A 224,409-nucleotide genomic window follows, 5' to 3' on the forward strand; every position below is an offset into this window, starting at 1 on the left:
AGGCTTTAGGTGGTGTTCAGATGGTAGTAACAACATGGAGTGAATCATAGTTCACTTGTTTTTTACTTATCTTTTAATTCTACAACCGAGGTTTAAAAATGGAAATGCAACAACGATCAATCCTGGCTATTGCAAGTAATGCTGGGGATGCAATGGAAGAAGCGCTCAAAAATCCTTTCTTAGTCCCACTGAAAAACAATAAGTCAGTAGTTGTAATTGGGAAAGACAAGTTCGATGAATTACAAAATCTTGCTAAATCAAAGAATGATGAAGAATAGTGACTGAAGGTTGATATGGGAAAATGTGTCTTATAATCAAGAGCTTATATTGAATTGAGTTTGCAGTTATTTCTCACCGAAATAAAAAAATTCTATCTTTGATTCTTTGGGGGGGGGTATGAAAAAAAATAGAAATGCAAGCTTTTTTAAACCTCGCCCCCAGTCACTTAAATTTTTTTTTTGGTTTATGGGGTGATCTACCGTTCACTATAGCCGGTAGATCATTTACTAATCAATCCTCTCAAGAGGCTGTCACACAGAGGAGGGTGATATGACACAAAAAACAGTTTTCCTTCCCGCTGTAGAGCTTGTCACGATGACAAGTCTTGAGCTGGTGGATTTCATCAATGATGTTCGCGCCAGTAAAGCTCAGCTTGAAGGATTGCCTTTCCCCTGCAAGAAATTTTCGAAACTCAGTCACCGTAATTTCACGGCTAAAGTCCCGAAGGTACTGGGAGGAACATGTGCTAAATTTTTAGCAGATGTTCCTTTCACAACAGGCCAGGGAGCTGTAAATACACGTAAAATCTACAAATTCCCGCGTCGAGAAGCCTGTTTAATGGCGATGTCATACGATTATGACGCCCAAGCTAAGGTTTTCGACCGAATGGACGAGCTTGAGGGGCGTGTTAATGTCAATTTAATGGACTTTTCAAAGTTCAAAGACATGACCGTTTCTCAGATGCAAGACAGAGTCACTCAGGCTGAACGTTTTTCATTTGAGGAACATGGCCAGAGGGGAAGCGGATTGATGACGCAAAGAAAGAAAGAAAAAAGGATGATCGCCAGTGCGATTGATGTTGTCGGAAAAATCTCACAACTTGAACTCCCAGGTTTCGATCTTGAGGTTGTATAAAGTTCATGACAAAAATTGAGTTTATTGAAAAGAACATCATCACTGAATTAACTCGCCTCGGATATGACCAAACAGCAGTAAATATCGGTGCAAGAGAAGCAGTTTCATATTTTCGTCGCGCATCAACAACAAGTAAGAACGGTAAAATCTTTGAAGATTGCTTGTTCCATGCAAAATTATTCGCAAAAAAGCACGCTTCAAATAAAAAATAAGAGAGAAAAAGCATGTTAACCACAAAAAAAAGGAATTTTGCCGAAATCTGGATGAGTGGTGAGAACAAAACTCAGTCAGCTATTAAGGCTGGTTACAGTGCGGCAAGTGCAAAATATAAAGGCCATGAACTTTCTAAGAATAAAGATGTTCTTGCTTATATTGAACGTCTTAAAAAAACTCAGGTTAACCCTGATACTGTTCAATCTCCTGAAGAGGAAGGTGTAGTTGAACAAGCTCAGGAAAAACAGATGCCAGAGCTAGTGAGAACTGAGAAAATTGAAGACCCCCTCGTCATCATGCGTCGAATCATGAACGATCATTTGTTCACTGATCCTAAACTCTCGCTAGATGCAGCAGCGAAGCTTGCTCCCTATGTTTCAGCGAAAGTAGGTGAGGCGGGTAAAAAAGAAGCAAAAAATAAAGCAGCTAAAAAGGCGGCAAATTCTTTTACCGCAATGACCCCGCCTAAATTGATTGTCAATAATTCAATTTAGTTTTTCAAAACGGTCTCAGTGGCGTCTTTTTCCTGTTTGAATTTACGAAGATATTCAGCCATTTCTTTAAAATCTCCTCCAAGCTCTTCAAGAACACCGATATATTTCATTTGATAGGGGAGACTGAGTGAGGAAAATATAAGCCCAAGCATGAATTTATTTAGCTCAATGTTTTTTGTGATTTCCTCAGTAGTCTCATAATCTTTCACTAATTTAAAATCATCAAGTAACCGATATGATCGCATTGAATAAACCTCAAGTTAAATAAAGATAGTATTTAACTTAAAGACTAAAAGATTCTCATTCTGAGCTTTATTTTACTAAGGTTAAAAATGGTTACATGGAAGACCGATTGTCCAGATTGGGAATCTCGGTTAATCAACAGGCAATCGATCATACCCCCACCAATTTTCCCCGAGATTGCGAACGTCGGGTTGAGTATATTCAAGCGATTAACAGTCTCAGATCTGCCAGGGAAACCCACATTCGGCGAATGTAGTGATCAATTTGTCTTTGATTTTGTTCTGGCGATTTTCGGTGGTTACGACATCGAGACTGGCAATCAGATGATCCGTGAATATGGATTACTGATTAGCAAAAAAAACACAAAATCGACAATAGCAGCCGGAATCATGCTGACAGCGCTTATCCTGTGTTGGCGCGAGGATGAAGAACATCTGATTCTTGCACCCACGAAAGAGGTTGCTGATAACAGTTTCAAACCTGCTGCATCAATGATCAGGGCTGATGAAGAGTTATCCGATATTTTTCATGTTCAGGATCACACCCGAACCATCACGCATCGTGTCAACCGGAATTCGCTAAAGGTCGTCGCGGCTGATACAGATACAGTTTCAGGTAAAAAATCTGGACGAATTCTTGTCGATGAATTATGGATTTTCGGTAAACGCGCCAAAGCTGAATCTATGTTCATGGAAGCGTTAGGCGGTCAGGTTTCGCGAAATGAAGGCTGGGTCATTTTTCTGACCACTCAAAGTGATGAACCTCCAGCGGGGATTTTCAAACAGAAGCTTGATTACTGGCGAGACGTCAGGGATGGGAATATTGAGGATAAAAAAACCCTCGGTATTTTATATGAATTCCCTCAGAAAATGATCGAAAGTAAAGCTTATGAGGATCCCGATAATTTCTACATTACTAACCCGAATATCGGTCGGTCTGTTAGTCGGGAGTGGTTAGAAGGCGAATTCAAAAAATACAAAAATAAAACCGATGGAACGTATCAGCAATTTCTCGCGAAACATCTGAATATTGAAATCGGGTTGAATCTCAGAAACGACAGATGGCCAGGCGCTGATTATTGGGAACAGCAAGCCGATCCGTCAATCACATTCAATTCAATCCTCTCTCGTTCCGAGGTCATCTGTGTTGGTATTGATGGAGGCGGTCTTGATGATTTACTGGGGCTTTCCATTGTTGGACGTGATAAACACACAAGACAATGGTTGTCATGGTCTCATGGTTGGGCAACACGCAAGGCAATAGAACGCCGTAAGAGTGAGGAAAGCCGTCTTAACGATTTTGTCGTGAATGGTGATTTCACCATTATCGAAGAGGTCGGTGACGATTTCATAGAAATCAGTCAGCTCGTTCTTGAGATTTTTACAGCAGGTCTTCTTGATAAGGTCGGTATGGACCCGGCCGGAGTTGGAATGCTGCTTGATGCGATGGTTGAAGCCGGAATTCCTCAGGATTCAATCATCGGTATCAGTCAGGGTTGGCGGTTAGGTGGCGCAATCAAAACTACTGAACGTAAGCTTGCTGAGGGAGCGTTGATCCATGCGAATCAGCCGTTAATGAATTGGTGTGTGGGTAATGCAAAAATTGTCACCTCAAGCAATGCAACGCTGATAACCAAACAGGCGAGTGGTGTTGGAAAAATCGATCCGCTCATGGCGCTATTTGATGCCGTTTCACTGATGGCGCTCAATCCCGGACCGACGAAGAAAGATTACTCTGTCTTTTATTTATGAATTCTTATTCAAACCACCACGGATAAAAGTCTGAGGGGTTGTCGAAACCGTTAACAATCCTGCTTGCAAGTTCAGGATTGTTTTCTGCTTCTTTAAAGATTTTTTCCCGATTAGGAGTTACAGGTGACAAGACTGAATTAGTCCAGTTGACGACATGTGAGGCATAATTCCAGAATAAACTAAACGTTTTTTCCATCCAATCAGGATTGAAATCGCCTTCATGTTTTAGTATTTCATGCAAATAAATATCAGCACATTTAGCAGCAGAATTAGCACCTTGCCCAGTTATTGAATCATTTAATACCACTGTATCGCCCATCCCTAAAACTGAGTTTCCTGAGGGTAAAGTTAGAATCGGATGACGTACAATCGGTGTAATCTGACCTGAAAAATATCCATTCGCATCAGTTAATGTTGCCTCTCGAAAGTAATGATATTCATCAGGAAACCAACGTTTTAAGGCTGTTAAACTAGTTTTAAGATGTTTTTCAGGTGTAACATTATTTTCAAAGCAATCCAATGGTCCGCCAGGAATAGCTTCAAATGTCATAATTTCACAATTACCTGTCAGTGTAAGTGCTGGGAAGGTAATGAATTCGCCAACATCAGGAATCAAAGTAAATCGAATTGAATTTGATTCGATTTCAGGGTTGTTAACATAAGTTAAGGCAAGTTTACGTTGAGGTTTTGAGAAGCAAGATTCTTTATTATTTATTTGGAAGGCTGAAGATAAATTGCCTCGTCCAGTCGCAACGATGACAAGATCATGCTCGTGAGTCAGAGAATCAAGATCGAAAAGATTAATTGGTTTTTTGATAAAACTCCCGCCCATTTTAATGAACATTTTCATTAGGGAAGCAATTTTTAGTCGCTGATCTACTGAACATGCAGGCTGTTTGAGTTCTGCATCGAAAGAAATGGCGTTATATGGATTATCGTGTTGAATGATGTGGAATTCACTAGAGATTAACGGCGGAGCTTTCCCTTCCCATTGATTAAGACCTAACTCACGTTCGATAGTGAGAGCAGTATTGAACATGCATTGACTAGACATGACTTTACCGCAAAGTAAATCTTTACTGTCTTTATCACTGAAAAGTGTAATTTCAAACCCATGATGCAATAATCCTATAGAGAGCTGTAGCCCCGATTGACCAGCCCCAATGATAGCTATCTTTCTCATTCAATATCCTCCAGGTAATCATTTCGAAACGATGAGGAACGATAGTGGCCTGATTTTTTGGCATATAACAGCCTCCCTGAGGCTAATTAGCTTCAATGGATCCGTTTTTTTAGATTCAGAATGACAAGATCATAAATTTCGATGAAACAAAATTCTCACAAGGTATATACATTGTATATTATCTTGATGGTAAGTTAAATCGCCAGGTTTTTTGTTTAAGGAATTTTAATGGCAATTTTATTTCTGATCGTATTGTATTTTTTACCAACATTCATAGGGATTATTCGTTATCGGTTAAACATTTGGGCGATTATCCTGACGAACCTTGTGTTTGGCTGGACCTTAATCGGCTGGATAGTCGCATTGATTATGGCTATCAAGTCAGATGAAAATGACAGGTTAAACCACGTTATCAAATTGTTGGAAAAAAGGAAGGATTGAGTTAAAGGGCCGCAATAGCGGCCTTTTTTCATATAAAATCGCATAGATTATGATTTTTTTATCGTTCCTATTTGTGAAAATTAATTTTTTGAAACATGTAGGGCATAAAAATGAAAAAATCTGATTTAATCATTGATCTAATTTCCATGCGAAAGAGTGGCGAGTTTTATTCTGACGAACTTTTGAATAATATCGGCGTAAAACATGGGCGGAGTATTTACATGCCCATGATAAATTGTTCTATCTATCTTGATTGTGAATATACATTAAGTGACTTACCATCCTTTATTAAACCCTATCGTTATGATTCTCACGGGTTTTGGAAGTAAATAATAAGGAGCCTTGCGGCTCCTTTATTTATTCCTTCATCGGATTAAGATCATTTTTCTCGCAATAACATAAATAGTTTCTGAGCGCTTCATTACCTGCGCTGTGAATATCCTGTTCATAATAGGCATAAAAGGAAGTCATTGCGCGCATTTCGACAAAATCTCCAACATAAAACCCGAGATGTTCATCATAAACAACTTTTGCTTTATGACTTCCGATAATGTAATAACGAATGCCGTCAACTTCTTTATACTTACTGCCATTTAGAATAAAAGTCTTAATCTTTTCAACTAATTTTTTAATCATTATCTTTCTCTAAAGTTCTTTGAAAAGAGTGGGAGGGCGATCAGATCGCCCAAAATTTTTAAATCAAATTCTTGATGACTTGGGGAATACTTGGGCGACCTTTGATCATGCAAGTACAAACAAAATTTCCCTCAGCCGCAATGACCCCATCGACGAACATTTTCTGAACCACATTGACACGAGTCGGTTTTTCATGTTTTTCAACATGACAAGTGATGACGACCGTTTCATTTCGATGAACACTTTTCTTGAATTTCATCCTGTATTCTAAAACGACATACATATGACCTAGTTCAAAAAGTTGATCAAGATTGATTCCGAACTCTTCGCTGAAGTAGGCATGACGCGCCCATTCAAAATAAAAGGGATAAAACAGGCCATCCATTACCCCTTGAAAGTCAATGTGCTGAGGATCGACAGCATATGATTTAGAAAACATCATTACTCCTTAGGTTTTTAAGAGACAAAGGGTCGCGAATGTAACGAGAAGAACGACAATCGCGAGTAAAATTTGTTTAAATTCATTCCACCTCTGAAACGAATCCTCTGAATAGCTTACCTTCTGTTTTTTTTGTGTTTTATCCAATTTCTTACTCGTTAGTTAATGGTGTTCTTAATAAATAAGCTCGCACCTTAACAAATCCATTTCTCAAAAAATGAACAAAGTAAGCCCGTCTTCGGGCTTTTTTTGTGTCTGGAGTCTGGCGATGGAACATCAACGCGCCGTCAGTTTGTTGCAACTTAAAGCAGTCAATGAGAACACCAGGCAAATAACAGGCGTGGCAACAACGCCTACCCCGGATCGTTATGGTGATGTCGTCATGCCTGACGGCGCTCAGTTCAAATTACCGATCCCTTTGCTCTGGCAACACGACCATCTATCCCCGATTGGGGAGGTGACATCCGCTCGTGTCACGGACGATGGAATTGAAATAAAAGCCCAGCTCGCTCGCGCTGATGCTCCCAGTCAGCTCGCGGCGCGTCTGGATGAAGCCTGGCAATCCATCCGGCTCGGATTGGTGAAAGGGCTTTCTATCGGTTTCAGACCTATCGAATACGCCTTTATTGATGATGGCGGTATCCGATTTTCATCATGGGAGTGGTACGAACTTTCAGTTGTGACCGTACCGGCAAACGCTGAGGGAACGATCTCAACCGTTAAAAGTATCGACCAGGAGTTACGCGCCGCGTCTGGCAACCCAGTTTCTCCTCCCAACAACAATCCCCGAGTTGTTCACCTCAAGAAAAAAGCTGGCGTTTCAGCACCTGTAACTAAGTCAATCAGAAAGAATGAAGGAAATAAGATGAATATTGGCGAACAAATTAAATCTTTCGAAATGAAACGTGCATCACTGGACGCTGAACGCGCTGAGGTAATGGAAAAGGCTTTTAAAGATGGCCGTACTCTGGATGAAGAGGAAACTGAAAAGTACGACGAAATCACTTCTGAGGTGAAAAGTGTCGATGCTCACCTTTCACGCCTTCGCGAGCTGGAATCTCAGAAAGCCTCAACAGCAAAACCCGTTCAACCGGCCGCAGGAGGCGACACGGTGACAACGGTGAAATCGGTCCAGGCACCTTCAATCATTCATGTTGAAAAAAAACTTGAACCGGGTATTGGTTTTGCCCGAATGACCAAACTTCTCGCCGCCGCGAAAGGCATGAAATCAGAAGCAGCATTCCTGGCAAAACATCAATATCCCGACGACATCAAGCTTCAGAGTGTTATGAAGGATCTGATCAGTGCAGGGTCAACGACTGATCCGAACTGGGCCGGAAATCTGGTAACAGTTCAGGATTACACGGCTGATTTCATCGAGTTCCTTCGTCCTCAAACAATCATCGGTCGTTTCGGTGCGAATGGTATTCCCGGCTTTACCCGTATTCCGTTCAACGTTCGTATCAAAGGCCAGACTTCAGGCGGCGCGGCGAACTGGGTAGGTGAGGGTAAAGCTAAGCCACTGACCAGCTTCGACTTCAGTCAAGTCACGCTGGGATTCACCAAAGTCGCAGCCATTGCGGTTCTGACTGACGAAGTCATTCGTCTTTCAACTCCATCAGCCGATTCCCTTGTTCGTCAGTCTCTGGCCGATGCCGTGGTTGAACGTCTGGACACCGACTTCATTGATCCGACGAAAACCGCTGTTGATGGTGTTTCTCCGGCCTCAGTGACTAATGGCGCGGCGTCATCTGCATCAACCGGTGTTCCTGATCAGGATGCGAACATTGCGCTGTCAGTGTTCATTGAAGCGAACCTGGCACCGACTGGCGCTGTCTGGCTGATGTCCAGCACAACCGCACTGACGCTTTCACAGCGTAAAAACGCACTCGGTCAGCGTGAATATCCTGACATGACCATGTTCGGCGGTACGTTCAACGGTCTTCCTGTTCTGGTGAGTCAATATATCGACGACTCTCTGATCCTGGTGGATGCGCCAAACATCTATCTGGCTGATGATGGTGGTGTTGCTATCGACATTTCAACTGAAGCGTCTCTGGAAATGCAAAGCACACCAACTCACGATTCCCTCACCCCGGCACCGATTGAACTGGTAAGCATGTTCCAGACAAACAGCGTTGCTGTTCGTGCTGAACGCTGGATCAACTGGCAACGTCGCCGCGATGCGGCTGTTTCAATCATCACTGGCGTTGACTACAGCGTAACAGCGGGCAGCTAAGGAGATAGACGGGGTTCGCCCCGTCTTTTTTATCATGGTCCCAGTAAGATATTTAAAAAATACGCATGATAGTTATGCAGGACAAAAGAAATTTATACGTAGCGATCATGCAATGGTCCTTGAATTAGCTGGCCTTGTCGAAATTCTGCTTAATGTAGAAAAGAAAACCCGAGGCAGACCAAAGAAAGTTATGTGATCTGAAGGGGTTCCATCGATGTTTAATTTTCTTCGCAGAAAAGCAAAGGAAGAAAAGAAAGCCCTACATTCAATTAATTCGGGTGCATGGAGTCGGATTCTTGAACCCTATGCTGGAGCCTGGCAACAAAATATTGAAATTCACCTTGATAGTGTTTTGGCTTACCCGGCTATTTTTAGTTGTATTTCATTAATTTCAGCTGATATAGCAAAAATGCCAATGACGGTAAAACGCCGTCAATCTAACGGCATTTGGGTTAGGGGGAATAATCCTCAATTATCTCCTTTGCTTCTTAAACCGAATTTCTATCAAACATCGATGCAGTTCTTTGAACTCTGGATGATTTCAAAACTTGCGCATGGCAACGCTTATATTTTGAAACTGCGTGATGCCGGTGATCGTGTTCAGCAGCTCAGGGTTCTGGATCCTCGTCGTGTCATCCCATATATCTCTGATGACGGAGAAATTTTCTATTCGATTTTGACTGATGAACTCAACGGTCTTCCTGGGAGCTTATATGTCCCAGCCCGAGAGCTTATCCATGATCGATTCAACACCTTTTTTCATCCTCTTTGCGGCCTTTCACCTGTTTATGCCTCCGGTCTTGCGGCGATTGGTGGAGAGGCAATGCTGAGAAATTCAGCCCATACTTTCAAAAATGGTGGCAAGCCTGGAGGGATCATTACCGTTCCCGGCTCTGTTGACCAGGACAAAGCCAAAGAAATCAAAGATAACTGGAACTCAGGTTATACAGGTGAGAATGCCGGGAAAACTGCGTTACTCGCTGATGGAGCAACGTTCAATGTTATCTCTCAGACTGCGACTGATTCGCAGCTGGTGGAACAACTCAATCTCTCAAACCAGCTCGTGGCCTCAACCTTCCGAGTTCCACTTTATAAAATCGATACAGGTCAGACCCCCTCATATAACAACATCGAAGCACTTGAACAGGCGTATTACTCGCAGTGTCTACAGGTCCACATGACAGCGATTGAAGGGTTGATTGCTGACACGTTCGACCTTGATGAACAAACCTGTGTTGAGTTCGATCATTCGCGTCTCCTCAGGATGGACACAGCAGCACGATATAAATCCTATGGTGACGGAATCGGCTCAGGTTTTCTTGCACCGAATGAGGCGCGTATTAAGGAGAATATGCAACCTGTTGAAGGGGGTGACACACCTTATCTTCAACAACAAAACTATTCTCTCGCAGCACTCGCAAAACGTGATGCTCAGGATAACCCATTTTCTACCGGCGAGACCTCAACTGACACCACTACACAGACTGATGACGATCCGAATCCAACACCAGGGAATGATCCTAATCAGCCTCCCTCTTCAGATGATGCCCGAGCCTTTACCGAACTGATAACAACGCAACCAAATTTATTCACGGAAGCTCCTATGATTACAGAACGAGAACGAGGGTTTGCGGAAATCATCCGGCAATCGATAGATAATCGTTTGAAAGAGGCAACCGAGGAATTAAAAGGGGAATTCGATAATCTACTATCAGAAAAAGAAAATATTATTGACATTCAGGAAGAAGTGATTAATAAGCAAATGGAAGAGGGTAAAAAATTTTCTGATTCACTCGATAAAATTGAGAAATTACTTGTCCCATTGTTAGAACGCGTCACTGAACTTGAAAAAAGCGAAATTGACGAATCAGCAATTGCCGCTAATGTCTACGCTCAAATTGAACAACCTGAAATTCCTGATGTTAATTTGATGGTTAAAGAGGCAGTGAGTAAAATTGTCTTACCTCAACCTGAACCATTACCTGATATTAAAAGCATAGTTTTTGAACAGGTGAGCGAATCTGTTAAAGTTTTACCCACTGCTGATGATTTGTCTGAAATGGTCAGGAAAGCCGTAGGTGACATTGATTTACCTGAACCTGAACCTGTCATTCCTCCAGACATCAATGAAATCATTGATGAGGTCGTGGCCAGGCTGATTCTTCCCACACCTGAACCGCTTCCTGATATTGATGGCATGGTGAAAAAAGCGTTTTCAGAAATCTCAATCCCCGAACCTGAACCACTTCCCGACATTAAACAAATGATCGCTGATGCCGTCAGTCAGATTGTGATCCCTGAACCTGAGCCATTGCCTGATATAACGGAATTAGTGAAAAAAGCTGTTTCTGAAATCACTTTACCTGAACCGGAACCCTTACCGGATATTAAGAAAATGATTTTTGAGGCTGTGAATGGAATCGATATTCCTCAGCCTGAGCCATTACCTGATATTGAAGCAATGGTGAAGGATATGGTCAGTAAGATTGAGATCCCGAAACCTCAGCCTATGCCTGATTTCAGGGAAATCATTAAATCGGCAATTGCTAACATCAAATTTCCCAAACCCGAGCCGTTGCCTGACATTGGCCAGTTAATTCGCGAGGCGATTGGGCGCATAGAGATTCCGATCCCTGACGTGAAGCAGCTGGTGGAGGAGGCGATTAAAAATCTTGAGCTTCCTGAGCCTCAACCATTGCCTGACATCCAGGCACTAGTTCGTTCTGAAGTTGCTCAGATTGAGTTACCTAAACCTGAACCAGTTGCAATTCCTGATTTTCACAAAATGATTCAGGATGCGGTCTCTGAAATTCAGTTGCCTGAGCCAAAAGATCCAGAACCTCTTCCTGATATTCAGCAAATGGTGAAAGAGGCGGTTGAGTCGATTGAGATCCCACAACCGAAAGAACCTGAACCGTTGCCGGACATCGCCATGTTACTTGAAAGGGCGGTTTCGGAATATCCGATGCCTGAACCTGAGCCTTTGCCCGATATCGGTGAAATGGTTCGAAAGGCGATTGATGCAATTAAGATCCCGCAGCCGAAAGAACCCGAACCTTTGCCGGACATCAAAGCGTTAATCTCAGAGGCAGTTTCACAAATTCGCTTGCCAGAACCTGAAAAGATACCTCTTCCAGATTTTGACGAATTGGTTTCTCAGGCGGTAGAAAAGGCGATGACAGGGATTCATATTCCTGAACCCTCAAATGGCCAGGACGGGAAAGACGGACTTCAAATTGAGGTCATCCCTCAAATTGATGTGAATAAAAGCTATCCTCGCGGAACCTATGCCATACATAACGGAGGCTTGTGGCGAGCATATCAGAACACAGCGGGATTAAGCGGTTTTGAATGTGTTTTGAATGGTCTCAAAGACATTGACGTAACGGTTTCTGATGATCGTCATTTCAAAGTTACCCTATCGAAATCGAACGGTGAAACTGAAGAACGCGGTTTTGATATTCCGGTGATGATTTATCGGGATGTTTATCATTCTGGCACCAAATATTATCCTGGCGACTGTGTAACGTTCGGTGGTTCCATCTGGCATTGTTTTGAAGAAACCAGCGACCGGCCAAACGACATCGGTTCTTCTGGCTGGCGTCTTGCAGTGAAAAGAGGCCGTGACGGGAGATCTCGTGAATGATTGCTTTCGTGACACTCGATGAGGCTAAGGCTCATCTTCGCATTGATACAACGGCGGGTGATGATGAACTTCAGCAAAAAATCTATTCAGCCAGTGCCAGCATTCTTGATTACATCCAGAGTTCTCGCGATGTCCTGGTTGATGATGATGGAGAGGTGATAGAGGGAACTAATGAACTTGACCGGGTTAAAATGGCAACATTATTACTCGTGGGAATTTTAGATCGGGTCCGAAATGGGGAAGAGGAAACGACATATCATCAGGGTTATCTTCCCTTTACTGTCACCAGCCTGATTTATTCACTTCGAAAACCCACCATCATATGAGGAACGGTAATGGCCTGTTCAGGTTGTGCTGCGCGTCGAGCGTGGATCAAGAAAATGGCCCGTTTAGCCTATGAGAGAGCATTTGGAAGAAAAACTGATCGAGGCGATAAAAGCGCAGACAGAAGCAATCACACGACTCGCTGAATCGAACGAAAGTCTTGTTGCGGTTATTTATGATTCGTTAATCGCTGAAGAAGTTGAACATGCCACTCAGACTTATCTGAACGGCAAGCCGCGAGGATGAGTGATGCGGGCCGGAATTTTGAAACACAAGATTGATCTCCAGTCGCATGAGGATGTTCAGGATCCGGTGACAGGTGAAATCACTGAAATTTGGGAAACTCAGGCTTCAGTCTGGGCAGAGGTAGCTCCACTTTCAGGACGAGAATTCATCGCTGCCAATGCGATTCAATCTGAGATTCGGGTTCGCATTACTATTCGTTATCGTGATGATGTTAACAGCGATTGGCGAATTCTGTTCCGTGGTCAGATTTATAACATTGCAGCAATTTTGCCCGATCTTTGGTCTGGTCTCGATTATTTGACACTTCCATGCACAGAAGGTGTTAATAATGGCTGATGGTCTGGATTTTTCAATAATCGGCGTGGATTCTCTGTTAGGTAAGCTTTTTGAGGTGAGCGATGATGTTCGTCGTCGAGGCGGTCGCGCCGCGTTGCGTAAAGCTGGGATGATCATTGTTAATCGTGCTAAGCAGAACGCCGCCAGATTTGATGACCCTCATACAGGTCGATCTATCGAAGATAACATTGCTCTCAGATGGAACGGACGTGAGTTCCGGCAAAATGGGAACATCGCTTTCAGGATCGGCGTTTTACACGGAGCAGTGCTTCAGAATCATCCTGATTTGAGTGAGAACGCGCCTACTCCTCATTGGCGTCTGCTTGAGTTTGGGACAGAGAAAATGCAGGCAAGGCCGATTATGCGTCCTGCTATGGAGGCGAGTCTCAATGATGTTCTACATACGTTTTCGACAGAATATGAGAAATCCTTAGACAGAGCAATCAAACGCGCTCAAAAGAGGAGTAACCCGTCATGATGGGTGCGCCCATATTTGAGGTTGTATTCAACGATCCGAAAGTTTTGAGTTTATTGGGACCAAAGATTTTGAGATTTTATGATTTTGCCAATAAACCTGAAAAACCAACCTATCCCTACGCAACGTTTCAAAATTATGCCGGGTCTCCACAAATGTTTTTAGGAACATTGCCTGATGTCGATACATTCTCACTCCAAATCGATATTTTCTCACTCTCCTCAAGTGAATCACGCAATATTGCCTTAGCGATCCGGGATGCAATAGAACCTCACAGTTATATTACGCGCTGGGGAGACCAGGTCTTAGATGATGAAACCAAAAGTTTTCGCTATTCATTCGATGTTGACTGGATGGTTCTCCGTCAATCCTCTTAAACCAACCGCCTGAGGCGGTTTTTTTTCGTCTGGAGAAATTATGTCGGTGTTAACGCAAGGTACACAGTTATATGTTTACAACAATGTCAGCGTGGGCGAAATCGAATGTATTACGGCGTTTAACCCAGGATCCTCTCCGGCTGATCAGATTGAGGACACTTGTCTGAGTGAGAAAAGCACGCGAACTTATAAAAAAGGTCTTCGAACGCCTGCCCAGGCTTCATTAACGTTAAACGCTGATCCTAACAACGCTTCTCACCTGATGCTGAGTAATCTGGCAGAAACAGCAGATCAATCCGATTTGGTGTTTGCTATCGGCTGGAGTGATGGTGACACTGAACCCACTGTTGATGATTCGAATTCCGATGATGCTGTTGACGGTTTAATTTTACCAACAGATCGTACATGGTACGTTTTTAAGGGGTATGTCTCGGATTTCCCTTTTGATTTCCAGGCGAACACGGTTGTTCAGTCAACGGGAACCATTCAGCGATCAGGAGCAGGAATTTGGGTTCCTAAAGTTGCTGATTCAGGGTCATGAGCACAGATTGATAACTTTCCCATGTATCTACAAAGTATCATTCCCTTCATTGAAGTGAAGGAATGTGAACGTGAAAAATTTAAAAATTGGTGGTTGTGCGGTTGTTGTGGCGTTGGTGGTGGGTTATCAGTGGTATGTTCAAGCGAATCCTATTCCTCAGGATGAACCTGTTATGTCTCAGAGAGAAGAGGTTATTGACAAGCTCTCTCATCTTTCGACAACGCTTCCTGTCAAACAGGTAAGAAAAATCGAAACCAATGAGAAGAACTGGCATTACCATTTTGAACATGATGATCTTCGCCAGACCACTACTGAATTCGGCAATAACAGTTCTTTGAACAAGCATGTATTCAGCTTTCCTTATAACAAAGGCGCCTGGTTGAACATAGCAACCACCAGCAAGCCGATTAAAGATGTGAAAGCCTATAAACCTCGCTCTTCAATCAACAGGGTATTCTTAACAACAACTGACGGTCAGTTTCTGTGTGAATATGACGGTTGTTATGCTTCTGTCAGTTTTGATGGTGGAAAGGTTGAACGTTTTCGTGTTTCTACACTTGTCGGTTCTGCAAATAACATCATGGAGGTCATTGACGGTCAGCGGTTTATGAGAGAGGTCAAACGCCATAAATCAGCGATAATTGAAGTCGATTATTTTCAGAATGGTTCTCAACAGTTCAGATTCAATCTGAATGATGGTGTGAAAATCATGTATTCATCATGATAAAAGATAAAAACTAACCCGCTTCGGCGGGTTTTTTATAGGTAAAAAATGAAGCTGACCATAGAAAACCTGAAAACCTTAGGCGCGTTTACCGGAAGACCTGTTGAACGCGAAATTGAGTGGCAGCAGGGGGAGAACACGTTTAAGGCAACGGTGTTTATTCGTCCTATGGGTTATCAAACTGCTACATCTGACATCATGGCGATTGGTGGGAAAATTGATGGTATTGCCGGACGAATCGCCGCATCTATCTGCGATGAAGAAGGTAAGCCGGTTTTTACTGTTCAGGACATAACCGGAGAAGCTGATCCTGATCGTGGTCCTCTCGATGGTGCATTGACGATTTCGCTCTTGCTTGCGATTCAGGAAGTGAATGATTTGGGGAAGGCTACAAGCTCACCGAAGAAGACGAATTCTGGTGTGAGCTAGTGTTGAACGGTATTGGCGGCAAAACCATTGCTGAGGCAAAAGAACGGCTGTCAATTATTGAATATAAAAAATGGACGCTTTACCGAAACAAATACGGCTCTCTAAATCCAGGGTTGCGAACTGAATGGGCGAGTGGAGTCATTTCCAGTGTGATCGCAAACACCAATCGTGATCCGAAACATCCCGCCTTCACGCCTACTGATTTCACCCAACATTTTGATGAGCCGGAACCGGAACAAGAATCTGATCAGCCGATTTCTCTCAAAGAGGCCATGAATACATGGCACTAATTCACATCCTCATTCTAATCGAACACTGAGTTGTTTTTACGGGGTCAATATGGCAGCGAGATCGCTCGGTACGTTAACGATTGACCTGATAGCGAAAGTGGGTGGCTTTGTTTCTGGCATGACCCAGGCTGAAAGGTCGGCTGACAAATGGCGCAAAAACGTGAAAGCCGCCGCTTTAGATGTCGGGGCAGCGCTCGCAGGCGTTGCAGTTGCCGCAGGCAGCGCCGCAGCGGGGATCGGTTCAGCTACACTTTCGCTCGTCAAGAATACTGCTGACCAGGTGGCAGAAACTGATCGATGGGCCAAATCGCTCGGGGTCTCTACTCAAAACCTCCTTCAGTGGCAGTATGCAGCAAAACAAGCCGGTATCGCCGGCGATCAGATTTCGGATATTTTCAAAGACATCAACGATAAAATCGGTGATGCCGTACTGAATAAATCTGGTGATGCAGCCCAGGCGCTCGACACTCTCGGGTTATCGGCTACCAAACTTCAAAAATTGTCACCTGACAAGATCCTGACTGAAATCGGCAATGCGTTGAATCAGTCGAACCTCTCTACCGCTGGTAAAACTAACATTCTTGAAAGTCTGGTGAATGACGGTTCCAGGCTACTTCCTTTGCTTGAGAACAATAACAAGCAATTGAATACCTTCAAGCAGGCGGCTAAAGATTATGGAATCGCACCGAGCGAGGATCAGATTCAGGGGCTGGTTAAGGTTTCAAACTTTTTTCGTGATCTGGAAGGCCAGGTAGAAGGACTTAAGACACAAATCGCCGCAGGACTCGCCCAGGTCGATTTGTCTCCTTTACAACGTGGGCTAGACCAGCTTAGAACAGTTTTCACCGATCCTACCGTCCTGCAAGGGCTGACTACTCTCGTTGGTGGCGTAGCGTCATTGGTTGCTGATTTTGGTACGATTGCCGCCAGAGCAGCGCAATTTACAACGTTACTTTCGCAAGTAGGCGATAGATTTAAAGCGGGGGGGTATGCCGCCTATAATGCTCAGCAAAATTCAGGGGTTAACAGTCTCAAGCTAGGTAACATCGCGCTTCCTACTCAGCCTGCTACCGTTCAGCAAAATTTAAAACTTGATAAAGGGGATTCTAACCAGGCTGGCCAGGCCGCTAAACAGTTGGCCAGTGCATATAGTAACGCAACACTTCAATATCAGCGCATGATCGCGACCATTAACACCAGTGCGCAGCGATCAGCCCAGGTCACTCAACTTCAGACCCTGAATTTTAATTTACAAAATGGCAACCTTAAAAATCTCAACGAATCTCAGAAAAATCGTCTTCGGGATTTGGCTACTGAGGTTGATCGGCTTAATGCGGTTAAGAAAGCCAATCAGGATAATCTAACTGTTCAGCAGTTTATTACTAATCTTCAGAACCAAAATCAAAACGCTCGCGCCTCAAACAATATTAATACGAGTGGATTTGGATTAGGGGATCAGGAAAAGCAACGTTTACAGGACATCATCAATATTCGTCAAGATTATCTACAACAACAACAGGATTTAGATAATCAACGAACGCGCGGCGATATTAATGATGATGTTTATAATCGTGAGACCTCAGCGCTTCAGCAGGCTTTACAAACAAGAATCACTGATCAGCAGGATTATTATAAGAAAATCGATGCCCTTCAGTCAGATTGGCTGAATGGTGCGCAAACTGGTTTTCAAAACTGGGTCGATTCCACTGGCGATATTTCATCAGCAGTTGAAAGTGATATTAGTTCAGCCATGAGTTCAGCGCTGGACAATGTCAATTCGGCGTTAGAGGGAAACACTGTCAGCTGGAAGCAATGGTCTGTTTCAGTTTTACAGATGATTGAGAAAGTCGCAGTTCAGGCCGCCGCCTCAAATCTCTTCAGTGGTGCGAGTGGGTTACTGGGTTCTATCGGCTCAGGATTATCCAGCCTCTTTAGTGGAACCGCGACAGCTAACGCCAAAGGAGGCGTCTATGGAGCGGGCCTCAGTGCATTTAGTAATTCTATTGTCAGCACGCCAACATTGTTCAGGTTTGCGAGCGGTGCGGGATTAATGGGAGAGGATGGACCCGAGGCAATCATTCCCTTACAACGCGCCTCAGATGGATCGCTGGGTGTAAAAGCCAGTGGACTCAGCTCGAACTCACAAAGTGCAAGCGGAGGTGTTCAGGTCAACATTTCCATATCAGATTCAGGCTCCCAATCCACCACTAATAGCGCTGACTGGCGTCAATTCGGTAATGAAATCGGTCGCTTTGTCGATGAACGCTACAAAAGAAATCTCGCCCGAGACCTCAGGGATGATGGTGATATAGGGCGCGTGGTCAAAGGTAAACGCTAAAAGGTAGAGCATGGCCATCGAAACTTTTACCTGGTGCGCCCGAATCAACGCCTCGGGCGATATGACCTTTAATGTTCGTTCTATTCAGTTTGGAGATGGTTACACACAAGTTGCAGGAAATGGAATCAACAATCGTTCTCAAAACTGGAACCTGACATTCACTGGAACTGAAGAATTCATTGATGAAATAAAAACCTTTCTTGATGCCCGTCAGGGCTATCAGTCTTTTGCCTGGGAACCACCAGGTGAATCACTCGGGTTATATCGATGCTCCTCATATAACCCGACCGCTCTCGGAGCAGGACTCTTCGAAATGACCGCAACATTCACACAGGCTTTCGCCCCATGAGTTTGACCAGCGATTATCAAAAACTTGAACCCGGAAGTGAAATCCGGCTCTATGAGGTTGACGGGTCGGCGTTTGGCGTTGATGAGGTGTTACGGTTCCATTCTCACAACATCCCCCATACTGAAGCTGAAATCCTCGCCGCTAACGGTGATGAAACCCAGTTACCCGCAAAATCGATTTTTTGGCAGGGTGAGGAGTATTCCGCGTGGCCTTGTAAGATCGAAGGCCTGGAAACATCAACAACCGGCAGCGCACCCAATCCCCGCTTAACCGTGGCAAACCTGAACGGATCGATAACAGCTTTGTGTTTGCAGTTTCAGGACATGCTTCAGGCGAAAGTATCGATTCATGACACGCTGGCGCAATACCTTGACGCCGCAAATTTTGAAGATGGAAACCTGAATGCCGATCCGACACAGGAAAAGCTTCGGGTGTTTTACATCGATGAAAAATCAAGTGAAACCAAAGTTCAGGTTGAGTTTGCTTTATCGAGTCCGATGGATCTCCAGGGGCTGCAAATTCCTACGAGACAGCTTCATGCGGTTTGCACCTGGTGTATGCGCGGTAAATATCGTTCAGGCGATGGTTGTGACTACGCAGGGACCAACTATTTCGATAAGTTTAATAATCCTGTCGATGATCCAAGTCTTGATGTTTGTTCAGGCTCAATAACTGGATGCAAATTAAGGTTCGGGCAGGATAACCCGCTTTCTTTCGGAGGATTCCCAGGAACCTCGCTGTTAAGAACATGATCGCTCACTTTGATCAGTTTATTCATGTTCCTTTCTTATTATCTTCTTTCTTACTGAACAGAGGTCATCATGTTTGCGGAACTCAGCGACGAGACATTATTGTTCTTTGATGTTGTCGGGACCGATCTTGAGGGACAGGCGGCTCCACTCAGCTCAAAACCCATCGTGATTGCGTTGGCTGGCGGTTATGGCTTTGACCATGCTTATCTTCGTCCAGGTCTCGATGATCTCAGTGAGGATTGTCAGATTATTTATGTTGATATGCGTGGACAGGGCCGCTCGTCAGACGTGAAACTTTCTTCAATTCAGTTTGAACGCATGGCTGACGACGTTTATGAGTTCATGAAACTTGTCGGCATTCAATCAGCGTTTATTTTTGGCCATGATTCTGGCAGTTTCATTGCTCAGAAAATCGCGATGCGTCACCCCGAAACAGTGAAAGGCTTAATTCTGGTCTCAAGCTCTATGGGGATGACGGTTTTACCTGGGAAAGAAGAGGAGGGCTATCCAACGCCTTTCCTCAAAGACCGTACCGAAGGCGAGTTGCTTGATATAGCGCATAATTTCTATTACAGCCCGCTTCCTCTGACTGAGTCACAGTTTAAAGAATATTTCAACAAGGTAGGACCGTTCTTTATGGCTCCTCAGAATGGCGAAATGTTTGCATCAATCTTTAATTATGTAACGGCAAAAATCGATGTCGTGAATCACTATCGTCGTCTGGTTCCATTCTTTAATTCACATGGGAAAATCAGTCTTGTAAAAACACCTTCATTAGTCATGAGCGGTGTTTATGACTGGGCCACTCCATCGGTCGGATCATTTATGCTGTCAAAAAAATTATATGATTCAACCTTCGTTGAGTTTAAAGAATCCGGGCATTATTTATTTAATGAGGAACCTGAAAAGTTCAAATCAATTGTGAAGGCATTTATTGCAAGTCACAACTAAAGAATGTGCATGTTGGGAGTCTTTTTATCTATAAGGAAGTGATTATACCTCTGCTTTTATTAACTTCATGAGGTTCATATGTTTGCAAATGTTAACGGTAAAAGCATTTTCTTTGATGTTATCGGAGAAGGTTTGAACGCCTCTACGCCTGAAATGACAAAGAAACCTGTTTTTGTGGCGATTCATTGCGCATCAGGTTTTGATCATGGTTATCTGAGACGCGGATTGGATATTCTGACTTTTTTCGGCCAGGTCATTTACATCGATCTTCCTGCATCAGGACGTTCATTAGGTGTAGATGCCTCAACTGTCACCTTTGAAAACCTGGCTGATGATGTCGCAGCAATCATCGATCATTTGGGTCTCGACAAAGTTTATCTCGTTGGCCATTGCGCTGGTGGGTTTGTCGCTCAACACTTCGCGCTTCGTCATCAGGAAAAACTTAAGGCGCTGATTTTGGTTAACACCTCGCCTTCGTTTGATAAAGTGATTGATAACATCCCATCTCCAACGCTCGTTGAACGTGCGCCGCCTGATGTCGTTGAGGCGTGCTTGACGGTTTACGGAAAGGGCATTATCACAGAAGAGACGGTGAAAGCTTGCTTTGATAAAGCGGGGCCACATTTCCTGGCAAAAGATAAAATGGATATGTTCCAGCCCCTGGTTCGCAACTTCACCGGGATTTCGATTCCGATGCTAAATCGGTTTGTGAACCATATTTATAAAACTTATGACGTTCGTCGTGAACTCCATAAAATCACTGTCCCTACACTGGTTATCGCCGGTTCTCAGGACTGGTTAACGCCACCAGCAGGATCACGTTTCATCGCGAAAGAAATCCCGAACTCAAGTTATGTTGAATTTAAGGATTCTTGTCATATTTCGTTCATTGAGCTTCCTGATGACTTTTATCCGGTTGTTCACGATTTCATTCGCGTTGTCGAATAACACAGTTAAACCCGCTGAGGCGGGTTTTTGAGGTGCGTGATGCTTCTGATTTCCCATGATGGTCAGTTTAATTTTGATGGTGTTCTTGACTTAATTTCAGATCGTTCTTTGCTAAGTCTGATGGAGCGGGACAGAGACACATTTTCAAAAAAGTTTGATTATGCTTTCTTTTACCTTAATAACGTTTATAAGTTTTACCATTATATGACTTATCACGGAAATTATTCTTTAATGGCGAATGGTTTTGGCATGGCTCATAATCATCGATTAGATTTGCCTGTGAAGGAAAAATGCAAGGAGCTTTATCTCCGTGCGCTTGAAAAGTTTAGGTGTGAACTCAAGCTTTTTATTGATTCTTATGAGCTTTATTTATTCAAGACGCTGGAGCACCAGATGGGGATTTTCATTCTTAAAGAAGATAAATTTCTTGCACAGTATTACAATGAATCGCTCAGGTTAAATTTGATGAGTAAGCTTTTCTAGCCTGACAACCCGCGAAAGCGGGTTTTTTTATGGGTGTCTAATGGACCAGGGGATCATAAACGCAATCTTCGACCATGCCAAACGGGATTATCCCGCTGAATGTTGTGGTGTAGTCGTTCAGAACAATGACGCTGAATGTTACTTTCCTTGCCGAAACCTCTCTGAAAATCCGCGTGAACAATTCATTCTCAATCCTAAGGATTTCGCCGAAGCCGAAGACCTGGGGGTTATCACGGCTATCGTTCACAGTCATCCTGACGCCACGACTCAACCCAGTCATCTTGACAGGGCGATGTGTGATGACAGCGCGGTTCCGTGGGTGATTGTGAGCTGGCCGGAGGGTGATTTAAAGACGATCTATCCCAGGGGCGAGCTTCCCCTGATAGAAAGGCCGTTTGTGCTGGGGCATTCTGATTGCTGGGGGCTGGTCATGAGCTACTTCAAACAGGTCCACGGCATAGAGCTAAACGATTACCGCGTTGATTATCCGTGGTGGGAGGACGATCACCCTGAAAATCTCTATCGAGATAACTGGTATGAATGCGGATTCCGCGAGTTTACCGGCAAGCCGAAGGCAGGGGATCTAATCATGATGCAGATTCAATCGAAAAAATGGAATCATGCTGGCGTGATGCTTGATGGAAACATGATGCTTCACCATCTTTATGGCCGTCCTAGCAACAGAACGCCTTACGGCGGTTACTGGCGTGAAAGGACGATGAAAATCGTCAGATATAAGGATCTTCTTTAACGAAGATTCGAGAGACAAAACCCAGTGTTCATAAAATGTTTTTCGCACACTTTGATAACTAAAGTATTCAATATGAAGGGTTTTTTAATTATCGGAATGTTAGAATAATGGCGCTGTGCTTTCGGATGTTTGCCGGGAGCATGAGTGAACGGCAGGCAAAAGAAAGCCCCAGCGAATCTTTCAATTCAACCGGGGCGATCCTAGTGCGTGAGAACTCTAGATTAGCCCCTTACACGCCGAAAGGCAACGTTAGGAGGCTCAGAATGCTAAACAAACCCACGGTTCTAACCGTGATCATCTGTCTTACTGTTCTTGCGTTTGTGTTGCTTGAACGTGACAGACTTTGTGATTTTCGGATCAAAACGAAAATCTTAGAGGTCGATGCAGGTCTGAGCTACGAACTTAACCGGTAAGGGCATCTGTGCGGCGGTTCGCCGCCGCATATCTCTCTTGCATTCCGAACAGCACAGCAAACCCGCGAAAGCGGGTTTTTTTATGGGTGAAATATGGCTGAAGTGATGACCCGAATTGAGCTGGGTGGTGTGCTCGGTCGCACCTTCGGCAAGGTTCACTATCGTTCCATAACCCGGACTCAGGAGGCGTGTCGAGCACTTGCGGCAACTGTGAAAGGCTTTGAGTCGTTCATGATCACCAGTAAAAAGCGCGGCCTCACGTTCTCAGTTTTTCGCGGTAAAACCAATGTCGGATTTGAAGAGCTGAGTTATCCGGTTACAGGCGAGACGATCAAAATCGTCCCTGTGATGATTGGCAGTAAACGCAGCGGATTGTTTCAAACCATCATCGGCGCTGTTCTGGTCGTTGTCGGTGTGGCCATCAGTTATTTCACAGGAGGTACAGCCTCAGCAGTCGGAGCCGGGATCGCGAAATTCGGTGCGGCGATGGTTATCGGCGGCGTTATCCAGATGCTTTCCCCTCAGCCGCCAGGCCTCGCACACAAAGACGATGCGGACAACGCGCCTTCCTATGCTTTTGGTCCCGCCGTGAATACCGCCGCTCAGGGCTATCCCGTTCCGCTTTTGTATGGCCAGCGCCGAATAGGTGGCGCTGTGATTTCAGGTGGCGTCTATGTCGAAGATCAGCAGTGAGGAACAAGAATGGCTGAGGTGATGACGCGGATCGAACTGGGCGGGATATTGGGTAAGACATTCGGCAAGGTCCATCACCGAATGATTTCGAAAACTCAGGAGGCAGCTCCAGCGCTTGCAGCAACGATTAAAGGGTTTGAAAAATTCATGATTTCGAGCCGAAAGCGAGGACTGACGTTTTCTGTTTTTACCGGGAAACGCAACATCGGCTTCGATGATCTCAAAAAGTCAGTGTCAGGTGATGTGATCCGAATTATGCCGGTCATCATCGGCAGCAAACGCGCCGGACTATTACAAACGATTGTAGGCGTTGCACTCATTGCGATTGCGGTTTTCGCGCCCTGGGGATCAGCAATTGCCGGAAGTAATTTCGTCTTTCAGGCTGGGGTTGCAGTAACGCTAGGCGGTGTCGTGCAAATGCTGTCGCCTCAGGCTCAGGGATTGTCATACAAAGACGATTCAGATAACCAGCCTTCTTATGCTTTCGGCTCTCCAACTAACACCGCCTCACAGGGCTATCCTGTTCCTTTGCTTTACGGTCAGCGCCGAATCGGTGGGGCGATAGTCTCAGCCGGAATTTACGTCGAAGACCAGCAATAAATTTTGTCATCCGAACAGACCGCTCCGGCGGTCTTTTTTTATGGGCGCGATATGGCAAAGAAAATCATTTCAGGGAAAAAGGGTGGTTCAACATCATCGCGAACACCTGTTGAACAGCCTGACGATCTTCAATCGGTTGCAAAAGAGAAAATCCTCCTCGCCCTCGGTGAAGGTGAATTTGCGGGAGAGCTGACAGGGCAGAACATCTTTCTGGATGGAACACCGCTTCTGAATGCCGATGGCTCAAGCAACTTCAGCGGGGTGAACTGGGATTTTCGTTCCGGTACTCAGGACCAGACTTATATTCAGGGATTACCGGGTACTGAAAACGAAATTTCAGTTGGAACAACCATCACTGAAACATCAGGGTTTACCCGAACTTTTACTGATTCAACACTTTCAGCCATTCGTTTAAGGATCCAGTGGCCATCGCTTTTTGAACAGGAAGATAACGGCGACCTGAACGGCTATTCCATTGCTTATAACATCGCTGTATCTACGGACGGCGGCGCATTTCAGACCGTAATTGATACCGCTGTAACTGGGAAAACGACGACAGGTTATGAACGAAGTCATCGGGTCGATCTTCCTCAGGATGGTTCGACCTGGACTGTTCGCCTGACGCGGACCACAGCTGTTCAGAATTCAGCGCGTTTCGGAGACACAATGACCCTTGAGAGTTACACGGAGGTCATTGATGCGAAGTTGCGTTATCCGAATACCGCACTTCTTTACATGGAATTTGATTCAAGCCAGTTCTCAGGGAACGTTCCTCAGATTACCTGTGAACCGAAAGGGCGGATGATTCGTGTCCCTGATAATTATGATCCTGACAGCCGGACCTATACAGGGGAATGGGACGGAACATTTAAAATTGCCTGGACCGATAATCCCGCCTGGGTCTTTTATGATTTGGTGGTGACAGACCGATTCGGCTTAGGTGACAGGCTGACCGCAGACAACATCGATAAGTGGACGCTTTACACGGTCGCTCAATACTGTGATGAGCTGGTTCCAGATGGTCTCGGAGGTTCAGGTACTGAGCCGCGCTTTAAATGTGATGTCTATGTTCAGAACCGATCTGATGCTTATACGGTCTTTCGGGATTTCGCCGCCATATTTCGCGGGATGACGTATTGGTCCGGCGATCAGATTGTTGCCCTGGCTGATATGCCGCGTGACGTCGATTACAACTACACAAACGCAAACGTCATCGATGGCCAGTTTGCTTACTCAAGCTCAAACACTAAAACTCGTTACACCTCCGCGCTGGTTTCCTATTCGGATCCTGATAACGGTTATGCGAATGCGGTTCAACCTGTCTTTGAACCGGATTTAGTCACGCGGTACAAAACCTTCAACCAGCTCGAATTAACCGCGATAGCCTGTACCCGACAAAGCGAGGCTGACAGGCGAGGCCGCTGGGGGATCCTGACTAATTCTCAGGACAGGATCGTAACATTCCAGGTCGGCTTAGACGGTGATATTCCGTTGCCGGGTTATATCATCGCGGTTGCAGATGAATATCTGTCCGGGCGCGTAGCAGGAGGGCGGATCAGCAGCGTAAACGGTCGAGTGATTACGCTCGACAGAACGCCTGATGCACTTGAAGGAGACAGATTACAGCTTAACTTGCCCTCAGGAACGTCTGAGGCGAGAACGATAGAATCCATCGCAGAAAATATCGTGACGGTCTCTGTTGCCTATTCTGAAACACCTGAAGCTGAATCAGTATGGGTCGTTGAGTCTACTGAGGTATTAGCTCAGCTCTATCGTGTCTCGATGATCTCAATCGATGATGACGGGAATTTCAGTATTACTGGCAGCGCTTACGATCCATCGAAATATGATGCGATTGATAATGGTGCTCAGCTCGACTCAAGACCAATAAGCGTCATACCGGCAGGAACACAGAACGCTCCTCAGAACATTGTGATTGATGAATACAGTGTTGTGAATCAGGGTATCAGTCTTCAGACAATGCGCGTCCAGTGGGATCCAACACCTAACGCCCTGGCATATGAAGCGCAGTGGCGACGAAATTCAAGCAACTGGATTAACGTTCCTCGCACCTCAACGATTTCTTTTGAGGTTCCGGCGATTTATACCGGAACGTATCAGGTCAGGGTGAGGGCGATTAACGCCGCAGAAATTTCTTCAGGTTGGTCAACTTCAGCGCTCACTGAGTTAACTGGCAAAGTCGGGAACCCGCCATTGCCCGTTGGGTTCAGTGCAACAACTAATGTTGTCTGGGGAATCACACTTTCATGGGGTTTCCCCGATAACACTGAGGATACGCTTAAGACAACGATTCAGTACGCGACAAACGCTGAAGGGACAGATGCGACATTGCTTTCAGATGTCGCTTATCCGAGTCATGTTTATGTGATGCAAGGTCTGTTAGCCGGTCAGGGATTTTGGTTCAGGGCGCAGCTGGTGGACAAGACAGGGAATCAGTCTGGCTTCACTGACTGGATCCACGGGGAAGCGTCTGAAAACATCCCCGACATCATCGGCGACATCAGTAAGCAAATTGAGGATTCCCCCGCTTTTCAGGGGATCAACCGCGATTTATCCAGCAATGCGGCTGCAATACTCGAAAATGCTTTAGCGAATAACGCGACCGTTAATCGTCAATATGCGCAATATGGCGAGGTGAAAGCTGAAATCCTCACGGTAAGTACGACGATTGCTGACACAAACCAGGCACTGGCAGACCTTGAAACGCAATTAACCGCTGAGATCGGTGAAACTCAGGCGTTGATTGATGAAAAGCTGACGGCGAATGTCACTGATGACGGAACAGCTTCAGCAACGTTTGCTCTTGAAGTCGGTGTAACGCGAAGCGGAACATTCTATTCAGGTGGGATGGCAATTGGTATCGCACCGAATGCATCAGGAAGCTATGTCTCAACAGTGGTGTTTGATGCTGACCAGTTCGGGATTTATTCAGGGGGAACTCCAGGAAATTATCAACTCGCATTCAGTGTTTTCAATGGTCAGACATTCATCAATCAGGCATTTATTCAGGATGCCTCGATAACGAATGCGAAAATTGGGGATTTCATTCAGTCGAACAATTATGTCTCAGGTTCGACAGGATGGAGTATTAACAAGAATGGAGGCGCTGAATTCTCGAATGTTACGATTCGGGGAACAGTCATTGCGACGACAGGACAACTTTCGAATGTCGTTGTCGATTCAACCTGTACTGTTCAAAGTCTGAGAGCTGAGAATATTCAGGGTGATTTATTAATAGCTTCGGAATTCGCAAATAACAAAGTTATTGGAGCACGAAATAACCCTAATGCAATTGTTCAAAATCAGCTTTACCCAATCGTAAGTTTTAGCGGTGCTCCATTTGTCCGAAGGCTGACATTTACAAATCTTGTGAATTTTATTCAATCTCAACGAAATGTAATTCAATTAGTCACAACTACTGGTGTTGTAGTTGACAGTTTCGACACAGGGAACCCTCCAAGTGGAGGAAACACTATACCTAGAAGTATATCAGTCTCTATACCAGCAACATCTTACGATGTAACGGAAGTTTTATATGTCAGGTGGACATCTCGCGGGGGGGCATTCGAAGCGGACTTTAACGGAAATGTCTTTGTTTTTAAATCATCAAGTGCTATCACATGGGATATATAGAGGATATATGACATATTTTATCGGATCAGCGAATGTTGGTAATAAAGTTATTGGTGCTGCAAATAACCCAAACTCAATTGTTCAGAATCAGCTTTATCCAATCTGCCAGTTTCCTTCAGCAAATATTGCCAGGAAATTGACATTTTCTGATCCTGTCCAATTTATTCAATCACAACGAAATGTGATTGAATTCGTAAATGAAAGTGGTGATGTTGTTTTTTCATTTGATACAGGAAATCCTCCGTCAGGTGGTAATACGATTAATGAAATTGTAACTGTAGAAATTCCTGCATCAGAAGCAGAGGTTCAAACCCTAAGCGTTCGTTGGACATCACGCGGAGGCGCTTTTGAAGCGGTATTTACAGGGAATATTTTCGTCTTTGAGGCTGATGAAGCAGTGACCTGGCTTTAAATGAAACAGGAGCCTGCTATGCAGGCTTCTTTTTTTAATATTTTGGGGTTCTTCTATGTCAGTCGGCTCTTTATCATTAACGAATGGCTCAGCGTCAGTCGTCGGAACGGGAACGACTTTTACAACTGATCTCAGTTCTGGTGATTTCATTATCTTTGTGATTGGAGGAACAACTTACACTTATCCTGTTCTCAGTATTCAGTCTGACACGGCTCTAACGCTCGTTGATGATTTCGACGGACCCACAACATCAACTGTCAGTTACAGTGCCGTCCCGAGTGGAGAAATGGTTTCCGTTCCGATGGAACTCATTTATCAGAGCACTCGGGCAATTCGCGGGCTGAATCTTGATAAAGAAAACTGGCAACAGGTTTACTCATCAGCCGATCAGATCACAGTGAATCTTCCAGACGGTTCAACTTTCACAGGGCCGAGCTGGTTAGAGGTTTCACGCGGAATCGATGCGACGAATCTTGATGCCGCGAATGCGATTGCTGATCGAATGGATGCAAGCGCCGCCACATCACAACAGGCCGCAGATTCAGCGGCTGCTTCTGAGACCGCAGCCGCGCAAAGCGCAACAGATGCAGCAACGAGCGAACAAAACGCGGCTGTTAGTGCAAATCAGGCCGCAAGTTCAGCTTCAAATATCGCTGATAGTGTGAGTCAGGCGGCTCAATCTGCGAGCGATGCAGCCGCAAGCGCAACAGCAGCGGCAACCAGCGAGACTAACGCCGCTACCAGTGAAACTAACGCGGCGAATTCAGCAACGGCAGCGGCAGGAAGCGAACAAAGCGTTGCTGATAATGCAGCAGCAGCGGCCACCAGCGAAACCAACGCCGCCAACTCAGCAACAGCAGCGGCAGGTTCAGCAGCTAATGCTTCAACCAGCGAAACCAACGCCGCAACCAGTGAATCGAACGCCGCTGATAGCGCCACCAGCGCCGCAAATGATGCCCAAACCGCGACGGATTCTATTCAGCAGACTCTAACAAACGCTCAGGACGCTCAAACCCAGGCTGACAGGGCAACAACTGAGGCAGACAGGGCGACAACGGAGGCTGATAAGCTCGGTAATACAAATGATTTCGCCGCGATCCTCGATACCATCGATATTGATAATGCTGATGTGACATTCAAAGGGAATGTTGCCGGTGCGGATGCGGTTGATAATAACGATTTCGTTACGCTCTCTCAGTTAACGCTCGCGACTGAACAACAGCCATTAAACGCTGATACGTTTGCTGACCTAGCAACGTTGGTTCCCGCTGAGGAAGGGCATTTAGCCTTACTGAGAGAATACAATTCAGGAACGGGTCAGGGCGGGGGAACGTTTATCGCTGTAGCTGGTGCAGGAACCAGTGATCTCGGAATGACTCAATCTGTAAATGATGATTTCCATTGGGTGCGATACATCGATCCGGCGAAAGCTGATGTAACGATGTTTGGCGCGGTTGCAGATGGTACAACAGATTGCGCTGACGCTGTCACAGCGATGTTCAACTGGTATACAGGAAGCGGTAATATTTTCCAGCGAATCGGCATTCAGTTTCCCGCTGGGGAGTTTGCTATTTCATCAATGCCCGCCTCAACGACACAAATTCCGATGTTCCGCTGTGTGGGTTTGGGCCATGACCAATTAGGCTACAACAACGCTACGCGCCTTTGGTTGATTGGTGACGCTGACTCTATCTGTTTTGATGTCGTTGCACGCTGGACAGAGATCGGAAATTTCCAGATTCAGGGAGATGGTCTTGCCGGTGACACGGTCGTTCGTCATTTTTTCCGAAATTCCGTAACACAAGGTCAGCATGTCCGCGTTTTCAATATGTACATCCAGGATGTTTACGGTCGGATGTTCCAGCTGATTGATAGCCTGGATTCTAAATTCAGCCAGGTTTACGCTCAACGTGGCCATGACAACCTGATTCGTGTTCTCGCCTCAGGTGAGCTGTCCTGGGACCATTCAACAGCAATCGAAATTTCTAACTCAACAATTCAGAGTTTCGTCGGCACAAGCGATCAGGATGGCGTTTTCTTCATTCCTCACTGTACTCAGGCGATGATGTGGAATGTCTGGATTGAGTTTTGTGATTACCCTGGAAACCTGACTAACGGTGAATGGGCGCTTCATTCGCTTGCGATGGAATCGAACACCAATCCGCTCTATATGGGGCAGACCCGTTTAGCTCAATACAGTTGCAGTAACGCAAACGGGGCAGGGATCGACATCACGACTGACAAGAGCGTGAATAACATCACTGGGGAGCCTGAAACAAACACATTATCCTCTTATGAAGCTGGACAGGTATCGATCTATTCTCACGGCATTTATGCCAATGCATCGTTACAGGAATCCCTTCATTACACAGGGAAAATGTATTCAAATTCAGGTAGCGGATCGGCTGTCTGGATTAATGTTGGCTATTTCGTTGGGGCAGCGACAGCCGAAACTTACCGAATTCATTTTGTTACGCGCAATGGTTTTGCCACTCCATCTTCATCAAACGGGGGATTAGAAGGCGATTGTGTGGTTACGATTCAGAACCGGGGCGCAACAACGAATACTGTTACATGGCATGGCCAGCGAGGAACCTCAGGGATCCTGGCGGTTCGATATGAAAAACCCTTTACCTCAGATACGCGGCTTTATGTCCAGCTTGCCGGATTCAGTCGAATGGGTGTCCGAGTCACCTCGACAGGAACAACCCGACTAGACGCAGGTGTTCATAGCTATGTTAACTGGACCATGACAGAGATCAGCAGTGATGATCTGAGTGCGATTACAGACCTTCAGACACCGATAAGCGTGAATACCTGGGGAACAACTACAGCAGGAATTATCGCGGATGGTGATAATACACTGTTAGATTTTTACACAACTCAGGTGACAGAAAACAGCACCACAAAAATCGCTGTTAAGGTCAACGGAACAGAAGGGAGAATACCTTTCACGACTGGGAATTTCCTGAATATCGGACATTGGCGCGTTGCTGATTTGCTCGCAGCTTCTGCAACGTTGGGAGATATTACCAGCGTTAACACCTTTACTGATCAAACGGGAACATCCCTTGTTGAGCAGGTTGTGTATTATGACGGCACAAGATGGATTTCTTTAGATGGACAACATGTTGTGATCAGTGATGGTACAACTTCACCTGTTTCTTCGTGAATCCTTTATCAGCCCGCAATCAAAAGCGGGCTTTTTGACAAAGACCGACATTCAAAAATGAAAGATTCAGACAACAGAAATTCACCAAAATTCGCATAGATTGGGAGTTGAGTTTTGATAAGGTTCTTAGAATGTTGTGAATATTCCAATAAAAGCAGGGTTATTCACAATGCAATATTCGCAAATCACTGTTCAACTTAACGAAGAAAGTCACAACATTCACACCACAAAGACATTTATGAGTTATGCGGGAGAGGAGTGTTCTCTTCCTGGTTTCTTTATCCCTGAGCCATTCAGACTTGTAAAATCTGTTTACTGTAATGAGTATCGAGTTCTTTCAAAAGAACCAGATCCTAAAACTCTTTTCTATATTCGTCTTTTTGACGCCCCTCAATCAATCTCCCCTCTGTTCAATAAACATCCTTCGCTCTCAAAAAAATTAACACAATGTCTTGTCTGGAGTTCGATGATCCCAAATCATCGAGATGCATTCCATTTCTTAGCAAACAAGTTTTTTGATTACTTTCTCAACGAATATAACATTGCGATCACGATTGGCCCAATGACGCTTTGCAGTGCTCATTTTTGGGAAGGACGGCTTTTAGCCTCGTTTACGCGTCCTGATGTGAGCATTTATCGTTCTGATGGAAACTCAGTCATTAAGATCCCCAACTGGTTAGAATTTCAGATGGAATGGAGTGAGTTCATTTTTAAATCTTCTGAGGATATTAATGATCCTTCGGTCATCCTGATCGCAAAAGATAAACCCTAATGGCTGAAATCGCATACTGATTACAGTGAACACAGGAAAAAGTGCAGGGAAGCAGTTTTCAATTTTTTCTATACCAATAATATGAAAATTATTCTTGCTTTATTCATTACGATTATTCTCTATCACTTTCCACTTTGGCTTGCATGGGTCAACGTCAACAGGTTTTCGCGAAAGTTAGATCAAGTAACGGTTGGCGCTATCTGGCTTTATTGCGGCTGGTTAGGATGGGTTGGTTACAGATTTATAACTGGATAAAAAAACGGCTTCATCGATGATGGTGAAGCCGTAAGAGTCAAGGAAGGTGAGGGAACTCAAAATAAACAGAGGTGGATTCCGCCGCTGCAAACGACAGGCGCATATTTTTATCTTTAATGCGTTTTCATGCGTATCAAAATGAGCTTACTTCCTCTCGTTTCCCTTTTCTAAGCCTGCCTAATCATCCCTTCGAAATCTTGTCATCAAAAATGTTTACAAGCAATAAATCCTTCTATAACATGGCCTTAGGTAACAAAAATGTTTACAGGGCTAAAGAATGATCAAGTCAGAATTTTTCCAGCTTCTTGAGGAAAACCAATCAGAAATCGTCATGACGAATACTGAGGTCAAGACGATTCAGCGTGGTTCTCATGTTGAAATCGTCTTATCGGTTCGCGGTTATGGTTTGTTTACGTTGTCTCGTCATGTAACAGGAAGCCAAAAGCTTTCAATCAACGAAGCTAAGTTTGTTCGCTGGTTCGATGAATGGAGTGAATTGCCGTCTCAGAGTGTTGAGGGGATTGAACTTGTTAAATCAGACATTGTGATCTCGGAACCTGAGTGTGTCGTGTCTTTATTCGATGAAATTGAATTCGTTTCTATGCATGTTCTGCGTGAACGTGACACAAAAAAAAGGCCGGAATTTCCCCCGGCCAAATACACACAGCAAAAGAAGTTACAGGTTTTTCCTCAGACGTCTTCACAACAGTTTAACGCGATGTGTTGTGACTTCCTGCGTTCGAATTATTACTTATCGATACTTTTACGAAGGATCAATCTGAGCGGAATTTTTACCTATGTATCATTTCGACGACGAAGAGATTTCATTCGTCGAGAGCTGTTTCATCGATTTTCCTTAGTTGTGCTTTTAGGAGTGGTTCGAACTTGTCTCTGACCTCCGAGGGCAAAAGTTCAATAATCGAGCTGATTTCGAGGCTTTTCAGATTGATTATGTCATTAACATTTCTGTGTGGACACTCTGACTGATAAGACAATGCCAGCTCCATTAGAGCGGAGTCATCAAGCTCAAACGATCCTGCTGTTGTTTCTTTCACAAGATTTGAAACAACGATTTCAGTCATCGTATGTGTTCGTTTTATAACAGATTCTATCACTTTTTTTTCTTTGAAATTGCCAGCAAAAAGGACAAGTCCAAACAAAATAACGAAACATTCAGCAACAACCGTTATTAAATTATTAATATCTTCGTGAATCGTACTGAGATCTGCATCAGTTGCGAAAGATTGTTTCGTCAAAAGAAAATGTTCTGCCAGAAATACGACTCCGGCGATAGAAAGCAGCAGTCCAAATAACCTTATCATTTATGGGTATTCCTTAAGTGTATGAGAATGTTGGTTATTTGTTTTACCACGGCTGAACGATTGCAAAATCACAAGCAATGCGAATTTCTTTTTTTCGTATATTCATTGCTGTCGAGAATAATTAAAAGTTGTATTTGATTTCAATGTTCAGGGACCAAACCAAATAAACGAGGTGACAAAGTGGACAGTCTTAATTATAACGTGCGTGTACTAACTGTAATCGAAATGACTCGTTGGATTAATGACAACATCAAAACTGAAATTCAGGCTTCAGATGTGACAAAGTTCAGCGGTTACACGCATTGGCATTTTCAACGGTTATTCCGTCAGATAACGGGTTACACGCTTTCCGAATACATTCGTATGTCACGCGTCCTGAACGTGGCAACTTCTCTAGCGAATTCGCGCAATCGGATCACGCACATCTGCTATGACAACGGCTTCTCAAGCCAACAATCGTTAGCGCGGTTGTTTCGCCGTTACTGTGGCTGTACGCCGTCCGAATTTCGTTCTCGGGTAAAACGCGATCCGAGCTATCTCAGCCAGAAGATGAAAGAAATCCTGTTGTTGAATGGCAAGACTTCATGTCCTCACTGTGAGCTATTCACAAAAGAGCCTCGCAAGTTCAACCGAAATCGTCCGCATACGCCTGACCTTTCTCGTCTTAGCGCGTAATGTCTCTAAAGCGCTCTCAGAGCGCTTTTCTTCCTCCCTTTAAAGACACCATTCATCTGACCCAAATCCTCATGAAAACTCGTTCTGACGCTCAGAAATTCGCTTATGTCACCATCGCTCTCCTTTCCTTAATCTCGGCTATCGGAAAGACACCAACAACAAAAGATCTGAGAATCGCAATCAGCCTGATTCTTTCAACTGAAGATCTCATAAGGAACTATGATTTTGTGCTCCAGGCAAAAAATCATCTTGAGAGCGCGTTTCAGTCCGATTATGAAAGCGCCTCAGAAGAGGTCTATTCGATGTTCCGCACGATTAAGCTTCGCCGCGATTTGGCAGCGCTTGCCGTGGATATTGGGTTTAAGTATCTGAGACGCGCTGAGAGCGATTCTCCAGAGAAAAGGGCGGTTCTCGAACATTCAGCCCAGCTTTTGAAAGTCATCCTCTAAGAGAGTGACAGAGAACGATAAAGGCGCTCATTGAGCGCCTTTTTTGTCATGCTAGTTCGGTGAAAATAATTCCTTGAGCTTATCACCAGGTTCATCAGCTCGCATGAACGCTTCACCAACTAAGAAATTCTGAATGTTTGCCTCTCGCAAAGTAGCAATATCATCGCGAGAATGAATCCCCGACTCTGTAACTATCACATATTCCTCAGGGATAAGCTTACAGAGATTGAGAGTCGTGTTAATTGTGGTATAGAAAGTCGTAAGGTCGCGATTATTAATACCAATTAAGCGAGACTCTAATTTTAACGCACGTTCAATTTCCTCCTGATTGTGAGTCTCAATCAAGACAGACATATTGAGACTTAATGCCACCGATTCCATTTCTTTCATATGAGAGTCAGTTAAGGCGGCAACGATCAATAAAATGCAATCAGCGCCCATCGCACGCGCTTCATAAACCTGGTAAGGATCGATCATAAAGTCTTTGCGCAAGATTGGAATAGAACACCAATCTCGCGCCTCAGTCATATGGAAATTACTTCCTTGAAAATATTGTTCGTCGGTTAAAACGGAGAGGCAAGTCGCTCCGCCTTTTTGATAGGACTCAGCAATAAGGCGAGGTGAGAAGTCTGAACGAATGATTCCTTTTGATGGACTGGCTCTTTTAATCTCTGCGATAACACCAGGTTTGCCAAATTGATTTTTTGCGCGAAGAGCACCTTCGAAATCGCGGAAATTATGGAGCTTGCTCATTTCCTCTAAAACTCGAAGAGGGATATTCTGTTTAGCTTTCGTCACCTCATAGATCTTACTGGCGATGATCTGGTTAAGAATGTTTGACATATGACCTCCAAACTAGTTTTTCTTTTGATCCGAACAGCCTCAGAAGTCTAAGACCGAGTAGAAATCTAAAAGAAAGGGAGACCAAAACTTATCCAACTAAGCGGATTAGTTGATGTTAAGAACATTCTTAATAAATGATTGAAAAACAACCAATCCTCACACCCCTATCCAAAAAAATCGTTCGAAATAGGGGTGTAAGTCATTGATTTATATGTAGCGAGTTGTCGTGATTTGTTGTTAAAAGTAGTGCGTTTTATAAGCTGCTATTTTACCTAACTATATGATTTAATAACGAAAACTTGCAGATTGAGCCACTATCGATCCAGAATCAATCCAGTATTGCGCATTGGCATTGCCGGTCGCCGACAGGGTATTCAGCTTCAGACTTAACTGCTCCAGCGGCACGCGAGTGCCATCGTCCAGGCGCGCATCGCTCAGCACCAGACTTTCCGGGCCGGCGGCGTCGGGACCGGCTTTGACGGCCAGACGGATGCGCAGCACGCTTTCACCGGCTACTTTGCGCGCCAGCGTGGCGTCGTTCAGCGTCAGGCTGTAGAGCGGCGAGGCGGGCCAGCGTTCGTTATCCAGCTGACGGAAACCGAGACAGACGTTGCCGCGAATACGGAAACTGCTTTTTTTATCCAGCGCATAGCCGGGATCGTCGAGGTCAATTTCGCTGTAGCAGAGGTTCTCGTCCGTCAGCGCCTGGTTTTCATCGAGCATGCCAAGGTAGCGAATGGTCGAATAGGGTTCAAAATCCCCGGCACGGAACCAGAAGCTGCTGAGCCGCAGGTCCAGCGCCAGCAGGCAGAGCATCGCGCCGACCGCTGCAGTGGATTTCGGGTTATCGATGCGGCCATGTTTGTTAAACGGATACCAGTCGCTGGTGTGGTAGCCCTCCAGCGACAGAATACGGCTGCCCGGCAGCGGCTGCAGATGGCGCACCAGCGCCTGAATCCCCGGAAAGCGCGACGGACGACCGGTCAGCAACAGCACATCGCACTGATAGAGCGACACCACTTCACACATGGAGCGCAGCGCCGGAATAATCGCCATGCGATGCTGCATAAATTCGCCGTGCAGCTGCGACAGGCTCACCACCAGCGGCACCTGCAGCAGGTCAAAGCGGCTGTTACCGCCCAGTTCGCGCTGAATTTCGCCGTTAACAAACGCCAGCACCGCCTCGCCCGGTGGCTGATCGACCAGCTCGCCAAACAGCGCGTTGATCTCCGCATGGCTCTCCAGCGGATCCCAGTTTTCGTAACGCTCCAGCACCGCCTGCGCCAGCGGAATAAACAGCTGTAAGGTGACCTGCTGACGCAGCGTCGCCTGACCGTCCATACGACTGTCGTGACCGAACAGCTTGTTCATCAGCGGTTCCGCCAGGGTCAGGCCTGCTCTCTGCAGATGCTGCTGCAGCGCCGGTAAGATCCACAGCTGAATCACATCCAGCAGAATGTCGTCGCCCGCCACTTTAAAGCCTTCACGGAACAGCAGGCGCGGGGTGATTTTGACGTTGTTACCCTGACCATCATCCAGACGATACTGCGTGATGGCGAGGTCGGTGGTGCCGCCGCCGATATCAATCGAGGCGATCCGCAGGCTTTTGCCTGGCAGTTCGTCGGCCTCGCGCGGACGATCGGGACGGGCCATGCTGCTGAAAAAGTCTTCGGCGCGACCGGCAAAGTTGACCTGGGTTTCATTGAACAGCCAGACCATCTGGCCACAGGTCGCTTCATCCCACTCCATCTGCACATCCGGCAGCGGTTTCGGGTTCTGACGCGGCAGCGAAGGCGACAGATCATCGTCGTCTGCCAGCCAGCCCTCGGCTTTCCAGACCAGCGCCAGCGCTTCCTGCATCCGGCGGCGGAAAATTTCGCGCTCCGGCTTCGGCATCGCTGACGGTAGCGTCAGGATCACATGGCGCAGCTGACGCGGCGCGTGGCTCTGCGGCATACGCTGACGCTGTGCTGCACTGTTCATCTGCATCAGCGCCTGCGCCAGCAGCTCACACAGCATAAAGGTCATCAGCGAACTGCGGCTGTAATGCGGTGAAAAGACCGGCAGACGATCGTCGGGTGCCAGCGAAGAGAGCGGCTGGCCTTCGTCGTTCAGCAGGGTCGTAAAGGGGGCGGCATAGGCCAGGGGTTCAGCCTGATCGCCTGGCGTGTTAAAACGCCAGCCTGGCTGATAACGGGCTTCATCCCACAGATAACGGCGCGGGCTGGAGAGGCCGGTGCTGCCTTCCAGACCCACACGCTGCAGGGCCAGACGGCTCGCTTCGCGTCCGACGCGCGTCAGGGAAGGCCACATAAAGGCCTGCTCACGCCCGCTCTCCAGCGAGAAGTTCGCTTTGCCGAAACGCGTCTCAGCAAACTCCAGACGGCTGTCAAACAGCTCGTTGTAAACCTGATGCGGCTGTGAGAGATCGCGCAACTGCAGCTCATAGGTCTGCTTCAGGCCGTTGCTCTCTTCCGGATGATCTTCCACCAGAATGCCGCAGGTATGGGAGTTGCCGACATCCAGAATGATATCGACGTTGACTGCCGGAGTCTGCAGCGTGGCGGCCTGGATGTGGATCTCGCTGAGGTCGAGCTGCTCGCCCAGCAGCTCAAGCAGATTGAGGTAGTGCGCCTGATATTCAAATTCGCGCAGAGCCTGATTAATCGCCTGTTCGCGGCGATCGGAAACGCGGTCGGTAAAGGATTCACGCAGCCAGCCGTCAACCCAGGTCAGGTCAAGAAAATCACCCAGCTCGTAGTTGTGCCAGGCCAGCGCAAAGGTCACGCCGTTCTGCGCATCGGCAGCGCTAAGGCCGAGTTGTTCGCCGCCATCCTGTTCCGCGACACAGCGGGTATCAAAGGCCAGGGTGACGCGATGGGTATTGCCTGCCGCATCAGGCGCGGGCAGGGCAACCAGACGCATCCGCGCCCAGTTTTCCGGCCCGCCGATAAAACGACGGCCGCTGGCGCAGCGCAGCATCGGCAGCGGCAGCCAGCAGGCAGCCAGCAGAGTGAGCGAGTCCGCCAGGGCGATATCGGACTCCGGGCGCACCACTTCAGCTGCACCCCCATCTTCCGGGTAGAGCATGAATTTACCGCTGTTGCCATCGACGTTCAGGCGCAGCAGCGGGCCGTTAGCGGTCTGGCGCACAAACTGACGGCGCGCCTGGGTAGCTGAGAGTTGCAGGCCAAAATCCAGAAACTGCACACCGCTGTTTTCGATCAGCGAAATTTTTTGTTTGTCATCGATCAGGGGAGCCAGCATCGTTATTTACTCTCACGCTTAATCGTCATCGGGAAGACCCGGTCTTCAGCATACTGTGCTTCACACACGGCGGCGCCCATACTCGCATGGCAGACCAGCAGTGGCATACGGTAGCGCGAATTGTTCTGGCACTTCGCCGTGTAGCGGCTCTCAATCACCAGGTTACCGGCGCTGGTCATAGCGGCGCTGACATCCGCTTTACAGCTGGTATTACCCTGCGCGACCTGCACGCTGCCTTTACCATTTTTAAACTGGAAGCGCATCACCGGCGGCTTACCGGTTGGCGTCGGCATCTGGTCGATAGTCACACGCCAGCGGCCATCAATCACCTGCACCTGACCTTCGCGCACGGCGTCCGGCGTGACAATCAAATCATCAGGTTTAGCCGGAACCGGCGGGGTCACCACACTGGCAAGGGTAGCAGATGAAGCGGCAGGTGCGGCTTCGGTCGTGCCAGCGCTGGCTGGTTTTTGCGGCTGCGAATCCGGTTGTTTCTCGGCTATGGCTGTCTCCGCCGGTGTCGTCGCTGACGGTGAAACAACAGGTGTGGCCGCCGCCGGGGCCTGACTCGCCGCCGGTGTTGGGGTGGAAACCGCGGCGGGAGCGGAAACAGTCGCAGGGGCGGCTGCTGGCTTCGTTGATGCCACTGGCGTGGCGACAGGCTCAGGACGATGCAGCAGCACGGCTACCGTTACGGCGGCAGCAATCGCCACCGGCGGTAACAGATACCAGACGCGGAAACGGCGGCGAGCCCCCACGGGTGCAACCGGCTCAGGTTCAGCGGCTGCCGCGACCGGCAGCGGCTCCTTTTCAGGTTCAGGTGCAGGTTCAGGCTCAGCGACGATGACCGGCTCGGCGGCAACAGGTGCGGCAGGCAGCTCTGGCAGTGGTTCAGCCAGCGCCACCGGCAGATTCTCCTCCAGCGTGTCACGCAGGCAGGCCAGCGCATCGTCGCGGCTGCGTGCCTGGGCATCGACAAAACCCCAGAAGGTAATGACCGGTTTGCCATCAACCAGATAAACATACTGCTGGTCGGGAAATTGCAGGGTTTTGCTCAGCAGCGCACCAAACAGCCGCATCGACGGGTTCTCTGCCGCGCGCGCGCGCGTACTGAGATCCTGCATATCCTGCTGGCAGGCGGTGAGCTGCTGCAGCGCCGCCCGACGTTCATGATCGCTGGCGCCCAGCCAGGATTTTACCCGGCCGCTGAAAGGGGCATACCAGTCGAGGCGATCGCCCCGTTCATTGGCCTGAGGAATGGCCAGGCAATCTGCCAGTGCGCCCTGACGGCGCAGGCGCAGGGTTTCACGAATTTGCAGTGCTGAGGCGTAGACCGGCTGGCCATTTTCACCTAACGCCAGAACTGCATCTAAATTACCGCTGCGCAGAAAAGTTTTTGCCACCTGTTGGGCCCTTATCGGTCGTTGTCTGAGGCAGAAAATCGCGTGTTATCGACGATTAGGTTGATTTTACGCGGGGCAATGACAAATCAAACGGCAGAAAAGGAGCTAAATCCAGTGTTTTTTTCACCGGCGGGCGGAAAAATAACCGATATTTCAGCAGCTATCACGCAATCAGGCGGTTTTACGCACCAGCAACAGGTGAGCGATAACGCCACCTATCAGTCCCCAGAAGGCAGGGCCAATGCCAAGTAAAGAGACGCCTGATGCGGTGATCAGAAACGTGATCAGTGCGCTGTCGCGTTCGGCAGGCACATCGAGTGCGCGATGCAGGCTGCCGCCCAGCGTGGCCAGCAGAGCCAGACCCGCCAGCGCCTCAATCAGCACGGCGGGCAGGGCACTGAACAGCACGGCGATCAGCGCACCGGACGCGCCCGCCAGCAGATAAAAGACCCCGGCGAGCGCTGCGGCACGCCAGCGTTGCTGAGGATCTGCATCGACCTCATCGCTCATGCAGATCGCCGCCGTAATCGCCGCCACGCAGACCGAAAAGCCGCCAAACGGCGACAACAGCAGTGCCGTAACACCGGTCCAGCTCATCAGAGAAGAGACCGGCGGACGGTAGCCGTGTGCCTGTAACGTCGCGATGCCGGGGGCATTCTGCGACGCCATGGTCACCAGGAAATAGGGCACGCCGATTCCCAGCAGCGTGGTCAGGGTAAAGTGCGGCATTACCGGCTCCGGCAGCGCCAGCATCATCGACTGCGGCGGAAAGTGGATGGCATGCTGGGCCATTGCCACGGCAATCCCCACCATTAGCGTCACCAGAATGGCATAGCGTGCCAGCCAGCGACGGGCCAGCAGCCAGGCGAGGCACATGCTGCCACACAGCACAACGTTGCTCTGTAAATCGGCAAAGGTCTGTAGCCCGAAGCGCAGCAGAATTCCCGCCAGCATCGCCGCCGCCAGCGAGGCGGGAATGTGGTTCATCAGCCGTGCAAACAGGCCGGTGACGCCGCACACCACAATCAGCAGGTTGGCGAAAACAAACACGCCCACCGCTTCATTCAGCGAAACGCCGTGAAAGCTGGTTGCCAGCAGCGCGGCACCCGGCGTGGACCAGGCGGCCAGCACTGGCATGCGGTAGCGCAGTGAAAGGCCCAGCGAGACCATCCCCTGCGCCAGACCCAGCACTGACAGCCAGCCGCCAATCTGCGCCTGTGAGGCGCCTGCCGCCTGAAACATCTGATAAATAATCGCGCCGCTGCTGCTGTAGCCCACCAGCACAGCAACAAAGCCGGAGACCAGCATCGGCAGGGTAAAACGGGACGGTTCGGCTCTCGTCATGGTCAGACTCTTAATGAGGTTGTGCGTTATAGCGCACATGTTCGCATAGTGCGCTATAACGCACAAGTGTTACACTGTCGGCATAACGTCACCTGCCAGGGTGACGAGAACTCAGGAGAAAAAATGGCAGATTTTCAGCAACACCTGAGCGGTGCGCTCAGACAGTTGCGCCAGGCCAACGGCTGGAGCCTGACGCTGACGGCGGAGCGCACCGGCGTCAGTAAAGCGATGCTGGGGCAGATTGAGCGGGGTGAATCCAGTCCCACGGTGGCGACGCTGTGGAAGATTGCTACCGGGTTCAACGTTCCCTTTTCCTTTTTTATCGACGGGAGCGCGTTACCTTCCGGCACCCTACCCGGTTTCAGTCAGCCCAACGCTGACATGTCGGTGCGCTCCGTGCTGCCTTACGATCCGCAACTGCGGTTTGATCTGCTGGCGGTGGAGCTGGCCGCGGGCGCGCAGAGCCATTCCTCGCCCCATGAAGCGGGCTGCGTGGAGCAGGTAGTGGTTATCGAGGGTGAACTGCTGCTGGGGGTCAACGATCGCTGGCGGCGTCTGCTAAAAGGCGAGGCGTTTCAGTTCAGTGCCGACGTGCCACACAGCTACCGCAATCCGCTCAGCACGCCGCTGCGCTTTCACAGCCTGATTCACTATCTGCAGCGCCCGGAGGTTACAAATTGATACCGCAGCAAACTACACAGTTTACCTTCGTATCTTTATATTTTCGCTTATCGATGGAGACGGGAAATGCGCGATCTGACTGAATCTGCTGCCACGCTGCGCATGCTGGTGGGCAAGCTGGGCCGCCGGCTGCGCGAGTCGGCACCGCCTGGCGAACTCACCTGGTCGCAGGTGGCGGTGCTGGGGCATCTGGTGCGCGACGGGGCGATGACGGTGACGCAACTGGCCGCCGCCGAGGGCGTACGCACCCAGTCGATGGGGACAACCGTCGCCGGATTAGTGGCGGCAGAATTGATAACGGGCGAGCCCGATCCCCATGATGGTCGTAAAACCCGCTATCTGCCCACCGCGTCGAGTCTGGCGGTGATTACGTCGAGTCGCGCAATGCGCGATGACTGGCTGGTCCGGACGCTCGACGCGCGGCTCAGCCCGGCAGAGCAGCAGCAACTGACCGACGTTCTCCCTCTGCTGCAACGACTCACTGATTATTAAACCCGAGGATCCAACATGGCTGTAACCACACTTGATGCAAAAACTGCGCTGATTGTTATCGACCTGCAACACGGCATCGTAGCGCTGCCGCTGGTCCATGAACCGCAGCCGGTGATCGAACGCTGTGCCAGGCTGGCCGAGGCATTTCGCGCGCACGACCTGCCGGTGGTGCTGGTTAACGTGGCCGGAGGGGCACCTGGCCGTAACGAGCAGGCGCGTCACAGCGGCGACCTGCCTGCCGACTGGGCCACGCTGGTGCCGGCGATGACGCCGCAGCAGAATGATCTCACTGTCACCAAGAAAACCTGGGGCGCGTTTCATAACACGTCACTGCATGAGGAACTGCAAAATCGCGGCATCACTCAGGTGGTGATTTGCGGTATCGCGACCAGCATCGGCGTGGAGTCAACGGCACGTCAGGCGTATGAATTAGGTTACAACGTCACGCTGGCGACCGATGCGATGACTGATCTCAACATGGATACGCACAACAATAGTGTGAAGTTGATCTTCCCGCGCCTGGGTGAAACCGGCAGCTGTGAGGATATTGTGACACAGCTGAAATCCCGCGCCTGATATGAGATATCCGGGCCACCGCAAGGGTGGCCCGGATTGTTTTAGCGGAAGGCGTAACCCAGCGTCACACCGACGCTGTAGTTGCGGCCTGGCGCAGATTCGAAGTAGCGACCATTACTCTCATTCACAATCACTGAACCCACATAGTGCCGGTCAAAAAGGTTATCGACCCGGCCAAACAGATCCAGCGTCCAGTTATCCACCAGCCACTTATAGCCACTATTCACCGCCGCCACGGTATAGGACGGGGTATTCACGTTGTTCTGATCTTCAGCGGCGATCTGGCTCAGATAACGCACTTCACTGCCTGCGTAAAAGCCCTGTTCCGGCAGATAGCCGAGTCCGGCGTACACCATGTTCCGCGCGATGCCCGGAATGCGGTTGCCGTCGCAGCTGTCGCTGCCACAGGCGTTGCTGCGATAGCGCGCATCCAGCAGCGTATAGGCCATTTTCAGCCGCCAGTCCCAGGCAAACTGCTGGTCCAGGCTTAACTCCAGACCGCGGCGACGGGTCTGACCGGCATTTTTATAGGTGGTGCGTCCGCCACTGCTGGCATCCGCCACAATCTCATCGCGGGTATCGGTCTGGAACAGCGCCGCGCTGATCAGGCCGTTGCCGATGCGTTTTTTGCTGCCGATCTCCAGCGTGTCGCTGGTGGCCGGTTTCAGCCCCAGATTCAGGCCGGTTGCGCCATCTGAACGGTATGAAAGCTCATTAATAGTTGGAGTTTCAAAGCCGCGTCCGGCCGAGATCCACGCGTTCCAGCTGGGATCAAAGGCGTACTTCAGCGCCGCCGCGGGCAGCCACTTGTGATAGCGCGCCTCACCGCTGTCGTCGCCGTTACCAGGCCGGATATAGAAGTCATTAGAGTCAAAGTTGACGGTGCTGAAGCGCACGCCTGCATCAAGCGACAGTTTATTGGTGAGCTGCCAGTTGGTCTGCACATAAGGATCGAGCGTCCACATCAGGTTGCGCTCGTTGCGGCGCAGATTACCCTGTTCGCCCAGCTGCGTGACGCCGTTGCTGACGGTGTAGTTTTCATAGCCCTTGCGGCGCTCGGTCATGGTTTCGTAGTCGAGGCCACCGGTCACCGCCACCGGCATCGACAGCAGCGTGTCGCGATGGGTCCAGCGGGTATCGACGCCCTGATAGTTGCGGGTCAGGTCGATCACGCCTCCTGGATGGGACGGATTACGCTGAACGGCGGCGGGAATCGACTGAAATTGGGTGGTTTCGCGCATCCCCGCGTAGAGCATCACGCTGAGGTCGTCGTTTTCACTCATCTGGCGCTGATAACGCAGGCCGCCCTGGGTCTGATCCACCGTTTTACGGGTGTTGTAGAGCGTAACGTTGCTGACCACCTGGCGCGGATTGTCACGCCACTGCGCCTCGGTTAAGCCGCCGGGATCCTCGGCGTCGATGTGCACGCTGTTAAACAGCAGCGTCAGCGTGCTGACATCATCGATGCGAACGCCAAGCCGGGCGTTGCCGAGGTTCTTCTGCGCAGAACTGTGATCGCGATAGCCATGGGTGGTAAAGCGGGAGGCGGAGACGGTGTAATTCACATCCCCGGCGTGCGTGCCATCACCGGTCGCGCCACTGGCTTTGACGCTGTTGCGCCAGCTGCCGTAACTGCCGTACCAGCTTCCTGCTTCCAGCGTGGTCGGCTGCTGACCCTGCTGAGTGGTCACATTGATGACGCCGCCTGAAGCGTTGCCGTAGAGGGCAGAAAAGGGGCCGCGCAGCACCTCGACATGATCAATCGAGCCGATATCAATGTTGGAGGTCTGCGCCTGACCGTCCGGCATGGTGGCCGGAATCCCGTCCACATAGATGCGCAGACCGCGCACGCCATAGGTGGAGCGTGAGCCGAAACCTCGCATCGACAGCTGCAGGTCCTGTGCGTAGTTCTGGCGGTCTCGAATCTAATGTTCATCTGAAAACAGTAGCGATCATTAATCACCAATTATGTTCATATGTGACTGATTATAAATATAATATTTTACCATTTAATTGCACTTGCCATCACTTCTGTACACCTATAAACATCTGTGTACAATGCCCTTTAAGTACAAATTGAGTCATGATATTTGATGGTGAGTACATAATGGCTATTAGCGATACGAAACTGCGCGGGTTACATGGCAAACCTTACAGCGGTCCAGCGGAAATAACCGATGCTGACGGGTTAGGGATAAGGATAACCCCTAAAGGGATAGTCAGCTTTCAATACCGGTACAGAATAAATGGCAGCCAACACAGACTTGGGATAGGCCGTTACCCCGCAGTATCTCTACGTGATGCTCGTATAAAAGTCGGTGAGTATAAATCTCTCATTGCTGAAGGGATCGATCCTAAGCATCAACTTACTGTTAAAAAGAATAAGCCAACCGTACATGAGTGTATCAAGTATTGGTATGACAATTACGTATTGCAGTCACTGAGAAAAAGCACCGCTGAAGTGTATGAGCGCATAGTGCTAAACGAGATGGAAAAGTATTTTGCGGATATACCAATTGAGCACATCCCGGTCAGTGCCTGGGTAGACTTTTTCACGGAGCAAGAACAGGCGAACCCATTAAAAGCCCGTAAACTATTGGTGCATTTGCGCGGGGCAATAGCCTGGTGCTCAAGAAGACAGTTTATTGAGGACTCATCGCTCCTGAGATTGAACCCCAAAGAGTTTGGCAGGAACCCTAAAACCGGCGACACAGTTCTGACCTATCGGCAGTTAGCAAAGATATGGCTTGAGAACGAGAAATCAACCGCTACGTTTTCGAGCAAAATGCTCATCAAGTCCCTCATTTTGTATGGCTCTCGGAATAGCGAGCTGAGAGAGTCTCGAAAGGAGGAGTTCGATTTTGAAGAGGGCATATGGACATTACCTTCAGACCGGAGCAAAACAAATAAAATCATCAGGAGGCCGATCTTCAAACAAATCGAGCCACTCCTCAAACAGTCCATCGATAATGGGAATGGCCTTCTGTTTCACGGTGCATTCGAAAGCAACATTCCGCTGAGCATCGGTTCTTCAACCAGGTATGTCCGATTGCTTCGTGATCAGCTTAACTTTGGTGACTTTACAGCCCATGACTTTCGCAGAACGATGGCAACTCGCTTGGCAGAGGAAGGGATTGCGCCACATGTCATTGAGAAAATGCTGGGGCATGATCTTGGAGGCGTGCTTGCAGTCTATAACAAGCACGATTGGCTAGCGGAGCAGAAGGTTGCTTACGAACTCTACGCTGACAAGATTTTCGAGCAAATCAAGCTGATCTCTGATTAACGCCGCCGTTTAAAATCCACTGCTCCACCTCAGCCAGTAAGTATTTTTTAGGTCGATTTCTTACTGGCTTGGGGAACGAATGATGCAGGACATAGGTCCTCATTGTTGTACGCGAGGTAACCCCAATTTTTTGCATCGCTTCGCTTTCGAAGATCATCTCAATATTAGCCATTTTATTTTCTCCACACATTCCTGCTGCATCAGGTTTGTTAGCCGTGACAGGTCACGGCGTATTGATATTCAATTTCAGTTCGTGCCAGCCTAGCCTAACCCAGCAGGCTGATTCTTCTTTTAGCGGGCAATCCTGCACCGGCAGATTGTCACCACACTTACCGCATTGCTGCTGTGCTAGCGCTTCAATCTGCTGTGCCAACTCAGCGGCATCCTTCCGGATTAACAGCGCTATGTACTCGTTCATCTCATACGGTTCACGACCGGGGCGGCGTGCGGCGCAGTTCTGCGCCAGCATCTCCAGTTCCTGACTATCCAGCGCCAGCTCCAGCTTTTTACCACCGGCAGCGGCCTGTCTGGCACGCTGCGCGGCTTTGCGTTCGGCGGGGGACTTAGGCATCAGCTATCACCTTTGTCACTGAGAATGCTGAATGCTCCTGCTGCCACTCGCGGAACCTGTCCATTTCCAAGGGCTTTAAGTCTGTCCACCCCGCAGGCCACTTCATCAGCCACTCTGCATAATTTGGGTTCACATTCAGACCAGGCGTTTCCTTCCCGCCATTTTGAATGTGCTGGTGGGCTAACCAGTCCTCCAGGTTGTGCCTGTGATCGCCAGTTCTTGCCCTGCACCATGCCACCCCGTGAGACCCCATGCTGGCCCGAGGGGTAGGCGACAAGCCAGATACGGTCACGCTGATGGGACGCTCCGAGGTCTGATGCTGATAAACAACACCATTCTGCATCAAACCCCATTTTGGCAAGGTCACCGAGTACCACTGCAAGTCCTCTTCCCACAAGCAGAGGTGAGTTTTCCAGGAACACGAATTTAGGTCGAACCTCACGGATGATTCTTGCCATCTCTCGCCAGAGCCCTGAGCGCTCACCTTCAATTCCTGCTCCTTTGCCGGCTCCTGAAATGTCCTGACATGGAAACCCGCCAGAAACGACATCAACAATTCCTTGCCATGCTGTTCCGTCAAAACTGCACACGTCAGACCAAATCGGGAAAGGTCGGAGTGCTCTATCGTTTTGTCGTTGCGCCAGAACCTGTGCGGCGTAGGCATCACGCTCAACGCCGCAAACTGTATGCCAGCCAAGGAGGTACCCTCCGAGTATCCCTCCGCCAGCGCCTGCGAAAAGAGCCAGCTCATTCATGCTCCTGCCTTAGCACGAAGCCAGATGCAAACAGCACCATCTTCAGTGTCATGGATGGAGCCAACAAACCAGCCTTCACCTTCAGGGCTTTCAGGTTGCCAGGCAGAGATATCGCAACCATCTACAGTAGGGTCGATCATGTCTTCATCACGGTACTCAACCTTCCACTGCAAATCATGCTCGGACATCCACTGATTAAACTCAGCGGTAGGGATAAATTCACGACCATCACAGAACGCCAGATAATCTGGATGAGACCAATAGCCATATGGGTCGCGTTTAACTTCTAAGGGCTTAATGCTCATTGAATCTTCTCCTTAACCATGCATTCCATATACAGCCCGCTGGCAATCAGACGAGCACGGCGAGCAGCTGTTTCACGATGGCGCTCAATAGCCTCTTTAGAACGGTCGTTGCTATAGTTGATAACCATTGGCTTACATGGCGGGGGAGCAACTCGGCGCGGATTTCTGACCAGGGTGTAAGTGCGGTCAATTGATCCGCCACCGAGACAGACCTGATTGGATGCCTCAACCTTAAGTGTTTCACCACCGCGGCGCATGATGTGAAGAACCAAACGGTTGAACTCACTGAGGGTCATACCGAGTTGCTGCGCCAGCTCCCGACCCGTTGCCGGGCCTTTGGATAACTGCCAGGCGAGCTTTTCACTGAAACCAGCATTTGGGCCATTACTGCGGCGAAATTGGGCGACCTTTTTCATGACACCACCTTTAGCGTTACCGTACGTGAGCGCAGCAAATCCATTTCCATTTGGGAAATGATGTTGATCGCTTGTAAAGTTCCGGGCATCTGTTGATTACCCATAGTTGCTACAGCCCGGCGCGCCTCACTGAGTGCTTCACCGCGCAGTGTTAGAATCCACTGGTCGCAGGCTGGCGTAGCAAGTGCTGCATTCAGGTCGTCAATCAGCGTCAGGTCTGCGCCTGCAGCCTGTAGGGCTGAAATGTTGTCAGGAAGCACGCTGTTGATGCGCAGAACCTCTGAAGCCATCAGATTGGCGCGAACGGTGGCAACGTCGAGACGCGACGACAGCTTAGTCACCATCTTTGCCATTTCGATCAGAGGAGTATCCATCCCGATGTTCTTAGCGAACTGGTGGCCAGCAGCGACGACTTCTTTATTCGATTTGAAATGATGCATGTCATCGCCCTCAGTGAATGGTGATGGTGCTGTTAAGGCGCTCAGCTTCGTTCTGCGCCTTAATTGGATTGGTGACTACTGAGCCGTCAGGCAAAATCCAGCCGTTCAGGATATGGCTATAGGGCAGGGTGATAATGCCTACGGTAATATGGTCGTTCGGCTTTTCCATGAAATTCTCCACACACGATTTTTGGTTGCATGAATCCCTTGCCAGTGACGGCAATAAAAAACTTTTGGGATTCGTTTAAGTCGGCTGGTGGGTTACTGCAATAACCCACAGCCCGATTACTCCACACACTTGAAAGGTTGCTGCGGTGCCGGGTGCCTCCCGGTGCTCTGGTCAGACTGACAGACACCAGAGCGGAGACTCTTAGACTGTATGCAGTTTTGCCAGTCTTCCGCGTGCGCTGGCCGCATTCACCACAACAGAAATATCACTGCTAGGAAGGCGGCAGATTGGGTTATGAGTCCCGTTACCGCCCAGTGATATTGCTGTTGTGAGCCGTCTCTCCGGCTGTCACCCTTAACGCTTCATCCAGTTGCAGGCCTGAGCCACTTACCAGACGGACGTCACTCGAACTTCGTGTTGCGGGTTACACCTGTACTACGCGCCGAGTCCGCGCCATGCAGTTAGCCCCCCATGCATGGAAAGCTGCGTTAATGGCAGTAGGATGCCAGCCGGGCAGCTAAGTCGAATAAGTGCCGGGCTTCCACCGGCTCCCATCTGTTTTTATAAACTCACTCAGATATCGTCTGGAGTCACCGTTCTCTCACGGTTGTCGCGTGTGCCACGCCAGCCCTAACGAGTTTTAACGACCTTTACCGTTTGCATAATCTTGTCGCCGCTAATATCGGTAGCAGGACCGCTACTTGGTGGACATTTATTGAGACCGTCTTGAAGTAGTAAGCCATCCAGTCTCGGTCAAAGAACTTTCAAAAATTCTTTCAGCGAGGCTTGCTCAAGCAATCTAAAAAGGGCGGTTAAACAAAACTTTATGAGTAACCGCCAACACAGCAATACCGCACTCTTAAAACGCTAAACCGTAAGCCAGGCTTTCATTGCCACAATGCATAGTTACCACCTCAGTATCTCCATCACAGATAAGGTCTGCGTCTGGGAATAGGTATAGGAAAGTAATTAGCTCCCAAAATTTACTGTTAGCCATTTGTTTGGAAAAACTCATCTGCTATCCCACTAAGTTACCGCTGTTGAGATAAACAATAAAACCGATATGCATATAACGCAAGTATTAAAATGCGTTAATTGCAAAATTTGAATGCTGCAGGCGCAAAAAAACCCGGTCAGGCCGGGTTTTATTGGATTCAGTTGAGGGCTAGCCGTGTCGCTTAAACGATTGCGACTGACTGATCATGACTTTGCCAAAGATGTAAAAGCGGTGCTCATTAGTTTCATCAATGAACCAGTCCCGATAACGAGTATTATCAGAAATGACGACGATTTTGTCAGGAACTATCTGCAGGCGCTTGATGTGTATCTTACCATCAAAGCCAAAGACATAAATCCCATCACCATCGAACTGAGTCACTGAAACATCTACAAAAATCAGATCTCCAGGCTCAATGGTTCCTGACATGCTGTCGCCGCGTACGTTGACCATCTTAACAGTGGATTGAGGCTTACCACCGAAGAAGTTCTTGGCATGCTCTGTGTTGTACTCAATAGAGCGTATGACATCAATAATGTCACTTCCTACATACGCCCCTGGGCCAGCACTCACATTTACATCAAGCAATTCCACACGATACACATCCCCCCCTTGTATGCCTTTAACGATATCCTTACTGTCATTATATACAGTATTTTCTGGGCCGGAGGGAATAAATAGTTCGCCGAGACTCACATTTAAAGCATTTGCGATTTTATTAAGCGATTGCTCAGTAAAGGATTTTTGTTTTCCTGTCTCAAGGCGTGAAATATTTGCCTGATCGACGCCAACGGCATCAGCCAGATCATTGATTCTCATTCCTCGCGCAAGGCGAAGTTCTCTGATTCGATTTCCTATGTTCATGTGCCTATTTAATGGCTGGTTTGCATGAAACGCAAATTAACTTGCGCAATCTGATTGCGTGAAATAATATGCATGTTACGCAATTAAGGGGGCAAAAATGCATTCACCATTAAGAATATTGCGCAAGTCGCAAGGGAAAACCCTAAGTGAAGTTGCTGTAGCTATTCACTTGGATGTCGGAAACCTAAGCCGCATTGAGCGCGGTCTTCAGGTTGCATCACTGGATGTTGCTGAGCGATTAGCCGTGTTTTTTCACGGCGAAATCACTGAACTGGAGATTCTTTATCCCCAGCGCTTCCAGACCGATTCCAAAACTTTATCAGCTACTCCAGCAGTAGCGAAACCACAGTAGAGAGGGTTTAGCCGTGGATCAAAAGCACTGGCAAGTAGAAAAGCAACCAGCCTGGCTGGTGGTAGCGATCAAGAAGACGATTTCAAGTCTTCCGGGTGGGTATGCAGAAGCTGCCGAATGGCTGGGCGTTACAGAGGATGCTCTATTTAACCGCCTGCGCACTAATGGCGATCAGATTTTCCCAATGGGTTGGGCGATGGTCTTGCAACAGGCAAGCGGCACCAAGCACATCGCTAATGCGGTTTCCCGTCAGTCAAACAGCGTCAACGTTCCGCTGGTGGATATTGAGGATGTTGATAACGCAGATATCAATCAGCGACTGATGGAGTCAGTTGAGTGGATTGGCAAGCACTCTGCCTATATTCGCAAAGCAACAGCTGACGGCCTAATTGATGCGGCGGAGCGTGAGCAGATTGAAGAGAACAGCTATCAGGTTATGGCTAAGTGGCAGGAGCATCTGACGCTGCTGTACCGCGTGTTTTGCCCCCCAGAAAAGGTGAACGCCGCAGGATTGCAGCCCGCGGCGTTCGATGCGACTAAATCAACGTGTGTGGAGAACTAATCGCGTGATCAATTTAACCAGATTACCAGGGTTACCGCAATTCCGTTGCCTCCCTTCAGCTGGTGGCCGCTTCAGCAGTGAGCCGCTGCGGTATGTACTTAATGTACCAGGCGGCGCAGAGGAAGTTAACCACAGCTTTGTTGACTGGGCTGTGGGCGATGCTAACCAGCGAATGAAGGCGACCAAATGCGAGAACTTGACCGCATCTTCCGAGATAAGCGCGGCATCCCTGTGCGGGTCATTCGCTGGGAGCCAGAGAACGACCGGGTTATCTACCTGCGTGACAACTATGAACATGGCGAGTGCTTCAGTTCTCTCGAAAGGTTTAAGCAGTACTTCAGAGAGGTCAGTGTAACTTATGAGCCTACTTCTAAAAGTTAAGCCGTTGGTCATTAGTCCAATGCTCGCTCTGCGCATTGGTATTAACGAGGCGATTGTGCTGCAGCAGATTTGTTATTGGCTGGAGGACACTACTGCTGGCGTCGAATATGACGGTAAACGCTGGGTTTATAACAGCATTAATGCCTGGAATGAGCAGTTCCCATGGTGGACCGCGAAGACGATACAAAGAACGGTTTCTTCATTGAAAAAGATGGGTCTGATTTATGTTGAGCAGCTTAAAAAAAGGCAGCACGACCAGACTAATTATTACGCAATTAACTATGCGAGCCCTTTGCTGGCCGATAGGGACAATTTGTCCCTATCGAAAGAGACAAATTGTCCTAATCGAAAAGGTCAATCTGTCCCTATGGATAAGGTCAAGTTGTCCCAATCCATCGGGTCAACTTGTCCCACTCTTACAGAGATTACAACAGAGAATACTACAGAGATTACAACAACCCCTTCTTGTCAGGTTGCGGGGCAACCCGACCATTCCTCTGATGCAAATCAGGCTGCTTTTAGCGTGCTGGAGCATCTGAATCGCGCAGCAGGCATGCGCTTTCAGAAATCAAAATCCTCACTGGCACCAATTCGCGGTCGCCTGGCTGAGGATTTTTCTGCTGATGAGCTGATCCTCACTGTGGATTACTCAATCGCAAAATGGGGTGAAGACCCGAAAATGCGTGAGTACCTCCGACCTGAAACCATCTTCCGTCCAGGCAAGTTCCCTGGCTATCTGAGCTCAGCTCAGAAATGGGATAACGCAGGCCGACCGCGGTGCGTTAACGGCAAGTGGCAGCGTGATGTGATGGCTGTTTCTCAGGTGGACTCATCAACGCCTGAAGGCTTTCGTGGGGCATAAGGGGAAATAACCATGATCAACCACGAATCAAAAATTCTTGAACTGATAACCCGTAATGGTCCGCTGAAGGTCCGCGAACTCTGCAAGCTAACAGGCCTGCATGAGACCTCAGTGAAGCGCTTTATCAAACCGCTGTTCACTAAGGGCCTGCTGAAGCGGGCCAGCGACTGGAGCTACTCGATCAACACCGACCCCTTGCCGGTTGAAAGCGAGAAATTCGCCCGCCTGGCGAAGCAGGCCAGCGAACTGGAGGCAAAAGGCTTCTGGCTGCGTGCTGCACAAGTATGGCGTGAAGCGATGATGGTGGCGAAGTTCGATGCTTCACGCAACGAAGCCAAAGAGAACTGCGACCGCTGCGCCGTGAAGGGCTCACTCAACTGTGGCAGCTACGGCGGACTCGACACAGGTCGCATCATTTCAGCCAGTGTGAACAGGGATTTGTTATGAAAGAGCACCTCAAGAGCCATTACCAACGCAATGAGATTTTTTACCGGGCCATCCCCACAGCAGTAGTGATGATTGCCGCCCTGATTTTTGTCCTGACATGGGAGCTGACCACAGCATGAGTACTTTAGCGCGCATTTACGACGATAAGAAAAACAGCGACACCGATATCACCACCCGCAAAACCTACCTGCTGGGCGTTGATGAGCTCTATGTTGAAACCAATTACAACATCCGTGATATCGATCAGACCCATGTCGAGGAGTTCCGCGACGCCTTTATCGCTGGTGAGCACGTGCCTCCGCTGGCTGTTAAGGTCACTGAGAAGGGCATTAAGATCATCGACGGCCATCATCGCTACTATGGTGCGAAGCTGGCACAGGAAGCAGGCTATACGCTGCGCCTTGAGTGCAAAGACTTCGTGGGTAGTGAAGCTGACAGCGTGGCATTCATGGTCACCAGCAGTCAGGGCCGCGCTCTGTTACCGCTGGAACGTGCAGCAGCCTATCAGCGCCTGATTAATCAGGGCTTAGAGCCAGCGGAGATTGCCGCCAAGGTGAAGCGTTCGATCACCGATGTTGAACAGCACCTGCAGCTTCTGACTGTTGGCGAACCGCTGATTGAGATGGTTAAGTCTGGCGAAGTGGCCGCGACCACAGCAGTAGCCCTGCAGCGTGAGCATGGCGTGAAAGCATCATCAGTAGCTCAGGAGCAGATGCAGAAGGCTAAAGCGGCAGGGAAGAAGAAGCTGACCAAGACCGATGCTATGCCGCAGTTCAGCGCAGCCCAGGCACGCAAGCTGGCAGAACTGATTGCCCGACACTGTGAGGCAGAGTTGCATGAGGACGCACAGGTAAGCCTGGATTTTGCTACGGACCTGCAGGCGGCTGAGCTGATGGATATTATCCTGATGGCCAAAGAACACTACGGCATCATGCAATCAGTCAGTGAAAAACCGGCACCGGCTGAACCAGCGAACGAAGCTGGTGATGACCTGCCGCTGCTGAAGCACGAAATCCTTGAGAAGAGCGGTGTTGAAGTGTGGGCCTGCGTTCAGGCCGCTTTCAAAATGAAGGCTGAGTACACCTACAGCGAATCTAAGTGGGCGCATACATGGGCGGCAGACTCAGTTGAGAATCCTGCCTGTGTGACAGTTCCGGCAGAGACAATTGCCAGTGCAGTGCGCCTCATCAGACAACACCAAGACGAACAGGCGATCAAAAAGTGGCTATCAGAGCAGCATGATGACCCGGAACTGGTGACAGAGCAGCTGAACCGCTTCACAGGGACGCTCACTGACTTGCGACAGGATCATCCGTGTACTGTTCAGGATTTCATAAAGCTGGTGGAGCAGGTAAACCGGGATTGCTGGTCTAATTACCGCATGCTGCGTCAGGCCGTTCGGGAAGTGGCCGGGCAGATGACAATTCCCGGTATTGGGGAGGATGCATGAAGTTAACGCTCCCGTTTCCGCCAAGTGTTAACACGTACTGGCGTAACACAAGAAAGGGAGTATTGATCAGCGCCTCCGGGCGCTGTTTCCGCTCCAACGCATTTGCTGCAGTTCTTGAACAGCTAAAGCGCCGACCACAGCCGATTACAGTGAACGTACAGGTAACCGTATTGCTGTTCCCGCCAGACAAGCGACAGCGTGATCTTGATAACTATCTCAAAGCCCTGTTCGATAGCATTACGTATGCTGGTGTATGGTGCGATGATAAACAGATTAAGCGATTTACTGTAGAATGGGGAGAGCAAGTAAAGCTGGGAAAAGCGGAAGTCACTATAAGGCCCTATGCAGTTGCATGCCAGTGTAGATAACTAGTTCTTTAGTGTTAAGAGAGTTATTCTCCTTAAATATTATGCCAGCGCCCCGCTTAAAATAAATAGTATAAATTTCAGGTGAGACTAAGCCGTTGTTTATACTAAAGTAATATAAGTTAATTTTTTCAGGTTTTTAGGTCAGACTTTTGATGGAGATCGACATGACGGAACTGCAAAAGCAAGATGGAATGAATGAATCTGAAAGGTATTTAGCAGATCTTTGCAATAAATCATTTCTTAATCTATGGAGCTATCCCAATGTATATACCGACGAAGGGAAGAAAAACGCTAATGGTGATGGCAAGGAATTATGTGACTTGTTAGTTGTTTTTGATAAACATGTGATAATATTTTCAGATAAAGATATAGGTTTTAAAGATACAGGTAATATTAGTGTTGATTGGGGTCGTTGGGTTAAAAAAGCCGTCATTAAATCAGCGAGCCAATTATATGGAGCAGAAAGCTGGATCAAAGAAAGACCTGGTCGGTTGTTTTTAGATAAAAAGTGCACTATACCATTCCCTCTTAAAATACCTACAATAGATGAAATTAAAGTTCATCGTATTGCTGTCGCTAAAAATGCTTCCAAAAGATTTTCAAATTTAGTCGGTGGCTCAGGCAGTTTGATTGTAGATCCATCTATTTCTGGCAATGAACATTTCGAACATCCTTTCACAATCGGTCATCCAATTGCAAATAAAGATTTTGTACATGTTTTCGATGATGTAGCCTTGGATATAATCCTTAATGAGTTAGATACAATCTCAGACTTCGTCGATTATATCGAAAAAAAAGAAAAATTCATAAATTCTGGTCTACTTGGAAGTGCAGCCGGAGAAGAAGAAATTCTTGCTCATTATCTTATGAGTTCGCAGCCTGGAAGAGATCCGGGTTTTTATATTGAGAATAATCAAAGAGCCTTTATTCTGGAAGGGCATTATGATTCTTTAACAAGCCTTCCTCAATATAAGAGAGGCAAGGAGCAAGATAAAGTATCTTATTTTTGGGACGGTTTTATAGATCATTTCGGTAAGCATGCATTAGCTGGCACACTCATCTACGATAAAGAAACACTTCTGTCAGACGCCATATTGGGATTGAAATCGATGGCATCAGAGAGAAGGGTAGCGCGTAGGGTGTTATCTAAATCTATCCTTGAAAAAGTTACATCATCAGACCCTAGCTTTCGGGCTGTCCGCGTGATGGTATCCCCAACTACGCCTAATATTGGTTATGTTTGGCTTTTGGAGCCAATACCTCCGCAAGCCGAAAATTATGAAGATTACCGAAAATATAGGCAGGAAGTACTTCGCATTTATTGCACATCAACAAAATTGCTTTATCCGTCATTGGATTTTGTTGTAGGAATTGTAACTGAGCCTAGGAACGGAGGTGGTGGAGAAGACATGGTTTACTTAGATACTACTTCATGGGCAGAAGAGGACTACGAAAATGCTAAAAATGACAGGCATGAATTCAATATCCTTCGACCTGACAGGGTGAAAGAATTTTCAGGAAAAGAATATCAATATCCAGTAATGTCAGGGGATTTTCCAATGGAAAAAAAAGAACGCGTCAATTCAAAGCAACCAAAAAAAAGTGCGAGAAAGCAACAGAAGAAGGCAAGAAAACTTAATAGAAAAAATAAGTAGAATCTGAGGCGATACGCATACAGATAATTTAAGTAGAAATGAAAATATTGATTTAAGTTTTGTGGTGAAAAAATCTTCTACCAATTATAATATTTAGAATGTTGGGCATTTGCAGATGCCCTTTTCTAAAGGCTGGTCCCGTTCATTTGCAGATGATGGGGCTGGGCCGGTTGAAACAGTGTGTGGAGAAGAAAGCATGAATCAGCTTTTAGTGATTGATGGGGTTTCCGTTCGTCAGGACAACTTTGACCGTTATTGCCTTAATGAACTTCATCGTGCAGCAGGCGGCAAACGCTGTTATAAGCCATCCTTTTTGCGTAACCTTCAACAGACCAATGAACTCGTTCAACTTCTGGGCGATACAGAAATCCCTGTATCGGCTATTAAAAGCCAGCCTTATTTCTTGGGACCAAACTTTCTGAGCTCCTGCGTGTACTCGACACCGTGCATTGAGGTGGCCGCATGAGAGCATTACTCACACCCGAGGTGGCACCGCTCACAGGTATCGTACTGCTGAAGCCTGGTCCTGAGCTGTTAAGGCTCTTTCAGGGCAGGGTGGTAATCAGCACGCCGACACTGGATATGGCAGACATGCCATCAGGCCGCCTGAATGACGGCACACAGCCTTTACTCGATGAGCCCTCACTGATTCCCTTCTTCAGTCATGAACGTGTAGTTAAGGCCGCTGGTGGGCTAAATGCGCTGGCATCCTTCGTCCAATCTTTTAGCTGCTGCCAGTGGGAGCAGCCTGGTACGTGGCATCATCATGAATTTACTGTGTCAGAAACTGAAAACGGCCTGGTGTCTCTCTGCTACAGCCACGATAATGAGTTTAGGGAAAATGGTGTGCCCGGTAAGGTTGAGAGCATCGCAAAGGGCAATACCGCTCTCTGGATAATCCGTGCCGCGTGCCACCAGCTGGCATTACCAGTGGATCACCTTCTGACCCTTCCAGAGTTGTGCTGGTGGGCGACCCTGAATGATGTAATTGATCTGATACCGGAGGCACCGGCCCGGCGCGTTCTGCGTATGCCGAAAGAGCCTGTCCAGGCTGGCGAGCTGAAAGAGGCTTGCATTGTTCCAGCGCGACCTGCCCGCGAGGTGATTCAGGACGCAGCTCTGGTCGTCAAAAAGATAATCAGCCTTCGTGCCGACCCGGAATCACCAGAATCTTTCATGAAGCGCCCTAAGCGTAAGCGCTGGGAGAATGAGAAGTACACGCGATGGGTTAAGTTACAGAGTTGCGCATGTTGCGGCAGGCAGGCTGACGATCCTCATCACATCATTGGACACGGACAGGGGGGAATGGGAACCAAGGCGCATGATTTATTCGTGATACCGCTATGCAGAGCGCATCACGATGAACTGCACCGGGATATGAAAGCGTTTGAAGCAAAGTACGGCAGTCAGATTGAGCTGCTGTTCAGGTTCCTCGATCACGCGATTGCAATCGGAGTGATTGGGACAGACAAAAAATAAAGTGTGTGGAGAGGAATAACTATGCGTGACATGTCACAGGTATTAGAGCGCTGGGCGGGATGGGCTAAATCAGACAGCAGCGGTGTCGATTACTCTGCAATCGCAGCTGGATTTAAAGGGCTGCTTCCGCAGGAATCAAAGTTGACACTTACATGTAGCGATGGAGACGGGCTGATTATTGAAGGTTGCCTGTCACGGCTCAAAGCTAAGCGCCCGGATGAGCATGCGATCATTGTGCTTCATTACTTTTTCAATATCTCAAAGCGCACCCTAGCTAAGCAGGCAAAGCGTGATGAAAAGATAGTCAGAATTGAAATTCAGATGGCCGAAGGCTTTATTGAGGGATGCTTGGCAATGCTCGATGTGCGGCTTGATATGGACGACGAACTGACGCCGAAAAAAAATATTAAAAAACCTCTAACGCGGTCCGCATTTTCCTTAGTAATCTGATAAGGTCGATTACCAAGCAGTGCAGCTTATCTGCTAAAAGTCAGTTCCAAATGTGGATGTCAAAGCGCCTCGGGCCTCACCAGTCTGGAGGCGTTTTTTATTTTAAAATATACCCTATAAGGGATAGAAATATTCTTATCCCTTATAGGGTATAGGCAGATTAACCCTGTTGCCGACGGGCAAGGCAGTTACCGCTTTCGCGTCAGGGCCCTATTCCATAAAAAACATTTATTTCGCTCCTGAGTAAACAATAATGTTGACGTGGTAAGCATAAATGATTACTATAGTTCCATGTTCAACAGACAGGAGGAGTAGTGAAGCAGAGCGAGTTCAGGCGGTGGCTTGAATCTCAGGGAGTCGAAGTTTCAAACGGTACTAACCATCTGAAGCTGAGATACAACGGGAAGCGAAGTGTAATGCCGAGGCATCCCGGCGCTGAGTTAAAAGAACCACTGCGAAAGGCCATAATGAAGCAGTTAGGCCTTAAATAATTAACCAGCCCTCCGGGGCTGGTTCTCGCGAAGTTTCACTAAGACGATATGCGATACCCGATTAATCTTGAGCCGTGTGACGGCGGATATGTGGTTTCGTTCCCGGATATACCGGAGGCGCATACTCAGGGCGATACGCGTGAGGAAGCGCTAGCAATGGGGCTAGATGCGCTGGTTACTTCGTTTGATTTCTACTTTGAAGATAACCAGCCAGTCCCGGCACCGGGTCCGATTACCGGCGATTTTGTAGAAGTTCCGGCGAGTGTGTCGGCGAAGGTGCTGTTGCTTAATGCTTTTCTTGCTTCCGGCTTAACTCAGGTTGAGCTGGCTTCACGCATGGGAGTTAAAAAGCAGGAAGTGACGCGCATATTCGATCTGCACCACTCGACCAAAATAGATACGGTTCAAAAAGCGCTGAATGCGCTGGGTAAGCGGCTTGAATTAGTCGCTGCCTGACAGCTTAAATATCCTATTCAAAGGCTCACTTCGGTGGGCCTTTTTCGTTTTTGCCCACGCCAATCAGTCTCCACACACATTTTTGACGCCGTGGCGTTGCGCAATTTTCTTCTGACTACCGACAGCACCTGCCAATTAACGGAGGTGAGGATGAAACGCATGCCGGACAAAGACGTTGGGTTCTGGGCAAGCCTGATTGCCTGGCTTTACGCCCACAAAAACGAAACCGGCTATGCGGGTCTGGCCGGAGTCATGGCGATTCTCAGAGCCACTTACGTTGGCAAAGACGCATGGTCACGCCGCCTGCTTGATGCAGCGATGTGCAGCGTCTTCGCCTTCTTCCTGCAGCCAAGCCTGCAGGTAATTGGTTCGGTTTTTAACTGGCACTTCAGTGAAGACATTACGCGGGTTGCTGCGGTCTTCCTTGGGTTCCTCGGTGTTGACTACGTGTCAACGAAGATACGCCGCCAGATAGATAAGCGACTGGGAGACAGTAATGCTGACAGCCAGTAGTTTTCAGCTCACGACAGGCGTCAGCAATGCGCTGCGTGATGCCTGGTTTCCACATATCGCGGCAAGCCTTTCAGCGTTCCAGATAAGCACGCCATTACGCCAGGCTCACTTTCTGGCGCAGACGGGGCATGAATCAGCCGGGTTCCTGAAGGTTGAAGAGGGACTGAACTACAGCGAGAACGCGCTGACTGCGATGTTTGGCAAGCGCATCACCGCTGAGCAGGCCCGCGCCTATGGTCGTAATGCGATGCATGCAGCTAACCAGAAGATGATCGCCAGCATCATTTACGCAAACCGTAATGGCAATGGTGATATTGCTTCGGGGGATGGATACCGCTATCGCGGTCGTGGCCTGATTCAGATTACCGGCAAAGCCAACTACGCAGCACTGCTGAAACAGCTTGGCGCTGATGTGGTGGATAATCCTGATTTATTGCTGGGCTATCGCTTTGCTGCGATGTCTGCGGCGGCATGGTGGAAGAATAACGGCCTGAACGAGCTGGCTGATTCTGATGATGTTATCCGCATCACCAGAATCATTAACGGTGGCACCAATGGTCTGGACGACCGGAAATCCCGCTTATCAAAATCTAAGGGGATTCTATGTTCAACGTAATCGGCTTTATCCGAAACAATTCAGGCCTGATCATTATCGGTCTTATCTGCGTGGCGCTGTGGGGTCTGAACGCCAGCAACTCACAGCTGAAAGCAACAAACGACAGGCTTGAGAAGCTGGCAAACAGCAAAGACGAGCAGATTAACGACCTGCGTTCCAAAAATGATGGCCTGGCATCAAGCGTGACTGAGCTTGTAACAGCGGTTAAGCAGCAAAACGATGTGATGAGTCAGGTTGCAGAGCAGCGTGCCGTAACAGCCCAGCAGAACCGGAAACTACAGAATGAAATTAAGCGTTACCTTGCGGCGGACAAGTGTGCTGTTGCTCCTGTTCCCCTTGATGCTGCTGACAGGCTGCGGGACGCAGCAAAAGCCGCTGGTGGAGTATCGGACAGTAAAACAGCCACAGTTAAACCTGCCGGCTGAACTTACCAGTCAGATTGAAGTGCCAGTTGTCCCGGAATCTATGACGTTCGGTGACAGCGTGGCGTTGAATGCAGAACTTTATGGCGTGCTTTGGCGGTGCAATATTGACCGATCAGCAATTCGAAAACTCGACCTAAAATTGCAATGATCTTAGATTACGATTAAGAGCAATTGTTGTATTAATATACCCTTTCAATCTTTTTGGAAGGTATAGAATGGACACTGATATTATTGCTCTTGAAACTATGATAGCCGCTCAAGAAACAGCGAAATGGACTCTCTGGATGATGTTTGCAACCTGGACTGCTGGAGCAGCCACCTTTTTAGCAGTAGTTACCTCACTATATATAGCTAACCGAAAACCTACACCTCGGATTAAAGCTACCTGTGGTACTACCATAGTAGCTCCTTCACCGGGTGTTAGTATGATGGGGTTGAGTATCAATGTGGCGAATATCGGTGTCTATCCTGTAGTTATCAGTTCGATAACATGGGTGTGCGGAGGAAGGCAAAAGCTAGTTATGTTATTCAATTCATCCGCTTCCCAAAAACTTCCAAAAAAGTTAGAGCATGGCGAATCGGCCATGTTCTTTGTAGAATTCAAAGATTTTGGGAGGTGGAAAAGTGAAATTCTTGGATTTATAGAAAACGCAGGAGGTACCATCTCTAAGTTTCGATATGTAGTCACGACCGGAACGGGAGAAGAAGTTACTTTCAAACTTAGCAAAGATATCATCAAGACATTGAAATCAAACTGATAATTCTCAAAAAAGTAAGCTGATCTGCATCCCTGCAGGACATCCTGAATCTTTAATGCTGATTCTATCACAAGGCGCATTTGCGAATGCGCCTGATGGTGATACGTTGTATTCGTCAGAATAGGAGGTCACATGTCAGGCGAATCAATCAGTATCAGCATAGTTTATGAAATCGCAAAAGAGTACTTTCCTGAAGGCCACTTGAGAGTGGAGATATGGGATGTTGGCTTACGCTTTGTTTGGAAAAAAGAAGATGATGAAGGGTCGGCTTTTCTGCAGCAGCCTCTAAGTCATATCTCTGATTCCGCTATTCGCGGTTTCTTGGATGCAGAAACCGATCTTTAGGATCAGTAAGGCAAAATATTATCGCAAAATTCTCCAATAAGTATTAGCGATTAGCCACGCTGAGAAGCGTTGCTAAGTTGGGGTTAAATCATTAATACTAAGTGCATCTCAAAAAGGAGTGCTTAAATGGAATGGTTTGACAAAAATGCTACAGCTATTATTGCGGCCAGCGCTGCACTGTTGTCGGCTTTGATAGCTGGTGGGTTTGCCATATTGAATGCTTGGTTAACCAACAATCAGAATAACCAGCGACTACAACTTCAAATAGATCACGAAAAGGTCAGGGAAAGCAAAAAGCTCTTTCTCGATAAAGGGGAAGAACTATTTTTGTGTGTTGATAAATGGATTACTTCAGGCCATGCCCATCTGCTCACTGGCGAGAAATTATTAAGGAAACAAATTACACCTGAGCAAAGGCTCAACTTGCTGTCGTCTTATACAGATGGGGATAACTACACCCGAATGCAGACACTGCTAACCATTTACTTTGCTGATTTAATTGAGTTTAAACAGGAGTGTAGTTCTAATTTGATGCTGTGTGAGGATGTTGTTGATGGGTTTATCAATGGTAATTACGCTGATGTTGGGGATGCCCTATCGGCTTTCAAAACATACTCAGATTTTTTTCAAACATGGTCTGATGAGTTCAGCATTAGCCTCCAAAAGAAATTAATGAAACAGGTACGTAATTGACCGCCTACGGGCGGTTTTATTTTGTTCTGAAAACTGAGCTTACTGAGTTCACTTTTCAGCATAAACACAATTAATCATAGGCTGGTGGTCTCACCATTGCCGAGGGTTAAACACATCCAGCCAGCAGGAAACGCTTAATGGCTAGCAATTCACTCTGGCACAACCTCTATAACTCCAAGCGCTGGTATCGACTTCGCTATCACCAGCTCCAGAAGCAACCGCTATGTGAGTTCCACCTCAGGCGCAATCAGGTTATCTCAGCATCTATTGTTGATCACATCACGCCACACAAAGGCGATTTTGAGTTGTTCCATGATTCCGACAATCTGCAGTCACTTTGCAAGCGCTGTCATGACTCCGTGAAGCAGCGTCTGGAGAATGGCGGAACAGTGACTGAGTTCGACGATGATGGCCGCGTTATCTGGTAACGGGAGAAATGAATGAAAGACCTTAAGATTGAATATAAAGATGGCAAGTTGATTGAGTTCAGTATCGACGGCATTCAGTTCAATTCGGTTACAGCCATCGGGTTCACTCATGAATTGGGTGGGACTATGCCATCGGTCAGCATGTCGATCCCGATTGGTATCGGTAAGAGCCTGGTTCCTGCCAGCCTGTCACGCGAGAACCTGCAAATCATCGAGAAGTGATAATCAATATCATTTGAAGTCAGCCGACGGCACCAATTTGGTGCGCCGATGCCCATTTGATAACTATTATCATTATCCTTGTGGCAGGCACGGGGGGAGGGGCAAAACTCTGGCAGCAAAATCTTAAAGACCGCGCCCTCAGTTTCTTTTTTAAAAACGTCCAGAAAAAAAGGAAAAAGTAATGGCACAGCGAGGCAGAAAGTCTCTGGCTGCGACATCTGCTGTCTCGCTGCCAGCCCTGGCTGAAAGCAGGTTGCAGCCGTCAATTCATCTCAGCGACCCCGAGATTAACGTGTGGGTCAGGCTGGTAAATGACAACCCGGCAAGTTCGTTTACAGAAACACACCGTGACATGATGGAAATGTACTGCCGCCATGTCGTTCAGTCGCGATTGCTGACAATGCAGATTGATGAGTTCGAGCTTGAGTGGCTATCGCGTGAAGACGGCCTGAAGCGCTATGACAAACTGCTCACCATGCGTGAACGGGAAGTCCGCTCTGCATCATCGCTGGCAACCCGGCTCAGAATTACCCGGCAGGCAACCGCCGATCCTAAAACGGTGGGCCGTGCAAACAACAATCTTGCACGAGATAAAAAGCCCTGGGAGATTGACTGAGGCTCTTAGCTGATGGTTAAAAAAACTCTGACAAGAGCTGAAAGAAATATTGCCTGGTGTGAAAAGCATATCCTTATCCCTGAAGGAAAGTTTGTAGGTCAGCCGTTGAAGATGGCCCCTTTTATGAAGGATGACTTCAGGGCTATTTTCGATAACGTTCACGGTACCCGGCGCGGCATTATCACCAGGGGGCGTAAGAACGCCAAAACTGTTGAAACTGCCATGTTGATGCTGCTCTACCTTGTAGGGCCTGAAGCCGCCCATAACTCACAGCTTTATTCTGCAGCCCGTTCCCGCGATCAGGCAGCAATCCTGTTCAATCTGGCATCAAAAATGTGCCGCATGAACCCTGTGCTCATGCAGTACGTTGCCATAAAAGACTCAGCAAAAGAGATTCATTGTCCGGACCTCGGTTCCTATTATCGCGCCCTCAGCGCAGAGGCAACCACGGCATATGGTTTTTCACCGCGTTTCGTTGCCCATGATGAGCTGGGTCAGGTTCGTGGTCCGCGTGATCCCTTGTATGAGGCTCTGGAAACCGCGACAGCAGCTCAGGAAAACCCTATATCCATCATTATCAGTACGCAGGCACCGGACGCCAGTGATCTGCTTAGCCTGCTGATTGACGACGGACTGACCGGGGCTGACCCGCGAACGGTGGTCAGGATAGATACCGCACCCGAAGATATTGACCCGTTCTCAGTTGAGGCAATCCGTTTAGCCAATCCTGCCTTTGATGTCTTCATGAATCAGCAGGAAGTGCTGGACATGGCCGCAAGTGCCAAACGCCTGCCGTCACGACAGGCCGAATTTGAAAACCTCGTACTCAACCGGCGCGTCGAGGCTAAAAGCCCCTTTGTCAGCCAGACCGTCTGGCACATGAACAAAGAAGAGCCTGATGATCTGAACGGGGTCACCGTCTGGGGCGGTCTGGACCTGTCGAGCGTGTCTGACCTGACTGCGCTGGTACTGACTTCTGCCAAAGGTGATGTTCACAGTAAGTTCTGGCTCCCTGCAGAAGGGCTGGCTGACAAGGCCCGTAACGACCGAGTGCCATACGATATATGGGCGAAACAGGGCTACCTGAACACGACACCGGGTAAGGCTATTGAGTATGCCTTTATCGCAAAAGAGCTGAGAAAACTTTTTGACAACTGCAACGTCAGGGCCATCGCTTTTGACCGCTACAACATGCGTTTCCTTCGTCCGCACCTGATTGATGCCGGGTTTACCGAATCTGAACTTGAGCGATTTATAGAGTTTGGTCAGGGGTTTGTTTCTATGTCTCCTGCGCTGCGCGAACTGGAAACAAAGCTTCTTGGTGCTCAGCTGAAGCATGGTAACCACCCGATTCTGGAAATGTGCGCCAAAAACGCAACTGTCATCACCGATCCCGCAGGCAATCGCAAGTTTGTTAAGGGTAAATCCAGCGGAAGAATAGATGGCATGGTTGCGCTGGCGATGTCGATTGGTGCGCAGAACAGTGATGAGGTGGAAGAGCAGGGCGACGTTGACGACTTCATCTATAACTTTTTGAGCGTTTAAAATGGCAGATACCGATTACAGCATTGACCTGCGAACGCGGTCGCCTTTCTGGGCACGCATGGCCTCTATTCTTACCGGTGGACGCCTGGTGACGCCAGATAGTGGTTCACAGATGGCAGGTACGTCCGCACACGGCGTGGTGGGGGATTCTGTTGTTACCGACGAACGCAATATGCAGATCAGCACAGTGTGGGCCTGCATCCGCTTAATTTCCACAGTCACTGCATCCCTCCCTCTGGACGTATTCGAAACGGTGAGCGACCAGCGAAAGAAGGTTGGAAATGAGAACCCGCTGGCGAGACTGTTGAGATTCAGGCCCAACAACTTCATGACGGCGCTTGAGTTTCGCGAGGCCATGACAATGCAGCTCTGCGCGTATGGAAATGCATACGCTCATGTTGAGCGAAACAGCGTGGGCGATGTGATCAGCATGGTTCCGCTGATGAGTGCCAATATGGATGTGCGCCTGAGCGATAACGGTAAAACCGTTATTTACCGCTACAAGCGTGACAGTGAATACGCCGATTTCAGGATTAAAGAAATCTTCCATCTGAAAGGCTTTGGCTTCAATGGCCTGGTTGGCCTGTCGCCTCTGGCCTTCAGTGCGAAATCGGCAGGCGTTGCAATAGCGATGGAAGATAATCAGCGTGAGTTCTTCGCCAACGGTGCCAAGTCCCCGCAGATACTGATGACTGACGGTAAGGTGCTGACCAAAGAGCAGCGCGGGCAGCTGGAGGAAAATTTTAAAGAGATCGCTGGTGGCCCGGTTAAAAAGCGTCTCTGGATTCTGGAAAGCGGCTTTACCACTCAGGCAATTGGCGTTTCTCCTCAGGACTCAGAAATTCTGGCGGCACGTAAGTTTCAGGTGGCAGAGCTGGCACGCTTTTACGGCGTTCCCCCGCATCTGGTCGGGGATGTTGATAAATCCACCTCGTGGGGCAGCGGGATTGAACAGCAGAATCTGGGTTTTCTGCAGTACACGCTGAAACCCTATCTGGATCGCTGGGAATACAGCATTGAGCGATGGCTGGTCAAAGATGCTGAGCAGGGCAGGATTCATGCCGAGCACAATCTGGATGGCCTGCTGCGCGGTGATTCTGCCAGTCGCGCCACCTTTATGCAGATCATGGTTAATACCGGCATCCGCACGGTGAACGAAGTTCGAAGGCTGGACAACCTGCCGCCTCTCCCCGGCGGTGATGTGGCAACCCGCCAGTCACAAAATATACCCATTACCGACCTCGGCACAAACACTAAGCCCCGCACTGACGGGGCTTAATTTTTATGGGGGCTTAAATGCCGGACATTCAGAAAACGCTGTCCTTTAACCAGGCGGAAATCAAGTTTGCAGGCGATGGCAGTCAGGGAATTTTTGAAGGCTACGCCTCTGTGTTTAACAACACTGATTCTGACGGCGACATTATTCTTCCCGGCGCTTTCAAAAACACGCTGGCCACGCAAAGCCGCAAGGTGGCGATGTTCTTTAATCACCGCACTTTTGAAGTGCCGGTTGGTAAGTGGGAGACGCTGGAAGAGGATGAAAAGGGGCTTTTTGTCAGAGGTCAGTTAACGCCGGGCCTGAGCGCTTCATCTGATCTTAAAGCCGCGATGCAGCACGGCACCGTTGAAGGTATGTCAGTCGGATTTTCCGTATCAAAAGACGATTACAGCATCGGTACTACGGGAATGATCTTTAAAAACATCTCCTATTTACGGGAGATCAGCGTCTGCACCTTCCCGGCTAACGAGCTTGCTGGCGTGTCTGCCATGAAGAGCATCGAAACAATCAAAACCATTCGAGACGCGGAAGCTTTCCTGAGGGATTCAGCAGGGCTTTCGCGTGCAGAAGCACAGGCATTTCTTGCCAGTGTTAAGTCCGCAGGTCGGAGCGAGTCCGATAGCGGCGACATTGACGCGCTTGCACAGCGCATAACTTCCTTTGCCGCTAACCTGCGGAACGCATAACGGAGCATTACATGTCTGAATTAGCCACTCTTGAAAAAGCGATTGAGAATTCACAGAAAGAAGTGAAACAGCTCATCGAAGAACAGCGTAAATCCATCAACGAAAACGGCCAGATTAACCAGCAGCTTCAGACTGACCTGGCAAAAGCACAGGACGAGCTGAAGACTACGGGCACCCGCCTGTTTGATCTTGAGCAGAAGCTGGCAGGCAATTCACCTGATCAGACCGCTCAGAAGTCATTTGCAGAGCGTGTCTCTGAAGACCTGATCAAAGGCTGGGATGGCTCACGTACCAAAGCAAAAGTGACCAGCTTTGACAAGGCGATCGGTTCCGGCATCACCTCTGCCGGTAGCCTCGTTCTGCCACAACAGAATCCGGGCATTCTTATGCCTGGCCTGCGTCGTCTGACCGTTCGAGACCTGCTGTCACAGGGCCGCATCTCCAGCAATGCCCTCGAATATGTCCGTGAGAACGTATTCACCAATGCGGCTGCGCCGGTAGCTGAAGGTACGCTGAAGCCTGAGAGCAACATCACCTTCACTAAAGAAACCGCGAACGTGAAAACCATCGCGCACTGGATTCAGGCATCACGTCAGATTATGGATGACGCGCCAGCCCTGCAGTCTTACATCAACTCCCGCATGATGTACGGTCTGGCACTGGTTGAAGAGAACCAGATGCTCAACGGTGACGGCACTGGTGACAATCTTCAGGGTTTGAACGTGGTTGCTAACGAATACGAAGCGGCACTCAATGCCACCGGTGATACCGGAGCTGACGTTCTGGCGCACGCTATCTATCAGGTGTCGCTGAGCGAGTTTGAAGCGGACGGTATCGTGCTTAACCCGGCTGACTGGCACCGCATCGCGCTGCTGAAGGATGCCAACGGCAACTATATCCTCGGAGGCCCTCAGGCTTTCGCTTCGAAAGTGCTGTGGGGTCTGCCGGTTGTTTCAACGACCGCTCAGGCAGCAGGTAAATTCACAGTCGGCGCGTTTGGCCTGGCTTCTCAGGTGTGGGACCGCATGGACGCTACCGTTGAAATCAGCAATCAGGATCGCGATAACTTCGTGAAAAATATGCTAACCATTCTGTGTGAAGAGCGTCTGGCGCTTGCGCACTATCGTCCTGCCGCCATTGTGACCGGCGATATCACCGTTGCCGCTGGCGGCGCATAACTGAAGGGCGCGGTCAGCAATGGCCGCGTTTACAGACATGAAGATTAAAGCCCTGCGTATGTTCTCACACTTTCATCTCGGCACTGTTTCTCAGGGCGAGATTAAGGTGGTTAAAAAAGAAATCGGTGAGGCTCTGGTCGGGCTGCATCTGGCTGAAGCGCTGGAAGATGCCTCATCAGAGGAGAATTCCTCCAGACCTGCAAAAAAGGTGGTGAAAGGTGGAAATAAGCCCGCAGCAGATGGCGCAGATAAAGACGCACCTGAGAGTTGATCACGATGATGAAGACGACCTGATTAAGGGGTATGCCGCAGCGTCAGTTGACTTCGTCGAGCATTACTGTGACGGCTCTCTGGTTGTACAGCTTACGCCTCCTGAAGAGAACGATGAACCTCCGCGCGAGGTTCTTTTTTCTTCCGGAATATGGCAGGCGATGCTGCTGCTTATCGGTCATTACTATGCAAACCGTGAAGCAAGCGGGCAGAGCCAGTCTGAAATCCCGTTTGGTGTGGAGGCGTTGTTATACCGGCACCGTAAGTGGCACTGATGGCCTGTTCAGGATGCCAGAAGCGCCGCGAATGGCTTAAAAAAATGGTGGCACTCGCTAATGAAAGAATTACAGGAAAGCCTGCTGGCAACCACGCTGGAGAAGCTGGCAGAGAGTCTTCATCAGGTCGCACAGGGAATGAAGTCGCAGAGCGAAGCGATAAACCGCCTGGCTGAATCAAACGAGGCTCTTGCTGCCGTGGTTTATCAGTCAGTCATTGACGTTTCAGACAATGACATGCCAGCGCCGACATATCTTAGCGGGGCGACTAAGGGGTGATTATGCAGGCCGGAAAATTACGTCACCGCGTCTCGCTCCAGAAGCCTGTCAAAACCCAGAACCCTGCAACAGGCGCTGTCGTTAATTCCTGGCAGGAAACCGCAACGCTGTGGGCGGAGGTTGCCCCGCTGTCTGCTCGGGAGTTTGTCGCGGCACAGGCCACACAGAGTGAAGTGACCACACGTATCACCATTCGCTTTCGCAGCGATGTGACACCGAAGCATCGCATCGTTTATGCCGGGAAAATCTATAACATTGAAGGTGTTCTGGCTGACGATAAAAGCGGTCGTGATTACCTGACGCTTCCGTGCTCAGAGGGCGTAAATGATGGCTGATGGCGTTGATTTTAACCTGACGGGCATGGATTCACTGCTGGGCAAGCTGAGTGAAATCAGCGATGACCTCAGGCGAAAGGGTGGCAGGGCCGCACTGCGTCGTGCTGGAAATGTTATTGCTGACAAAGCCAGAGCCAATGCCCGGCAGTTGGATGATATGTCAACGGGAAGGAGTATCGCGAATAACGTTGCGCTTCGCTGGAACGGAAGGCTGTTCAAACAGACGGGAAACCTTGGGTTTCGCATTGGCGTTGCGCACGGCGCGGTTCTGCAAAAACATCCCGACAAAAGCGTGAATGCACCTACTCCCCACTGGCGACTGCTTGAGTTCGGCACGGAAAAAATGAAGGCGCAGCCATTCATGCGCCCTGCAGCTGAAAGCAGTATCGATCAGGTCGTTAATACCTTTGGCACCGAGTACGAACTGGCAATTGACCGGGCAATTAAACGCGCCCGTAAGAAGGGGCAGTCACCGTGATAGCACCCATTTTTCCCGTCTGCAGCGCCAGTCCTGAAGTTAATTCTTTGATTGGTGGTGAAAGCCTGCGACTGTATCCCTTTGGTCAGCAGGATGACGATGTCACTTACCCCTATGCTGTCTGGCAGAACATTACTGGTGAGCCGGAGAATTACCTGGCTCAGCGCCCTGATACGGATACGTTCACGCTTCAGGTTGATGTTTATGCTGATACACCTGAAGAAGCGATTGCTGTGGCCGCAGCGCTGCGTGATGCCATAGAACCCCACGCCTACATCACCCGATGGGGCGATCAAACCCGCGACAATATAACCAGACGATACCGGTACTCATTCGATGTTGACTGGATAGTGCCGCGCTGACTGAACTATTCACCCACCGGCCCTGTGCCGGTTTTTTTATAACCGGAGATAACAATGTCTGTACTGACGCAAGGCACACAGCTTTTTGTGCTCGCAAAAGGCGCGGTGAGCGAAATTGAGTGCATTACTGCATTTTCACCCGGCAGCAACCCTGCCGATCAGATTGAAGACACCTGTCTTTCCGAGCGACTGGATCGGACCTATAAGCGTGGTCTGCGCACGCCGGGTGCAGCATCCCTGACGCTGAATGCGGACCCGAAAAACACCAGTCACATCATGCTTTATAACCTGTCTATTTCTGATGCTGAAGACGATCAGGATCTGACCTTTGCTATTGGCTGGTCAGATGGAACCGCTTCGCCAGCTGCCGCTGCTGATGGCGCTGCCGATGCAGTAGATGGGCTGACGCTGCCTGACAGCCGCACATGGTTTGTGTTCAAAGGTTATGTCTCCGACTTCCCTTTTGATTTCGCTGCCAACACGGTCGTCTCTTCTTCTGCTTCCATTCAGCGCTCTGGCTCTGCTGTATGGGTGCCTAAAGCTGCTGCCTCTGCCTGATTTCAGGGGCGATTCTGCCCCTGATTTATTAACCGGAATAAACGATGAAATTGACACTCGATACGCTTAAAACCGCCGGTGCCTTTACCGGGCGTCCGGTCGAAAAAGAAATCAGCTGGAAGCAGGGCGACAAAGAGTTCACAGCGACCGTATATGTACGTCCGATGGGCTATCACACCGCCACATCTGATGTGCTTGCGATGGGCGGCAAAGTAGATGGTGTGGCAGGCCGCATCGCAGCATCAATCTGTGATGAGTCTGGCAAACCCGTTTTCACCCCCGCTGACATCACCGGTGAAGCTGACCCGGAGCGTGGCTCTCTCGACGGTGCGCTGACCATTGCGCTGCTGGTGGTCATTCAGGAAGTTAACGACCTGGGAAAGACTTCGAGCTCAGCGCCGAAGACGAATTCTGGTGCGAGCTCGTCCTCAACGGCATCGGCGGGAGCACCATCGCCGAAGCGCGTGAGACGATCACCTTCAAAGAGTCGCAGCTCTGGGCAAAATACCGGGAACGCTACGGAAGCCTGAACCCCATGATGCGCACCGAGTGGGGCGCAGGGGTGGTGGCAAGCATCATCGCTAACGTGAACCGGGATTCGAAAACGCCGCCGTTCAGCCCGACCGATTTCACTCTGCACTTCACAAAAGTCACTGCTGCTGATGAGCCGATTTCACTTAATGAAGCCATGACCAGCTGGGGATAACAGCCGCCAGACGGAGAATTTATGGCTTCAAAATCACTTGGCACGCTGACGATTGACCTGATTGCAAAAGTGGGCGGCTTCGTTTCAGGTATGGACAAGGCCGAGCGTGCATCTGAAAAGTGGGCTAAGCAGGTCCAGAAAGACGCCGCTACCAGTTCTGCCGCACTGCTTTCGGTGGGCGGCGCGGTTCAGGCGGCAGCGCTCGCGGCAGGCACAGCCGGTTTCGCTTTGCTGAAATCAACCTCTGAACAGGTAAATGCCACAGACCAGTGGGCGAAGTCATTGAAAATGTCCACTCAGGAGCTGCTGGCATGGCAGTTCGCGGCTGAGAAAGCCGGTGTCGCTGGCGACAACATGGCGGACATTTTTAAAGACCTCAGCGATAAAATCGGTGATGCGGTCCTGAATAAGTCAGGGGAGGCCGTTGATGCACTTAACTCGCTTGGCCTGTCTGCCGATAAGTTGTCGAAGGTAGCACCCGACAAGCAGTTACTGGCGATTGGCGAGGCGCTGGGCAAAATCAGCACCAACGCAGGCAAGGTCACTATCCTTGAAAGCCTGGGCAATGACCTTTCAAAACTTCTTCCGCTATTCGACAACAACAACGCAAAGCTGACTCAGTTCATTCAGCTGGCGAAAGATTATGGCGTCGCGCCTGATCCGCAATCCATTGATGATCTGATTAAGGTCAACACCCTGTTTCAGGATATGGAGGCGCAGGTAAAAGGGCTGAAGATGGAGATTGCAGCCGGGCTGGCGCACGTTGACCTGAGTCCGCTGAATAACTCTCTCTCAGACATTCATGATGTGCTGACCGATCCACAGGTTCTGCAGGGAATCGCTGACCTGGTCAGTCAGGTGGCACAGCTTGCCGGATGGCTGATTAAGGCTGCGGCGGGCGCAGGAAAGCTGGCATCCGCTTCCGGTAACAGAATGGCCGCGCTGGGTAATCGCGTGGATATGGATAATCCAGACCAGATTCAGGCCCGTATTGACTACCTGAACAGCACGACAAAAGGTCGCGGCAACGGAATGTACGATGGCAGCCAGACCTTTCTGGGCTGGATTATGGGCAAGGACGATAGTGTTAAAGCGGTATCTGACGAAATCGCCACGCTAACCGGACGCCTGGCAGAGCTAAATAAGCAGCCTAAAGACATCAAAGTGTCGCCTGAGGTCACACCGGGAACAGCTTCTTCACTACTGGACTTCGGGCTTGATAAGGGAGAAACAAACGGCAAGCCGCCAAAGGCGAAAAAAGACACTGCAGCTGCAAAGCTGGAGTCTGCTTTCAAGGCTACTGAGCGTGGCTATATGCGCCAGATTGAGCTGATTGACACAACCGGTAAAAAGACGGCTGTCGTGACCGAACAGCAGAAACTTCAGTTTGATATTGCTGACGGAAAACTGCAGGGGCTTAACGCCACACAGCAGAAGCGTCTGGAATTTCTGGCGCAGGAAGTTGACCGGCTGAATGCGGTCAAAAAGGCGAATGAGGAAAATGCCAAAATAGCGGCATTCGTTGCAAACCTGCAGGCGCAGAACAGCAACGCAAAATCATCGCTGAATATTGACGTTCAGGGGGCCGGTCAGGGCTATAAAGAGCGCCAGCGCATGAAGGAACGCCTGAGCATAGAGCGGGAATACCTCGATCAGCAGCGTGAACTGCAGACGCAGTATCAGTCTGGTGACATCACCAAATCCCTCTATGAACGTGAAACCAGCGCTATCGGCATCGCCATGAGCGACCGCCTGAAAATTCAGGAAGACTATTACAAAAGCATGGATGCCATGCAGTCTGACTGGATGGGCGGCGTAAGTGACGGGCTCGCGAACTGGCTGGACACATCATCAAACTATTCGGCCTCAGCAGCAAGCGTCGTCAGCAGCTCTATGGATAGTGCGCTGGATAACGTTTCATCCATGCTGATGGGGAACAAAGCCAGCTGGAAAGACTGGGCATCCTCAGTGCTCAGCATGATCGCCAAAGTCGCTCTGCAGATGGCTGCGGTTAATCTAGTGAGTGGCATTGTCAGTTCAGTCGGTGGCGCTGCTGTTGGCGCTGCGTCGGCTGGCGGTGGCACAGCGAATAACTCATTCAGCAGCGGTTCCTACAACAACCTGACGCTTAACGCTAAAGGCGGAGTATATGAGTCCCATGACCTGAGCCAGTACAGCGGATCAGTTGTCAGTTCTCCGACGCTGTTTGCCTTCGCTAAAGGTGCTGGCCTGATGGGTGAGGCGGGTCCTGAAGCGATTATGCCGCTGACGCGTGCGGCAGATGGCTCACTGGGTGTGCGTGCGATAGGTAATGGCGGTGGCAGCGGCGGTACATCTATTTCTGTAAGCGCACCTGTCACAGTTGAGGGTGGCGCGGCCGGAGAAACCAGTAGCGCCAATACGGCCAATACTGCCCGACAGCTACAGAGCCTGATTCAGATGGTACTTTCAACTGAACTGAAGAAAGCGATATTGCCTGGCGGAATACTTTACCGGGGCGGATAACAATCATGGTGAAAAATGGCGATTGATACTTTTGGCTGGTGCGTCAGAACGGGGGCGACGGAAGAGGTCACAGTTGCCACGCTTCAGGCTCAGTTCGGTGATGGATATAAACAGGTTGCCGGTGCCGGAATTAATGATCAGCGTGAATCGTGGCCGGTTACCTGCAGCGGCAGCAAAGCAGAGATGGCGAATGTGAGGGCTTTTCTCAAAGCACACGTCACCGCCTCCTGCTGGTGGGTCAATCCGTGGGGAGAGAAAAAGCTTTACCGCGTTAAGTCTGATTCAATCCGGCCCGCCTTCATCAACGGCAACTTCGTGGAAATCACTTTTACCTTCGAACAGGCTTTCGCACCATAGATAGCTGATTCAGCCTAGTCAGTTGGGTTTCTTACTTCCCTTTGTGACACATCACGACTAGGATTTATCTTATCTTTTACTTTTGGGATAGGGACATGAAGAAGTCAATTCTATTGGGGGCTTTGTTGGCTTTTGGAGCCAATGCATCTACCACATATACTAAAGAACAGTTGAATGATATGGATCAGTCGGGCCAGTATCCGGAGCAAGAATCACCGGTTACTAAAGGTATTGAAAGTGTGGATTTTGATAAATGCAAAAATGATACAGGGAGCATTTACAACCAAGTATTAGGTAATTATCCAGCCAAGGAAGTGGTTGATTCAGATGTTCTGTACGTAGTTAAAATTTGGACGAATGATGGCGCAATCATGGTTTCTTGCTCTGAGCCAGATGGGAAAAAGGTAATAACACAGTCATCCTACAGGTGATGGATATCAGGGAATAAAGCTCCACATAAATATCAAATCAATGAACCCGGCCGCAGCGCCGGGTTTTTTATTGCCCGGAGTAAACATGAGCTTTAACCAGGACATTCAGGCGCTGGAGCCGGGGAGTCTGGTCCAGCTGATTGAGATTGATGGTACAGCCTTCGGGCTTGATACCGTGCTGCGCTTTCATGCGTATAACCTGCCGACCGAAGGCTGGAAGTCTTATGCAGCGGAAAACCTGCCATCAATCATCTGGCAGGGTAATGAGTATGATCCGCACCCCTATGAGCTGACCGGCATGGAAATGAGCAGCACCGGGTCACAGCCGACGCCAAAGCTCTCAGTCGGCAACGTGGGAAACTATGTCACGGCGCTCTGCCTGCAGTTTGACGACATGGTGAAGGCTAAGGTGCGCATTCACACCACGCTGGCAAAGTATCTCGATGCGGCAAACTGGACAGCGGGCAATCCAAACGCCAATCCGCAGGAAGAGCGCGTTCAGCTGTTTTACGTGAATGCGAAAACCTCCGAGACGCGTGCTCAAGTAGATTTCGAGCTCTGTTCTCCGTTTGATATCCAGAGCCTGCAGCTTCCATCGCGCCAGATCACGCCGGTCTGTACCTGGTGCATGCGTGGATGGTACCGCACCGGCACCGGCTGCGATTACGCAGGCAGTCGGTATTTCACCAAAGACGGCACGGCAACTAATGACCCGTCAAAAGATGTCTGCGGCGGACGTATGGCTGACTGCAAAGCACGCTTTGGCGATGATCAGCCACTGCCGTTCGGCGGGTTCCCGGCTGCAAACCTGCAGGGAAAATAACGATGCGCAAAAAAATTCTTGATTCGATACGCGAGCACGTTGCCGCCGAATACCCGAAAGAGGCATGCGGTCTGGTCATCCAGTCAGACCGGACCCAGAACTACATCCCATGCCGGAATATCGCTGACGCGCCGACCGAGCATTTCACACTGTCACCGGAGGATAAGCGGGCAGCTGAGGCGCAGGGCGACATACTGATGGTTATCCATTCACATCCCGATGTGCCGCAGCTCATTCCGTCAGAACATGATCGGGTACAGTGCGACTTTTCCGGCGTGGAGTGGGGCATCATGTCCTGGCCGGATGGCGACTTCTGCACTATCAGCCCGCGCACCGACCGCGACTACACTGGCCGTCCCTGGCTGATTGGCAGCAATGACTGCTGGACACTCATCATGGACTGGTACCAGCGTGAGCACGGCATCACCCTGAAAAACTGGTCTGTTGACTATGAGTGGTGGGTGGACGGCAAAGAAAATCTGTATGACGACAACTGGCAGTCAGAGGGTTTTGTGGAGGTTGAGCCAGCGGAATTGTATGAGGGCGACATGATCATGATGCGCATCAGCGCCCCGGTAACGAACCATGCCGCAATCTATCTGGGAAACAATATCATTTTGCATCATAACGCCGGGAGCCTCTCTACACGGGTACCTTATGGCGAATACTGGCGCAACCGTACCGTGCGCATTGTGCGCCGAAAGGAGCTGATGGATGCTTAAAACCATGCGACTCAAAGGCCGGATGGCAAAAATGTTTGGTCCGGTTCACCAGTTCCACGTTGCGGATTTACGGGAGCTGCTGCGTGCGATGTGCTCACAGGTGCTAGGCTTCAAAAAGTATGTGTCAAACGCGCATCTGAACGGAATCCGGTTCGCCTTCTTCAGCGGCAAAGACAATATCGGCCTGCAGGAATTCGATATGTCCTCAGCCGCAACTGAGTTTCAGATGGAGCCGGTGCTGGAAGGGTCAAAGCGCGGCGGTACGCTGCAGATCATTATCGGTGCCGTCGCGATTGTGGCCGCGTTCTTCACCGCTGGCACGTCATTGGCGGCATACGGTGCTGCGCTCGGTACCACCACTGCGACAGGTCTGGCCGTAACCGCGCTGACCAGTATGGGTATCAGCATGCTGCTCGGCGGGGTCGTGCAAATGCTGACCCCTCAGCCCAAACTTAACGTAGGTGCTTCATCCAGCACGGACAACAAGCCGAACTACGCGTTCGGTGCGCCGGTTAACACAGTCGCTATGGGCTATCCGGTGCCGGTGCTTTACGGGACGCGGGAAATCGGCGGCGCGGTCATCAGTGCAGGCAGCTTTACCAGCGATCAGCAGTAATCAAAACAGGAGAAGATCATGAAAGTGAGCATTACCGTATATGATGAAATTATCTGGATGCGTGACGGCTTTAATCAACAGGGTATTGCTTCTCAGGGTTACATTAAGGACGGCACACAGAAAAAGATCATTGCCGCCCTTGAGGACGCTCTGGCCTAGGCTAAAGGTGAAGCACTAAGCTGGGATAACGCTAATGCTGTGCTGGATGCTGGCTGAACCTCCGCCTAAATCCAGAGTAATATTCCAGTAGCCTGAATAGGGGACATGAAGATGAGCAGGAGGGCGTTTGAAAAAACCTCCACCTCCATGATGCTGAAATCTACTTCCTCTTTTATAGCTATTAAAATTGCTGTCGGTTGTCATCAGTATATTGCATTGATGAGAACAGTTAACGACAACAGTATCGCCCTCGTTGAGGTGCATTCTTTTATGTAGATACTGCATACCTTTTCCTTTCCAGAGGTAATCAGCCATCCCTCATTGCTGTGTGCGCCCATGCCCCAAACATGGACGGGCTGAATACTCAACATATCCTTAACTGTCTATCAGTAACATCCTGATATTCGATCAGTAATTCTCAGGCCACCCTAGGGTGGCTTTTTTTATGGGTGAAATATGCGACTTCTTGAAGGTGCTGTGATTCAGGGCAGTAAAGGTGGTGGCGGGAGCGCCCATACGCCGGTAGAGCAGGCAGACGACCTTCTGTCTATCGCCAAACTGAAAATGCTGCTGGCTATCTCTGAAGGTGAAATTCAGGGCGACTTAACCGCGCAGCAGATTTACCTGAACGATACGCAGCTGGCGAATGAAGACGGCACCTATAACTTTACCGGCGTTGTGTGGGACTGGCGCAGGGGAACACAGGACCAGACCTATATTCAGGGCATGCCTGAAGTCGATAACGAGCTGTCAGTGGGCGTTGCCGTCACACAGTCCGTCGCCTGGACCCGCCAGTTCACCAATCTGACGCTTGATGCCATTCGCATTAAACTAAGCCTGCCGGTGCAGTACCAGTATAAAGATAATGGCGACATGGTCGGCACCGTAACGCAGTATGCCATTGACCTTTCTACAGATGGCAGTTCATGGACCACGGTTGTTGATGGCAGCTTTAATGGCAAAACGACATCAGAGTACCAGCGCGATCACCGTATCGATTTGCCTAAAGCGACTTCTGGCTGGTCCATCCGGGTACGCCGCATTACCGCTGACTCGACATCCTCAAAGCTTTTAAACGCCTTCAAAGTATTTTCTTTTGCAGAGGTCATCGACAGCAAGCTGCGCTATCCCAATACAGCGCTGCTTTACATCGAGGTGGATGCCAGCCAGTTCAGCGGACAGGCACCAAAAGTCACCTGCAAGCCAAAAGGGCGTCTGGTACGCGTGCCAACGACCTATGATCCAGTTTCACGCACGTATGCCGGTACATGGCTGGGTGATTTCAAATACGCCTATACAGATAACCCGGCATGGATTTTCTATGATCTGGTGCTGGATAAAATCTTTGGTATGGGGACGCGTGTCGATGCCACCATGATCGACAAGTGGGAACTTTACAGCATCGCACAGTACTGCGATCAGATGGTGCCTGACGGTGCTGGCGGCACGGAGCCGCGCTTTACCTGCAACGTATTCATCCAGAGCCAGCAGGATGCTTACACAGTGCTGAAGGACATTGCGGCAATATTCCGTGGCATCACGTTCTGGGGTAACAGCCAGATTTTCGTGAATGCAGACGTGCCGCAGGTCGATTCAGACGGCAATGTTGACGTTGATTTTGTTTACCACGCAGCGAACGTTATCGACGGCCTGTTCACTTATGCCGGTGGCAGCTATAAAAATCGCTATTCATCCTGTCAGGTGAGCTGGTCCGATCCGATTAACCACTACTCTGACACGGTAGAAGGCGTTTACGATTCAGACCTGGTGCAGCGTTATGACGTGCGGGAGATGAGCCTCACGGCCATTGGCTGCACGTCTCAGAGCGAGGCGCACCGGCGTGGACGCTGGGCTATTCTCTCCAACGCGAAAGATGGGACCGTATCATTCGGTGTTGGCCTGGATGGTTACATTCCGATCCCGGCTGAGATTATTGGTGTAGCTGACCCGTTCCGCAGCGGTAACCAGAACGGTGGACGCATCAGTTCGGTTAACGGCCTGCGCGTCACGCTCGACCGGGCTGTTAATTATGCTGCTGGTGATCGGCTGGTTGTGAACCTGCCGGACGGAACCGCGCAGACACGCACAATCGGCAGCATCAGCGCCGATAAGAAAACGGTCAGTGTGAATACCGCTTTTCGCATTACGCCGATTGCGGGAGCAGTCTGGACCATCGACAGCGATAATCTGGCTATTCAGTATTTTCGCGTCACCTCAGTAGCCGGGAATGATGACGGCACGTTTACCATTACCGGTGTGCAGCACGACCCGAACAAGTACCGCTACATCGATGACGGCGTGCGTATTGAGCCAGCACCAATCACGGTAACGCCAATCAGCGTGCTTAAGGCACCGGCCAACATCAAAGTCAGCGAAGTCAGCTTTGTTGAGCAGGGGCTGTCTGTTTCATCAATGCAGGTAACGTGGGACCGTGTTGAGGGTGCAATCAGCTACATGGCTCAGTGGCGCAAGGACAAAGGGGACTGGATCAACGTCGCAGTCACCAGCGCACAGGGCTTCAGTATTCAGGGTATATATACCGGGGTCTATGATGTCCGGGTGCGTGCCGTTAACGCGGCAGAAGTCTCTTCTCCATGGGGATACGCCGACTCAACCTCACTCAGTGGCAAAGCAGGTAAGCCGGGCATGCCGGTTAACCTCCGTGCTACTGACAATGTGGTCTGGGCAATCGATGTAACGTGGGCGTTTCCTGATGGTTCCGGTGATACCTCTTACACAGAGATTCAGGTGACCACAACGGCAGACGGGCAGAATCCGCAGTTTCTAGCTTATGTTCCTTATCCCGGCGTCAGCTACCAGCACGGACCGATGTCCGCAGGCGTTCGCCGCTGGTATCGCGCCCGGCTGGTGGACCGCATAGGCAATACTGGCGATTGGACGAAGTTTGTCGAAGGTGCCAGCAGTGTAGATGCGACCGCGTTGCTGGGCGACATTACCGAGCAGGTCCTGAAAACGGATGCCGGTAAGCAGCTCATTGCCAAAGTCGATACCAACATTGATGCCATGCTGCAGAACGCGCTGAACCTCGATGCAACGGTTGATCACCAGATGGCTATCGCTGGTGCTAACAACCAGAACCGGGCCGACATCCTGACCGTTAAGCAGACCATCGCTACTAACGGCCAGGCTTATGCGCAGAAATTTGAGCAGGTGCAGGCGGCAGTGGGTGACAACGTGGCAGCAATTCAGCAGACCTCGACGGCGCTGGCTGACACCAATGGCAAGCTATCAGCACAGTACTCCGTGAAAGTCGCCGTGGACAGCAACGGTCGCCAGTATGCGGCTGGTATGGGGATTGGCGTTGAGAACAGCCCTTCCGGCATGCAGACACAGGTGCTGTTCCTGGCTGATCGTTTTGCTGTGATGTCTCAGGTTGGAGCGACACCGAAAACCTTCTTTGCCATCCAGAACGGGCAGACCATCATCAACTCAGCTTTTATTGGTGATGCGACAATTACCAGCGCGATGATCGCTGCGTATATCCAGTCAACTAACTATGTTGCTGGGACAGCTGGCTGGAGGCTGGGTAAAGATGGGACATTTGAGAGAAATGCTGCAAATGGCTCAGGCAGGGTTGTAGACACGGGAACATTAAGACAGGTCTATGATTCAAATGGCACTTTACGCATCAGAGACGGTCTCTGGTAAGGAGAATAAATGCCAGGTGGCCTTCAATGCTGGGATGCAAATGGAAAGCTGATAGTTGATATTGGAGATTACAACACTCGATATCTTGGCAGAACATCCGTCACCATGGCGGCGAATACAAATCAAGTTACTGGGTCATTTGGGGGGCTGATGACATCAGGAGCATTTGTTGTTGTTGTTTCAGCGTCAAGCTCTGTTTATTTCACTCCTTCTAATTTTGCTGCTCGTGCATATGATGGCGGATATCGCATATTTAAACTCTCAGCATATAGCGCTGCAGTTACCTTAACTTTGGACATGTACGCATTCATATGAGTGGATATCAGGTTTTTAACTCTGCCGGGGCACTTGTAATTGATTCAGATTATAAAGGTACCTATTACCGCGATACGGTGAACTATACAGGTATAACTGATATAGGTTATTACAACATTTCATGTCAGCTTGGAAATTCCACCGATATGGGGCATGCGAACGCGAGCATTCCACTAGATGATAATTTGCGGTGGTTCAAGCCAAATAACAATGCCAAGATGTTTTTCACCGGCCCTGACTGGATGACTGCCAATGCTGGCTCGATGGCGCGAAGTCGAAGTGATATGCCTGTCGAAAGTGGTTACAGAGACGTTTTTAACTCAGCAGGGCAGTTAGTGTGGTCGGCTGTTATGGCTGCTAAAATACCCCGTATCCTGGGGTTTTTCGATGTTCCTGCAAACTTCGATTTAGATAATTCCGTTTATTCACAGGCTATAGGGAATAATACATGGATTCTTGTTAGCTCTGTGCCTGGCGGAAATATTTCTGACGATGGATCAGCCACCGGTTTTTCAGGGCCATTCTTTAGATTCCAGAATGGAACGTTGCAGTGCCAGTGGGTTAACCAGCTTCAGCAGTCATGGGCTAGCACGCTGAAGCCTTATGGCATGCGAATTCCATACGGGATATTTTCAAATCTTAGTTAAAATAATCTATCAGTAAGATCATTTTTGCGATTTGATATTAATTACATATGGATGTGATATATGAGAAAATGGAGGTGGGTATGAAAAATATTTTAACGGCGCTGCTAATCACCCTGTCAACTAGTGTACACGCAGAGAATAAAATCACTTATCCTGATAGAGCAGAGAAGCTCCGATTTGGAGGCGAGGTTGAGTTAGTTTACGACGTATCGCCAGAAGGTAATGTTAGGAACGTCAGAATCTTAAATGTCTATCCAAAGTACCTTTTTGATCGCGAGGTAAGGCGGCAAATATCTTCCTGGAAATTCCCAAAAAATGAGCCAAAAAAAGATGTTCCGTTAAAAATCATTTTTAAGCCAATATAACCAATGATCTTCCATGAACCCGGCCACCGTGCCGGGTTTTTTAATGTCCGGAGAAAATTATGCCTGCAGGCACTATAGCATTAACCAATAACTCGACAACTGTAACTGGCTCGGGTACCAGCTTTACTACTGAGCTTAAAGCGAATGATTTCATAGTTGCCATTATAGGTGGTGTTACCTATACGCTTGGCGTGCAGTCAGTTAACTCCGCTACCAGTGTAACGCTCACGACTGCATATAACGGCCCTAATGCATCTGGGGTGGCATGGACTGCCGTTCCAAACGCCGCACTAGTGGGCATAACGGCGCAGGTCGCTGCAGATGTTGCTAAAGCCATTCGCGGCCTGAATATGGACAAGCAGAACTGGCAGCAAATTTTTAGCGGCACAGGGAATGTGACCGTCACACTCCCTGATGGCAGTCAGTATAGCGGCCCAGCCTGGAATTCTATTGTTAAGCGGGATGGTTCAATCCCTATGACGGGTTCTTTAACCGCTCCAGCCATTGAACTGATGAGCATCACACCGTATATCGACTTTCACTATAACAATTCCTCAGCAGACTTCACGGCCCGCATTCTTCATACGGAAGCACAGGCGTTAGAGGTTACAGCCGGTACTGGAAATATATCTTTCAGGGTAAATGGTGGCTTGCGGGTGGGAGGCGCTGGGTATTCTGGCGGCATTAATATCTATCGGGGGAACGGAGACGAAAATGCTGTATGGGGTATTAATGCGAATGACGGGAATCTAAACATCGTGAGGGGAGGTTCTACTGCCGTTGATCTGAATTTTGGCGGAGCCCGCCTGAATAACTTCCTTGGGCTTAGAGGGCGGCAAGGTACATCTGGTGGAACGCTGGGTAACCCGTATAATTTTTATTGGACAGGAGCAGGGTTACAGGCTTGGGTAGACACATCAATGGTGGGAACCATCACCAGTGGCTCCACATCAGACAAAGGACTTAAAAAAGGCATCAAATATCGGGACGATGCCAGTAAAGCACTCACGCAAGTGCTCCAGTGGCGACCCGCTGACTTCAAAATGAAAGCACGAGGCATTGTTCCTGAGTCAGCTGAACAGCTTGGTTTTATTGCCAATGATTTGGTGCAGGTGTCTCCAGAGTGTGTGAGTGGCAGCGGTCTGCCAGACGATTTTGATATCGACTCAGACCCGAATAATCCTGATGCGTACTACCTGAACCAGATACCAATGATTGCCAAACTTACACAGGCCATTCAGGCCCAACAGAAAATCATCGACAGCCAGGCGGAGATTATCAAGGCTATGGGCATCAGGCTGAAAGACCTTGACGGTCTCGATGGATAAATAAGCCCGGCGACCGGGCAACGGTTCAGCTGCTCCTGTTTGAGCAGGCTACAGGGTGGGTAATTTGAGGTTAGTCATCTACACCCGAAGTAGGCAGCCTAAACATCCATTCTCAATCAGACACATACTGAAAAGCCTTTGACTTAATCAGAGGCTTTTCTTTGAGCCCGAACTGAGCGTGGATTTCACTTGTATGTACATACTCAGTTTTTCAGGCTTGCCGGTTGCGAAATAAGTCCCGAAGTTAGGTGCTTCGATTTAACGTGATAAATTGAACTTTACCGATATCAATGAATAGTCATCAACGGGGGGACCATTTTCAATCCTTTTCTTCAAACTTGACGTGAATCTGGATGGTTCAGATAAAGTGTTATTTGAGAAGCGAGGCCTTTTCTCCCAAAAGCCGTGAGAACCATCTGACATTAGGTATAAAATAAAACTATCAGCATTTCCACACAGTTCTGATATTTTTATCTTGGTTATATTATACTCAAGATCTAAAGTGCGGGATATCGCAGTTGTTAACATGTTTTTTCCCTTGGCATTTTTTAGCTCACGCGCTGTAAATATGCCTTTATCAATATATGACTGATGCTGAGTATGATCCTTAGTAATTTGTTCAAGTTTATTATTTTTTTTAATATATAACCTACAATCTCCTATGTGCGCAATTGTCACCTCTTCAGAACCTATATGGCACAAAGTTAGTGTACTGGCAGCATTAACTAAGGCCTTATCAACTTCGCTTAATTTTTTTACATTTTCTTTTAGATTGGGAAATAGATTGCTTAAGCCATGCTCAAATTCTTCTGCAAAGTTTTCAGACAAATATTCGATCACTGAGTTTGACGCAAGATGACCACCTTCATAGCCGCCCAAACCATCAGCAATGGCAAACAGCCAGCCTTTTGATAACTTTAAAGGGGGTAATATGGAATCTTGGTTTTGACTTCCATTTTCTTTTGGGAGCGAATAGTATGCGGCCGAAATTAAAGTAGCATTTTTCATTAAATCCCGCCTATTTTTACAATGTCAGCAATCAACTGAGAAGTGTTTAAGTAACGCTTTTGCAGTCTCCTATCGGTGCATTTAGAAACTATATCATCAAATCCATCAATGTTTAACTCTTCAATTATTATTCCAATGGAAAATATATCAGATTGATTGGAGTAACCATTAAGAACAACATTATGATCGAAGTATTTAGGTGTGCGAGGAAAATGCCCTACTTGGGTGAGTATTTTACTGGCCTCTGCTGGATCCATATGCCTGGCAATACCAAAATCAGATATTTTATAAGAGCCATCTTTAAATTTTAAGATGTTCTGAGGTTTTATATCACGATGAAGATAACCCTTAGAGTGAATCCAATTAACTCCATGTGACAACATCAAGATGGCTTTTATTTTATCAGCCTTAGTCAGTGATTTGTCATCAATTTCATCTTGAAGGCTTTTCTCTGCAAGCTCCATTACAAACCAAGCAGGAGTTGTATCCAAGCTTGCAATGAAAATTTGTGCTACATATTTATGTAAGCAGCGATCTTGGGCCTTAACCTCTCTTCTAAATCGAGCAAGTAAACTTGGATCCTGATGTTGGTTACTCAATATTTTCCTAGCGTAATATCCGCAAAGAGAGTCGTTAATATTGGTAAGTTTAACCTTTTCAACATCGCCAAAACTCCCGTCACCGATATGCTCAATCGACTCAATTTTATAACTGCCATGTGTAATCACTACAATCTCCTAGAGGATGTAATTCCCTGGTAATCATTTAATTTTTATTATTTTTTCATGAACATAGAAAGTGGGCACATGATGTGAACACAAAAATGGTGAAGCATCATAACGCAGTAGAAATACTTATAGATACTGTTTTTTTATCAGGGTATGAATCACATTATTATAAACATCACTTAGTTGCCGGCATCTTAACACCCTTTCCTGCTATTGATTACACCGAGCGTCATTTCGACCTGAACTACCTCCTGATGCCTAAACGAAACAACGTGATCCTGATTTTGATACCTGACGGGTTCGTGCTTGCCGGCAAGTCAATGAAGCCTGTCAACGGCGATACGGTTGTTTTCCAGATGGGCGAATGCCCGCAACATGGAAGACTGTTTCGTACAGGTATTATCACTTTAGACGGTGAGACGATAGACGAAAAGGGCTGGAAGGGATTATCGTGCTGGGGAAGGTCACGTACGAGATAGTATCCGTTTATGAGGCTCTCAGGCCAACTATCTGAAAAATGCCCGCACATTCGCGGGCATCTTCATTAACGGTTAGAAATGTACAGAGTCACTTCCAGACCTAAGCGCATATCAATAAATGCTGGCTTCTTCCACATAGCAATTCCCTCCTGAGAGTTAAACCCACCGAATTATACTTCAAAAATCAAAGATAAATTGAGTACATAAATGAGTACAATAATTTTCATGACTCATTCTGCGATATCCTAATAAATATAAAGATAACATAGAATTAGCCATGATCTTTAAAAGTGAAACACACAGCTCTGCCTCTCATGCTCATAACTCTGCCGGTTCTGGATCTGCAGACCCGGCACGCTGCTGAGGTTTTCCGACAGGTTTACGCGCGGTGCCGCCTGACGTATATCGTCGCCGCTGACCACACTCAGGGCGGCGGGGGTATCGAGTTCGTTAAGGCCCGTTTCCGGCGGAGCGGCCGTCACGACCAGGGTATTGTCATTATCCGCCGCCAGCAGCGGCAGCGGCAAAATGGCAGGCAACATCAGCAGCGTCGCCTGACGCAGAGAGAGTATTTTCATTATCAGAGGCCTGAAAAAAGAAGCGTAAATGAACCAGGTGGAACAATTGCCGCATATGGTAAGGCTTCGGGGTGCCGGGGTACACCGTTTCACGCTGGATTTTTTTGCTGTTTACCGCCAGGCTGGAATCCATCTTTTGCAGTAATAAGGCATCCAGCGTTGACGGATGCAGACACAAACTTATGGGAGTCAGCATGAAACAACCTGAAGTGGCGGTTCTGGGATTAGGCGCAATGGGGCACGCATTTGCCGCCAACCTGCTGAAAAAAGGCTTTCGCGTACACGGCTGGAACCGCACCCGCGCGCGCGGCGAAGATTTGCTGGACGCCGGATTGCAGCTGGCGGATTCACCGGAAGAGGCGGTGCGTGAAGCCGATGTGATCATCGCCATGCTCTCCGACGGCGACACCACAGAGCAGGTGCTGCATCAGGCTAAAGCGGCATTTAAGCAGGGTGCGACGCTGTGCCAGATGGGCACCATCGGCGTGGAAAAAACCGACGCGCTGATCGCCTTTTTCGCAGCGGAACGACCGGATCTGCTGTTTATTGACGCGCCCGTTTCCGGCACCAAAGCACCCGCAGAAAACGCACAGATTCTGGTGCTGGCCAGCGGCGATCAGAGCCGTGCGCAGGCGACAGAAGCGGTGTTTGCCGCCATCAGCAAAGGGACAAAGTGGCTGGGCGAGGCGGGCAAAAGCACCCGGATGAAGCTGGTCATCAACAGCTGGCTGATCGGCATGATGCAGAGCCTGGCGGAGAGCACCCGACTGGCGGAGGATTTCGGCTTTTCCACCGACGATCTCTGGCAGGTGCTGGAGGGCGGTCCGCTGGCCGCGCCGTATGCGAAAATGAAGCTCGGGATGATCGCCAGCGACGACTACACGCCGCAGATGCATCTGATCTGGGCGCTGAAGGATGCCCGCCTGGCGCTGGATGCGGCAGAAACACCCTTACCGGCGCTGGAGAACATCGCTCAGCTCTGGCAGCAGGCGGTGGACGCCGGACTCGGTGAAGAGGATCTGGCGGTCATCTACCGCTATCTGAAGGCGCAATGAGTCAGCAGCATTTTGACTTCAGCACGCGCCCGCTGGTGCCACTGGCGCACGACTACCTGCACGGTGCCAGTGAACCCTGGCATCATCACGCCTGCGCCCAGTTGATCCACACGCTGAGCGGCGTGGTGCGGGTCGAGACGGAGCTCGGCAGCTGGATAGTGCCGCCGAGTCGCGGCGTCTGGCTGCCCGCGTTTACCCGCCATGCGCTGCACATTACCGGCAGCGTCGCGGCGCGTACGCTGTTTATCGATCCGCTGGCGCGTGCTGATCTGCCCGCCAGTTGTCAGGTGGTGCAGATCTCGCCGCTGCTGCGCGAGCTGATTGTCACGGCGCTGAGCCTGCCGGAGCAGTACAGTGCCGGGAGCCGGGCTGAGCGGGTGATGGAGTTGATTCTGGATGAGATTCGGGGCATGGATGTGCTGCCGTTTGCGCTGCCGACGCCCGACAGCCCGCGGTTACAGTCGCTGTGCGAGCAGATCCAGCAGACGCCCGGTGAAAGCTGGATGCTGGAGCGTGCCAGCGCTCAGATGAATGTCTCGGGCCGCACGCTGGCCCGTCATTTCATGCGCGAAACCGGACTGCAGTTCAGCGACTGGGTGCGACGTGCCCGCCTGGCAATCGCCCTGACGCGGCTGGCGCAGGGCGACTCCGTGCTACGGGTGGCGCTGGAACTGGGCTATGAAAGCCCCAGTGCGTTTAGTGCGATGTTTCGTCGTCTGCTGGGCGTTGCGCCCACTGACTACTTCCCGCCTGCAGAAACTGGCCTGCCGCGCTGAGCAGCGCCTGCAACGCGGCGCGGGCCGTATCGTTGTCGATACTTACTCCCCAGACCCGTACACCCCGGGCATCCACGCAGCTGATATAGGCCACAGAACGGCTGTCGCTGCGCCGTCCCAGCGTATGCTCATGATAGTCCTCAATGGTCAGTTGCAGGTCAAACGCGCTGCGCAGGGCATTCACCGCCGCCGACAACCAGCCGTTGCCGCTGCCGGTCAGTGTCAGCGAGCGGTCCTGAACCAGCACGCTGGCGATGATCTGCGTCTGTCCGCCGCTGTCACTCTGACTGTCAGCCCGCTGCAATGCCACCGCAGGCTGCGTCACGCCATACTGACGGCAGAAGAGCTGCCACAGTGCATAATGCGTCATTTCGCCGCCGTGCCGGTCCGTCTCCAGCTGAACACAGCGGCTGAAATCCTGCTGCAGCGCACGCGGCATCTGCAAACCGTGATTCTGCTCCAGCAGCCAGGCAGCACCGCTTTTACCCGACTGGCTGTTCACGCGGATCACTGCCTCATAGCTGCAGCCAATGTCGGCGGGGTCCAGCGGCAGGTAGGGCATCAGCCACTCTTTCTCCTGCTGTTCGGCGCGGATGGCGAATCCTTTTTTAATCGCATCCTGATGAGAGCCGGAGAAGGCGGTGAAGACCAGTTCGCCCGCATAAGGATGACGCGGATGGACTGGCAGCTTGTTACAGCGGGTCACGACCTCAATCACCTCATGCATCTGGCTGAAATCGAGCTGCGGTGAAATGCCCTGGGTATAGAGGTTCAGCGCCAGCGTTATCAGATCCACATTGCCGGTGCGTTCGCCGTTGCCAAACAGGCAGCCTTCGACCCGGTCAGCGCCCGCCAGCAGCGCCAGTTCTGCACAGGCGACGCCGGTGCCGCGATCATTGTGCGGATGTACGCTGATGCAGACGGCGTCGCGACGGCTGTAGTGGCGGCAGAAAAACTCAATCTGATCGGCATAGACGTTGGGCGTATTCACCTCCACGGTGGCGGGCAGGTTAATGATCATTGGCCGCTGCGCGTCAGGCTGCCAGACATCGGCCACCGCCTCGCAGATCTCCAGCACAAACTCCGGCTCGGTAAAGCAAAAGGTCTCAGGCGAATATTCAAACGTCCATTGGGTCTCCGGCTGCGCCTCACATTCTGCGCGGATCTGCCGTGCGCCCGCCGTCGCCAGCGCCACGATTTCCGCTTTGCTCTGTTTAAACACCCGCTCGCGAAACAGCGCCGCGGTGGCGTTATAGAGATGCACAATAGCGCGCGGCACACCCTGTAATGACACAAACGTGCGGGCAATCAGATCCTCGCGCGCCTGGGTCAGCACCTGCAACGTCACCTCCTCCGGGATGCGCTGTTGCTCAATCAGGTCACGAACGAAATCGAAATCCGTCTGCGACGCCGAGGGAAAGGCAACTTCAATCTCGCGGAACCCGCAGCGCAGCAGCAGATCCCAGAACGCCATTTTCCGTTCCCGATCCATCGGCTCTGCCAGCGCCTGATTGCCATCACGCAAATCGGTGGAGAGCCAGCGCGGAGCCTGCGTCAGCTGGCGCGACGGCCACTGGCGGTCGGGCAGCTCAATCAGCGGGGAGGGGCGATATTTATTAGCAGGTTGGGTCAGCATAGGATTCTCCTTGTGTTTTTTACCAGTCTGCCGACACGTCTTGTGGGCCGCGCGCGCAATAGTGACAACCTGACGCGCAAAAGTGACAAGCCTCTGCGTGCGCTCCTGTTTGATGAATCCACCAGGCAGGGTTAGCATGGTCGCCTGTTTATCCGGGTGAACACTTATGCTGATTTTTGACGGACACAACGATCTGTTGCTCAACCTCTGGCTGCATCATCGTGATGCGCCTGCACAGGCGTTTTATCAGGGGATTGAACGGGGTCATCTCGACTTTTCGCGCATTCAGCAGGGCAAAATGGGCGGCGGGCTGTTTGCGATCTTTGTACCGCCGCAGGCTTACATTGCCAGCGCTGTACCGGCCCGCGCTGATGAGCCGTATGAACCGCTGCAAATCATGTGGCAGCAGCTCGATATCCTGCAGCAGCTGGCCGCTGCGTCCGGCGGACGGGCGCGACTCTGCCGCAGCAGTGACGAGATTGCCGCCTGCCGCGCGGAAGGCGTGCTGGCGATGGTGGCGCATATCGAAGGGGCCGATGCGCTGGACGAGGAGGGCGAGCAGCTGCGCGCCTTCTGGCAGGCGGGGGTGCGCAGTATCGGGCCATTCTGGAATCTGCGCAGCCGCTTTGGTGAAGGCGTCAGCGGCTCCTTTCCCGGCACGCCTGATACCGGACCGGGTCTGACCGCCGCCGGTGAAAAGCTGATTCAACAGGCGGGTGAGCTGAAGATGATGATCGACGTGTCGCACATGAACAGTAAGACGTTCTGGGAGACTGCCCGGCTTTCCCCTGCGCCGCTGGTCGCCAGCCACTCCAACGCGCACGCGCTCTGCCCGCAGCCGCGCAATCTGACCGACGATCAGCTGGTTGCGATCCGCGACAGCGGCGGTCTGGTTGGCATTAATTTCGGCAATGCGTTTCTGCGCGCCGATGGAAAACGCGACGCTGACACGCCGTTAACAGAAATTGTTAAGCATTGTAATCACCTGTTGAAGATAATGGGCAGCGACCATGTGGCCTTTGGCTCTGATTTCGACGGGATTACCCCTCCGGCCGCGCTGGGCGATGTCAGCGGAATGCCGCGATTGCTCGCCGCTTTTCAGGAAGCGGGCTATGATCAGAGACTGACAGAGAAGCTGGCATGGGGAAACTGGCAGCGGGTTTTACATCTGACCGGGCTGTGATAACAATTTCCTTACGTTCCGGGCTTGATCCCGACGCGCCATTGGCGCAACATCTGCCTGGAAATTGTGACGGTGCTCTCATTTAACAGCCGTCACGCCGATTTCAGACAGCACATTTACTGTTAACCAAGAGGAAGTAACTCATGTGGAAAAAACCAACTTTCGTTGATATGCGTCTCGGTCTGGAAGTGACTCTTTACATCTCCAACCGTTAATCGTTCTGCCCGCCCTCTGAGCGGGCATTTTTTTTCAACTTCTGGTTTTCCTCTATGTTTATCAAAATCCTCGGCTCAGCCGCGGGTGGCGGGTTTCCGCAGTGGAACTGTAACTGCGCCAACTGCCACGGCGTGCGTAATGGCACCATTCAGGCTCAGGCACGCACGCAATCGTCGATTATCCTCAGCGATAACGGTGAAGACTGGGTGTTATGTAATGCGTCACCCGACATCGGCCAGCAGATCCTGCACACGCCAGAACTGACCCGTAAGGGCGTACTGCGCGGCACGGCGATCGGGGGAATTATCCTCACCGACAGCCAGATCGATCACACCACCGGGCTGCTGAGCCTGCGTGAGGGCTGCCCGCATCAGGTGTGGTGTACGCCGGAAGTGCATGCCGATCTCAGTACCGGCTTCCCGATCTTTCCGATGCTCACCCACTGGAACGGCGGTTTACAGCACCGGCCAATTGCGCCCCTGACGCCGTTCAGCGTCGATGTCTGCACCGATTTGCAGTTCACCGCGATTCCTATCATCAGTAATGCACCGCCTTACTCGCCCTATCGCGATCGGCCGTTGCCGGGCCATAACGTGGCGCTGTTTATTGAAAACCGGGCGAATGGACAGACGCTGCTCTACGCGCCAGGTCTGGGCGAGCCGGATGCGGTGATCCTGCCGTGGCTGCAAAAAGCGGACTGCCTGCTGATTGACGGCACCGTCTGGCAGGATGATGAGCTGCTGACCACCGGCGTGGGTCACAACACCGGCAAGGCGATGGGCCATCTGGCGCTGGCGGAAGAGCAGGGGCTGATGGCGCTGCTGGCGTCGGTGCCGGCTAAACGCAAAATTCTGATCCACATTAACAACACCAATCCGATCCTTAATGAGCAGTCACCTCAGCGTCAGTTTCTGACGGAGCAGGGAATAGAGGTGAGCTGGGACGGAATGGCGATTCATCTTCAGGGCTAAATCATGCAGATTACTGACACGCTGTCGCCGCAGGCTTTTGAACAAGCCCTGCGCGACAAAGGCGCTTACTACCACATTCATCACCCGTATCACATCGCGATGCATAATGGTCAGGCCACGCGGGAGCAGATTCAGGGCTGGGTGGCGAATCGCTTTTATTATCAGACCACCATTCCGCTGAAAGATGCGGCGATCATGGCTAACTGCCCGGATCCCGCCACCCGCCGTAAATGGGTGCAGCGCATCCTCGACCACGACGGCAGCAACGGCGAAGAGGGCGGCATTGAGGCCTGGCTGCGGCTGGGCGAGGCGGTCGGGCTGACGCGCGAAGAATTATTGTCAGAGCAGCATGTTCTGCCGGGCGTGCGTTTTGCCGTCGATGCCTATATCAATTTCGCCCGTCGTGCCAACTGGCAGGAGGCGGCCTGCAGCTCACTCACCGAGCTGTTCGCGCCGCAGATCCACCAGTCGCGGCTCGACAGCTGGCCGCAGCACTATCCGTGGATCAAAGAAGAGGGCTACTTCTACTTCCGCAGCCGCCTGGGTCAGGCGAACCGCGATGTAGAGCATGGCCTGGCGCTGGCGCTGGAGTACTTCACCACCGCGGAAACGCAGAACCGGATGCTGGAAATTTTGCAGTTTAAGCTCGATATTTTATGGAGCATGCTGGACGCCATGACCATGGCTTATGAGCTGAAACGTCCGCCTTATCACACCGTCACCGACAAGGCGGCGTGGCACACCACCCGACTGGTATAACAGATGAATGAGAACTCGATTGCCGCGTTTCGTCGCGGCTACCGTATGCAGTGGGAAGCCGCCCAGGATACCCATGTGGTGCTCTATCCCGAAGGCATGGCGAAACTGAACGAAACCGCCGCCGCCATTCTTGAGCTGGTGGATGGCAAACAGGATATCGCCGCGATTATCGCGACGCTGGATAGCCGTTTCCCGGAGGCGGGCGGCGTGGGGCCGGACGTTTTGGAGTTCCTGCAGTCAGCCTATGAACAGAAGTGGATACAGTTCCGTGACCCCTCATAAACCTGACGTGAATCCGCCGCTCTGGCTGCTGGCCGAGCTGACCTATCGCTGTCCGCTGCAGTGTCCTTACTGCTCCAACCCGCTGGATTTCGCGCAGCAGGAGAAGGAGCTGAGCACGGAGCAGTGGATTGAGGTGTTTCGTCAGGCACGCGCCATGGGCAGCGTCCAGCTTGGATTCTCCGGCGGCGAACCGCTGGTGCGTAAAGATCTGCCGGAGCTGATCAAAGCGGCGCGCGATCTCGGCTTCTATACCAACCTGATCACTTCGGGCATCGGCCTGACCGAGAAGAAGCTGGATGCGTTCAGCGAGGCCGGTCTGGATCATATCCAGATCAGTTTCCAGGCGAGTGACGAAACCCTGAATGCGGCGCTGGCCGGGTCGAAGAAAGCGTTTCAGCAGAAGCTGGAGATGGCGAAAGCGGTAAAAGCGCACGGCTATCCGATGGTGCTGAACTTTGTGCTGCATCGCCATAACATCGACCAGATTGATAAGATCATCGACCTCTGCATTGAGCTGGAAGCGGATGACGTTGAGCTGGCGACCTGTCAGTTCTACGGCTGGGCGCAGCTCAACCGCGAAGGCCTGCTGCCGACGCGTGAGCAGATCGCTCAGGCGGAAGCGGTGGTCAGCCGCTATCGTGAGCGGATGAGCGACAGCGGCAATCTGACCAATCTGCTGTTTGTGACGCCAGACTACTACGAAGAGCGACCTAAGCCCTGTATGGGCGGCTGGGGGGCAATCTTCCTGAGCGTCACACCAGAGGGCACCGCGCTGCCATGCCACAGTGCGCGCCAGCTTCCGGTCGAGTTTCCGTCGGTACTGACGCAGCGCCTGGACGATATCTGGTATAACTCGTTCGGCTTCAACCGCTATCGCGGTTTTGACTGGATGCCGGAGCCGTGCCGCTCCTGTGATGAGAAAGAGAAAGATTTTGGCGGCTGTCGCTGTCAGGCCTTTATGCTGACCGGCAATGCTGACAACACCGATCCGGTGTGCAGCAAATCACCGCATCACGGCAAAATTCTCGACGCCCGGCGGGAGGCGGATTGCAGCGACATTAAAATTGGTCAGCTGCAGTTCCGCAACCGCAGCAACTCGCAACTGATCTACAAAACACGGAACCTGTGATGAACATGCGCGGCCTGGTGATTGAGGGTCTGACGGTTGAACTGGTGCATCAGCCCGATGCCAGCCAGGCCGCCGCCCTGATTCAGGTAGGGGCAGGGAGTCACGACGAGCCGGATCGCTGGCCCGGACTGGCGCATCTGCTGGAGCATCTGCTGTTCACCGGCAGCAGCGGCTGGCCCGATGAGGGCCGGCTGATGAGCTGGATCCAGACGCAGGGCGGAAAAGTTAACGCCACCACGCTGGCCCGGCACAGCGCGTACTTTTTCGAGGTCACGCCGTCGCTGCTGGCAGACGGGCTGGCAAGACTGCAGGATATGCTGGTCTCTCCGCTGCTCGATAATCAGGCAATCGCGCAGGAAGTGGCAGTCATCGACGCGGAATATCAGCTGTTGCAGCGTCATGAGCCATCCCGCATCGAAGCGGCATTACTGCACACCGCTGCAACCCCCGCTGAATTTCAGCGCTTCCATATCGGCAGCCGGGCGAGCTTTGGCGACGAGCTCTCTGCGCTGCAACGGGCATTGCGGCTGTTTCACCAGCGCTACTACGTTGCCAGCAATATGCGGCTCTGGCTGCAGGGACCGCAGTCGCTGGATGAGCTGGAACAGTTGGCGCGTCAGGTTGCCGCTGCGCTGCCTGCCGGTCAGTGGCGGCAGGAGCTGACACCGCCGAAGCTCAGTAGCGATACCTGCTGGCAGCTGGCGGAAACTGTCCAGGCAGCGCTATGGCGCAGCTGGCTGCTCGATAGCAGTGACGGTGTCACGCTGTGGCGTGAGTTTTTATTGGATGAAGCGCCCGGTTCGCTGCTGGCTATTCTGCGTGAGCAGGGGCTGGCGGAGACGCTGGAGCTGAAATGGATTTATCAGGCTGAAGATGCGTACTGGCTGGCGCTGGGTATCGAAACCAGTGAGCCTGCAAGGGTAAATCATCTGGTTAACGGTTACATTGCTGCGCTGCGCCAGACGAATGAAGAGCAGCATCAGCACTATTATCAGCTGGCACAGCAGCAATTTGTGACGTTGTCACCGATGGAGCAGTTGCGTCAGCGCGCTATCGGTTTCGCACCTGACAAAAACCTGCCCGCGCTGCAGCCGCTGCTGGAAAATCTCGCCAGTGCGCCCGGCACACTGCTGTTCTGTTCATCGCAACCGGCAATGGAACACATCGTTACGCAGGGCTTCACTCTGGCGCTGACGGCCTGTGAGCCCGCCCAGGCTGAGGCGCTGCCCGCTGCCGGTTTCACTTTTTATCCGCTCGACATCACTGCGCCGCCTGCGCCGCTGCCCGCTCAGGCGGTGGCATTGCCGCATCATCCGTCAGATGACCCGCAGCCAACGCTGATCCTGCGACCGGAGTTCTGGTCAACCTTTACTGCGGAGGCGGGCGAAGCGCTGGGCCGGCGGTTGCGTCCGCTGTTTGCGGCGCTGCGTCATCAGGGCGGTCACGGCAGCTGGCAGGAAGTGGAAGGTGTGTGGCAACTGACGGTCCGGCTATCGGATCAGGCGGTCGCTGACCTGGCGCTGAGCCAGATTGTCTCCGCCCTGACATTACCCATTGAGGCAAACCGGCCCGCGCCTGTGGAGAGCATCGCTATCCGCGCGCTGCTGCGACAGTTGCCTTATCAGCTGGCAGCCAACGTTACGCCAGGATGCTGGCGGGCGGCGCTGAAGGGCGGCGATGCGATGCTGCACTCAGTGATTGCCCGGCGGCTGAGCGCGCTGTCGCTGCCGGTCAACCCTGACACGCCGCCAAAGCGCATGACCACAAAAACCGGTATGACGCGCCTGCCGCACGCCAGTGCCGACAACGCGCTGCTGCTGTTTATTCCGCTGCAGCGTCCTGAACAGCTGGCGGCATTACGCGCGCTGGCACTGATCTACGAGCCACGCTTTTTCCAGCGCTACCGCGTTGAGCAGCCGATAGGTTATGTGGTCAGCAGTCGCTATATGCGCTGTGCCGATGAAGATGGGGTGTTATTTGCGCTGCAGTCGCCCGACTACAGTGCACTGTCACTGCTGCGCTACTGCCGTAACTTCCTGCGGTCACTGAACGAGACGCTGGCGGGATGTGATCTGGTGGCCCTGAAAGCGCGACTGCTGAGCCAGCAGGCTGAGCAGCCACTGGCCCTGTTGCGCCGTGAAAATGGCCTGGCAGAACCGGACGCGGCGCAGATTGCGGCACTGACCCTTGCAGATTTACAGCAATTGCACCGCACGCTGATTCAGGATCGCCGCCGCTGGCGGGTGCTGTTCACCGGCGCGAATGCGTAATGACCGGTTTTAAGGTTGCTGAATTTATTTGAAAATTACCGACAAATCTCTTCACTGTCTATTCCGGGAAAACTGGACCACACTCAATTCACTTTTGTCCGCATAAGGAATTGACTGTGAAGAACTTCAAACGTATTGCACTGCCCCTGTTAGCCGCTGCTACCCTCTACGCTCCGTTATCTCAGGCCGAGGCGATGCACTACCAGCTGAACCCTGAGCATACGTCGGTAATTGTTGCCTGGAACCACTTTGGCTTCTCCAATCCTACCGCGGATATCCCGGATGCAACCGGTACGCTGGTGTTTGATAAAGATCATCCTGAGGCCTCACGCGTTGACGTGACCCTGCCCGTCAGCAAAATCGACAGCCACGTTGCCGCGCTGACCAAAGAGTTCAAAGGTGCTGAATACTTCGATACCGCCAAATACCCGACTGCGACCTTCCACAGCACCAAAGTTGTTGCGAAGGGCGACAACAAATTTGACGTTGAAGGCAACCTGACCCTGAAAGGCATCACTAAGCCAGTGACGCTGCACGCGACGCTGAACAAGCAGGGCGAGCATCCGATGGTCAAGAAGCAGGCGATTGGCTTTGACGCCACCGGCACCATCAAGCGTTCTGACTTCAAGCTGGACAAATATGTCCCTGCAGTCAGCGACGACGTTACGCTGACGCTGTCTACTGAAGCTTACGCGAAGTAACCGGCGACAGGCGCAGCCCCTCTGGCTGCGCCACTTTTCCCCTGAATTTGCTCTCGTCAGCCCTGCAGACTCTTCAGGGTAACAGACGCCCCGCCACAGACGATAACCAGCACGTTATCATCCGGTTTAAAGCCAATTTTCCCGTCATACAGCATCGATAATGAGACGCCACAGGCTGGCTCTGTCAGGACACGATGATCGTCCAGGAAGCGGCGGCAGGCATTAACAGCCTCTTCATCTGTCACAACCTTTCCCCTGACATCTGCCCGGCATGCCACGTTAAATGCATTTTCACACACCTGACTGGCTGCCAGCGTGGTGGCGATACCGCTGACCCGGGCCAGCGTGACCCGCTCACCGGCTTCTAGCGCGGCGTTAAGCGACGCGGTTCCCTCAGTTTCAACCGCATAAATCGGGATATGGCTGAGCTGATGTCTTTCCAGACCCTGGACAATGCCGGAGAGCAGACTGCCGCCGCCCACTGAGAGGATTACCGCATCCGGCCGCAACCCCTCACTGATCACTTCATCTACCAGTGTGCTGATGCCGTCCCACAGCAGCGGATTGTCAAAGGGATGGATGTAGATATGTTCGTGCGACGCCAGCGATAACGCGTACGCATTGGCCTCACTCCAGACGTTGCCGTGTACAATCAGCTTCGCACCTTCCTGTTCGATAAGCTGTCTGGCGCGCGCCGAGGTGGTTTCAGGCACCACCACCGTGACCGGTAGCCCCAGTCTGCGGCCGCTGTGTGCCACGGCAATACCCGCATTGCCGCCGGAGGAGCTGACAAATGCCTTAGCGCCCTGTGCCGCGTAGTATTGACAGATATGGCCTGCGCTTCTGAGCTTAAACGATCCGGTTGGCTGCGCTGATTCCATTTTCAGCCAGACGTTGCTGCCGCTGAGCTGACTTAGTGGCAGGGAGTGAACGAGAGGGGTACGGATAGCTATTTCCATGCGTATGATCCTGGTCAAATGTGGTCACAGGGAACCGGTTTGTCATCACGGAGAACACGGGTTTTGCCGTGCGAAATAACGGCGTCGGATGCAGAAGAGAAAGTTACCCCTCACAAAGAGCGTGGAAGTTTTTCCTTAGAGATCATTATCGTCAGGCTGTGTTTTCTGTGGGCATTGAAAGGTTATACCGAAGAATGCTACTCGTTCGCAACAGAGATGCTGAATCTGATTAACATCTGCCTGCGGATTTTCTTTCTGCACCTTAATTGCGGTTTCTGCTCTGCGAAAACGGGAAAAATGAGGTGAAAGTCACAAATCTGCAACGCCGCTCTAATGGCTGATTTTACCTCCTCCCGCTTTCTGGCCAGTTCACCCGCGCCATCTGCTAAGCCAATGATTTATATCGATTCGCCTTGAGCGCAATAAGTTGGAATAGTGTGAGGCAAATCACAAATAAAGCGATGTTAAGAGCACTGTCAATATTCCCGCCTGAGAAAAACCGCACGTAACTGTGATCTCCTCTGCAAATAGCAACCCCGCTAACCGGAAGAATACCCTTCAGCAGAATAAGCCAGCGGGGTGAGGGTGATGCGAATTGGAATGGTGATCAGTGGCGGTGACGTGACCGGCATTAATAATTTTGTCTTCCAGATTGGGCGCATGGCACAGGCGGAGATGGTGATATTTGACGGTGGTATTCCCGGCCTGCTGGAAAATAATCATCGTGAGATCGGCATGCGCGATCTGCTCGACTTTTCCATCGCCTCTATTCCGGTTATGCAATCGGGACGCACTGAAAAGAAACTGGTGCGCAGCGAGTATGAGTTAATTGCCCGCCAGCTGAAAAACGCCCGGATTGACATATTAATCATGGCGGGCGGAGACGGGTCGCTGCAATTTCTCCATACCCTGTCGGCGTACGGCGTGAATTGTTTCGGCGTCGGTATGACCATCGATAATGATGTTTTCGGCAGCGACTACACGCTGGGATTTTCCACCGCCTGCGAGCAGGTATTAAAAGAGGTGGCGAAACTGCGTAATACCGGCCGTGCCTTACCGGGACGCGTTTTTATGCTGGAGTTGCTCGGTGGTTATTGCGGCGAATTAACGCTGCAGTCCGCGATTAAATCTAACGCAGATATTGCGTTAATTCCTGAGTGCCAGATCCCGCTGCCACAACTGGCGCAGCGCATTACCGGGCGGCTGGCAGAGCAGAACAGCGTGGTCATCCTCTGTTCGGAAGGCTACACCCGGGAATATTCGCCAGGTTTTCAGGGGGCGATCGACACCTTAATCAAACAGCTTGAACCCCTTATTGGCGTGCGCATCCGTAAAACCATCCTGGGTTACGGGCTGCGCAATGGTGATCCCACCTGCGAAGAGATCTTTCAGGGCACCATTATGGCCAGTGAAGTGGTGCGTTGTATTCAGTCAGGCATGCGGAATAAAGCGGTCATTATTAATGGCAGCAATAAACCGATTCCGATTGATTTAATAAGCATGCAAAAACGCCTGGTCGATATTGACGGGCACCATTACAAACTCGCTAAACAACTCAATATAGTGTGAGGAAAAAACCATGCTGAAAATATTATGTGTCTGTGGTTGTGGATTAGGTTCCAGTTTTGCGATTGAGATGAGCGCAAAAGCGGTATTAAAAAAACTGGAGATTGAGGCCGACATCGATCACACCACCATTTCAGAAGCGAATGCCTTTAAGTCAGATATGATCCTGACGCAAAAAGCGTTTGCCGATGTTTTAAACGCCGACGCCAGTCCGGAACAGATTAAACGGGTCATTATTCTTAACCGGCTCACCGATAAAGCGGAAATAGAGCAGAAGATCCTGGCCTTTTTAAAAGAACGCAACCAGAAGGTCGCCGCCCATGAATAGTGTGATCGACTTCCTGGTAAAAGATCTGCTGGGGCAGGCATCGATTCTGATCGCCTTTATTGCCCTGATTGGTCTGCTGCTGCAAAAAAAATCGGCAGGCAAGGTGGTGGAAGGCACCTTTAAAACGCTGCTCGGCTTTTTAATTATGATGGCGGGTATCAATATTATTGTTGGCACCCTGACGTTCCTCAATACCATTTTTACCCATGGCTTTGGCATGCGCGGCTATATCACCGATGTGGCCGCTATTGCCGGGCTGGCTAACCGTGAGCTGGGGTCTGAAGTGGCGCTGACGCTGCTGGTGATTTTTATCGTCAACATCATCATCGCGCGACTGACGCCGTTTAAGTACATCTTCCTGACCGGCCAGGCGTTGCTGTGGATGGCGACCATTGGCGCAGTCATCGGCTACAAAGCAGGGCTGACCGGCCTGCCGCTGATTCTGACCGGCGGCATCTTTGGCGGGATTATGGCGGTGGTAATGCCAGCGCTGGCACAGCCGGTGGTGCGGCGGATCACCGACTCGGACGACGTGGCGCTGGGTCACTTCTGCACCATCGGTTATCTGGTCACGGCAGCGGTCGCCAAAGTCGTCGGCAAAGGCTCGCGCTCCACCGAAGACCTGAAACTGCCCGATAACTTCAAGTTTCTGCAGGATACCTATCTGTCGATGGCGCTAGTGATGGTACCGATGTACCTGATCCCCGCTGTGGCAGCCGGCCCGGCGTTTATCGCCCAGTACAGCAACGGCATGAACTACCTGATGTACGCCTTTATGCAGTCGATTCAGTTCGTGGCCGGGGTCTTCGTGCTCTACAGCGGCGTCCGCCTGCTGCTGAACGAACTGGTGCCAGCCTTCCGGGGTATCGCGATGCGCGTGGTGCCGGACGCGAAACCGGCGCTGGACTGCCCGGTGATGTTTCCGTACGCCCCAAACGCGGTGATTGTCGGCTTCCTCGCCACCACGCTGGGTTCCATCGTCGGCATGCTGGTCTTCCCGATGTTTGGTCTGGCGATGATCCTGCCTGGCCTGCTGACCAACTTCTTTGCCGGTGGCACCGCCGGAGTATTTGGTAATGCCATGGGCGGACGGCGCGGCGCGATGATCGGCGGCTTCGTCCACGGACTCTTTATCACCATTCTGCCCGCCATCCTGGTCCCGATGCTGGAGAGCTACGGCTTCGCCGGGGTCACCTTCAGCGATTCCGACGTGATCAGTACCGGCCTGGTGCTCGGCCACGCCTTCCATAATAACTGGCTGTTTGTCGCCCTGTTTATCGCCTTTATTACCGCACTTGCCTGGTTTGTTAATGGCAAATCGACCAAACCTCAGGAGGAAAAAATCCATGAAACTTTATAACTTCGCCGATCTGTTACAGCTGGCCAAACAGCGTGACTTCAAAGCGGTCGGTTCGTTTAATCTTCACTGTCTGGAGATGCTGCCCGCCTATTTTAAAGCGGCAGAGAAAACCAACAGCCCGTTAATGATTCAGATCTCCACCGGCACGGCGAAATATCTTGGCTATAAATTGCTGGTCGATGCGATTAAATCGCTGTCAGAGAGTACGAACGTGCCGACCTGCCTGCATCTCGATCACTGTTCCGATTTAGCGGCAATACAGACGGCGATTGATGCCGGATTCAGTTCTGTTATGTACGACGGCTCACATCTGCCCATTGATGAGAATATTGCGAACACCCGCCGGGTGATTGATATGGCGCGACCCCATCATGTTTCAGTAGAGGCGGAGCTGGGTGCCATCGGCGGGTCGGAAGATGGTAAATGCGTAGAGATGGAGGCGATAGCGTTCACGCCCGTGGAAGATGCACGCCGCTTCGTCGCAGAGACCGGCGTCGATATGCTGGCGATCTCCATCGGCACCGTGCACGGGCTTTATACCGGTAAAGCCCATATTCAGCATCAGCGGCTGGCAGATATTACGGCGGCAACCCACACGCCACTGGTCCTGCACGGCGGCACCGGCGTCAGCGATGAGGATATGCGGCTGGCGGTCAGCAGCGGAATTGAGAAGGTGAATGTCGGCACTGAAATGAATGTGCAGTGGGTAGCGCAGTGCAAATCAACCTTTGAAAAAGGCAAGGTTAATGACAGCGTGCGTAATTTCCTGGTGCCAGCCAATGATGCGGTCACGAATGTGCTGGTAGAGAAAATGCAGTTATTCCGGTAATTACCCGCGCCGCCATCACCGGGTTAATGCGCTAACGATCTTTTATTCACTGTTTATATTAGCTACCCCAATATTATGCGGGGCAGGAGAGCCTATGTTTGGATTCCTCAAAAAGTCTCCGGCTGTGGAACCACCCAGCGAGCAGCAGGATCATCTGGCGGCATTAAGTCGCGAGAAAATAACGCAGCTGGAGCAGCAGCTGGCGATTAATCCGCGTGATGGCGAAACGCAAAAACAATTAATGCTGGAATATAACCGGGCATTAAGCTTATTTGCGAAAAGCCGTCGCTACCGCAATGAAATTGATGCGCTGTTTGTCAAAATCGATGAATTACGCAATGTGGTTCGCCAGTCGATTTAAGGAGAGCTGATGACGATTAAGCAGTTATTGCAGGAGGCCAACGCCATTCAGATTGGCATCGACGCCACGGACTGGCGTCAGGTTATCGCGCTGGCCGCCGAACCGCTGGTCAGCGGCGGTTATCTTGATGCCACCTATCCTGATGCCGTGATCGCCAATACGCTGGCTCACGGCGCTTATTATGTGTTTGAGGAGGGGATCGCCATTCCCCATGCGCGACCGGAAACGGGGGTGCTCCGCGACTGTTTCAGTCTGATCCTGCTGAATGAGCCGATCTCATTTGAGGGCAGTGAGAAGGCGGACATTGTGATTATGTTTGGCGCACGCGACAGCAACGCGCATATCGAAGAGGGGATCCGCGCGATTGTGTCGCTGCTGGAGGATGAGGAGACGCTGGTCCGGTTACGTCAGGCCAGCAGCGTGGCGGAGGTCATCGATATCTTATGACGCAAAACATCCCCCCCAAACGTGTGGTACTGGTTAACGGTATTCCGGCGTCGGGAAAGAGCACCCTGACGCACGCACTGTCACAGCACTTTGGCTGGCCGGTGCTGACCCTCGACAGCCTGAAAGAGCCGTTTATGTCCTGCTTTGCACCGGTCGATCGCCAGCGTAACCGGCAGCTGGGCTGCGCGGCTTATCAGGCGATCTGGAACATTGTCGGCCAGGCACCCGCCAGTCAGATCTGGCTTATCGATGCCTGGTTTGGCTTTCAGCCGCGCACGCTGCTTGAGCAGGGACTGAAACAGGCGGGCGTCGAGGAGGCGCTGGAGCTGTGGCTCAGGATCGCGCCGGAAGTGGCGGTGGCGCGCTATCAGGCGCGGCTGTCGCAGCGGCTGCCTGGCCATCCGGGCGCTGAGTATCTGCCGGAGCTGCGCCAGCTGGCGCAACAGGCCCGGCCAATGGCGCTGGGACCGGTGTGCGAAGTGGATGCCTGCAACCAGGATCACGCGGCCGTTATCCACTGGCTGCACCAGCAACTGACCAGAACCCGCTACACTTCAGCTCATCATCAGATGAGTGAGGAGTTGCAGGATGTCATCACCCCCGTATCTGCAAACCGGTGAAAGCGCCGTGCTCTATGACGGCGTCTGTAAACTGTGTAACGGCTGGGTTCAGTTTCTGCTGCGTCATCATCTGGCGCGGCAGGTTCGTTTTGCCTCGGTGCAGAGCGAGCAGGGCAAAGCGCTGCTGCGCTGGGCCGGACTGCCGGAAGAAAACGTCAGCACCATTGTCTATATCGCGGACAATCAGCACTGGCTGCGGGCGCAGGCGGTGTTCCGCGTGATACAGCAACTGCCTGCCCCGTGGCGCGGGCTGGCGGTGCTGCGCCACTTTCCGGATGCAATCGGTAATTTTGCCTATGACCGCATCGCGTTAAACCGCTACAAACTGTTTGGCCGCTACAGCAGCCAGCACGCCATCCAACCCGATTATCCTGGTCGATTTCTGCATAAGGTGGAGCCGTCCGTTACATCGGAAGGGTAAAGACGGTATGGAAGCGGCTGTGCTGAATCAGTGATTGCCGTATAAACATTTTCCAAAACCTCAGCCTGTAAGTGAATATTCCCTGACTGTCAGGGGATTTAAGGAGAAATGTTTTTCTAATTTAGTGACAGCGCAGACTAAAATAAGGAAGAAATTCGCGAGTCGGTTTTAATCTTTTCGAAATGAATGCCTTGTTAAAGGAGTTATTAAAAATTACATATCAGGGCTGGATACTTCGTGACTATGCCTGAGGCTTTTTTGTTTCTTCTGATTCTTCTTTATTGTTGATAGGTTAACTCTTCCAATGCCTTTTCATTTAAATAAAATCTTTTATGATTTTATTTAACATTTAATAAGGTGATCTATTTATTTTGATCTTCTTTTTTTAAGGTGTTATAAAAAATCAGCAGCGCTGCTCATTATTACTTCAGGATGAAAATTAGCTTAAGGATTTACCAAATGGAAACCTTATATGAAGCGCAGTTGAAAATGGTTGCAGGTGCGAGTGGTGCTTATGATCCCGCTTATGCGGGTGCCAGTGCCCATCAAAGCCAGCATGGTTATGGGGGACAGGCGAATGGTTTTGTGGGTACACAATCTAACTGTCTGGATTTAGGGTCTATTATCAGCAACAACCCATGCGCATCAGGTATTGTTGCAGGTGCTATATCAGGATCAAGTTCATGGGTGAACGTAGCAAGAGGTGTTGTCGCAGGAGCGCTAACGTGCGTTGCCAGCGGTAATGGAAATGGTGGTGGTTCAGGGAATAACTATGGCGGACAATGTACGTGGTAGGGAAAAGAAGATAAAAAACGCCTGCATTATACCTGGGATATTATCGGCTGGTGTCCTGTTAACATCAGTGAATATATTCCCTCAGGATGGCTGGCTGGGCTTTCTGCCGTGTGGAATTGCGAAATTTTTTGTGGTTTTATATTGTTATTACGGTGGGGTTTCCATTCTGAAAGATCTGACTCTCTATTTTATGAAGGGTTCACAGAAGTGAATTTCATCCTACAGGCTCGCTTCGGCGGGCCTTTTTTCAAAAAAATAAAATGGAATCGCCTGACTTCAATCTTTTTTAACAACTTAGCTACAAAATTCGCGTATCCTCAAGGCTGGCTAAATCACCAATAGGTAAATAAGAGGCGTTATGCCGGTTAATTTCGATCTCAACGATCTCTACGCGTTTCGCGCGCTGGTGGAGTTTGGCAATTTTCGCCTGGCGGCGGAGTCAATCTGCCTTTCGCAATCGGCACTGAGCCGCCGCATCGATAAGCTGGAAACCACGCTGGGGATCAAACTGTTTGAGCGGACCACGCGCCGCGTCACACTGACGCTGAAAGGACATGCGTTTGCTCAGCGTTCGGAAAAGCTGCTGGCCGATTTTGAAGAGGTGATGGCCGATCTGAGTGAAGTGAGCTTAGCCCGCACCGGCCTGATTACCGTCGCCTGCGTGCCGTCAGCCGCTTACTACTTTATGCCCAACATCATCCGGCTGTTTCAGGCGCGCTATCCCCGTGTACGAGTCAAGCTGGTCGACAGCAGTGCGGCCAACGTCTATGACGCGGTGATTGGCGGTCAGGCCGATTTCGGCATCAGCTTTTCCAGCCGCTCGCAGCCGGATGTGCACTTCCAGCCGCTGATGGACGATCCTTATGTGGCGGCCTGTCGGCGTGACCATCCGATAGCAGGCAAAAAGAGTCTGAGCTGGCAGGCGTTTTATCAGTATGAGTGGGTCGGACTGGATAAAACCTCCGGCAATCGCAACCTGCTGGACCAGGCGTTGCAGGCGATCATGCCGGAGAAGCCCTGTGTCTGTGAAACCCGGCACGTCACCACCATGCTGGGGATGGTTGAGGCGGGGCTGGGCATTGCTGCCGTCCCCGCCATGTCGATGCCCGGCTACGATCACGCCCTGCTGATGGCGGTGCCGTTAACCGATCCGCAGGTGAAACGCACCGTCGGACTGCTGCGTAAAAATGGCCGGACGCTCTCGCACATCGCGAGCGAACTGGAAAACCTGATTATTGAACAGTATCAGCGACTTTAGCCGGTTTTGACGCCTTCACGCTGTGCAGGCCGCTGGCGTGCACGGCCTGCTGTGCCTCAGGCGAGGCGAGCCAGTGCAGCAGCTTCACCGCCTCGTCCGGCTGCGCTGACCTGCGTACTACGGCACCGGCGAAGCGGGTGGTGTACTGCAGCTTTTCCGGCAGTTCGCCAATGAACGTTACGCCGGAGACCGGCAGCAGTTCACTGACCTGCTGAAAGCCGATAGCGTATTTACCCGCCGCGACCTCGGAGGCCACCGGGATGCGCTCGACCTTCACTGCTTTCGTCTTCACCTGATCCTCAATGCCCAGTCGGCTGAACAGCTGGCTGCTGACATATTTGCCGCTGGCGCTGTCGGAGTAGGCGATAGATGAGGCGTTCAGCAGGGCAGTACGCAGCTCGCTTTCGCTGCCGATTTTCACCGGCGTGGCACCCTGTTTTATCGCTGCACCGATGCGCGAGTCCGCCAGCTCAACCCGTGAACCCGGCAGCGTTGCGCCCTTTTTCTGCAGATCGCTTAACGCATCGCCAACCATAATCACCACATCAGCCGGTTCACCGCGCGCCAGCCGCGCCGGAATCGCCTGTGGCGTCTTGCCCATCGACGGACCGGCAACCGTGTTAAGGGTGATCCCTTCACGCTCGGCAAAGCGTGGCGAAAGCGTATCCCATGCCGCTTTAAATCCGCCGGAGATCATTACCGTCAGCTCTTTTGCCTGCGCCGTGGTGCTGCCCGCCACGCTGAACAGCAGGGCAGCGTAGAGCGACATCGTTCTCAGTTTCATCTTCAGTTCCTCAGCTAACGGTTTTATGGGCAGGTAATACGGCACTGCGGGTGCGACGATAAAGATACAGGGTTGCGCCCAGCGCGCAGACAGCCGCAAAACTCATCCAGTAGCCAGGCGAGGCTTTGTCGCCGGTCAGTTCGATCAGACCGGTCGACATCACCGGGGTAAAGCCACCAAACACTGCGGTTGCCAGGCTGTAGGCCAGCGAGAAGCCTGCCACGCGGACTTCTCCTGGCATGATTTCGGTCAGCGCCGGGATCATCGCGCCGTTGTAGAGACCGTAAATCATCGAAAGCCATAGCAGCACGCCCAGCATCATAGAGAAGCCCGGTGCCGCTGCCAGCAGGCTCAGGGCCGGATAGCTGGTGGCGATCGCCAGAAGCGTCATGGCAACCAGGACAGGTTTGCGGCCAAAGCGGTCGGAGATCGCGCCGCCAATCGGCAGCCAGATGAAGTTCGACACCGCCACCAGCAGCGTCACCAGCAGGCTGTCCGAGGCGCTCAGCAGCAGGACTTTCTTGCCAAAGGTCGGGGCATAAACCGTAATCAGGTAAAACGCCGTGGTGGTCATCGCGACCATCAGCATCCCGGCAATCACCACCTGCCAGTTACTGAGCAGGATGCGGAACACCTGTTTCACATCAGGATGACTGCGACGATTGCTGAACTCCTGCGTCTCTTCCAGCTTGCGACGCAGCACGAAGATAAACGGCACAATCAGGCAGCCAAACAGGAACGGAATACGCCAGCCCCATTCGCGGATAGCGCTCTCTTCCAGCACGGCGTTGAGGATAAAGCCCATTGCCGCCGCCACCATAATCGCGACCTGCTGACTGCCCGACTGCCAGCTGGTGTAGAAGCCTTTGCGGCCCGGCGTCGCGATCTCGGCCAGATAAACCGACACCCCGCCCAGCTCTGCACCGGCGGAGAAGCCCTGCAGCAGTCGGCCGATCAGCACCAGCAGCGGTGCCCACAGGCCAATGCTCTGGTAAGAAGGGATGAGCACGATCATAAAGGTGCCCGCCGCCATGATGGAGAGCGTGACGATCAGCCCCTTGCGACGGCCGACCTTATCGATGTACGCCCCCAGTACCACTGCGCCGATAGGGCGCATCAGGAAGCCTGCACCAAAGACGGCAAAGGTCATCATCAGTGAGGCAAACTCACTGCTGGCCGGGAAAAAGGTATGGGCGATATAGGTGGCATAAAAACCGAACAGGAAGAAATCAAACTGTTCGAGGAAGTTGCCTGAGGTAACACGAAATATAGCGCCAATCCTGGCGCGGTGAGTCATGGGAGAGGTTGTCTGCATCAGTAACTCCAGTAAGGTATGACGCTTTTTGCCGCGCCTGTGACTGAAGAGTGGATCAGCGCCCGGCGCTGAATAAGTGCAAAAATGACAATGATTAATGTGTGCGCCGCATGATTGCCAGGCGTTATCATTTAAAAGCATTCTGATTCATAAGGTTATAGAAACTGCCGATTTTGTCGGCGTGTTATCGGCTCTGAGGCGAATTTGCGGAAATGTGACAGAATTCATAAGCCTGTTATGGGCTGATTAGGGGATTCCAGGCAGTCCGAGACCGCCCGTACAGAGCCTGGCAGCAAATGGGCTCTGAACTCAGGCGTGCTGTGTCAGCGAAGTGTGATATCGAAAACCTGACGTAAATGCCTGGCGCCTACCGCAGTAAACGTCACTTCACGGTAGCCGGGCTGTCGGGTGAGCCAGCCCTGCACCTCAAAGGCGGTGAGCAGCGCGGCGCCCGCGTAGCCGCCGAGATGAAAGCGGCGTTCACTCCAGTCGAGGCAGCTGCAGCACGCCCGGCGGCGGCCGGGCTGCGACAGATCAATTCGCAACGCCGCAAACTGCTGCTGGCCGTATAGGGTGACCGCATCGCCCGTCGGTGTGATCCAGTCCTGGTGCGCCATGGCGGCGTAGATCTGCACCGCGACGTCACCCGCCAGGTGGTCGTAGCAGGTGCGGGCAGTGCGCAGTGATGTCGGCGTCGTGCTCTGCGGCGCAGCGATCCGTCGCCACGACACCCCCATCATGTTCTCAATCAGCGTTGCGATGTCACTGCCTGTCAGTCGGTAATAGCGGTGACGGCCCTGTGCCAGACAGACGATCAGGCCGCTGTTAATCAACCGGTTCAGATGCGCGCTGGCGGTGGAGGGGGCCACGTCGGTGACGGCGCAAAGTTCCGTAGCCGTCCAGGCGCGTCCATCCATCAGCGCTGACAGCATCTTTACCCGAGACGAATCGGCCATCGCGGTGGCGACGCTCACAATTGCGTGCTCAAGCGTGTCGCTGTCGTCCGTTGCGTGATGGTGTTGCTGTGTCGTCATCACATTATGGAGCCCATTCTGTGGTCAGCCCGGCGGCTGATTGATTGTTATCGGTGATCAGAATTAGCTGGTTAGCGTGATCGCTGTATTGCACCAGAATGTTGATCGCGGCATCGGCCAGGCGTGTCGTGATCGCCCCCAGTTCGCCAGGACCCTGCTGCGGTAGCCTGCGAATCAACGGGACATTTACGGCCTCGACGGTGATCCCCTCCGCTTCCAGCACGGCACGCGCCCGTTCGCCTTCTGCTACCAGAAAATGGGCGTGGCTCTGCGCACCACACGAGAACAGGCCGCCGCCTTCCAGTCCGATTCTATGGCGGCCCAGCAGCGTGGTGAGCCGGGAAAGGGTACCTGGACTATTTTGCAGGATCACATGAATATCGAACATGTTAATTTACTCCCTGCTGTGCGGCATATTCTCTGACCAGCGCGACGATGCGAATGCGATAGCCGGCAAAGAGGGTTTCACGACCTTCACGCTGCGCGGCCTGGTGGCAGAGGTTACGTTTCCAGGCTTGTACCGCGGCGTCATCGCGCCACCAGGAGAGCGAGAGGATTTTTTTCTCATCACCCAGGCTCTGAAAGCGCTCAATAGAGATAAATCCATCAATGTCCTTTAACAGCGGACTCAGGTCGGCGGCCAGTTGCAGATAACGCATCTGGTGTTCGGGGCGGGCTTCAGCTTCAAACAGTACGGCAATCATCGCTATCTTCCTTTAAACGAGAGTAAAGAGGGTGATGGCACAAAAATAGCGGGCGGAGCGAACCGATGCTTCGGCCGGAAACGAAATATGGCTGTACGGACGAACGTCAGCCAGGCAACGCATTCTTACAATGGAGCAGATGATATGTTCAGCGGACTCAGCGCCTTTCCCCTTACTCCCTTTGCAGAGGGCAGACCCGATGAAGCCGCCTTTCTGCGGCTGCTGAGCAGGCTGACGGAGGCAAAAGTCGACTCCCTTGGCGTGCTGGGTTCAACCGGCAGCTATGCGTATCTGACCCGCACGCAGCGCAGGCGCATCGCAACGCTGGCGGTTGAACATGCAGATTCGATTCCGGTGATGATCTGCGTGGGCGCGGTGAGCACCGATGAGGTGCTGGCGCTGGCAGAAGATGCGCAACAGGCGGGTGCTGCCGCATTACTGCTGCCGCCGCTGGGTTATCAGGCGTTGAAAGAGGAGGAAGTATTCGCGCTTTATGAGACCGTGACGCGTCACGCCTCGGTGCCGATCTGCGTCTATGACAATCCGGGCACTACCCATTTTACGTTTTCTGATGCGCTGCTGGGCCGGATCGCTCAACTGCCTGGCGTGGGTTCAGTGAAAATTCCGGGTGTACCGGCGGAGCAGTCCGCAGCGAATGATCGCCTCGCGCAACTGCGCAACATGCTGCCTGCTTCCGTGTCGATTGGCGTTAGCGGTGATGCCTATGCTGGCAACGGGTTGATTGCGGGCTGTGATGGCTGGTATTCGGTGTGCGGCGGGCTGTTTCCGCGCGTTGCAAAAGCGATGACCGAGGCGGCAGCCGCAGGTGATTATGCGAGCGTCAGAGCACAGTCCGATCGTCTTGAACCGTTGTGGGCACTGTTCCGCCAGCACGGCGGCAGTTTCCGGGTAATCAGCGCTGCAGCAGGACTGCTGGGGCTGACCGAACGCGACTGCCTGCCGCGTCCGCTGTTGCCGCTTTCCGCTGCCGATTGTCGGGAGATTGCTGACGTGCTTGCCGCTCTCGATCTCTCCTGATAGCAGAAGCCGTTAACCGTGGCGCACCAGGTGAAAACCTTCTTCCTCCTGCGGCGGTTCAAAATAGCGGGTAATCAGCGCGAACTGCTCGTCCGTGGCGGCAAAGGCGTGTTCGCCGCCCTGATTACGGGCATGCAGACGCGATTTACACAGTGCGTCCGGAACGTCCAGATAATGCAGGCGATGATCGGCAGAGGATGCCTCTATCACTGAACGCATCCAGTCACGATTTGCCCGGGTGTTGGCCGGAAAATCGAGTACCACCGAGACACCCGCGTTAAGCAGCGCCACCAGGTGGGGCGTCATCGCCTTCCTGAGTTTTGCCGCGACGCGCACGTAATCGGCCACTGAATGCATCTCGTCCTGCCAGAGCGCGGCCAGCCACTGATCCTCGCTAATGACCACGCAACCCGGTAAAGCGCCCAGTTCCGCTGCCAGTGTCGATTTCCCGGAGGCAATTTTTCCACACAGCAGATGCAGTGTGGCAGGTGCATAAGTCATGATCGTGTCACTCCTTTAACAGACGGATAATAAACCGTGCGGCCGGTATAAGGCGCGTCTCGCCGATGCGCAATTCAGGCTAACAAAAGCAGGGAGGGATAAGCAATGAGAGGCTGGGAGGGCTGGTGAGTCACCCCGGATTAACCGCCCGAAACAGCATCCGCTGCTGTGGGCAATCTGGCGTTGGGAACAACAGGCAATGTTTACATGAAAATGAATACGCCTGAACGGCGACGTGCGGTCAGGCGAATGTCCGGAGTAGGAATAAAGGTCCTGAAGCGTAGTGAATCTGCGCTAAACCGCCAGCCACAGGCTTCATTTTTGTGCCATCAGCAGCGTCAGCAGTTCACGGCAGCACGCTTCTTCTTCTGCGCTGTCTGCAGAGGCCAGATGACGCAGCAGTTCCATGCAGCTTTTTTCTTTGCCTGCTTCCAGTAACTCCTCAATCAGAAAATTAAGTTTATCCTGCTCAGAGGCGGTAAAGGATGATTTGAACTCATTTTGGACCGGAATGGTATGGTTCACCGGCAGGGTCAGGGTGTTTTGCATTGGCATATTATTGTCCTGTTTCGGGTTAAAAAACGCACTGGTGTTGCTATTAAACTTATACAACGATCCGTATTTTGTACAGAAATCTGCCTGAATGATTTTTAAGCCGGCGCTAAGCGTAGCGCGGCTGCAGAGGAAGTGCTGGCTAATCATTCAGTTAGCAGTGAAGAGAATTTCAGAAAAATTGCACCGGTTTTAAGTCAAATCCGGTGGGCAGGGAAAAGAGACAACATCAGGTCAATTTGGCAAGCGGCCCATCGGGCCGCGTGAGTTATTTAGCCGCGAGGAAATCTTCGCGTTGCGGCGTAAAGGTATCCAGCAGCACACCTGCCTCAAGACAGACGCAGCCATGAACCACATTGGGTGCTTTGTAGAGTGTATCCCCCGCGCCGACTTCCCGCGTTTCACCCTCAATGGTGAAGGCAAAACGTCCGCTCAGTACATAGGTCAGCTGCTCATGGGGATGGTGATGCAGCGGGCCAGTCGCCCCTTTTTCAAAACGGACTTCAACCGCCATCATTGTGCCGCCATGTGCCAGCACGCGGCGGGTCACGCCATCACCCAAATCGTCCAGGGGCTGATCTTTATGATAGATAAACATCGGAATCCTCATGCAGTAACAGGCACTGCAATGGCCATTTTGTGATGGCTCTCACAGCGCGCAGGTGAATTAGCCCATGCACTTTAGTGCTTTTTCATTAAAATGAAACGGTGTTTCAATTAATTTATAAGGGTAGATCATGAAAATCGCATTAATGATGGAAAACAGCCAGGCCGCTAAAAACGTTATCGTGCTGAAAGAACTGGAAGGTGTCGCACAGCCGCTGGGCCATCAGGTCTTCAACGTCGGGATGAGCGATGAGCAGGATCACCATCTGACTTACATTCACCTCGGTATTCAGGCCAGCATACTGCTCAACAGCCAGGCGGTAGATTTCGTGGTCGCGGGCTGCGGCACCGGACAGGGCGCGCTGATGTCGCTTAACATCCATCCGGGCGTGGTCTGCGGTTACTGTATCGATCCGGCGGATGCTTACCTGTTTGCACAGATCAACAACGGCAATGCCTTGTCCCTGCCATTTGCTAAAGGGTTTGGCTGGGGTGCAGAACTGAATCTGCGCTTTATCTTTGAAAAAGCGTTCACCGGCGAGAAGGGCAATGGCTATCCGCCAGAGCGTAAAGAGCCGCAGGTGCGCAATGCCGGTCTGCTGAACCAGGTTAAGGCTGCGGTGATCAAAGATAACTATCTCGACACGCTGCGCGTTATTGATCCTGAACTGGTGCGTACCGCCGTCAGCGGCCCGCGTTTCCAGCAGTGCCTGTTTGAGCATGGCAAAAATCAGGAGATCGTTGCCTTTGTGCGTCAGCTGACGCATTAAGTCCTCCGATTTCACGAGGCCGGTCTGACCGGCCTTTTTTTATTCTCTCTCCTGACCTCCGCTGACTTTCAGCCTGCCACATGAGTGTGACGACTCGCCTCGACCAGCATCCGCGTATAGGGCATCGCAGCGCGATCCGCCACCAGCGTCGGCACATCCAGCGTCTCCAGCACTTTGCCCTGTTGCATCACCGCCACGCGATGGCAAAGGTGCGCCACCACGCCGAGATCGTGCGTCACCATCAGATAGGTCAGGTTCTCCTGCTGCTGCAGATCGCTGAGCAGGTTCAGGATCTCCGCCTGTACCGAAACATCCAAAGCAGAAGTGGGCTCATCCAGAAGCAGTACGCGCGGCTCCAGAATCAGCGCCCTGGCAATCGCTACGCGCTGACGCTGGCCTCCTGAAAGCTGGTGCGGATAGCGCGTCTGCCAGGCGCGATTCAGCCCGACCTTATCCAGCATCGCCACCACCCGCTGCTGGCGCTGCCCGATACCCTGAATCTGCAACGGCTCTTCCAGGATGTCACCCAGCGTGTGACGCGGATGCAGCGAACCGTAAGGGTCCTGAAACACCATCTGTACCTGACGACAGCGCGCCCGATCGATGCGGTGCTTCAGCGGCTGGTTATCAATGCTCAGCTCTCCCTGCCAGTGAGTAAATAATCCCGCCAGGCACTTCAGCACCGTGGTTTTACCCGAACCCGACTCGCCTACCAGCCCGAAAATTTCACCCTGTTTCACCTGCAGATTTACGTCGAACAGCACCTGACTCCGGCGATCGTCGTCACCAAAACTCAGGCTGAGATTTTTCACATCGATCATCGCGAACTCCTTAGTCCGTCAACCAGCTGGCATGACGTTGTAATACCGGCAGGCGTGTACGACGGTGATCAAGGTCGGGCAGTGCCGCCAGCAATCCCTGGGTATAGGGATGCTGCGCGTGGTCAAGCTCGCTGGCGGCCAGCGACTCCACCACGCGTCCGGCGTACATCACCAGCACCCGATCGCAGAAGCTGCGTACCAGACTGATATCGTGGCTGATAAAAATCAGTCCCAGCCCGCGCGCCTTTACCAGATCGTCCAGCAGCGCCAGCACCTGCAGACGCACCGAGACATCCAGCGCAGAAGTCGGCTCATCGGCAATCACCAGTTCCGGCTCGGTAATCAGCATCATAGCAATCATCACGCGCTGCCCCTGACCGCCAGAAATTTCATGCGGATAGAGCTGATAAACCCGTTCAGGATCGCGGATCTGCACCTCCTCCAGCATCGCCAGTGTCCGCTGACGCGCCGCCGATTTCTGGCCGCGATGATGACTGCGCCAGGCTTCGGCGATCTGCTCGCCCACCCGAATCACCGGGTTCAGGGAATATTTGGGGTCCTGCATAATCATGGAAATGCGTTTGCCGCGAATGGCGCGCATCTGCGCCGGGCTGGCGTGCAGCAGGTCACTATCACCAAACTGCATCCGGCTCGCCTCGATGCGCGCCCTGGCCGGATGCAGCTGCAGCAGGGCGCGGCCCACGGTCGATTTACCGGAGCCGGACTCGCCGACAATCGCCAGCTTCTCCTGACCGAGCTGAAAGGAGACGCCGCGCACCGCCGGGGTGATCTGGCGTCCGTTAACAAAGTTCACGTGCAAATCGCGCACGTCGAGCAACGGCAAGGCGTTACTCACTGCGGGGATCGAGCAGGTCACGTAGGCCATCTCCTAAGAAGTTAAATGCCAGGCTGTTAATCAGGATCGCCAGACCGGGCACGGTAACCACCCACCAGCACTCCAGCATGTAGGTACGGCCGCTGGCGATCATTGCGCCCCATTCCGGATCCGGCGGCTGTGCGCCCAGCCCGAGAAATCCCAGCCCGGCGGCGGTGAGGATAATGCCCGCCATGTTCATGGTGATGCGGATAATCACCGACGGCAGGCAGAGTGGAATAATATGCTTCCACAGCACCCGCAGCGGCGACGCGCCCTGTAATCGTACCGCCGAAATGAAGTCCGCCTGACGCAGCGACAGGGTTTCGGCACGCGCCAGACGGGCAATCGGTGGCCAGGCGGTGAGGGTAATGGCAATCACCACATGCTCAAGACCCGGCCCCAGCGCGGCAACAAACGCCAGCGCCAGTACCAGGCTGGGAAAGGAGATGAAGATATCGGTGACGCGCATCAGCACCCCATCGACTTTGCCGCCAAAGTAACCCGCGGTAACGCCCAGCAGCAGGCCCAGCGGCCCGACGGTGATCGACACCAGCAGCACGATGTAGAGCGTAATGCGCGCGCCCCACACCAGACGGCTGAAGATATCCCGGCCAAACTCATCGGTGCCGAACCAGTGGGCTGCACCGGGCGGCGTCAGGGCGTTGTCCAGATCCTGAATCAGCGGGTGATAGGGTGCGATCCAGGGCGCAAACAGCGCCACGATGCAGAGCAGCAACACAATGCCGCCGCCGATGGCGGTCAGGGGATTACAGGCCATGCGCCACAGGAAAGCGCCGCAGCGGGCAGCGAATCGCCGGCAGCGCGCCAGCCGCTCGCGGGTGTGACCGGCAGAAGGGGTGTCAAAAGAGATCGTCATACTTTGGTCCTCGGATCGAACACCTGATAGAGCAGATCGGTGATCAGGTTAAGCAGCACAAAGATCAGGCCGACCACCAGCACGCAGCCCATCACCGCATTCATATCGCCCAGCATCAGACTGCCCGTGAGATAGGAGCCAAAACCGGGCCAGGAGAAGACAGTTTCAATCAGCACGGCGCCCTCCAGCAGCGAGCCATAGGCCAGCGCCACCACGGTCAGCAGCTGAACCAGGATATTGCGAAACGCGTGCTGCCAGATCACCTGCCACTCGGTCAGGCCTTTGACCCGCGCGGTCAGAATGAACTCCTGTGACAGCTGCGCCAGCATAAAGCTGCGCGTCATCCGGCTGATGTAGGCCATGGAGTGAAAGCCGAGCAGCGAGGCGGGCAGCACCAGATGAATCAGCGCATTCCGGAACACCTGACCGTTGCCCGCCAGCAGGGCGTCGATCAGCATAAAGCCGGTGCGACGTGGCACGATGCCTTCAAGGCTGAAGTCCACCCGGCCAGCACCGCCGACCCAGCCGAGATGGGCATAGAACAGCAGCAGGCCCATCATACCAACCCAGAAGATCGGCGTGGAGTAACCGGCCAGGCTGAGCATCCGCACCACATAGTCGATGACGCTGTTACGCCGCGCCGCCGCCAGCACACCCAGCGGTACGCCCAGCCCTGCGCCAATGACAATTGCCAGTGTGGCCAGCTCTACCGTGGCGGGAAAGACGCGCAGGATGTCATGCACTACCGGCTGGCCGGTGAGCAGCGCGTGGCCCAGGTCACCATGCAGCAGGGCATTAAGATAGAGGCCAAACTGCACCCACAGCGGTTTATCAAAGCCAAGCTGGTGGTAGACCTGCTGATAAGTGGCCTGATCGGCATCCGGGCCGACTATCGCCAGCACCGGATCCAGCGGCATTACCCGGCCAATAAAAAAGGTCAGCAGCAGCAGGCCGAACAGCGTGATGAGTACCTGAACCGCGCGATGGCTGATGCGGCGGCACTGATTTCGTGTCAGGGTCATCATCATGGTGTGCCTCCCGCCAGGCTGTCAGGCGTTTTCCAGACGTCACGCAGGAAGGTGGTCGCAGAAGGATGGGGCTGATACGCCTGGACCCGGTTACTGACCACCACGGAGTCAAGCATTTGTGAAATCGGCATCAGGGCAGGCACCAGCTGGTCGTAGCGTTGCTGGATGGCGAAATAGGCCTGCTGCTGGCGGGTTTTGTCGCGTTCCACCAGCGCCTGATCGATCATGCGGTTGAGCTGCGCGTCGTAGAAACCGGTACGCCAGCCCTGGAAATTGGTCAGCCGGGCACTGTCGGCATTGTTCGGGTTGTAGACCAGCGCACGCAGGCTGGAGTGGGGGTGCGGCTCGACGCCGCTGCCGCCGCGTCCGACCAGCAGGCTGAACTGGCGATCGCGCATCGCGCCATAAATCTGGTTGCCGGTACCGGTAATGATTTTTGCCCGGATGCCGCCCTGCAGCAGCGTTGACTGAATGGCGATGGCGATATTCAGGAACGGCTGATCGGCAAGCACCCGCAGCGTGGTGTCAAAGCCCTCCGGATAACCCGCTTCAGCCAGCAGCGCACGGGCGCGCGGCACATCGAGCCGGTAACCGGGATCGGGCAGCGTGGCGGGCATCCCCGACTGTATCGGGCGCTGGTGCAGTTCGCCATAGCCGGTCATCAGGCTCTTATTAATGCCCTGATAATCGACCAGATAGCGGACTGCCTCACGCACCTTAATATTGTCAAAGCGCGGATCGTTCATGCTCATCGCCAGGTAGTAGATTGTCCCTTTTCTGACGGCATCAATGGTGAGGTCGGGATCGTGACGCAGGGCGCGCACATCGGGGATCGCCATATTGCTGGCGATATCGAGATCGCCTTTCTCCATCATCAGCCGCAGGGTTTGCGACTCCTGCAGGTGGCGGAAGACCACCCGTGACATCTTCGCCACACCGCGCCAGTAGTCTGCCGAGCGACTCATCCGCAGCACATCTTTTGCCTGCCAGACATCCAGCCGGAATGGGCCGGAACCCGCTTCATGCGTGGTCAGCCAGCGGTTGCCCCAGTCACCATCGACTTCATGTTGTTGTACCGTTTTCCGGTCCAGCACCACCATGCTGCCCAGCGCCGCCAGCGAGTAAATCACCAGTTGCGGATCGTTGGGTTTAGGCAGGGTGATCACCAGCGTGTGGTCGTCGGGGGCGGTGATCATCTGGTCCACATTGTCGCGGCTGAAACCGTAGGACTTCCACACCGACGCCTGCGCCAGATTCAGATGCAGCACCCGCCGCATCGACCAGACCGCATCAGCACTGGTGAGCGGATTACCGGAGTGAAACCTGACGTTGTTGCGCAGGTGGAAGGTCAGGGTGCGGTTATCCGGACTGACTGACCAGTGTTCCGCCAGCGCCGGGCGCACCTCGGTGAGCTGCTGCGGATTCAGCTCCACCAGGCCGTCATAGAGATTCACCACAATGCCGACCACCTCGTTGCCGGTCATCGCGGCCGGATCCAGGGTGAGCAGGTTGTTCATATTCATGCCAACGATCAGCTGGTCATCCGGGGTCTTTGCCTGGATTGACGCGCTCGTGAGCATCAGCAGCGTGATCAGCCACGCGCCACATCGTTGTGTCAGGGTCATAGGTAAAGTCCAGCAGGTCAGAGGTTTTTCCCGTTTACCGCGTCATCAGGGCTGTGCGGCAACGGGGTTATTATTGTTTGCCGTACTTCATTACCAGCGGTTCAGCGTGTGGGTTTCAATCCAGCTGAAGTTGATATCCTCTCCCAGCCCGCTGCGGGTGGGCAGGGTGACAAAGCCCCGATCGTCCATTGGATCAATCAGGCTGTTGAGATAAGCAGGCGGCGTTTCATAATCCAGGAAGGGATGCAGCAGGCCGCGCTCATACCAGCGGCAGTTACGAATAGCTCCGACCACCGCCAGGCTGGCTGCGCCGTTGCCGTGGACTTCGCAATCCATGCCGAAAGCTTCCGCCAGACTGGCTACTTTCATCGTGGCGGAGATGCCGCCTACGCCATTGGCCCCGGCACGCAGAATGTCGCAGGCACCTGCACGGACCCAGTCGGCGCGGCTGTGATGTTTACCGCCCAGGCTCTCCGGGCCGAGCACGTCGATTGAGAGGTTGTCTGCCAGCCAGGCGTAAGAGGCCATGCTCTCTTCCTCCATCGGCTCCTCGAACCAGGTGAAGTTAAGCTTCTCCAGCGCCTTGCCGATGGTCAGCGCGTCACTGCGGCTGTACCAGTGGTAGCCATCCAGCATCAGTGCGATATCCGGGCCAACCGCTTCACGCACCGCTGCGCAGGCTTTGATGTCCATGGCCGGGCTGGGCGCAAAGGCGACCGGCGGCATCCAGGTGTGCAGCTTGATCGCCTGATAGCCGCGTGCCACCAGCTTTTCCGCGAACTGTGCATACTCATCCGGCGTCGATAAACCGCCGCTCAGCTCGTCGCCGCACATGGTGCTGCCGTAAGCCGGGATCTTCTCGCGATAGCCGCCCAGCAGTTTATGCACCGGCTGTTTCAGCCTGCGCCCAATCAGATCCCACAGCGCCTGCTCAACAGCGGAGAGGGCACGCTCGGTAAGCTGGTGGGCGCTGCCGCGCTGCCAGTGCACCAGATCCTGCCACAGACGCTCGCGGTCAAAGGCGTTCTGACCGATCAGCACCTTGCGAAAAAAGGCATTAACCACATGCGCCCGCACCACTTCCGGCGGCGCAAAGGCGTAGCCGCAATCGCCATCCTCGCTGGTCAGGGTCAACAGCGCCATCTGCGCATCATTTTCCAGGCCGGGATGGGAGTGGCCGGCGCTGTCGGCAACGCGCCGGGTGGGATAGGTAAAAAGGGCGACATCTATGGCGCTGATTTTCACGGTTACGCTCCTGTGGTTCGCTGTCCTGGTGAGTTATTAAAACGGTGTTTCATTTTCAATCTAGCGCTCACAATTCATTAACGCACTGGCCAAATCGATACGATTAACGGCTAATATGTGTGCAGCCGCCCAGGGTGTTGTGAGCATATTCACGAAAGCTATCCGTTTTGTGAGCAGCAACACGCTGCGCTTTTTCCCTGATTAATTTTGCTGTTAATGGTCACTTAACCCATTAACCTCGCCGCAAAAAACATTTAACCGCATGACTTCCCCTGAACGCCGTTTTAGGTGATAGTAACGCCGCTTTACATTAATAATTCTCATTATCATTTGTGCGGGTTTTCATAATGAAAAAATGGTTTTTAGCGCTGGGGCTGCTTACGCTGGCAGGGACGGCTTCGGCCAAAATGATTACTGATGTCGCAGGCCGTCAGGTCGAGGTGCCGCAGGAGGCAAAGCGCATCATTCTGGGTGAGGGCCGTCAGATCTATCTGCTGGCCGCATTTGATACCGACGCCCCGTTCACGCGGGTGATTGGCTGGCGTGATGACCTTCATAAGGCGGACTGGGACGGTTATCAGGCCTATGAGAAGCGTTATCCGGAAATTAAAAAATTACCGACCTTCGGCGGCGCGAAAGATGGCACCTTTAACGTCGAGCAGGCGCTAACCCTGAAGCCCGATCTGGTGCTGATGAATCTGGAGTCGAAAGCGGCGACCGATGAAGGCAAGCTGATTGAAAAACTGCAGGCCGTGGGTGTGCCGGTGGTGTTTATCGATTTCCGTGAAGCGCCGATGGTTAACGCGGAGAAAAGTATCCGCATCATGGGCGAACTGGTGAACAAACCGGAACGCGCGCAGGAGATCATCACCTTCCGCCAGCAGCAGATTGACCTTGTCACCTCGCGGCTGAAGAACTTCACCGGCTATCGTCCGAAAGTGATGATCGACCGCGCAGGCGGCTATAGTGACGAATGCTGCATGTCGTTCGGCAATGAGAACTTTGGTCAGATGGTGGAGATCGCAGGCGGTCGCAACATCGCGAAAGACCTGATCCCTGGCACCTTCGGCACGGTTAACCCGGAGCAAATTATCGCCAGCCAGCCGGATGTGGTGGTGGTGACCGGCGCAAACTGGAAGAACTACAACACCGTGGGCAAATGGGTCGGCGTCGGTCCGGGTGCAAATGTCACCGAAGCGACGGCGCGTCTTAAGGCACTGATGATGCGTGATGCCTTTAAAACCCTGCCGGTGGCGCATAACGGCAACGTCCACGCCATCTGGCATCAGTTCTACGACAGCCCGTATCAGTTTGTGGCGATTCAGGCGCTGGCGAAATGGCTGCATCCCGACCTGTTTGCCGATGTCGATCCGGATGCCACCTTCCGCGCGTTCCATGAGAAGTTCCTCCCGCTGCCTTACCAGCCAGGCTACTGGGTCACCTTACCCGCGGATAAGCCCTGACTGACCGGCGATGACAGGGACGTCATCCGCCTGATTTGCAATTCCCTCCGAATAAACCCTCTGTTTCTCTTCAGATTTACTAATCTTTTACAGGCGCGGGGTCGGTTGCTCTGAGCAGCGCGACATCTGACCTGGTCCGCATTCACGTTAAAAATGGAGAGAAACATGCGCAATACCCTGGGAAGATCGGCGTTTGCCGTGACGCTGTATGCTCTGCTGGAACCGGTGCCGCTGGGCTTTTTTGTGGCGGCCTGGCTGTTTGACATTCTCTACATGCAGACCTTTGTGCAGTTCTGGACGGATGCCGCAGGCTGGCTGATTGCGCTGGGACTGATACTGGCGATCGTGCCACGTCTCATTGCACTGGTTTATCTGTTTCGCGGCAGTGACAGCGCGGAAAAGGGCCATTTCTGGCTCTGGCTGGTGGCCATCATCATCGCTATCGTCAATGCGTTTATTCACAGCCGTGATGCCGCCGCAGTGATCCCGCTGGGCGTAACGCTCTCGACGCTGGTGGTAGCGCTGCTGCTGCTGGCGAATGTGCAACTTGCGTTACGTCAGCGTAGCGCTTAAGGAGGAGCCACCATGAACATACCGCATAAAACGCTGCTCGCGCTGACCCTGACCACTTTGCTGGCAGGCTGTGATGATGGTGCGCTGGTCGATCCGCAAAAGCAGATCGGACCTAATCCCGAACTGCCGCAGGCGCAGAATTTCTTTATGCCGCCGATGCAGGTGCCGGAAGGCACGCCCTGGAAAGCCGGTGAAATGCCAAAAGTGGCTGATGGCCTGAAGATTGAGAAGATTGCTGAGAATCTGCAGCATCCGCGTCAGGTTTACGTGCTGCCAAACAATGATGTGCTGGTCGCGGAATCCAATGGCCCGCCAAAACCGACCACCCGACCTAAACAGCTGATCATGGGCATCGTCCAGAAAGCGTCAGGCAAGGGCGGCGCAGGCGGCAACCGTATTACGCTGCTGCGCAACGTCAATGGAAAATGGGAGCAGCATCGATTTATCGAAAATCTGCACTCGCCGTTTGGTATCCAGCTGATTGGCAACACGCTCTACGTCGCGAATGCTGACAGCCTGGTGAAGTTCCCCTATCGCGAAGGTGACACGGAGATCCGTACTGCTCCTGAAGAGGTAACGGAGCTGCCGGGCGGACCGATTAACCACCACTGGACCAAAGCACTGTTAGCCAGCCCCGATGGCAGCAAGCTCTATGTGGGCGTTGGCTCCAACAGTAACGTCACCGAAAACGGCATTGGCGCAGAGTATCGCCGGGCAGCGGTACTGGAAGTGGATGCGGCCAGCGGTGCCAGCCGTATCTACGCCAGCGGACTGCGCAATCCGACCGGCCTGCAGTGGGAACCGCAGAGCGGCAAGCTGTGGGCTATCGTCAACGAGCGTGATGAAATCGGCTCCGATCTGGTGCCGGACTACCTGACCTCGGTACAGGATAAAGGTTTTTACGGCTGGCCCTATAGCTACTTTGGTCAGCATGTCGATACCCGTGCCGAACCGCAGCGTCCCGACCTGGTTGAGAAGGCGATCAAGCCCGATTACGCCCTGAGTTCGCATGTCGCGCCGCTGGGCCTGCTGTTCTACGGTGGTGATAATATGCCGCAGTACCGTGGCGGTGCGTTTATCAGCGAGCATGGCAGCTGGAACCGGACGCCGCTGAATGGCTACAAAGTGGTGTGGGTGAAATTTGAGAATGGCAAGCCGGTGGGGCAGCCGCAGACGGTGGTTTCGGGCTTCCTGACGGACGATGAAAAGCAGGTGCGTGGTTTGCCGGTCGGTCTCGCCAGCGATAAACAGGGCGGCGTACTGATCGCTGACGACGCAGGGAATACCGTCTGGCGTATCAGCGCCGCGAAGTAAATTCTGCGCGGATTGGGTTATCGCCGTAAAACAGGCATAAAAAAAGGATTTGGCATCGCGCCAAATCCTTTATTTTTTTGTTCGCTACCCGGCTGGTAACCGCGCTGCGAACGAGGTGCTCAGCACTCTCCACAAACAAGATTGTAAAATGTGCGGCTAAGGATTTCAAGTTTCGCCAAAATACTGTATGTTTATACATGTGTTGAGTGTTGAGCATCGCCTCATTGTCGACTGGCCGCTCCCAGGGGCACGGTTTTAAAAATCCCGGCAGGCATCAGGTGGTGCTGGCCTGTGGCTTTAACCATGAGTGCCGCTCAGCCCTCTCCACAAAGATGTGCTCAGGCACCCGGCGGGTAGAGTCAAAGCCCTGGTTGCCGAATAGCGCGCTCCTGAAAAAGGAGAAGGAAAGTGATGGAACTGACTAAGCTGATTCTGGATCTTATCCGGGTCATCTTGCAGATCATCGTTGCCCTTATGCAACTGACCGGTCACGCAGGTTAACCGGAACTTGAAACAAGGCGGAGCTAACCACTCCGCCTTTTTTCTGTGTCAATTCTCTGTCATTAAAGGCGGGTAAAGTGGTGCGGCAAAAGCACGCCGCCGGGGTGCTGCTTATCCTGACAGGGAGTAATATGTCCATTGCCGCCGTTATGCCTGCCCGATTAGCCCATACCTGGATTGATGACAGTGTACGGATGCGGGAAACCACCGTGGGTCAGCAGTGCGAGATCCTGGCGCACAGCGTGCTGGAATACAGCGAGCTAGGTGACTTCTCCTATGTGGGTGAGCACTGCTGTCTGGCCGACACCCAGGTGGGACGTTTCTGCGCCATTGCCAATCAGGTGCGGATTGGTGCGCCGAATCATCCGATGGACCGCGCTTCGCAGCATCGCTTTACCTACTGCCCGGAGTATTACCATCCCGATGCGCGGCGCGATCAGGGCTTCTTTGCTGCCCGTCGTGCCGACCGGGTGGTGATCGGCAATGATGTCTGGATCGGGCACGGCGTGATTGTGCTGCCCGGCGTGACTATTGGCGATGGTGCGGTGCTGGCCGCGGGCGCAGTCGTAACCAAAAACGTTGCGCCCTACAGCGTGGTGGGCGGTGTTCCGGCCCGGCCATTGCGGGTCCGGTTTACGCCTGCGATTGCCGCCCGCCTGCAGCGCATTGCCTGGTGGAACTGGCCACTGGAGAAACTGCTCGCGAATCTGCCTGACTTTCAGCACGGCGACATCGACGCGTTCTGCCAGCGGCACGGGGAATAATTATCTCAACGTCAGCCGGTTCGGACGCCGATAAAGCGCACGATCCGCTGCCCATAAAGTCCCACCGCCAGCCCGGCGACGATCAGCACCAGCGCGACGATTTTCTGAGCTGAAACCGTTTCGCCAAATATCGCCACTGAGCCCAGAATGCCGAACACTGGCACCAGCAGCGACAGCGGCGCCACCGTGGAGACCGGATACTGTTTCAGCAGCCAGTTCCACACCCAGTAACCCAGCAGGGTGTTGGGATAGACCTGAAACAGTATCGATAACACCGCTTTCATATCCAGCTGCGTGAACAGCGCATGATAGCCCGTGCTGCCATTGACCAGCCCGTCCAGCAGGAAGAGCGGGATGGGTGCAAAGGCGCTCGACCAGACCAGAAACGCAAACACCTGCCGGGTCGCCGCTTTTTTGTTGATCATGTTAGCAATGCTCCAGGCGATCGCGCCTGCCAGCACCAGCAGCATGCCGAAGAACGTCACCGAGCCATCGGTAATAAAGAAAATGCTCAGCAGACCGGCGCAGGCCAGCAGACATCCGGCGACCTGATAGCGGCTGAGACGCTCTCTGAATACCCAGCCACCCAGCAGCAGGGTGAAAAAGGCACTGAACTGCAACAGCAGCGAAGCGATGCCCGCCGACAGCCCGGTTTTAATCCCCAGATTCACCAGCCCCCACAGACCGATTCCGAAGACCAGGCCGTAGCTGATCAGGTAGCGCCACGGCACGTCCGGTTTCCTGATAAAGAACAGTGCGGGCAGGGCGCAGAGCGTAAAGCGGATGCCCGCCAGGATAAAGGGATCGACCGCATGCAGCCCGAGTTTGATAACGGAAAAGTTTACGCCCCAGATGGCGGTGATCAGCACGGCGAGTAGCAGATGCGATAATTTCATGATTGACGTGCTCCATACCAGCAAAGAAAGGCTGAGGCGCTGACTGCGGCACCGGCATAGCAGACGGCATGCCATCCCCAGAGGGTGTAAAGCTGAGTCGCCACGATGGCCCCCAGCGCACTGCCCAGCGAGTAAAAGCACATGTACGCACCGACCAGACGACTGGCCGCTTCGGGGCGGGCAGTGACGAGCAGGCTCTGATTAATCACGTGCACTGTCTGAACAGCGAAATCGAGCAGGATCACCCCGAAAACCAGCAGCAGTAGCGAACTTTGAAGTGCGACTATCGGCAGCCAGGAGAGGGTCAGCAGCACCAGGGCTAAGCCGGTGGCACGCTGGCCCCATCCCCGGTCAGCCCAGGCGCCTGCTCTGGTGGCCGCCAGGGCACCGGCCAGGCCCGCCAGTCCGAACATCCCGGTCTGAGTGTGTGACAGTGACAGGGCGGTCAGCGGCAGCACCATTGAGGACCAGAGCATACTGAAGGCTGCGAAAATCAGCAGCGCCAGGATGCCACGTTTGCGCAGTTGGGGTTCTGAACGGAATAGCCGCAAAACTGACAGTAACAGCAGCGGGTAAGCGGTGCGCTGCGTCTGGCCGGTTGAGGCGGGCAGCACTTTTACGAGTACCAGCGAGATCAGCAGCATCAGGCAGGCGGCTGTCAGAAAGACCGCGCGCCAGCCCGCCAGATCGGCAATCATCCCTGAAACAAAGCGCGCCAGCAGGATGCCGATCACGATGCCGCTGGTCACGCTGCCGACCACCCGCCCGCGCTGCGCGGGCGATGCCAGCATGGCGGCCCAGGCCACCATCAGCTGTGTGACCACTGCCATCAACCCCACCAGCAGCATCGCGCCCAGCAGCGTCATAAGATCGGGCGCGAAAGCCGCGGCGGTTAATGCCAGCACGGAAAGCAGTAGCTGGATAACCACCAGTTTTTTGCGATTCACGCAGTCGCCCAGCGGCACCAGAAAAATTAGCCCGATGGCGTAACCGATCTGCGTGGCCGTCACCACAGCGCCAATGCTGCCGGGGGAAACATTCAGGCTGGCGGCTATCGATTCCAGCAATGGCTGCGCCGAGTAAACATTGGCGACTGCCAGCCCAGAGGTAAGTGAGAACAAAAATATCATCCGCGTCGACAGCGCGGCTGGCGGTGGATCGGCTTCCTGAACCTTGCATGTAGTCGTGGTCATGCTTACACCTTCTGGTTTTTATTTGAAACTGGATTGGCAATATCATTAACCAGGGTGGTTTTTTTTTGCAACTTCTTTTCCGGCTGGCTAAGCTGGCTTCATCAGACAGGCAAAGTGAGAGAAAACATGGCTAAGCAGGAATCCCTGAGAACCAGTGAGTGTCCGGTTGCCAGAACCCTGGAATCAATTGGGGAACGCTGGTGCATGATGATCGTGCGTGAAGCCTTTGATGACGTCCGCCGGTTCAGTGAGTTTCAGCGCAATCTGGGGCTGGCAAAAAATATCCTGGCGTCGCGCCTGAAGCAGCTGGTGGAGATGGGGGTATTTGAGATTGCGCCAGTCTCCGATGGCAGCGCCTATAACGAATATGTCCTGACTGAGAGAGGCCGTGCGCTGTTTCCGGTGGTAGTTGCTATGCGCCAGTGGGGCGAGCGCTATCTGTTTGAGAAGGGTGAGACGCACTCGGTGCTTCTGGATAATGCAGAAGGCAAGCCGCTGCCGCGCCTGGAGGTCTGTTCCTCAACGGGGCAAAAACTGGACCCGGCGGACTGTCATCGCCAGCGGGTAGTCGCTGAAGGTTAACTGTCAGAGGATTTACGCCTCTGCACTCTCTGAATCTGGCAGGCCTGACACTCCGCGCGATCCCGATCATCATTGTCAGCCTGTCGGTATCATCACATTTTCCAATGACAGGTTGTCTTGTAACTTGCCGATGCGCATGACATTCTCGCTGATTGTATAGACATGTATCTTCAACCCTGAACCGGGCACTTCACCTTTTCAGTTAATGCGTCTCTCACTGTTTCAGCGAGGAATCTATGTCGGTCAAAACATCTGTAGCAGATTATGCAGGCGCAGAGAAACAGCGTCTGTCAGAAACCCGTTCCATTGATTACATCCCGTTGCGCGAACGCCATGGCCATCCCTTTAGCCAGTTTACGCTCTGGTTTGGAGGCAACCTGCAGATCACGGCCATTGTCACGGGTGCGCTGGCCGTGGTGCTGGGTGGCGACGTTGTATGGTCGCTAATCGGCTTACTGGTGGGTCAGATTCTGGGTGCAGCGATCATGTCTTTGCATGCTATCCAGGGACCGCGCCTGGGTTTACCGCAGATGATCACCAGCCGTATGCAGTTTGGCGTCTTTGGTGCCGTTATTCCGCTGGTACTGGTTTGCATGATGTATGTGGGGTTTTCAGCCAGCGGGACAGTGTTAGCGGGACAGGCGCTGGCTAAACTTATCCATGTCAGCAATTCAGCCGGGATGATCCTGTTCAGCATCCTCATCGTGATCATTGCGGTGCTGGGCTATCGCGTCATACATCAGCTGGGGAAAGTAGCGAGCATTATCGGCGTTTTAGCCTTTGCTTATCTGTTCATCACGCTGTTCTCTGCGCATGACTTATCCGCCGTCTGGCAGAATAAGCACTTTACCGTGGCGAATTTCCTGCTGGCGGTCTCTCTTTCTTCGTCATGGCAGATTGCCTTCTGTCCCTACGTCTCGGACTATTCGCGCTATTTGCCAGCTGATGTCTCTGCAAAGAAACTGTTCAGCGCGGTCTTTTTCGGCACCGTGCTTGGTACGCAGGCTTCAATGACGCTGGGGGTGATCGTCGCGGCTATTGCCGGTAGTGCGTTTGCAGGTAATGAGGTGGGTTACATCGTGAGCATGGGCAGCACGGCGACTATGGCGATGGTGATTTATTTCGCAATTTGCTTTGGAAAAATCACCTTTACCACGCTGAATGCGTACGGCAGTTTTATGTCACTGACGACCATCGTATCTGGCTTCCGGCAGCAAACCACGCTGAGTCGGGGCGCACGCATTCTGTTTGTGGTGCTGATGGTGGCGCTGGCCTGCGTCATTGCTCTGCTCAGTGAACCGGCCTTCCTGAAATCCTTCACCCACTTCCTGCTCTTCCTGCTGGCTTTCTTTGTGCCCTGGAGCGCGATCAGCCTGACCGATTTCTATCTGATCACCAAAGGCAGGGTCGATGTCCCTGCGCTGTCTCAGCCGGATGGACGCTATGGACGCTGGAATCTGGCCGGTATCACCGTCTATTTCCTGGGGGTGGTGGTGCAACTGCCGTTTATTGATAATCCGCTGCACCATGGCTCGCTGACCTGGATTTTTGCCGGCAATGATGTCTCGTGGATCATCGGCTGGTTTGCGACGGCGCTGTTATGGCTATTCGCCAGCCGCTGGGATCGTCGTGGCAGACCTGAACAGTCAATCTATACCGCTATGTGAAAAGGTAAAAGCCGCCATGAAAGGCGGCTTTTGTTCCGGGTTGAATGTGTGATCGGCAGGGTGTCAGGCTAAGCCGCAATCCGTCATGCCAGGGAATCTTCCTGCCTGAGATTACGCCGCCGAAACATCCGCCGCGCCAGTCTGTGCTTCGGCCACCAGTGGCTTTTCTGGCTGCAGCAGCGTCATCGCCAGCATGCTACCGAAGGCGATGACTGCAGTGACGGTAAACATCGCGTTGTAACCGTAATATTCCGCCAGCCAGCCGCAGAGCATCGGAGAGATAATTGCCGCCAGGTTGGCTATGGCCAGCGTCATGCCGCTGTAGGTGCCGACCGACGCTTTCGGGGTGACATCAATCACTACCGACCAGTAGACATTATTCACCAGCGCATTCAGCGCATTGCCCAGCGTCATCAGTGCGATAATCCCGGCGGCCGACTGCACGTAGGGGATCGCCATAAAGCAGCAGGCGGTGCCGCACAGCGTGACCGCCGCAAACAGATTGCGCGCCAGCCGCAGGTTGTTGAAGCGGGCCAGCAGGGCATCGGCAATACGGCCGCCCAGCAGCACGGTGATGCAGGCGCCACTCCACGGGATCATGGCCACGTACCACAGCGAGTGCAGGTCATAATGGAAATTATCCTGCAGATACTTCGGCATCCAGGTCACCAGGGTAAAGGTGATGTAGAGGAAAGAGAAGTAGCCCAGCGCGTTGCAGACCAGCGTGCGGCTGGTAAAGAAGCGCCACCAGGGCAGGGAGACGCTGTCGCCTGCGCTGCGGCGCTGACCGCGCTGGATCAGTGTGCGTTCAGCGGTATTGGTGTGAGGGCTCTTTTCCGGGCTGTCGCTGAAGGTGCGGGCAAACAGCGCCATCGCCAGCAGGGAGAACACTCCGAGCAGGATAAACATCATGCGCCAGTCTTGGGTCAGCAGCAGCAGGCCAACCGCAATCGGGGCGGTCAGCAGCGCGCCAACCTGGGTTGAGAGCAGGCCAATGCCCAGCGCAAAGCCGCGCTCGTTGTCGGGTGCCCAGTGGGCAATCGCCTTGTTCATCAGCGCATAGGCCGGGCCTTCAGAAAAACCAAACAGGATGCGCAGGGCCGCAAAGCCCATAATGGCGGAGCCGCCAAACAGCGCCATGCCCAGTTCACCGGCCCAGGCGGTGGCGATCTCCAGCAACGACCAGAGCACACCAGCCAGCAGCCAGACTTTCTTCGTGCCAATCCGGTCGGCAAGGAAGCCGCCACACAGCGAACCAAACAGATAACCGAAGCCAAAGTAACCCAGCACCGCGCCGAGCTGGACTTTGCTGAAGTGGTATTCCGCCGCAATGGCGTTGGCCGCAAACGACAGGGCGCCGCGATCGATGTAGTTGATCAGGGCGATCAGGAACAGCAGTGAAAATATGGTGTAACGGTAACGGCTGGATGTCATCTCACGTCTCCTGATTAAGTTTCTCAGGAGAGCCGAAGCAAGATTAATGCCGGAAAAGAGGTTCATCCGGCAAAACCCGGGCTGACAGAGGCTGCGGGCTGCTGAGCCTGCGCTTAACGGGTTAACTGATCCCGCTAATTATTCGCCTGCGCATCAATGCGGTGCAGTCATTGCCTGCTGATGGTGAACCTCAGGCGGCGTTATGATGCGTGCTGCTGACGTGGGGCAGCGGGATAACCACCATTTCCGTTTCCGCCATGGTTTTATCCTGTGGCGTTTCGCCAACGTGCTGCAAAATCTGCCGCTGATATGTCGCATCAGCGACGGTTGTCTGTTCACTCAGCAGTACGCCCGCTTCATTAACATTTTTTCCTGCCACTTTTACTTTGCTGGTGGCACTGGCCAGCATCCACTCATATTCAATGTCGACATGGCCGCTATCAATACAGCGAATTCCGCGCTGACTTAAATCATACGCCAGCACGGTTGCCGTCGGGCCTAAAGAAATTAAGACCAGGTCAAAGTTGACTGCATTCGCTAATACCGTATCGAAGAGACGATCATAAACGGAAAAAGCATTACGGTTCAGCGTCGTAATGCGTTTAATTTCACTAGCCCCCTCCAGTAAATTATTGCCTAATCCCAGACGTGTGCCACTGCCTTCAACAATTAATATCCGGCGACCCTGGTAGAGCAGTTTAAATTTATCGAATATCGTTCTGGATAATTGTTTGCTTTTATAATCGTGATAAGGGCGTGTAACGGAGGTATTGCCATACTGGTACTGATGATTCAGCAGAGCATCATAATGTTTAAAGTAAAATGATTTATGGAAGAACCAGAACAGGGCCGATCCATTTTTCATATTGCGGGTGGTGCGAAAAGCATCTGGCAGGCAAATCAGACAGTTCGGGTTGTCCTGGGGCGCCTGCAGCAGCAGCGCCTTAAGCCTTGCCGACAGTTTTGGGTCAAAAGGCTGAAAACCAATGTTTTTATACCAGGTCATCTCCAGTTCCCCGTCGCCGTAACGGGCCAGTGATAATTGCGGTTTATGTAACAGCAGATCGATAGTTTCTTCTATCGACATGACGGAATAACGTTTAACCCGTGCCTGAGCGGCAGGATAGCGAATGGCCGCATTAATAAATTTAAACGGGAAACGAAACTTGCGGTAAATAGCATGAAGTGCGGACATAGTTAGCCTTGGGTTATTGCTGCCAGTGAAAAAACCGCCTGCTGGCCGGATAAATTTTTATAAGAGTGATGATATATATCACAGATAAAAGTCGGGTCGGGCTACGGAATATCTTAAAACGTTTTATTCAGCAGGATCCCTTTCATTATTAATCTATTCCTTGCTGAAGGCAGCGCTAAAAAATAATGGCAGAGCAAAGTCAATTGCCCGAGTTAATAATCTGAAAATCATTGAAACCGCATGAGCACTTATAACCGGACGGTTTAAAACAGCTGCGCACTAAGTTTTCTGATTTTAGCATTAAGAGTTGTTGCAGAACCGGGTTAATAAACCATTATGCTTATTTGACACTCGTTATCCCTGTCTGCTCACCCTTAAGCTGGCGTTCATGAAGCGCGGCCGGTCTGTTAATTATTCGCCTTTGAACAAAAGGTGCGATAACTCCCGGCCTATCGTTAATTTTTTGTGATGAATATCGCGTATTTGCCCCTTAGGAAAGTAAATAAAGCAGTCTCAGCGCCCCTGAAGTCGACATTTTTAATAAATATTTTTAATGGGTTACGCTTATACACGTTTTTACATATTTCTCACGTAAGTTAAGATCTCGTTGAATTTATGTTTCCAGTTTAACTTTCTGATGACCGCTAATGACCCGAGGATGGATCATGATAAATAAAATAACCAGTGTAATCATGGTGATATTTGCTATCGCCCTGATTTACATGGGAGGACAACTTCTGCTTGCAGGAGGCAGCGCGTTCTATGCGTTGATGGGGGTGGGCGTTCTGCTCAGCGCGATTCTGCTGATGATGAACAAACGCAGTGCACTGACGCTTTATGCGCTGCTGATGTGGATAACGCTGTTCTGGACGATCTGGGAAGTGGGCTTCGATAAGTGGCAGTGGATCCCGCGCGGCGACCTGTTTGGTGTGCTGGGCGTCTGGCTGGCTCTGCCGTGGGTGGTTCGTCCTCTCTATCAGGGACAGCGTCGCTTCCATCCTTTCCTTGGCGGCTCCGTGGTGCTGATGGTGCTGCTGGTGACTGGCCTCTGCTTCTACGATCCGCTGCCGCAACAGGGCACCATCAATACCCAACGTAACAGTTCCGCGACCGGCGGTGCTGCTGAAGAGTGGAACGCCTATGGCGGGACCACAGATGGCCAGCGCTTCTCGGCACTGAAGCAGATCACTAAAGATAACGTTAAAGATCTGGAAGTGGCCTGGACCTATCACACCGGCGATCTGCGTCAGGGTGATGATGCAACCGAGTACACCTTTGAAGCGACGCCGTTGAAAGCCAACGGCATGCTCTACCTCTGTACGCCGCACAACGAGGTTCATGCTCTTGACCCGGAAACCGGTGCGGTGAAGTGGAAAACAGCGCCGGATAAAAACCGCTCTTATCTGCAGCAGCACCAGACCTGCCGTGGCGTGAGCTACTTCGATGCCGGTCAGCAGGCGGAGCAGCAGACAGGCGCATCCCCGGCTATCTGCCGCAAACGTATCTTCAATGCGACCACCGATGCCCGCCTGCTGGCGCTGGATGCCGACACCGGCAAGCCCTGTGCTGAATTTGGTGACAACGGCGTGGTAAACCTGCGCGTCAACATGGGCGAGGTGCGTCCGCATGCGCTGATGCAGACTGCTGCACCACTGGTGGCAGGCAATCTGGTGATTGTTGGCGGTTCTGTGATGGATAACGGCTTCAACAGCGGCAACCCATCGGGTGTCATCCGTGCCTATGATGCCGTTACGGGTCGTCTGGTGTGGAACTTCGATCCGGCTAATCCGGATAACACCGCACCGGTCGCCGCAGGCGCAACCTATCCGCAGGATACCCCGGTCGCCTGGGCTACGCTGAGCGCCGACCTGAAAAACGGCCTGGTCTATGTGCCGTTTGGTAACGCCTCGCCGGATGAAATCGGCATTGAACGCGATCCTGCCAGCAATACCGAAAAATTCCGTGATGCGCTGGTGGCGCTGGATCTGAAAACCGGTGCGTTCAAATGGCGTTATCAGAGTTCGAACCACGACCTGTGGGATCGCGATAACCCGTCACAGCCGTCGCTGGTAGACATCAGCTATCAGGGCAAACCGCAACCGGCGGTGATCCTGCCGACCAAAACCGGCAACCTGTTTGTGCTGAACCGCCTGACCGGTGAGCCGGTTTACCCGGTAGAGCAGGTTAAGGTCTCTACCGATGGCATTAAGGGAGAGCAGTACGCGGCGACCCAGCCGGTCTCCAGCCTGAACTTCATTCCGCAGCCGCTGACTGAGAAGTCGATGTGGGGCATTACGCCGTTTGACCAGATGGCCTGCCGCACGACCTTCCGTGAACTGCGTTATGACGGTAACCCGTGGACGCCGCCAACCGAGAAAGGCTCGCTGATCTTCCCGGGCAATATCGGGGTGTTTAACTGGGGCTCCGTGGCGGTTGATCCACAGCGCCAGATGCTGATTGCGGCACCGGTGCGCCTGGCCTACAAGTACAACCTGATCAAGCGCACGCCGGAAACCGAAACTCAGCGTACCTTCACCAAAGATGGCACACCGTACTGGAATGAGAACTTCCACGGTGACTACGCTATCCACATCCAGCAGATGGCATCGGGGCTGGGTATTCCCTGCATCGCGCCACCGTGGGGACGGATGGTGGGTGTGGATCTGACCACCGGCAAAACCGAATGGCTGCGTCGCGTTGGCACCACCAAAAACCTCAAGACCAGCTTCCTGCCTGGCCGTTTCCCGCTCGGTTTCCCGATGGGGATGGTGGCGCACGGCGGACCGCTGCTGACAGCGGGTGACCTGGTGTTCCACGGCGCAACGGCAGATAACTTCTTCCGTGCTTACGACAGCACCACCGGTGAGCTGCTGTGGCAGACGGAACTGAGCGCGGGTGCACAGGCCACGCCATCAACCTTTATGGGCAAAGATGGTAAGCAGTATGTGGTGATTGCCGCAGGCGGCCATGGCTCGCTTGGCACCACGGCGGGCGACAGCGTTGTCGCGTTCCGTCTGAAGTAATTATGACCTGCTGAGCGCCGCCCTGGCGCTCAGCGTTATTACGCGCTCACCAGGCTAACTTTCGTGCGATATCACGTCTTCACTTTTTTCCTTCTGAATACATTTACTGCTAAACGTCGTCAGTGACAGGTGTGCCTGATTTGCTGGAGAGTCTTTGGGTTACGCGCGGGCCTGAGGCCAGAGAGGTCGTACTGCGGGGATAGGGATACTGCATTCAATGCAGCGTGCCACGTCAGTGACGTGGCACGCTAACCATTATGCGCCGACGTTCACCACGGTTTTACCGAAGTTTTTGCCATTCAGCATATCGATAAACGCCTGTGGTGCGTTCTCTAACCCTTCAATCATGTGCTCGCGATAGTGGATTTTTTTGCTCTCCACCATAGGACGCATCGCCTCCAGGAACTCTGGATAACGGTCACCGTAATCCTGGAAGATGATAAAGCCCTGCATACGGATACGGCGCTTCAGAATGCCCGCCATGATCAGTGAGGTTCTGTCCGGGCCTTCAGGCAGTTCACGCTGGCTGTAAGCGGAGACCAGGCCACAGACCGGTACACGCGCGGCAGTGTTAAGCAGCGGGAATACCGCATCAAACACTTTGCCACCCACATTTTCGAAATAGATATCGATGCCATCCGGGCAGGCGTTTTTCAGCTGCTCTTCAAAGTCGGCACTGTGGTGATCGAGGCAGGCATCAAAGCCCAGCGTATCGACCGCGTAACGGCATTTCTCTTCTCCGCCCGCGACACCGACGACACGACAGCCTTTCTGCTTACCTAACTGACCCACTGTTGCGCCTACCGGACCGGTTGCCGCGGCGACGACCAGGGTTTCACCCGCTTTCGGCTGACCGATATCCATCAGGCCCATATAGGCGGTAAAGCCTGGCATGCCGAGAATGCCCAGCGCCCATGACGGATGCGGCAGATCGTTGCCCAGCTTCGCAATTTCTTTGCCATCGGAGACGGCATATTCCTGCCAGCCACTCTGCGCCAGCACCCAGTCACCGGTTTTAAAGTTGCTGTTTTTCGATTCGACGACCTGACAGACAGTGCCACCGACCATTGGCTGATCCAGCTCTGCCGGCGCGGCGTAAGATTTACCGTCGTCCATCCGGCCACGCATGTAGGGATCGAGTGAGAGGTAGATAGTCTTCAGCAGCACTTCGCCTTCTTTGATTTCCGGGATGGGCTGCGCCACATGGCGGAAATTCTCTTTGGTCGGCTCACCGTGAGGGCGTGAAGCCAGTAACCAGGCATGGTTCTGGGTTGCTTGTTCAGTCATATTGTCTTCCTTTTATAGCCGGGCGATGCACTGGGCATTGCCATATGAATACCGGGAAAGTGTAGATGACTGCAGCGGGAATGCATTTAGCGCTGTGAGCGATAAGCGGATTTTGCGTCATTTGCAAATACGGTCGTTTGATGGAACTGCCTGGGCGGTTGTTAGCATCCAGGATCACAGGAAGCGCTGAAGAGTGTGATAAATACCAGTGAACTGAACAGGGAGAGAACCATGACTACTCAGCATTTGCGTATTGCCCGACCTGTGACTGATCTGAAACAAAGCAGTCAGATCTATTGCCACGGGCTGGGGTTGCAGGAAATCGGTGAGTTTACCGATCATCAGGGTTTTAGTGGTGTGATGCTGGGCGCGGAAGGATTGGGCTGGCATCTCGAATTCACACTCTGTCATACCCATCCCGTCCGGCCATCGCCAACGGAAGACGATCTGCTGGTGCTTTACATTCCCCACCAGCCAGACTGGCTGTTTCGTTGTACCTGTATGGATGACGCAGGCTTCCAAAGGGTGCCATCCTTTAATCCTTACTGGGATCAGCGGGGCGTGACATTTATCGACAAGGATGGTTATCGTGTCGTTATCCAGCATGGCTTGTGGCAACCCACACGCTGACCCTGCATACATCAGAAAAGGAACTCACCCTGAATATTCTTTGCTTCCACACCGCTGCCAGCAATATCGCGATCTTTGATGATGCCGCCAGCGGACTTAAGCGTGACAGCTCGCCGCTAAATCACCTGGTGATGCCTTCGCTGCTGGCCGAGGCGGAACGCAGCGGCGGGATGACGGCGGAGTTACGCTGCCGTATCGCGCAACTGATCAAAGCAATGCTGCCGCAGTTTGATGCCGTACTGATTACCTGTTCCACGCTGGGACCGGTTGCCGATGATTTCTCCGTGCAGGATCGGGTCATGCGCACCGACGGCATGTTAGCGGCGGCATTGCGGCGTCATACGGGGCCGAGGGTGGCGCTCTGTGCGGCAGAATCAACGCTGGCGGCGACGCGGGCGCTTTTCTGCCAGCCCGGCAGCCAGACAGAGGTTGCGCTAGTGGAGGACGCATGGGCGGCGTTTAAAGCGGGGGAGACAACACGCTATTTTGCCCTGATCGCGGCAGCCGCAGAGCAGGCGTATCAGCAGGGCGCCGTTGCGGTGGCCCTGGCGCAAAGCTCAATGACGCCGGTTGCCCAAAAGTTTCCCGCGCCCCGACGACCACTGACCGGCCCGCATCTGGCTTTGCAGGCCTGCTACGATCTCAGATGATCGTTACGCTATGCTGGCTCAGCGCCTGTTGCAGCGCGTCGTCCGGCTGCGTTTCTACAACCAGCGTGCTGGCCAGCGACAAGTCGCCAATGGCAAACGCTGAGGCGGAATTCAGCTTTTCGGCTGACGCCAGCACCACGGTTTCGGCTGCACGTCCTGCCAGCGCACGCTTCACCGTCGCCTCTTCGAAATTGCCGGTAGTCAGTCCGGCAGCCGGATGCACACCGGTAACGCCCATAAAAAAGAGATCGGCATTAATGCGATTGATCGACTCCAGCATCGCCGCGCCCACGGTCACCACTGAATGCTTATAGAGCTGTCCGCCAACCAGTATGATCTCCACCAGTGGATGATCGGCTAATGCCAGCGCCACGCTGGGACTGTGGGTGACGGCGGTAAAGCTCAGCGTTGCAGGTAACTGTCGCACCAGTTCCGCGCTGGTGGTCCCGCCATCAATCAGTACGATCTGTCCCGGCTGGATCAGCGAAACCGCCTTTTGGGCAATGGCCTGCTTTGACGCAGTCTGCACGCTTTTGCGTGTTTCAAAAGTGCCCAGCGCAGCGGAAACCGGCAGCGCACCGCCATGCACCCGCTGCAATAAACCTTCCGCTGCCAGCTCACGCAGGTCACGGCGGATAGAGTCCTCAGAGAGGTTGAAGCGCTGGCTGAGGTCGCGCGACTGCACCTGTTTTTCCTGAGCGAGCAGGGCAAGGATTTTCTGTTTACGCTGGCTGGATAGCATCTCTTTCCTTTGCGTGTTTTTTCTTGAATGTGCACGATTTTGCATGATAGCGTGTGGGCTGTCTACTTATCCTGGAGAGCACCATGCAGCAGAACCAATCCCGTGTGCGCATCATCAGTGAGCAGTTGCTGTCAGATAACTGGTATACCCTGAAGAAATATACCTTCTCGCTGCTGCGCCGTGATGGCCAGTGGCAGGAGCAGAGCCGTGAAGCGTATGACCGGGGCAACGGCGCGGTCATCCTGCTCTACAACCGTGACAAACGCACGGTAGTGCTGACCCGTCAGTTTCGCTTTCCGGTTTTCCTCAACGGGCATGATGGATTTCTGATTGAAGCGGCCGCGGGCCTGCTGGATAACGCCTCGCCGGAAGCGCGCATTGTTGCTGAAGCGGAAGAGGAGACGGGTTTTCGCGTCAGCCGCGTTGAGAAGGTGTTTGAAGCCTTTATGAGCCCCGGTTCGGTGACGGAGAAGCTCTACTTCTTTATTGCTGAGTATGACGACCAGCAGCGCAGCGGTGAAGGCGGCGGAATAGCGGAAGAGGGTGAAGATATCGAGGTGCTGGAGATCGGTTTCGACCAGGCGTTGCAGGCGATTGACCAGGGTGAGATTGTGGATGCGAAAACCATCATGCTGCTGCAGCATCTGCGACTCAAAGGCATTTTATAAGAAAGCGGGCAGAGCGCCATCTATGCGTTCTGCCCGTAAAGCTTACTGATCCTGCGTCAGAATGCCTTTAACATCGTGCGGTTCAGAGCGCAGATACTGCGGCGGAACCTGAACTTTACCTTCCAGCACAGCCGCGGCGTGCCATGGCCAGCGTGGATCGTAGAGAATACCGCGCGCCAGAGCGACCAGATCGGCATCTCCCTGCTGAAGCACACCCTCCGCCTGCTGCGGTTCCGTAATCAGGCCAACCGCAATCACCGGAATCAACACCTGTTCGCGGATATCGCGAGAGAATGGCACCTGATAGTTTGGCCCGACGCTGATTTTCTGATCTTCCGACAGACCCCCACTTGAGACGTGGATATAAGCGCAGTTCAGCGCTTCCAGTTCACGTGAGAAAGCGATCGACTGCTTAATTTCCCAGCCGCCTTCAACCCAGTCCGTAGCGGAAATGCGCACGCCTACCGGCACAGACGCGGGTACGGCTTCACGGACGGCTTTGAACACCTCAAGCGGGAAGCGCATACGGTTTTCCAGCGAACCACCATATTCGTCACTGCGCTGATTCGACAGCGGCGACAGGAACTGATGCAGCAGATAGCCGTGTGCGGCATGGACTTCGATCAGCTCGATGCCCAGGCGTACCGCGCGATGGGCGCTGTCGACAAAGGCTTGTTTTACCCGCTGCAGATCGTCAATGCTCATCGCCAGCGGTTTCACTTCACCCTCGCTGTAGCTCACAGCTGACGGCGCCACGGTCTGCCAGCCACCGGCATCCGGCGCAATCTGCTTACCGCCTTCCCAGGGCACGGCGCACGACGCTTTGCGGCCCGCATGGCCCAGCTGAATACCCACCGGAATAGAGGAGTAGCGGCGCACATCTTCCAGCACCGTTTTCAGCGCAGCTTCATTGTCATCATTCCATAAGCCCAAATCGCCGGGGGAGATACGACCAATGTCCTCGACGGCAGTGGCTTCGATAATCATCAGACCCGCGCCGGAAAACGAGAGCTGACCAAGATGGATACGGTGCCAGGCAGTGGCATTACCCGCTTCAGCGGAGTACTGGCACATCGGCGCAATCACAATGCGGTTATCCAGCGTAAGTTCGCCCAGTGAGACAGAAGAAAAAAGTTGGCTCATGTTATCTCCATGGTGTTATGACGGACGTGACAGGCAATAACTATAGCGGGGGATTGACCGGGCGGGATGATTGCAACGTGACTTTTTATGACTGCGGCTGGGCTTAGCTGAGTACACCGCTGCGCTTAGCCGGTGGGATGCAGACCCCGCTGCCGTCGCAACAGGATCTGTTATCAGCACTCAGACCTGCGCCATTCCGCCATCGACAAACAGCTCTGTCGCATTGATAAAGCTGGCGGCATCTGACGCGAGAAAAGCAACGGTTCTGGCCACTTCCTGCGGTTCTCCCAGTCGGCCAAGCGGTATCTGCGCGGCCAGCGCATCAAACAAGCCCTGACGCTGATCTTCACTGACCAGACCACCCAGCCCCGGCGTGCGGATCGGGCCGGGACTAACGACATTAACCCGGATGCCGCGATCTTTCAGATCCAGCGCCCACGAACGGGCAAAGTTACGCACCGCCGCTTTACTGGCACTGTATACGCTAAAGGCCGCTGTACCCTGTGAAGCAGCGGTTGATCCGGTCAGAATGACTGACGCGCCATCAACCAGCAGAGGCAGGGCTTTCTGCACAGTAAAGAGCACGCCGCGCACGTTGGTGCCAAAGATCCGATCAACGTGCTCTTCAGTAATCGCGCCCAGCGGCAGCATGTCGCCGCCTCCGGCGTTGGCGAACAGAATATCCAGCCGTCCGGCCTGCGCCGCAATGCGGGAGTAAACGTTGTCGAGATTGTGCAATTGAGAGGCATCGGCCCGGATACCGCTGACGGTTCCGCCGATTTCAGCGACCGCAGCATCCAGTTCCGCCTGACGCCGGCCGGTAATAAACACCTGCGCGCCCTGTGCCGCCAGTTCCCGTGCGGTGGCCAGGCCAATTCCGCTGGTTCCGCCTGTTACCAGCGCAATTTTTCCTGCAAGTGATGCGTTCATTAGCGTTTCTCCGAATGGTGGCATTAACAGATTTATCTCTTCCCGGTCAGCGGGGCTGCCGGACTGATGGCTACTGTAAAAGAGCAGGATTGACGGATAAATCCGCAAAAATGAAAATGACTATCCATGCTGGTGGATAATAGGGGGACGTGAATGGATCAGCTGCTGGCGATTAAAGCTTTTTCACGGGTAGTGGAAAGCGGCAGTTTTACCCGCGCGGCGGACTCGCTGAACATGCCGAAAGCCACGCTGAGCAAGCTGGTTCAGCAGCTGGAAGCGCATCTCTCCGTCAGGCTCCTGCAGCGCACGACCCGACGCGTGACCGTTACCGCGGAGGGGCGGGAATACTATGAGAAGGCACTGCGTATCCTGCACGATCTGGAGGATATCGATGCCTGTTTCAATGTGCTGCGCAGTAAGCCGCGCGGGCATTTACGCGTTGATATAGGCGGCTCGACCGCGCGGGATATCCTGATCCCGCTGTTGCCTGACTTCTTTGCCCGCTATCCGGACATTACGCTCGACCTTGGCGTCTCTGATCGTCCGGTTAACCTGATTAGCGATAACGTTGACTGTGTGATCCGTGGCGGTCCCCTGGCTGACTCTTCACTGGTCGCCCGACTGATTGGTCACGCCACGCTGATCACCTGCGCGACACCCGCCTATCTGAAAGCGTCTGGCGTGCCTGCCTATCCTGATGAACTGCGTAACGGGCACCGGCTGGTGAGTTACCTTTCGCCGCAAACCGGCAAGCCATTTCCGCTACGGTTCGAACGGCAGGGAGAAAAAGTTGAGATCACCAGTGCGCATCGCATTGGCGTCAATGAGAGTAACGGGCATCTGGCCGCGGGACTGGCAGGGCTGGGGATTATTCAGACGTTCAGCTATTCGCTGTCATCGATTCTGCGGCGGGGTGAGATGGTGGAGATCCTGCGCGACTGGCGTCCCGCGGGCTATCCGTTTCATCTGGTCTATCCGCAAAACCGGCACGTGACGCAACGGTTACGGGTCTTCATTGACTGGCTGGTGGCCAGTTTTCCGGAACGTGTCGCGGGAGAGGGGGAATCCGGCACCTGAGTGCCGGACGGTCATCAGTTGCCGCGATAGGTGGAGTAACCAAACGGGCTCAGCAGTAACGGAATGTGGTAGTGCTCACCGTTCGCTTCCATGTTGAACTCAACCGGGATCTCCGGGAAGAAGGTCTTCTGGTTGCTCTTTTTATAGAAGTCACCGGTTTTAAATACGACGCGGTAGCTGCCTGCGCTGGCCGTTTTGTCCTGCGGGAACAGGGCGCTGATACGACCGTTGTTATCGGTGACGCCTGACGCCAGCTTCACCCAGTTATCCTGCTGTTTCTGATCCAGTTCAACTTCAATACCGGCTGTTGGCTGGCCTGTCTGCAGATTAAGAACGTGCACGCTCAGCGGGTTTTTCGCGGTAGCCGGCTGGGCTGCGAGAGCGGATGCGCCAGAGGTCATCAGTAATGTAGCAATCAAAGCATATGAAGTTTTCATCAATGTTTCCTTTATTGACTGTTTGAGGTCGGGTGACAGTGCTGAGAGAGTAATGTGCCTGAGGTCAAAGGGATAATTCGTCGAGGGAAATGTGAAATTTCTGAGAGAGGGATGTGACTTTAGTTACATCATACAGGCACTCTTTCAATATATTGTTCAGCATCAATGCGGTTATAGCTCACCACGAAAAAGGGGCTCCAGGTTAAATTTCCCTTACATCCCGCAAAGAAAGCAGGGCGACATCAGGCTTAAATCGGTTTTATATGACGTAAGTCAATGAGTTACAGAACCCACTAATGAAAATACCCAGCGCGGCGCTGCCGAAGTCGCCATCACACGTGAGCAATCCCACCTTCAGGACGACAACCAATGAGAATGAATAAACTGGCGCTGGCCATGATGTTACTGGCTGGTGCTACCAGCGTTTCGACGGCAATGGCGGCAGAATCAACGGCTGCTGGTCCCGCTGTGAATACCCTTAACCAGCCGGATCAGCAGCCAGCCAGTTCTGAAGCGCCAGCCGTTACAGCAACTCATGAGGCATCGCAGCAAGCGGATGATTCTGTGGCGACAACGCCATCCAATCCGGGTTCGGCAGAGCAGCCATCTGTTGCGGCTGTGCCAGAAGCCAGTGCCGCTCCGGTATCGCAGGAAGCTGCGGCTTCTGCGCCGGTTCAGCCACAGCCTGAGATCGATCAGCCTTCACCGGTTGTTAATCCGTCTGCTGAGGCCGCTTGCGTGGCAGAAAAGAGTGAGCCACAGCCAGCAGTAACCGATAGGAATGCCACACAAAAATTCTCGCAGACGCCAGTTGCTGAACCACCGTTTACGCCAGAACAGGAAGCGCGTATTGGTGAGCTGGCGAAAGCTTATCTGTTGAAGCATCCTGAATTACTGATTGAAGTGGATCAGAAACTGCAAAAAATACAGTATGATGAGCAAATGAAAGCGATGACCACAGCAGCCATACAGCATCAGGACGAACTGCTGAATGATAATACCGTGCCTGCTATCGGGCCGGAGGGCGCAAAAGTCGCGGTAATAGAATTTTTCGACTATCAATGCAGCGTCTGTGCCCGACAGGCGCCCATCATTCAATCGCTGATGAAAAATAATCCTCAGGTACGCTTTATCTTCAAAGAGTGGCCCATTTTTGGTTATCGCTGGAAACCCTCTTTCCAGGCGGCCGAAACCGGATTACGAATCTGGCAGCAAAAGGGCGGCGATGCCTATATGAAGTACCACAATGCGCTTTTTGCCAGTGGTCATGTCGAGGGCGCGCTGACACAGAAAGATATCACCAAGGCAGTGTCTGCAGCCGGTGCCGGTAAGTTAAAAAGCAATGATATGCTCGGCACATTGTCCCGCACGGATATCCTGGCGAAAAATACCGGTTTTCAGGGAACGCCAGCAATGATTGTTATGCCTCTGTCAGGTGCGACTGCAGAGACGGTGACGATTTACCCAGGCGGTGCGATGGAAGAGATGTTGCAGTCGGCGATTAATAAAGCCCTGGGGCAGGCAGGAAAATAAATCGATGTCTACAACAGGGTGCCGGAAGGACGATGATAATCCTTCCGGCTTTTTTTATTTTTTGTCTCATTCTGACTGAGAAAACCTGCGTTTTTTGGCGTCATTGACAGATCGCAGCCAATGCATCCCCTTAATATCTTTGTGCATCCCTGGATTGCTGACACAAGCGTCTGTATTGGCTCAACCTCGCTTCACCAGATGCAGTCTATATTTGAATACGGCGCAAATTTTCAGTTGTGACAATAAAGAAAGGCTAACTCTGCAGGTTCGGGCATAAAACGAAAGCAAAACGTGGGATCAGATGAAAAAAATAAATGTAATTCAGGGTGATATCACTAGGGTCTCCGCAGAAGCGATTGTTAATGCAGCCAATTCTTCGTTACTGGGTGGCGGTGGTGTAGATGGTGCAATCCATCGTGCAGGCGGACCTGTGATTCTGGCGGAGTGTCAGTTAATCCGTAACCGTCAGGGTGGGTGCAAGGTCGGTGATGCCGTAATAACTGGCGCAGGTAATTTGCCTGCGGATTATGTCATCCATACTGTTGGCCCACGCTGGAGCGATGGACGACATGACGAAGATGCACTGTTGAAACGTGCTTACCAGAGCTGTTTTAAACTTGTCGACTATCACGGTATTAAAACGGTCTCGTTTCCCAATATCAGCACAGGGATTTATGGTTTTCCTAAAGAACGTGCCGCGACGATTGCCTTAGATGTCATTAAACATTGCATCGCTGAGAACCGCACACTCGAGAACGTTAACTTAGTCTGTTTCGATGCAGAGAATTACGATCTCTATCTTAAGCTGCTTAACTGATAATTCGCATGCGAAGGTCAGGGGAGGCGTCTTTTCGTCAGGGCATTTAAATCTGCCAGAAGAGATGCAGGCTGAAAGAAGGAATTAAATACCTTATTTAACATAATATACATTATGCGCATGATCATTACGGCCTGAAGTCTGGCGGTATTTTGTCTGGCCGGCTCTCCATTTCTGTTGATTCTGGCTGTTAGCCACCTTGCAGCAAATCTGTCTGACAGCATCACGACACCCGCCTGAGCATTCAGCGCCACGCTCTCTGGTCCGCGACGATCATAAAGTTTACTGGCTTTCCTCGCTGCACAGTTTCTGCAACAACTTCTCGCGCGCTTCTTGTCAGTTCTCTCTGCTGCCTGAGATTTGCAGGCCGACAACAAGCTTTACCTTCTGCAACTGACCGAATGCATTGCTCAGGCTCATTCAGAGACTGCTGTCTGTTCGAACGCCTGATGTATCAGACCGTTATCACCGATTTCATCTGATAAATGCATTTTGCCTTTGTACCATGACGTCGCTACGCAAAAGTTATCGCCATTACCCTTGCTGATGGTCACAGAAATGCTGTAGATGCGTCTCCACATACTCTCGCATTGGCAACGTTAAAAAAATGGCCTTAAACACGCCGATGCACATCACGCTCTGTTTACTCCGCAGGTCGCTACGTAAATCCTGAAACAATCGAAAAAGCCTGTGTAACCTTGCTGCCAGGAAACGACTTTATGGTCAGTCGCATGCTGACTGATTCAGCACTATCAATGTCACGCAAACAAGAGGCAAAAAGTCCCTGCTCTGCCTGACTGTCAAGCCGGTGCTCACGCTTCATTTCAGTGTGTCAGTAAATAAAAGCGTAAATGTTCACGCGATACAATCCATTGTTTTATACAAAACCTGAATAATGCCCCGCGATCAGAAAATAACTTTATCTCTCTTTTCTTTTAATGACATAGTTAAAAATAGCGATGTATCCGTATGCTAAATAACTGATTTAGATCAATATTTTTGCCAGGGGGCTCAATTAACATAATTTTTACCAGGAATTTTCTTAATTAAAGTGATTTGTTAGCGATTACATATCAACATCAAATTTTATCAAGCCAGATTAATGTCGCGTCATCGAAAATGAAATAAGGAGGCAGCACAAGAAAAATTAACCCTGTATTTATTTAACAGCACCTGTTTGCAGGCTGCTAAATACAAAAAATGCACTGATCAAAATTCACGCAGATTTAGCTCTGAGTGCGGAATTTTTATTGATCAAAGTGGCCTTATTTGCCAAATATTCCTAATGGACGTAAAAAAATCCTGGTCCTGCAGCGATGCTAAGGGATAGGAATCCTTTTTTGTCCCGAATTTTCAACAAATCTTACGCCCAGACATGGAGGTTACTCCTTAAGAAAAATCCGAATGCACAAAATAGCGGATAATTTTCATCGCCTTGAAATGCGGAGATTTTTATCGATAAAATAATCACAACTCTCGCAACCACACCAGAATATTATGAAAAAGATAACCAGAGAGGAAATTCGCTGCGCCACTTGCAAATATGGCTGTGATCTCACCCATCGCGCATCAGACATTTATAACCGATGTCCGTTGCAAAAAATTACCACCTGGCCCGGAAGAAATCATTTTTTCTCTTCATCCCTGCTGAATATGGTGGCTGGAAAATATGAAAGTATCTTTTGCAGAGGATGCGTCTTTGTTGACTTCTCCAGGGGAAATGTCAGGTATTTTACTAACAGCAACTGGATTGAGTATTTAAAAAACACCGGGTTAATGCTCATTGTCGTCAGCGATCGCTTTATGGAACCGCTTGCGGCGTACTGGCAAAAAGAAGATTTGCGAATACAAACTGTCATTCGTGCAGACCAGTCTCTTGACGAGATAAGTAAACAAATCAATGGCTGTTATTTCGGCCTGAAAGCTGAAATCAGGAAAAGAGTTAATCCACTCAATCAGGATGAAGTTCAGTTTCTTGACCTGGCGGCAAGCGGGCTTTCACTGACGATTATTGCCAGTGAAATGGGTGTTGAAAAGAAGCGCGTTTATAACATCAAAGATGCGATTCGCAGGAAAATGGGCATCAGCCTGAATCAATTGTTTTCCGCATAAAGAAGATAAAGGAGTATTAAATGAAGATGAAAATCAGATCGCGCAGTCTTGCTGTTTTGGTCAGTTCTGCACTGGTGTCGGGAAGCGTATTCGCTGCCTCAGATAACACCATCAATTTTCAGGGCGAAGTCACCGCTGAAACCTGTTCAGTGTCGGTAAACGGTAATAATGCATCCCCTGTCGTTCTGCTACCAACGGTGAGCACGTCGGACCTTGCAACGTCTGGCACGACTGCGGGTGATACCACCTTCACCGTGGGCGTGAGCGGCTGTACCGGTGACAGCACTAAGACGACGAAAATCTCGACGGTATTTGTCGGCAATAATGTCAGTTCTGCCGGTAACTTAACCAATACCGGCACAGCAAAAAATGTTGAAGTACAAATCCTCGATCCAAAGGATGCGGTTATTAATCTGACCAGTGGTTACGCCGGCAGCGGCGATATGACGCTACAGGCGGGTGAAACTTCAGGCTCAGCCACCTACTCTGCCCGCTACTACGCCGCAGGCACACCCACTGCAGGGACGGTAACCGCATCACTGCAATATGCCGTGACTTACCAGTAATATTTTCCGTGCGTATCTGGCAAACCGGATACGCACGCCACGCTTGAAATATTCGATATGGCTTCGCGCATTATGTTGTTTCCATTAAGATTTGTAATTATCATTTTTTTACTCACGTCTATTTCGGATAAAGTCCAGGCGAGCGTCACTATTCTTGGTAGCCGTATAATTTACCCGGGTAACGCGATCTCCGTCGATGTTCAGTTAAAGAACAACGATAGAATTCCTTATGTTATTCAGACCTGGTTTGATAACGGCAATATGGATTCGCAACCAGGCGAAAAAAGTGATGCGCCTTTTATTGTGACACCCCCGGTGTTTCGGATTCAGCCTCTTACCGGTCAGGTTTTAAGAATCAGGTTCATGCCTGAAATCTCATTGCCCCAGGATCGTGAGACAGTCTTCTGGTTTAATTCTTTGTAGATTCCCCCTGCCAATATTCAGGGTGAATCAGGCCGTAATAGCATGGTTTTAATGTTACGTAACCGGATGAAGATTTTTTACCGGCCAAAAGGGATTAGTCAGCCGGATAATATTTTCGAAGGATTAAAGGTGGCAATAAAAAAAGAGGGGGTTGAGATCAATAATATTCGGCCCTGGTATCTTTCGCTTACAGACGTTGCAATAAAAATAGCAGGAAAAGAAATTGTCTGCGATGCTGACATGATTGCCCCTTATTCTAAAAAAACAGTCAGGTGTAAAAGCGCAATTCAGTTTCCATCCAATAACAGCGTGGTTTCTCTTTCAGCGATGAATGACCAGGGAGCAAAAGTCAGTGAAAAGTATCCGATTTCAGCCTGGTAATATTTGCCTCCTTTTTTTACCATTCTGTGCATCATTCACTTTTTCAATGTCTGGACACGCGGAGGAGTACTACTTTGATCCTTCGCTGTTCAAAGGTTCTGCCTTTGGTCAGAATATCGATCAATTTAATCAGCACAATATCACGCCTGGCAATTATTATGTGGATATCTATGTTAATAATAAGCTGATTAAAAGTGGCGTCGCCCTCACCTTTCTTCCGGAAGAAAATGGTCAGCCTGCTGAACCCTGTCTTTCCCCTGCGGTGGCAGAATCGTTGCGTCTCAGGTCACTCAACAAATCCATAGCCAGCGATGGCTGTCAGCCTTTAAATCACTGGTCATCGTCAGCGCGCTGGCAATTCGATCAGGCTTCACTGCGGCTGCAATTAACGATTCCGGACGCTGAATTAATCCATCTTCCTCGCGGGACTATCCCCGTCGCCGAATGGGACAAAGGGATTACAGCCCTCTTCATCCGGCACAATACGAACTACAACTGGACCAAAAATACCGCATCCGGCTACCAGTATCAGTATCTCTGGAGTGGTATGACGGCGGGTACCAATATTGATAACTGGCAACTGCGCCACCAGGGCAATCTCCGGTTTGTCGACAATAACGTGACCGGCAGCGATATTCGCTACACTACCGTCAGAACCTGGCTGCAGCGCCCCATTGAACCGCTGGACAGTCTGCTGACCTTAGGCGACAGCTACACAGAGAGCTCACAGTTTGGCAGTCTGGCTTACAACGGTATCAAACTCACCACCGATGAAAGGATGCGTCCCCAGAGTCGGCGTGGTTATGCGCCCGAGATTCGTGGCATGGCCTCGTCAAGTGCCCGGGTTATCGTCCGGCAATTGAATCGCGTTATCTATGAGACCAGCGTTGCGCCCGGGCCATTTGTTATCAACGACTTGTATAATACCCGCAGCCAGGGCGATCTTGATGTTGAGGTGGCAGAGGCCAATGGAAAAACGTCATCATTTACCGTTCCCTATGCCTCTGTTCCTGACTCGGTCAGGCCGGGAAACTGGCATTACTCTTTGGCATTAGGCCGGGTGCGTCAGTTCTACTCGGTGAATAACACGTTCTTCGAGGGGCTTTTGCAGCGCGGTATCAGTAACCGCCTGACTGCAACAGCGGGTTCGCGACTGGCTCAGGACTATCAGGCCTGGCTGCTTGGCGGTGTCTGGACCTCTTCGGCGGGTGCCGTGGGATTGAACACCATCTTTTCCGATGCCAGGGTCGATCAAAACAGCAACGCCACGGGATGGCGCGCCGAGCTGAGTTACAGTAAAACCTTTGCGACCGGAACCAACCTTGTGCTGGCGGCTTATCGTTATTCAACCAGCGGTTACCGCGACCTGCAGGATGTGCTGGGTGTCCGGCGTCAGCAGGACAATGGCATCAGTTACTACTCAGATACGCTGCATCAGCGTAATAACTTCTCCGTGACCCTGAGTCAGTCAATGGAGAATTATGGCTTAATCAGCCTGAGCGGCAGCACGGCGGATTACTATAATAACCGTTCACGTATTACTCAGCTTCAGCTTGGTTATAACAACAGCTGGAAAAACATCAGTTATGGCCTCAACGTCGCCCGACAGCGCACAACCTGGAACTACGGTCGTTATGGGAGCAGGCTGGATGACGGCGATAACACCTGGCGGGAGAAATATACCGAAAATACTATTGCCCTGAATGTTTCGGTTCCGCTTAACTGGGCCAATAACACGGCCTCAGTTGCTTATAATTACAATCAGTCTAAAGAAACGCGTAATTCTACTCTCTCTCTGACTGGTTCGTCTGGCGAGAATAATCAGCTCTCCTGGTCTCTCTATGGGGGTGCCGAACAGACCCAAAATAGCGGTAGTTACCGTGCCTCGTTCGGCGGAAATGTTCAGCAGAACACGCGTATGGGTGGAATCAGAGCGAATTATGGTCAGGGTGACAATTACCGCCAGGCGGGATTAGGGCTTTCTGGTACGTTACTGATCCACCCTGGCGGTGTTACTGCCGGGCCCTATACCAGCGACACCTTTGCACTTATTCATGCGGAAGGCGCTCAGGGAGCCAGCGTGCGCAATGGACAGGGTGCCGTTATTGATCGGTTCGGCTACGCCATCCTGCCTTCACTGACCCCTTATCAGGCCAATACTGTCAGTCTGGACACGCGTTATATGAATGCTGATGCTGAATTAAGCGGCGGCAGTCAGCGCGTTGTGCCTTATGCCGGCTCCGTTACACGTATTAATTTCGCCACCTTGCAGGGTAAAGCGGTGTTGATCGCACTCAAGAATGAAGATGATGATATTCCGCCAATGGGTACAGAGGTTCGTGATGCTGATAATACCGTAATAGGAATTATCGGTCAGGGTGGTCAGTTATATGCACGTGTTCCGCATGACTCGGGAACCTTAAAAGTCAACTGGCAATACAAAGGCAATAAAACCTGCTTTGTTAATTATCAAATAACCGGTCGGGTGAATGAGGATATTGTTCGCCTGGATGCCGTCTGCCGCAAGGGTTAATCGTGTGAGAATCAAAAAATCACTTCTGCCTGTTTTTTTATTACTGTTTACTATCTCCGCCTGGGCCAATTGCAGTGTCGTCACCGCCACCTCCGCCCTTTCTCAGAGCGCGATTGCGGCAGGCTATACCGCCGCATACTGGACCGGCGCCTGTGATACCTGCTCAGGTAACGTGGGGCTGCCTTCCGTGATAAGTATCAATAGCGGAAAGACTTTTCAGCCCTCCGGCACGTTACTGGCCAGTTCAGTGGGCAGCTTTCTGACATCTGCAAGCAATGTTTCCTACTCGGCTAACCAGATTCTTTATCGCTGCGCCGTGGCAGATGCAGACAGTCTGTATGAAATGTATGCCACTAATGGCGACAGTCCCTATGCCGGGCAATATATTACGTCTGAAGTGGATGGCGCTTATTATGATGTGGCCGCCAACGTTGCCGTAAGGCTGACTAACCTTTCAACCGGTGAGTATTACAGTCGCTACTGGAAAGCCCGGCAGCTGACGGCCAGTGACTGGTATTCCGATGGTACCTATATCTATATTCCGGCCAGTGCATTCAGCAATGTGTTGTATGAGATGTTTAAAATAGATTCTACCCGCTATTACGCCAGCAATAGTAATCGTTATGTGGACACCTGGACACAACCTCGCGGTTATATTGCTTTTAAGGGGCCGGGCCTGGATACCAATAATCTGAAGGTGGGTCAGGACAGTCTCTCATACTGGTATGGCTGGTACCGTAACTGGCCTGCCGCATGGAGCACCTACTCGAATGTCACCTATGTGCGCGGTGCGCTGTGCGAAGTCCTGGATTATCCGTCGGTGGTGTTGCTGCCTACCGTAAGCGTGAACACGCTCGCCGCTGGCGGAAAAAGTCAGGCCCCGTTTACCGTCACCATCCAGTGTGAATCTGGCGCCCTATCCGGCACCTCAACCTCGACAACCACCTCAGCAAATGTCGCGATGGGCTTTCTCGTTAACCAGTCAAATGCGGTGACGCAGGCCAGGAATCTGGGACTGACGACTGCTGGCGGCGGATTAACCTGGCTGCTGGATTCACATTATGGCAGCAGCGCTGCCGCCGCCGGCGTCGGGATAAAGATTTATGACAGCCATAATATGGTGCTGAATTTACTGCCTGACAGAACCCTGACCGGCACAGGTAACGGCCGTGGCTGGTATGCCTATAAAGATCTAACGTCGCAAATCTCTTCAGGCGGCAGCGATATTTACAGTGGCGATTTTACGGCTTCACTTGAAGCAATCAGTGGACAAACGATTACAGCAGGAACAGTCAATGCACAATTACAGGTTGTGGTTAGTTTTCAGTAATCTTATCGTATTATCTGGCCTGCTGCTCTCAACCAGCGTGTGGGCGGTGGTTAATGTAGATAAAACCCGGATCGTTTTTAATCCGTCGGATCTGACCCAGTCACTTAATGTTATTAACAGCGGCCAGAACGAAACTTTTTTGCAAATCTGGACAGACGATGGTGACCTTACCCTTTCACCTGATGCCAGCATCACGCCGATTATTGTTATTCCGCCGGTGGTAAAAATGTTTCCCGGAGAAATGCGCTCGCTGCGTCTGATGCTCACATCGCGGCAGACGTTACCCGCAAATAAAGAGAGCCTCTTCTGGTTAAATATTTACCAGATTCCGGCATTGAAAAAAGAATTAAGCGTGGCTGAGCGCAAAGTGGTGCTGCCGCTGAGAATCCGGCTGAAAATCTTTGTCCGGCCTGCAGGACTCCATGCCCCGCTGACCATCGATCCGGAAAAGATCCGTTTCGCGGTGTCGGGAGATAAAATCACGATAACGAACCCAACGCCGTGGTTCATGAGCATGAACGTCAATCCCAAAGGTCATCAATCGATAAAAAACCTGATGATTGCTCCACAGTCTGATCTGCAACTGAACAGTGACGCCACGCTGAAATCCGGGGATTCTGTGAGCTATGCGGTGATCAATGACCAGGGTATTCCGGTTAATTACGCGACTGTCTTTAAGTAATGGCACGCGAGTGCCGTCAGCTAACACATTCAGAGCACCCAAAAGTCGCACTTTGCGATTGTCACAGACGCCGCTACGTGAATTCTGCGCATCAGGTGTGTCTGACACTCAGCAGAATTTAAACAGTGACGGCTACTGGCTGAATCGCAGCATCGCTGTTCTGCAAGACAAGCGGCTAACGGCACGTTAAAGTTGCTGGCTTCGACGGATTCCACGATGAGAGAAAATGAAACGCTTATTTGTCTATGGCACGCTCTGCCCGGGCCGCGAAAATGCCCATATCCTGGAAAACATTGGCGGAGAATGGCTGGCCGGTTCGGTGAACGGAACCTTCTACGAGCGTGGCTGGGGTGCGGCGGCGGATTTCCCTGGCATCGTTCTGGATGAGCAAGGCCCCGATGTGCCGGGCTATCTGTTTGTCTCTGACCAGCTGGATGCGCACTGGCCGATGCTGGATGCGTTTGAAGATGGCTATGATCGCGTCGAAGTTCGCGTCTCTGCCGGAGATAATCAGCATTACACCGCGTGGATTTATCAGCTCCAGCCACAGGGAAACAGCCAGCCCGCCTGAAGATGCGTGCGCCCTGCTCTTATTACTGGCTTCAGCCGCAGCGGGATGCGCGTTGTACCTGAATACCCAGGATAATATCTGTGTCTTGCTCACAGGAAATAGTATGCAACACGCTGATTTTAAATCGGTATTATGGCAGGTTAAACAACCGTGCCGTTATCTTTGTTTTTTCCCTCAGCCCTGCCTTTTTTACTGACAGACCAGATAAACAGGCACTATGCCTGCTTTTTTTTAAACTAAGATTTAATGTATGATGTAACTAAAATGCACTTTCTTTATATCTTCCGGTCGCTGTTCACGTCTCTCTCTACGCCACCAGCGACTCTTCTACGCTTTACTCCGGCCAGCGCTGATGTGGAAACAGTGAAACCCGAATATTAAACAGATGGATTAACGGTGCGACTGCAACACTCTCCTGTCGCGCAATCGGCTCCAGCCGCAGCAGTAACAGGTCCAGTTCATCCAGCAAATTCTGATGTGGCGTTAGCTGTAGCGACTTCATCTTGCGTTTCAGATAGAGCGCCAGCTCGTGAAACATCTGTCCACTCTCAATCCGATGCCCTTCCAGCATCTCTCGATGACGTGCGTAAAAGTCATAGCAGTTCGCACCCAGCCAGGTTTCGGTAATCAGATACCCACCCACCACAATATCCGGCACCGGATCGAGCCGTTTGCGCGGCAGAATCACGTTCACCCTGTCGAGCATCCGCGCAATAAACTGCTGGCGTGACAGCAGCGTGGCGGAATTGCGCTCCACCATTTTGATAAACCCTAACAGATCGCGTAGTCCCCGCTGCACCGCTCTTCTGGCAATCCAGGACGGTCGTTTGTTACGGATCAGCGCCGTCAGCACCACCGCAAACATAATCCCCACCATCGATGAGATGGCTGCATTCAGGGTGACGATCAGATTCGGAACATAGTGATGGCTCAGGCCGATAAAGCCAGGGATCTGAATAGCGACACTCAGCCCCACCATGTTAGTCGCCGGATTAGCGATGATCAGACTCAGCAGCATCAGACCCGGCAGCAGACAGATCATCAGCGCCTGCAAAGTATTGGCCTGCGGGATCAGGAAAGCGATATAGAACAGACTGACCACCAGCGCAACCATCACCCCTTTCACGAACAGTTTCATGGGTGTTACCGGGGAATCAACACCGGCAAAGAATGAACTGATGATCGCCGCCATCAGAGGCGCATTTGCGCCGTCAGCCCAGCCGCTGCCAATCCAGAACAGACTGGAGAGAAAGGTCGCCAGAAAAGCGGTCAGCGCAGAGAGTCTCAGCAGCCCCTTATCGATGTGCCGGTGTTCCCGGATATTGCGGATCGCCGCCCCATCCTCGTAGCTATAGAGATCCCCGGCGCGCGCACTGACGTTCTCAAAGGCATCGGCAATACGGACAAAGTTGGCCAGCCGTTCCAGCAGGCCGATCAGCAGCAGGCTCTCTTCGGTTGGCAGTCGCCCTGCCCGCCACTCCTCTTCCAGCGTCGCCTGACTGGCGGCAATCGCCTCACGCAGTCCGGCAATATCATTAATCCGGTCATGATGCAGCCACAGCAGAAACGCCTGAAACACATCGGTGACGCACTGCGGAAAACGGATATTCAGTTCGGCCAGCACGCCCAGCCGCGACTCAATCGCGGTCAGGGTCGGCAGCAGATAGGTCAGATGCTGATACTGCACGCTCACCAGACGAATGACATTACGCGCCGCTTCGCCCTCATAGACGCAGTGGGTCAGCAGCGTTTCAACATTCAGCGGATAGCCCGCCATCTGGATCAGGATATCTTCCCGCTCCAGCGATTTGTTCTTTGCCATCCCACTGATCAGTTCATCACAGAGTTTGCGCGCGTTCTGAAACCAGAGATTGACGCTCTGCCCCAGCAGATGGTGCATCGACACCGGAAACACCAGCCGGTGAACCAGCGTGCTGCAGAGGATCCCCAGCGTAATCTCCTCAATACGTGAAATCACGGTGTTGATGATCGCCGACGGCGTATCCACGTCAGGAAAGCCCATAATCGCTGCGCTGTAACCCGCCAGCATAAAGACATAACTCTTCGGCGTGCGGTCATGCAGAGAAAGATACAGGCAGACCGTCACCCACAGCGACACACAGAGGCTGAACAGCACCGGCGACTGCACGGTTTCAGGATAGATCAGCAAAATAAAGATGCCGCCGAGCAGCGTGCCCATCAGACGAAACAGCGATTTCGAGACGGTCGAGGCGGCATAGAGTTGTGAGGTGACAAACACGGTGGTCAGCGCCCAGGCCGGTTTTTCGAAGTTAAGTAACAGCGCCACAGAGAGTGCGATAAACGCGGCAAGAGAGGTTTTGCAGGCAAACAAAACCGCGTTTTTGGTAAACCATTTCATCGAATGAGAGCAACCAGGAACTTTCTTAGGCGCGTATCCTGACAGAAGCGCCTGCGTTTTACTCTCAGTTAAATTTTACAAATTATTACCGGCCAGATCAGGCCGGTAAATCCGCTACTGGCGTACCAGCGCACGCTGCTTATCCAGCAAGAAAGGGCGCAGATACCCTACCGTATTCGAGAGCAAAATCACCTCCTCCGGCAACCGGATTTTCAGTACATCGGTCAGGTAGGCTTTGCGGCGGGTCATACGCTGCCAGACCTCTGGAAAACGGCTCGCCAGCTCGTCACGCAATGCCGCGTCTGCCAGTCCGACCGTATCTTCAATACTGCAGCCGCCATAGCCTGGCACCGATGGGATGATATCAATCTGCAACAGCATTCCGCTCTTCAGGGTCACCGGTGAATCGGGATAGATGGGCGAGCTCAGCCACTCTTCGTCAGCCACCAGATGCCCCGGATTGAGATGCCAGCCATACAGCGCTTTGGGCAATACCGTTTCGATAAGCGTATAGAGTTCGCCGCCGGTAATTCCGATTCGCAACTCTTCCAGCCAGCTGACTACTGCATGATAATAGGGGATCGCCAGCCGGGTTAACCAGTCAGAAACGTTACACTGTAACTCAGAAGCCTCACTGACGACATACGCAGAGCGGCTGGTCAGGCCGCCTTTGTAGCCGACCGTCAGTGAAAGTTTGTCGCCAGTTGAAATCTGTTTGTCTGACGGATAGAGCCGGGCCTGAGCGAAACGATCGCCCGTCGCGGCGATCGTGATGACGCTGTTTGGCTGCCCTTCTGCATTCAGCCGTGCGCCCAACGCCTTCTCTGTGACGCCCGGCTGCACGCTATCCAGCGCAGCCAGCATCGCGGTTGACGCAAGATTGGCTCCCGCCTCATAAAAGGCGACTTCATCGGCACAGTTAACGCAACGTGCACCGTGATCTGGCGAGATAAACAATCCGGTGGCGTTAAACAGATGCACATCGCCACCCGCCGCCTGAGCCGCTGCGGTATAAACGAATTGCGGGAGATCAAATAACTTATGCTGACTGCCGGTAAACAGCTTCCAGCCCACCAGTCCGGTGCGCTCACCCGCCTTAATGCCTGCCTCTGTTAACAGCTGATCCAGCGGCTGCTCCCCATGCATCGGCTGATTGGGCAACGAAAACACCGGCGCATGCAGACAGCGTCCCGGATTGCGGGCAAAAGGCACCAGCTTGAGGTTCTCATTCCCCATGATATAGGTAAGCCCGCCCTGCTGATTCACCACCAGCAGCGCCTCCTCAAAACGCGGAATAAATCCCGCCAGGTACTCAAAGTTACTGCCGTGCTCTTTGTCGGCATAGATAATCAGCTGCGTAATCTGCTGCTGCTGCATCCGCTGAATAATGGCAGCCAGACGGCGATGCAGTGTGTCATCAGACATTACCGGACTGGCGGCACCGGGATAAGTCGGCGGTGAAGGGATTATTTTCAGGGCATAGCGATTGGCATCCATAACGCACTCCAGCAGCCAGATTGATGTGATTGTGATTTCCGTTCCCAGAGTAAACCTAATGTTTCTCCTGTACGGTGCCACCATCACACAACTTACTCGTTGCGTGTTATCAAAAGATGGACATTGCCTTGTAACGATTTTTCCTGCCTTGTGCAGGCTTTTTTATATCTTACAGTTGTGAGCATGCACTGTGTTTAATATTTAAGCATGACCTATTTGATACCTGTATGAAACTTCTACTCAGGCCTGATGAGTGTGGAGTACGTGTTGCAGAGATTCCTTATTATTGTGTAATTTTTTGCCCGAGATCATATTTTCTCTTTAACCGCATCAAAAAGTACAGATAACGTAAGGAAAAGGTAAATTTACGCTTAACATGCGGTATAATTGTTTCAAATGATTTAAAAATTATACCAGGAAGGCTCGTTAGCCAATGATTTACGATTGTTTCCTTTACTACGATGAAGACATGCTTCTCGAGCTTCGACTGAATACGCTTTATAAACATGTTGATAAATTCGTCATTGTTGAATCCCTTTATACCTTTACTGGTAAGCGTCGAGAAAGACTCCGTTTTAATATCGAAAAGTTTGCGGCATTTCGCGAGAAAATTATTTACGTCGTTAATGACTCAGTACCGACGATCTATCAGCATGATTTCGTGTCTGGCAGCTCAATGGTGAAGGCGGGTGAATCCGATCCGTGGGAAAATGAGACGATAGCGCGCAACGCCATTATGCGCGGCCTGGACTTCGCTGAGGACGACGATATCATCATGGTATCGGATGTAGATGAAATCCCCCGCCCTGAAGCTCTGAAGCAGTTCAGCCCGCGCCACCTCTGCACGACGCTGTACCATAACTTCTATAATTATAAATTCAACGTTCAGGTTCTTAATGACGATGGCTCTGCCCGCCTCTGCCGCCTGCCAAAAATGACCACTATGAAGAATCTGAAGCATTTTTTCAGAGGCCAGCCAGAGCTGCTACGCAACGTTAAACGCAAGGGTACGCCAATCAGAGACAGCTGGTGGCGCTGGAAGCTGCTGAAGATGCGTACCAGAACAGTTGAAGACGCTGGCTGGCACTTCTCATGGGTAATGACCGACGCCCGTATCAGTGAGAAGATGGAGACCATTTCTCACACAGAAAATAACCTCCCTGAGTTTAACAATCCCGATCATATTCGGCGATGCGTTGAGCAGAATATTGATATCTGGAACCGACCCCGGAAAATGGTGATCCGGCCAGTAACGCAGGAATATTTGCCTGCATGGTTGGTGGATAATCAGGCCCGTTTTGAAGAGTTTCTCAAGCGGTGAATGAGTAAAAACGAAAGCCCGCACTAAGCGGGCTCTTTATATCATTTAACAGGCACGCCTCCATTCTCCAGCGCTTCCGCCTTTTCGGGGTACAATTCCGACGTTCCGGCGTTCATAATCACCGCGCCGCAGCGAATGCAGTGATCACCCTTCACATCCGGCACGACATCATCGGGATTACCCGTATTAAGACTGACGTCACGCGTGGCGTAAACAAACGCCTCTCCTTCACATCCCGGACACTTCATACCCTTACTCCCTTGATAAGCCTGTCAGATAAGCATAGCTGACAGGCGGTTTGCCAGAGAGTGGTGAAAGGGCTTTTCAGGATAGTGCCAGCTCATATCCGCCATCAATCGTTATGCCGTAACCGCTCCAGCATAATCAGTGAATGGCTGAAGATTGCATCCGCGATGTGCTGCGGGAAATCGGCCGGTAATGCCTCGCGCACTGAGACTACCGCCTTTGGAAACTCACGGACGAAGAAGTCAAAGATCTGCTGCAGGCTGTCACGATCAAAATTCACCTGCTTCGCCGTGGCGATAAAATGGCGCGGAAAGATTTTGTCGATTTCTGTCTTCTTCCCCTTAGTGGCACGCAGCCCCATCGCCAGTTTGAGTGCACGCCTGTTCAGGCCGGTACCGCCCAGCACCGGATAAGCGGAGATCACATCATAAAAAGGTGTCAGTCGATAACTGCCGCCGCGCTCGATAAACAGCGAGAAGTTTTTAGCGTGACCGTCGGTTGCGCCCGTCAGCCACTGAAACACCTGGAACATCATAAAGCGATAGCGATCCTCGATGGCATTGCTCGATCCCATCAGTATCTGCATTATTTCTGCGATGCCCGGCCCGCCATCCGACTCATATTTAGTCGAGGATGGCAGCCCCAGCGCCTGACAGAAATCCTCCTGTGGCAGACGAATCAGCCGGGTTCGGTCGCGCGACCAGCGGCGGTCAAAGCGCTCAACGGCCAGAGCGCGCATCTTACCGGCCCGGATAATCGTCGCCTGCGGCACATCAATACCCAGTGCACGTGCCAGCGCCAGACAGAGATACTCATTCTCTACGCTTTCACGCATATCCAGCGTCGCGGCTGGCTGTTTAATCTCACCGATTGGCAGTTTGATAATGTGTGAGGTGGGCGTAGCGCCGGCAGGAATGCTCCAGCCCTCTTCGGTCAGCAGCAGCGCCGTTTTCTCCTGTGCGCCCGCCACCGAAATGCGGAAGTCGGTCTCTTCACGCAGCATCCCCAGCGGAATATCGGACTGATAGGCTGACAGCACGCTCTCGAGCCGGGCTTCATCCAGCACCTCATAGCGAGCCTGCAGTGCGGGCAGCGGCATATCGGGCGGCAACAGCATGGTCGCCCCGACGCTGTCACGTCCCACTTCCTGCAACAGGTCAAACGGCTGACGGGATTTAATCTGGTAACGCGCCACGATCCTGTCACGAATCGACGGGCTATCTGGCAGCAGGTTGTCGAAAAAGTTAACTACGGCGTGTGAGGTAATCGCCTTAACCTGCAGCGGCAGTGAGAGTGACAGCGGCCTGGAGAGCGGGTTACTCAGCCAGCCGGTATCATACTGAAACTCATGAGCGCCGTTTCGCTGCCGGGTAAGCACGCCTACCCGCTCACCGTTCATCCACGCAATCAGCCTTTGCATTACCATTCATCCTCATCATGCAACTGAGGCGCACTGGCCTTCTCTTTTTCCACTACGTCCAGACTCACTTCCAGCGCCTGTAAAAGCTTAAACAGCGTGGCCAGCGAGGTACTGTCAGGCGCATTTTCAAAGTGAGAGATGGTGGCCTGTTTAAGGCCCACCTTTTTTGCCAGTTCACTCTGGGTCCAGCCGTTGCGCTGGCGGATAAGCTTTAGCCGGTTTGCCAGCTGTAGCGGGCTGTATATCATGGGTGACTCCTTCAGGATCACAGGCTTTAAGCATAGCGCAGATAGGTTATCCCCGGCAGGGTATAAAGTACATTATATACCCTACAGAGGATAAAGTACAAATTATACCCTAAAGAGGATAATGCCGAAATTATCCCTTGCAAGGGATAAAGACAATACATGGCTAGCAGAGGAACAGGATGAGCACATTTACCCTTACTCATCAGCAAAACGACAACGACCGGGAAGAGTTACTGGCAGGATTAGGGGCTTACAACCGGCAATTTATCAGTCGGGAGAACTGGGGCCCGCTGTCGGTTTCTCACCGGGATGCAGAAGGTATATTACGGGGTGGATTGATCGCCTCGCGCAAAGGAAACTGGCTCTGCATTGATTATCTCTGGGTGGATGAAACGCTGCGTGGCAGTGGTCTGGGTCGTGCGCTGTTGGAAGCGGCGGAACAGGAAGCAGTTAAACTGGGCTGTCTGTTTGCGCTGGTGGATACCTTCAGTTTTCAGGCGCTGCCGTTTTATCAGAAACAGGGTTATCAGCAGCAGATGTCCCTGCCCGATTTTCCGCAGGACGGAATGCAGCGCCACTATCTGACGAAAACGCTACGACCTGCGGAATCACGCTGACCCTGATGCAGCCAGCGTGACCGGGTCACAGAGCTACAAACCAGCAATACGCCGGAGGTCCGCTTCGGCGCCGGGTGCCGCAGCAAGCACCTGCGCCCCTTTAGTGATGCGGTCGCCTTCAATGTTAAACGGGTGGTACCAGCCGCCCGCCTCTTTCACCAGGCAGTAACCCGCCAGGCAATCCCAGGCGTGCATATAGGGTTCGTAGTAACCCACGACACGACCAGCCGCCACCCAGGCCAGCATCAGCGCGCCGGAGCCAATGCGGATGAAGTTACCGCCCGCCGACAGCAGCGCCGCTACAATCTCGCCCACCTGCTGCGGACTGACATAGCTGTTAGCACCAAAACCCGTGACGTGGTTTTGCAGCGTGCGCGCAGGATCGACCTGCAGACGACGCCCGTTCAGCGTCGCGCCCTGCCCCAGTGCCGCCACATAGCACTCCTCATAGGTGGGCGCAAAAATCACCCCGATGACAGGTATATCGTCACGCAGCACCGCAACAGAAACACACCAGCTCGGCATTCCATTGAGAAACGGGCTGGTGCCATCAATGGGATCGACCACCCAGGTGTAATCAGAGGTTCCCGTCTGCAGTCCCGTCTCCTCGCCAAGAAAGCCATCATCGGGAAACGCATCCCGTATGCGGCTGGCGATCAGCTGCTCGACGTCACGGTCGGCTATCGACACCACATCCTGCAAATCGTACTTAGTCTCTACTACCAGCGTGTCGCGGCGGTTGAAGTAAGATAGCGCGGTCGCGCCACCTTCGCGGGCCACAGCTTCCGCTAACGCCAGTCGCGCCACTCTTTCCTGCGATTCCATGCGAACTCCTCGGGTTAATCAGATTAACGGGCAATCAGGGCTAAGCCCTGCGGCTTAAAGTTGACGCCAACCGTGGCGGCGAGCGGCAGACGCTGTTCCATTTGTGGATCGATAATGAACAGCGCGCCCAGCTCGGTAGCGACTTCATATTCGATATGATCGCCCAGCCAGGTGCTGTGGATCACTTCACCCTGCAACGCGCCCTGACCGTCGCCGGACAGCGTAATAAACTGCGGTCGCACCGCCAGCTGGGCACTGCCGGTTTTTGCACCGATACCCCGCACCCGGAAGCGCTGATTTCCCAGACGGACCAGCGCGTCATCCGCATCGGCCTGTTCCACTTCACAGGGCAGAATGTTCGCTTCCCCCATAAAGTCCGCGATGAAGACTGAATTGGGCGAATGGTAAAGCGTCTCCGGCGCGCCCTGCTGAGCAATATCCCCCTCTTTCATGACAATAATCTTATCGGAGACCGCCAGCGCCTCCTCCTGGTCATGGGTCACGTAGACGGCAGTGAACCCGAGCCGCTGCTGCAGATCACGAATATCGGTGCGCACCCGACGGCGCAGACGCTCATCAAGGTTTGACAGCGGCTCATCGAGCAGCAGCACCTGCGGTTCCAGCACCAGCGCACGCGCCACTGCAATACGCTGCTGCTGTCCACCAGACAGTTCGGACGGCAGCCGCTGGCCCTGACTCTCCAGCCCCACCAGCTTCAGTCCTTCGCGCGCCCTGTCCTGCGCCTCGCGTTTATTCATACCCCCGGAGAGCAGTCCATACAGAATGTTGTCGAGGGCGTTCATATGCGGAAACAGCGCGTAGGACTGAAACACCATCGCCACGTCGCGCTCGTTGGCGGGCAGATGGGTCACCTCTTTGCCACCAATCAGAATCCGTCCCGAGGTGGGATGCTCCAGCCCGGCCAGCAGCCGCAGCGTGGTGGTCTTGCCGCAGCCGGATGGCCCGAGCAGCGTGACCAGCGTGCCCGGCTCTACGGTAAGCGACAGATCCGGCACCGCGGTAAAACCGGCAAAACGCTTCGCGACATGTTCAAACACCACCGATCCGGCGTTAATGGTCGTCATACGGCTCTCTCCTGAGTCAGCGTGGATACAGAGGGTGCGGCAACGATCACCGCCGGTTGGGCTGCACGGCGCAGGCGACGTTCGCCCACCAGCAGCTGGAACAGGCCAATGATCAGCAGCATCACCACGATCAGGACCGAGGAGTAGGCAATCGCGACGCCATACTCTCCGTTCTCCACCAGCCCGACAATGTACGAGGTCGCCATGTTGTACTGCGCACTGACCAGGAAAATCACCGCGCTGATCGAGGTAATCGCCCGCACAAAGGCGTAGACCAGCGCGGCGCTGATCGCCGGTTTGAGCAGCGGCAGCACCACTTTGCGCAGCGTCCGGAAACTGTTGGCGCCCAGCGTCAGTGACGCTTCATCCAGGCTTTTATCCAGCTGGCTCATCGCTGCAATCCCGCCCCGCACGCCGACCGGCATATTACGGAAGACAAAACAGGCGATCAGGATCATCGCGGTGCCGGTGATCTCCAGCGGCGGCAGGTTATAGGCCATCACATAGCTCACACCTATCACCGTGCCGGGAATGGCAAAGCTCAGCATCAGCATGAATTCAAAGGTCTGACGGCCGGCAAACTTCTGCCGTACGATAAGCCAGGCGGTCAGCAGCCCCACAATGGCAGTGAGCGGTGCGGCAATCAGGGCGATTTCCAGCGTGGTCCAGAACGAGTTCCAGGCGACGCCACTCCACACCAGCTGCCCCTGATTCACGCTGATGCTGAAGGCGCGGATGTAGTGATCCAGCGTCAGGTTGTTATTCAGCCCCCACGACTGCACAAAGCCGCCAATCATGATCATGCCGTAGATCACCAGGGTGAAGAGTCCCCACGGGATCACCATGCCATAAACGCTGTAGCGTACCGGACGCGGCAGCATCACATGACGGCCGCCGTCGCCCTTGCCGGTCACGGTGGCGAAGCTTTTGCCGGAGAGCCAGACGCGCTGCACCAGAAACGCAGTCAGGGTAAAGCCCAGCAGGATCATCGCCAGTACCGCCGCGCGGCTCGGGTCGTTCTGTGCGCCGACCACGGAGAAGAAGATCTCCGTCGAGAGCACGCCGTGACTGCCGCCCAGCACCATTGGGTTACCGAAATCGGCCATGCTTTCGATAAAGCTGATTAAGAACGCGTTGGCCAGACCTGGCGCCATCAGCGGCAGCGAGATGCGGGAGAAGGTGCGCCAGCGGCTGGCGCGCAGAGTCTGCGACGCCTCTTCCAGTGACGGACTGACCCCCTCAACCACGCCAATCAGCACCAGAAACGCAATGGGAGTAAACGACAGCACCTGGGCAATCCAGATGCCGGTCAGTCCATAGAGCCAGCGACCCGGCTCGATGCCGAACAGCGTCGCCAGCGATGCTGTCACCACGCCGGAGCGGCCAAACAGCAGGATCAGCGCCAGACCGATAACAAACGGCGGCGTGATAATTGGCAGAATGGTCAGCATTCGCAGCGCTTTTTTAAATGGCAGCGCCGTGCGCGTGGCCGCCAGCGCAAACGCCAGTCCCAGCAGCGTGGAACCACTGGCGGTCATCAGCGCCAGTCCCAGCGTGCGCCAGGCTGTGCCGCAGGTGTCGCCGGTAAAACAGGCGAGGCTCCAGATGGCGGGGTCCTGCATATTGGCAATCAGTCCATCCGGTTTAAAGCTGCCGTCACTATCCTGCACTGAGGCGACAAACAGGCTCAGCACCGGATAGAGCACAAAGGTCGTCACCAGCGCCACCAGCAGCACAATCGACGCCACTACAAAGGCATCGCCTTTCAGCACGCCGCGCTCTGCCAGGGCAAAAGCGAAGATCAGCAGAAAGACGGTCAGCAGCAGCAGTGCGCCCGCGCCCATCGCCGGTTGCCCCTGTGTCAGCGGACCAAAGAGATTTTCCAGCCACAGCCAGTTCCAGCCACTAAACCCGATAGCATGCCCTTCCAGCACCAGAAAAAGAATCCCGCAGACGCTGAATAGCAGCAGCAGCGTGCTGCGTGTGCGGCCTGGCGGCAGAAAGACACTGGCCGCCGAGAGCAGCCATAGCGCCACGGCGATGCCCAGCCAGCTGTGCAGCGCGAGCTGTCCCAGCGCTGGTGCGTTGTTCTCATCTCCCCAGAAGCTGAACAGCCAGTCACCCGTAAAGAAGCCCTGCTCCAGGCTATACCAGGGCAGCAGCGTCAGCGCGACGGCACCTGCCAGCAGCGCACCGGTTAAGCGACGATTATGCGCATTCATAAATCACCTCCATCAGGAAGCGGACATCAGGCTTGCGCCACCGCGGTCTGGCACCAACCCGGCTCAGGCGGCCGGGCTGGTCCCCCCGTTATTGCGCGCTGGCACCAATCTCTTTATCCCAGCGGCCCAGCAGCGCCTTGCGTTTTGCCGAGTCGCCATAAGTTTTGAAGTCGTAGTCGATCAGTTTGATGTTCTCGAAGCGCGGGGCGTATTCAGAGATCTCCGCCTTGCGGTTGGAAGGCAGCTGGAACGACTTCGCCTCTTTCATGTGCGACTGCGCCTCCGCGCTGAGCGCCCAGTCATACCAGCTTTTAGCATTGGCCAGATTGCGCGCCCCTTTAATGATCGACATCGAACCAATCTCATAGCCGGTGCCTTCGCAGGGCGCGACGGGCTTAATCGGGAAGCCATCCACCTCCATCGCCACGGCATCATGCATAAAGACAATGCCGACGGTGGTTTCACCGCGCGCCGCGGCCTTGACCGGTGCTGAGCCGGACTTGGTGTATTGCGAGATGTTGGCGTTGAGCTTCTTAAGGTAGTCAAAGGCCTTGTCTTCACCCATGATCTGCACCAGCGTCGCCAGGGTGTTATAGGCCGTGCCGGAGGAGTTAGGATTGGCGATCTGAATCTCGCCTTTAAAGCCCGGGTCGAGTAAATCCGCCCAGCAGGCCGGGACCTTCAGCTTTTTCTCCGCCAGCAGTTTCGTGTTGTAGCCCCAGCCCAGCGCACCGGCATAGACGCCAACGGTGCGATAGCCGGAGATCTCCGCTACTTTCTGTGACCAGGGCTGCTGCTGATCGAGCAGGGGTGACTTGTAGGCCTGGGTTAAGCCCTCTTCGCTGGCCTGCATATGGGGGTCACCGGTGCCCGCCCACCAGATATCGGTACGGGGATTGCGCGCTTCACTGCGGATACGGGCATAAGCTTCACCGGCAGAGAGCCGCACCATGCTGAGTTTGATGTCGGGATGACTCTGGCTGAACAGCGTGGTCATCTGTTCGCACACCACTACATCAGCAGAGCAGATCATATTAAGGCCCGCCGCCGGGGCAGCAAACGGCACCACAGGGCAGACGATGACAGCAGCGAGCAGAGAGGGATAACGCATGATGTTCTCCTGGGCTGGATGACGCAGGTGCGCCAGCTTTTGCACATGCGTGCAAAGGTATGAGCAAAGTAGTACGGTGACCCGGCTGCACTGTCAATTGAGTTGTTGTGCAATTGTCAGGCTCTGTCACAAATTTGAAACATCCGGTGTACAGGCATCCTTTGCACAGCCTTGCAAATTCAGGCAGACTCAGTGCAGGTAACACAGGGGCGAGGAAAAAAGATGCAGCAGCTTAAAGCGGTAGTGAGTGCGCAGGATGTCGCTGACCGGGCGGGCGTCTCCCGGTCAGCGGTCTCACGCACCTTTACAGAAGGGGCCAGCGTGTCAGAGTCCACTCGTCAGCGGGTGATGAAAGCGGCTGAAGAGCTGGGTTATCACGTCAATCATCTGGCTCGCGGCCTCGTACGCAACCGCAGCGGCATTGTCTGCTTAATCGCCTCCGAGGTGGACACGCCCTACCGTGCCAGCCTGGTGCGCTGGATGACCCAGTATCTGCAGGAAGCGGGAAAAGTGGCGATGCTGATCAACACCGACCGCTCGGATGCGCGGGTTTCGGACGCGCTGCAACAGGCGATTAATTTCCGTGCCGACGCCTCCATCATTCTCTCCGGCATGCCGGACAGCGGCATTACCCGGCTCTGCTACAAACATGGTCAGCATCTGGTGCTGATTAACCGCGACGAATCCCTGCCCGGCACGCTCAATATCAACCTCGACTCCCGTCCGGCAGCGGAAATGGCGGTTAACGCTTTTGTCCGGGCGGGCTGCAATCGCATCGCCTTTGTCAATTCGCTGGCGGGCACGCCGAGTCTGCTGAAGCGCGAAGCCGATTTTCTGGTGGCAGCGCAGAACGCGGGCGTTACGGTTCAGGTAGAACGCTTCGGCACCACCTCCTATGAAAGCGGCCAGATTCTGGCCCAGCGTCTGCTGACGCGTAACATTCGCCCGGATGCGGTTTACTGTGCTACCGACCTGCTCGCCTGCGGCTTTATGGATGAGGCGCGTCACCGCTTTGCGCTGCGCATTCCGGAGGATCTCTGCATCATGGGACATGACAACATTCCACAGTCGGGCTGGTCCTCGTATAATCTCACCACCTTCGCGCAGCCGGTGGAGCAGTTTGCCCGCGATGCCATTGCCTGGCTGGTGGAGACGGAAGCGCAAACGGAAGCATTAACACCCAAAAATGAACAGCAGCAGGAGCGCAGAATATATGCGGTCGATGTGGTCTGGCGCGGTTCGGTACGCGGTGGTTAACCGCCCTTTTTTATTTTCAGCCGGAACATTTCACGTACTGAAATAATCCCCAGCCGTTTTTACGCTTCGCTTTAATTATTCCCTGCCTCCTCTGAAAAATAATCGGACAGTGCAGCACACAATACCGATTTCCTGACTACGCTTTACCTGCATTATTAAGTTCATCTGGTTTTACCTGCTCAATGAATCAGCAGTCAGATGTGACAAATATCACATTTGTGCCAGGCTTAATGTCTCAGATAACTTTGTTCAAGGAGCATACAATGGCTACACCAACTAACAAGACGCTCGATCTGGATCACTTTCCTAAACCTCCGTTTGAGGAGCAGCCACAACAGGCACCAGGCCTGGCCAGCAAGATGATCCCGGTTCCCGACCACGGAGAAACCAGCTACCGCGGCACTGGCCGACTGACCGGCCGCAAGGCGCTGATTACGGGCGGTGACTCCGGTATTGGCCGCGCAGTGGCTATCGCTTATGCCCGTGAAGGCGCAGACGTGGTGATTAACTATCTGCCCGAAGAACAGCCCGATGCTGATGAAGTGATTAAGTTAATCGAAGCGGAAGGCCGTAAAGTTTTCGCTATTCCCGGCGACATTCGTTCTGAAGAATTCTGTCAGCAGCTGGTGAAAGACGCTGCGGATAAATTAGGCGGCCTGGATATTCTGGTTAATAACGCTGGTCGTCAGCAATTTAATGAGTCCATTCGTACCCTGAGTACGGAAGATTTTGACGCGACGTTTAAAACCAACGTTTATGCGATGTTCTGGATCACCAAAGCAGCGCTGGAATATCTGCCACGCGGTGCATCGATTATTAATACCTCGTCAGTACAGGCCTTTAAACCCAGCGATATTCTGCTCGACTATGCGCAGACCAAGGCCTCTATTATTGCCTTCACTAAATCGCTGGCGAAGCAGCTGGGTGGCGACGGTATCCGGGTTAACGCCGTAGCACCTGGCCCATACTGGACGCCGCTGCAGTCGAGCGGCGGTCAGCCGATGGAAAAAGTGAAACAGTTTGGTGCAGATTCACCGATGGGCCGTCCCGGTCAGCCGGTTGAGATCGCCCCGCTCTACGTTACCCTGGCCTCAACCGAGAGCAGTTACTCTTCCGGTCAGGTCTGGTGCTCTGATGGCGGCACCGGCACGCTGTAAATTGTCTCTGATGGCCGCATAGCGCGGCCATTTTTTTGTCCCGCATTTGCCCATAGAAGAATTCCCGTTACCGTGAAATAAGGAAGCAAACCATGGAAAACCCGATTTTTCATTCGCCGGTCAGAGAAGATGGCTTTGCGGGTCTGGGTGATTATGCCGCCATTGGTGAGGGCCGTTCGGTGGCGCTGATTGCGCCGGATGGTTCTATTGACTGGTGGTGCGCGCCTAATCTCGACGCGAAACCGCTGTTTGATCGCCTGCTCGATGCCGGACTCGGTGGCTATTTTCAGATCGTGCCGCGCGCGCCCTATCAGGTTTCGCGCCGCTATCGTGACAACAGCAATGTGCTGGAAACCCGTTTTGAGACGGACAGCGGCAGCGTGCTGCTGACTGAATCCATCAACAGTACGCTGGCGGGCCGTCTGCCGTGGTGTGAACTGGCGCGCCGCATTGAGGGCGTCAGCGGTGAAGTGGAATTAGCGATCACCCTGCGCTTTGGCACTGCCGCCGAAACCCGTTCGCCCTGGGTGGCTGACAATGAGAAAGGCAAGGTCTTTCACATCGCGGAGATCATGGCGATGTTCCGCACCAGCGACGATATCCAGATAACCGAGCTGGATGACGAGCAGGTCTGTGCCACGCTGCGCACGACGGCCGGGTCCCGATCGCTCTGCGCGCTGCTGGTAACCGAAAAAGAGCCGCTGGCGGTGCCGCCGCTGGAGGCTATCGATCAGCGGATTGAAACCAGTCACACCGGCTGGAGCAGCTGGGTGGAGAGCCTGAGCTACGCGGGCAGCTATCCGGCACTGGTGAAGCGCTCTGCCCTGTCACTGAAGTTTCTCTGGTACTCGCCGACCGGCGCGCTGGCGGCTGCCGCAACGACCTCTTTACCGGAAGGGATCGGCGGCGAGAAAAATTATGATTACCGCTACGCCTGGGTGCGCGACGCCTGCCTGATTATTAAAGCATTCGTCTATATCGGAGCGCTGGAAGATTGTAAGGCGGCCTTTTCCTGGCTGTCGCAGACCATTATGCGTCACGGCGTCAGGCTGCGCGCCTGCTATGCCCTGAACGGTGATGAGGTGCCCGCCGAGCGTTATCCGCCGCTGAGCGGCTATAAAAACTCTCAGCCGGTGCGGGTTGGCAACAATGCCCGCGACCAGCTGCAGCTCAGCATGTATGGCGACTTGCTGGTTACCGCACAGCACTTTATTGAAGCGGGACACGTGCTGGATATCAACACCTCGCGCATGCTGGGCGAGCTGGCAAACTGCTGCGCCGATCACTGGCGGCAGAAAGATTGCGGCATCTGGGAACTGCCGGAACTGCAACACTACACCCACTCCAAGATGGCCTGCTGGATGGCGCTGGACCGGGCGGTCGCCCTTGCCGAAAGCCAGCATATCGAACCGACGTGGCTGGGGCGCTGGCAGCGGGAACGTGATCGCATCCGTGATTGGATTGAGTCGCACTGCTGGTCAGAACAGAAACAGGCTTATCTCTTCTATGCTGGCAGCGACGATCGTCTTGACGCATCGCTGGCGCTGGTTCACAGCTACGGCAATGCGGTCAATCCAGAGCGGATGCTCTTGACCTACCGCGCGATTCAGCAGGCGCTGGGCGACGGCAGCGCCATGCTTTATCGCTACAGCGGTGTCAGAGAGGAAGAGAGTACGTTTCTGGCCTGCGCCTTCTGGCTGGTGGAAGCCTGGGCAGAGATGGGCGAAACAGACCAGGCAGAACAGGCGATGCAGGAGATTCTGACGACGCTGGATGGCCAGGGTAACGTCGATATCTTCAATGAGATGTATGACGTCCGCAGTCAGAGCTGGCGCGGCAATATGCCGCAGGGACTGAGCCATCTGGCGCTGATTTGCGCGGCGCAGGCGTTATCAGAATCGCAGCGGTGAGCTGAGGAGGTGAGGATATCAGCGCCTCACCGCCCTACTGTCGCCGGAAGCGCGGGTCGAAGAAAAACGGTTCTACCACCACTTTACTGATGATGCCAGCCGCCGCCGGATGACGGGGATTAAACAGCGCGTTCCATTCCCCCGTCAGCGTGCTCGGCACCTTCAGCACCAGCCCGTTGTCCGGGCTGGCGAGCCAGTCATCACCAATTTGTCGGGTGGACGATGGCGCCCGATCGGCCTGCCAGTCAGCAGGTAACGCCGCCAGCGAAAGCTCGGTGATCAGCGATTCAGGCACATTAATCGCCAGCATTGCGTAGTCGTGTGCCAGATCCTGAATGGTGAGGTGCACCAGCGCCTCCAGCACACAGAGCGCCCGGCTCGATCCCATATAGACACAGACCGTTCCCACAGAATTCCAGCGCCCGCCATAGGTGCGGGCACCGAACCCATCAAAGGCGGTCATCGCATACTCACGCTTTACCAGGCGAAAGAAAGGCACCGCCATCAGGTGATCACGCCATGCTCAAGCTGACCAATCAGGTTAATCACCGCTTCTGCACCGGCCACCGTGGTGGTCATCTCGGCCGGTTTTTTACCGCCCAGCGCTTTGGCGGGCGTTTCCAGCCACTGTACCAGCCGCTCTCTGTCGTCACGAAACAGTTTGCTGGCGGCAGAAAGAACGCGAATCAGCATGTAGATCCGTCCGCTCTGATCGGGCGAAAAGGTCTGCTGCGGATCTTTAACTTTGCGGTTGTATGTGGTGCGGTCGATGCCCGCCAGACGGCAGAGCCAGCCCTCGTCAAAGGTGGACAATGACGCGGTGCGCTTCAGCACGCCGCTACTGAACCCTGTTGCGATACGCTGGTGTGCATCAGGCAGCGTTTCCGGCAGATTCAGGGCGTGCAGGAGCGAACGGTTATGCTGATGCTGAGCGGGTGTATAAATGGCGATGGACATATCAGCCCTCCTGTTCATTTGATTTTTATTTTAGCGCAAATGAACAGAGGGCGCCAGCCTGCTCCGGGCTGAACAGGCGTAAGGTGCATTATTCAGGTGTACCCTGCTGCAGCGCCTGCAGAATCTGCCACGCTACCCTGATGCGAAGCGGATTGGGGTAATTTTTGTTGGCAAGTAGCACGATGCCGCTGTTCTGCTCAGGAATAAAAGCGATATAGGCACCAAATCCATTGGTGGCACCGGTTTTATGCACCCAGCTGGCGCTCTGCGACGGCCCGACCGGATTAACCTGCGTCGCCGGGCGCGGCTTTAGCGCAACAGCATTATCGTTGTCCCTGAGCAGCGTCTCAGCATCGACAGGCCAGTCGTAGATCTCCCAGCCCAGCCCCTGATAGAGACTGCCGACTTTGAAGTAGCGCGACTGCGCAGTTCGGATGGCATTCCGCAGCACCGCGTTGCCCGCCGATAAACGGTTAGGATCGATGTTCGCCTGCATAAAGGTGAGCATGTCCCGCGCGGTGGATTTAATGCCGTATGCTTCCGCATCGAGCATGCCGGGCGAGACCCGCACCGGCTGGCCATTTTTGTAGCCCCACGCATAGTTGAGCATCATCGACGGCGGCACGGTAATGTAAGTGCGCGTCAGGCGCAGCGGCTGAAACACATGTCGCTCCATCGCCTGCTCATAATCGCCCTTCACCATCAGCGAGCCAAACAGACCGATACTGGCGTTGGAGTACTGGCGCTGCATACCTGGTGCTGCCGTTGGCTGCCAGTTCTGATAAAAGCGGAGCAGCGAAGCCTGATCGGTGACCTCATCAGGCAGCTGTAAAGGCAGGCCGCCTGCGGTATAGGTCGCCAGATGCAGCATACGCACCGGACGCCACTGCTCACCGGTCAGCTGCGGCCAGCGCTTCTGCACCGGATCATTTAGACGGATTTCGCCGTTGCGGATCATGATCCCGGCCAGAGTGCCGGTAAAGGTTTTACTCACCGACCCCAGTTCAAACAGCGTATTTTCCGTGACCCGGCGGCGTGACTCAAGATCGGCCACGCCGAGGTTCACAAACTGCGCCCGGCCCTTGTAAAGCACCGCCACCGACATACCGGGGATCGCCTGCTGCTCCATCAGCGGTTCGATCGCGGCTTTAACCAGAGAAGTGACCTGCTGTGAGGAGAGATCGGCGGCACCACAGCTGGCAGAGAGAGAAAATAAAGCAAGGTAAAACAGGGACTTTTTCATTGTTAACTAAGTGTTCTTCACTGAATCGAATTATTTACACTGGCTGGAACAGGCCTGTACGCACATCTGAGCCTTTGAGCTACAGGCACCGCTATCCCGGGTGTTGCAGTGGGACTGCTCGACGTAGCAGTTGGTCTGACAGGTGGAAAGATCGCAGCGGTCAGCAACGGGTGTCAGCTGCGCCAGCGGCGCGCGGGCCGGAAAAAGCGGTGCAGGCTGAGCAAAGGCGCTGCTGCCCAGTAATCCGGACAGCAGCAGAGTGAGGATGGTTTTCATAACATTTCTCCTGAGGTACGCAGCACTAAGTATGGCCAGTCTGGCGCGTGCCGTCAGAGAAATCTCATCAAATTGAGACAACAGGAGGGTGTTGAGTGACATTCATCACGCCACGGCTATAAATATCGTTGAGCCGGGCGATATAACGCTGGGTATCATGTTGCTCTTTGATGCGCAGAATGGCCGCTTCCCCTTTCTCCTGCAATATTTCAGGACGTTCAATGATGGCGAGCAGCGTCGATTTCAGCCCGTCCACCAGCGACCGGCGCAGCTGCGATTTTTGCTCTGCCGAGGTGATGCTGTATTCGCGATCGGCGTTCAGCGGACTCGCAATCACCCAGCCCGCACTGGCAGGATTGATCTCCGGCAGCGCACGCACGTTGCTGGTGATGACCGGACAGCCATTGGCCTGCATCTCCAGCACGGAGAAACCGTAAGTCTCCTGCCAGGTCGGTAACAGTCCGGCATCGCTCTGACGGAACAGCTGCATCAGCGCACTGTTTTCCATCTGTGAATGATGCGTAATGCAGCGATAGCGCTTGATGCGGTTCTCAATATCGCGACAGAAAGCATCATCATCCTGGAACTGACGATGAGCAACATTGCGACGTTTAGTGAGATCGCCAATCAGCTGCAGGTCCAGCTGCGACTCATCCAGCCGGTGCTCTTCAATCAGCTCACTGATTGCCAGCACCACTTCCGCCCCGCCTTTACGGTAGAACTCATTGCCGGCAAAAATCAGCTTCAGGACACCTGGCTGACGCGGCGTTTTTTGCTGAACGAACAGCTTTTGCGGCGGATGCAGCACCAGGGTTTTACGGCGGATTTGCTGCGCAACATCCGGTTTGAACAGTTTCATCTGGATGTTCAGCGTGGCGTCTGAGATGGCAATCAGCCCCAGACAGTTATCTTTTAACAGATAAGGAATAAGCCGTTTCAGCTCGGGATTGTCCTGCTTGGCAACACCCGCCACCGGCAGCACGCGCGGCAGTTCAGTTTCAAACGAGGCAACCCACTTCTGCTGAGTAATCGCAACTTCGTTGAACAGGTGGAGGATGTCAGCCCGCGATGCCCCGGAAAAAGGCACAGGCTGAAAGACAAAGGTTTTATTCTTTTTAAGTAATCGGGTGCGTAACGGATTAATAAAATAGAACAGATTGCTCTTTTTCAGATTTATATATTCGTTTTCCGGATTAACTAAGATATTACGTTGCTCCGGATACTGGTTATTCGTAATTCCAATTTTCATGATCGTCTTCCAGAGTCCTTTATGTCCAGAGTGATCTATATCACGCGATCGCGGCTGATACGTTTGAGCAATATCCTAAAAGCCTTTTCTGATGCGGCTTGCACAGTTTTACTAATGATTACGACCGGTGATAAAACGGTCACAGTTGTGTCTGATTATGAATCTGCGTTTTTTATTAACAGGTGTGTTTAATTGTGTCATCCTAACTCACTGTTGAATAAAGCGAGAATTTTTCGGGCAATATTCACGCCAGTTGTTATGTCTATGTTTAATTATTTGTCAGCAATGCTATCAAAGCGAAGCGACTTAATAGTTCATAACTTTTAAAGTAATTAACTGCGCGGAATAACGGTAGGCCGGGTCTTACTGGCTGATTAGTGTCCCGGAAACCTGGCAGTAATAATGAAACAAATGATGAAACAAAAGATGCAGCCCGCTCACATTTTCACCCTTATTGGGCCCTGATTTGCGACATTTAAGTGCATCACGTCAGAAAGGCCATGCTCGTCTCACTCCACTTAAATGCTTATAATTCATTGTTTTTATTGAATTTAATAAATAAAATCCGCTTAACCATGTTGCTGGTACAAAAGTTGCAGGAGTCTCTCTATGCAGAAAGGAGAGCATTATGAAAGCAATCGTAATTGGTGGCGGTATTGGCGGAATGAGCAGCGCGATTGCGCTGGAGAAAGCCGGAATCGACGTTGAGGTCTTTGAAGCCGTTCAGGAGATGAAGCCCGTCGGCGCGGCCATTTCCATCTGGCCCAATGGCGTTAAATGCCTGAATACGCTGGGAATGAAAACCGCGCTGCGTGAGCTGGGCGGCAATATGGCCTATATGGCCTATCACGATGGCGCAACAGGCACACCCCTGACCCGCTTCAGCATGGCACCGCTGGTGCAGCAGGTGGGCGAATATCCCTGTCCTGTGGCGCGGGCAGAACTGCAGGCGATGCTGATTGACACCTTCGGACGTGAACGGGTGCAGTTTGGCAAGCGCGTGATCCAGGTCGACCAGACTGAAAATGGCGTTATCGCAACCTTCTCTGATAACAGTCAGGCGCACGGCGATTTTCTGATTGCCGCCGATGGCACGCATTCCGTCGTCCGCGACTATGTGCTGGAAGAGAAGCTGGAACGACGTTATGCCGGTTACGTTAACTGGAACGGTCTGGTCACCATAGACGAACGCATTGCTCCCGCCGATCAGTGGACCACTTTTGTCGGTGACGGCAAGCGAGTTTCACTGATGCCGGTCAGCGGCAATCGGTTCTACTTCTTCTTTGATGTACCGCTGCCGAAGGGACTGCCGCAGGATCGCAGCACCGTGAAAGCGGACTTAACTGGCTACTTCCAGGGCTGGGCGGAGCCGGTGCAGCAGTTGATTGCGGCAATTCATCCCGACACCACTAACCGGGTGGAGATCCACGACATCGAACCGTTCAGCCGCTTTGTCAAAGGGCGTGTAGCGCTGCTTGGCGATGCCGCCCACAGCACCACGCCCGATATTGGTCAGGGTGGCTGTGCGGCGATGGAAGATGCCGTGGTGCTGGCCGCGACGCTGGCTTCGCATTCGCTGGGCATCGAAGATGCCCTGCTGCGCTATCAGGCACGACGGGTTGAGCGGGTAAAAGATCTGGTGCTGAAAGCGCGTAAACGCTGTGATGTGACCCATGCGCGCGACCCGGCAGTTACGGCGGAGTGGTATCAGTCATTGAAAAACGAAACCGGTGAGCGGGTGCTGGCCGGAATGTGCGAAACCATTGAAGGCGGCCCGCTGGGCTAATCCAGGAAAACAGGGGCTGTCACCGCGACAGCCCTTTTATTATTAATCCGCCAGACCGCGATTTTTCAGCATCGGCTCCAGCTGAGGCGCTGCGCCCCGCCAGCTTTCATACAGCGCTTTGAGATCGCTGCTGTTGCCACGTGACAGAATCTTCTGTCGGAAGATTTCACCGTTCTCACGCGTCAGTCCGCCATGCTCCGCAAACCACTGATAGCCATCGTCGGCGAGCATCTGCGTCCAGATATAGGCGTAATACCCTGCGGCATAGCCTCCGCCCCAGATGTGCTGAAAATAGCTGGACCGATAGCGCGGTGGCACCGCCGTCAGCGCGATATTGTCGCTCTGCAACGCCTGCTGCTCAAACCCTTCCACGCTTTGCGGCGCGGCATCACGGTTAAGGCTATGCCAGTGCAGGTCCAGCAGCGCGGCAGCCAGCAGCTCGCTCATCTCATAGCCTTTGTTGAACGTCGCGGCCCGGACGATCTTTTCATGCAGCTCAGCAGGCATTAACGCCTGAGTCTGATAGTGCCGGGCGTAGTTGCGGAACACCGCGGGCTCGCTGGCCCAGTGCTCATTGATCTGCGAAGGAAACTCAACGAAATCGCGCGGGGTTTCCGTGCCCGACAGGCTCGGGTAGCGCTGGCTGGCAAACAGGCCGTGCAGCGTGTGGCCGAACTCATGAAACATCGTGATAACGTCGTCCCAGCTCAGCAGCGCCGGTTCTCCGGCGGGCGGTTTGGTGTAGTTACAGACGTTGTAGATCACCGGTTTGCTGTCGAGCAGCGTTGACTGGTTGACGAAGTTACTCATCCAGGCACCGCCGCCTTTACTGTCGCGCTTGAAGAAGTCGGTATAAAACAGCGCCAGCGGCGTGTCGTCGGCATCGAAAATCTCATACACCTGCACGTCGGGATGATAAACCGGCAGATCCTGGCGCGGTGTAAAGCGGATGCCGTAAAGCTGCGTCGCCGCCCAGAAGACGCCATTCCGGAGCACCGAGTTCAGCTCAAAGTAAGGTTTAATCTGGCTCTCATCGAGATCGTAGCGGGCACGCCGTACCTGTTCGGCATAAAAACGCCAGTCCCATGCCTGCAGAGTAAAATCGCCCTGCTGCTGATCGATGGTCTGCTGAATGGCCGCCGCTTCACGTTCCGCACGGGCGCGCGCGGCAGGCACGATGTTGCGCATAAAGGCCAGCGCCGCATCGGGGGTTTTCGCCATCTGATCCTGCAGCTTCCACTCGGCATAGCTGGTAAAACCCAGCAGCCGGGCCTGCTCTGCCCTGACCTGCGCCAGCCGTAATACCAGCTCACGGGTATCGTTCTCATCGCCTTTTTCCGTGCGCGTCACGCCCGCTTTATACAGCGCTTCCCGGGTTGCGCGATCGGCCAGGCTCTGCAGCGCCGGTTGCTGCGTGGTGTTCTGCAACACCAGCAGCCAGCTTTTTTCCAGTCCGCGCGCCTGCGCTTCCGCCTGGGCCACTGCCAGGTCGGCCGGTGACAGTCCCGCCAGCTGTTGCAGATCATTAACGACCAGTCCGCCCGCTTTGGTGGCGGCCAGCAGTTTATTGGTGAAACGGGTACTGAGGCGCGCCGCTTCCTGATTCAGGGCTTTAAGCTGCTGCTTCTGTGCCTCCGGGAGATTGGCGCCCGCCAGCTGGAAGCGCTGCCAGATCACCTCAACCAGCCGTTTTGATTCGGCATCCAGTTTGGCGCGCTGCAGATAAACCGCATCGAGCCGTGAAAACAGCGGGCGGTTCAGCATGATGTCGTCGTTGAGCGCAGTAAGCTGCGGCGCAATCTCCTCATCTACCTGCTGCAGATAAGGGCTGGTATGGGCCGAGGTCATGGCGCTGAAGACCAGATTCACCCGATTGAGGAGCTGTCCGCTCTTCTCCAGCGCCTCAAAGGTGTTGAGAAAGGTGGGCGCTTCGCTGTTCAGGGCGATCGCCTCAACGTCCTGACGCTTCTCTTCAATGCCCGCCTGCAGCGCGGGCAGGAAATCCTGCTCCTCAATCTGGTCAAAGGGAGGCGCCTGGTAAGGCAGTGTGCTGACGCTAAAGAAGGGATTCTGACGGGCGTTCATGGTTCGCTCCTGATGGGCATCGCAAAGTCTTATCCTGACAGGTTGCCGCGAAAGCGCAACTCAGGCGATTTGCTGCTGATACACGCTGATGATTTCACCGGCAATGGCCACCGCAATCTCGGCGGGCAGCTTGCCTTTAACGTCCGGCAGACCAATCGGGCAGCGCAGGCGCGCCAGCGGCTCGCTGGCCACACCCTTGCCCGCCAGCCGGTAGCGGAAACGCTGATTTTTCGTCGCTGAACCGATGACGCCGGCATAGCGAAAGTCGCCGCGTTTCAGCACCGCTTCGCACAGTTCAAAGTCGAGCGGATGATGATGGGTCATAATGATGAAGTAGCTGCCCTCAGGCGCCTGGGCCACACAGTCGAGCGGGTCGTCCGGCTGCAGTGTGACCACGCCAGCCGGAACGTGGCTGAACTGATCCGGACGGCTGTCGATCCAGTTTATGTGACAGGGTAACGTCGCCAACAGATTCACCAGGGCCTGCCCGACGTGGCCCGCGCCAAACAGATAAATTTCCGGCTGCGCCTGTAGCAGCGGCTCAAACAGCAGCGTGGTTTTGCCGCCACAGCACTGTCCGAGCCGCGCACCGAGACTGTAATCCTCGGTGTGTGGCGCAGTGGCTCCACTTTGCAGCATCGCTCTGGCCTGAGCGATGCACGCAAACTCCAGATGACCGCCCCCGATCGTGAGAAAGCTCTCCTGCTGCGTGACAACCATTTTGCTGCCGCTGTCACGCGGCACTGAACCATGCTCACTGATCACGGTAATTAATACACAGCTCTGGCGTTTTTCACGTAGCTGATGCAGGACCCCGATCCAGTCATGATAGATCATCAATAGCTCCCGTCAGGCGCTGCACGCCCCAGAAGATCCGCTCCGGCGTAGCAGGCGCATCAAGCCCGGGGTGCTGACGGTAACCGTCAACGCTGGCGACCGCATCCTGCAGCGCGCACCAGGCGGCTATCCCTAACATAAACGGCGGTTCGCCCACGGCTTTGGAGTGGAACACCGTGTCTTTGGGATTTTTGCGGTTCTCCACCAGCGTCACCCGCAGATCAGCCGGGACATCGCTGATGGCAGGAATTTTGTAGCTCGCCGGACCATCGGTCAGCAGTTGCCCTTTGTCACTCCACACCAGCTCTTCGCAGGTGAGCCAGCCGACGCCCTGGACAAAGCCCCCTTCAACCTGGCCGATGTCGATGGCCGGGTTCAGCGAGGCGCCGACGTCATGCAGGATATCGGCGCGCAGCAGGCGGGATTCGCCAGTTAAGGTATCGATCACCACCTCGCAGCAGGCTGCCCCAAAGGCGTAGTAATAGAACGGGGTACCGCGCCCGGCCAGCCGGTCATAATGAATGCCCGGCACGCGGTAGTAGCCGGTGGCGGAGAGCGGCACCTGATTGAGCCAGGCCAGCTTCGCTACTTCGGCAAAGGTGTAATGCTTTTCACCAGCCCGCACCACGCCGTTGCGGAAGCTCACCGCTGACGCATCGCACTGATGCAGCTTACAGAGCATGGCGGTCATGCGGTCCCGCAGGATTTCCGCGGCATTCTGCGCCGCTTTACCGTTCAGATCAGCGCCGCTGGAGGCCGCCGTCGGCGAGGTGTTGGGCACTTTGCCGGTGTCTGTGGGGGTGATCTGGATTTTATCGGTCTCAATCTGCAGCACTTCGGCGACAATCTGAATCACCTTGGTGTTGAGGCCCTGACCCATTTCGGTGCCGCCGTGGTTAAGCTGCACCGTGCCATCGGTGTAGATCAGGATCAGCGCGCCCGCCTGATTGAGGAAGCTGGAGGTAAAGGAGATGCCAAATTTCACCGGCGTCAGCGCCAGACCGCGTTTCAGCAGCGGACTGCGGGCGTTAAACGCTGTGATTTCCGCGCGGCGCGTCTGATAGTCGCTGCTCAGCTCCAGCTGTTCAGTGATCTCATCCAGCAGATTGTCCTCTACCTGCTGGTGGTAATGGGTGATGTTGCGATCCTGCTTACCGTAATAGTTGCGCTTGCGCAGCGCCAGCGGGTCCAGTCCACGGTCTCGGGCGATATGATCCATGATCTGTTCAATCGCCACCATGCCCTGCGGCCCGCCAAAACCGCGATAGGCGGTATTTGAGGCCGTGTTGGTGCGGCAGCGGTAGCCGGTTACCCGCGCATCGCCGAGATAATAAGCGTTATCGGCGTGGAACATGGCACGATCGACAATGGATCCGCTCAGATCCAGCGAATAGCCGCAGTTACCGGCCAGATCGATTCTGATGCCGCACAGACGCCCGTCCTCTTCCACGCCTGCGTCGTAGCGCACAAAGAACGGATGGCGTTTGCCGGTCACGCGCATATCGTCACGGCGTGAAAGTCGCATCTTCGCCGCCCGCCCGGTCTGGCGCGCCACGATAGCACAGAGGCAGGCAACCCCTGCTGCCTGCGTCTCTTTACCGCCAAAACCGCCGCCCATCCGGCGCATATCTATTGTTACCTGATTCAGGCTGATGCCCATCACTTCTGCCACCAGCTTCTGCACTTCGGTGGGGTTCTGAGTCGAGGAGAAAACCTGCAACTGCTGATCTTCGCCAGGAATGACCATCGCCGTCTGGGTTTCCAGATAGAAATGCTCCTGCCCGCCGATATGAAACGATCCGCTGACCCGATGCGGCGCACGCGCCAGTGCCGCGTCCACGTCACCGCGCTGGTGGATGTGCGGTTCCTGCACAAAGCTCCCCTGCGCCAGCGCCTGCTCCACATCCAGCAGCGGTTCCAGCACCTCATACTCAATCACCGCCGCGGCCGCGCCAAGACGTGCAGCGTCCGGCGATTCCGCCGCCACGGCGATCACGATCTGCCCCAGATACTCCACTTTGTCATGGGCCAGCAGCGGATCGCCCGGCTCCAGCGGGCCAACATCATTAATGCCCGGCACATCCTGCCAGGTTAAGACGCTGACAACGCCAGGCACGGCATAACAGGGCTGCACATCTATGCGCAGGATGCGCGCATGCGCATGTTCACTCAGGCGCGGACAGAGGTGCAGCAGACCCGGCAGTTCCGGCTTGTCGTCGATAAAACGCGCCTCGCCGGAGACATGTTTTTCCGCGCTCTCATGACGGTGACTGCGACCCACGCCGCTCTGTAAATCCGCGGCATACTGCGCCTTGATCACCTCTTCGTTGAGTTCAGGACGGTTATGAGACATAGCGGGAGACCTCAAGACAGGTTATTTCGCCGTTATGGCGATGCCAGTAGCGGCGGAGCAGATTGCGTGCCACCTGAAGGCGGTAGTCACTGCTGGCGCGAAAATCAGAAAGCGGCTGGAAATCTTCTTCCAGCGCGGCGGCTGCCCGTGACACCGTCACGGCATTCAGCGGCTGACCGGCCAGTGCCGCTTCACAGTGCCGGGCGCGCTGCGGTGTGGCCGCCATGCCGCCAAAAGCGATATGGGCGGAACTGACAATGCCCTGTTCCATTTGCAGGTTAAAGGCAGCGAACACGGCAGAGATATCATCATCCAGCCGCTTCGAGACTTTCCATGCCACGAAATCAGGTGACACCGTCACTTTATCGATTCGAATCGCGCGGATAAACTCCCCTTTTTCCAGCTGCGTCTGGCGATAGCCGGTAAAGAACTGGTCAAGCGGCAGGCTGCGCTGCTGCTCTCCGCATTGCAGCAGCAAGCTGGCATTGAGGGCCAGCAGCACCGGCGAGGCGTCGCCTATCGGAGAGGCGTTACCAATGTTGCCGCCGAGTGTCCCCTGCAGGCGGATTTGCAGCGAAGCAAAGCGCTGCAGCATCTCGCTGACGCCGGGAATGCGGCTGGCAAGAAACTCGCTGACCTGCTGCAGCGAGGCGCCCGCACCCAACAGGTAATGGTCATCAAATTCGCTGCAGACTTTGAGCGCGGCAACCTGCTCCAGCGCAATCAGCAGCGGAATTTTTTTATGCTGCTGGGTGATCTGCAGGCTGAGATCGGTGCCACCGGCAATCAGCTTCGCGTCGGGATGCGCCTGATAGATTGCCGCCAGCTGGGACGGGGTTTTGGGCAGAAAGCAGCGATGCCCCTTATCGCCTATTTCCTGCATCTCCGGGGTGGCCAGCGCCTCGAGCCGCTGTACGGTGCTGGCAGCACTGTGATCGAACTGATCATTGACCGGCTGCGAGCAGAGCTGTTCTGCGGCTGCCATGATTGGCCGGTAGCCGGTGCAGCGGCAGAGGTTGCCCGCCAGCGCGGTTTCCGCCTGATGCCGATCCCAGCCCGCTGCCTTTTTTTGCAGGCTGAACAGCGACATCACAAAGCCTGGCGTACAGAACCCGCATTGTGAACCGTGGCAGTCAACCATCGCCTGCTGCGCCGGATGCAGTGCGCGACCGTGACGCAGATCCTCAACCGTGATCAGCTGCTTGCCCTGTAAGGCGGAGACCAGCGTCAGGCAGCTGTTGACCGTTTCATACTGCATCTCTCCCTCAACAGCTTTGCCCAGCGTGACGCTGCAGGCACCGCAGTCGCCGGAGGCACATCCCTCTTTGGTGCCAGGCCGATGCTGACGGGTGCGAAGATAGTTAAGCACGGTGAGATTCGGGTCGAGCGCGTCTTCGCTGACCAGCTGATTGTTTAACAGAAACTGGATCATGCGGCTTGCTCCTGTGCATCGCGCTGCCAGACCGGACGACCGCCGACCCAGGTCTGGGCAATGTTGCGGTCGTCGCCCAGCGTCATTAATATGAACAGCTTTTCCCAGATATCTTTGCTGTTGCCGATGCGGAGTTGCTGCAGCGCAGAGACTGCCGGATCGAGCACCACAAAGTCCGCCTCTTTGCCGACGCTGAAATTACCGATTTCATGGTCGAGATCCAGCGCCCGCGCCCCGCCCAGCGTGGCGTGATAAAAGGCTTCGGCGGCGCTAAGCCGGTAGTGCTGCAGCTGGCCCACCTTGTAGGCTTCGCCCAAGGTCTGCAGCATATTAAAAGTGGTGCCTGCGCCGACATCGGTGCCGATCCCCACTTTCACACCCTGCTGCCAGCTGCGTTTGATGTTAAACAGGCCGCTGCCGAGGAACAGGTTTGAGGTGGGACAGAAGGCAATGGAGGAATCGGTATCGTGCAGACACTGCCACTCCTGCTCTTCCAGATGCAGGCAGTGCGCAAAGACGCTGCGGCGACCGGTCAGCTGGTGATGATGATAAACATCCAGATAACCCTCGCGCTCCGGGAACAGTTCTTTCACCCAGGCAACCTCCTGCGGGTTTTCGCTGAGATGGGTGTGCAGCCAGGTATCCGGGAATGCCTGACGCAGCTGCTGCACTTTTTCCAGCAGCTGCGGGGATGAGGTCGGCGCAAAGCGCGGCGTCAGCGCATAATTCAGCCGTCCACGTTTGTGCCAGCGCTCAATCAGCGCCCGCGTCTGCTGGTAGCTCTGTTCCGGGGTTTCGATGAGATTGTCGGGCGCATTGCGATCCATCATCACTTTGCCGGCAATCAGCCGCATGTTCAAGGCTTCGGCGGCGCTGAACAGCGCGTCGACGGATTGCGGATGCACGGTGCCAAACACCAGCGCGCTGGTGGTGCCGTTGGAGAGCAGCTGATGCAGGAAAAAGGCGGACATCTTTGCCGCGTGATCCGGGCAGTGATACTGCGCTTCAACCGGGAAAGTGTAGTGATTCAGCCACTCCAGCAGCTGTTCGCCAAAGGCACCAATCATCTCCGTCTGCGGATAGTGAATATGGGTATCGACAAAGCCCGGCACAATCAGCTTGCCACGCAGATCGGTCACGGGATGACCTGCCAGCTTCGCCTCGCTGATCTCCCAGCTATCCAGCCCAATTACGTGTCCGTCACGCAGCAGCAGCACGCCATCCTCCAGATAGCGAGCCTTTCCGGTCAAATCGTCGGGATGATCCACCACGCCAGTGAAGTCAAAGAAGCTGGCGCGTATCGCCGTATCGGTTGCTGATAGCATGGTATGTCCTTTCTGAAAGCGCGATTGATTATCTGCAGAGGAATCTCTGTCAAAAACCCTGCAACCTGCGTGCCAGATCTGGAATGAAATAAAAACCTTAAATATCAGTAAATTAACAAAAAAAAGGGCGCGTTGCGCAACAAAAGTGGCCTCCCGCAGAGTCGCAACCGTTTGCGGAGCCGATGCAAACGGTTGCGATTCGATATCGCGCAGACAGGTTAACCTGAGTATGGCCTGCCGCCCGACAATCTGCCCTTTTACGGTGCAGGCTGCCCTGAAAAGGCGCAGCGGAATACCCGTTAAAATCCGTTTACAGGCCAGCCTGCTTTTCAACGCGCAGAAGCAGAAATGAAATGCTATGGTGAAGCCATCGACTCTGAAAATGGCATAAGGAACAGTGAGATGATTATTTTTGTCACCGGCGCGACCGCTGGTTTTGGTGAAAGCATCACCCGCCGCTTTATTGAGAACGGTCATAAAGTGATCGCCACCGGACGCCGCGCGGAACGTCTGAAAGCGCTGAAGGATGAGCTGGGCGACAGCCTCTATACCGTGCAGCTGGATGTGCGTAACCGTGCCGCTATTGAAGAGGCAGTGGCACAGTTACCGGCCGAATGGCGCAATATCGACGTGCTGGTTAACAACGCCGGTCTGGCGCTGGGCATTGAGCCTGCGCACAAGGCTAACGTGGAAGACTGGGAAAATATGATCGACACCAACACCAAGGGGCTGGTCTATATGACCCGCGCCCTGCTGCCACAGATGGTGGAGCGGGATGTGGGTCATATCATCAACATCGGTTCCATTGCCGGCAGCTGGCCGTATGCCGGTGGCAACGTTTATGGGGCGACCAAAGCCTTTGTGCGTCAGTTCAGCCTGAACCTGCGTACCGATCTGCACGGCACCGCGCTGCGTGTGACCGACATTGAGCCGGGTCTGGTTGGTGGTACCGAATTTTCCAACGTGCGCTTTAAAGGCGATGATGACAAAGCCGGTCAGGTCTATGAGGGCGCTACCGCCCTGACGCCGGAAGATGTGACTGAAGCGGTCTGGTGGGTCGCCACACTGCCTAAGCATGTCAATATCAATAGCCTGGAAATGATGCCGGTCAGCCAGACGCTGGCGGGCCTGAAAGTGCATAAGCCCTAAGCCTCTGCCGCGCCAGCCATCACGGCTGGCGCTAGCCGCGTCCCCAGCCCAGCACGATGATCAGCATGCCGCTGAAGGCAATCAATGCACCGCTCCAGTCCCACGCACTTAACTTCACGCCATCCACCACCCGTAACCAGAGCAGTGCGGTCAGCACATAGACACCGCCATAAGCGGCATAGACCCGTCCACTGGCGGCAGGATGCAGCGTCAGCAGCCAGACAAACAGCGCCAGACTCGCCGCGGCGGGCAGTAACAGCCACACCGATCCCCCTTTTTTCAGCCATAGCCACGGCAGAAAGCAGCCGGTGATCTCCGCCAGCGCGGTAATAAAAAAAAGCAAGGCGGTCTTAATCAGCACTCTTACCTCTCCTGAACGTAAACAAACGACTCACCGCTGGTGAGCAAAGAAACGGCGATGATATACTATGAGTACTCGCTGCAACAGCCGTCCCGGATGGCGATGTTTGCGTTAACTAAAGGAAATTGTGATGAAAAAAATGATCCCTGCCGTGCTGATGGTGCTGCTCTCCACAGCGGCGTTGACTGCTACTGCGAATACTAATCGTCTGATCATTGAAGATGGCAGTTCTGCGCTGAGCAATGAAGCAGCGCGTCAGGACAAAGAGCAATGGAATGACACGCGTATGCTGCGCAACAAAGTGAACACCCGCGTCGAAAAAGAGTTTGATAAAACCGATCGCGCCTTTGACACCCGCGACAAGTGCGAGCAGAGCCTCAATCTCAACGCGTACTGGGAACCTAACACCCTGCGTTGTCTTGATCGCCGTTCAGGTCGCCCGGTAGCGCCGTAAATTTGAGCTATAGTAATGACGGACGACTAACATAAGGAAGACGTGATGAAGCTACAGAGGGTTTTGTTAAGCGCGGCGTTATTTGCTCTGCCGCTGATGGCGCAGGCATCCTGCGAATCGGTAAAAGCCGATATCAGCCAGAAGATTATTCAGAACGGCGTACCTGAATCGGGTTTTAGTCTCGATATCGTTGCCAACGATCAGGTCGATCAGGCGGGCGGTCAGGTCGTTGGACATTGTGAAAACGACACACAAAAGATTGTTTACAAGCGTACAGGCCGTGACGATGAAGCCAGCGTCCCAGCCAGTGCCGGCAGTTCTCAGGACGCGCCAGCACAGTAGTGAGCACCAAACCAGGGCGACATCCTGTCGCCCTGCCCGTTATTCCGCCTGTTCCGGCCGCTGACGCGGCATCATCCATGCCACTCCCACCGCAAACAGAGCAATCACCAGGGCTACCACGAATACCCAATGCAGGGATGCGGCTATCGCTGCGACCATCTGCTGCAGGTTTTCCGGCTGTAACTGCTGGCGGCTGGGCTCGGACATAATCTGCTGCACCGGATCCTGCACCTGCGGCAGACGCCACTGCAGATTAAGATTCAACACCGCCCCCATAATCGCCGTCCCTACCGCCGAACCCATCATCCGGCTGAACATAATAGAGGCGGTACAGATGCCCCGGATCTGGTAATCCGCCTGGTTCTGCACAGAGACCAGGAAGGTGGTGCTGGTCATCCCCATGCCGGTGCCAATCAAAAACGCCGTGAAGCCCGCCTGATAGAGGGAGCTGGCGGGCTGCAGGAACAGCAACAGGGCGCTGCCGGCGACCAGCAGCAGCGCGCCAAGCTGGGCAGTAAAGCGGTAGGAGGTGTGCAGCATCAATCTGCCACTCAGCGTGCTGGCCAGCGGCCAGCCAATCGACATCATTGCCAGCACACTGCCCGCCTGTAACGGTGAGCCGCCGCTGATCCCCTGAATCCAGGTGGGCAGAAACGCGCTGATGCCCATCATCGCCGCCCCGATAATCAGGTTACCCGCATTGCCTGCCACAATTAGCCGGCTGCGCCAGATCACCAGCGGAAACAACGGTGCCGCAGCACGCTGCTCGTGACGCTTGAGCTGCCAGCCCGCGAACAGAGAGAAAAGCAGGAACGGCACCAGCCAGAGGCCCAGCTGTTCCGCCTGCAACAGTGCAATCAACAGGGCCGTCACGCAAAGCATCAGCCAGCTACTGCCCGCCAGGTTCAGCGGCTGCGATGACTCCTCTTTCTGATGCGCCGGTAACCAGCGCGCCAGCATCAGCATGCTGATCAGGCCAATCGGCAGATTGACCCAGAAAATCACCGACCAGCTAAAGTGCTGCACCAGCCAGGCGCCGGTCAGCGGCCCTACTATCGCCGCCACACCCCAGACACTGGAGAGCCAGCCCTGCACGCTGGCGCGTTCACGCGGCGAATAGATGTCGGCCACGATGGTGGAGCTGAGTGGCATGATGGCACCCGCGCCAAGGCCCTGAAAGGCCCGGAAAAGAATCAGCCAGGTCATGGTATGGGCAAAGCCACAAAGCACCGATCCCACCAGGAAAATCGAGGTGCCGACGAAAAACATCGTTTTGCGCCCCACCATATCCGCCAGCCGCCCATAGAGCGGCACGCTGACCGCCTGCGTCAGCAGATAGATGGAGAAGACCCAGCCAAACTGCGAAAAGCCGCCAAGGTCTGCAATGATTGTCGGCATCGCGGTGGCCACAATCGTGACTTCAATGGCCGCCATAAACATCGCCAGCATGCAGGCGAGTAAGATCCAGTGGCGATGTCCGGTCCGGAGTTGTGCGCTGTCAGTCATAGGGTTCCTTTTTTAATCTGCAAGGCTAGCTGAAAAACAGCCAGTGCAGTTTCCCACGCGTGCGCATTTTCTGCGCCGTCAGTGACGGTGTAACATAAAGTCGATGAATTTTTTTTATTGTCGCATTAGCCCAGCGGCTACGCGGCTTTAACACGCTTTTAACCTGTTTCTATCTGCCTGATTTCGGGCTTAAAAGCTGGCTTGTACAAAAAAGGCCTGCTATAGCATTACACCATCTTATTCGGTATTCACTGAAAAAGAGTGGATAAACAGTCATTTTATCTACATTTTATCGCAGTTTCGGTATTGGGCGCGGCGGCAGTTTTTGCCGTACCTGTCGGGCTGTTTATGGTTGTTATAACAATTGAGATCGTTATCAGGGAGATTCTCCTATGCAAAATGCTTCACTGGCCCGACGCGCCGGTCTGGCGCTGCTTGCAGTGGTCGCGGTGATCGCGGTGCTGATCTGGGGCTTAGGCTGGGATCAGCTGGTCGCACGTAAAGTCGATCTGCTTTATCTCGGGCAACAACACCTTTTCTTAGTTTTCTGGTCAATGCTGTTCGCCCTGCTGGTCGGTATTCCCAGCGGCATCCTGCTTAGTCGCCCGTTTGCGCGTCGCTGGGCCGAGTATGTGATGCAGATTTTCAATGTCGGTAACACCCTGCCACCGCTCGCGGTGCTGGCACTGGCGATGGTTATTATCGGCATTGGCGACCGTCCGGCGCTGATTGCGCTGTTTCTGGCGTCGCTGCTGCCCATCGTCCGCAATACCTTCTCGGGTCTGAGCGCGGTTCCTCCGTCGCTGATTGAGGCCGCCAACGGCATCGGCATGACCAAATGGCAACGTCTGCGTCAGGTTGAGCTGCCCAACGCGATGCCGGTGATCCTCTCTGGCGTGCGTATCGCCACCGCTATCAACGTTGGCACCGCGCCACTGGCCTTCCTGATTGGTGCCAGCAGTTTTGGCGAGCTGATCTTCCCGGGTATCTATCTGAATGACTTCCCGACCCTGATTCTGGGTGCCGTTGCGACTGCGCTGGTGGCACTGGTTCTGGATATGATGCTGGCCGCGCTGGGCCGCTTTCTGAGTCCGCACGCTGCGGCCTGACCACAAGGAGCTTTGCAATGCTAACGAAGTGGATTAAGAAAAGCGCTGTCGCGCTGACCGCGACGCTGCTGCTCAGCCAGACGGCACAGGCGGCTGCCCCGCTGGTAATGGCAACCAAGAGTTTTACCGAGCAGCATATCCTGTCAGCCATGACGGTACTCTGGCTGCAAAAGAAAGGTTTTGAGGTAGTCCCTAAACGCAATATCGCCACCACCATTGGCCGTAACGCGCTGCTGAATAAGCAGATTGATATGGTCTGGGAGTATACCGGTACGTCACTGATTATCTTCAACCACATCAGCCAGCCGATGTCTTCACAGCAGGCGTATGAGACGGTGAAACAGCTGGACGGAAAACTGGGACTGGTCTGGCTGAACCCGGCGCCGATGAACAACACCTACGCCTTTGCCATGACTCAGGAGCGGGCCAAAAAAGAGGGCATCAATACGATGTCACAGCTGGTCGCGAAAGTGGAACAGGTTCGTCAGTCGGACCCGGACCACAACTGGCGGTTGGGGCTGGATCTGGAATTCGCAGGTCGTTCAGACGGTCTGAAACCGCTGCAGAAGACTTACAACCTGGCGCTGGATCGCCCGCAGATCCGTCAGATGGACCCGGGTCTGGTTTATAACGCTATTCGTGACGGATTTGTGGATGCCGGTCTGATCTACACCACCGATGGCCGGGTTAAAGGCTTTAATCTGAAAGTGCTGGAGGATGATAAACACTTCTTCCCAAGCTATAACGTGACGCCGGTCGTACGTCAGGATGTGCTGGCGAGCCATCCAGGGCTGGATAGTGCCCTTAATCAGCTCTCTGCACAGATCACCAATGAGGCGATTACCGAGCTGAACAAGCGGGTCGATATCGACCATGAGTCACCGGAAAAAGTGGCACGTGATTTCCTTCAATCCAAAAACATGCTGTAAGGAGGCACTGTGGATACCCTTCACTACATCATGGATAACTGGAGCACCCTGCTCACCCTGAGCTGGCAGCACAGCTGGCTGGTGCTGGTTGCAGTCGGTCTGGCCATTGTGATTGGCGTGCCGCTGGGCATTCTGATCGTGCGCGTCAGATGGCTGGCTACACCAATTCTTGGTATCGCCACCGTAGTACTGACTATTCCGACCATTGCGCTGTTTGGTCTGATGATCCCGCTGTTTTCGCTGATCGGTCAGGGCATCGGCGCGCTGCCAGCGATTACCGCCGTGTTTCTCTACTCGCTGCTGCCGATTGTCCGCAACACGCATACCGCGCTGGAGAATCTGCCGGACGGTTTGCGTGAGGCCGGTCGCGGCATCGGCATGACCTTCTGGCAGCGTCTGCGGTGGGTTGAAATCCCGATGGCGCTGCCGGTGATTTTCGGCGGCATCCGAACCGCCGTGGTGATGAACGTTGGCGTGATGGCGATTGCCGCCGTGATTGGCGCGGGCGGTCTGGGCCAGCTGCTGCTGGATGGCATCAGCGGCAGTGATATTCGTATGTTAATTGCCGGCGCATTGATGATTTGCCTGCTGGCTATTTTTCTTGACTGGCTGCTGCACCGTTTGCAGCAGGCGCTGACTCCAAAGGGGATTCGATAATGATTACGCTGGAAAACCTGACGAAAACCTTTACTCAGAAAAACGGCACCACCAATAAAGCCGTCGATAATGTCAGCCTGCATGTGCCAGCCGGTGAGATGTGCGTGCTGCTGGGTCCATCGGGCTGCGGTAAAACCACCACGCTGAAGATGATTAACCGCCTTATTCCGGCCACCAGTGGCCGGATCCTGATTAATGGCGAAGACACCAGTACGCAGGACACAACCACCCTGCGCCGCAACATTGGCTATGTGATCCAGCAGATTGGTCTGTTTCCCAACATGACCATCGAGGAGAACATTACCGTCGTGCCGCGCATGCTGGGCTGGAATAAGAAGCAGTGTCATGAGCGCGCTACAGAGTTAATGAGCATGGTTGCGCTGGACCCTAAAAAGTTCCTGCACCGCTATCCGCGTGAGATGTCCGGCGGTCAGCAGCAGCGTATCGGCGTGATTCGTGCGCTGGCTGCGGATCCACCGGTATTGCTGATGGATGAGCCGTTCGGTGCTGTCGACCCAATTAACCGTGAAGTGATTCAGAACGAGTTTCTGGACATGCAGCGTCAGCTGAAGAAAACCGTAATGCTGGTGAGCCACGACATTGATGAGGCGCTGAAGCTCGGCGATCGCATCGCAGTATTTGGTCAGGGTAAAATCGTGCAGTGCGCCAGCCCGGATGAGTTGCTGGCTACCCCGGCCAATGAGTTTGTCGGCTCGTTTGTCGGTCAGGACCGCACCCTTAAGCGCCTGCTACTGGTGCAGGCGGGTGACGTGACCGATCAGCAGCCGACTATCACCGTGCGCCGCTCGACGCCGCTGGAAGAAGCCTTTGGCACCATGGATGACAACGATATGCGGTCGATTACCGTGGTCGATGAGGATGGCAAACCGCTGGGCTTCGTGAAGCGGCGTGAAGCACGTAACGTCAGCGGCCGTTGTGAAGAGAAGCTGCACACCTTTAAGGTCACGGGTAAAGCCGAAGAGAACCTGCGAGTGGTGTTGTCGAAACTCTACGAGCACAACACGGTCTGGATGCCGATTGTCGATGAAGAGGGGCGCTACAGCGGGGAGATTTCGCAGGATTATATCGCGGATTACCTCAGCTCGGGTCGTACCCGTCGTCGTCTGAATCCATAGTCCAGTCAGACGAAAGGGCCGCCATGGCCCTTTTAATCGCAGAGAAACCCTAATCTGGGTGAAACTGACAGCAATACAAAAGCTTAATGCGCAGGGAACTGGGTCAGAAGAGAAAAGCGTCCCGCGGCATGGACAAAAACGCCGGGAGCGTTTTTGAACAACGCAACGCGTTGGCCCGGTTACGGGCGCACCTCATGGATGAGGTGCGTAATCGCGCGGGCCGAGCGTGCCAGGGATGGCGGCTTTTGCGACTTTCCGATCTGACCCTGTTCCCTGAGCAGGCTCGCTCTTATAGCGAATCAGTTTACTGGCTGCATCGGACCATTCTTTCTGGTGTTTCAGGTAATGGCTCAGGGAGCATACGCCCTCCGCAAAGACGCAAAACCCGCCATCCCTGGCGGGCTCAGCGCGAACCATCCCTGGCCCGCGATGCTTTGCTACACGCGTATGCTTCCATCGCTTTAATTTCTGTGTTGTCTGTAAGAAATACATTGATCCTTCTGTGTTTCTAAACTTCCTGATTATCTGCTTTTAACTTCCAGTCAGCGTTTCCGCTTCAACCTCGTCCACCGCAGGTGCCTCATCTGGCAGCACCAGATTGAGCACAATCGCCAGAATGCCGCCGGTCGTCACCGCGTGACCAAATAAATTGTTAATCAGCGGCGGGAACTGCTTTAGTACCTCCGGCACGGCTTCCACACCCAGTCCAATCCCAAATGAGATCGCGACAATCAGCATCTCGCGGCGGCCCAGCGGCGTCTGCGTCATCACCCGGATACCGGCAGCGACTACACTGCCAAACATCACCACTGTCGCCCCGCCCAGCACGGGCGGCGGGATCTGCTGCAACAGCGACCCGACATAGGGAAAGAGCCCCAGCAGCGCCAGCATAATCCCCAGCAGCATACCGACATAACGACTGGCAACGCCGGTCATCTGGATCACGCCATTGTTCTGCGCAAACGTGGTGTTAGGAAAGGCAGAAAAGACCGCGGCCAGCACGCAGCTCAGGCCGTCGGCAACAATGCCGCCCTGCAACCGCTGCTGAAAAGGTTTGCCGGTAATCGGCTGTTGTGAAATCAGGCAGTTAGCGGTGAGATCCCCGACCGCTTCAATCACCGCAATCACAGACACCAGCGCAATCGGCAGAAAAATGGTCCAGTTAAAGGCGAAACCAAACCGGAAGAAAGCAGGCAGCACCAGCCAGCTGCTCTCCGGCGCGGCCCTGAGTTGCAGATGACCGGTTAAGGCTGCTGCAATACATCCCACCGCGATGCCAGCCACCACCGCCACCAGTCGCGCCCAGCGGTTACGCGAGCGGTTCAGCGCCACGATCACCAGCAGCGTCAGTGCGCCCAGCGCCAGATTCCCCGGTGAGCCAAAATCTGTGGCGTTGTGACCACCCGCCCAGTCTGTAATGCTGACTTTAATCAGGCTGATGCCTATCAGGGTAATGACCGTACCGGTCACCACCGGCGTCAGCACTTTGCGCAGCGTGCCAACGCAGCGACTAATCAGAACCGGGATCAGCGCCGCGACCAGATTGCAGCCAAACAGCATCGCCATAATCTCTTCCGGCGAGCCGCCGCGCCCCTTTACCATCAGGCCACCGGAGAGGATCACGCCCAGAAATGCAAAACTGGTTCCCTGCAGACAGATCATGCCCGCGCCAACGCCATAAAAACGTCGGGCCTGCATAAACGTGCCTAAACCGGAGACGAACAGGGACATGCTAATCAGATAAGGAATATAGGCCTGCAATCCCAGAACCGAGCCAATAATCAGCGGTGGTGTGATAATGCCCACCACGCTGGCCAGCAGATGTTGCAGCGCGGCGAAGAACGCCGGGACGGGGCCAATGCGGGCTTCAAGCCCATATAACAAACCTTTCTCGTGCGAATGCGACATGGTGGTGCTCCGGCTCTGTGTGATAAGCGGAGTTAATGCATTTTCTGCGCCATGACGTCAGGGTTTCGCGACAGTCGATCCAGGTCTTTCAAATTTAAACAGAAATAGTTGCAGACAGCCCGGGATGAGCCTGAAACTTTAGGCTCACCCCGGACTCAGTTGATTTGTTTTGTTTCATAATCAGGCGATCTTTGCACTCACAGCGTGCAAAGCATCCTTTTCCAGCAGTGAAATATCGACCCAGGACGTGAGATCGCGCTGTTCAGCGCGTGGCAGATAAGGCAGTTCGCCCAGCAGTGGCGCAGCAATTTTTTCCTGCAGCACTTCAATAATGTCGCTGTATTGTGCCAGTCCCGGATTGATGCGATTCGCAACCCAGCCCACCAGTGGCAGTCCATCCCGCGCTATCGCCTCTGCCGTCAGCAGAGCATGACTGATACAACCCGACTGGATGCCGACCACCAGCACCACCGGAAGCTGCTGCTCAACGACCCAACAGGAGAGTGGACGTCCGTCATTCATCAGGCTGCGCCAGCCGCCTGTGCCCTCAACCACCACGCGATCGGCCTGCTGCGTCAGGCTGGTTAATCCCCGGGTCAGCAATCCGTAATCGATAATCTGCCCCGGATGTGTGCAGATTTCCTCTTCCTGGAAAGCCAGCGGATTGATCGCCAGATAGGGTAAGTCGATAGATGACGAACTTTGCAGAACCTGTGCATCTTTGTTACGCAGGCCATCAGCGGTTTTAATGGCACAGCGCGCGACGGGCTTGTAGCCCACAGCCTTCTGTCCGGTCTGGATAAAACTTTGTAACAGCGCGCGGGACACCACCGTTTTGCCCACTGCGGTGTCGGTGCCGGTAACAAATAATCTGTTCACACAACTTCTCCTCTCGAACCGTTGCGGTTAATCGGTGATTAACCTTGCTGCGAAACGGCATTTTAAGGAATGAAGGATGAGAATGGATTGCGTTAGCGCAAGTTCAGGTCTGCTTAACCTTGCAACAGTTTCACTAACAGGTGCCCGTTGTAGAGTGCGTCTTTGATCAACGCGGCACCGCCCAGCGTTCCAGGCTCGCTGAATTCAGTGGGTGCCAGCTGAATGCCGGCGCTATAGGCAGGCAGTGACTGCTGCAGAATAGTATTGCTTACCGCGGGAAACAGCACATCAGCGGCGGCATTGAGAGGAGAACCGATAAGAATATGTTGTGGATTGAAGATATTAACCATCATTGCCAGGATCCGCCCAACGTGATGCCCGACGCTGGCAATGGTGTCACGCGCCAGACGATCGCCCGACTGCGCGGCCGCACACAGTGACTGAAGCGTCAGCGGCTGGTTATTGAGCAGGCTGTCAGGCTGGGCAGGCAGTCGCTGCGCCGCCAGCGCCAGTAAACTGCCAGTGCTGGCTACCGTCTCCAGACAACCATGATTCCCGCAGTAACACTGCTGGCCATAAGGGTCAATCTGAGTATGGCCAATCTCGACCAGCGCCCGACCGCTCTTATGCAGCAGCTGACCGCCACTGATGACGCCAGCTCCCACAGTTTCATCAATCACAATCTGAATCACATCCTGGGCACCGCGCGAAGCACCAAACAGCGACTCCGCCAGCGTCCAGGCTGAAATGTCATGCTGTACAAACACCGGCAAGCCGGTTCGCGCCGCCAGCGCATCGCCCAGCGGCATATCGCGTACCTGATAACCCGGCAGCCGATGCACCACGCCTGACGCAGCGTTGATCAACCCCGGCAGCGTAATGGCGATGGCCGTGAGACGTTCCAGCTTCTTCTGATGGCGAATAAAGAAAGCATCGACCTGTTCAATCAACGAGGTCAGTAAGGGCTGAGCAGATTCATCGGGCAGCGGGAGACGCTCTTCTGCCAGCTCACGGCTGCTGAGATCGCGCAGCGTAAAGGTCATGGCACCGCGATGCAGACGAATCGCCAGATAGTGCCAGGCGTCGGTATCCAGTATCAGGCCAATCGCCGGACGGCCACGGCTGCCGGGATCCTGAAACTCGGTCTCCTGCACCAGATGCGCATCCAGCATCTCACGCACAATTTTGGTTATGCTGGCCGGAGCAAGCTGAGCACGGCGGGAAAGTTCGATACGCGAAATGGGACCGTAACGGTCAATTAATCGATATACGACACCTGCATTGGTCTGCTTGATCTGGTCAATGTGGCCAGGTTGACTGTCCGGATTCACAACCCTGCTCCCGGTTATTTTCGCGCTTCTAAATAAACATGCGCCATGGTGAGGCAGATCAGGCGACAGCGTCAAATATTTGATTAGAAATGTGATTTATCGCACAGATTGATGCTGTGTCGCGCTCGCTTCAGACCCGGTTTTCCCGCAGCAACGTCATCATATTCTCCATCTGTGCATTTATTTCGCGTCCGGCTGACCAGACCAGCCAGAGTTCTGAAATCGCATCCTCTTCCGTTAACGGCAGCCAGACCAGATCGGCCAGCCGCGCCCGGCGAAAAGAGGCGGGCAGAATGGAAACGCCTAAACCGGTTGCCACCAGCCCCAGGATGGTCATCGCTTCACCGACTTCCTGAGTAATGTAAGGCTTGATGTGGTAGCGGTGCAGCAGTGCCAGAATGTCGCTATAGAGCGCGGTTCCGCCCTGAGGATCGAAAAAGACAAAGGGTTCAGCCGCCAGCGCCGTCACAGAGATCTTTTCAGCCTCAGCCAGCGGATGCGCCTTGTGGACCACGGCATAGAGCGGCTCGCTCAGCAGCAGCTGATGACGCAGGTCGGCGGGAAGCGGCGTGTTGCGCATCACGCCGAGGTCGAGCCGTCCGTCATGTAACGGGGCCAGCTGCTGGCGGGTATTAATCTCCTGCATCTGAATATGCACCTGTGGCCAGCGCTGTCGGAACCGGAAGAGCGCATCAGATACGACAGCGGTAAAGGGTGCCGACGAGGTAAAGCCGATACGCAGCTCTCCCTCTTCACCACGATGCAGCCGGGCAGCACGATCGGCGGCCTGCTCAACCTGCAGGATTATCGTGCGGGCATCACTCAGCAGTTGCTGTCCGGCAGCGGTAAGCTGCACGCTGCGGTTGGTGCGATTGAACAGCCTTGCGCCGGTCTCCGCTTCCAGCTGAATAATCTGCTGACTGAGCGGCGGCTGGGAAATATTCAGACGCCGGGCCGCCTGCCCGAAATGGAGCTCTTCCGCCACCGCAATGAAGTAGCGCAAATGACGCAGTTCGATATTCATATTTTAAACGTCTTATTTGAGATTATTAATATATTAGACAGCATAATGCCGCTTTCCTAAGCTGACGACAGGTTTTCTGACTAAGAGGAAGATGTGTGAGTCGCTCAATACAGGCAACAGTGGATGAGAAAGCGGTGACTGAACCGCAGGCGTCCGTTGCCGCAGCTGGTTATATCCGGCGGGGAACACCCGCTTTTATGCGCGTCACGCTGGCGCTTTTCTCTGCCGGGCTGGCGACCTTTGCCCTGCTCTACTGTGTGCAGCCTATTCTGCCGGTGCTGTCACAGCATTTTGGTGTTTCTCCGGCGACCAGCAGTCTGTCGCTCTCAATCTCTACCGGCCTGATGGCGCTAGGCCTGCTGGTGACCGGGCCGCTCTCAGATGCCATCGGGCGAAAATCGGTGATGGTGACTGCTCTGATGCTGGCGGCCATTTGCACGCTGATCTCCGCCACCATGACCAGCTGGCACGGCATTCTGATTATGCGGGCGCTGATGGGACTGTCGCTCAGCGGTGTTGCGGCGGTCGGTATGACCTATCTGAGCGAGGAGATGGATGCGCGGGTCGTCGCCTTTTCGATGGGGTTATATATCAGCGGTAACTCCATTGGCGGGATGAGCGGGCGTCTGTTAAGCGGTGTCCTGACCGACCTCTTATCCTGGCGCATCGCCGTGGCGGTGATTGGCTGTTTTTCGCTGGCTTCAGCACTGATGTTCTGGAAAATCCTGCCTGCATCGCGTCATTTCCGCCCTATTACGCTGCGCCCGCGCAATCTGCTGATTAACTTCCGGCTGCACTGGCGCGATCCGGGCCTGCCCTGGCTGTTTGCCGAAGGTTTTCTGCTGATGGGTGCCTTTGTCACCCTGTTTAACTATATCGGCTACCGTTTACTGGATGCGCCCTGGCATCTCAGCCAGGCCGTGGTGGGTCTGTTGTCGGTGGTCTATCTCACCGGCTCCTGGAGTTCACCTAAAGCGGGTGCGCTGACCAGCCGCCTGGGACGCGGGCCGGTGATGCTGGGCGCGACAGCCATCATGCTGCTGGGTCTGCTGGTCACTGCCTTCGACTCGCTCTGGCTGATTCTGCCCGGAATGATGCTGTTCACCGCCGGCTTTTTTGCCGCCCATGCGGTCGCCAGCGGCTGGATTGGTCCCCGTGCACGCCGGGCGCGTGGGCAGGCTTCGTCGCTCTATCTGTTCAGCTACTATGTGGGTTCCAGCGTGGCGGGCACGCTGGGCGGTCTGTTCTGGCATAATTTCGGCTGGAGTGGAATCACGCTGTTTATCAGCGTCCTGTTAATCCTGGCGCTGCTGGTTGCCTGGCGTCTGCATAGTAAAAGACTCTGACTGATTTTTCTCATGCCAGGCCCCGACCTCTCCGGCGGGTCTGGCTGTTTGTCACGCTGAACATTCCCTTCAGATCCATAACAAACAAAACGTGCTTTTCCCGCTATAATCCTTTTTATTGTAATAATTCATCTGCTTTGCCTTTTAACACGGCAACAAGGAACGCCTGTGGCTCTCTACTATTACGTTAATAAACAAACGGGATATAACGATAATCATGTTGTTCATGCCGCGGGCTGCCCCCATCTTCCCGACATGGATAACCGACTGTTTCTGGGCAGTTTTTATCATGTGAACGCCGCTATTCTGCAGGCAAAAAAATATTATGCGGGCGCCATCGGCTGCGAAAACTGCTGTCCGCTTAATCACAGCGACCCGCAGGCCAGTCAGCTCAGCGTGGCCCTGAAACATACTCAACCATCTCGTTAATCGACTGGACAGCATAGAGGTAAAACGCTTTCCGCTGTGCTGTTCAATTACATTCTGCCTGAGGGCAAACCCCTGCTCTGAATGATGTCTGCACCGCTTCGCCCTCGATGACCTCAGGCTATCGCCCTGTCACAGGGCGATAATAAAAAATCAGCAATAAAAGGCATTTATAAGGTTTCGCTTCCCGCTTTATTCACTACAATAGTCAGTAATTTGTGACGCAGGTCACTTTCACTGGATGTTTCTGCCACATCCGATTTCGCTGTACTGACTGACTTGACTCCTCATGCAACCAACAACTGTTTCACGTAAAACTGCCTGGCTACGCGTGGTATTGCTGGCCATCGCCGCATTTGTCTTCAATACCACCGAGTTCGTGCCGGTTGGCCTGTTATCTGATATTGCTGCTGACTTTTCAATGCAGACGGCTGATGTCGGGATCATGCTGACCATCTACGCCTGGGTCGTCGCGCTGCTTTCACTGCCGCTGATGCTGCTGACCCGCAATATTGAGCGACGGCTGCTGCTGGGCGTGCTGTTCCTGATATTTATCGTCAGCCACGTGCTTTCAACCGTCGCCTGGGATTTCCGGTCGCTGATGGTGTCGCGCGTCGGCATCGCTCTGTCTCATGCGGTGTTCTGGTCGATCACCGCCTCGCTGGCGATTCGTGTTGCCCCGGCGGGTAAGAAAACCCAGGCGCTGAGTATGCTGGCGACCGGTACCGCGCTGGCGATGGTGCTGGGCGTGCCGATTGGCCGCGTGGTGGGTCAGTATCTTGGCTGGCGCACCACTTTCGGCGCGATTGGTCTGTCGGCGCTGGTGCTGATGATCATGCTGGTGCGTATTCTGCCGCGACTGCCGAGTGAGCATACCGGCTCGCTAAGCAGTGTGCCGATGCTGTTTCGCCGTCCGGCGCTGGTCAGCATGTATCTGCTGGTGACGCTGGTGGTGACCGCGCATTACACCGCCTACAGCTATATCGAGCCATTTATGCAGACCGTCGCCCACTCCAGCGGCAATTTCACAACCCTGCTGCTGCTGCTGTTTGGTTCAGCGGGCATTGTCGGCAGCCTGCTCTTCAGTACGCTGGGTAACAAATTCCCTTCCGCCCTGCTGATTGCCGCCATTGCGCTGATCACCCTTTGCATGGGCCTGCTGATTTTTGCCGCCGTTCGCCCTGCCGCTATCTCCACGCTGTGCGTTGTCTGGGGAGTGGCGATGATGATGATCGGGCTGGGTATGCAGGTGCGGGTGCTCTCGCTGGCACCGGATGCCACGGATGTCGCGATGTCCCTGATGTCCGGCATCTACAATATTGGTATTGGCGCGGGCGCGCTGCTGGGTAATCAGGTCAGTCTCCATCTGAGCATGGCGGAAGTGGGGAACGTCGGCGGGATGATTGGTCTGGTGGCGTTGCTGTGGTGTGTTTATATTTTCCGACGCTATCCGCAGTTACGCAGCAACGGATAATCAGCGCCGTACCTAATAAAAAAGGCTTCAGATAAGTGGGTTTATCTGAAGCCTGTTTATGATTATTTATAGCGCCGGTTACTTATAAAGAATGGCTGTGCCATGCAGGTTGTTGCTGCCAGAGGTCGAAGTGATGCGGAAAGACTTTGCGCCGACATCGCTGGCCTTCTCTGACAATTGCTGCTCCAGCGAGGTCAGATTCGTACTGCCCGTTGCGCTGATGACACCGATTTTTTGCTGATCCAACGGGGTGCTGCTCACCTGTTGGGCCGCCACGCTGGCAAAGGAGAGGCCACTTAGCACCGCCGCCGCCACCATCATATTGATACGTTTCATAACGAACCCCTTCTCACATTATCTGATGAACTGCCTGTTACTGATAGATCACAGCCGTGCCGTGCAGTTTGTTCTGACCGCTGGTTGAAGTGATGCGGAATGATTTCGCACCGGCTTCATCCGCTTTGGCACTCAGCTGTGCTTCAACAGAACTCAGGTTGGTGCCACCCAGTACTGAGATGGTGCCAACGGGCTGCTGATTAGCCGGTTCGCTGGTGACGAGATCAGCGGCAGATGCGCCAAAAGCAAGGGTAGTAAGTGCCAGTGCTGCCAGGGTGGTTTTGATGGTTTTCATAATATTCTCTCTGTCCGGTATTTGAATTCGGTGTGTCTGAATTGGGTTGTCGCTATTTAGTTAACGACCGTTAAATAAATGATAGACCCCGTTCTGGTTCGTCGTCAATATTTATTTAATGAGCGTTATTTTATTCGCGAAGTGGCGTGATTATGGGCTTTAGCCTCTTTTATGACTTAACCATAGGGGCGGTAAAAATGCGCTGGCGCACAAAATGACAACGCTTTCGGCTGACATTTTCAGTGGGCCTTGCACATTTTTATAATGATCGGTAATTTAATAGGATGTTTCACTGTCTGTGAGGGTGTATGAGTCAGGTTCAGGATTGCGATGTAAAGAAATGCCGCGGCCGTCCCAAAGTTTTCGATCGCGAAGCTGCACTCGATAAAGCTCTGTCCCTGTTCTGGACACACGGTTACGAAGGAACCTCTCTCGCCGATCTGGTCGCCGCCACTGGCGCAAAAGCGCCAACCCTTTATGCAGAGTTTGTGAATAAAGAGGGATTGTTTCGCGCAGCGATGGAGCGTTATGTAGAGAAGTTCAGCGCATGGCGTGAAGCAGCATTAGGCGATGATCAGTTACCGGTGGATCGGGCCATTGAGGCCTATTTCCGCTCTACTGCGGCCTGTTTTACCGAACGCGACTCTCCCGGCGGATGCTTCTTTATCTGTACCTCAACTGCCCTGTCGGCGGCTTCGGCAGAGATTGCCGCCATGCTGCAACAGCAGCATCAGTCGCAGGAGCATGTACTGAGTGATTTTCTGCTGGCGCGCCAGCAGCGTGGCGAACTGAGTCCGGCAGTGAATATTCCGGCGCTGTCACGTTATCTGGGTTGTATGTTGCAGGGTATGTCGGTGCGGGCCCGTGAAGGCGCAGAGCGTGACGATCTTGAGGGTATTATTGATACGCTGATGGCCATGTGGCCAACGCTGACCGGCTTGTGTCAGGCCAGGGGCTAGAAAACAGGGCGGCATTGCCGCCCTTTTCGTCATCTAGTTCAGGAAAAACACCGGTTTTAATGGCTGACTGACAGGACTGTTATCTGCATTAGACGGCATGAGATCTTTCATTGACGCCCACCAGCGCTGACACACCTCCGTTTCTGCCACCGCTTCCCAGCGTGCTTCAGATTCAATCTCAACGCTGGCGAACAGCAGATTCCGCTCTGCGTCCAGCCAGATGGCATAGTTGTGCGCACCGTGTGCCTTCAGCGTCTCAGCCAGTTCAGGCCAGATTGGGGAGTGACGACGTTCATACTCTGCATGACAGTCGGCATTCACCTGCATCACAAAAGCTTTACGCAGCATTGGCTGGGCCCACATCCAGCGCCGGTTGCCATGGCTTGACGCCAAAGCGTTTACCCAGCGCGATCAGCTGTTCGGTGGTGATGCTCTGGCGAATACCGCCCATCGATAGCACTTTGACGATTACTTCTGACGATTTTTCCGCCGTATCAATCAGACCAAAGGTTTCATCGAGTGTCGGGCCTGTACCAAAGACGCCGTGGAATGGCCACATCACCAGGGTGTGTGACTGCATCTGTCCGGCAGTCGCCGTGCCGATTTCATCGGTGCCAGGCACCATCCATGGCAGCACACCCACGCCATCCGGGAAGACCACCAGACATTCGGTACTGCCTTCCCACAGCAAACGGGTAAAGCGGGCAGAGTCCATCTCAACCACGTAGCTCAGAGCCATAAAGTTGGTCGCATGACAGTGCATAATCACCCGATCTGCGCCTTTGCTGACGGCTTTACGTACCGCATGAGACTGAAAGTGTGATGCCAGCTCAGAGGTCGGCAAACCGCCATTCGACAGGCCCCAGTGAATTTTATAGGAAAGTCCCTTGTCATCGACCTGCAGCAGCGCCAGACAATCCGCCGGATCGAGCTGGACGTTACGCATGAATTTTCCTGATCCGGTCACCAGAAACCAGTCGTTTGCCAGCGCTGGCGCAGGCTGGGTCAGCTCAATGCAGCGCGGTTCCTTATAGAAATCGGCGGCAAAGGGTTTCACCTCCTCCTCCAGCAGACGGAGGCTGACGTTACCGCCGTTACGTTCGTCCCAGCCCTTCAGCCACATGTCGCTGGTCGCTTTGACCATTCCCTTAACAAACCCGGAAGAAAGAATGCTTTGCATAGTGAAATCCTTAACGTTGGCTCAAGATCTGTTGTTCATAATGACGGACATCGCCTAACCAGCTGGCATCAGCCGGGACGTCATGGCGCAGGCACCACGCTTCCCAGACCGCCTGCCATGGCAGTGATTTTTGCTCTTCCAGCAGGGTAAGCCGCGCGGTGTAATCGCCACTGTTCTCGGCCTGGCGTAAGCGGTCGGTTGGCTCCAGCAAGGCACGCAGCAGCGCTTTTTTGGTGTTACGGGTGCCAATAACCCAGGCGGCAATCCGGTTAATTGAGGCGTCGAAGAAGTCGAGGCCAATGTGCACTTTGTCGAACAGCTGATGACGGACGATCTCACTGGCGATAGCCTGGGTTTCATCATCCAGCAGCACAACATGGTCGCTGTCCCAGCGCACCGGACGGCTGACGTGCAGCAGCAGGCGCGGCACATAGAGCATGGCGGCGGAAATTTTGTCGGAGATCACCTCGGTTGGATGGAAATGCCCTGCATCCAGGCAAAGCGCCGTCTGGCGACTGGCGGCATAGCCGAGATAAAACTCGTTAGAGCCTACGGTGAAGCTCTCAGCGCCTATGCCAAACAGCTTGCTCTCAACCGCATCAATATGATGCTGCGGATTGAGTTTTTCTGAGATGACTTCATCCAGCGCACTCATCAGGCGCTCACGCGGGGCCAGCCGATCCACAGTGATATCTTTCATACCGTCCGGCACCCAGATATTCATCACTGAGGGGGTGCCAAGCTGCTCACCAAATGAGGCAGAGATGCGGCGACTCGCTTTGCAGTGGTCGATCCAGAACTGACGGACGGTTTTATCACTGTGCGACAGCGTAAAGCCGTCCGCGCTTTTTGGATGCGAGAAGCAGCTTGGGTTAAAATCGAGGCCCAGCTTATTCTCTTTGGCCCAGGCGACCCAGTTGGTGAAATGGGCAGGTTCAATGGCATCCCGGTCCACCGGCTTGTCGCTTTCAAGGTAGATAGCGTGCAGGTTCAGACGTTTCGCGCCAGGAATCAGCGACATAGCCTTGTCGATATCACTGCGTAGTTCACTGGCATTCCGTGCTCGTCCCGGGTAGTTGCCGGTCGCCTGAATGCCGCCGGTCAGTGCGCCCTGTGGGTTCTCGAATCCCCGGACATCATCACCCTGCCAGCAGTGCATGGAGACCGGAATGCGGTCCAGCTGGCGGATGGCCTGTTCAACATCAACCCCATTGTCAGCGTAGCGTTGTTTAGCCAGTTCAAAAGCCTGTTCAATCTGCTTAGTCATATGCGGGTTCCTTAGCGGGTTGACTCAGCGTCGCGAAGCGTGCCTGACTGGCACTGAAGACGCTATGTGTTTGCGGTTCGAATTTTTCGAGTGGGAAGTTGTTAATGACGCTGCAGCGGAAATCAGCCACATCGGTCAGTTCGCCCAGGGCAATCAGCTGGCAACCAACGTTACCCAGCGTGGAGGCTTCAACCGGGCCTGCCAGTACCGGGATCTGACAAGCATCGGCGCAGAGCTGATTAAGAAAGCGGTTCTGGCTGCCGCCTCCCACCACGTGCAACTGGCTGAAAGGCTTGCCGCGCAACTGAGCCAGCTCCTGAATGACTTCACGGTAGAGCAGCGCCAGGCTGTCAAAGATGCAGCGAGCCAGCGCAGCGGCAGATTGCGGCACCGGCATGCCCTGCTCTGCGCAGGCGTTCTGAATCTCATTAACCATGCTGTCCGGATTGATAAAGCGCGTATCATTGGGACTGATGAGTGAAACACAGGCGGGCTGACGGGCTGTCTCTTCAATCAGCATGCTGAGATCGTCAATCTGCAGTTCGCTGCAGATACGCTGCAACAGCCACAGCCCCATGATGTTTTTCAGTACGCGATACCCCTCAGCGCCGCCTTCGTTAGTGATGTTGGCGCGCAGTGCCGTATCGCAGGCATAGGGCTGCAGACTTTCGAAGCCCATCAGCGACCAGGTTCCTGAACTGAGATAAGCGGCGTCGTCCTGCATCAGCGGCGTTGCAAGAACTGCGCTGGCCGTGTCGTGAGTGGCGACGGCGATCACCGGAACCGCCGTGCCTGCGCGATTGATCCAGTGACCGACGATATTGCCGGGTGCCTGCGGCTGACCGAACCACCGCGCGTCAACGCCCGCCCAGGCGAGCAAATCGCGATCCCACTCACCGCTGTGAATATTGAGCATTTGCGTGGTGGTCGCGTTGGTGTATTCCCAGTTGAGATTACCGGTCAGGCGATAATGCAGGTAGTCAGGTATCATCAGCGCATGCGCCACGCGGGCCTGCCAGTCGGGCTGCTGCTGATGCAGAGCGCGCATCTGGTAGAGTGTATTGAACGGCAGAAACTGAATGCCGGTTCGGGCATAAATGGCGCTGCGGCTCAGCTCATGCTGTGCCTGCTCCATCAGGCCGTGCGTGCGCGCATCACGATAGCTGACCGCTTCACCCACCGGCTCACCCTCTGCATCCAGCAGCACCATATCAACACCCCAGGTGTCGATGCCGATACTGTCAGGGACGACGCCCTCATCATCTAACTGAGCCAGCCCGGCGCGTATCTCCTGCTCCAGCATAGCCAGATCCCAGCAGTCATAACCGGCACGACGCTGGCGCTTGTTTTTAAAGCGCCGGACCTCACGCAGTGCCAGCTGGCGCTGCGCGGCATCCCAGCTGGCGAGCATGACCCGTCCGCTGGATGCGCCGAGATCGATAGCAACAATGTTTCTCCTGGTCATGGCGACTTTTCCCTGTGATTAAGTGGTCACAGAGTAAAAATCTTGCCTGGTTGTCACCTTCCCCAGAATGCCAACAGGCGTTAGTAGCTGGCAGATGGGCAAAGAACTTCGTGAGGGAGATCACAGAGATGGCAGCAGAGGCGATGTGACCCCTGCCGCAAATCTGTTAACTGCCGGGGATTTCTTGAAAAATCAGCATGATTCCTGCTGAGTCCAGCTGAAAATTCAAGGTAAGGTAACGGCGTCCTGATTAGACTGCGTTACGGTTTTGTTAAGCAGCGAGAGACGACGATGACCATATTGCACAGTGCAGATTTTTTTCCCGAAGGCGATTACGCGATAGCGATTGAACCCCGCATACCGCAGGCAGCTTTTCCGGAACATCATCATGATTTTCATGAAATTGTACTGGTGGAGCAAGGCTCCGGCATTCATGTGTTTAATGGTCAGCCGCAGACGCTGTGTGCAGGCTGTGTCTGCTTTGTGCGCGATCACGATCGTCATCTCTATGAGCAGACCGAAAATCTTTGCCTGACAAATGTGCTTTATCGCAGTCCCGGCGCGTTTCGCTTTCTCTCCGGGCTGCAGGCCTTGTTGCCCTGCGATCAGGACGGGCAATACACCTCTCACTGGCGTATCAATCACAAAGTGATGGCGCAGGCGCTGAGTGTGACAGCGAAGATGCAGCAGGATGATACCTGGTCGCTGGAGAAACAGGCGCACCAGGAACAGCTCTTTTTGCAGCTGCTGGTGTTGCTGCGGGAAGCCTGTATTGACGGGCAGAGTCAGGATCAGGAAGCACGGTTGCATCGCCTGCTCGACTGGCTTAGCGACCATTACAGTGACGAGATTGTCTGGGAGGAACTGGCTGATCGCTTCTCCCTGTCACTGCGAACCCTGCATCGGCAGATGAAGCAGCAAACCGGCAGTACGCCGCAGCGCTATCTGAACCGTTTGCGGCTGTTACAGGCTCGTCATCTGCTGCGTCACAGTGATATGCGAATTACCGATATCGCCTTCCAGTGTGGATTTGGTGACAGTAACCATTTCTCAACCCTGTTCAGGCGCGAATTTGGCTGCGCACCGCGAGCGGAGCGCCAGCAGATGTTGTAAAGGAGCAACGTATGGCATTGATACTCAGTCGGGATGACTATTTTCCCGCTACCAGTTTACCGGTGGCGGTTGCCGAAAGGATGCCCCAACCCTCCTTTCCGCCCCATCAACACGAGTTCAGTGAAATCGTGATTGTCTGGCGCGGTAACGGCCTGCATGTCCTCAACGATCGTCCCTGGCTGATAACCTGCGGCGATGTTTTTTATATCCGCGACAGTGACTGCCATAGCTACGATAGCGTCAACAATCTGGTGCTGGATAATATCCTCTACTGCCGTGACCGCTTTGGCCTTGGCCTTGACTGGAATCAGCTGCTGCCTCAAAAGGGACCGGACACGCCCGGCTGCTGGCGTCTGACCACGCGCGGCATGTCCCTGGCCCGTGGCGTTATCAGCCAGCTGGAGCGTGAAAGCCGCAAAAGCGATCCGCTGTCAGTACAGCTCTCTGAGGCACTGTTTTTACAGCTGGCATTGATTCTGCGCCGCCATGGCTACGCCGCCGATCGTCCCTGGGCATTGCCGGAGGGTGAACAGCTCGATCTGCTGATGTCAGCCTTACAGGGTGCCCTTGCACGTCCCTTTGATCTGGCGGCATTTTGTCAGCAGAATCAGCTCAGCGAGCGGGCGCTGCGGCAGCTTTTTCGTCAGCAGACCGGGATGACCATTGGGCATTACCTGCGCCAGTTGCAGCTCTGCCAGGCAAAATATCTGCTGCGCACCCAGGATTGCCTGATTAGTGAGGTTGCCGCCCGCTGCGGCTTTGATGACAGTAACTATTTCTCGGTGGTCTTCACCCGTGATACCGGTTTAACGCCCAGCGCCTGGCGTCAGCGATTTATTGCGCTACGGCAGGTTTTGAAAAGTACCGAGTCTGACTAAAAAGGGCCTGTGTTGGAGGCCCATTCAACACCCTTCCGGCAAGCAATTTAGCGCACTAAAATTCCCCCAATGAATTATTAGCAGCAATGATTATGCTAAAAAGCGCAGGGAACACGGCCAGAAGAGGAAAGCGTCCCGCGACAGGACGTCGCGGGCCGAGCAGGCCATTGATGGCGGCTTTTGCGTCTTTCCGATCTGACCGTGTTCCCTGAGCGGGCACGATCTGACCGCCATTCTGCTAACTCTAAGGGCCTTCTTTATAAAGACACTGTCTTTTTATTCGCATTCAGGCCGCCATACCCAGCCCGACGATGTTAGCGGCAATGATGATCACCACACAGCCGATCGATAACACGCTTACCGGGCGACGCCCTGCTGACTTCCACTCTTTCATCAGCAGGCCTACCAGCCCACCACACAGGACGTAAAGGCTCATGTGCAGCATCCAGCTGACATAGTCATACTGCGCCGGGATGCGGGCATGTCCCCAGGCGTAAAAGAAGAATTGCAGATACCACATGGTGCCGCCAAGCACCGCAAAAGCGGTATTGGCAATCAGCAGCGACTTTCCGACAGAAAAGTCTTTACGTACCGACAGCTCAGGCCGGGTGGCCAGCCGCCAGAAACAGAAGGCCAGATTCACCAGTGCCCCGCCGCCCATGATGATGACGTAGCTGGGTAAAGCCACATAGAGCGGATCGATGCCCAGATTAGCGGCGGCCTGATGCATCGGTTTCGCCGCATCCATCGCAAAGGACATACCCGCTGAGAAAATGCCGCACATCACCGCCAGCAGCAATCCTTTTCTGAGGTTAAACTCTTCGGCGTTTATCCCCAGCGCCCGCTCCTTCAATAGCCCGGCACGCGTCACTATCCCAACGCCAATCAGCGCCACCAGCACGCCCAGCAGGGTTAACCGGCCCCCTGCCGAAGCAAACAGTTCGCCAAAACGGCCCTGCAAGAGTGGCGTCATCAGCGTGCCAACCACCAGGGTAATGCCAATCGCGATACCGATCCCCATCGACATGCCAAGGTAACGCATGGTCAGGCCGTAGTTAATATTGCCTATGCCCCACATCGCGCCAAAGAGAAAAACCGGCGTCAGCTGCGACAGTGTAAAACTGCTGTAATAGGCCCTGAAGTCTGGCAATAAAATGGCACTGACCGCCCACGGCAGGATAAGCCACGACATCAGGCCGCCAATTGACCACATGGTTTCCCATGACCATCTTTTCACCTGTTTAAAAGGCGCGTAAAAACATGCGGCGCTGGCAGCACCGACAAAATGCCAGAAGATACCTGCAATAATGGCGCTGTTCATTGTTATTCCCCGGTTAGGTTGAGGCCTGTCGGAAACCTGTCAGCTTCCGTTCAGCAGGCAGTCTACGTTTTGCAGGAATTCCTCAGCCTTTGGATAAATGCCGGAAGCCGCAGCGGAGTGGCAATATTTACCCGTTATTAACGTTAAGGATCACAATTTCACAGTTGTCAGATAACCGGACAATGAATAAGGTAAGCATCTTATTATTCTGACTTTTTTATCGTTTTGCTGTGTGGCGCAGCACACTTTTAAACTGACTGCCATTTAAACTGGTATGGTGGCAAAAGGGCAAAGAAGCCTTCTTTACCGCAGACAAGGTCGTATAAACTGGGGCAAATTGATGGGAACAGGGATTGGAATGACAACGAAGTGGTTAACACTGTTTCTTTCGCAGTCAGTCAGCCGGGTGATGCTGGATGATCTCCGGGCGATACTACCTGCAGATGCGATAAAGGTGTTTGTGAATGGTCTGGATGAAACACACTATGCCACCATTGAGTGTGTGCAGGCGGAGCAACATTGCGCCCTGATCGCCTCAGCGATTGTGGTGTGGCGTCAGCTCGGCCATGTGCACCATATTATTTATAAAAAAGGCGAGGTACTGCGTGAGGAGAACGAGGCAACGCAGTTCCAGCTTTTCACCCTGCTGAAAACCCACCGCGCAGTCCTCCAGATCTCATGATAAGATCGCGCTCCCTGAAATCGCTGTTTGCAGCAGGTTGAATATGAGAATTGGAATTCTGTTTCCGATCGCCATCATCGTGGCGGGCGTGGGCTTTCTGGCGTGGTTTATTAGCAGCGGCCTGGCGATGCCAGGCTCCTGACCGTTAGCGCAGCTGACTGTCTTTACTGCCACGACGGTTATATAAGCTGCTAGTCTGCTGCTGTTTATCGATTTTTTCCTGACACGCCACGCAGTAATGCACTCCTTTAAGTGCCTGACGGCGCGCTTCAGGAATCGGTTCGCCGCAGAGTTCACATTCAGTGGCACTTTCGCCCTGCCCGAGCGATTGTCTGACCCGCTCAATCCCGTCGTTAACGGTGCTATCAATCTGTTCCTGTACTGCGCCGTCTCCTGCCCATCCGCTTGCCATTATTTAACCCCTTTTTCACGATTTCACTCCTTTAAATCTACAACAGATTGACGTTTTTGCCGCAGAACTCACCGATATCTGTGATTGGCTGCCAGCCGGACGCGCAAGCTGGCAATAAGCTAAAGGTCACGCTTAGCGATCTGTTTCACCCTGCTATCACATTACTGCAACGTATCGATAGCGGAGAGCCAAGCGAATGACAACACATCATCAACATTACATTAATGGCGAGTTTGTCGCCCATCAGGGTGACCAGTGGATTGAAGTCATCAATCCGGCCACTGAAGCGTTGCTGTCACGCATTCCGCAGGGCAGCCGTCAGGATGCCAGCCTTGCGATCAATGCCGCCGAAGCCGCTCAGCCGGCATGGGAAGCGTTGCCTGCGGTTGAACGCGGCGTCTGGCTGCACAAAATCGCCAGCGCCATCCGCGACCGCGAGCCTGAACTGACGGCGACCATCGTGGCGGAAGGCGGAAAAACCCAGGGCCTGGCGAAGACTGAAGTGCTGTTCACCGCCGACTACCTCGATTACATGGCGGAGTGGGCACGGCGTTATGAAGGCGAGATCATCAACAGTGACCGTCCCAACGAAAACATCTTCCTGTTTAAAAAAGCGATTGGCGTCACCACCGGGATTTTACCGTGGAACTTTCCCTTTTTCCTGATCGCCCGCAAAGCAGCGCCTGCCCTGATCACCGGCAACACGATTGTGATTAAACCCAGCGAGCTGACGCCCAACAATGCCGCACTGTTTGCCGGGATTATCCAGACGCTGGGTCTGCCAGCTGGCGTCATTAACATTGTCTATGGTCTGGGACCGGAAGTGGGACAGGAACTGGCGGCCAATCCAAAGGTCGGGCTGGTGAGTCTGACGGGCAGCGTCGGGGCAGGTATCGCCACCATGGAAGCCGCGGCTAAAAATGTGACCAAAGTGTCGCTGGAACTGGGCGGCAAAGCGCCCGCTATCGTGATGGAGGATGCCGATCTGGATCTGGCGGTGCGATCCATTATCAGCTCACGCGTGATCAACAGCGGCCAGGTCTGTAACTGCGTGGAGCGCGTCTATGTGCAGGAAGGCATTTATGATCGGTTTATCAGCGCACTGACTACCGCGTTTCAGCAGGTGACGTTTGGCGATCCCGCCGAACGCAGTGATATCGATATGGGACCGCTGATTAATGCCGCCGCACGGGATCGGGTCGAGCAGAAAGTGGCCGATGCCATTGCTGCAGGTGCAAAATTAATTCTGGGCGGCAGGCGCGCCGGAGAGAGAGGCTTCTTCTTCCAGCCTACGCTGCTGACCGATGTGCGTCAGAATATGGCGATTATGCAGGAGGAGATTTTTGGCCCTGTGCTGCCGGTGATGACCTTTAAAACGCTGGATGAGGCGATTACCCTGGCTAACGATTGCGAGTATGGACTGACTTCCTCAATTTATACCCGGAATCTCAATACCACGATGATCGCGCTGCGCAAACTGAAGTTTGGCGAAACCTATGTGAACCGTGAGAACTTTGAAGCGATGCAGGGCTTTCACGCCGGATGGCGCAAGTCGGGTGTCGGCGGGGCCGATGGAAAACATGGTCTGGAGGAGTATCTGCAGACCCATGTTGCCTATCTGCAGTTCAGTTAAAAGCAGGTCGGTTTAACGGCCCGTTGAGATTGATAACGCAGGCTGGTTCGTTTCGTGGTTGAGATCGCGCCTGCGCAGGAAACAGGGTCAGATCGGAAAGTCGCAAAATCCGCCATCCATGGCATGCTCGTCCCGCGTCGTCCCTGACGCGGGACGCTTTCCTTCTCTGACCCCGTCCCCTGCACTTTGCGCTTTTTTATTGCTGCCAGAGCCTGATGTGACTATGCCAGCTGCCTGAAAAGGCCAATCAACGGGCCTGATTTGCTATGCCACCCGCTTACTGCAACGCAGCAGCGCGATACCGCTCAGCACTGCCACTGCCATCAGGTAGTAGCCTGGTGCCAGACTGCTGCCGGTGGCGGCAATCAGCATGCTGCAAATCAGCGGGGCAAACCCGCCGAATACTGTTACGGCCACGTTGTAACTGATCGCCATCCCGCTGGCACGGGTAGTCGCCGGGAAGAGATCCGCCATTACCGACGGCACCGTCGAGAAGTAGATCGACTTCAGCAGCGCCATCCAGGCCACCAGCAGGATCAGCGTGGTGGGCGTGGTGTGATCGACCATCCATTTAAACGCGGGATAGATAGTGACCACCAGCAACAGCAGCGATCCCCACATCAGCGGCAACCGCCCAATCCGCTCCGCCCACAATCCCATGATGGGCGTCACCACCGTCAGGATGATCCCCGCTATCAGCGTAGCGGTGAAGGCGACCGATCCCGGCAGGTGCAGCGTTTTAGTGGCGTAGGTCGGGATGTAGTTGAGCATGTAGTTGACCGCGGTCGAAATTACCATCACGCCAATCGCCAGCGTGATCAGCGCTTTCTGCCGCCCGAACAGGGTTTTCAGCGGTGCGGCTTCCTTTTCCTGCGAGGCAAAGCTGGCGGGTTCCTGCACATGACGGCGGATGTAGATCCCCAGCGGCCCAATCAGCAAGCCGAAAGCAAACGGGATGCGCCAGCCCCACGCCTGAATCTCACTTTCGCTCAGCCACTGTGTCAGCCCCAGTCCGAAAGCCGATGCCATCAGCGTACTGGCACCCTGGGTGGCGAACTGCCAGCTGGCGATGAACGCTTTGCGCTCGGGAAAATGCTCCACCAGAAAGGCGGTCGAACTGCCAAACTCACCGCCGGCAGAAAAGCCCTGTATCAGCCGCGCCAGAATAATCAGCAGCGGCGCAGCCAGACCGATAGTGGCGTAACCCGGCATAAACGTAATGATCGCCCCGCCCAGCATCATCAGATTAATCGACAGCAGCAGCGCCTTTTTGCGGCCATGCCGGTCGGCATAGTTGCCCAGGACGATGGCTCCCAGCGGACGGATCAGAAAGGAGATACCGAAACTGCCAAAGGTCAGCAGCAGCGACACCGACGGATCGCTGACCGGAAAGAAAACGTGGGCGATGTAGCTGGCGAAAAAGCCATAAACCGCGATGTCGAACCATTCCAGCGCGTTACCGATGCAGGTGGCGAACAGCGTTTTATGCAGGCTCGGTTTTACCTGCGGGGCACTTTGCGCGATGCTGCTCATTGTTCACCTCTCCGCCACTGATGGTGGCGCGTCATCAGCTGTTCGCCCTCTTCGCCCAGTTGCCAGAACAGCCGGGTCATAATCGCCAGGCCTTCGCGTGCAATTGAGGTGAGCATATGTTCGTTAACGCCATGCTGGCCGCAGGCGGGATAAGAATGTGGCACCCATAGCGTCGGCAGGCCCAGGATATCGGCGAAGACCTCATTGGGCAGTGAACCGCCGAGATTAGGCAGCAGCGCCGGTTTTTTGCCGCTGCTGCGGGCCAGCGTATCCAGCGCCCAGTCCACCAGCGGATCCTGCGGATCAAGCCGCGTCGCCGGTGAGCCGCGCAGAAACTCCACGCTGACGTTATCGAAGCCGTGCTGATGCAGGTGACGTTCGACATGCTCCACCAGATTTTCCCAGTCGGTGCCGACCACAAAACGCAGCTGACACACCGCCGTAGCGCTGCCCGGAATGGCGTTCATGGGTCGTGTCGGATTACCGGTTTCAAAGGCCAGCACCTCCAGGGTGTTCCAGCCGTAAAGGCGTTCGGCAGGCGTCAGGCCAGGCTCGCCCCAGCCGTCTGCAAGTGCGGGATCGCCTGGCATGCCGCCCACATCAATATCACTGAGGATGGCGCGCACGGCGTCGGTCAGGGAGTCTGGTTTCAGCGCGGCAACCTGTAATACGCCCTGCGCATTCACCAGGCAGGCGATCGCACTGGCCAGTTGAGTACCAGGGTTGCTCAGCAGTCCGCCCCAGTTACCGGAGTGGTAGGCGTTGTCACGCGCCTGAATAGTCAGACGAAAGTTCGCCGCACCACGTGAACCCAGAAACAGTGTTGGCCGCAGCGCATTAAGGCGTGGGCCATCCGAGGCGATAAAAAGATCGGCCTTTAACAGCGCCGACTGCTGCTGGCAGATCTCAGCCAGCCCTGGCGAGCTGATCTCTTCGCCCATTTCGAACAGGATTTTGCAGTTGAAGCCCAACACGCCGCCGCGTGCCTGCCACACCTGCTCCAGCGCCGCGAGATTCACGCAGTGCTGGCCTTTGTTATCCGCGCTGCCTCGTCCATACAGGCGATCGCCTTCGGCTGTGAGTTGCCACGGCGATAACCCTTCGCGCCAGTTTTCATCGTCACCAAACACTACATCGCCGTGGCCATAGCAGAGCAGCGTGGGTTTAGACGGATCTTCGATACGGGTGGCGATCAGAAACGGCGGGCTGCCGGGCTGCGGATTGTCAAACGGATGTAGCGTGAATCCCATCGCCGCCAGCTGCGGACCAATTTCCTGCTGCAGATAGTGGTCCAGCTCTGTGCGTCTGCTGGCGTGCTGGCTTTCGGTCACACAGGCGACGCGCCGTGCCAGCAGTTGCTGAAACTCACCGCTATCGAAATAGTGCATCGCCTGGTCAACTGCCTGTTGCTCTGTCATGTTTGCCCTGTCTGTTATTTTTATCGTGCTTTATCTTTGACAAACTTCTCCCTTTGCCACAATTATCAATTTATCGAGTGGCCTTTGCTTTTAAAGCAACGCATTGCTGCCCTTTTATGATGCGTTTTGTTGGAGTGACCATGTTAAGCAGCGAAATCCGTTATTTCCTGGCGGTCGTTGAGAGCGGTTCGCTGAGTGCCGCCAGTGAGAAACTGTTTGTGGCGGTGTCGGCGATCAGCCGTCAGATTCAGCGGCTGGAAGCGCAGGTTGGTGTGCCGCTGTTTGAACGGCATGCACGCGGCATGGTGCTGAATGAGGCGGGAGAAATTTTTGCGCATCACGTGCGTAAAAGTCAGCTTGATATGGAATATGCGCTGGCGGAGATTAAGGGCCTGAAAGCGGTACGCCGCAGCCTGATCCGTATCGCCTGCACGGATGGCATGGCGTTCAGTCTGCTGCCTGGCCTGCTGGCGGCGTTTCGACTGGCGAATCCCGGCGCACTGTTTGCGATTAACGTGACGCATTCGCAGGGCGTGGCGGAATGCGTCAGGGCGGGCGAATGCGATGTGGCGCTGCAGTTCAGTCTGCAGCCTGAGCGCAGCGTTGAGGTGCTCGGCTCGTGGCCTGCCCCGGTGTTACTGGCGATGCATCAGTCACATCCGCTGGCGTCACGCGAGGTGACGCTGGGCGATTTGCATCGCTGGCCGCTGGCGCTGCCGGGCCATCACACGACCGTGCGGCAGCTGTTTGATCTCTCCTGTCAGATGAATGACTGCGTGGTTGAACCGGTATTGACCTGCGACTATTTCGCCACTCTCTATCACTTTTTGCTGCATACGCCACAGGCGGTGACCATCTGCAGCGCATTTACTCTTTTGTTTGAGCGCGAGTCCCAGAATCTGGTGTTGCGATCGCTGGGGGTAGATCAACTGAGTCAGCGGACGTTGCAGCTTCAGACGGTGTCGGGTCGTCAGCGCAACGCAGCACTGACGTTGTTTCTGGCGTTTTTGCAGCAGCGGCTGACGGAGATGGATCAGCAGGTGAGGATGGGATAAGGGTTACCGGATTTTGGGTAAACTGCACAGGCCCAATACGTATGGGCCTGTTCAGGAAGGTATTACTGCTTAATATCAACCTGATAGAAGATATGCTTGCCGAACGGATCGACCTGATAGCCGCTGACCGATTTGCGCACCGGCTCGAAGATGGTGGAGTGCGCAATCATCACGGCAGGCATCTGGTCATGCATCATCTGCTGCGCCTGCAGATAGAGCGCGGTACGTTTGCCCTGATCCGGCTCGGCGCGGGCTTCGGTGATTAACTTCTCGAAAGGCTGGTAGCACCATTTTGAGGAGTTAGAACCGCCCTGCGCAGAGGTGCAGCTGTAAAGCGGGCCAAAAAAGTTGTCAGGATCGCCGGTCGCGGTGGTCCAGCCCATCAGCGCCGCCTGATGCTCGCCGCTGCGCACACGTTTCAGGTATTCGCCCCACTCATAGCTGACGATACTGGCTTTGATGCCGACTTTGGCCCAGTCCGACTGAATCATCTCCGCCATGCGGCGTGCATTCGGATTGTAAGGCCGCTGGACCGGCATCGCCCAGAGCGCAATTTCGGTGCCCGGTTTGACGCCTGCCTGCTGCAGCAGCGCTTTGGCCTGCTCCGGGTCGTAGTCGTAATCTTTCAGATCTTTGTCCGCACTCCAGACGCCCGGCGGCAGGATATTTTTCGCGACCGTGCCGGTACCTTTAAATATCGCCTCGATGATTGCCGGTTTGTTGATCGCCATCGCCAGCGCCTGCCGCACTTTAACGTTGTCGGTTGGCGCTTTGGTGGTGTTGAACGCCAGGAAGCCGGTGTTCAGGCCCGCCTTCTGTTCCAGGGTGATATCCGGGTTGGCGCGCATCTTGTCGAGATCGGCGGGGTTCGGGAATGGCATCACCTGACACTCGTTCTTCTCCAGCTTGGCGTAACGCACGGAAGCATCCGGCGTAATGCTGAACACCAGACGATCCAGCTTCGCCTTGCCCTGCCAGTAGTCCGGGAAGGCCTTGTAGAGGATGCGGGAATCTTTCTGGTACTGCACCAGCTCAAACGGGCCGGTGCCAATCGGGTTCATATCGACCTTCTCCGGCGTCCCCGCTTTCAGCATGGCGTCTGCGTATTCAGCCGAGTGAATCGAGGCGAAATACCAGGCGAGGTCGGCAAGGAACGGCGCTTCCGGATGGGCGAGCGTAAAGCGCACGGTATGGTCATCCACCCGATCGATGCTTTTGATTAGCGTGGAAAGCTCGAGGCTTTCAAAGTTGGAATAGGTGCCGCCAGAGACATTATGGTAGGGATTTTTGGGGTCCATCTGGCGCATAAACGAGAAGATCACATCATCGGCATTGAAGTCGCGGCTGGGTCTGAACTGTTTGTTGCTCTGGAACTTCACGTTTTTGCGCAGATGGAAGGTGTAGACGGTGCCATCCGGGCTGATCTCCCAGCGTTCTGCCAGGCTGGGCACCAGATCGGTGGTGCCGGGCGTGAAGTCCACCAGCCGGTTAAACACCGGCACGGCACTGGCGTCGACACTGGTTCCCGAGGTATAGAGCTGAGGGTTAAAATTTTCTGGCGATCCCTCAGAACAGTAGACCAGCGTTTTGGCGTTAACGCTGCCAGCCAGCGCTATCCCAGCAGTAACAAGCGCTAAGGTGGCTATCTTGATTTTCATTATCATCCTCGCTTTGTATTGACTTCCGGTGATCACAATATCTAAATGAATCATTCAGATGCTTCATTGATAGCACGATTCGGCACCATAGCGAACCCCGCCCATGGCTGACTAATAAGGAATAGTGATGACAGACAAACTTGAGTCGCAACTCACCGAACGTTTTTTTCGTTACCTCGCCGTCAGCAGTCAGAGCGATGCCAAATCCACGACTCTGCCGAGTACGCCGAGCCAGCACGCCATGGCGGAACTGCTGGCGGACGAGCTGCGGGCGCTGGGGCTGGACGAGGTGGTGATTGATGACCATGCTACGGTGACGGCGGTGAAACGGGGCAACCGTCCAGACGCTCCGCGCATCGGGTTTATCACGCACATTGATACCGTTGACGTGGGCTTGTCGCCCGATATCCACCCGCAGATCCTCACCTGGCAGGGTGACGATCTCTGTCTGAATACAGAGCAGGATATCTGGCTGCGCCGCGATGAGCATCCGGAGATCGCGCCCTACGTCGGCCAGCAGGTGATCTTCAGCGACGGCACCAGCGTGCTGGGCGCAGACAATAAAGCGGCGGTCACCGTGGTGATGACGCTGATGGCGAACCTCAAAGGCGATCATGGCGATATCGTGGTGGCGTTTGTACCAGACGAAGAGATTGGCCTGCGCGGGGCGAAAGCGCTGGATCTGGACACGCGGTTTAATGTCGATTTTGCCTGGACCATCGACTGCTGCGAACTGGGCGAAGTGGTTTACGAGAACTTTAATGGAGCCGCGGCTGAGATTGTGTTTACCGGCGTTCCGGCACATCCGATGTCGGGCAAAGGCGTGCTGGTCAATCCGCTGCTGATGGCCCATGACTACATCAGTCTGTTTGATCGTCAGCAGACACCGGAGCACACAGAAGGTCGTGAAGGCTATATCTGGTTTAATGAGATTCAGGCCAACGCCAGCAAGGCGACGCTAAAGGCCTCTATTCGTGATTTTGATTTGGCCAGCTTCGCGGCGCGTAAGCAGCAGTTGCAGCAGGCGGTAGAGGAACTGGCGGCGCGCTATCCCACAGGCGAAGTGAGCATCACGATCAGCGATATCTACAGCAATATCAGCAATGCACTGGGTGAGGATCGCCGGGCAATAGATCTGATCTTCAGCGCCTTTGCCGCGCTGGAGATTGAGCCGAAAGTGATTCCGATGCGGGGTGGCACGGACGGTGCCGCGCTGTCAGCCAAAGGCCTGCTGACGCCGAACTTCTTTACCGGCGCGCATAACTTCCATTCACGCTTCGAGTTTCTGCCAGTCTCATCGTTTGTGAAGTCCTATAAGGTGGCAGAAAAGCTCTGTTATCTGGCTGCGGGTTAAGCGGAGAAATCGGGCGCAGAACGCGCCCGATTGCTGTTATGGCTTCGCGCTGACATCAATACCCGGGAAGTATTTTTCAGCCAGCTTTTTGAGGGTGCCATCGCCCTGCACTTTGGCGATTGCCGCGTCCAGTGACTGCTTCAGCGGCGCGTCATCTTTACGCAGGCCGTAGCCGATTCCTGAACCCAGAATCGCATCATCTTCGACGGGCTTGCCCACAAAACCAAATCCTTTGCCCTGCGGCTTATCGAGGAAGCCCGACTGACCGGCAGCGGACATCACCAGCGTGCCATCAAGGCGGCCCGCGACCATGTCGTTATAAACCTGGTTCTGATCCTGATACGACGTCACCGTTACGCCCTGGGTCTCCCAGTGCTTCTTCGCATAGGTTTCCTGAATCGATCCCTGCAACACACCGATGTTTTTGCCCTTCAGACCTTCGGCGGTCGGTGCCAGATTTTCACCCTTTTTCGCCACTAACATGGTCGGAATACGGTAGATCGGCTGCGTAAACGCGATGCTTTTGGCGCGCGCTTCGGTGATATTCATCGCCGAGTTAATGGCGTCGAACTTTTTCGCCTGCAGTGCCGGGATCAGCGCATCAAAGCTGCTCTCAACCCAGTGGCAGCTTAAGTTGCCTGCCTTACAGATGGCATTGCCCAGCTCAATATCAAAGCCTTCCAGCTCACCCTTAGCGTTGCGGCTTTCAAACGGCGGATATTGTGACTCCACGCCGTAACGTAAATCCTGAGCCAGTGCCTGTACCGTTGTCATCATGCCCAGAGCGAGAAAAAGCGCGTTCAGTTTTTTCATTATCTATTTACCCCGAAAAGTCCTGGTTACCTGTTCCCCGTACTGAATCACGCTCGCGTGATTCAGTGAGAAAAAGCACAAAGCGCAGCCGCGCCAGCCTTTAGTGTCGCCTCGTCTTTCGCAAAAGAGAGACGAATCAGTTTGTTGTCTGTGCCATCCATATAAAACGCCGACAGCGGTATGGTTGCCACACCGTGATCGACGATAAGACGTTTTACCATCTCACTGTCCGGTTCGTCACTGAAATGTCCATAGCTGGCGAGCATAAAGAACGAACCGGCGCTCGGCAGCAGCCGGAACGGCGAGTTCTGCATCAGGTCGATTAGCCGATCGCGCTTCTGCTGATAGAAAGCGTTAAGTGACAGGTAGTTCTGCGGCGTCTGCAGATAGTGTGCGAATCCCACCTGCATCGGCGTGTCGGCGGCGTACATCATAAACTGATGCACTTTCACCAGCTCGGTCATCAGCTCCGCCGGTGCCAGACAGTAGCCTACCCGCCAGCCGGTGACGTGGAAGGTTTTACCAAATGAGGAGACGATGACGCTACGTGCGGCCAGCTCCGGGTGCGTCGCCATGCCGCAGTGCGGGCGACCATCAAACAGAATATGTTCATAAACCTCATCGGAGAGCACCACGATGTCGGTGTTGCGGATCAACGCGGCCAGCTGGTTGAGGTCATCGGGCGTCAGCACCTGCGCACTGGGATTATGTGGCGTGTTAATGATAATCATCCTGGTGCGTGGCGTGATCGCTGCCCGCAGCTGATCCCAGTCGATAGCAAACGACGGCACCTGCAGCTTCAGGCCTATCGGCGTTCCGCCCTGCAACCGCACCACGGGCGCGTAGCTGTCAAATGCCGGCTCAAAGAAGATCACCTCATCGCCCTGATGAACCAGCGCGGTAATCGCCATATAGAGTCCCTGGCTGGCGCTGCCGGTGATTAACACTTCACTCGCGGCATCATATGTCTGTCCATAAAGCGTCTGCACTTTGCTGGCGAGCGCCTCGCGCAAGGCGGGCAGTCCCATCATGGCAGCATACTGATTATGCCCCTCCTGCATCGCACGACTGACGGAATCGACCAGCGCCGGATCACAGGGGAAACTGGGCGCGCCCTGCGACAGGTTAATCGCCTGATGCTGTGCCGAAAGCTGGCCGATGACGCTAAAGATAGTGGTGCCGACGTCCGGCAATTTTGAGTGAACAGCGACTGGCGTTTTCAGGGACATATGTTCTCCGTCAGGTGCATAACTGGTCAGATGCGATACATCGTTATTCAACGGGCTGCGACTTGAGTCGGCAAGCGAAATGTCGTCATAATAACCATGACAAAATTGCATAGCTGAGGTCCACCGTGTCACGCTCATCGCTGCCACTCAACGCCATTCACGCCTTTCTGGTGACGGCCCGTCACCTTAATCTGACTCATGCTGCCCGCGAGCTCTGCCTGACGCAGGGTGCTGTCAGTCGTAAGATTGCTACCCTGGAGCAGTGGCTGGGCGTGATGCTGTTTGACCGCCATGCGCGCGGGCTGCGGCTGACCCCGCAGGGTGCCGCGCTGCTGCCTGAACTCAGCCAGGGCTTTGAGCTGATGGTTCAGGCCAGCGAAAAGGTCCGTCGCAGTCAGGTCAGCCTTCGCCTGAAAGCGCCGACCTGTGCCATGCGCTGGCTGGTGCCGCGGCTGATGGCGCTGGAGCTTCACCGCCCCGAACTGCATGTGGCCCTGACGACCACCCTGGATCATGCGGCGCAGCTTGAAAACTTTGACGCGGCGATTGTCTATGGCAAGCCGCATCCTGACGGGATCTGCCTGTTCAGCGAGTCGCTGACGCCGGTGATGGCAGCTGGTCAGCCCTGCCCGGAGACGGCGGCGGCGCTGTCCGCAATGACCTTTTTGCATCCCACGTCAGACACGCGTGACTGGCAGTGCTGGTTACAGGCGCAGCAGGTAATGCTCAGCATGAAGCGAAACCAGCATTTTGCCACGATGGATTTAGCGATTAGCGCAGCGATTCAGGGGTATGGCGTGGCAATTGCCGACAGCAACCTGGTGGAGAGTGATATCGCCAGCGGCAGGCTGATTAAGCCGTTCGCTGGCGAGGTTAAAACCGGAGCCGTTTACAGTTTACTGCGGCGGCCCGCGCAGGATGCGCCACCGTTCCTCGCGGAGCTGGTGGCGTGGCTCTGCAGGGATCAGAACGTCACCCAGTCGCCATTATCAGCAGGTTTCGCCTGAGGCGCACTCAGCACAGGAGCTTTTGGCGCTGCCGGTGTATTGCTGACGGCAGGTGAAGCCGGACGGTTACTGGAAAGGCGGAACTTCGACACAGAGGCCTGCAGCGCTTCAGTCTGCAGCGCCAGCGCACTCGCGGCGGCGGAGACCTCTTCTACCAGAGAGGCGTTCTGCTGCGTGACGCTGTCCATCTCGGTAACTGCGGTGCCCACCTGAGAAATACCCTTGCTCTGCTCTTCCGACGCAGAAGCGATCTGTTTCATAATCGCGTCCACATCCTGCACCGACTTCAGAATATTTTTCATGGTGCCGCCCGTCGTGCTGACCAGCTCCGCGCCTTTTCCTACACGCTGCACCGAGTCTTCAATCAGTGTCGCGATCTCTTTGGCGGCGTTGGCGCTGCGCTGTGCCAGATTACGTACTTCAGATGCCACGACCGCAAAACCACGACCCTGTTCGCCGGCACGTGCCGCTTCGACCGCGGCGTTCAGCGCCAGGATATTGGTCTGGAAGGCGATACCGTTAATCACGTTGGTAATCTCAGCAATCTTCTTCGAACTGCCAGAGATACCCTCCATGGTGCTGACCACTTCGCTCACCAGCTGACCGCCACGTTGTGCAGTGGTGGTGGCAGTTTCTGCCAGCAGGCTGGCCTGACGAGCGTTATCGGCGTTGAATTTCACCGTGGCCGTCAACTGCTCCATGCTGGCCGCCGTCTGTTCCAGCGCAGCGGCCTGCTCTTCGGTACGTGAAGAGAGGTCATTGTTACCGGCAGAAATCTCTGCAGCACCGCGCGAGATATTCTCGGTCCCGCTGCGAATGGCGCTGACCGCTTCACGCAGGCTATCCTGCATGGCGCTCAGCAGCGGCACCAGTTTACCGACACAGTTGCGACCAAAATCGGCTACCGGCTGGCTGAGATCGCCTGTCGCGATCACTGCGAAGTGGGTACGAATACTTTCCAGCGGACGGACCAGCATCGCCACCAGATAGCGGTCGGTAAACAGCAGAATAAGCAGGCCAATAATCACCGTGATGGTAATAATCGTCTTGGTCATCGCGGTGAGGTGGTCGACTTCAACCCGGGTTTTGTCCAGTTTTTCGGCTGCGCCCTGGTTAAACTTCTCTGCGCTGATGCCAAAGGCACGACTGAGCGGCGGGGTGACATTGTTCGCCTGCTGGCGATATGCGTCCGGTGAGGCCTGACGGGCCAGTTGCAGTTGTGGCGTCACGCCCTCATCCAGCAACTTTTGCCAGCTCTGAATGACGCCATCGACGACGTCCGGATTCATCGGACCGGGAGCCAGCT

General features: G+C 53.2%; 239 protein-coding genes and 3 pseudogenes (2 of these 242 running past the window's edge). 155 read left to right on the forward strand and 87 right to left on the reverse strand.

The window, feature by feature from the left end:
• From BY447_RS23110 to BY447_RS00335, 5 genes are all read left to right on the forward strand, one after another.
• Positions 1-50 carry the final stretch of a hypothetical protein gene (locus BY447_RS23110; protein ID WP_141400257.1) on the forward strand. 184 nt of this gene lie to the left of the window's left edge, so the window shows 50 of its 234 coding nt (coding positions 185-234); its start codon lies off the left edge, out of view; the stop codon is at positions 48-50.
• Positions 51-98: 48 nt separating this feature from the next.
• The gene (locus BY447_RS00320; protein WP_097097480.1) at positions 99-278 is read left to right on the forward strand and encodes a hypothetical protein; all 180 of its coding nucleotides are present in this window, start codon (positions 99-101) and stop codon (positions 276-278) included.
• Between the two features lie 271 nt (positions 279-549).
• Entirely contained in the window at positions 550-1,134 is a 585-nt protein-coding gene (locus BY447_RS00325; RefSeq protein ID WP_097097479.1) for a Rha family transcriptional regulator, read from the forward strand.
• 5 nt (positions 1,135-1,139) lie between these two features.
• On the forward strand, positions 1,140-1,346 hold the full coding sequence (locus tag BY447_RS00330; RefSeq protein WP_097097478.1) for a hypothetical protein: 207 nt from the start codon (positions 1,140-1,142) through the stop codon (positions 1,344-1,346).
• A gap of 12 nt (positions 1,347-1,358) precedes the next feature.
• Entirely contained in the window at positions 1,359-1,841 is a 483-nt protein-coding gene (locus tag BY447_RS00335; RefSeq protein WP_097097477.1) for a terminase small subunit, read from the forward strand.
• On the opposite strand, the gene BY447_RS00340 is transcribed toward BY447_RS00335, so the two are convergent.
• Positions 1,838-2,050, reverse strand: coding sequence for a hypothetical protein (locus tag BY447_RS00340; protein WP_146210974.1), 213 nt, complete (start codon positions 2,048-2,050; stop codon positions 1,838-1,840). The two genes, BY447_RS00335 and BY447_RS00340, sit on opposite strands and share 4 nt — an antisense overlap.
• A 123-nt stretch (positions 2,051-2,173) precedes the next feature.
• Here BY447_RS00340 and BY447_RS00345 point away from each other — a divergent pair, with 123 nt between their 5' ends.
• On the forward strand, positions 2,174-3,835 hold the full coding sequence (locus tag BY447_RS00345; protein WP_097097475.1) for a terminase large subunit: 1,662 nt from the start codon (positions 2,174-2,176) through the stop codon (positions 3,833-3,835).
• Positions 3,836-3,839: 4 nt separating this feature from the next.
• Here the strand turns inward: BY447_RS00345 and BY447_RS00350 are convergent, their stop codons facing one another.
• Positions 3,840-5,018 carry a styrene monooxygenase/indole monooxygenase family protein gene (locus BY447_RS00350; RefSeq protein ID WP_097097474.1) on the reverse strand — a complete coding sequence of 393 codons (1,179 nt, stop codon included), beginning with the start codon at positions 5,016-5,018 and terminating at the stop codon, positions 3,840-3,842.
• 228 nt (positions 5,019-5,246) lie between these two features.
• Between BY447_RS00350 and BY447_RS23615 the strand changes: the two genes are divergently transcribed.
• Entirely contained in the window at positions 5,247-5,459 is a 213-nt protein-coding gene (locus BY447_RS23615) for a superinfection immunity protein (RefSeq protein WP_097097473.1), read from the forward strand.
• Between the two features lie 357 nt (positions 5,460-5,816).
• Here the strand turns inward: BY447_RS23615 and BY447_RS00360 are convergent, their stop codons facing one another.
• Positions 5,817-6,095, reverse strand: coding sequence for a hypothetical protein (locus BY447_RS00360; RefSeq protein WP_097097472.1), 279 nt, complete (start codon positions 6,093-6,095; stop codon positions 5,817-5,819).
• A 58-nt stretch (positions 6,096-6,153) separates the two neighbouring features.
• Complete coding sequence (locus tag BY447_RS00365; protein WP_097097471.1) at positions 6,154-6,534, reverse strand: acyl-CoA thioesterase; 381 nt, start codon at positions 6,532-6,534, stop codon at positions 6,154-6,156.
• Between the two features lie 268 nt (positions 6,535-6,802).
• Here BY447_RS00365 and BY447_RS00370 point away from each other — a divergent pair, with 268 nt between their 5' ends.
• The 26 genes from BY447_RS00370 (at position 6,803) to BY447_RS23125 (ending at position 33,599) form a co-directional block, all read left to right on the forward strand.
• Positions 6,803-8,773 carry a phage major capsid protein gene (locus tag BY447_RS00370; protein WP_097097470.1) on the forward strand — a complete coding sequence of 657 codons (1,971 nt, stop codon included), beginning with the start codon at positions 6,803-6,805 and terminating at the stop codon, positions 8,771-8,773.
• 214 nt (positions 8,774-8,987) lie between these two features.
• Positions 8,988-12,419, forward strand: a complete 3,432-nt coding sequence (locus BY447_RS00375) for a phage portal protein (RefSeq protein ID WP_097097469.1) — start codon at positions 8,988-8,990, stop codon at positions 12,417-12,419.
• Positions 12,416-12,745 carry a head-tail connector protein gene (locus BY447_RS00380; protein ID WP_097097468.1) on the forward strand — a complete coding sequence of 110 codons (330 nt, stop codon included), beginning with the start codon at positions 12,416-12,418 and terminating at the stop codon, positions 12,743-12,745. The genes BY447_RS00375 and BY447_RS00380 overlap by 4 nt, the downstream gene beginning before the upstream one ends.
• An 82-nt stretch (positions 12,746-12,827) precedes the next feature.
• A complete protein-coding gene (locus tag BY447_RS23310) occupies positions 12,828-12,989 on the forward strand; it encodes a hypothetical protein (protein ID WP_176519111.1) in 162 nt (53 codons plus the stop codon).
• A gap of 3 nt (positions 12,990-12,992) precedes the next feature.
• Positions 12,993-13,325 (forward strand): phage head closure protein, encoded by a 333-nt coding sequence (locus BY447_RS00385; protein WP_097097467.1) that lies wholly within the window; start codon positions 12,993-12,995, stop codon positions 13,323-13,325.
• Positions 13,318-13,803 carry an HK97-gp10 family putative phage morphogenesis protein gene (locus BY447_RS00390; protein ID WP_097097466.1) on the forward strand — a complete coding sequence of 162 codons (486 nt, stop codon included), beginning with the start codon at positions 13,318-13,320 and terminating at the stop codon, positions 13,801-13,803. The genes BY447_RS00385 and BY447_RS00390 overlap by 8 nt, the downstream gene beginning before the upstream one ends.
• Positions 13,800-14,177, forward strand: coding sequence for a DUF3168 domain-containing protein (locus BY447_RS00395; RefSeq protein WP_320204501.1), 378 nt, complete (start codon positions 13,800-13,802; stop codon positions 14,175-14,177). The genes BY447_RS00390 and BY447_RS00395 overlap by 4 nt, the downstream gene beginning before the upstream one ends.
• Positions 14,178-14,217: 40 nt before the next feature.
• Entirely contained in the window at positions 14,218-14,718 is a 501-nt protein-coding gene (locus BY447_RS00400; protein ID WP_097097465.1) for a phage tail tube protein, read from the forward strand.
• Positions 14,719-14,788: 70 nt separating this feature from the next.
• Complete coding sequence (locus BY447_RS00405) at positions 14,789-15,442, forward strand: hypothetical protein (protein WP_097097464.1); 654 nt, start codon at positions 14,789-14,791, stop codon at positions 15,440-15,442.
• Between the two features lie 48 nt (positions 15,443-15,490).
• Positions 15,491-15,871, forward strand: coding sequence for a phage tail assembly chaperone family protein, TAC (locus tag BY447_RS00410; RefSeq protein WP_097097463.1), 381 nt, complete (start codon positions 15,491-15,493; stop codon positions 15,869-15,871).
• Positions 15,871-16,161: a phage tail assembly protein T gene (locus BY447_RS00415; protein ID WP_199226957.1), complete on the forward strand. Its 291-nt coding sequence runs from the start codon at positions 15,871-15,873 to the stop codon at positions 16,159-16,161. Before BY447_RS00410 ends, BY447_RS00415 begins: the two co-directional genes overlap by 1 nt.
• 49 nt (positions 16,162-16,210) lie before the next feature.
• Positions 16,211-18,499, forward strand: coding sequence for a phage tail tape measure protein (locus BY447_RS00420; RefSeq protein WP_097097462.1), 2,289 nt, complete (start codon positions 16,211-16,213; stop codon positions 18,497-18,499).
• A gap of 10 nt (positions 18,500-18,509) precedes the next feature.
• The gene (locus tag BY447_RS00425; RefSeq protein WP_097097461.1) at positions 18,510-18,848 is read left to right on the forward strand and encodes a phage tail protein; all 339 of its coding nucleotides are present in this window, start codon (positions 18,510-18,512) and stop codon (positions 18,846-18,848) included.
• Entirely contained in the window at positions 18,845-19,600 is a 756-nt protein-coding gene (locus tag BY447_RS00430; RefSeq protein WP_097097460.1) for a phage minor tail protein L, read from the forward strand. The genes BY447_RS00425 and BY447_RS00430 overlap by 4 nt, the downstream gene beginning before the upstream one ends.
• Positions 19,601-19,669: 69 nt before the next feature.
• The gene (locus BY447_RS00435) at positions 19,670-20,551 is read left to right on the forward strand and encodes an alpha/beta fold hydrolase (RefSeq protein ID WP_097097459.1); all 882 of its coding nucleotides are present in this window, start codon (positions 19,670-19,672) and stop codon (positions 20,549-20,551) included.
• A gap of 78 nt (positions 20,552-20,629) precedes the next feature.
• Positions 20,630-21,499, forward strand: coding sequence for an alpha/beta fold hydrolase (locus BY447_RS00440; protein WP_097097458.1), 870 nt, complete (start codon positions 20,630-20,632; stop codon positions 21,497-21,499).
• 39 nt (positions 21,500-21,538) lie between these two features.
• Entirely contained in the window at positions 21,539-21,982 is a 444-nt protein-coding gene (locus tag BY447_RS00445; protein ID WP_097097457.1) for a hypothetical protein, read from the forward strand.
• A gap of 40 nt (positions 21,983-22,022) precedes the next feature.
• The gene (locus tag BY447_RS00450) at positions 22,023-22,733 is read left to right on the forward strand and encodes a C40 family peptidase (RefSeq protein WP_097097456.1); all 711 of its coding nucleotides are present in this window, start codon (positions 22,023-22,025) and stop codon (positions 22,731-22,733) included.
• 263 nt (positions 22,734-22,996) lie between these two features.
• Entirely contained in the window at positions 22,997-23,146 is a 150-nt protein-coding gene (locus tag BY447_RS23315) for a Hok/Gef family protein (RefSeq protein ID WP_176519180.1), read from the forward strand.
• 93 nt (positions 23,147-23,239) lie between these two features.
• Positions 23,240-23,839 carry a tail assembly protein gene (locus BY447_RS00460; RefSeq protein WP_099686947.1) on the forward strand — a complete coding sequence of 200 codons (600 nt, stop codon included), beginning with the start codon at positions 23,240-23,242 and terminating at the stop codon, positions 23,837-23,839.
• A 9-nt stretch (positions 23,840-23,848) separates the two neighbouring features.
• Complete coding sequence (locus tag BY447_RS00465; RefSeq protein WP_097097454.1) at positions 23,849-24,439, forward strand: tail assembly protein; 591 nt, start codon at positions 23,849-23,851, stop codon at positions 24,437-24,439.
• Positions 24,440-24,490: 51 nt separating this feature from the next.
• Complete coding sequence (locus BY447_RS00470; protein ID WP_097097717.1) at positions 24,491-28,093, forward strand: host specificity protein J; 3,603 nt, start codon at positions 24,491-24,493, stop codon at positions 28,091-28,093.
• A gap of 7 nt (positions 28,094-28,100) precedes the next feature.
• Complete coding sequence (locus BY447_RS23115) at positions 28,101-28,505, forward strand: hypothetical protein (RefSeq protein WP_097097453.1); 405 nt, start codon at positions 28,101-28,103, stop codon at positions 28,503-28,505.
• 55 nt (positions 28,506-28,560) lie between these two features.
• On the forward strand, positions 28,561-31,677 hold the full coding sequence (locus tag BY447_RS00475; RefSeq protein WP_141400256.1) for a hypothetical protein: 3,117 nt from the start codon (positions 28,561-28,563) through the stop codon (positions 31,675-31,677).
• A 169-nt stretch (positions 31,678-31,846) separates the two neighbouring features.
• Positions 31,847-32,449, forward strand: coding sequence for a hypothetical protein (locus tag BY447_RS23120; RefSeq protein WP_146210975.1), 603 nt, complete (start codon positions 31,847-31,849; stop codon positions 32,447-32,449).
• A 532-nt stretch (positions 32,450-32,981) separates the two neighbouring features.
• On the forward strand, positions 32,982-33,599 hold the full coding sequence (locus tag BY447_RS23125; protein WP_141400254.1) for a hypothetical protein: 618 nt from the start codon (positions 32,982-32,984) through the stop codon (positions 33,597-33,599).
• Here the strand turns inward: BY447_RS23125 and BY447_RS00485 are convergent.
• The gene (locus tag BY447_RS00485; RefSeq protein WP_097097450.1) at positions 33,529-34,026 is read right to left on the reverse strand and encodes a hypothetical protein; all 498 of its coding nucleotides are present in this window, start codon (positions 34,024-34,026) and stop codon (positions 33,529-33,531) included. The two genes, BY447_RS23125 and BY447_RS00485, sit on opposite strands and share 71 nt — an antisense overlap.
• Before the next feature lie 180 nt (positions 34,027-34,206).
• On the opposite strand from BY447_RS00485, the gene BY447_RS00490 reads away from it, so the two are divergent.
• Entirely contained in the window at positions 34,207-34,701 is a 495-nt protein-coding gene (locus tag BY447_RS00490) for a helix-turn-helix domain-containing protein (RefSeq protein WP_097097449.1), read from the forward strand.
• Positions 34,702-34,772: 71 nt separating this feature from the next.
• Entirely contained in the window at positions 34,773-35,150 is a 378-nt protein-coding gene (locus BY447_RS00495; protein ID WP_141400253.1) for a hypothetical protein, read from the forward strand.
• A 51-nt stretch (positions 35,151-35,201) separates the two neighbouring features.
• Here BY447_RS00495 and trpC read toward each other — a convergent pair whose 3' ends face one another.
• The 4 genes from trpC to BY447_RS00515 all read right to left on the reverse strand — a co-directional run bounded on the left by trpC (position 35,202) and on the right by BY447_RS00515 (position 42,007).
• Positions 35,202-35,993 carry an indole-3-glycerol phosphate synthase TrpC gene (gene trpC / locus BY447_RS00500; protein WP_097097447.1) on the reverse strand — a complete coding sequence of 264 codons (792 nt, stop codon included), beginning with the start codon at positions 35,991-35,993 and terminating at the stop codon, positions 35,202-35,204.
• Positions 35,994-36,278: 285 nt separating this feature from the next.
• Positions 36,279-39,260: a virulence factor SrfB gene (locus BY447_RS00505; protein WP_110330189.1), complete on the reverse strand. Its 2,982-nt coding sequence runs from the start codon at positions 39,258-39,260 to the stop codon at positions 36,279-36,281.
• Positions 39,261-39,262: 2 nt separating this feature from the next.
• Positions 39,263-40,663 carry an SrfA family protein gene (locus BY447_RS00510; RefSeq protein WP_110330190.1) on the reverse strand — a complete coding sequence of 467 codons (1,401 nt, stop codon included), beginning with the start codon at positions 40,661-40,663 and terminating at the stop codon, positions 39,263-39,265.
• A gap of 171 nt (positions 40,664-40,834) precedes the next feature.
• Positions 40,835-42,007: a benzoate/H(+) symporter BenE family transporter gene (locus BY447_RS00515; protein WP_110330191.1), complete on the reverse strand. Its 1,173-nt coding sequence runs from the start codon at positions 42,005-42,007 to the stop codon at positions 40,835-40,837.
• 123 nt (positions 42,008-42,130) lie between these two features.
• Here BY447_RS00515 and BY447_RS00520 point away from each other — a divergent pair, with 123 nt between their 5' ends.
• The 3 genes from BY447_RS00520 (at position 42,131) to BY447_RS00530 (ending at position 43,756) form a co-directional block, all read left to right on the forward strand.
• Positions 42,131-42,688 (forward strand): helix-turn-helix domain-containing protein, encoded by a 558-nt coding sequence (locus tag BY447_RS00520; RefSeq protein WP_110330192.1) that lies wholly within the window; start codon positions 42,131-42,133, stop codon positions 42,686-42,688.
• Positions 42,689-42,754: 66 nt separating this feature from the next.
• A complete protein-coding gene (locus tag BY447_RS00525; RefSeq protein ID WP_013357804.1) occupies positions 42,755-43,180 on the forward strand; it encodes a MarR family winged helix-turn-helix transcriptional regulator in 426 nt (141 codons plus the stop codon).
• 15 nt (positions 43,181-43,195) lie between these two features.
• Positions 43,196-43,756 carry an isochorismatase family protein gene (locus BY447_RS00530; protein ID WP_110330193.1) on the forward strand — a complete coding sequence of 187 codons (561 nt, stop codon included), beginning with the start codon at positions 43,196-43,198 and terminating at the stop codon, positions 43,754-43,756.
• A gap of 41 nt (positions 43,757-43,797) precedes the next feature.
• Here the strand turns inward: BY447_RS00530 and BY447_RS00535 are convergent.
• A pseudogene (locus BY447_RS00535) lies at positions 43,798-45,681 on the reverse strand (TonB-dependent receptor domain-containing protein); the annotation flags it as partial.
• Between the two features lie 182 nt (positions 45,682-45,863).
• Here BY447_RS00535 and BY447_RS00540 point away from each other — a divergent pair.
• Positions 45,864-47,042 (forward strand): tyrosine-type recombinase/integrase, encoded by a 1,179-nt coding sequence (locus BY447_RS00540; RefSeq protein WP_110330195.1) that lies wholly within the window; start codon positions 45,864-45,866, stop codon positions 47,040-47,042.
• On the opposite strand, the gene BY447_RS00545 is transcribed toward BY447_RS00540, so the two are convergent.
• The 8 genes from BY447_RS00545 to BY447_RS00580 form a co-directional block, all read right to left on the reverse strand.
• Positions 47,023-47,214, reverse strand: coding sequence for a helix-turn-helix transcriptional regulator (locus BY447_RS00545; RefSeq protein WP_071778598.1), 192 nt, complete (start codon positions 47,212-47,214; stop codon positions 47,023-47,025). The genes BY447_RS00540 and BY447_RS00545 overlap by 20 nt on opposite strands.
• 51 nt (positions 47,215-47,265) lie before the next feature.
• Positions 47,266-47,613: a hypothetical protein gene (locus tag BY447_RS00550; protein ID WP_110330196.1), complete on the reverse strand. Its 348-nt coding sequence runs from the start codon at positions 47,611-47,613 to the stop codon at positions 47,266-47,268.
• On the reverse strand, positions 47,613-48,368 hold the full coding sequence (locus tag BY447_RS00555) for a DNA cytosine methyltransferase (RefSeq protein ID WP_110330197.1): 756 nt from the start codon (positions 48,366-48,368) through the stop codon (positions 47,613-47,615). The genes BY447_RS00550 and BY447_RS00555 overlap by 1 nt, the downstream gene beginning before the upstream one ends.
• Positions 48,365-48,673: a hypothetical protein gene (locus BY447_RS00560; protein ID WP_110330198.1), complete on the reverse strand. Its 309-nt coding sequence runs from the start codon at positions 48,671-48,673 to the stop codon at positions 48,365-48,367. Before BY447_RS00560 ends, BY447_RS00555 begins: the two co-directional genes overlap by 4 nt.
• Positions 48,670-49,089: a hypothetical protein gene (locus BY447_RS00565; RefSeq protein ID WP_110330199.1), complete on the reverse strand. Its 420-nt coding sequence runs from the start codon at positions 49,087-49,089 to the stop codon at positions 48,670-48,672. Before BY447_RS00565 ends, BY447_RS00560 begins: the two co-directional genes overlap by 4 nt.
• Positions 49,086-49,529, reverse strand: coding sequence for a hypothetical protein (locus BY447_RS00570; RefSeq protein WP_110330200.1), 444 nt, complete (start codon positions 49,527-49,529; stop codon positions 49,086-49,088). The genes BY447_RS00565 and BY447_RS00570 overlap by 4 nt, the downstream gene beginning before the upstream one ends.
• A gap of 10 nt (positions 49,530-49,539) precedes the next feature.
• Positions 49,540-49,698: a DUF1317 family protein gene (locus BY447_RS00575; RefSeq protein ID WP_110330201.1), complete on the reverse strand. Its 159-nt coding sequence runs from the start codon at positions 49,696-49,698 to the stop codon at positions 49,540-49,542.
• Positions 49,699-50,863: 1,165 nt separating this feature from the next.
• On the reverse strand, positions 50,864-51,559 hold the full coding sequence (locus tag BY447_RS00580) for an XRE family transcriptional regulator (RefSeq protein WP_110330202.1): 696 nt from the start codon (positions 51,557-51,559) through the stop codon (positions 50,864-50,866).
• 97 nt (positions 51,560-51,656) lie between these two features.
• Between BY447_RS00580 and BY447_RS00585 the strand changes: the two genes are divergently transcribed.
• The 43 genes from BY447_RS00585 (at position 51,657) to BY447_RS00780 (ending at position 78,692) form a co-directional block, all read left to right on the forward strand.
• On the forward strand, positions 51,657-51,911 hold the full coding sequence (locus BY447_RS00585) for a helix-turn-helix domain-containing protein (RefSeq protein WP_110330203.1): 255 nt from the start codon (positions 51,657-51,659) through the stop codon (positions 51,909-51,911).
• A 13-nt stretch (positions 51,912-51,924) separates the two neighbouring features.
• A complete protein-coding gene (locus BY447_RS00590) occupies positions 51,925-52,473 on the forward strand; it encodes a YmfL family putative regulatory protein (protein ID WP_110330204.1) in 549 nt (182 codons plus the stop codon).
• 186 nt (positions 52,474-52,659) lie between these two features.
• Positions 52,660-52,854 carry a DUF4222 domain-containing protein gene (locus BY447_RS00595; RefSeq protein ID WP_110330205.1) on the forward strand — a complete coding sequence of 65 codons (195 nt, stop codon included), beginning with the start codon at positions 52,660-52,662 and terminating at the stop codon, positions 52,852-52,854.
• The gene (locus BY447_RS00600) at positions 52,832-53,716 is read left to right on the forward strand and encodes a conserved phage C-terminal domain-containing protein (RefSeq protein ID WP_110330206.1); all 885 of its coding nucleotides are present in this window, start codon (positions 52,832-52,834) and stop codon (positions 53,714-53,716) included. Before BY447_RS00595 ends, BY447_RS00600 begins: the two co-directional genes overlap by 23 nt.
• A 12-nt stretch (positions 53,717-53,728) precedes the next feature.
• The gene (locus tag BY447_RS00605; RefSeq protein ID WP_110330207.1) at positions 53,729-54,163 is read left to right on the forward strand and encodes a PerC family transcriptional regulator; all 435 of its coding nucleotides are present in this window, start codon (positions 53,729-53,731) and stop codon (positions 54,161-54,163) included.
• Positions 54,160-54,282 (forward strand): hypothetical protein, encoded by a 123-nt coding sequence (locus BY447_RS23440; RefSeq protein ID WP_323859471.1) that lies wholly within the window; start codon positions 54,160-54,162, stop codon positions 54,280-54,282. Before BY447_RS00605 ends, BY447_RS23440 begins: the two co-directional genes overlap by 4 nt.
• Positions 54,279-55,613, forward strand: a complete 1,335-nt coding sequence (locus BY447_RS00610) for a ParB/RepB/Spo0J family partition protein (RefSeq protein WP_110330208.1) — start codon at positions 54,279-54,281, stop codon at positions 55,611-55,613. Before BY447_RS23440 ends, BY447_RS00610 begins: the two co-directional genes overlap by 4 nt.
• A complete protein-coding gene (locus BY447_RS00615) occupies positions 55,610-55,981 on the forward strand; it encodes a RusA family crossover junction endodeoxyribonuclease (protein ID WP_110330209.1) in 372 nt (123 codons plus the stop codon). Before BY447_RS00610 ends, BY447_RS00615 begins: the two co-directional genes overlap by 4 nt.
• Positions 55,982-56,145: 164 nt before the next feature.
• Positions 56,146-57,636: a hypothetical protein gene (locus BY447_RS00620; RefSeq protein WP_110330210.1), complete on the forward strand. Its 1,491-nt coding sequence runs from the start codon at positions 56,146-56,148 to the stop codon at positions 57,634-57,636.
• Between the two features lie 196 nt (positions 57,637-57,832).
• Positions 57,833-58,102: a hypothetical protein gene (locus tag BY447_RS00625; RefSeq protein WP_199226909.1), complete on the forward strand. Its 270-nt coding sequence runs from the start codon at positions 57,833-57,835 to the stop codon at positions 58,100-58,102.
• On the forward strand, positions 58,099-59,115 hold the full coding sequence (locus BY447_RS00630) for a DUF968 domain-containing protein (protein WP_110330211.1): 1,017 nt from the start codon (positions 58,099-58,101) through the stop codon (positions 59,113-59,115). Before BY447_RS00625 ends, BY447_RS00630 begins: the two co-directional genes overlap by 4 nt.
• 21 nt (positions 59,116-59,136) lie before the next feature.
• Positions 59,137-59,565, forward strand: coding sequence for an antiterminator Q family protein (locus tag BY447_RS00635; protein WP_110330212.1), 429 nt, complete (start codon positions 59,137-59,139; stop codon positions 59,563-59,565).
• 314 nt (positions 59,566-59,879) lie between these two features.
• Complete coding sequence (locus tag BY447_RS00640) at positions 59,880-60,056, forward strand: type II toxin-antitoxin system HicA family toxin (protein ID WP_052271421.1); 177 nt, start codon at positions 59,880-59,882, stop codon at positions 60,054-60,056.
• A 48-nt stretch (positions 60,057-60,104) separates the two neighbouring features.
• Positions 60,105-60,512 (forward strand): type II toxin-antitoxin system HicB family antitoxin, encoded by a 408-nt coding sequence (locus BY447_RS00645; RefSeq protein ID WP_110330213.1) that lies wholly within the window; start codon positions 60,105-60,107, stop codon positions 60,510-60,512.
• A gap of 150 nt (positions 60,513-60,662) precedes the next feature.
• Positions 60,663-61,025 carry a phage holin, lambda family gene (locus BY447_RS00650; RefSeq protein WP_082668175.1) on the forward strand — a complete coding sequence of 121 codons (363 nt, stop codon included), beginning with the start codon at positions 60,663-60,665 and terminating at the stop codon, positions 61,023-61,025.
• On the forward strand, positions 61,009-61,641 hold the full coding sequence (locus tag BY447_RS00655) for a glycoside hydrolase family 19 protein (RefSeq protein WP_110330214.1): 633 nt from the start codon (positions 61,009-61,011) through the stop codon (positions 61,639-61,641). The genes BY447_RS00650 and BY447_RS00655 overlap by 17 nt, the downstream gene beginning before the upstream one ends.
• Positions 61,629-62,066: an Rz lytic protein gene (locus BY447_RS00660; protein WP_110330215.1), complete on the forward strand. Its 438-nt coding sequence runs from the start codon at positions 61,629-61,631 to the stop codon at positions 62,064-62,066. Before BY447_RS00655 ends, BY447_RS00660 begins: the two co-directional genes overlap by 13 nt.
• Positions 62,067-62,281: 215 nt before the next feature.
• Complete coding sequence (locus tag BY447_RS00665; protein WP_110330216.1) at positions 62,282-62,824, forward strand: hypothetical protein; 543 nt, start codon at positions 62,282-62,284, stop codon at positions 62,822-62,824.
• Positions 62,825-62,956: 132 nt separating this feature from the next.
• On the forward strand, positions 62,957-63,169 hold the full coding sequence (locus BY447_RS00670; protein WP_110330217.1) for a hypothetical protein: 213 nt from the start codon (positions 62,957-62,959) through the stop codon (positions 63,167-63,169).
• A gap of 126 nt (positions 63,170-63,295) precedes the next feature.
• Positions 63,296-63,862 carry a hypothetical protein gene (locus BY447_RS00675; protein WP_110330218.1) on the forward strand — a complete coding sequence of 189 codons (567 nt, stop codon included), beginning with the start codon at positions 63,296-63,298 and terminating at the stop codon, positions 63,860-63,862.
• A 137-nt stretch (positions 63,863-63,999) separates the two neighbouring features.
• On the forward strand, positions 64,000-64,290 hold the full coding sequence (locus BY447_RS00680; protein WP_110330219.1) for an HNH endonuclease: 291 nt from the start codon (positions 64,000-64,002) through the stop codon (positions 64,288-64,290).
• 12 nt (positions 64,291-64,302) lie between these two features.
• Positions 64,303-64,512 carry a serine acetyltransferase gene (locus tag BY447_RS00685; RefSeq protein ID WP_110330220.1) on the forward strand — a complete coding sequence of 70 codons (210 nt, stop codon included), beginning with the start codon at positions 64,303-64,305 and terminating at the stop codon, positions 64,510-64,512.
• A gap of 181 nt (positions 64,513-64,693) precedes the next feature.
• Positions 64,694-65,128 carry a hypothetical protein gene (locus BY447_RS00690; RefSeq protein ID WP_110330221.1) on the forward strand — a complete coding sequence of 145 codons (435 nt, stop codon included), beginning with the start codon at positions 64,694-64,696 and terminating at the stop codon, positions 65,126-65,128.
• Between the two features lie 12 nt (positions 65,129-65,140).
• Entirely contained in the window at positions 65,141-66,673 is a 1,533-nt protein-coding gene (locus tag BY447_RS00695; RefSeq protein WP_110330222.1) for a terminase large subunit, read from the forward strand.
• A 1-nt stretch (position 66,674) separates the two neighbouring features.
• The gene (locus tag BY447_RS00700) at positions 66,675-67,952 is read left to right on the forward strand and encodes a phage portal protein (RefSeq protein WP_110330223.1); all 1,278 of its coding nucleotides are present in this window, start codon (positions 66,675-66,677) and stop codon (positions 67,950-67,952) included.
• A gap of 17 nt (positions 67,953-67,969) precedes the next feature.
• Positions 67,970-68,638 (forward strand): HK97 family phage prohead protease, encoded by a 669-nt coding sequence (locus BY447_RS00705; protein ID WP_110330224.1) that lies wholly within the window; start codon positions 67,970-67,972, stop codon positions 68,636-68,638.
• A gap of 11 nt (positions 68,639-68,649) precedes the next feature.
• Positions 68,650-69,816 (forward strand): phage major capsid protein, encoded by a 1,167-nt coding sequence (locus BY447_RS00710; protein ID WP_110330225.1) that lies wholly within the window; start codon positions 68,650-68,652, stop codon positions 69,814-69,816.
• 19 nt (positions 69,817-69,835) lie between these two features.
• Positions 69,836-70,087 carry a hypothetical protein gene (locus BY447_RS00715; RefSeq protein WP_110330226.1) on the forward strand — a complete coding sequence of 84 codons (252 nt, stop codon included), beginning with the start codon at positions 69,836-69,838 and terminating at the stop codon, positions 70,085-70,087.
• Positions 70,035-70,361 carry a head-tail connector protein gene (locus BY447_RS00720; protein WP_323859472.1) on the forward strand — a complete coding sequence of 109 codons (327 nt, stop codon included), beginning with the start codon at positions 70,035-70,037 and terminating at the stop codon, positions 70,359-70,361. Before BY447_RS00715 ends, BY447_RS00720 begins: the two co-directional genes overlap by 53 nt.
• A 60-nt stretch (positions 70,362-70,421) precedes the next feature.
• The gene (locus BY447_RS23130; RefSeq protein ID WP_146210976.1) at positions 70,422-70,640 is read left to right on the forward strand and encodes a hypothetical protein; all 219 of its coding nucleotides are present in this window, start codon (positions 70,422-70,424) and stop codon (positions 70,638-70,640) included.
• A 2-nt stretch (positions 70,641-70,642) separates the two neighbouring features.
• Entirely contained in the window at positions 70,643-70,975 is a 333-nt protein-coding gene (locus tag BY447_RS00725; protein ID WP_110330228.1) for a phage head closure protein, read from the forward strand.
• Positions 70,968-71,453, forward strand: coding sequence for an HK97-gp10 family putative phage morphogenesis protein (locus BY447_RS00730; protein ID WP_110331889.1), 486 nt, complete (start codon positions 70,968-70,970; stop codon positions 71,451-71,453). The genes BY447_RS00725 and BY447_RS00730 overlap by 8 nt, the downstream gene beginning before the upstream one ends.
• A complete protein-coding gene (locus BY447_RS00735; RefSeq protein ID WP_110330229.1) occupies positions 71,450-71,815 on the forward strand; it encodes a DUF3168 domain-containing protein in 366 nt (121 codons plus the stop codon). The genes BY447_RS00730 and BY447_RS00735 overlap by 4 nt, the downstream gene beginning before the upstream one ends.
• A gap of 54 nt (positions 71,816-71,869) precedes the next feature.
• Entirely contained in the window at positions 71,870-72,373 is a 504-nt protein-coding gene (locus BY447_RS00740) for a phage tail tube protein (RefSeq protein WP_110330230.1), read from the forward strand.
• Positions 72,374-72,417: 44 nt separating this feature from the next.
• A complete protein-coding gene (locus BY447_RS00745) occupies positions 72,418-72,903 on the forward strand; it encodes a phage tail assembly chaperone family protein, TAC (RefSeq protein ID WP_110330231.1) in 486 nt (161 codons plus the stop codon).
• A 5-nt stretch (positions 72,904-72,908) separates the two neighbouring features.
• Positions 72,909-73,079, forward strand: coding sequence for a phage tail assembly protein T (locus tag BY447_RS23320; RefSeq protein ID WP_199226910.1), 171 nt, complete (start codon positions 72,909-72,911; stop codon positions 73,077-73,079).
• 21 nt (positions 73,080-73,100) lie between these two features.
• Positions 73,101-75,584 (forward strand): phage tail tape measure protein, encoded by a 2,484-nt coding sequence (locus BY447_RS00750; RefSeq protein WP_110330232.1) that lies wholly within the window; start codon positions 73,101-73,103, stop codon positions 75,582-75,584.
• A 15-nt stretch (positions 75,585-75,599) separates the two neighbouring features.
• On the forward strand, positions 75,600-75,941 hold the full coding sequence (locus tag BY447_RS00755) for a phage tail protein (RefSeq protein WP_110330233.1): 342 nt from the start codon (positions 75,600-75,602) through the stop codon (positions 75,939-75,941).
• A 95-nt stretch (positions 75,942-76,036) separates the two neighbouring features.
• Positions 76,037-76,372: a hypothetical protein gene (locus tag BY447_RS00760; RefSeq protein WP_110330234.1), complete on the forward strand. Its 336-nt coding sequence runs from the start codon at positions 76,037-76,039 to the stop codon at positions 76,370-76,372.
• A gap of 85 nt (positions 76,373-76,457) precedes the next feature.
• A complete protein-coding gene (locus BY447_RS00765; RefSeq protein WP_110330235.1) occupies positions 76,458-77,195 on the forward strand; it encodes a phage minor tail protein L in 738 nt (245 codons plus the stop codon).
• 2 nt (positions 77,196-77,197) lie between these two features.
• Entirely contained in the window at positions 77,198-77,917 is a 720-nt protein-coding gene (locus BY447_RS00770) for a C40 family peptidase (protein ID WP_110330236.1), read from the forward strand.
• Positions 77,910-78,533, forward strand: coding sequence for a tail assembly protein (locus BY447_RS00775; protein WP_110330237.1), 624 nt, complete (start codon positions 77,910-77,912; stop codon positions 78,531-78,533). Before BY447_RS00770 ends, BY447_RS00775 begins: the two co-directional genes overlap by 8 nt.
• Positions 78,534-78,551: 18 nt before the next feature.
• Positions 78,552-78,692 (forward strand): Rrf2 family transcriptional regulator, encoded by a 141-nt coding sequence (locus BY447_RS00780; protein ID WP_110330238.1) that lies wholly within the window; start codon positions 78,552-78,554, stop codon positions 78,690-78,692.
• A gap of 15 nt (positions 78,693-78,707) precedes the next feature.
• On the opposite strand, the gene BY447_RS00785 is transcribed toward BY447_RS00780, so the two are convergent.
• Entirely contained in the window at positions 78,708-79,007 is a 300-nt protein-coding gene (locus BY447_RS00785) for a DUF1883 domain-containing protein (protein WP_323859473.1), read from the reverse strand.
• A gap of 141 nt (positions 79,008-79,148) precedes the next feature.
• Here BY447_RS00785 and BY447_RS00790 point away from each other — a divergent pair, with 141 nt between their 5' ends.
• From BY447_RS00790 to BY447_RS00805, 5 genes are all read left to right on the forward strand, one after another.
• Positions 79,149-82,361: a host specificity protein J gene (locus tag BY447_RS00790; protein ID WP_110330239.1), complete on the forward strand. Its 3,213-nt coding sequence runs from the start codon at positions 79,149-79,151 to the stop codon at positions 82,359-82,361.
• Positions 82,362-82,370: 9 nt separating this feature from the next.
• Positions 82,371-82,676, forward strand: coding sequence for a hypothetical protein (locus BY447_RS23135; RefSeq protein ID WP_146210977.1), 306 nt, complete (start codon positions 82,371-82,373; stop codon positions 82,674-82,676).
• Positions 82,673-83,323, forward strand: a complete 651-nt coding sequence (locus tag BY447_RS00795; RefSeq protein WP_110330240.1) for a hypothetical protein — start codon at positions 82,673-82,675, stop codon at positions 83,321-83,323. Before BY447_RS23135 ends, BY447_RS00795 begins: the two co-directional genes overlap by 4 nt.
• An 80-nt stretch (positions 83,324-83,403) precedes the next feature.
• Positions 83,404-83,688: a TonB family protein gene (locus tag BY447_RS00800; RefSeq protein WP_110330241.1), complete on the forward strand. Its 285-nt coding sequence runs from the start codon at positions 83,404-83,406 to the stop codon at positions 83,686-83,688.
• Between the two features lie 59 nt (positions 83,689-83,747).
• Positions 83,748-85,016, forward strand: coding sequence for a tail fiber domain-containing protein (locus BY447_RS00805; protein ID WP_110330242.1), 1,269 nt, complete (start codon positions 83,748-83,750; stop codon positions 85,014-85,016).
• Positions 85,017-85,274: 258 nt separating this feature from the next.
• On the opposite strand, the gene BY447_RS00810 is transcribed toward BY447_RS00805, so the two are convergent.
• Together BY447_RS00810 and BY447_RS00815 are read right to left on the reverse strand one after the other, a co-directional pair.
• Entirely contained in the window at positions 85,275-86,024 is a 750-nt protein-coding gene (locus BY447_RS00810; RefSeq protein WP_110330243.1) for a PP2C family protein-serine/threonine phosphatase, read from the reverse strand.
• Entirely contained in the window at positions 86,024-86,752 is a 729-nt protein-coding gene (locus BY447_RS00815; protein ID WP_110330244.1) for a protein kinase domain-containing protein, read from the reverse strand. Before BY447_RS00815 ends, BY447_RS00810 begins: the two co-directional genes overlap by 1 nt.
• Positions 86,753-86,847: 95 nt before the next feature.
• On the opposite strand from BY447_RS00815, the gene BY447_RS00820 reads away from it, so the two are divergent.
• Positions 86,848-87,231 carry a hypothetical protein gene (locus BY447_RS00820; RefSeq protein ID WP_323859474.1) on the forward strand — a complete coding sequence of 128 codons (384 nt, stop codon included), beginning with the start codon at positions 86,848-86,850 and terminating at the stop codon, positions 87,229-87,231.
• A gap of 65 nt (positions 87,232-87,296) precedes the next feature.
• Here the strand turns inward: BY447_RS00820 and pqqA (BY447_RS00825) are convergent, their stop codons facing one another.
• A complete protein-coding gene (gene pqqA, locus BY447_RS00825; protein ID WP_010245103.1) occupies positions 87,297-87,368 on the reverse strand; it encodes a pyrroloquinoline quinone precursor peptide PqqA in 72 nt (23 codons plus the stop codon).
• A 168-nt stretch (positions 87,369-87,536) separates the two neighbouring features.
• Positions 87,537-87,809 (reverse strand): annotated as a pseudogene (locus tag BY447_RS00830) (TonB-denpendent receptor); the annotation flags it as partial.
• Between the two features lie 182 nt (positions 87,810-87,991).
• Between BY447_RS00830 and BY447_RS00835 the strand changes: the two are divergent.
• Both BY447_RS00835 and BY447_RS00840 read left to right on the forward strand, forming a co-directional pair.
• Complete coding sequence (locus BY447_RS00835) at positions 87,992-88,864, forward strand: NAD(P)-dependent oxidoreductase (RefSeq protein WP_110330246.1); 873 nt, start codon at positions 87,992-87,994, stop codon at positions 88,862-88,864.
• The gene (locus tag BY447_RS00840; protein ID WP_110330247.1) at positions 88,861-89,640 is read left to right on the forward strand and encodes an AraC family transcriptional regulator; all 780 of its coding nucleotides are present in this window, start codon (positions 88,861-88,863) and stop codon (positions 89,638-89,640) included. The genes BY447_RS00835 and BY447_RS00840 overlap by 4 nt, the downstream gene beginning before the upstream one ends.
• On the opposite strand, the gene leuA is transcribed toward BY447_RS00840, so the two are convergent.
• Positions 89,561-91,276, reverse strand: coding sequence for a 2-isopropylmalate synthase (gene leuA, locus BY447_RS00845; protein WP_110330248.1), 1,716 nt, complete (start codon positions 91,274-91,276; stop codon positions 89,561-89,563). The two genes, BY447_RS00840 and leuA, sit on opposite strands and share 80 nt — an antisense overlap.
• A gap of 166 nt (positions 91,277-91,442) precedes the next feature.
• On the opposite strand from leuA, the gene BY447_RS00850 reads away from it, so the two are divergent.
• From BY447_RS00850 to BY447_RS00885, 8 genes are all read left to right on the forward strand, one after another.
• Positions 91,443-92,459, forward strand: coding sequence for a dipeptidase (locus tag BY447_RS00850; protein WP_110330249.1), 1,017 nt, complete (start codon positions 91,443-91,445; stop codon positions 92,457-92,459).
• Positions 92,460-92,602: 143 nt separating this feature from the next.
• Positions 92,603-92,674: a pyrroloquinoline quinone precursor peptide PqqA gene (gene pqqA / locus BY447_RS00855; protein WP_010245082.1), complete on the forward strand. Its 72-nt coding sequence runs from the start codon at positions 92,603-92,605 to the stop codon at positions 92,672-92,674.
• 54 nt (positions 92,675-92,728) lie between these two features.
• Positions 92,729-93,646: a pyrroloquinoline quinone biosynthesis protein PqqB gene (gene pqqB / locus BY447_RS00860; protein ID WP_110330250.1), complete on the forward strand. Its 918-nt coding sequence runs from the start codon at positions 92,729-92,731 to the stop codon at positions 93,644-93,646.
• 3 nt (positions 93,647-93,649) lie between these two features.
• Positions 93,650-94,405, forward strand: a complete 756-nt coding sequence (gene pqqC / locus BY447_RS00865) for a pyrroloquinoline-quinone synthase PqqC (RefSeq protein WP_010245074.1) — start codon at positions 93,650-93,652, stop codon at positions 94,403-94,405.
• Positions 94,406-94,408: 3 nt separating this feature from the next.
• Entirely contained in the window at positions 94,409-94,687 is a 279-nt protein-coding gene (gene pqqD, locus BY447_RS00870; protein ID WP_110330251.1) for a pyrroloquinoline quinone biosynthesis peptide chaperone PqqD, read from the forward strand.
• Positions 94,650-95,816, forward strand: a complete 1,167-nt coding sequence (pqqE, locus tag BY447_RS00875; protein WP_013357815.1) for a pyrroloquinoline quinone biosynthesis protein PqqE — start codon at positions 94,650-94,652, stop codon at positions 95,814-95,816. The genes pqqD and pqqE overlap by 38 nt, the downstream gene beginning before the upstream one ends.
• Positions 95,816-98,086 (forward strand): pyrroloquinoline quinone biosynthesis protein PqqF, encoded by a 2,271-nt coding sequence (gene pqqF / locus BY447_RS00880; RefSeq protein ID WP_110330252.1) that lies wholly within the window; start codon positions 95,816-95,818, stop codon positions 98,084-98,086. The genes pqqE and pqqF overlap by 1 nt, the downstream gene beginning before the upstream one ends.
• Before the next feature lie 116 nt (positions 98,087-98,202).
• The gene (locus BY447_RS00885) at positions 98,203-98,787 is read left to right on the forward strand and encodes a YceI family protein (RefSeq protein ID WP_013357817.1); all 585 of its coding nucleotides are present in this window, start codon (positions 98,203-98,205) and stop codon (positions 98,785-98,787) included.
• Between the two features lie 56 nt (positions 98,788-98,843).
• Here BY447_RS00885 and BY447_RS00890 read toward each other — a convergent pair whose 3' ends face one another.
• On the reverse strand, positions 98,844-99,746 hold the full coding sequence (locus BY447_RS00890; RefSeq protein ID WP_110330253.1) for a pyridoxal-phosphate dependent enzyme: 903 nt from the start codon (positions 99,744-99,746) through the stop codon (positions 98,844-98,846).
• Positions 99,747-100,334: 588 nt separating this feature from the next.
• Here BY447_RS00890 and BY447_RS00895 point away from each other — a divergent pair.
• The 10 genes from BY447_RS00895 to BY447_RS00940 all read left to right on the forward strand — a co-directional run bounded on the left by BY447_RS00895 (position 100,335) and on the right by BY447_RS00940 (position 107,731).
• Positions 100,335-101,315, forward strand: coding sequence for a 6-phosphofructokinase (locus BY447_RS00895; protein ID WP_110330254.1), 981 nt, complete (start codon positions 100,335-100,337; stop codon positions 101,313-101,315).
• A gap of 10 nt (positions 101,316-101,325) precedes the next feature.
• Positions 101,326-101,640: a PTS sugar transporter subunit IIB gene (locus BY447_RS00900; RefSeq protein ID WP_013357820.1), complete on the forward strand. Its 315-nt coding sequence runs from the start codon at positions 101,326-101,328 to the stop codon at positions 101,638-101,640.
• On the forward strand, positions 101,633-103,000 hold the full coding sequence (locus BY447_RS00905) for a PTS sugar transporter subunit IIC (protein ID WP_110330255.1): 1,368 nt from the start codon (positions 101,633-101,635) through the stop codon (positions 102,998-103,000). The genes BY447_RS00900 and BY447_RS00905 overlap by 8 nt, the downstream gene beginning before the upstream one ends.
• Positions 102,987-103,829, forward strand: coding sequence for a class II fructose-bisphosphate aldolase (locus tag BY447_RS00910; RefSeq protein ID WP_110330256.1), 843 nt, complete (start codon positions 102,987-102,989; stop codon positions 103,827-103,829). The genes BY447_RS00905 and BY447_RS00910 overlap by 14 nt, the downstream gene beginning before the upstream one ends.
• A 94-nt stretch (positions 103,830-103,923) precedes the next feature.
• Positions 103,924-104,190, forward strand: coding sequence for a hypothetical protein (locus BY447_RS00915; protein WP_013357823.1), 267 nt, complete (start codon positions 103,924-103,926; stop codon positions 104,188-104,190).
• Between the two features lie 9 nt (positions 104,191-104,199).
• Positions 104,200-104,637, forward strand: a complete 438-nt coding sequence (locus tag BY447_RS00920; RefSeq protein WP_110330257.1) for a PTS sugar transporter subunit IIA — start codon at positions 104,200-104,202, stop codon at positions 104,635-104,637.
• Entirely contained in the window at positions 104,634-105,257 is a 624-nt protein-coding gene (locus BY447_RS00925) for an AAA family ATPase (RefSeq protein ID WP_095707224.1), read from the forward strand. The genes BY447_RS00920 and BY447_RS00925 overlap by 4 nt, the downstream gene beginning before the upstream one ends.
• Positions 105,226-105,678 carry a thiol-disulfide oxidoreductase DCC family protein gene (locus BY447_RS00930; RefSeq protein ID WP_095707223.1) on the forward strand — a complete coding sequence of 151 codons (453 nt, stop codon included), beginning with the start codon at positions 105,226-105,228 and terminating at the stop codon, positions 105,676-105,678. Before BY447_RS00925 ends, BY447_RS00930 begins: the two co-directional genes overlap by 32 nt.
• Before the next feature lie 459 nt (positions 105,679-106,137).
• Positions 106,138-106,473: a hypothetical protein gene (locus BY447_RS23140; RefSeq protein ID WP_146210978.1), complete on the forward strand. Its 336-nt coding sequence runs from the start codon at positions 106,138-106,140 to the stop codon at positions 106,471-106,473.
• 358 nt (positions 106,474-106,831) lie between these two features.
• Positions 106,832-107,731, forward strand: coding sequence for a LysR family transcriptional regulator (locus BY447_RS00940; protein WP_110330259.1), 900 nt, complete (start codon positions 106,832-106,834; stop codon positions 107,729-107,731).
• On the opposite strand, the gene BY447_RS00945 is transcribed toward BY447_RS00940, so the two are convergent.
• The 5 genes from BY447_RS00945 to BY447_RS00965 all read right to left on the reverse strand — a co-directional run bounded on the left by BY447_RS00945 (position 107,706) and on the right by BY447_RS00965 (position 111,568).
• Positions 107,706-108,515 carry a molybdate ABC transporter substrate-binding protein gene (locus BY447_RS00945; RefSeq protein WP_110330260.1) on the reverse strand — a complete coding sequence of 270 codons (810 nt, stop codon included), beginning with the start codon at positions 108,513-108,515 and terminating at the stop codon, positions 107,706-107,708. The two genes, BY447_RS00940 and BY447_RS00945, sit on opposite strands and share 26 nt — an antisense overlap.
• Positions 108,516-108,525: 10 nt before the next feature.
• A complete protein-coding gene (locus tag BY447_RS00950; protein WP_095707729.1) occupies positions 108,526-109,833 on the reverse strand; it encodes an MFS transporter in 1,308 nt (435 codons plus the stop codon).
• A 320-nt stretch (positions 109,834-110,153) separates the two neighbouring features.
• A complete protein-coding gene (locus BY447_RS00955) occupies positions 110,154-110,864 on the reverse strand; it encodes an ArsR/SmtB family transcription factor (RefSeq protein WP_110330261.1) in 711 nt (236 codons plus the stop codon).
• A gap of 4 nt (positions 110,865-110,868) precedes the next feature.
• Positions 110,869-111,252, reverse strand: coding sequence for an amino acid-binding protein (locus BY447_RS00960; protein WP_110330262.1), 384 nt, complete (start codon positions 111,250-111,252; stop codon positions 110,869-110,871).
• A gap of 1 nt (position 111,253) precedes the next feature.
• Positions 111,254-111,568: an antibiotic biosynthesis monooxygenase family protein gene (locus tag BY447_RS00965; RefSeq protein WP_110330263.1), complete on the reverse strand. Its 315-nt coding sequence runs from the start codon at positions 111,566-111,568 to the stop codon at positions 111,254-111,256.
• 144 nt (positions 111,569-111,712) lie between these two features.
• Here BY447_RS00965 and BY447_RS00970 point away from each other — a divergent pair, with 144 nt between their 5' ends.
• Positions 111,713-112,606 carry a dihydrodipicolinate synthase family protein gene (locus BY447_RS00970; RefSeq protein ID WP_110331891.1) on the forward strand — a complete coding sequence of 298 codons (894 nt, stop codon included), beginning with the start codon at positions 111,713-111,715 and terminating at the stop codon, positions 112,604-112,606.
• A 12-nt stretch (positions 112,607-112,618) separates the two neighbouring features.
• Here BY447_RS00970 and BY447_RS00975 read toward each other — a convergent pair whose 3' ends face one another.
• The 3 genes from BY447_RS00975 to BY447_RS00985 form a co-directional block, all read right to left on the reverse strand.
• Entirely contained in the window at positions 112,619-113,107 is a 489-nt protein-coding gene (locus BY447_RS00975; RefSeq protein ID WP_110330264.1) for an AAA family ATPase, read from the reverse strand.
• Between the two features lie 315 nt (positions 113,108-113,422).
• On the reverse strand, positions 113,423-113,662 hold the full coding sequence (locus tag BY447_RS00980; RefSeq protein ID WP_110331892.1) for a hypothetical protein: 240 nt from the start codon (positions 113,660-113,662) through the stop codon (positions 113,423-113,425).
• 265 nt (positions 113,663-113,927) lie between these two features.
• Entirely contained in the window at positions 113,928-114,257 is a 330-nt protein-coding gene (locus BY447_RS00985; protein ID WP_033783071.1) for a cupin domain-containing protein, read from the reverse strand.
• Between the two features lie 139 nt (positions 114,258-114,396).
• Here BY447_RS00985 and BY447_RS00990 point away from each other — a divergent pair, with 139 nt between their 5' ends.
• A complete protein-coding gene (locus BY447_RS00990) occupies positions 114,397-115,035 on the forward strand; it encodes an RpiB/LacA/LacB family sugar-phosphate isomerase (RefSeq protein ID WP_107319719.1) in 639 nt (212 codons plus the stop codon).
• 68 nt (positions 115,036-115,103) lie between these two features.
• On the opposite strand, the gene BY447_RS00995 is transcribed toward BY447_RS00990, so the two are convergent.
• From BY447_RS00995 to BY447_RS01020, 6 genes are all read right to left on the reverse strand, one after another.
• Complete coding sequence (locus tag BY447_RS00995; protein ID WP_110330265.1) at positions 115,104-115,856, reverse strand: ABC transporter ATP-binding protein; 753 nt, start codon at positions 115,854-115,856, stop codon at positions 115,104-115,106.
• Positions 115,857-115,866: 10 nt separating this feature from the next.
• Positions 115,867-116,733, reverse strand: coding sequence for an ABC transporter ATP-binding protein (locus BY447_RS01000; protein WP_110331893.1), 867 nt, complete (start codon positions 116,731-116,733; stop codon positions 115,867-115,869).
• A complete protein-coding gene (locus BY447_RS01005) occupies positions 116,705-117,610 on the reverse strand; it encodes an ABC transporter permease (protein ID WP_110330266.1) in 906 nt (301 codons plus the stop codon). Before BY447_RS01005 ends, BY447_RS01000 begins: the two co-directional genes overlap by 29 nt.
• A complete protein-coding gene (locus tag BY447_RS01010; protein ID WP_199226911.1) occupies positions 117,607-118,638 on the reverse strand; it encodes an ABC transporter permease in 1,032 nt (343 codons plus the stop codon). Before BY447_RS01010 ends, BY447_RS01005 begins: the two co-directional genes overlap by 4 nt.
• Positions 118,635-120,263, reverse strand: coding sequence for an ABC transporter substrate-binding protein (locus BY447_RS01015; protein WP_110330267.1), 1,629 nt, complete (start codon positions 120,261-120,263; stop codon positions 118,635-118,637). The genes BY447_RS01010 and BY447_RS01015 overlap by 4 nt, the downstream gene beginning before the upstream one ends.
• 90 nt (positions 120,264-120,353) lie before the next feature.
• Positions 120,354-121,508 carry a mandelate racemase family protein gene (locus BY447_RS01020; RefSeq protein WP_110330268.1) on the reverse strand — a complete coding sequence of 385 codons (1,155 nt, stop codon included), beginning with the start codon at positions 121,506-121,508 and terminating at the stop codon, positions 120,354-120,356.
• Positions 121,509-121,855: 347 nt separating this feature from the next.
• On the opposite strand from BY447_RS01020, the gene BY447_RS01025 reads away from it, so the two are divergent.
• From BY447_RS01025 to BY447_RS01045, 4 genes are all read left to right on the forward strand, one after another.
• Positions 121,856-122,971 carry an ABC transporter substrate-binding protein gene (locus BY447_RS01025; RefSeq protein WP_013357847.1) on the forward strand — a complete coding sequence of 372 codons (1,116 nt, stop codon included), beginning with the start codon at positions 121,856-121,858 and terminating at the stop codon, positions 122,969-122,971.
• A 165-nt stretch (positions 122,972-123,136) separates the two neighbouring features.
• Positions 123,137-123,544, forward strand: a complete 408-nt coding sequence (locus tag BY447_RS01030; protein ID WP_013357848.1) for a DUF2231 domain-containing protein — start codon at positions 123,137-123,139, stop codon at positions 123,542-123,544.
• Positions 123,545-123,556: 12 nt separating this feature from the next.
• On the forward strand, positions 123,557-124,858 hold the full coding sequence (locus BY447_RS01035; protein WP_013357849.1) for a PQQ-dependent sugar dehydrogenase: 1,302 nt from the start codon (positions 123,557-123,559) through the stop codon (positions 124,856-124,858).
• 632 nt (positions 124,859-125,490) lie between these two features.
• Entirely contained in the window at positions 125,491-126,123 is a 633-nt protein-coding gene (locus BY447_RS01045; RefSeq protein ID WP_095707211.1) for a DapH/DapD/GlmU-related protein, read from the forward strand.
• An 11-nt stretch (positions 126,124-126,134) separates the two neighbouring features.
• Here BY447_RS01045 and BY447_RS01050 read toward each other — a convergent pair whose 3' ends face one another.
• Both BY447_RS01050 and BY447_RS01055 read right to left on the reverse strand, forming a co-directional pair.
• Complete coding sequence (locus tag BY447_RS01050; protein ID WP_110330269.1) at positions 126,135-127,019, reverse strand: EamA family transporter; 885 nt, start codon at positions 127,017-127,019, stop codon at positions 126,135-126,137.
• Positions 127,016-128,212 carry an MFS transporter gene (locus tag BY447_RS01055; protein ID WP_110330270.1) on the reverse strand — a complete coding sequence of 399 codons (1,197 nt, stop codon included), beginning with the start codon at positions 128,210-128,212 and terminating at the stop codon, positions 127,016-127,018. The genes BY447_RS01050 and BY447_RS01055 overlap by 4 nt, the downstream gene beginning before the upstream one ends.
• A gap of 126 nt (positions 128,213-128,338) precedes the next feature.
• Between BY447_RS01055 and BY447_RS01060 the strand changes: the two genes are divergently transcribed.
• Complete coding sequence (locus BY447_RS01060) at positions 128,339-128,794, forward strand: winged helix-turn-helix transcriptional regulator (protein ID WP_110330271.1); 456 nt, start codon at positions 128,339-128,341, stop codon at positions 128,792-128,794.
• Positions 128,795-129,030: 236 nt separating this feature from the next.
• Positions 129,031-130,461, forward strand: coding sequence for a purine-cytosine permease family protein (locus tag BY447_RS01065; protein ID WP_110330272.1), 1,431 nt, complete (start codon positions 129,031-129,033; stop codon positions 130,459-130,461).
• Between the two features lie 111 nt (positions 130,462-130,572).
• Here the strand turns inward: BY447_RS01065 and BY447_RS01070 are convergent, their stop codons facing one another.
• Together BY447_RS01070 and BY447_RS01075 are read right to left on the reverse strand one after the other, a co-directional pair.
• Complete coding sequence (locus BY447_RS01070) at positions 130,573-131,895, reverse strand: MFS transporter (RefSeq protein WP_110330273.1); 1,323 nt, start codon at positions 131,893-131,895, stop codon at positions 130,573-130,575.
• 190 nt (positions 131,896-132,085) lie between these two features.
• Complete coding sequence (locus tag BY447_RS01075; protein ID WP_110330274.1) at positions 132,086-133,090, reverse strand: GT-D fold domain-containing glycosyltransferase; 1,005 nt, start codon at positions 133,088-133,090, stop codon at positions 132,086-132,088.
• Between the two features lie 665 nt (positions 133,091-133,755).
• On the opposite strand from BY447_RS01075, the gene BY447_RS01080 reads away from it, so the two are divergent.
• Positions 133,756-136,113 carry a membrane-bound PQQ-dependent dehydrogenase, glucose/quinate/shikimate family gene (locus BY447_RS01080; RefSeq protein ID WP_110330275.1) on the forward strand — a complete coding sequence of 786 codons (2,358 nt, stop codon included), beginning with the start codon at positions 133,756-133,758 and terminating at the stop codon, positions 136,111-136,113.
• A 255-nt stretch (positions 136,114-136,368) separates the two neighbouring features.
• Here BY447_RS01080 and BY447_RS01085 read toward each other — a convergent pair whose 3' ends face one another.
• Positions 136,369-137,400, reverse strand: a complete 1,032-nt coding sequence (locus BY447_RS01085) for an NADP-dependent oxidoreductase (RefSeq protein ID WP_033783094.1) — start codon at positions 137,398-137,400, stop codon at positions 136,369-136,371.
• A gap of 231 nt (positions 137,401-137,631) precedes the next feature.
• Between BY447_RS01085 and BY447_RS01090 the strand changes: the two genes are divergently transcribed.
• Together BY447_RS01090 and BY447_RS01095 are read left to right on the forward strand one after the other, a co-directional pair.
• Positions 137,632-138,030 (forward strand): VOC family protein, encoded by a 399-nt coding sequence (locus BY447_RS01090; RefSeq protein ID WP_072008957.1) that lies wholly within the window; start codon positions 137,632-137,634, stop codon positions 138,028-138,030.
• Entirely contained in the window at positions 138,012-138,680 is a 669-nt protein-coding gene (locus tag BY447_RS01095) for a glutamate racemase (RefSeq protein ID WP_323859475.1), read from the forward strand. Before BY447_RS01090 ends, BY447_RS01095 begins: the two co-directional genes overlap by 19 nt.
• Here the strand turns inward: BY447_RS01095 and BY447_RS01100 are convergent.
• Positions 138,673-139,422 carry a DeoR/GlpR family DNA-binding transcription regulator gene (locus BY447_RS01100; RefSeq protein WP_110330276.1) on the reverse strand — a complete coding sequence of 250 codons (750 nt, stop codon included), beginning with the start codon at positions 139,420-139,422 and terminating at the stop codon, positions 138,673-138,675. The two genes, BY447_RS01095 and BY447_RS01100, sit on opposite strands and share 8 nt — an antisense overlap.
• Positions 139,423-139,505: 83 nt before the next feature.
• Between BY447_RS01100 and BY447_RS01105 the strand changes: the two genes are divergently transcribed.
• A complete protein-coding gene (locus tag BY447_RS01105; protein ID WP_033783097.1) occupies positions 139,506-140,090 on the forward strand; it encodes an NUDIX domain-containing protein in 585 nt (194 codons plus the stop codon).
• Positions 140,091-140,132: 42 nt separating this feature from the next.
• Here BY447_RS01105 and BY447_RS01110 read toward each other — a convergent pair whose 3' ends face one another.
• Together BY447_RS01110 and BY447_RS01115 are read right to left on the reverse strand one after the other, a co-directional pair.
• Entirely contained in the window at positions 140,133-141,233 is a 1,101-nt protein-coding gene (locus tag BY447_RS01110) for an NADH:flavin oxidoreductase/NADH oxidase (RefSeq protein WP_110330277.1), read from the reverse strand.
• Positions 141,234-141,413: 180 nt separating this feature from the next.
• Complete coding sequence (locus BY447_RS01115) at positions 141,414-142,163, reverse strand: SDR family oxidoreductase (protein ID WP_110330278.1); 750 nt, start codon at positions 142,161-142,163, stop codon at positions 141,414-141,416.
• Positions 142,164-142,316: 153 nt separating this feature from the next.
• On the opposite strand from BY447_RS01115, the gene BY447_RS01120 reads away from it, so the two are divergent.
• Positions 142,317-143,240: a LysR family transcriptional regulator gene (locus BY447_RS01120; RefSeq protein WP_110330279.1), complete on the forward strand. Its 924-nt coding sequence runs from the start codon at positions 142,317-142,319 to the stop codon at positions 143,238-143,240.
• Between the two features lie 14 nt (positions 143,241-143,254).
• On the opposite strand, the gene uraH is transcribed toward BY447_RS01120, so the two are convergent.
• Positions 143,255-143,677: a hydroxyisourate hydrolase gene (gene uraH, locus BY447_RS01125; protein WP_013357866.1), complete on the reverse strand. Its 423-nt coding sequence runs from the start codon at positions 143,675-143,677 to the stop codon at positions 143,255-143,257.
• A 369-nt stretch (positions 143,678-144,046) separates the two neighbouring features.
• Between uraH and BY447_RS01130 the strand changes: the two genes are divergently transcribed.
• From BY447_RS01130 to BY447_RS01175, 9 genes and pseudogenes are all read left to right on the forward strand, one after another.
• Positions 144,047-145,210, forward strand: a complete 1,164-nt coding sequence (locus BY447_RS01130; RefSeq protein WP_110330280.1) for a thioredoxin domain-containing protein — start codon at positions 144,047-144,049, stop codon at positions 145,208-145,210.
• A gap of 301 nt (positions 145,211-145,511) precedes the next feature.
• Entirely contained in the window at positions 145,512-146,027 is a 516-nt protein-coding gene (locus BY447_RS01135) for an O-acetyl-ADP-ribose deacetylase (protein ID WP_110330281.1), read from the forward strand.
• A gap of 1,497 nt (positions 146,028-147,524) precedes the next feature.
• Positions 147,525-148,139, forward strand: coding sequence for a LuxR family transcriptional regulator (locus BY447_RS23445; RefSeq protein ID WP_013357870.1), 615 nt, complete (start codon positions 147,525-147,527; stop codon positions 148,137-148,139).
• Positions 148,140-148,159: 20 nt separating this feature from the next.
• A complete protein-coding gene (locus BY447_RS01150) occupies positions 148,160-148,705 on the forward strand; it encodes a fimbrial protein (protein WP_033783104.1) in 546 nt (181 codons plus the stop codon).
• 57 nt (positions 148,706-148,762) lie between these two features.
• Positions 148,763-149,509 (forward strand): annotated as a pseudogene (locus tag BY447_RS23620) (fimbria/pilus periplasmic chaperone).
• Positions 149,460-152,042 (forward strand): fimbrial outer membrane usher protein, encoded by a 2,583-nt coding sequence (locus BY447_RS01160; protein WP_110330283.1) that lies wholly within the window; start codon positions 149,460-149,462, stop codon positions 152,040-152,042. Before BY447_RS23620 ends, BY447_RS01160 begins: the two are co-directional and overlap by 50 nt.
• On the forward strand, positions 152,020-153,372 hold the full coding sequence (stbD, locus tag BY447_RS01165) for a fimbrial usher protein StbD (protein ID WP_110330284.1): 1,353 nt from the start codon (positions 152,020-152,022) through the stop codon (positions 153,370-153,372). The genes BY447_RS01160 and stbD overlap by 23 nt, the downstream gene beginning before the upstream one ends.
• Positions 153,275-154,054 carry a fimbrial assembly chaperone gene (locus BY447_RS01170; RefSeq protein ID WP_323859476.1) on the forward strand — a complete coding sequence of 260 codons (780 nt, stop codon included), beginning with the start codon at positions 153,275-153,277 and terminating at the stop codon, positions 154,052-154,054. Before stbD ends, BY447_RS01170 begins: the two co-directional genes overlap by 98 nt.
• 226 nt (positions 154,055-154,280) lie before the next feature.
• On the forward strand, positions 154,281-154,625 hold the full coding sequence (locus BY447_RS01175; RefSeq protein ID WP_110330285.1) for a gamma-glutamylcyclotransferase family protein: 345 nt from the start codon (positions 154,281-154,283) through the stop codon (positions 154,623-154,625).
• Between the two features lie 334 nt (positions 154,626-154,959).
• Here the strand turns inward: BY447_RS01175 and BY447_RS01180 are convergent, their stop codons facing one another.
• Together BY447_RS01180 and BY447_RS01185 are read right to left on the reverse strand one after the other, a co-directional pair.
• The gene (locus BY447_RS01180) at positions 154,960-157,005 is read right to left on the reverse strand and encodes an FUSC family protein (protein WP_110330286.1); all 2,046 of its coding nucleotides are present in this window, start codon (positions 157,003-157,005) and stop codon (positions 154,960-154,962) included.
• Positions 157,006-157,119: 114 nt separating this feature from the next.
• Complete coding sequence (locus tag BY447_RS01185) at positions 157,120-158,502, reverse strand: M24 family metallopeptidase (protein WP_110330287.1); 1,383 nt, start codon at positions 158,500-158,502, stop codon at positions 157,120-157,122.
• Positions 158,503-158,935: 433 nt separating this feature from the next.
• Between BY447_RS01185 and BY447_RS01190 the strand changes: the two genes are divergently transcribed.
• Complete coding sequence (locus tag BY447_RS01190; RefSeq protein WP_033783117.1) at positions 158,936-159,823, forward strand: benzoate transporter; 888 nt, start codon at positions 158,936-158,938, stop codon at positions 159,821-159,823.
• A gap of 41 nt (positions 159,824-159,864) precedes the next feature.
• On the opposite strand, the gene BY447_RS01195 is transcribed toward BY447_RS01190, so the two are convergent.
• The 3 genes from BY447_RS01195 to hipB form a co-directional block, all read right to left on the reverse strand.
• On the reverse strand, positions 159,865-160,071 hold the full coding sequence (locus BY447_RS01195; protein WP_033783119.1) for a type II toxin-antitoxin system MqsA family antitoxin: 207 nt from the start codon (positions 160,069-160,071) through the stop codon (positions 159,865-159,867).
• A gap of 104 nt (positions 160,072-160,175) precedes the next feature.
• Complete coding sequence (locus tag BY447_RS01200) at positions 160,176-161,489, reverse strand: type II toxin-antitoxin system HipA family toxin (protein WP_110330288.1); 1,314 nt, start codon at positions 161,487-161,489, stop codon at positions 160,176-160,178.
• Positions 161,489-161,737 (reverse strand): type II toxin-antitoxin system antitoxin HipB, encoded by a 249-nt coding sequence (hipB, locus tag BY447_RS01205; protein ID WP_095707189.1) that lies wholly within the window; start codon positions 161,735-161,737, stop codon positions 161,489-161,491. Before hipB ends, BY447_RS01200 begins: the two co-directional genes overlap by 1 nt.
• A gap of 179 nt (positions 161,738-161,916) precedes the next feature.
• On the opposite strand from hipB, the gene BY447_RS01210 reads away from it, so the two are divergent.
• Positions 161,917-162,354, forward strand: a complete 438-nt coding sequence (locus tag BY447_RS01210) for a GNAT family N-acetyltransferase (protein ID WP_110330289.1) — start codon at positions 161,917-161,919, stop codon at positions 162,352-162,354.
• Between the two features lie 33 nt (positions 162,355-162,387).
• Here BY447_RS01210 and BY447_RS01215 read toward each other — a convergent pair whose 3' ends face one another.
• The 4 genes from BY447_RS01215 to BY447_RS01230 all read right to left on the reverse strand — a co-directional run bounded on the left by BY447_RS01215 (position 162,388) and on the right by BY447_RS01230 (position 167,597).
• Positions 162,388-163,179 carry an inositol monophosphatase family protein gene (locus BY447_RS01215; RefSeq protein ID WP_110330290.1) on the reverse strand — a complete coding sequence of 264 codons (792 nt, stop codon included), beginning with the start codon at positions 163,177-163,179 and terminating at the stop codon, positions 162,388-162,390.
• Between the two features lie 23 nt (positions 163,180-163,202).
• Entirely contained in the window at positions 163,203-164,264 is a 1,062-nt protein-coding gene (locus tag BY447_RS01220; protein WP_033783124.1) for an ABC transporter ATP-binding protein, read from the reverse strand.
• Complete coding sequence (locus BY447_RS01225) at positions 164,261-166,486, reverse strand: ABC transporter permease (protein ID WP_110330291.1); 2,226 nt, start codon at positions 166,484-166,486, stop codon at positions 164,261-164,263. Before BY447_RS01225 ends, BY447_RS01220 begins: the two co-directional genes overlap by 4 nt.
• 88 nt (positions 166,487-166,574) lie before the next feature.
• The gene (locus BY447_RS01230; protein WP_110330292.1) at positions 166,575-167,597 is read right to left on the reverse strand and encodes an ABC transporter substrate-binding protein; all 1,023 of its coding nucleotides are present in this window, start codon (positions 167,595-167,597) and stop codon (positions 166,575-166,577) included.
• Between the two features lie 222 nt (positions 167,598-167,819).
• Between BY447_RS01230 and BY447_RS01235 the strand changes: the two genes are divergently transcribed.
• The 3 genes from BY447_RS01235 (at position 167,820) to BY447_RS01245 (ending at position 171,921) form a co-directional block, all read left to right on the forward strand.
• Positions 167,820-168,854 carry a LacI family DNA-binding transcriptional regulator gene (locus tag BY447_RS01235; RefSeq protein WP_110330293.1) on the forward strand — a complete coding sequence of 345 codons (1,035 nt, stop codon included), beginning with the start codon at positions 167,820-167,822 and terminating at the stop codon, positions 168,852-168,854.
• 263 nt (positions 168,855-169,117) lie between these two features.
• A complete protein-coding gene (locus BY447_RS01240; RefSeq protein WP_110330294.1) occupies positions 169,118-170,011 on the forward strand; it encodes an SDR family oxidoreductase in 894 nt (297 codons plus the stop codon).
• 92 nt (positions 170,012-170,103) lie between these two features.
• Entirely contained in the window at positions 170,104-171,921 is a 1,818-nt protein-coding gene (locus tag BY447_RS01245) for a glycoside hydrolase family 15 protein (protein WP_110330295.1), read from the forward strand.
• A 34-nt stretch (positions 171,922-171,955) separates the two neighbouring features.
• Here the strand turns inward: BY447_RS01245 and BY447_RS01250 are convergent, their stop codons facing one another.
• The 5 genes from BY447_RS01250 to BY447_RS01270 form a co-directional block, all read right to left on the reverse strand.
• Positions 171,956-172,426, reverse strand: coding sequence for an RES family NAD+ phosphorylase (locus tag BY447_RS01250; RefSeq protein ID WP_110330296.1), 471 nt, complete (start codon positions 172,424-172,426; stop codon positions 171,956-171,958).
• Complete coding sequence (locus BY447_RS01255; protein WP_013357893.1) at positions 172,426-172,878, reverse strand: antitoxin Xre/MbcA/ParS toxin-binding domain-containing protein; 453 nt, start codon at positions 172,876-172,878, stop codon at positions 172,426-172,428. The genes BY447_RS01250 and BY447_RS01255 overlap by 1 nt, the downstream gene beginning before the upstream one ends.
• An 88-nt stretch (positions 172,879-172,966) precedes the next feature.
• Positions 172,967-174,121 carry a class C beta-lactamase gene (gene ampC, locus BY447_RS01260; RefSeq protein WP_110330297.1) on the reverse strand — a complete coding sequence of 385 codons (1,155 nt, stop codon included), beginning with the start codon at positions 174,119-174,121 and terminating at the stop codon, positions 172,967-172,969.
• 30 nt (positions 174,122-174,151) lie between these two features.
• Complete coding sequence (locus tag BY447_RS01265; protein WP_110330298.1) at positions 174,152-174,397, reverse strand: hypothetical protein; 246 nt, start codon at positions 174,395-174,397, stop codon at positions 174,152-174,154.
• A gap of 67 nt (positions 174,398-174,464) precedes the next feature.
• Positions 174,465-175,646 (reverse strand): glycosyltransferase family 4 protein, encoded by a 1,182-nt coding sequence (locus tag BY447_RS01270; protein WP_110330299.1) that lies wholly within the window; start codon positions 175,644-175,646, stop codon positions 174,465-174,467.
• A gap of 628 nt (positions 175,647-176,274) precedes the next feature.
• Between BY447_RS01270 and hpxO the strand changes: the two genes are divergently transcribed.
• Positions 176,275-177,432, forward strand: a complete 1,158-nt coding sequence (gene hpxO, locus BY447_RS01275; RefSeq protein ID WP_110330300.1) for an FAD-dependent urate hydroxylase HpxO — start codon at positions 176,275-176,277, stop codon at positions 177,430-177,432.
• A 42-nt stretch (positions 177,433-177,474) separates the two neighbouring features.
• On the opposite strand, the gene dcp is transcribed toward hpxO, so the two are convergent.
• The 5 genes from dcp to guaD are packed head-to-tail and all read right to left on the reverse strand — an operon-like array spanning position 177,475 to position 185,464.
• Positions 177,475-179,517 carry a peptidyl-dipeptidase Dcp gene (gene dcp / locus BY447_RS01280; protein WP_110330301.1) on the reverse strand — a complete coding sequence of 681 codons (2,043 nt, stop codon included), beginning with the start codon at positions 179,515-179,517 and terminating at the stop codon, positions 177,475-177,477.
• A gap of 60 nt (positions 179,518-179,577) precedes the next feature.
• Positions 179,578-180,354, reverse strand: coding sequence for a xanthine dehydrogenase accessory protein XdhC (gene xdhC / locus BY447_RS01285; RefSeq protein WP_110330302.1), 777 nt, complete (start codon positions 180,352-180,354; stop codon positions 179,578-179,580).
• Complete coding sequence (gene xdhB / locus BY447_RS01290; RefSeq protein ID WP_110330303.1) at positions 180,341-182,707, reverse strand: xanthine dehydrogenase molybdopterin binding subunit; 2,367 nt, start codon at positions 182,705-182,707, stop codon at positions 180,341-180,343. Before xdhB ends, xdhC begins: the two co-directional genes overlap by 14 nt.
• Positions 182,697-184,139, reverse strand: coding sequence for a xanthine dehydrogenase small subunit (gene xdhA / locus BY447_RS01295; protein ID WP_110330304.1), 1,443 nt, complete (start codon positions 184,137-184,139; stop codon positions 182,697-182,699). Before xdhA ends, xdhB begins: the two co-directional genes overlap by 11 nt.
• A complete protein-coding gene (gene guaD, locus BY447_RS01300) occupies positions 184,136-185,464 on the reverse strand; it encodes a guanine deaminase (protein ID WP_110330305.1) in 1,329 nt (442 codons plus the stop codon). The genes xdhA and guaD overlap by 4 nt, the downstream gene beginning before the upstream one ends.
• A 402-nt stretch (positions 185,465-185,866) precedes the next feature.
• Between guaD and ydfG the strand changes: the two genes are divergently transcribed.
• Positions 185,867-186,613 carry a bifunctional NADP-dependent 3-hydroxy acid dehydrogenase/3-hydroxypropionate dehydrogenase YdfG gene (gene ydfG / locus BY447_RS01305; protein WP_033733008.1) on the forward strand — a complete coding sequence of 249 codons (747 nt, stop codon included), beginning with the start codon at positions 185,867-185,869 and terminating at the stop codon, positions 186,611-186,613.
• Positions 186,614-186,644: 31 nt separating this feature from the next.
• Here the strand turns inward: ydfG and BY447_RS01310 are convergent, their stop codons facing one another.
• Positions 186,645-186,971, reverse strand: coding sequence for a YnfA family protein (locus BY447_RS01310; RefSeq protein WP_110331895.1), 327 nt, complete (start codon positions 186,969-186,971; stop codon positions 186,645-186,647).
• A gap of 133 nt (positions 186,972-187,104) precedes the next feature.
• On the opposite strand from BY447_RS01310, the gene BY447_RS01315 reads away from it, so the two are divergent.
• Positions 187,105-187,428 (forward strand): DUF1283 family protein, encoded by a 324-nt coding sequence (locus BY447_RS01315; RefSeq protein ID WP_013357904.1) that lies wholly within the window; start codon positions 187,105-187,107, stop codon positions 187,426-187,428.
• Between the two features lie 45 nt (positions 187,429-187,473).
• Positions 187,474-187,770 carry a DUF1161 domain-containing protein gene (locus tag BY447_RS01320; protein ID WP_013357905.1) on the forward strand — a complete coding sequence of 99 codons (297 nt, stop codon included), beginning with the start codon at positions 187,474-187,476 and terminating at the stop codon, positions 187,768-187,770.
• Between the two features lie 39 nt (positions 187,771-187,809).
• Here BY447_RS01320 and BY447_RS01325 read toward each other — a convergent pair whose 3' ends face one another.
• On the reverse strand, positions 187,810-189,276 hold the full coding sequence (locus BY447_RS01325) for an MDR family MFS transporter (protein WP_110330306.1): 1,467 nt from the start codon (positions 189,274-189,276) through the stop codon (positions 187,810-187,812).
• 392 nt (positions 189,277-189,668) lie between these two features.
• On the opposite strand from BY447_RS01325, the gene BY447_RS01330 reads away from it, so the two are divergent.
• From BY447_RS01330 to osmV, 4 genes are read left to right on the forward strand one after another with little or no spacing between them, the layout of a single operon-like run.
• Positions 189,669-190,385 (forward strand): ABC transporter permease, encoded by a 717-nt coding sequence (locus tag BY447_RS01330; RefSeq protein WP_013357908.1) that lies wholly within the window; start codon positions 189,669-189,671, stop codon positions 190,383-190,385.
• A 17-nt stretch (positions 190,386-190,402) separates the two neighbouring features.
• Positions 190,403-191,314, forward strand: a complete 912-nt coding sequence (locus tag BY447_RS01335; RefSeq protein WP_110330307.1) for a glycine betaine ABC transporter substrate-binding protein — start codon at positions 190,403-190,405, stop codon at positions 191,312-191,314.
• A 9-nt stretch (positions 191,315-191,323) separates the two neighbouring features.
• Positions 191,324-191,971, forward strand: coding sequence for an osmoprotectant ABC transporter permease OsmW (osmW, locus tag BY447_RS01340; protein WP_010244802.1), 648 nt, complete (start codon positions 191,324-191,326; stop codon positions 191,969-191,971).
• The gene (osmV, locus tag BY447_RS01345; protein ID WP_095707175.1) at positions 191,971-193,107 is read left to right on the forward strand and encodes an osmoprotectant ABC transporter ATP-binding protein OsmV; all 1,137 of its coding nucleotides are present in this window, start codon (positions 191,971-191,973) and stop codon (positions 193,105-193,107) included. The genes osmW and osmV overlap by 1 nt, the downstream gene beginning before the upstream one ends.
• Positions 193,108-193,638: 531 nt before the next feature.
• On the opposite strand, the gene BY447_RS01355 is transcribed toward osmV, so the two are convergent.
• The 4 genes from BY447_RS01355 to BY447_RS01370 all read right to left on the reverse strand — a co-directional run bounded on the left by BY447_RS01355 (position 193,639) and on the right by BY447_RS01370 (position 198,249).
• Positions 193,639-195,015 (reverse strand): nucleobase:cation symporter-2 family protein, encoded by a 1,377-nt coding sequence (locus tag BY447_RS01355; RefSeq protein WP_110330309.1) that lies wholly within the window; start codon positions 195,013-195,015, stop codon positions 193,639-193,641.
• Positions 195,016-195,195: 180 nt separating this feature from the next.
• Positions 195,196-195,894, reverse strand: a complete 699-nt coding sequence (gene bioD / locus BY447_RS01360; protein WP_110330310.1) for a dethiobiotin synthase — start codon at positions 195,892-195,894, stop codon at positions 195,196-195,198.
• A 113-nt stretch (positions 195,895-196,007) separates the two neighbouring features.
• Positions 196,008-197,225 (reverse strand): ROK family transcriptional regulator, encoded by a 1,218-nt coding sequence (locus BY447_RS01365; RefSeq protein WP_013357913.1) that lies wholly within the window; start codon positions 197,223-197,225, stop codon positions 196,008-196,010.
• A 130-nt stretch (positions 197,226-197,355) separates the two neighbouring features.
• Positions 197,356-198,249, reverse strand: a complete 894-nt coding sequence (locus BY447_RS01370) for a LysR family transcriptional regulator (RefSeq protein WP_110330311.1) — start codon at positions 198,247-198,249, stop codon at positions 197,356-197,358.
• Between the two features lie 95 nt (positions 198,250-198,344).
• Here BY447_RS01370 and BY447_RS01375 point away from each other — a divergent pair, with 95 nt between their 5' ends.
• The 3 genes from BY447_RS01375 (at position 198,345) to BY447_RS01385 (ending at position 201,495) form a co-directional block, all read left to right on the forward strand.
• A complete protein-coding gene (locus BY447_RS01375; protein WP_110330312.1) occupies positions 198,345-199,595 on the forward strand; it encodes an MFS transporter in 1,251 nt (416 codons plus the stop codon).
• Positions 199,596-199,763: 168 nt separating this feature from the next.
• Entirely contained in the window at positions 199,764-200,024 is a 261-nt protein-coding gene (locus tag BY447_RS01380) for a hypothetical protein (protein ID WP_110330313.1), read from the forward strand.
• 286 nt (positions 200,025-200,310) lie between these two features.
• Positions 200,311-201,495 carry a sugar transporter gene (locus tag BY447_RS01385; RefSeq protein ID WP_013357917.1) on the forward strand — a complete coding sequence of 395 codons (1,185 nt, stop codon included), beginning with the start codon at positions 200,311-200,313 and terminating at the stop codon, positions 201,493-201,495.
• A gap of 78 nt (positions 201,496-201,573) precedes the next feature.
• Here BY447_RS01385 and bhsA (BY447_RS01390) read toward each other — a convergent pair whose 3' ends face one another.
• Together bhsA (BY447_RS01390) and bhsA (BY447_RS01395) are read right to left on the reverse strand one after the other, a co-directional pair.
• Positions 201,574-201,831, reverse strand: a complete 258-nt coding sequence (gene bhsA / locus BY447_RS01390; RefSeq protein ID WP_013357918.1) for a multiple stress resistance protein BhsA — start codon at positions 201,829-201,831, stop codon at positions 201,574-201,576.
• A gap of 37 nt (positions 201,832-201,868) precedes the next feature.
• Positions 201,869-202,126, reverse strand: a complete 258-nt coding sequence (gene bhsA / locus BY447_RS01395; protein WP_013357919.1) for a multiple stress resistance protein BhsA — start codon at positions 202,124-202,126, stop codon at positions 201,869-201,871.
• Positions 202,127-202,434: 308 nt separating this feature from the next.
• Here bhsA (BY447_RS01395) and BY447_RS01400 point away from each other — a divergent pair, with 308 nt between their 5' ends.
• A complete protein-coding gene (locus BY447_RS01400; protein WP_110330314.1) occupies positions 202,435-203,085 on the forward strand; it encodes a TetR/AcrR family transcriptional regulator in 651 nt (216 codons plus the stop codon).
• Between the two features lie 33 nt (positions 203,086-203,118).
• On the opposite strand, the gene rhaM is transcribed toward BY447_RS01400, so the two are convergent.
• From rhaM to rhaB, 4 genes are read right to left on the reverse strand one after another with little or no spacing between them, the layout of a single operon-like run.
• Positions 203,119-203,433, reverse strand: coding sequence for an L-rhamnose mutarotase (rhaM, locus tag BY447_RS01405; protein ID WP_033732737.1), 315 nt, complete (start codon positions 203,431-203,433; stop codon positions 203,119-203,121).
• A complete protein-coding gene (rhaD, locus tag BY447_RS01410) occupies positions 203,423-204,265 on the reverse strand; it encodes a rhamnulose-1-phosphate aldolase (protein ID WP_033783155.1) in 843 nt (280 codons plus the stop codon). Before rhaD ends, rhaM begins: the two co-directional genes overlap by 11 nt.
• Before the next feature lie 10 nt (positions 204,266-204,275).
• Positions 204,276-205,532, reverse strand: coding sequence for an L-rhamnose isomerase (locus BY447_RS01415; protein ID WP_110330315.1), 1,257 nt, complete (start codon positions 205,530-205,532; stop codon positions 204,276-204,278).
• Positions 205,525-206,997 carry a rhamnulokinase gene (gene rhaB / locus BY447_RS01420; protein WP_110330316.1) on the reverse strand — a complete coding sequence of 491 codons (1,473 nt, stop codon included), beginning with the start codon at positions 206,995-206,997 and terminating at the stop codon, positions 205,525-205,527. The genes BY447_RS01415 and rhaB overlap by 8 nt, the downstream gene beginning before the upstream one ends.
• A gap of 291 nt (positions 206,998-207,288) precedes the next feature.
• Between rhaB and rhaS the strand changes: the two genes are divergently transcribed.
• Positions 207,289-208,110, forward strand: a complete 822-nt coding sequence (rhaS, locus tag BY447_RS01425) for an HTH-type transcriptional activator RhaS (protein WP_033783160.1) — start codon at positions 207,289-207,291, stop codon at positions 208,108-208,110.
• An 11-nt stretch (positions 208,111-208,121) separates the two neighbouring features.
• Positions 208,122-208,988, forward strand: a complete 867-nt coding sequence (rhaR, locus tag BY447_RS01430) for an HTH-type transcriptional activator RhaR (protein ID WP_110330317.1) — start codon at positions 208,122-208,124, stop codon at positions 208,986-208,988.
• A 286-nt stretch (positions 208,989-209,274) separates the two neighbouring features.
• On the opposite strand, the gene rhaT is transcribed toward rhaR, so the two are convergent.
• Positions 209,275-210,309 (reverse strand): L-rhamnose/proton symporter RhaT, encoded by a 1,035-nt coding sequence (rhaT, locus tag BY447_RS01435; RefSeq protein ID WP_095707163.1) that lies wholly within the window; start codon positions 210,307-210,309, stop codon positions 209,275-209,277.
• Between the two features lie 358 nt (positions 210,310-210,667).
• On the opposite strand from rhaT, the gene BY447_RS01440 reads away from it, so the two are divergent.
• Together BY447_RS01440 and BY447_RS23145 are read left to right on the forward strand one after the other, a co-directional pair.
• Positions 210,668-210,991: a hypothetical protein gene (locus BY447_RS01440; RefSeq protein WP_013357928.1), complete on the forward strand. Its 324-nt coding sequence runs from the start codon at positions 210,668-210,670 to the stop codon at positions 210,989-210,991.
• 43 nt (positions 210,992-211,034) lie between these two features.
• Positions 211,035-211,133: a YoaK family small membrane protein gene (locus BY447_RS23145; protein WP_146210980.1), complete on the forward strand. Its 99-nt coding sequence runs from the start codon at positions 211,035-211,037 to the stop codon at positions 211,131-211,133.
• Between the two features lie 3 nt (positions 211,134-211,136).
• On the opposite strand, the gene BY447_RS01445 is transcribed toward BY447_RS23145, so the two are convergent.
• A complete protein-coding gene (locus BY447_RS01445; protein WP_013357929.1) occupies positions 211,137-211,403 on the reverse strand; it encodes a DksA/TraR family C4-type zinc finger protein in 267 nt (88 codons plus the stop codon).
• Between the two features lie 196 nt (positions 211,404-211,599).
• On the opposite strand from BY447_RS01445, the gene aldA reads away from it, so the two are divergent.
• Positions 211,600-213,036: an aldehyde dehydrogenase gene (aldA, locus tag BY447_RS01450; protein ID WP_110330318.1), complete on the forward strand. Its 1,437-nt coding sequence runs from the start codon at positions 211,600-211,602 to the stop codon at positions 213,034-213,036.
• 264 nt (positions 213,037-213,300) lie between these two features.
• On the opposite strand, the gene BY447_RS01455 is transcribed toward aldA, so the two are convergent.
• A complete protein-coding gene (locus BY447_RS01455) occupies positions 213,301-214,569 on the reverse strand; it encodes an MFS transporter (protein ID WP_110330319.1) in 1,269 nt (422 codons plus the stop codon).
• Entirely contained in the window at positions 214,566-215,987 is a 1,422-nt protein-coding gene (locus tag BY447_RS01460; RefSeq protein WP_110330320.1) for a M20 family metallopeptidase, read from the reverse strand. The genes BY447_RS01455 and BY447_RS01460 overlap by 4 nt, the downstream gene beginning before the upstream one ends.
• 140 nt (positions 215,988-216,127) lie before the next feature.
• Between BY447_RS01460 and BY447_RS01465 the strand changes: the two genes are divergently transcribed.
• Complete coding sequence (locus BY447_RS01465; RefSeq protein ID WP_110331896.1) at positions 216,128-217,042, forward strand: LysR family transcriptional regulator; 915 nt, start codon at positions 216,128-216,130, stop codon at positions 217,040-217,042.
• Between the two features lie 62 nt (positions 217,043-217,104).
• Here BY447_RS01465 and BY447_RS01470 read toward each other — a convergent pair whose 3' ends face one another.
• Positions 217,105-218,700, reverse strand: coding sequence for an ABC transporter substrate-binding protein (locus BY447_RS01470; protein WP_013357935.1), 1,596 nt, complete (start codon positions 218,698-218,700; stop codon positions 217,105-217,107).
• A gap of 127 nt (positions 218,701-218,827) precedes the next feature.
• Here BY447_RS01470 and pepT point away from each other — a divergent pair, with 127 nt between their 5' ends.
• Positions 218,828-220,054: a peptidase T gene (gene pepT, locus BY447_RS01475; protein WP_110330321.1), complete on the forward strand. Its 1,227-nt coding sequence runs from the start codon at positions 218,828-218,830 to the stop codon at positions 220,052-220,054.
• Between the two features lie 36 nt (positions 220,055-220,090).
• Here pepT and BY447_RS01480 read toward each other — a convergent pair whose 3' ends face one another.
• Both BY447_RS01480 and BY447_RS01485 read right to left on the reverse strand, forming a co-directional pair.
• Positions 220,091-220,867, reverse strand: coding sequence for a transporter substrate-binding domain-containing protein (locus BY447_RS01480; protein ID WP_110330322.1), 777 nt, complete (start codon positions 220,865-220,867; stop codon positions 220,091-220,093).
• A 62-nt stretch (positions 220,868-220,929) separates the two neighbouring features.
• Positions 220,930-222,096 (reverse strand): methionine aminotransferase, encoded by a 1,167-nt coding sequence (locus BY447_RS01485; protein WP_110330323.1) that lies wholly within the window; start codon positions 222,094-222,096, stop codon positions 220,930-220,932.
• A gap of 125 nt (positions 222,097-222,221) precedes the next feature.
• Here BY447_RS01485 and BY447_RS01490 point away from each other — a divergent pair, with 125 nt between their 5' ends.
• Positions 222,222-223,103: a LysR family transcriptional regulator gene (locus BY447_RS01490; protein WP_110330324.1), complete on the forward strand. Its 882-nt coding sequence runs from the start codon at positions 222,222-222,224 to the stop codon at positions 223,101-223,103.
• Here BY447_RS01490 and BY447_RS01495 read toward each other — a convergent pair.
• A protein-coding gene (locus BY447_RS01495) for a methyl-accepting chemotaxis protein (RefSeq protein WP_110330325.1) crosses the window boundary here: on the reverse strand, positions 223,061-224,409 show its 3' portion. Its footprint extends 316 nt past the window's final position; only the last 1,349 of its 1,665 coding nucleotides appear in the window; its start codon lies off the right edge, out of view — the gene reads right to left on this strand; the stop codon is at positions 223,061-223,063. The genes BY447_RS01490 and BY447_RS01495 overlap by 43 nt on opposite strands.

Source organism: Pantoea sp. JKS000250, from assembly GCF_003201065.1.
Taxonomy (GTDB): domain Bacteria; phylum Pseudomonadota; class Gammaproteobacteria; order Enterobacterales; family Enterobacteriaceae; genus Pantoea; species Pantoea vagans.

What these genes read in the sequence shown, in the direction of transcription:
- BY447_RS00690 (WP_110330221.1), top strand. Translation starts at nt 64,694, where the DNA reads ATGGCACAGCGAGGCAGAAAGTCTCTGGCTGCGACATCTGCTGTCTCG.
- BY447_RS00795 (WP_110330240.1), top strand. Translation starts at nt 82,673, where the DNA reads ATGAGTGGATATCAGGTTTTTAACTCTGCCGGGGCACTTGTAATTGAT.
- BY447_RS23445 (WP_013357870.1), top strand. Translation starts at nt 147,525, where the DNA reads ATGAAAAAGATAACCAGAGAGGAAATTCGCTGCGCCACTTGCAAATAT.
- BY447_RS01070 (WP_110330273.1), bottom strand. Translation starts at nt 131,895, where the DNA reads ATGACATCCAGCCGTTACCGTTACACCATATTTTCACTGCTGTTCCTG.
- BY447_RS01065 (WP_110330272.1), top strand. Translation starts at nt 129,031, where the DNA reads ATGTCGGTCAAAACATCTGTAGCAGATTATGCAGGCGCAGAGAAACAG.
- BY447_RS01320 (WP_013357905.1), top strand. Translation starts at nt 187,474, where the DNA reads ATGAAGCTACAGAGGGTTTTGTTAAGCGCGGCGTTATTTGCTCTGCCG.
- BY447_RS00915 (WP_013357823.1), top strand. Translation starts at nt 103,924, where the DNA reads ATGTTTGGATTCCTCAAAAAGTCTCCGGCTGTGGAACCACCCAGCGAG.
- BY447_RS01385 (WP_013357917.1), top strand. Translation starts at nt 200,311, where the DNA reads ATGCAACCAACAACTGTTTCACGTAAAACTGCCTGGCTACGCGTGGTA.
- BY447_RS01250 (WP_110330296.1), bottom strand. Translation starts at nt 172,426, where the DNA reads ATGGCGGTGCCTTTCTTTCGCCTGGTAAAGCGTGAGTATGCGATGACC.
- BY447_RS01010 (WP_199226911.1), bottom strand. Translation starts at nt 118,638, where the DNA reads ATGATGATGACCCTGACACGAAATCAGTGCCGCCGCATCAGCCATCGC.
- BY447_RS00955 (WP_110330261.1), bottom strand. Translation starts at nt 110,864, where the DNA reads ATGACGACACAGCAACACCATCACGCAACGGACGACAGCGACACGCTT.
- ydfG (WP_033733008.1), top strand. Translation starts at nt 185,867, where the DNA reads ATGATTATTTTTGTCACCGGCGCGACCGCTGGTTTTGGTGAAAGCATC.
- BY447_RS01030 (WP_013357848.1), top strand. Translation starts at nt 123,137, where the DNA reads ATGCGCAATACCCTGGGAAGATCGGCGTTTGCCGTGACGCTGTATGCT.
- rhaR (WP_110330317.1), top strand. Translation starts at nt 208,122, where the DNA reads ATGGCATTGATACTCAGTCGGGATGACTATTTTCCCGCTACCAGTTTA.
- BY447_RS01130 (WP_110330280.1), top strand. Translation starts at nt 144,047, where the DNA reads ATGAGAATGAATAAACTGGCGCTGGCCATGATGTTACTGGCTGGTGCT.
- BY447_RS01445 (WP_013357929.1), bottom strand. Translation starts at nt 211,403, where the DNA reads ATGGCAAGCGGATGGGCAGGAGACGGCGCAGTACAGGAACAGATTGAT.
- BY447_RS00920 (WP_110330257.1), top strand. Translation starts at nt 104,200, where the DNA reads ATGACGATTAAGCAGTTATTGCAGGAGGCCAACGCCATTCAGATTGGC.
- BY447_RS00665 (WP_110330216.1), top strand. Translation starts at nt 62,282, where the DNA reads ATGGACACTGATATTATTGCTCTTGAAACTATGATAGCCGCTCAAGAA.
- BY447_RS00385 (WP_097097467.1), top strand. Translation starts at nt 12,993, where the DNA reads ATGCGGGCCGGAATTTTGAAACACAAGATTGATCTCCAGTCGCATGAG.
- BY447_RS01150 (WP_033783104.1), top strand. Translation starts at nt 148,160, where the DNA reads ATGAAGATGAAAATCAGATCGCGCAGTCTTGCTGTTTTGGTCAGTTCT.
- BY447_RS01180 (WP_110330286.1), bottom strand. Translation starts at nt 157,005, where the DNA reads ATGAAATGGTTTACCAAAAACGCGGTTTTGTTTGCCTGCAAAACCTCT.
- BY447_RS00375 (WP_097097469.1), top strand. Translation starts at nt 8,988, where the DNA reads ATGTTTAATTTTCTTCGCAGAAAAGCAAAGGAAGAAAAGAAAGCCCTA.
- BY447_RS01215 (WP_110330290.1), bottom strand. Translation starts at nt 163,179, where the DNA reads ATGGAATCGCAGGAAAGAGTGGCGCGACTGGCGTTAGCGGAAGCTGTG.
- BY447_RS00680 (WP_110330219.1), top strand. Translation starts at nt 64,000, where the DNA reads ATGGCTAGCAATTCACTCTGGCACAACCTCTATAACTCCAAGCGCTGG.
- BY447_RS00650 (WP_082668175.1), top strand. Translation starts at nt 60,663, where the DNA reads ATGAAACGCATGCCGGACAAAGACGTTGGGTTCTGGGCAAGCCTGATT.
- BY447_RS00365 (WP_097097471.1), bottom strand. Translation starts at nt 6,534, where the DNA reads ATGTTTTCTAAATCATATGCTGTCGATCCTCAGCACATTGACTTTCAA.
- BY447_RS00820 (WP_323859474.1), top strand. Translation starts at nt 86,848, where the DNA reads ATGGTGAAGCATCATAACGCAGTAGAAATACTTATAGATACTGTTTTT.
- BY447_RS01370 (WP_110330311.1), bottom strand. Translation starts at nt 198,249, where the DNA reads ATGAATATCGAACTGCGTCATTTGCGCTACTTCATTGCGGTGGCGGAA.
- BY447_RS00660 (WP_110330215.1), top strand. Translation starts at nt 61,629, where the DNA reads ATGTTCAACGTAATCGGCTTTATCCGAAACAATTCAGGCCTGATCATT.
- BY447_RS00970 (WP_110331891.1), top strand. Translation starts at nt 111,713, where the DNA reads ATGTTCAGCGGACTCAGCGCCTTTCCCCTTACTCCCTTTGCAGAGGGC.
- BY447_RS00790 (WP_110330239.1), top strand. Translation starts at nt 79,149, where the DNA reads ATGCGACTTCTTGAAGGTGCTGTGATTCAGGGCAGTAAAGGTGGTGGC.
- BY447_RS23315 (WP_176519180.1), top strand. Translation starts at nt 22,997, where the DNA reads ATGCTAAACAAACCCACGGTTCTAACCGTGATCATCTGTCTTACTGTT.
- BY447_RS01075 (WP_110330274.1), bottom strand. Translation starts at nt 133,090, where the DNA reads ATGTCCGCACTTCATGCTATTTACCGCAAGTTTCGTTTCCCGTTTAAA.
- BY447_RS00400 (WP_097097465.1), top strand. Translation starts at nt 14,218, where the DNA reads ATGTCGGTGTTAACGCAAGGTACACAGTTATATGTTTACAACAATGTC.
- rhaT (WP_095707163.1), bottom strand. Translation starts at nt 210,309, where the DNA reads ATGAACAGCGCCATTATTGCAGGTATCTTCTGGCATTTTGTCGGTGCT.
- BY447_RS00575 (WP_110330201.1), bottom strand. Translation starts at nt 49,698, where the DNA reads ATGGAAAAGCCGAACGACCATATTACCGTAGGCATTATCACCCTGCCC.
- BY447_RS00995 (WP_110330265.1), bottom strand. Translation starts at nt 115,856, where the DNA reads ATGATCGATGTGAAAAATCTCAGCCTGAGTTTTGGTGACGACGATCGC.
- xdhC (WP_110330302.1), bottom strand. Translation starts at nt 180,354, where the DNA reads ATGATCTATCATGACTGGATCGGGGTCCTGCATCAGCTACGTGAAAAA.
- BY447_RS01325 (WP_110330306.1), bottom strand. Translation starts at nt 189,276, where the DNA reads ATGACTGACAGCGCACAACTCCGGACCGGACATCGCCACTGGATCTTA.
- BY447_RS00740 (WP_110330230.1), top strand. Translation starts at nt 71,870, where the DNA reads ATGTCTGTACTGACGCAAGGCACACAGCTTTTTGTGCTCGCAAAAGGC.
- BY447_RS00430 (WP_097097460.1), top strand. Translation starts at nt 18,845, where the DNA reads ATGAGTTTGACCAGCGATTATCAAAAACTTGAACCCGGAAGTGAAATC.
- BY447_RS00545 (WP_071778598.1), bottom strand. Translation starts at nt 47,214, where the DNA reads ATGGCTAATATTGAGATGATCTTCGAAAGCGAAGCGATGCAAAAAATT.
- BY447_RS00605 (WP_110330207.1), top strand. Translation starts at nt 53,729, where the DNA reads ATGATCAACCACGAATCAAAAATTCTTGAACTGATAACCCGTAATGGT.
- BY447_RS00745 (WP_110330231.1), top strand. Translation starts at nt 72,418, where the DNA reads ATGAAATTGACACTCGATACGCTTAAAACCGCCGGTGCCTTTACCGGG.
- BY447_RS01355 (WP_110330309.1), bottom strand. Translation starts at nt 195,015, where the DNA reads ATGTCGCATTCGCACGAGAAAGGTTTGTTATATGGGCTTGAAGCCCGC.
- BY447_RS01230 (WP_110330292.1), bottom strand. Translation starts at nt 167,597, where the DNA reads ATGCGTTATCCCTCTCTGCTCGCTGCTGTCATCGTCTGCCCTGTGGTG.
- BY447_RS00705 (WP_110330224.1), top strand. Translation starts at nt 67,970, where the DNA reads ATGCCGGACATTCAGAAAACGCTGTCCTTTAACCAGGCGGAAATCAAG.
- BY447_RS01235 (WP_110330293.1), top strand. Translation starts at nt 167,820, where the DNA reads ATGCAGCAGCTTAAAGCGGTAGTGAGTGCGCAGGATGTCGCTGACCGG.
- BY447_RS00980 (WP_110331892.1), bottom strand. Translation starts at nt 113,662, where the DNA reads ATGCCAATGCAAAACACCCTGACCCTGCCGGTGAACCATACCATTCCG.
- BY447_RS00780 (WP_110330238.1), top strand. Translation starts at nt 78,552, where the DNA reads ATGAAAGTGAGCATTACCGTATATGATGAAATTATCTGGATGCGTGAC.
- BY447_RS23135 (WP_146210977.1), top strand. Translation starts at nt 82,371, where the DNA reads ATGCCAGGTGGCCTTCAATGCTGGGATGCAAATGGAAAGCTGATAGTT.
- BY447_RS01315 (WP_013357904.1), top strand. Translation starts at nt 187,105, where the DNA reads ATGAAAAAAATGATCCCTGCCGTGCTGATGGTGCTGCTCTCCACAGCG.
- BY447_RS00410 (WP_097097463.1), top strand. Translation starts at nt 15,491, where the DNA reads ATGAAGCTGACCATAGAAAACCTGAAAACCTTAGGCGCGTTTACCGGA.
- BY447_RS00800 (WP_110330241.1), top strand. Translation starts at nt 83,404, where the DNA reads ATGAAAAATATTTTAACGGCGCTGCTAATCACCCTGTCAACTAGTGTA.
- trpC (WP_097097447.1), bottom strand. Translation starts at nt 35,993, where the DNA reads ATGTCAAACATTCTTAACCAGATCATCGCCAGTAAGATCTATGAGGTG.
- BY447_RS00450 (WP_097097456.1), top strand. Translation starts at nt 22,023, where the DNA reads ATGGACCAGGGGATCATAAACGCAATCTTCGACCATGCCAAACGGGAT.
- BY447_RS00550 (WP_110330196.1), bottom strand. Translation starts at nt 47,613, where the DNA reads ATGCCTAAGTCCCCCGCCGAACGCAAAGCCGCGCAGCGTGCCAGACAG.
- BY447_RS01090 (WP_072008957.1), top strand. Translation starts at nt 137,632, where the DNA reads ATGACTACTCAGCATTTGCGTATTGCCCGACCTGTGACTGATCTGAAA.
- BY447_RS00990 (WP_107319719.1), top strand. Translation starts at nt 114,397, where the DNA reads ATGAAAATCGCATTAATGATGGAAAACAGCCAGGCCGCTAAAAACGTT.
- BY447_RS01400 (WP_110330314.1), top strand. Translation starts at nt 202,435, where the DNA reads ATGAGTCAGGTTCAGGATTGCGATGTAAAGAAATGCCGCGGCCGTCCC.
- BY447_RS00965 (WP_110330263.1), bottom strand. Translation starts at nt 111,568, where the DNA reads ATGATTGCCGTACTGTTTGAAGCTGAAGCCCGCCCCGAACACCAGATG.
- BY447_RS00600 (WP_110330206.1), top strand. Translation starts at nt 52,832, where the DNA reads ATGAGCCTACTTCTAAAAGTTAAGCCGTTGGTCATTAGTCCAATGCTC.
- BY447_RS00645 (WP_110330213.1), top strand. Translation starts at nt 60,105, where the DNA reads ATGCGATACCCGATTAATCTTGAGCCGTGTGACGGCGGATATGTGGTT.
- BY447_RS01190 (WP_033783117.1), top strand. Translation starts at nt 158,936, where the DNA reads ATGATTTACGATTGTTTCCTTTACTACGATGAAGACATGCTTCTCGAG.
- BY447_RS23115 (WP_097097453.1), top strand. Translation starts at nt 28,101, where the DNA reads ATGACATATTTTATCGGATCAGCGAATGTTGGTAATAAAGTTATTGGT.
- BY447_RS00785 (WP_323859473.1), bottom strand. Translation starts at nt 79,007, where the DNA reads ATGGCTGATTACCTCTGGAAAGGAAAAGGTATGCAGTATCTACATAAA.
- BY447_RS00580 (WP_110330202.1), bottom strand. Translation starts at nt 51,559, where the DNA reads ATGAACATAGGAAATCGAATCAGAGAACTTCGCCTTGCGCGAGGAATG.
- BY447_RS00635 (WP_110330212.1), top strand. Translation starts at nt 59,137, where the DNA reads ATGCGTGACATGTCACAGGTATTAGAGCGCTGGGCGGGATGGGCTAAA.
- BY447_RS00485 (WP_097097450.1), bottom strand. Translation starts at nt 34,026, where the DNA reads ATGATAAGGTTATTTGGACTGCTGCTTTCTATCGCCGGAGTCGTATTT.
- BY447_RS00350 (WP_097097474.1), bottom strand. Translation starts at nt 5,018, where the DNA reads ATGAGAAAGATAGCTATCATTGGGGCTGGTCAATCGGGGCTACAGCTC.
- pqqD (WP_110330251.1), top strand. Translation starts at nt 94,409, where the DNA reads ATGAATGAGAACTCGATTGCCGCGTTTCGTCGCGGCTACCGTATGCAG.
- BY447_RS00625 (WP_199226909.1), top strand. Translation starts at nt 57,833, where the DNA reads ATGAATCAGCTTTTAGTGATTGATGGGGTTTCCGTTCGTCAGGACAAC.
- guaD (WP_110330305.1), bottom strand. Translation starts at nt 185,464, where the DNA reads ATGCTATCAGCAACCGATACGGCGATACGCGCCAGCTTCTTTGACTTC.
- BY447_RS00380 (WP_097097468.1), top strand. Translation starts at nt 12,416, where the DNA reads ATGATTGCTTTCGTGACACTCGATGAGGCTAAGGCTCATCTTCGCATT.
- osmV (WP_095707175.1), top strand. Translation starts at nt 191,971, where the DNA reads ATGATTACGCTGGAAAACCTGACGAAAACCTTTACTCAGAAAAACGGC.
- BY447_RS00615 (WP_110330209.1), top strand. Translation starts at nt 55,610, where the DNA reads ATGAAGTTAACGCTCCCGTTTCCGCCAAGTGTTAACACGTACTGGCGT.
- BY447_RS23130 (WP_146210976.1), top strand. Translation starts at nt 70,422, where the DNA reads ATGAAAGAATTACAGGAAAGCCTGCTGGCAACCACGCTGGAGAAGCTG.
- BY447_RS01240 (WP_110330294.1), top strand. Translation starts at nt 169,118, where the DNA reads ATGGCTACACCAACTAACAAGACGCTCGATCTGGATCACTTTCCTAAA.
- BY447_RS00465 (WP_097097454.1), top strand. Translation starts at nt 23,849, where the DNA reads ATGGCTGAGGTGATGACGCGGATCGAACTGGGCGGGATATTGGGTAAG.
- BY447_RS00750 (WP_110330232.1), top strand. Translation starts at nt 73,101, where the DNA reads ATGGCTTCAAAATCACTTGGCACGCTGACGATTGACCTGATTGCAAAA.
- BY447_RS00445 (WP_097097457.1), top strand. Translation starts at nt 21,539, where the DNA reads ATGCTTCTGATTTCCCATGATGGTCAGTTTAATTTTGATGGTGTTCTT.
- BY447_RS01200 (WP_110330288.1), bottom strand. Translation starts at nt 161,489, where the DNA reads ATGCAAAGGCTGATTGCGTGGATGAACGGTGAGCGGGTAGGCGTGCTT.
- BY447_RS00370 (WP_097097470.1), top strand. Translation starts at nt 6,803, where the DNA reads ATGGAACATCAACGCGCCGTCAGTTTGTTGCAACTTAAAGCAGTCAAT.
- BY447_RS01465 (WP_110331896.1), top strand. Translation starts at nt 216,128, where the DNA reads ATGTTAAGCAGCGAAATCCGTTATTTCCTGGCGGTCGTTGAGAGCGGT.
- BY447_RS23125 (WP_141400254.1), top strand. Translation starts at nt 32,982, where the DNA reads ATGATCAAGTCAGAATTTTTCCAGCTTCTTGAGGAAAACCAATCAGAA.
- pepT (WP_110330321.1), top strand. Translation starts at nt 218,828, where the DNA reads ATGACAGACAAACTTGAGTCGCAACTCACCGAACGTTTTTTTCGTTAC.
- BY447_RS00435 (WP_097097459.1), top strand. Translation starts at nt 19,670, where the DNA reads ATGTTTGCGGAACTCAGCGACGAGACATTATTGTTCTTTGATGTTGTC.
- BY447_RS00850 (WP_110330249.1), top strand. Translation starts at nt 91,443, where the DNA reads ATGCTGATTTTTGACGGACACAACGATCTGTTGCTCAACCTCTGGCTG.
- BY447_RS00330 (WP_097097478.1), top strand. Translation starts at nt 1,140, where the DNA reads ATGACAAAAATTGAGTTTATTGAAAAGAACATCATCACTGAATTAACT.
- BY447_RS00515 (WP_110330191.1), bottom strand. Translation starts at nt 42,007, where the DNA reads ATGACGAGAGCCGAACCGTCCCGTTTTACCCTGCCGATGCTGGTCTCC.
- BY447_RS00525 (WP_013357804.1), top strand. Translation starts at nt 42,755, where the DNA reads ATGCGCGATCTGACTGAATCTGCTGCCACGCTGCGCATGCTGGTGGGC.
- BY447_RS00755 (WP_110330233.1), top strand. Translation starts at nt 75,600, where the DNA reads ATGGCGATTGATACTTTTGGCTGGTGCGTCAGAACGGGGGCGACGGAA.
- BY447_RS01035 (WP_013357849.1), top strand. Translation starts at nt 123,557, where the DNA reads ATGAACATACCGCATAAAACGCTGCTCGCGCTGACCCTGACCACTTTG.
- BY447_RS00985 (WP_033783071.1), bottom strand. Translation starts at nt 114,257, where the DNA reads ATGTTTATCTATCATAAAGATCAGCCCCTGGACGATTTGGGTGATGGC.
- BY447_RS00910 (WP_110330256.1), top strand. Translation starts at nt 102,987, where the DNA reads ATGAAACTTTATAACTTCGCCGATCTGTTACAGCTGGCCAAACAGCGT.
- BY447_RS01080 (WP_110330275.1), top strand. Translation starts at nt 133,756, where the DNA reads ATGATAAATAAAATAACCAGTGTAATCATGGTGATATTTGCTATCGCC.
- BY447_RS01175 (WP_110330285.1), top strand. Translation starts at nt 154,281, where the DNA reads ATGAAACGCTTATTTGTCTATGGCACGCTCTGCCCGGGCCGCGAAAAT.
- BY447_RS00620 (WP_110330210.1), top strand. Translation starts at nt 56,146, where the DNA reads ATGACGGAACTGCAAAAGCAAGATGGAATGAATGAATCTGAAAGGTAT.
- BY447_RS01060 (WP_110330271.1), top strand. Translation starts at nt 128,339, where the DNA reads ATGGCTAAGCAGGAATCCCTGAGAACCAGTGAGTGTCCGGTTGCCAGA.
- xdhB (WP_110330303.1), bottom strand. Translation starts at nt 182,707, where the DNA reads ATGTCTCATAACCGTCCTGAACTCAACGAAGAGGTGATCAAGGCGCAG.
- BY447_RS01135 (WP_110330281.1), top strand. Translation starts at nt 145,512, where the DNA reads ATGAAAAAAATAAATGTAATTCAGGGTGATATCACTAGGGTCTCCGCA.
- BY447_RS00730 (WP_110331889.1), top strand. Translation starts at nt 70,968, where the DNA reads ATGGCTGATGGCGTTGATTTTAACCTGACGGGCATGGATTCACTGCTG.
- xdhA (WP_110330304.1), bottom strand. Translation starts at nt 184,139, where the DNA reads ATGATCCAGTTTCTGTTAAACAATCAGCTGGTCAGCGAAGACGCGCTC.
- BY447_RS00470 (WP_097097717.1), top strand. Translation starts at nt 24,491, where the DNA reads ATGGCAAAGAAAATCATTTCAGGGAAAAAGGGTGGTTCAACATCATCG.
- BY447_RS00320 (WP_097097480.1), top strand. Translation starts at nt 99, where the DNA reads ATGGAAATGCAACAACGATCAATCCTGGCTATTGCAAGTAATGCTGGG.
- BY447_RS00325 (WP_097097479.1), top strand. Translation starts at nt 550, where the DNA reads ATGACACAAAAAACAGTTTTCCTTCCCGCTGTAGAGCTTGTCACGATG.
- BY447_RS00630 (WP_110330211.1), top strand. Translation starts at nt 58,099, where the DNA reads ATGAGAGCATTACTCACACCCGAGGTGGCACCGCTCACAGGTATCGTA.
- rhaD (WP_033783155.1), bottom strand. Translation starts at nt 204,265, where the DNA reads ATGCAAAGCATTCTTTCTTCCGGGTTTGTTAAGGGAATGGTCAAAGCG.
- BY447_RS00345 (WP_097097475.1), top strand. Translation starts at nt 2,174, where the DNA reads ATGGTTACATGGAAGACCGATTGTCCAGATTGGGAATCTCGGTTAATC.
- BY447_RS01455 (WP_110330319.1), bottom strand. Translation starts at nt 214,569, where the DNA reads ATGAGCAGCATCGCGCAAAGTGCCCCGCAGGTAAAACCGAGCCTGCAT.
- BY447_RS01120 (WP_110330279.1), top strand. Translation starts at nt 142,317, where the DNA reads ATGGATCAGCTGCTGGCGATTAAAGCTTTTTCACGGGTAGTGGAAAGC.
- BY447_RS01100 (WP_110330276.1), bottom strand. Translation starts at nt 139,422, where the DNA reads ATGCTATCCAGCCAGCGTAAACAGAAAATCCTTGCCCTGCTCGCTCAG.
- aldA (WP_110330318.1), top strand. Translation starts at nt 211,600, where the DNA reads ATGACAACACATCATCAACATTACATTAATGGCGAGTTTGTCGCCCAT.
- BY447_RS01195 (WP_033783119.1), bottom strand. Translation starts at nt 160,071, where the DNA reads ATGAAGTGTCCGGGATGTGAAGGAGAGGCGTTTGTTTACGCCACGCGT.
- BY447_RS00700 (WP_110330223.1), top strand. Translation starts at nt 66,675, where the DNA reads ATGGCAGATACCGATTACAGCATTGACCTGCGAACGCGGTCGCCTTTC.
- dcp (WP_110330301.1), bottom strand. Translation starts at nt 179,517, where the DNA reads ATGAACGCCCGTCAGAATCCCTTCTTTAGCGTCAGCACACTGCCTTAC.
- BY447_RS00425 (WP_097097461.1), top strand. Translation starts at nt 18,510, where the DNA reads ATGGCCATCGAAACTTTTACCTGGTGCGCCCGAATCAACGCCTCGGGC.
- BY447_RS01485 (WP_110330323.1), bottom strand. Translation starts at nt 222,096, where the DNA reads ATGTCCCTGAAAACGCCAGTCGCTGTTCACTCAAAATTGCCGGACGTC.
- BY447_RS01055 (WP_110330270.1), bottom strand. Translation starts at nt 128,212, where the DNA reads ATGACCACGACTACATGCAAGGTTCAGGAAGCCGATCCACCGCCAGCC.
- BY447_RS00940 (WP_110330259.1), top strand. Translation starts at nt 106,832, where the DNA reads ATGCCGGTTAATTTCGATCTCAACGATCTCTACGCGTTTCGCGCGCTG.
- BY447_RS01045 (WP_095707211.1), top strand. Translation starts at nt 125,491, where the DNA reads ATGTCCATTGCCGCCGTTATGCCTGCCCGATTAGCCCATACCTGGATT.
- BY447_RS00475 (WP_141400256.1), top strand. Translation starts at nt 28,561, where the DNA reads ATGTCAGTCGGCTCTTTATCATTAACGAATGGCTCAGCGTCAGTCGTC.
- BY447_RS01245 (WP_110330295.1), top strand. Translation starts at nt 170,104, where the DNA reads ATGGAAAACCCGATTTTTCATTCGCCGGTCAGAGAAGATGGCTTTGCG.
- BY447_RS00710 (WP_110330225.1), top strand. Translation starts at nt 68,650, where the DNA reads ATGTCTGAATTAGCCACTCTTGAAAAAGCGATTGAGAATTCACAGAAA.
- BY447_RS00460 (WP_099686947.1), top strand. Translation starts at nt 23,240, where the DNA reads ATGGCTGAAGTGATGACCCGAATTGAGCTGGGTGGTGTGCTCGGTCGC.
- bhsA (WP_013357919.1), bottom strand. Translation starts at nt 202,126, where the DNA reads ATGAAAACCATCAAAACCACCCTGGCAGCACTGGCACTTACTACCCTT.
- BY447_RS01005 (WP_110330266.1), bottom strand. Translation starts at nt 117,610, where the DNA reads ATGACGATCTCTTTTGACACCCCTTCTGCCGGTCACACCCGCGAGCGG.
- BY447_RS00440 (WP_097097458.1), top strand. Translation starts at nt 20,630, where the DNA reads ATGTTTGCAAATGTTAACGGTAAAAGCATTTTCTTTGATGTTATCGGA.
- BY447_RS00975 (WP_110330264.1), bottom strand. Translation starts at nt 113,107, where the DNA reads ATGACTTATGCACCTGCCACACTGCATCTGCTGTGTGGAAAAATTGCC.
- BY447_RS23440 (WP_323859471.1), top strand. Translation starts at nt 54,160, where the DNA reads ATGAAAGAGCACCTCAAGAGCCATTACCAACGCAATGAGATTTTTTAC.
- BY447_RS00360 (WP_097097472.1), bottom strand. Translation starts at nt 6,095, where the DNA reads ATGATTAAAAAATTAGTTGAAAAGATTAAGACTTTTATTCTAAATGGC.
- BY447_RS00390 (WP_097097466.1), top strand. Translation starts at nt 13,318, where the DNA reads ATGGCTGATGGTCTGGATTTTTCAATAATCGGCGTGGATTCTCTGTTA.
- BY447_RS01210 (WP_110330289.1), top strand. Translation starts at nt 161,917, where the DNA reads ATGAGCACATTTACCCTTACTCATCAGCAAAACGACAACGACCGGGAA.
- BY447_RS00655 (WP_110330214.1), top strand. Translation starts at nt 61,009, where the DNA reads ATGCTGACAGCCAGTAGTTTTCAGCTCACGACAGGCGTCAGCAATGCG.
- BY447_RS23145 (WP_146210980.1), top strand. Translation starts at nt 211,035, where the DNA reads ATGAGAATTGGAATTCTGTTTCCGATCGCCATCATCGTGGCGGGCGTG.
- BY447_RS01480 (WP_110330322.1), bottom strand. Translation starts at nt 220,867, where the DNA reads ATGAAAAAACTGAACGCGCTTTTTCTCGCTCTGGGCATGATGACAACG.
- BY447_RS00395 (WP_320204501.1), top strand. Translation starts at nt 13,800, where the DNA reads ATGATGGGTGCGCCCATATTTGAGGTTGTATTCAACGATCCGAAAGTT.
- BY447_RS01105 (WP_033783097.1), top strand. Translation starts at nt 139,506, where the DNA reads ATGCAGCAGAACCAATCCCGTGTGCGCATCATCAGTGAGCAGTTGCTG.
- BY447_RS01440 (WP_013357928.1), top strand. Translation starts at nt 210,668, where the DNA reads ATGACAACGAAGTGGTTAACACTGTTTCTTTCGCAGTCAGTCAGCCGG.
- BY447_RS00565 (WP_110330199.1), bottom strand. Translation starts at nt 49,089, where the DNA reads ATGAAAAAGGTCGCCCAATTTCGCCGCAGTAATGGCCCAAATGCTGGT.
- BY447_RS01470 (WP_013357935.1), bottom strand. Translation starts at nt 218,700, where the DNA reads ATGAAAATCAAGATAGCCACCTTAGCGCTTGTTACTGCTGGGATAGCG.
- BY447_RS00805 (WP_110330242.1), top strand. Translation starts at nt 83,748, where the DNA reads ATGCCTGCAGGCACTATAGCATTAACCAATAACTCGACAACTGTAACT.
- BY447_RS00770 (WP_110330236.1), top strand. Translation starts at nt 77,198, where the DNA reads ATGCGCAAAAAAATTCTTGATTCGATACGCGAGCACGTTGCCGCCGAA.
- BY447_RS00895 (WP_110330254.1), top strand. Translation starts at nt 100,335, where the DNA reads ATGCGAATTGGAATGGTGATCAGTGGCGGTGACGTGACCGGCATTAAT.
- BY447_RS00725 (WP_110330228.1), top strand. Translation starts at nt 70,643, where the DNA reads ATGCAGGCCGGAAAATTACGTCACCGCGTCTCGCTCCAGAAGCCTGTC.
- BY447_RS01115 (WP_110330278.1), bottom strand. Translation starts at nt 142,163, where the DNA reads ATGAACGCATCACTTGCAGGAAAAATTGCGCTGGTAACAGGCGGAACC.
- BY447_RS01025 (WP_013357847.1), top strand. Translation starts at nt 121,856, where the DNA reads ATGAAAAAATGGTTTTTAGCGCTGGGGCTGCTTACGCTGGCAGGGACG.
- BY447_RS00960 (WP_110330262.1), bottom strand. Translation starts at nt 111,252, where the DNA reads ATGTTCGATATTCATGTGATCCTGCAAAATAGTCCAGGTACCCTTTCC.
- BY447_RS23120 (WP_146210975.1), top strand. Translation starts at nt 31,847, where the DNA reads ATGCAATATTCGCAAATCACTGTTCAACTTAACGAAGAAAGTCACAAC.
- BY447_RS01050 (WP_110330269.1), bottom strand. Translation starts at nt 127,019, where the DNA reads ATGAAATTATCGCATCTGCTACTCGCCGTGCTGATCACCGCCATCTGG.
- BY447_RS00900 (WP_013357820.1), top strand. Translation starts at nt 101,326, where the DNA reads ATGCTGAAAATATTATGTGTCTGTGGTTGTGGATTAGGTTCCAGTTTT.
- BY447_RS00530 (WP_110330193.1), top strand. Translation starts at nt 43,196, where the DNA reads ATGGCTGTAACCACACTTGATGCAAAAACTGCGCTGATTGTTATCGAC.
- BY447_RS01085 (WP_033783094.1), bottom strand. Translation starts at nt 137,400, where the DNA reads ATGACTGAACAAGCAACCCAGAACCATGCCTGGTTACTGGCTTCACGC.
- bhsA (WP_013357918.1), bottom strand. Translation starts at nt 201,831, where the DNA reads ATGAAACGTATCAATATGATGGTGGCGGCGGCGGTGCTAAGTGGCCTC.
- BY447_RS00765 (WP_110330235.1), top strand. Translation starts at nt 76,458, where the DNA reads ATGAGCTTTAACCAGGACATTCAGGCGCTGGAGCCGGGGAGTCTGGTC.
- BY447_RS01460 (WP_110330320.1), bottom strand. Translation starts at nt 215,987, where the DNA reads ATGACAGAGCAACAGGCAGTTGACCAGGCGATGCACTATTTCGATAGC.
- uraH (WP_013357866.1), bottom strand. Translation starts at nt 143,677, where the DNA reads ATGAAAACTTCATATGCTTTGATTGCTACATTACTGATGACCTCTGGC.
- BY447_RS00335 (WP_097097477.1), top strand. Translation starts at nt 1,359, where the DNA reads ATGTTAACCACAAAAAAAAGGAATTTTGCCGAAATCTGGATGAGTGGT.
- BY447_RS00695 (WP_110330222.1), top strand. Translation starts at nt 65,141, where the DNA reads ATGGTTAAAAAAACTCTGACAAGAGCTGAAAGAAATATTGCCTGGTGT.
- BY447_RS23615 (WP_097097473.1), top strand. Translation starts at nt 5,247, where the DNA reads ATGGCAATTTTATTTCTGATCGTATTGTATTTTTTACCAACATTCATA.
- BY447_RS23320 (WP_199226910.1), top strand. Translation starts at nt 72,909, where the DNA reads ATGATGCGCACCGAGTGGGGCGCAGGGGTGGTGGCAAGCATCATCGCT.
- BY447_RS00420 (WP_097097462.1), top strand. Translation starts at nt 16,211, where the DNA reads ATGGCAGCGAGATCGCTCGGTACGTTAACGATTGACCTGATAGCGAAA.
- BY447_RS00840 (WP_110330247.1), top strand. Translation starts at nt 88,861, where the DNA reads ATGAGTCAGCAGCATTTTGACTTCAGCACGCGCCCGCTGGTGCCACTG.
- BY447_RS00675 (WP_110330218.1), top strand. Translation starts at nt 63,296, where the DNA reads ATGGAATGGTTTGACAAAAATGCTACAGCTATTATTGCGGCCAGCGCT.
- BY447_RS00520 (WP_110330192.1), top strand. Translation starts at nt 42,131, where the DNA reads ATGGCAGATTTTCAGCAACACCTGAGCGGTGCGCTCAGACAGTTGCGC.
- pqqE (WP_013357815.1), top strand. Translation starts at nt 94,650, where the DNA reads ATGAACAGAAGTGGATACAGTTCCGTGACCCCTCATAAACCTGACGTG.
- ampC (WP_110330297.1), bottom strand. Translation starts at nt 174,121, where the DNA reads ATGAAAAAGTCCCTGTTTTACCTTGCTTTATTTTCTCTCTCTGCCAGC.
- BY447_RS23140 (WP_146210978.1), top strand. Translation starts at nt 106,138, where the DNA reads ATGGAAACCTTATATGAAGCGCAGTTGAAAATGGTTGCAGGTGCGAGT.
- BY447_RS00835 (WP_110330246.1), top strand. Translation starts at nt 87,992, where the DNA reads ATGGGAGTCAGCATGAAACAACCTGAAGTGGCGGTTCTGGGATTAGGC.
- BY447_RS00890 (WP_110330253.1), bottom strand. Translation starts at nt 99,746, where the DNA reads ATGGAAATAGCTATCCGTACCCCTCTCGTTCACTCCCTGCCACTAAGT.
- BY447_RS01225 (WP_110330291.1), bottom strand. Translation starts at nt 166,486, where the DNA reads ATGAATGCGCATAATCGTCGCTTAACCGGTGCGCTGCTGGCAGGTGCC.
- pqqF (WP_110330252.1), top strand. Translation starts at nt 95,816, where the DNA reads ATGAACATGCGCGGCCTGGTGATTGAGGGTCTGACGGTTGAACTGGTG.
- leuA (WP_110330248.1), bottom strand. Translation starts at nt 91,276, where the DNA reads ATGCTGACCCAACCTGCTAATAAATATCGCCCCTCCCCGCTGATTGAG.
- BY447_RS01270 (WP_110330299.1), bottom strand. Translation starts at nt 175,646, where the DNA reads ATGAAAATTGGAATTACGAATAACCAGTATCCGGAGCAACGTAATATC.
- BY447_RS01255 (WP_013357893.1), bottom strand. Translation starts at nt 172,878, where the DNA reads ATGTCCATCGCCATTTATACACCCGCTCAGCATCAGCATAACCGTTCG.
- BY447_RS00560 (WP_110330198.1), bottom strand. Translation starts at nt 48,673, where the DNA reads ATGAGCATTAAGCCCTTAGAAGTTAAACGCGACCCATATGGCTATTGG.
- BY447_RS00505 (WP_110330189.1), bottom strand. Translation starts at nt 39,260, where the DNA reads ATGCTGGCTCCCCTGATCGATGACAAACAAAAAATTTCGCTGATCGAA.
- rhaM (WP_033732737.1), bottom strand. Translation starts at nt 203,433, where the DNA reads ATGCTGCGTAAAGCTTTTGTGATGCAGGTGAATGCCGACTGTCATGCA.
- BY447_RS00760 (WP_110330234.1), top strand. Translation starts at nt 76,037, where the DNA reads ATGAAGAAGTCAATTCTATTGGGGGCTTTGTTGGCTTTTGGAGCCAAT.
- BY447_RS00925 (WP_095707224.1), top strand. Translation starts at nt 104,634, where the DNA reads ATGACGCAAAACATCCCCCCCAAACGTGTGGTACTGGTTAACGGTATT.
- BY447_RS00930 (WP_095707223.1), top strand. Translation starts at nt 105,226, where the DNA reads ATGTCATCACCCCCGTATCTGCAAACCGGTGAAAGCGCCGTGCTCTAT.
- BY447_RS01015 (WP_110330267.1), bottom strand. Translation starts at nt 120,263, where the DNA reads ATGACCCTGACACAACGATGTGGCGCGTGGCTGATCACGCTGCTGATG.
- BY447_RS00810 (WP_110330243.1), bottom strand. Translation starts at nt 86,024, where the DNA reads ATGAAAAATGCTACTTTAATTTCGGCCGCATACTATTCGCTCCCAAAA.
- BY447_RS00610 (WP_110330208.1), top strand. Translation starts at nt 54,279, where the DNA reads ATGAGTACTTTAGCGCGCATTTACGACGATAAGAAAAACAGCGACACC.
- BY447_RS00775 (WP_110330237.1), top strand. Translation starts at nt 77,910, where the DNA reads ATGCTTAAAACCATGCGACTCAAAGGCCGGATGGCAAAAATGTTTGGT.
- BY447_RS01330 (WP_013357908.1), top strand. Translation starts at nt 189,669, where the DNA reads ATGCAAAATGCTTCACTGGCCCGACGCGCCGGTCTGGCGCTGCTTGCA.
- BY447_RS00570 (WP_110330200.1), bottom strand. Translation starts at nt 49,529, where the DNA reads ATGCATCATTTCAAATCGAATAAAGAAGTCGTCGCTGCTGGCCACCAG.
- BY447_RS01335 (WP_110330307.1), top strand. Translation starts at nt 190,403, where the DNA reads ATGCTAACGAAGTGGATTAAGAAAAGCGCTGTCGCGCTGACCGCGACG.
- stbD (WP_110330284.1), top strand. Translation starts at nt 152,020, where the DNA reads ATGCCGTCTGCCGCAAGGGTTAATCGTGTGAGAATCAAAAAATCACTT.
- BY447_RS01185 (WP_110330287.1), bottom strand. Translation starts at nt 158,502, where the DNA reads ATGGATGCCAATCGCTATGCCCTGAAAATAATCCCTTCACCGCCGACT.
- BY447_RS01265 (WP_110330298.1), bottom strand. Translation starts at nt 174,397, where the DNA reads ATGAAAACCATCCTCACTCTGCTGCTGTCCGGATTACTGGGCAGCAGC.
- pqqB (WP_110330250.1), top strand. Translation starts at nt 92,729, where the DNA reads ATGTTTATCAAAATCCTCGGCTCAGCCGCGGGTGGCGGGTTTCCGCAG.
- hpxO (WP_110330300.1), top strand. Translation starts at nt 176,275, where the DNA reads ATGAAAGCAATCGTAATTGGTGGCGGTATTGGCGGAATGAGCAGCGCG.
- BY447_RS00685 (WP_110330220.1), top strand. Translation starts at nt 64,303, where the DNA reads ATGAAAGACCTTAAGATTGAATATAAAGATGGCAAGTTGATTGAGTTC.
- pqqC (WP_010245074.1), top strand. Translation starts at nt 93,650, where the DNA reads ATGCAGATTACTGACACGCTGTCGCCGCAGGCTTTTGAACAAGCCCTG.
- BY447_RS01160 (WP_110330283.1), top strand. Translation starts at nt 149,460, where the DNA reads ATGACCAGGGAGCAAAAGTCAGTGAAAAGTATCCGATTTCAGCCTGGT.
- BY447_RS00670 (WP_110330217.1), top strand. Translation starts at nt 62,957, where the DNA reads ATGTCAGGCGAATCAATCAGTATCAGCATAGTTTATGAAATCGCAAAA.
- BY447_RS01110 (WP_110330277.1), bottom strand. Translation starts at nt 141,233, where the DNA reads ATGAGCCAACTTTTTTCTTCTGTCTCACTGGGCGAACTTACGCTGGAT.
- hipB (WP_095707189.1), bottom strand. Translation starts at nt 161,737, where the DNA reads ATGATATACAGCCCGCTACAGCTGGCAAACCGGCTAAAGCTTATCCGC.
- BY447_RS00905 (WP_110330255.1), top strand. Translation starts at nt 101,633, where the DNA reads ATGAATAGTGTGATCGACTTCCTGGTAAAAGATCTGCTGGGGCAGGCA.
- rhaB (WP_110330316.1), bottom strand. Translation starts at nt 206,997, where the DNA reads ATGACCAGGAGAAACATTGTTGCTATCGATCTCGGCGCATCCAGCGGA.
- BY447_RS01220 (WP_033783124.1), bottom strand. Translation starts at nt 164,264, where the DNA reads ATGACGACCATTAACGCCGGATCGGTGGTGTTTGAACATGTCGCGAAG.
- BY447_RS01415 (WP_110330315.1), bottom strand. Translation starts at nt 205,532, where the DNA reads ATGACTAAGCAGATTGAACAGGCTTTTGAACTGGCTAAACAACGCTAC.
- BY447_RS00585 (WP_110330203.1), top strand. Translation starts at nt 51,657, where the DNA reads ATGCATTCACCATTAAGAATATTGCGCAAGTCGCAAGGGAAAACCCTA.
- BY447_RS00945 (WP_110330260.1), bottom strand. Translation starts at nt 108,515, where the DNA reads ATGAAACTGAGAACGATGTCGCTCTACGCTGCCCTGCTGTTCAGCGTG.
- BY447_RS00715 (WP_110330226.1), top strand. Translation starts at nt 69,836, where the DNA reads ATGGCCGCGTTTACAGACATGAAGATTAAAGCCCTGCGTATGTTCTCA.
- rhaS (WP_033783160.1), top strand. Translation starts at nt 207,289, where the DNA reads ATGACCATATTGCACAGTGCAGATTTTTTTCCCGAAGGCGATTACGCG.
- BY447_RS00495 (WP_141400253.1), top strand. Translation starts at nt 34,773, where the DNA reads ATGAAAACTCGTTCTGACGCTCAGAAATTCGCTTATGTCACCATCGCT.
- BY447_RS00555 (WP_110330197.1), bottom strand. Translation starts at nt 48,368, where the DNA reads ATGAATGAGCTGGCTCTTTTCGCAGGCGCTGGCGGAGGGATACTCGGA.
- BY447_RS00595 (WP_110330205.1), top strand. Translation starts at nt 52,660, where the DNA reads ATGCGAGAACTTGACCGCATCTTCCGAGATAAGCGCGGCATCCCTGTG.
- BY447_RS00540 (WP_110330195.1), top strand. Translation starts at nt 45,864, where the DNA reads ATGGCTATTAGCGATACGAAACTGCGCGGGTTACATGGCAAACCTTAC.